Annotated in this window: 223 protein-coding genes, 1 tRNA gene, 5 pseudogenes and 2 riboswitches (1 of these 231 running past the window's edge); of the genes and pseudogenes, 130 read left to right on the forward strand and 99 right to left on the reverse strand. The window is 68.0% G+C overall.

The window, feature by feature from the left end; all coding sequences use genetic code 11:
* Positions 1-213: 213 nt before the first annotated feature.
* Positions 214-744 (forward strand): putative immunity protein, encoded by a 531-nt coding sequence (locus NVV99_RS04490; protein WP_024102829.1) that lies wholly within the window; start codon positions 214-216, stop codon positions 742-744.
* Here NVV99_RS04490 and NVV99_RS04495 read toward each other — a convergent pair.
* Together NVV99_RS04495 and NVV99_RS04500 are read right to left on the reverse strand one after the other, a co-directional pair.
* A complete protein-coding gene (locus NVV99_RS04495) occupies positions 741-2,120 on the reverse strand; it encodes a M1 family metallopeptidase (protein WP_024102830.1) in 1,380 nt (459 codons plus the stop codon). The two genes, NVV99_RS04490 and NVV99_RS04495, sit on opposite strands and share 4 nt — an antisense overlap.
* Positions 2,087-5,992: a Pls/PosA family non-ribosomal peptide synthetase gene (locus NVV99_RS04500; RefSeq protein WP_024102831.1), complete on the reverse strand. Its 3,906-nt coding sequence runs from the start codon at positions 5,990-5,992 to the stop codon at positions 2,087-2,089. The genes NVV99_RS04495 and NVV99_RS04500 overlap by 34 nt, the downstream gene beginning before the upstream one ends.
* 165 nt (positions 5,993-6,157) lie before the next feature.
* Positions 6,158-6,275, forward strand: a riboswitch (SAM riboswitch).
* Positions 6,276-6,343: 68 nt separating this feature from the next.
* On the opposite strand from NVV99_RS04500, the gene NVV99_RS04505 reads away from it, so the two are divergent.
* A complete protein-coding gene (locus NVV99_RS04505) occupies positions 6,344-7,657 on the forward strand; it encodes an aminotransferase class V-fold PLP-dependent enzyme (protein WP_024102832.1) in 1,314 nt (437 codons plus the stop codon).
* Positions 7,658-7,865: 208 nt separating this feature from the next.
* Complete coding sequence (locus NVV99_RS04510) at positions 7,866-8,483, forward strand: LLM class flavin-dependent oxidoreductase (protein WP_024102833.1); 618 nt, start codon at positions 7,866-7,868, stop codon at positions 8,481-8,483.
* 62 nt (positions 8,484-8,545) lie between these two features.
* On the opposite strand, the gene NVV99_RS04515 is transcribed toward NVV99_RS04510, so the two are convergent.
* The 3 genes from NVV99_RS04515 to NVV99_RS04525 form a co-directional block, all read right to left on the reverse strand.
* Positions 8,546-9,076: a winged helix-turn-helix domain-containing protein gene (locus NVV99_RS04515; protein ID WP_006550528.1), complete on the reverse strand. Its 531-nt coding sequence runs from the start codon at positions 9,074-9,076 to the stop codon at positions 8,546-8,548.
* 218 nt (positions 9,077-9,294) lie between these two features.
* Positions 9,295-9,768 (reverse strand): YbaK/EbsC family protein, encoded by a 474-nt coding sequence (locus NVV99_RS04520; RefSeq protein WP_024102834.1) that lies wholly within the window; start codon positions 9,766-9,768, stop codon positions 9,295-9,297.
* Positions 9,769-10,013: 245 nt separating this feature from the next.
* Positions 10,014-11,081 (reverse strand): transposase, encoded by a 1,068-nt coding sequence (locus tag NVV99_RS04525; protein WP_242411676.1) that lies wholly within the window; start codon positions 11,079-11,081, stop codon positions 10,014-10,016.
* A gap of 117 nt (positions 11,082-11,198) precedes the next feature.
* Here NVV99_RS04525 and NVV99_RS04530 point away from each other — a divergent pair, with 117 nt between their 5' ends.
* Positions 11,199-12,029: a crotonase/enoyl-CoA hydratase family protein gene (locus NVV99_RS04530; RefSeq protein WP_024102835.1), complete on the forward strand. Its 831-nt coding sequence runs from the start codon at positions 11,199-11,201 to the stop codon at positions 12,027-12,029.
* Between the two features lie 68 nt (positions 12,030-12,097).
* On the opposite strand, the gene NVV99_RS04535 is transcribed toward NVV99_RS04530, so the two are convergent.
* Entirely contained in the window at positions 12,098-12,589 is a 492-nt protein-coding gene (locus NVV99_RS04535; RefSeq protein ID WP_006550524.1) for an inorganic diphosphatase, read from the reverse strand.
* Positions 12,590-12,851: 262 nt separating this feature from the next.
* Here NVV99_RS04535 and dacB point away from each other — a divergent pair, with 262 nt between their 5' ends.
* The 21 genes from dacB to NVV99_RS04640 all read left to right on the forward strand — a co-directional run bounded on the left by dacB (position 12,852) and on the right by NVV99_RS04640 (position 35,015).
* Positions 12,852-14,195 carry a D-alanyl-D-alanine carboxypeptidase/D-alanyl-D-alanine-endopeptidase gene (dacB, locus tag NVV99_RS04540; RefSeq protein ID WP_024102836.1) on the forward strand — a complete coding sequence of 448 codons (1,344 nt, stop codon included), beginning with the start codon at positions 12,852-12,854 and terminating at the stop codon, positions 14,193-14,195.
* On the forward strand, positions 14,192-15,241 hold the full coding sequence (locus NVV99_RS04545; protein ID WP_033096982.1) for a zinc-dependent metalloprotease: 1,050 nt from the start codon (positions 14,192-14,194) through the stop codon (positions 15,239-15,241). Before dacB ends, NVV99_RS04545 begins: the two co-directional genes overlap by 4 nt.
* Entirely contained in the window at positions 15,217-16,266 is a 1,050-nt protein-coding gene (gene tilS / locus NVV99_RS04550) for a tRNA lysidine(34) synthetase TilS (protein WP_051424879.1), read from the forward strand. Before NVV99_RS04545 ends, tilS begins: the two co-directional genes overlap by 25 nt.
* 12 nt (positions 16,267-16,278) lie before the next feature.
* A complete protein-coding gene (gene hpt / locus NVV99_RS04555) occupies positions 16,279-16,833 on the forward strand; it encodes a hypoxanthine phosphoribosyltransferase (RefSeq protein WP_006550520.1) in 555 nt (184 codons plus the stop codon).
* Positions 16,834-17,084: 251 nt separating this feature from the next.
* A complete protein-coding gene (gene ftsH, locus NVV99_RS04560; protein WP_024102838.1) occupies positions 17,085-19,625 on the forward strand; it encodes an ATP-dependent zinc metalloprotease FtsH in 2,541 nt (846 codons plus the stop codon).
* A gap of 70 nt (positions 19,626-19,695) precedes the next feature.
* On the forward strand, positions 19,696-20,361 hold the full coding sequence (gene folE, locus NVV99_RS04565; RefSeq protein WP_016692984.1) for a GTP cyclohydrolase I FolE: 666 nt from the start codon (positions 19,696-19,698) through the stop codon (positions 20,359-20,361).
* 32 nt (positions 20,362-20,393) lie between these two features.
* Positions 20,394-21,215, forward strand: coding sequence for a dihydropteroate synthase (gene folP / locus NVV99_RS04570; protein WP_197539145.1), 822 nt, complete (start codon positions 20,394-20,396; stop codon positions 21,213-21,215).
* Complete coding sequence (gene folB, locus NVV99_RS04575) at positions 21,212-21,592, forward strand: dihydroneopterin aldolase (RefSeq protein ID WP_006550516.1); 381 nt, start codon at positions 21,212-21,214, stop codon at positions 21,590-21,592. The genes folP and folB overlap by 4 nt, the downstream gene beginning before the upstream one ends.
* Positions 21,592-22,134, forward strand: a complete 543-nt coding sequence (gene folK, locus NVV99_RS04580; RefSeq protein WP_024102841.1) for a 2-amino-4-hydroxy-6-hydroxymethyldihydropteridine diphosphokinase — start codon at positions 21,592-21,594, stop codon at positions 22,132-22,134. Before folB ends, folK begins: the two co-directional genes overlap by 1 nt.
* Positions 22,128-22,604, forward strand: a complete 477-nt coding sequence (locus NVV99_RS04585; protein ID WP_019290198.1) for a DUF3180 domain-containing protein — start codon at positions 22,128-22,130, stop codon at positions 22,602-22,604. Before folK ends, NVV99_RS04585 begins: the two co-directional genes overlap by 7 nt.
* A 74-nt stretch (positions 22,605-22,678) precedes the next feature.
* Positions 22,679-23,815 (forward strand): DUF6779 domain-containing protein, encoded by a 1,137-nt coding sequence (locus tag NVV99_RS04590; protein ID WP_242411677.1) that lies wholly within the window; start codon positions 22,679-22,681, stop codon positions 23,813-23,815.
* A 159-nt stretch (positions 23,816-23,974) separates the two neighbouring features.
* Positions 23,975-24,910 carry a Rossmann-like and DUF2520 domain-containing protein gene (locus NVV99_RS04595; RefSeq protein ID WP_024102843.1) on the forward strand — a complete coding sequence of 312 codons (936 nt, stop codon included), beginning with the start codon at positions 23,975-23,977 and terminating at the stop codon, positions 24,908-24,910.
* On the forward strand, positions 24,903-25,841 hold the full coding sequence (gene panC, locus NVV99_RS04600; RefSeq protein WP_006550511.1) for a pantoate--beta-alanine ligase: 939 nt from the start codon (positions 24,903-24,905) through the stop codon (positions 25,839-25,841). The genes NVV99_RS04595 and panC overlap by 8 nt, the downstream gene beginning before the upstream one ends.
* A 44-nt stretch (positions 25,842-25,885) precedes the next feature.
* Positions 25,886-26,323: an aspartate 1-decarboxylase gene (panD, locus tag NVV99_RS04605; protein WP_006550510.1), complete on the forward strand. Its 438-nt coding sequence runs from the start codon at positions 25,886-25,888 to the stop codon at positions 26,321-26,323.
* Positions 26,324-26,325: 2 nt separating this feature from the next.
* A complete protein-coding gene (locus tag NVV99_RS04610) occupies positions 26,326-27,159 on the forward strand; it encodes a type III pantothenate kinase (protein ID WP_024102844.1) in 834 nt (277 codons plus the stop codon).
* Between the two features lie 93 nt (positions 27,160-27,252).
* Positions 27,253-27,753: a rhodanese-like domain-containing protein gene (locus tag NVV99_RS04615; RefSeq protein ID WP_024102845.1), complete on the forward strand. Its 501-nt coding sequence runs from the start codon at positions 27,253-27,255 to the stop codon at positions 27,751-27,753.
* A 53-nt stretch (positions 27,754-27,806) separates the two neighbouring features.
* Positions 27,807-29,318, forward strand: a complete 1,512-nt coding sequence (gene lysS, locus NVV99_RS04620) for a lysine--tRNA ligase (RefSeq protein ID WP_019290193.1) — start codon at positions 27,807-27,809, stop codon at positions 29,316-29,318.
* 94 nt (positions 29,319-29,412) lie between these two features.
* Entirely contained in the window at positions 29,413-29,772 is a 360-nt protein-coding gene (locus NVV99_RS04625; protein ID WP_006550504.1) for an Lsr2 family protein, read from the forward strand.
* 149 nt (positions 29,773-29,921) lie between these two features.
* A complete protein-coding gene (locus NVV99_RS04630) occupies positions 29,922-31,352 on the forward strand; it encodes a phospholipase D-like domain-containing protein (protein ID WP_024102846.1) in 1,431 nt (476 codons plus the stop codon).
* 270 nt (positions 31,353-31,622) lie between these two features.
* Entirely contained in the window at positions 31,623-34,166 is a 2,544-nt protein-coding gene (locus NVV99_RS04635) for an ATP-dependent Clp protease ATP-binding subunit (protein ID WP_024102847.1), read from the forward strand.
* 204 nt (positions 34,167-34,370) lie between these two features.
* Entirely contained in the window at positions 34,371-35,015 is a 645-nt protein-coding gene (locus NVV99_RS04640; RefSeq protein WP_024102848.1) for an MBL fold metallo-hydrolase, read from the forward strand.
* Positions 35,016-35,077: 62 nt separating this feature from the next.
* Here the strand turns inward: NVV99_RS04640 and NVV99_RS04645 are convergent, their stop codons facing one another.
* On the reverse strand, positions 35,078-35,704 hold the full coding sequence (locus NVV99_RS04645; RefSeq protein ID WP_024102849.1) for a TetR/AcrR family transcriptional regulator: 627 nt from the start codon (positions 35,702-35,704) through the stop codon (positions 35,078-35,080).
* A gap of 119 nt (positions 35,705-35,823) precedes the next feature.
* Here NVV99_RS04645 and NVV99_RS04650 point away from each other — a divergent pair, with 119 nt between their 5' ends.
* From NVV99_RS04650 to NVV99_RS04660, 3 genes are all read left to right on the forward strand, one after another.
* Positions 35,824-36,255, forward strand: coding sequence for a hypothetical protein (locus NVV99_RS04650; protein WP_024102850.1), 432 nt, complete (start codon positions 35,824-35,826; stop codon positions 36,253-36,255).
* A gap of 301 nt (positions 36,256-36,556) precedes the next feature.
* Positions 36,557-36,997 carry an OsmC family protein gene (locus NVV99_RS04655; RefSeq protein WP_006550498.1) on the forward strand — a complete coding sequence of 147 codons (441 nt, stop codon included), beginning with the start codon at positions 36,557-36,559 and terminating at the stop codon, positions 36,995-36,997.
* 59 nt (positions 36,998-37,056) lie between these two features.
* Positions 37,057-37,743 carry a DsbA family protein gene (locus NVV99_RS04660; RefSeq protein WP_024102852.1) on the forward strand — a complete coding sequence of 229 codons (687 nt, stop codon included), beginning with the start codon at positions 37,057-37,059 and terminating at the stop codon, positions 37,741-37,743.
* Here NVV99_RS04660 and NVV99_RS04665 read toward each other — a convergent pair.
* Positions 37,733-38,263, reverse strand: a complete 531-nt coding sequence (locus tag NVV99_RS04665) for a DUF1990 family protein (RefSeq protein WP_006550496.1) — start codon at positions 38,261-38,263, stop codon at positions 37,733-37,735. The genes NVV99_RS04660 and NVV99_RS04665 overlap by 11 nt on opposite strands.
* Position 38,264: 1 nt before the next feature.
* Positions 38,265-38,570 carry an antibiotic biosynthesis monooxygenase gene (locus tag NVV99_RS04670; RefSeq protein WP_006550495.1) on the reverse strand — a complete coding sequence of 102 codons (306 nt, stop codon included), beginning with the start codon at positions 38,568-38,570 and terminating at the stop codon, positions 38,265-38,267.
* A gap of 33 nt (positions 38,571-38,603) precedes the next feature.
* Here NVV99_RS04670 and NVV99_RS04675 point away from each other — a divergent pair, with 33 nt between their 5' ends.
* A complete protein-coding gene (locus tag NVV99_RS04675) occupies positions 38,604-39,359 on the forward strand; it encodes an alpha/beta fold hydrolase (protein WP_024102853.1) in 756 nt (251 codons plus the stop codon).
* Here the strand turns inward: NVV99_RS04675 and NVV99_RS04680 are convergent.
* Entirely contained in the window at positions 39,356-40,240 is an 885-nt protein-coding gene (locus tag NVV99_RS04680) for an A/G-specific adenine glycosylase (RefSeq protein WP_024102854.1), read from the reverse strand. The genes NVV99_RS04675 and NVV99_RS04680 overlap by 4 nt on opposite strands.
* A gap of 93 nt (positions 40,241-40,333) precedes the next feature.
* On the opposite strand from NVV99_RS04680, the gene NVV99_RS04685 reads away from it, so the two are divergent.
* Together NVV99_RS04685 and NVV99_RS04690 are read left to right on the forward strand one after the other, a co-directional pair.
* Complete coding sequence (locus NVV99_RS04685) at positions 40,334-40,963, forward strand: carbonic anhydrase (protein WP_019290184.1); 630 nt, start codon at positions 40,334-40,336, stop codon at positions 40,961-40,963.
* A gap of 101 nt (positions 40,964-41,064) precedes the next feature.
* A complete protein-coding gene (locus NVV99_RS04690) occupies positions 41,065-41,811 on the forward strand; it encodes a hypothetical protein (RefSeq protein ID WP_006550491.1) in 747 nt (248 codons plus the stop codon).
* A gap of 23 nt (positions 41,812-41,834) precedes the next feature.
* Here the strand turns inward: NVV99_RS04690 and disA are convergent, their stop codons facing one another.
* A complete protein-coding gene (gene disA / locus NVV99_RS04695) occupies positions 41,835-42,917 on the reverse strand; it encodes a DNA integrity scanning diadenylate cyclase DisA (protein WP_260782761.1) in 1,083 nt (360 codons plus the stop codon).
* A 93-nt stretch (positions 42,918-43,010) separates the two neighbouring features.
* On the opposite strand from disA, the gene NVV99_RS04700 reads away from it, so the two are divergent.
* Positions 43,011-43,574: a PaaI family thioesterase gene (locus NVV99_RS04700; protein WP_006550489.1), complete on the forward strand. Its 564-nt coding sequence runs from the start codon at positions 43,011-43,013 to the stop codon at positions 43,572-43,574.
* A gap of 26 nt (positions 43,575-43,600) precedes the next feature.
* On the opposite strand, the gene dinB is transcribed toward NVV99_RS04700, so the two are convergent.
* The 3 genes from dinB to NVV99_RS04715 all read right to left on the reverse strand — a co-directional run bounded on the left by dinB (position 43,601) and on the right by NVV99_RS04715 (position 47,030).
* On the reverse strand, positions 43,601-44,857 hold the full coding sequence (gene dinB, locus NVV99_RS04705; RefSeq protein WP_024102856.1) for a DNA polymerase IV: 1,257 nt from the start codon (positions 44,855-44,857) through the stop codon (positions 43,601-43,603).
* Positions 44,858-44,914: 57 nt separating this feature from the next.
* Positions 44,915-46,306, reverse strand: a complete 1,392-nt coding sequence (gene radA / locus NVV99_RS04710) for a DNA repair protein RadA (protein ID WP_006550487.1) — start codon at positions 46,304-46,306, stop codon at positions 44,915-44,917.
* 91 nt (positions 46,307-46,397) lie between these two features.
* A complete protein-coding gene (locus tag NVV99_RS04715) occupies positions 46,398-47,030 on the reverse strand; it encodes a hypothetical protein (protein WP_024102857.1) in 633 nt (210 codons plus the stop codon).
* 276 nt (positions 47,031-47,306) lie between these two features.
* Between NVV99_RS04715 and carD the strand changes: the two genes are divergently transcribed.
* From carD to NVV99_RS04745, 6 genes are read left to right on the forward strand one after another with little or no spacing between them, the layout of a single operon-like run.
* The gene (gene carD / locus NVV99_RS04720; protein ID WP_006550486.1) at positions 47,307-47,795 is read left to right on the forward strand and encodes an RNA polymerase-binding transcription factor CarD; all 489 of its coding nucleotides are present in this window, start codon (positions 47,307-47,309) and stop codon (positions 47,793-47,795) included.
* 25 nt (positions 47,796-47,820) lie between these two features.
* A complete protein-coding gene (gene ispD, locus NVV99_RS04725) occupies positions 47,821-48,528 on the forward strand; it encodes a 2-C-methyl-D-erythritol 4-phosphate cytidylyltransferase (protein WP_024102858.1) in 708 nt (235 codons plus the stop codon).
* 5 nt (positions 48,529-48,533) lie between these two features.
* Positions 48,534-49,010, forward strand: a complete 477-nt coding sequence (gene ispF / locus NVV99_RS04730; RefSeq protein ID WP_024102859.1) for a 2-C-methyl-D-erythritol 2,4-cyclodiphosphate synthase — start codon at positions 48,534-48,536, stop codon at positions 49,008-49,010.
* A gap of 11 nt (positions 49,011-49,021) precedes the next feature.
* Positions 49,022-50,416: a cysteine--tRNA ligase gene (gene cysS, locus NVV99_RS04735; RefSeq protein ID WP_006550483.1), complete on the forward strand. Its 1,395-nt coding sequence runs from the start codon at positions 49,022-49,024 to the stop codon at positions 50,414-50,416.
* Entirely contained in the window at positions 50,416-51,384 is a 969-nt protein-coding gene (gene rlmB / locus NVV99_RS04740; protein ID WP_006550482.1) for a 23S rRNA (guanosine(2251)-2'-O)-methyltransferase RlmB, read from the forward strand. The genes cysS and rlmB overlap by 1 nt, the downstream gene beginning before the upstream one ends.
* Before the next feature lie 44 nt (positions 51,385-51,428).
* The gene (locus tag NVV99_RS04745) at positions 51,429-52,472 is read left to right on the forward strand and encodes an alpha/beta hydrolase (protein ID WP_041803542.1); all 1,044 of its coding nucleotides are present in this window, start codon (positions 51,429-51,431) and stop codon (positions 52,470-52,472) included.
* Positions 52,473-52,489: 17 nt separating this feature from the next.
* On the opposite strand, the gene NVV99_RS04750 is transcribed toward NVV99_RS04745, so the two are convergent.
* Positions 52,490-53,362 carry a biotin-dependent carboxyltransferase family protein gene (locus NVV99_RS04750; RefSeq protein ID WP_041803543.1) on the reverse strand — a complete coding sequence of 291 codons (873 nt, stop codon included), beginning with the start codon at positions 53,360-53,362 and terminating at the stop codon, positions 52,490-52,492.
* Positions 53,363-53,448: 86 nt separating this feature from the next.
* On the opposite strand from NVV99_RS04750, the gene mgtE reads away from it, so the two are divergent.
* On the forward strand, positions 53,449-54,801 hold the full coding sequence (gene mgtE, locus NVV99_RS04755) for a magnesium transporter (protein WP_024102862.1): 1,353 nt from the start codon (positions 53,449-53,451) through the stop codon (positions 54,799-54,801).
* 30 nt (positions 54,802-54,831) lie between these two features.
* Here the strand turns inward: mgtE and NVV99_RS04760 are convergent, their stop codons facing one another.
* The 6 genes and pseudogenes from NVV99_RS04760 to NVV99_RS04785 form a co-directional block, all read right to left on the reverse strand.
* Positions 54,832-55,440: an allophanate hydrolase subunit 1 gene (locus NVV99_RS04760; RefSeq protein ID WP_006550478.1), complete on the reverse strand. Its 609-nt coding sequence runs from the start codon at positions 55,438-55,440 to the stop codon at positions 54,832-54,834.
* Positions 55,441-55,465: 25 nt separating this feature from the next.
* Complete coding sequence (locus NVV99_RS04765) at positions 55,466-56,224, reverse strand: LamB/YcsF family protein (protein ID WP_024102863.1); 759 nt, start codon at positions 56,222-56,224, stop codon at positions 55,466-55,468.
* A gap of 19 nt (positions 56,225-56,243) precedes the next feature.
* Positions 56,244-57,105, reverse strand: a pseudogene (locus tag NVV99_RS04770) (GMC oxidoreductase); the annotation flags it as partial.
* A gap of 137 nt (positions 57,106-57,242) precedes the next feature.
* The gene (locus NVV99_RS04775; protein WP_006550474.1) at positions 57,243-58,127 is read right to left on the reverse strand and encodes a metal ABC transporter permease; all 885 of its coding nucleotides are present in this window, start codon (positions 58,125-58,127) and stop codon (positions 57,243-57,245) included.
* Entirely contained in the window at positions 58,124-58,987 is an 864-nt protein-coding gene (locus tag NVV99_RS04780) for a metal ABC transporter ATP-binding protein (RefSeq protein ID WP_006550472.1), read from the reverse strand. The genes NVV99_RS04775 and NVV99_RS04780 overlap by 4 nt, the downstream gene beginning before the upstream one ends.
* Before the next feature lie 26 nt (positions 58,988-59,013).
* On the reverse strand, positions 59,014-60,075 hold the full coding sequence (locus NVV99_RS04785) for a metal ABC transporter solute-binding protein, Zn/Mn family (protein WP_024102866.1): 1,062 nt from the start codon (positions 60,073-60,075) through the stop codon (positions 59,014-59,016).
* Between the two features lie 169 nt (positions 60,076-60,244).
* Here NVV99_RS04785 and NVV99_RS04790 point away from each other — a divergent pair, with 169 nt between their 5' ends.
* Entirely contained in the window at positions 60,245-61,351 is a 1,107-nt protein-coding gene (locus tag NVV99_RS04790; RefSeq protein ID WP_024102867.1) for a LacI family DNA-binding transcriptional regulator, read from the forward strand.
* A gap of 21 nt (positions 61,352-61,372) precedes the next feature.
* On the opposite strand, the gene otsB is transcribed toward NVV99_RS04790, so the two are convergent.
* The gene (gene otsB / locus NVV99_RS04795; RefSeq protein ID WP_024102868.1) at positions 61,373-63,949 is read right to left on the reverse strand and encodes a trehalose-phosphatase; all 2,577 of its coding nucleotides are present in this window, start codon (positions 63,947-63,949) and stop codon (positions 61,373-61,375) included.
* Between the two features lie 161 nt (positions 63,950-64,110).
* On the reverse strand, positions 64,111-64,770 hold the full coding sequence (kstR, locus tag NVV99_RS04800) for a cholesterol catabolism transcriptional regulator KstR (RefSeq protein ID WP_006550468.1): 660 nt from the start codon (positions 64,768-64,770) through the stop codon (positions 64,111-64,113).
* 89 nt (positions 64,771-64,859) lie between these two features.
* Here kstR and NVV99_RS04805 point away from each other — a divergent pair, with 89 nt between their 5' ends.
* The 10 genes from NVV99_RS04805 (at position 64,860) to NVV99_RS04850 (ending at position 76,195) form a co-directional block, all read left to right on the forward strand.
* Entirely contained in the window at positions 64,860-67,007 is a 2,148-nt protein-coding gene (locus NVV99_RS04805; protein WP_024102869.1) for an acyl-CoA dehydrogenase, read from the forward strand.
* Between the two features lie 67 nt (positions 67,008-67,074).
* Entirely contained in the window at positions 67,075-68,118 is a 1,044-nt protein-coding gene (locus NVV99_RS04810; RefSeq protein WP_024102870.1) for an acyl-CoA dehydrogenase family protein, read from the forward strand.
* The gene (locus tag NVV99_RS04815; protein WP_024102871.1) at positions 68,103-69,254 is read left to right on the forward strand and encodes an acyl-CoA dehydrogenase family protein; all 1,152 of its coding nucleotides are present in this window, start codon (positions 68,103-68,105) and stop codon (positions 69,252-69,254) included. Before NVV99_RS04810 ends, NVV99_RS04815 begins: the two co-directional genes overlap by 16 nt.
* Before the next feature lie 44 nt (positions 69,255-69,298).
* Positions 69,299-70,318, forward strand: a complete 1,020-nt coding sequence (locus NVV99_RS04820) for a bifunctional MaoC family dehydratase N-terminal/OB-fold nucleic acid binding domain-containing protein (RefSeq protein WP_041803544.1) — start codon at positions 69,299-69,301, stop codon at positions 70,316-70,318.
* Positions 70,315-70,719, forward strand: a complete 405-nt coding sequence (locus NVV99_RS04825; protein WP_024102873.1) for a MaoC family dehydratase — start codon at positions 70,315-70,317, stop codon at positions 70,717-70,719. The genes NVV99_RS04820 and NVV99_RS04825 overlap by 4 nt, the downstream gene beginning before the upstream one ends.
* Positions 70,716-71,885 (forward strand): lipid-transfer protein, encoded by a 1,170-nt coding sequence (locus NVV99_RS04830; protein ID WP_024102874.1) that lies wholly within the window; start codon positions 70,716-70,718, stop codon positions 71,883-71,885. The genes NVV99_RS04825 and NVV99_RS04830 overlap by 4 nt, the downstream gene beginning before the upstream one ends.
* Positions 71,886-71,964: 79 nt before the next feature.
* Entirely contained in the window at positions 71,965-73,371 is a 1,407-nt protein-coding gene (locus NVV99_RS04835) for a DUF2252 domain-containing protein (RefSeq protein WP_024102875.1), read from the forward strand.
* Positions 73,372-73,486: 115 nt separating this feature from the next.
* Positions 73,487-74,323, forward strand: a complete 837-nt coding sequence (locus tag NVV99_RS04840) for a mycofactocin-coupled SDR family oxidoreductase (protein WP_024102876.1) — start codon at positions 73,487-73,489, stop codon at positions 74,321-74,323.
* Between the two features lie 94 nt (positions 74,324-74,417).
* Positions 74,418-75,395 carry a daunorubicin resistance protein DrrA family ABC transporter ATP-binding protein gene (locus NVV99_RS04845; RefSeq protein WP_024102877.1) on the forward strand — a complete coding sequence of 326 codons (978 nt, stop codon included), beginning with the start codon at positions 74,418-74,420 and terminating at the stop codon, positions 75,393-75,395.
* An 11-nt stretch (positions 75,396-75,406) separates the two neighbouring features.
* Positions 75,407-76,195 (forward strand): ABC transporter permease, encoded by a 789-nt coding sequence (locus NVV99_RS04850; RefSeq protein ID WP_170318477.1) that lies wholly within the window; start codon positions 75,407-75,409, stop codon positions 76,193-76,195.
* Positions 76,196-76,222: 27 nt separating this feature from the next.
* Here the strand turns inward: NVV99_RS04850 and NVV99_RS04855 are convergent, their stop codons facing one another.
* From NVV99_RS04855 to NVV99_RS04885, 7 genes are all read right to left on the reverse strand, one after another.
* The gene (locus tag NVV99_RS04855; RefSeq protein ID WP_019290163.1) at positions 76,223-76,837 is read right to left on the reverse strand and encodes a flavodoxin family protein; all 615 of its coding nucleotides are present in this window, start codon (positions 76,835-76,837) and stop codon (positions 76,223-76,225) included.
* Between the two features lie 50 nt (positions 76,838-76,887).
* Positions 76,888-77,946, reverse strand: coding sequence for a S9 family peptidase (locus tag NVV99_RS04860; protein ID WP_228044839.1), 1,059 nt, complete (start codon positions 77,944-77,946; stop codon positions 76,888-76,890).
* Positions 77,947-78,007: 61 nt separating this feature from the next.
* Complete coding sequence (locus NVV99_RS04865) at positions 78,008-79,753, reverse strand: cholesterol oxidase substrate-binding domain-containing protein (RefSeq protein WP_024102878.1); 1,746 nt, start codon at positions 79,751-79,753, stop codon at positions 78,008-78,010.
* Positions 79,754-79,787: 34 nt separating this feature from the next.
* A complete protein-coding gene (locus NVV99_RS04870) occupies positions 79,788-80,648 on the reverse strand; it encodes a MaoC/PaaZ C-terminal domain-containing protein (protein ID WP_006550454.1) in 861 nt (286 codons plus the stop codon).
* A 40-nt stretch (positions 80,649-80,688) separates the two neighbouring features.
* Positions 80,689-82,401, reverse strand: a complete 1,713-nt coding sequence (gene kstD / locus NVV99_RS04875; protein WP_024102879.1) for a 3-oxosteroid 1-dehydrogenase — start codon at positions 82,399-82,401, stop codon at positions 80,689-80,691.
* Between the two features lie 178 nt (positions 82,402-82,579).
* Entirely contained in the window at positions 82,580-82,942 is a 363-nt protein-coding gene (locus NVV99_RS04880; protein ID WP_024102880.1) for a hypothetical protein, read from the reverse strand.
* A 2-nt stretch (positions 82,943-82,944) separates the two neighbouring features.
* Positions 82,945-84,093, reverse strand: a complete 1,149-nt coding sequence (locus NVV99_RS04885; RefSeq protein ID WP_006550451.1) for a Rieske 2Fe-2S domain-containing protein — start codon at positions 84,091-84,093, stop codon at positions 82,945-82,947.
* 191 nt (positions 84,094-84,284) lie between these two features.
* Between NVV99_RS04885 and hsaA the strand changes: the two genes are divergently transcribed.
* From hsaA to hsaB, 4 genes are read left to right on the forward strand one after another with little or no spacing between them, the layout of a single operon-like run.
* Complete coding sequence (gene hsaA, locus NVV99_RS04890; RefSeq protein WP_006550450.1) at positions 84,285-85,460, forward strand: 3-hydroxy-9,10-secoandrosta-1,3,5(10)-triene-9,17-dione monooxygenase oxygenase subunit; 1,176 nt, start codon at positions 84,285-84,287, stop codon at positions 85,458-85,460.
* 8 nt (positions 85,461-85,468) lie between these two features.
* On the forward strand, positions 85,469-86,344 hold the full coding sequence (gene hsaD, locus NVV99_RS04895) for a 4,5:9,10-diseco-3-hydroxy-5,9,17-trioxoandrosta-1(10),2-diene-4-oate hydrolase (RefSeq protein WP_006550449.1): 876 nt from the start codon (positions 85,469-85,471) through the stop codon (positions 86,342-86,344).
* Positions 86,345-87,244 carry an iron-dependent extradiol dioxygenase HsaC gene (gene hsaC / locus NVV99_RS04900; RefSeq protein WP_019290158.1) on the forward strand — a complete coding sequence of 300 codons (900 nt, stop codon included), beginning with the start codon at positions 86,345-86,347 and terminating at the stop codon, positions 87,242-87,244. It abuts the gene before it with no gap.
* On the forward strand, positions 87,244-87,831 hold the full coding sequence (gene hsaB / locus NVV99_RS04905) for a 3-hydroxy-9,10-secoandrosta-1,3,5(10)-triene-9,17-dione monooxygenase reductase subunit (RefSeq protein WP_024102881.1): 588 nt from the start codon (positions 87,244-87,246) through the stop codon (positions 87,829-87,831). Before hsaC ends, hsaB begins: the two co-directional genes overlap by 1 nt.
* 90 nt (positions 87,832-87,921) lie before the next feature.
* Here the strand turns inward: hsaB and NVV99_RS04910 are convergent, their stop codons facing one another.
* Positions 87,922-88,917 carry a PRC-barrel domain-containing protein gene (locus NVV99_RS04910; protein ID WP_024102882.1) on the reverse strand — a complete coding sequence of 332 codons (996 nt, stop codon included), beginning with the start codon at positions 88,915-88,917 and terminating at the stop codon, positions 87,922-87,924.
* Positions 88,918-89,098: 181 nt separating this feature from the next.
* Here NVV99_RS04910 and NVV99_RS04915 point away from each other — a divergent pair, with 181 nt between their 5' ends.
* Complete coding sequence (locus tag NVV99_RS04915) at positions 89,099-90,340, forward strand: aspartate aminotransferase family protein (protein WP_024102883.1); 1,242 nt, start codon at positions 89,099-89,101, stop codon at positions 90,338-90,340.
* 22 nt (positions 90,341-90,362) lie between these two features.
* Positions 90,363-90,857: a DUF3830 family protein gene (locus NVV99_RS04920; RefSeq protein WP_024102884.1), complete on the forward strand. Its 495-nt coding sequence runs from the start codon at positions 90,363-90,365 to the stop codon at positions 90,855-90,857.
* Positions 90,858-90,926: 69 nt separating this feature from the next.
* Here NVV99_RS04920 and NVV99_RS04925 read toward each other — a convergent pair whose 3' ends face one another.
* Both NVV99_RS04925 and NVV99_RS04930 read right to left on the reverse strand, forming a co-directional pair.
* On the reverse strand, positions 90,927-92,297 hold the full coding sequence (locus NVV99_RS04925) for an amidase (RefSeq protein ID WP_024102885.1): 1,371 nt from the start codon (positions 92,295-92,297) through the stop codon (positions 90,927-90,929).
* Between the two features lie 32 nt (positions 92,298-92,329).
* On the reverse strand, positions 92,330-93,304 hold the full coding sequence (locus tag NVV99_RS04930) for a D-2-hydroxyacid dehydrogenase (protein WP_024102886.1): 975 nt from the start codon (positions 93,302-93,304) through the stop codon (positions 92,330-92,332).
* An 80-nt stretch (positions 93,305-93,384) separates the two neighbouring features.
* On the opposite strand from NVV99_RS04930, the gene NVV99_RS04935 reads away from it, so the two are divergent.
* Genes NVV99_RS04935 through NVV99_RS04945 form a run of 3 tightly spaced genes read left to right on the forward strand, consistent with a single transcriptional unit; the run spans position 93,385 to position 95,548 of the window.
* Positions 93,385-94,125: an Asp/Glu/hydantoin racemase gene (locus NVV99_RS04935; RefSeq protein ID WP_024102887.1), complete on the forward strand. Its 741-nt coding sequence runs from the start codon at positions 93,385-93,387 to the stop codon at positions 94,123-94,125.
* Positions 94,126-94,866, forward strand: coding sequence for a maleate cis-trans isomerase (locus tag NVV99_RS04940; RefSeq protein WP_024102888.1), 741 nt, complete (start codon positions 94,126-94,128; stop codon positions 94,864-94,866). It abuts the gene before it with no gap.
* On the forward strand, positions 94,853-95,548 hold the full coding sequence (locus tag NVV99_RS04945; protein WP_006550439.1) for a GntR family transcriptional regulator: 696 nt from the start codon (positions 94,853-94,855) through the stop codon (positions 95,546-95,548). Before NVV99_RS04940 ends, NVV99_RS04945 begins: the two co-directional genes overlap by 14 nt.
* Positions 95,549-95,554: 6 nt before the next feature.
* On the opposite strand, the gene NVV99_RS04950 is transcribed toward NVV99_RS04945, so the two are convergent.
* Complete coding sequence (locus NVV99_RS04950; protein ID WP_024102889.1) at positions 95,555-96,160, reverse strand: TetR/AcrR family transcriptional regulator; 606 nt, start codon at positions 96,158-96,160, stop codon at positions 95,555-95,557.
* An 83-nt stretch (positions 96,161-96,243) separates the two neighbouring features.
* Here NVV99_RS04950 and NVV99_RS04955 point away from each other — a divergent pair, with 83 nt between their 5' ends.
* Positions 96,244-96,867 (forward strand): hypothetical protein, encoded by a 624-nt coding sequence (locus NVV99_RS04955; RefSeq protein WP_041803546.1) that lies wholly within the window; start codon positions 96,244-96,246, stop codon positions 96,865-96,867.
* A gap of 13 nt (positions 96,868-96,880) precedes the next feature.
* On the opposite strand, the gene NVV99_RS04960 is transcribed toward NVV99_RS04955, so the two are convergent.
* The 8 genes from NVV99_RS04960 to NVV99_RS04995 all read right to left on the reverse strand — a co-directional run bounded on the left by NVV99_RS04960 (position 96,881) and on the right by NVV99_RS04995 (position 104,509).
* Complete coding sequence (locus tag NVV99_RS04960) at positions 96,881-97,618, reverse strand: acetoacetate decarboxylase family protein (RefSeq protein WP_024102891.1); 738 nt, start codon at positions 97,616-97,618, stop codon at positions 96,881-96,883.
* Between the two features lie 70 nt (positions 97,619-97,688).
* Complete coding sequence (locus NVV99_RS04965; RefSeq protein WP_024102892.1) at positions 97,689-98,564, reverse strand: aldo/keto reductase; 876 nt, start codon at positions 98,562-98,564, stop codon at positions 97,689-97,691.
* A gap of 94 nt (positions 98,565-98,658) precedes the next feature.
* Positions 98,659-98,883 (reverse strand): hypothetical protein, encoded by a 225-nt coding sequence (locus NVV99_RS04970; RefSeq protein ID WP_024102893.1) that lies wholly within the window; start codon positions 98,881-98,883, stop codon positions 98,659-98,661.
* A gap of 38 nt (positions 98,884-98,921) precedes the next feature.
* Positions 98,922-99,971, reverse strand: coding sequence for an acyl-CoA dehydrogenase family protein (locus tag NVV99_RS04975; RefSeq protein WP_006550434.1), 1,050 nt, complete (start codon positions 99,969-99,971; stop codon positions 98,922-98,924).
* Entirely contained in the window at positions 99,968-100,939 is a 972-nt protein-coding gene (locus NVV99_RS04980) for an acyl-CoA dehydrogenase family protein (RefSeq protein WP_024102894.1), read from the reverse strand. The genes NVV99_RS04975 and NVV99_RS04980 overlap by 4 nt, the downstream gene beginning before the upstream one ends.
* Positions 100,936-102,096 (reverse strand): acyl-CoA dehydrogenase family protein, encoded by a 1,161-nt coding sequence (locus tag NVV99_RS04985; protein WP_024102895.1) that lies wholly within the window; start codon positions 102,094-102,096, stop codon positions 100,936-100,938. Before NVV99_RS04985 ends, NVV99_RS04980 begins: the two co-directional genes overlap by 4 nt.
* Positions 102,096-102,965, reverse strand: a complete 870-nt coding sequence (locus NVV99_RS04990) for an enoyl-CoA hydratase (protein WP_019290144.1) — start codon at positions 102,963-102,965, stop codon at positions 102,096-102,098. Before NVV99_RS04990 ends, NVV99_RS04985 begins: the two co-directional genes overlap by 1 nt.
* Positions 102,962-104,509 (reverse strand): FadD3 family acyl-CoA ligase, encoded by a 1,548-nt coding sequence (locus NVV99_RS04995; RefSeq protein WP_024102896.1) that lies wholly within the window; start codon positions 104,507-104,509, stop codon positions 102,962-102,964. The genes NVV99_RS04990 and NVV99_RS04995 overlap by 4 nt, the downstream gene beginning before the upstream one ends.
* Before the next feature lie 44 nt (positions 104,510-104,553).
* Here NVV99_RS04995 and NVV99_RS05000 point away from each other — a divergent pair, with 44 nt between their 5' ends.
* The 8 genes and pseudogenes from NVV99_RS05000 to NVV99_RS05035 all read left to right on the forward strand — a co-directional run.
* On the forward strand, positions 104,554-105,762 hold the full coding sequence (locus tag NVV99_RS05000) for an acyl-CoA dehydrogenase family protein (protein ID WP_024102897.1): 1,209 nt from the start codon (positions 104,554-104,556) through the stop codon (positions 105,760-105,762).
* Positions 105,759-106,574 carry an SDR family oxidoreductase gene (locus NVV99_RS05005; RefSeq protein ID WP_024102898.1) on the forward strand — a complete coding sequence of 272 codons (816 nt, stop codon included), beginning with the start codon at positions 105,759-105,761 and terminating at the stop codon, positions 106,572-106,574. Before NVV99_RS05000 ends, NVV99_RS05005 begins: the two co-directional genes overlap by 4 nt.
* Positions 106,575-106,608: 34 nt before the next feature.
* Positions 106,609-107,220, forward strand: a complete 612-nt coding sequence (locus tag NVV99_RS05010) for a TetR/AcrR family transcriptional regulator (protein ID WP_006550428.1) — start codon at positions 106,609-106,611, stop codon at positions 107,218-107,220.
* A gap of 9 nt (positions 107,221-107,229) precedes the next feature.
* The gene (locus tag NVV99_RS05015) at positions 107,230-108,378 is read left to right on the forward strand and encodes an acetyl-CoA C-acetyltransferase (protein WP_024102899.1); all 1,149 of its coding nucleotides are present in this window, start codon (positions 107,230-107,232) and stop codon (positions 108,376-108,378) included.
* Between the two features lie 124 nt (positions 108,379-108,502).
* Positions 108,503-108,772 carry a DUF2277 domain-containing protein gene (locus tag NVV99_RS05020; RefSeq protein ID WP_006550426.1) on the forward strand — a complete coding sequence of 90 codons (270 nt, stop codon included), beginning with the start codon at positions 108,503-108,505 and terminating at the stop codon, positions 108,770-108,772.
* A gap of 118 nt (positions 108,773-108,890) precedes the next feature.
* Positions 108,891-111,209, forward strand: a complete 2,319-nt coding sequence (locus NVV99_RS05025; RefSeq protein WP_024102900.1) for a carbon starvation CstA family protein — start codon at positions 108,891-108,893, stop codon at positions 111,207-111,209.
* Entirely contained in the window at positions 111,206-111,388 is a 183-nt protein-coding gene (locus NVV99_RS05030; protein ID WP_019290138.1) for a YbdD/YjiX family protein, read from the forward strand. Before NVV99_RS05025 ends, NVV99_RS05030 begins: the two co-directional genes overlap by 4 nt.
* 15 nt (positions 111,389-111,403) lie before the next feature.
* Positions 111,404-111,766 (forward strand): annotated as a pseudogene (locus NVV99_RS05035) (enoyl-CoA hydratase); the annotation flags it as partial.
* Positions 111,767-111,793: 27 nt separating this feature from the next.
* Here NVV99_RS05035 and NVV99_RS05040 read toward each other — a convergent pair.
* Both NVV99_RS05040 and NVV99_RS05045 read right to left on the reverse strand, forming a co-directional pair.
* Positions 111,794-112,420, reverse strand: a complete 627-nt coding sequence (locus tag NVV99_RS05040) for a response regulator transcription factor (protein WP_024102901.1) — start codon at positions 112,418-112,420, stop codon at positions 111,794-111,796.
* Positions 112,417-113,631 carry a sensor histidine kinase gene (locus NVV99_RS05045; protein WP_050993522.1) on the reverse strand — a complete coding sequence of 405 codons (1,215 nt, stop codon included), beginning with the start codon at positions 113,629-113,631 and terminating at the stop codon, positions 112,417-112,419. The genes NVV99_RS05040 and NVV99_RS05045 overlap by 4 nt, the downstream gene beginning before the upstream one ends.
* 126 nt (positions 113,632-113,757) lie before the next feature.
* Between NVV99_RS05045 and NVV99_RS05050 the strand changes: the two genes are divergently transcribed.
* Positions 113,758-114,825: an ABC transporter permease gene (locus NVV99_RS05050; protein ID WP_024102903.1), complete on the forward strand. Its 1,068-nt coding sequence runs from the start codon at positions 113,758-113,760 to the stop codon at positions 114,823-114,825.
* A gap of 29 nt (positions 114,826-114,854) precedes the next feature.
* On the forward strand, positions 114,855-115,553 hold the full coding sequence (locus NVV99_RS05055) for an ABC transporter ATP-binding protein (protein ID WP_024102904.1): 699 nt from the start codon (positions 114,855-114,857) through the stop codon (positions 115,551-115,553).
* 240 nt (positions 115,554-115,793) lie between these two features.
* On the opposite strand, the gene NVV99_RS05060 is transcribed toward NVV99_RS05055, so the two are convergent.
* Genes NVV99_RS05060 through echA20 form a run of 4 tightly spaced genes read right to left on the reverse strand, consistent with a single transcriptional unit; the run spans position 115,794 to position 119,295 of the window.
* Positions 115,794-116,873, reverse strand: coding sequence for a nitronate monooxygenase family protein (locus NVV99_RS05060; protein WP_006550419.1), 1,080 nt, complete (start codon positions 116,871-116,873; stop codon positions 115,794-115,796).
* Complete coding sequence (ipdB, locus tag NVV99_RS05065) at positions 116,870-117,628, reverse strand: cholesterol ring-cleaving hydrolase subunit IpdB (protein WP_024102905.1); 759 nt, start codon at positions 117,626-117,628, stop codon at positions 116,870-116,872. The genes NVV99_RS05060 and ipdB overlap by 4 nt, the downstream gene beginning before the upstream one ends.
* Entirely contained in the window at positions 117,625-118,503 is an 879-nt protein-coding gene (locus NVV99_RS05070; RefSeq protein WP_024102906.1) for a CoA transferase subunit A, read from the reverse strand. Before NVV99_RS05070 ends, ipdB begins: the two co-directional genes overlap by 4 nt.
* 30 nt (positions 118,504-118,533) lie before the next feature.
* Complete coding sequence (gene echA20, locus NVV99_RS05075; protein WP_024102907.1) at positions 118,534-119,295, reverse strand: (7aS)-7a-methyl-1,5-dioxo-2,3,5,6,7,7a-hexahydro-1H-indene-carboxyl-CoA hydrolase; 762 nt, start codon at positions 119,293-119,295, stop codon at positions 118,534-118,536.
* A gap of 124 nt (positions 119,296-119,419) precedes the next feature.
* Here echA20 and NVV99_RS05080 point away from each other — a divergent pair, with 124 nt between their 5' ends.
* A complete protein-coding gene (locus tag NVV99_RS05080) occupies positions 119,420-120,637 on the forward strand; it encodes an acetyl-CoA C-acetyltransferase (protein ID WP_006550414.1) in 1,218 nt (405 codons plus the stop codon).
* Between the two features lie 2 nt (positions 120,638-120,639).
* On the opposite strand, the gene NVV99_RS05085 is transcribed toward NVV99_RS05080, so the two are convergent.
* Positions 120,640-121,347 carry a hypothetical protein gene (locus NVV99_RS05085; RefSeq protein WP_024102908.1) on the reverse strand — a complete coding sequence of 236 codons (708 nt, stop codon included), beginning with the start codon at positions 121,345-121,347 and terminating at the stop codon, positions 120,640-120,642.
* 52 nt (positions 121,348-121,399) lie between these two features.
* Here NVV99_RS05085 and NVV99_RS05090 point away from each other — a divergent pair, with 52 nt between their 5' ends.
* Entirely contained in the window at positions 121,400-121,993 is a 594-nt protein-coding gene (locus NVV99_RS05090; protein ID WP_024102909.1) for a TetR/AcrR family transcriptional regulator, read from the forward strand.
* A 16-nt stretch (positions 121,994-122,009) separates the two neighbouring features.
* Here the strand turns inward: NVV99_RS05090 and NVV99_RS05095 are convergent, their stop codons facing one another.
* Positions 122,010-123,689 (reverse strand): class I adenylate-forming enzyme family protein, encoded by a 1,680-nt coding sequence (locus tag NVV99_RS05095; RefSeq protein ID WP_024102910.1) that lies wholly within the window; start codon positions 123,687-123,689, stop codon positions 122,010-122,012.
* A gap of 236 nt (positions 123,690-123,925) precedes the next feature.
* Between NVV99_RS05095 and NVV99_RS05100 the strand changes: the two genes are divergently transcribed.
* The 5 genes from NVV99_RS05100 to NVV99_RS05120 all read left to right on the forward strand — a co-directional run bounded on the left by NVV99_RS05100 (position 123,926) and on the right by NVV99_RS05120 (position 128,909).
* Positions 123,926-124,735, forward strand: a complete 810-nt coding sequence (locus NVV99_RS05100; RefSeq protein ID WP_024102911.1) for a MaoC/PaaZ C-terminal domain-containing protein — start codon at positions 123,926-123,928, stop codon at positions 124,733-124,735.
* 26 nt (positions 124,736-124,761) lie between these two features.
* A complete protein-coding gene (locus NVV99_RS05105) occupies positions 124,762-126,441 on the forward strand; it encodes an AMP-binding protein (protein WP_024102912.1) in 1,680 nt (559 codons plus the stop codon).
* 167 nt (positions 126,442-126,608) lie between these two features.
* On the forward strand, positions 126,609-127,787 hold the full coding sequence (locus tag NVV99_RS05110) for a Rieske 2Fe-2S domain-containing protein (protein ID WP_024102913.1): 1,179 nt from the start codon (positions 126,609-126,611) through the stop codon (positions 127,785-127,787).
* Positions 127,788-127,798: 11 nt separating this feature from the next.
* The gene (locus tag NVV99_RS05115) at positions 127,799-128,068 is read left to right on the forward strand and encodes a hypothetical protein (RefSeq protein ID WP_080678532.1); all 270 of its coding nucleotides are present in this window, start codon (positions 127,799-127,801) and stop codon (positions 128,066-128,068) included.
* A gap of 37 nt (positions 128,069-128,105) precedes the next feature.
* A complete protein-coding gene (locus NVV99_RS05120; protein ID WP_024102915.1) occupies positions 128,106-128,909 on the forward strand; it encodes an SDR family oxidoreductase in 804 nt (267 codons plus the stop codon).
* Positions 128,910-128,979: 70 nt separating this feature from the next.
* Here NVV99_RS05120 and NVV99_RS05125 read toward each other — a convergent pair whose 3' ends face one another.
* From NVV99_RS05125 to NVV99_RS05135, 3 genes are all read right to left on the reverse strand, one after another.
* A complete protein-coding gene (locus tag NVV99_RS05125) occupies positions 128,980-130,032 on the reverse strand; it encodes a ferredoxin--NADP reductase (RefSeq protein WP_024102916.1) in 1,053 nt (350 codons plus the stop codon).
* Positions 130,033-130,148: 116 nt separating this feature from the next.
* Positions 130,149-131,495 (reverse strand): MFS transporter, encoded by a 1,347-nt coding sequence (locus tag NVV99_RS05130; RefSeq protein WP_024102917.1) that lies wholly within the window; start codon positions 131,493-131,495, stop codon positions 130,149-130,151.
* A 226-nt stretch (positions 131,496-131,721) separates the two neighbouring features.
* Positions 131,722-132,867, reverse strand: a complete 1,146-nt coding sequence (locus NVV99_RS05135) for a 12-oxophytodienoate reductase (RefSeq protein WP_024102918.1) — start codon at positions 132,865-132,867, stop codon at positions 131,722-131,724.
* A gap of 280 nt (positions 132,868-133,147) precedes the next feature.
* Between NVV99_RS05135 and NVV99_RS05140 the strand changes: the two genes are divergently transcribed.
* From NVV99_RS05140 to NVV99_RS05175, 8 genes and pseudogenes are all read left to right on the forward strand, one after another.
* Positions 133,148-134,035, forward strand: coding sequence for an IclR family transcriptional regulator (locus tag NVV99_RS05140; RefSeq protein ID WP_037217212.1), 888 nt, complete (start codon positions 133,148-133,150; stop codon positions 134,033-134,035).
* Between the two features lie 106 nt (positions 134,036-134,141).
* The gene (locus NVV99_RS05145) at positions 134,142-135,008 is read left to right on the forward strand and encodes an alpha/beta fold hydrolase (protein WP_024102919.1); all 867 of its coding nucleotides are present in this window, start codon (positions 134,142-134,144) and stop codon (positions 135,006-135,008) included.
* A gap of 192 nt (positions 135,009-135,200) precedes the next feature.
* Positions 135,201-136,379: an acyl-CoA dehydrogenase family protein gene (locus NVV99_RS05150; protein ID WP_024102920.1), complete on the forward strand. Its 1,179-nt coding sequence runs from the start codon at positions 135,201-135,203 to the stop codon at positions 136,377-136,379.
* Between the two features lie 34 nt (positions 136,380-136,413).
* On the forward strand, positions 136,414-137,337 hold the full coding sequence (locus tag NVV99_RS05155; protein ID WP_006551938.1) for a VOC family protein: 924 nt from the start codon (positions 136,414-136,416) through the stop codon (positions 137,335-137,337).
* 328 nt (positions 137,338-137,665) lie between these two features.
* Positions 137,666-138,073, forward strand: coding sequence for an MmgE/PrpD family protein (locus NVV99_RS05160; RefSeq protein ID WP_260782796.1), 408 nt, complete (start codon positions 137,666-137,668; stop codon positions 138,071-138,073).
* Positions 138,074-138,276: 203 nt separating this feature from the next.
* Positions 138,277-138,789: pseudogene (locus NVV99_RS05165) on the forward strand (FAD-binding protein); the annotation flags it as partial.
* Between the two features lie 681 nt (positions 138,790-139,470).
* On the forward strand, positions 139,471-141,366 hold the full coding sequence (locus tag NVV99_RS05170) for a sensor histidine kinase (protein ID WP_242411678.1): 1,896 nt from the start codon (positions 139,471-139,473) through the stop codon (positions 141,364-141,366).
* 238 nt (positions 141,367-141,604) lie between these two features.
* Positions 141,605-142,291 (forward strand): annotated as a pseudogene (locus tag NVV99_RS05175) (MFS transporter); the annotation flags it as partial.
* A gap of 53 nt (positions 142,292-142,344) precedes the next feature.
* Here NVV99_RS05175 and NVV99_RS05180 read toward each other — a convergent pair.
* Positions 142,345-142,863 carry a flavin reductase family protein gene (locus tag NVV99_RS05180; RefSeq protein ID WP_024102925.1) on the reverse strand — a complete coding sequence of 173 codons (519 nt, stop codon included), beginning with the start codon at positions 142,861-142,863 and terminating at the stop codon, positions 142,345-142,347.
* 256 nt (positions 142,864-143,119) lie between these two features.
* Between NVV99_RS05180 and NVV99_RS05185 the strand changes: the two genes are divergently transcribed.
* Complete coding sequence (locus tag NVV99_RS05185) at positions 143,120-143,716, forward strand: TetR family transcriptional regulator (RefSeq protein ID WP_260782797.1); 597 nt, start codon at positions 143,120-143,122, stop codon at positions 143,714-143,716.
* A 70-nt stretch (positions 143,717-143,786) separates the two neighbouring features.
* Here NVV99_RS05185 and NVV99_RS05190 read toward each other — a convergent pair whose 3' ends face one another.
* From NVV99_RS05190 to NVV99_RS05215, 6 genes are read right to left on the reverse strand one after another with little or no spacing between them, the layout of a single operon-like run.
* Positions 143,787-144,917 carry an acyl-CoA dehydrogenase family protein gene (locus NVV99_RS05190; protein WP_024102928.1) on the reverse strand — a complete coding sequence of 377 codons (1,131 nt, stop codon included), beginning with the start codon at positions 144,915-144,917 and terminating at the stop codon, positions 143,787-143,789.
* Position 144,918: 1 nt separating this feature from the next.
* Positions 144,919-146,151, reverse strand: coding sequence for an acyl-CoA dehydrogenase family protein (locus NVV99_RS05195; RefSeq protein ID WP_024102929.1), 1,233 nt, complete (start codon positions 146,149-146,151; stop codon positions 144,919-144,921).
* Positions 146,152-146,190: 39 nt separating this feature from the next.
* Entirely contained in the window at positions 146,191-147,375 is a 1,185-nt protein-coding gene (locus tag NVV99_RS05200) for a lipid-transfer protein (RefSeq protein WP_024102930.1), read from the reverse strand.
* Positions 147,372-147,782, reverse strand: a complete 411-nt coding sequence (locus tag NVV99_RS05205; protein ID WP_024102931.1) for a MaoC/PaaZ C-terminal domain-containing protein — start codon at positions 147,780-147,782, stop codon at positions 147,372-147,374. Before NVV99_RS05205 ends, NVV99_RS05200 begins: the two co-directional genes overlap by 4 nt.
* Positions 147,779-148,186 carry a Zn-ribbon domain-containing OB-fold protein gene (locus NVV99_RS05210; RefSeq protein WP_024102932.1) on the reverse strand — a complete coding sequence of 136 codons (408 nt, stop codon included), beginning with the start codon at positions 148,184-148,186 and terminating at the stop codon, positions 147,779-147,781. The genes NVV99_RS05205 and NVV99_RS05210 overlap by 4 nt, the downstream gene beginning before the upstream one ends.
* Positions 148,183-148,737 (reverse strand): MaoC family dehydratase N-terminal domain-containing protein, encoded by a 555-nt coding sequence (locus NVV99_RS05215; protein ID WP_024102933.1) that lies wholly within the window; start codon positions 148,735-148,737, stop codon positions 148,183-148,185. Before NVV99_RS05215 ends, NVV99_RS05210 begins: the two co-directional genes overlap by 4 nt.
* 194 nt (positions 148,738-148,931) lie before the next feature.
* Here NVV99_RS05215 and NVV99_RS05220 point away from each other — a divergent pair, with 194 nt between their 5' ends.
* Together NVV99_RS05220 and NVV99_RS05225 are read left to right on the forward strand one after the other, a co-directional pair.
* Positions 148,932-149,708 carry an SDR family oxidoreductase gene (locus NVV99_RS05220; protein WP_006551924.1) on the forward strand — a complete coding sequence of 259 codons (777 nt, stop codon included), beginning with the start codon at positions 148,932-148,934 and terminating at the stop codon, positions 149,706-149,708.
* Complete coding sequence (locus NVV99_RS05225) at positions 149,705-150,619, forward strand: SDR family oxidoreductase (protein WP_024102934.1); 915 nt, start codon at positions 149,705-149,707, stop codon at positions 150,617-150,619. The genes NVV99_RS05220 and NVV99_RS05225 overlap by 4 nt, the downstream gene beginning before the upstream one ends.
* 58 nt (positions 150,620-150,677) lie before the next feature.
* On the opposite strand, the gene NVV99_RS05230 is transcribed toward NVV99_RS05225, so the two are convergent.
* The 3 genes from NVV99_RS05230 to NVV99_RS05240 form a co-directional block, all read right to left on the reverse strand.
* Positions 150,678-151,337 (reverse strand): GNAT family N-acetyltransferase, encoded by a 660-nt coding sequence (locus NVV99_RS05230; protein ID WP_024102935.1) that lies wholly within the window; start codon positions 151,335-151,337, stop codon positions 150,678-150,680.
* 90 nt (positions 151,338-151,427) lie between these two features.
* A complete protein-coding gene (locus tag NVV99_RS05235) occupies positions 151,428-151,901 on the reverse strand; it encodes a nitroreductase family deazaflavin-dependent oxidoreductase (RefSeq protein ID WP_006551921.1) in 474 nt (157 codons plus the stop codon).
* Position 151,902: 1 nt separating this feature from the next.
* Positions 151,903-153,066 carry a steroid 3-ketoacyl-CoA thiolase gene (locus NVV99_RS05240; protein WP_024102936.1) on the reverse strand — a complete coding sequence of 388 codons (1,164 nt, stop codon included), beginning with the start codon at positions 153,064-153,066 and terminating at the stop codon, positions 151,903-151,905.
* Between the two features lie 180 nt (positions 153,067-153,246).
* On the opposite strand from NVV99_RS05240, the gene NVV99_RS05245 reads away from it, so the two are divergent.
* On the forward strand, positions 153,247-154,500 hold the full coding sequence (locus tag NVV99_RS05245; protein WP_019290108.1) for a cytochrome P450: 1,254 nt from the start codon (positions 153,247-153,249) through the stop codon (positions 154,498-154,500).
* A 144-nt stretch (positions 154,501-154,644) separates the two neighbouring features.
* Here NVV99_RS05245 and NVV99_RS05250 read toward each other — a convergent pair whose 3' ends face one another.
* From NVV99_RS05250 to NVV99_RS05280, 7 genes are read right to left on the reverse strand one after another with little or no spacing between them, the layout of a single operon-like run.
* The gene (locus NVV99_RS05250; RefSeq protein ID WP_024102937.1) at positions 154,645-155,295 is read right to left on the reverse strand and encodes a hypothetical protein; all 651 of its coding nucleotides are present in this window, start codon (positions 155,293-155,295) and stop codon (positions 154,645-154,647) included.
* A 60-nt stretch (positions 155,296-155,355) separates the two neighbouring features.
* Entirely contained in the window at positions 155,356-155,928 is a 573-nt protein-coding gene (locus NVV99_RS05255; protein ID WP_260782762.1) for an NTP transferase domain-containing protein, read from the reverse strand.
* 10 nt (positions 155,929-155,938) lie between these two features.
* The gene (locus NVV99_RS05260) at positions 155,939-156,352 is read right to left on the reverse strand and encodes a nuclear transport factor 2 family protein (RefSeq protein WP_024102939.1); all 414 of its coding nucleotides are present in this window, start codon (positions 156,350-156,352) and stop codon (positions 155,939-155,941) included.
* The gene (locus NVV99_RS05265; RefSeq protein WP_006551915.1) at positions 156,349-157,230 is read right to left on the reverse strand and encodes a TIGR03619 family F420-dependent LLM class oxidoreductase; all 882 of its coding nucleotides are present in this window, start codon (positions 157,228-157,230) and stop codon (positions 156,349-156,351) included. Before NVV99_RS05265 ends, NVV99_RS05260 begins: the two co-directional genes overlap by 4 nt.
* An 8-nt stretch (positions 157,231-157,238) precedes the next feature.
* Positions 157,239-158,414, reverse strand: a complete 1,176-nt coding sequence (locus tag NVV99_RS05270; RefSeq protein WP_024102940.1) for a thiolase domain-containing protein — start codon at positions 158,412-158,414, stop codon at positions 157,239-157,241.
* Positions 158,414-159,475: a thiolase domain-containing protein gene (locus NVV99_RS05275; protein ID WP_252173657.1), complete on the reverse strand. Its 1,062-nt coding sequence runs from the start codon at positions 159,473-159,475 to the stop codon at positions 158,414-158,416. The genes NVV99_RS05270 and NVV99_RS05275 overlap by 1 nt, the downstream gene beginning before the upstream one ends.
* 13 nt (positions 159,476-159,488) lie before the next feature.
* Positions 159,489-160,460 carry a Zn-ribbon domain-containing OB-fold protein gene (locus tag NVV99_RS05280; protein ID WP_024102942.1) on the reverse strand — a complete coding sequence of 324 codons (972 nt, stop codon included), beginning with the start codon at positions 160,458-160,460 and terminating at the stop codon, positions 159,489-159,491.
* Between the two features lie 90 nt (positions 160,461-160,550).
* Here NVV99_RS05280 and NVV99_RS05285 point away from each other — a divergent pair, with 90 nt between their 5' ends.
* Positions 160,551-161,588 (forward strand): LLM class F420-dependent oxidoreductase, encoded by a 1,038-nt coding sequence (locus NVV99_RS05285; RefSeq protein WP_024102943.1) that lies wholly within the window; start codon positions 160,551-160,553, stop codon positions 161,586-161,588.
* A gap of 76 nt (positions 161,589-161,664) precedes the next feature.
* On the opposite strand, the gene NVV99_RS05290 is transcribed toward NVV99_RS05285, so the two are convergent.
* Together NVV99_RS05290 and NVV99_RS05295 are read right to left on the reverse strand one after the other, a co-directional pair.
* Positions 161,665-163,194 (reverse strand): AMP-binding protein, encoded by a 1,530-nt coding sequence (locus NVV99_RS05290; RefSeq protein WP_024102944.1) that lies wholly within the window; start codon positions 163,192-163,194, stop codon positions 161,665-161,667.
* 141 nt (positions 163,195-163,335) lie between these two features.
* Positions 163,336-164,199: a crotonase/enoyl-CoA hydratase family protein gene (locus tag NVV99_RS05295; RefSeq protein ID WP_024102945.1), complete on the reverse strand. Its 864-nt coding sequence runs from the start codon at positions 164,197-164,199 to the stop codon at positions 163,336-163,338.
* An 81-nt stretch (positions 164,200-164,280) separates the two neighbouring features.
* On the opposite strand from NVV99_RS05295, the gene NVV99_RS05300 reads away from it, so the two are divergent.
* The 4 genes and pseudogenes from NVV99_RS05300 to NVV99_RS05315 form a co-directional block, all read left to right on the forward strand.
* Positions 164,281-165,948, forward strand: coding sequence for an acyl-CoA synthetase (locus NVV99_RS05300; protein ID WP_024102946.1), 1,668 nt, complete (start codon positions 164,281-164,283; stop codon positions 165,946-165,948).
* 8 nt (positions 165,949-165,956) lie between these two features.
* A complete protein-coding gene (locus NVV99_RS05305; RefSeq protein ID WP_024102947.1) occupies positions 165,957-167,069 on the forward strand; it encodes a nitronate monooxygenase family protein in 1,113 nt (370 codons plus the stop codon).
* A gap of 276 nt (positions 167,070-167,345) precedes the next feature.
* Positions 167,346-168,566: a CaiB/BaiF CoA-transferase family protein gene (locus NVV99_RS05310; protein ID WP_024102948.1), complete on the forward strand. Its 1,221-nt coding sequence runs from the start codon at positions 167,346-167,348 to the stop codon at positions 168,564-168,566.
* 93 nt (positions 168,567-168,659) lie between these two features.
* Positions 168,660-169,400, forward strand: a pseudogene (locus NVV99_RS05315) (nitronate monooxygenase); the annotation flags it as partial.
* Positions 169,401-169,416: 16 nt separating this feature from the next.
* On the opposite strand, the gene NVV99_RS05320 reads toward NVV99_RS05315, so the two are convergent.
* The 4 genes from NVV99_RS05320 to NVV99_RS05335 all read right to left on the reverse strand — a co-directional run bounded on the left by NVV99_RS05320 (position 169,417) and on the right by NVV99_RS05335 (position 174,011).
* A complete protein-coding gene (locus tag NVV99_RS05320; protein ID WP_260782763.1) occupies positions 169,417-169,938 on the reverse strand; it encodes a DUF3253 domain-containing protein in 522 nt (173 codons plus the stop codon).
* Between the two features lie 118 nt (positions 169,939-170,056).
* The gene (locus NVV99_RS05325) at positions 170,057-171,691 is read right to left on the reverse strand and encodes a long-chain-fatty-acid--CoA ligase (protein ID WP_260782764.1); all 1,635 of its coding nucleotides are present in this window, start codon (positions 171,689-171,691) and stop codon (positions 170,057-170,059) included.
* A gap of 4 nt (positions 171,692-171,695) precedes the next feature.
* Positions 171,696-172,811: an acyl-CoA dehydrogenase family protein gene (locus NVV99_RS05330; protein ID WP_024102952.1), complete on the reverse strand. Its 1,116-nt coding sequence runs from the start codon at positions 172,809-172,811 to the stop codon at positions 171,696-171,698.
* A 15-nt stretch (positions 172,812-172,826) separates the two neighbouring features.
* Entirely contained in the window at positions 172,827-174,011 is a 1,185-nt protein-coding gene (locus tag NVV99_RS05335) for an acyl-CoA dehydrogenase family protein (RefSeq protein WP_024102953.1), read from the reverse strand.
* Between the two features lie 132 nt (positions 174,012-174,143).
* Between NVV99_RS05335 and NVV99_RS05340 the strand changes: the two genes are divergently transcribed.
* From NVV99_RS05340 to NVV99_RS05395, 12 genes are all read left to right on the forward strand, one after another.
* Positions 174,144-174,329 (forward strand): ferredoxin, encoded by a 186-nt coding sequence (locus tag NVV99_RS05340; protein WP_006551900.1) that lies wholly within the window; start codon positions 174,144-174,146, stop codon positions 174,327-174,329.
* 133 nt (positions 174,330-174,462) lie between these two features.
* Complete coding sequence (locus NVV99_RS05345) at positions 174,463-175,389, forward strand: 3-oxoacyl-ACP reductase (protein ID WP_024102954.1); 927 nt, start codon at positions 174,463-174,465, stop codon at positions 175,387-175,389.
* 469 nt (positions 175,390-175,858) lie between these two features.
* Positions 175,859-176,623, forward strand: coding sequence for an ABC transporter permease (locus tag NVV99_RS05350; protein WP_006551898.1), 765 nt, complete (start codon positions 175,859-175,861; stop codon positions 176,621-176,623).
* Positions 176,624-176,639: 16 nt separating this feature from the next.
* Complete coding sequence (locus tag NVV99_RS05355; RefSeq protein WP_024102955.1) at positions 176,640-177,488, forward strand: ABC transporter permease; 849 nt, start codon at positions 176,640-176,642, stop codon at positions 177,486-177,488.
* 10 nt (positions 177,489-177,498) lie between these two features.
* Positions 177,499-178,677, forward strand: coding sequence for an MCE family protein (locus NVV99_RS05360; protein WP_006551896.1), 1,179 nt, complete (start codon positions 177,499-177,501; stop codon positions 178,675-178,677).
* A gap of 2 nt (positions 178,678-178,679) precedes the next feature.
* Positions 178,680-179,699, forward strand: a complete 1,020-nt coding sequence (locus tag NVV99_RS05365) for an MCE family protein (RefSeq protein WP_024102956.1) — start codon at positions 178,680-178,682, stop codon at positions 179,697-179,699.
* Complete coding sequence (locus NVV99_RS05370) at positions 179,696-180,754, forward strand: MCE family protein (protein WP_019290089.1); 1,059 nt, start codon at positions 179,696-179,698, stop codon at positions 180,752-180,754. The genes NVV99_RS05365 and NVV99_RS05370 overlap by 4 nt, the downstream gene beginning before the upstream one ends.
* Entirely contained in the window at positions 180,751-182,079 is a 1,329-nt protein-coding gene (locus NVV99_RS05375) for an MCE family protein (protein WP_024102957.1), read from the forward strand. The genes NVV99_RS05370 and NVV99_RS05375 overlap by 4 nt, the downstream gene beginning before the upstream one ends.
* Positions 182,076-183,293 carry an MCE family protein gene (locus NVV99_RS05380; protein WP_024102958.1) on the forward strand — a complete coding sequence of 406 codons (1,218 nt, stop codon included), beginning with the start codon at positions 182,076-182,078 and terminating at the stop codon, positions 183,291-183,293. The genes NVV99_RS05375 and NVV99_RS05380 overlap by 4 nt, the downstream gene beginning before the upstream one ends.
* Complete coding sequence (locus NVV99_RS05385; protein ID WP_024102959.1) at positions 183,290-184,702, forward strand: MCE family protein; 1,413 nt, start codon at positions 183,290-183,292, stop codon at positions 184,700-184,702. The genes NVV99_RS05380 and NVV99_RS05385 overlap by 4 nt, the downstream gene beginning before the upstream one ends.
* On the forward strand, positions 184,702-185,214 hold the full coding sequence (locus NVV99_RS05390) for a hypothetical protein (protein WP_006551890.1): 513 nt from the start codon (positions 184,702-184,704) through the stop codon (positions 185,212-185,214). The genes NVV99_RS05385 and NVV99_RS05390 overlap by 1 nt, the downstream gene beginning before the upstream one ends.
* The gene (locus NVV99_RS05395) at positions 185,211-185,840 is read left to right on the forward strand and encodes a hypothetical protein (RefSeq protein ID WP_041803547.1); all 630 of its coding nucleotides are present in this window, start codon (positions 185,211-185,213) and stop codon (positions 185,838-185,840) included. Before NVV99_RS05390 ends, NVV99_RS05395 begins: the two co-directional genes overlap by 4 nt.
* A 10-nt stretch (positions 185,841-185,850) precedes the next feature.
* On the opposite strand, the gene NVV99_RS05400 is transcribed toward NVV99_RS05395, so the two are convergent.
* Together NVV99_RS05400 and NVV99_RS05405 are read right to left on the reverse strand one after the other, a co-directional pair.
* On the reverse strand, positions 185,851-187,362 hold the full coding sequence (locus NVV99_RS05400; protein WP_024102961.1) for a trehalose-6-phosphate synthase: 1,512 nt from the start codon (positions 187,360-187,362) through the stop codon (positions 185,851-185,853).
* Positions 187,363-187,447: 85 nt separating this feature from the next.
* Positions 187,448-187,657: a hypothetical protein gene (locus NVV99_RS05405; protein WP_016692417.1), complete on the reverse strand. Its 210-nt coding sequence runs from the start codon at positions 187,655-187,657 to the stop codon at positions 187,448-187,450.
* Between the two features lie 195 nt (positions 187,658-187,852).
* On the opposite strand from NVV99_RS05405, the gene NVV99_RS05410 reads away from it, so the two are divergent.
* The 3 genes from NVV99_RS05410 to NVV99_RS05420 all read left to right on the forward strand — a co-directional run bounded on the left by NVV99_RS05410 (position 187,853) and on the right by NVV99_RS05420 (position 190,512).
* Entirely contained in the window at positions 187,853-188,653 is an 801-nt protein-coding gene (locus NVV99_RS05410) for an alpha/beta fold hydrolase (protein ID WP_016692418.1), read from the forward strand.
* Positions 188,654-188,887: 234 nt separating this feature from the next.
* The gene (locus NVV99_RS05415; RefSeq protein ID WP_024102962.1) at positions 188,888-190,279 is read left to right on the forward strand and encodes a lysine N(6)-hydroxylase/L-ornithine N(5)-oxygenase family protein; all 1,392 of its coding nucleotides are present in this window, start codon (positions 188,888-188,890) and stop codon (positions 190,277-190,279) included.
* Complete coding sequence (locus tag NVV99_RS05420) at positions 190,276-190,512, forward strand: MbtH family protein (protein ID WP_006551884.1); 237 nt, start codon at positions 190,276-190,278, stop codon at positions 190,510-190,512. Before NVV99_RS05415 ends, NVV99_RS05420 begins: the two co-directional genes overlap by 4 nt.
* Positions 190,513-190,521: 9 nt before the next feature.
* Here NVV99_RS05420 and NVV99_RS05425 read toward each other — a convergent pair whose 3' ends face one another.
* Positions 190,522-192,246 (reverse strand): threonine/serine exporter ThrE family protein, encoded by a 1,725-nt coding sequence (locus NVV99_RS05425; RefSeq protein ID WP_024102963.1) that lies wholly within the window; start codon positions 192,244-192,246, stop codon positions 190,522-190,524.
* Between the two features lie 145 nt (positions 192,247-192,391).
* Between NVV99_RS05425 and NVV99_RS05430 the strand changes: the two genes are divergently transcribed.
* Positions 192,392-192,466: transfer RNA gene (locus tag NVV99_RS05430), tRNA-Thr, on the forward strand.
* Positions 192,467-192,498: 32 nt separating this feature from the next.
* Here NVV99_RS05430 and NVV99_RS05435 read toward each other — a convergent pair.
* From NVV99_RS05435 to NVV99_RS05450, 4 genes are all read right to left on the reverse strand, one after another.
* The gene (locus NVV99_RS05435) at positions 192,499-192,786 is read right to left on the reverse strand and encodes a hypothetical protein (RefSeq protein WP_006551882.1); all 288 of its coding nucleotides are present in this window, start codon (positions 192,784-192,786) and stop codon (positions 192,499-192,501) included.
* Between the two features lie 85 nt (positions 192,787-192,871).
* Positions 192,872-193,099 carry a hypothetical protein gene (locus NVV99_RS05440; RefSeq protein WP_024102964.1) on the reverse strand — a complete coding sequence of 76 codons (228 nt, stop codon included), beginning with the start codon at positions 193,097-193,099 and terminating at the stop codon, positions 192,872-192,874.
* A 122-nt stretch (positions 193,100-193,221) separates the two neighbouring features.
* Complete coding sequence (locus tag NVV99_RS05445) at positions 193,222-193,464, reverse strand: hypothetical protein (RefSeq protein ID WP_024102965.1); 243 nt, start codon at positions 193,462-193,464, stop codon at positions 193,222-193,224.
* A 180-nt stretch (positions 193,465-193,644) separates the two neighbouring features.
* Entirely contained in the window at positions 193,645-194,118 is a 474-nt protein-coding gene (locus tag NVV99_RS05450; protein ID WP_006551879.1) for a general stress protein, read from the reverse strand.
* Between the two features lie 134 nt (positions 194,119-194,252).
* Here NVV99_RS05450 and NVV99_RS05455 point away from each other — a divergent pair, with 134 nt between their 5' ends.
* Both NVV99_RS05455 and NVV99_RS05460 read left to right on the forward strand, forming a co-directional pair.
* Positions 194,253-194,864: a TetR/AcrR family transcriptional regulator gene (locus NVV99_RS05455; protein WP_024102966.1), complete on the forward strand. Its 612-nt coding sequence runs from the start codon at positions 194,253-194,255 to the stop codon at positions 194,862-194,864.
* A 71-nt stretch (positions 194,865-194,935) separates the two neighbouring features.
* On the forward strand, positions 194,936-195,805 hold the full coding sequence (locus tag NVV99_RS05460) for a ribokinase (RefSeq protein ID WP_080678535.1): 870 nt from the start codon (positions 194,936-194,938) through the stop codon (positions 195,803-195,805).
* Positions 195,806-195,822: 17 nt separating this feature from the next.
* Here NVV99_RS05460 and NVV99_RS05465 read toward each other — a convergent pair whose 3' ends face one another.
* The 3 genes from NVV99_RS05465 to NVV99_RS05475 form a co-directional block, all read right to left on the reverse strand.
* Positions 195,823-196,653 (reverse strand): hypothetical protein, encoded by an 831-nt coding sequence (locus tag NVV99_RS05465; RefSeq protein WP_019290078.1) that lies wholly within the window; start codon positions 196,651-196,653, stop codon positions 195,823-195,825.
* Positions 196,654-196,715: 62 nt separating this feature from the next.
* Positions 196,716-197,030: a multidrug efflux SMR transporter gene (locus NVV99_RS05470; protein WP_006551875.1), complete on the reverse strand. Its 315-nt coding sequence runs from the start codon at positions 197,028-197,030 to the stop codon at positions 196,716-196,718.
* Positions 197,031-197,043: 13 nt separating this feature from the next.
* Positions 197,044-197,109: riboswitch (guanidine-III (ykkC-III) riboswitch) on the reverse strand.
* Between the two features lie 40 nt (positions 197,110-197,149).
* Positions 197,150-197,356 carry a hypothetical protein gene (locus tag NVV99_RS05475; protein WP_006551874.1) on the reverse strand — a complete coding sequence of 69 codons (207 nt, stop codon included), beginning with the start codon at positions 197,354-197,356 and terminating at the stop codon, positions 197,150-197,152.
* 47 nt (positions 197,357-197,403) lie between these two features.
* Here NVV99_RS05475 and NVV99_RS05480 point away from each other — a divergent pair, with 47 nt between their 5' ends.
* The gene (locus NVV99_RS05480) at positions 197,404-197,697 is read left to right on the forward strand and encodes a hypothetical protein (protein ID WP_024102968.1); all 294 of its coding nucleotides are present in this window, start codon (positions 197,404-197,406) and stop codon (positions 197,695-197,697) included.
* Positions 197,698-197,722: 25 nt separating this feature from the next.
* On the opposite strand, the gene NVV99_RS05485 is transcribed toward NVV99_RS05480, so the two are convergent.
* The 4 genes from NVV99_RS05485 to NVV99_RS05500 are packed head-to-tail and all read right to left on the reverse strand — an operon-like array spanning position 197,723 to position 201,351.
* Positions 197,723-199,222, reverse strand: coding sequence for an MDR family MFS transporter (locus NVV99_RS05485; RefSeq protein ID WP_242411679.1), 1,500 nt, complete (start codon positions 199,220-199,222; stop codon positions 197,723-197,725).
* A gap of 56 nt (positions 199,223-199,278) precedes the next feature.
* Positions 199,279-199,704, reverse strand: coding sequence for an HIT family protein (locus NVV99_RS05490; RefSeq protein WP_006551872.1), 426 nt, complete (start codon positions 199,702-199,704; stop codon positions 199,279-199,281).
* A gap of 25 nt (positions 199,705-199,729) precedes the next feature.
* Positions 199,730-200,245, reverse strand: a complete 516-nt coding sequence (locus NVV99_RS05495) for a helix-turn-helix transcriptional regulator (protein ID WP_019290073.1) — start codon at positions 200,243-200,245, stop codon at positions 199,730-199,732.
* Positions 200,242-201,351, reverse strand: coding sequence for a serine hydrolase (locus NVV99_RS05500; protein WP_024102971.1), 1,110 nt, complete (start codon positions 201,349-201,351; stop codon positions 200,242-200,244). Before NVV99_RS05500 ends, NVV99_RS05495 begins: the two co-directional genes overlap by 4 nt.
* A gap of 131 nt (positions 201,352-201,482) precedes the next feature.
* On the opposite strand from NVV99_RS05500, the gene NVV99_RS05505 reads away from it, so the two are divergent.
* The 4 genes from NVV99_RS05505 (at position 201,483) to NVV99_RS05520 (ending at position 206,498) form a co-directional block, all read left to right on the forward strand.
* Positions 201,483-202,148, forward strand: coding sequence for a nucleoside/nucleotide kinase family protein (locus NVV99_RS05505; RefSeq protein ID WP_024102972.1), 666 nt, complete (start codon positions 201,483-201,485; stop codon positions 202,146-202,148).
* A 10-nt stretch (positions 202,149-202,158) separates the two neighbouring features.
* The gene (purD, locus tag NVV99_RS05510) at positions 202,159-203,412 is read left to right on the forward strand and encodes a phosphoribosylamine--glycine ligase (RefSeq protein ID WP_024102973.1); all 1,254 of its coding nucleotides are present in this window, start codon (positions 202,159-202,161) and stop codon (positions 203,410-203,412) included.
* An 84-nt stretch (positions 203,413-203,496) separates the two neighbouring features.
* The gene (locus NVV99_RS05515; RefSeq protein WP_242411680.1) at positions 203,497-205,266 is read left to right on the forward strand and encodes a CocE/NonD family hydrolase; all 1,770 of its coding nucleotides are present in this window, start codon (positions 203,497-203,499) and stop codon (positions 205,264-205,266) included.
* 32 nt (positions 205,267-205,298) lie between these two features.
* A complete protein-coding gene (locus NVV99_RS05520) occupies positions 205,299-206,498 on the forward strand; it encodes a pyridoxal phosphate-dependent aminotransferase (protein ID WP_019290068.1) in 1,200 nt (399 codons plus the stop codon).
* Between the two features lie 27 nt (positions 206,499-206,525).
* On the opposite strand, the gene NVV99_RS05525 is transcribed toward NVV99_RS05520, so the two are convergent.
* Positions 206,526-208,169 carry a GMC oxidoreductase gene (locus NVV99_RS05525; RefSeq protein WP_006551865.1) on the reverse strand — a complete coding sequence of 548 codons (1,644 nt, stop codon included), beginning with the start codon at positions 208,167-208,169 and terminating at the stop codon, positions 206,526-206,528.
* A 145-nt stretch (positions 208,170-208,314) separates the two neighbouring features.
* On the opposite strand from NVV99_RS05525, the gene NVV99_RS05530 reads away from it, so the two are divergent.
* The 9 genes from NVV99_RS05530 (at position 208,315) to NVV99_RS05570 (ending at position 215,842) form a co-directional block, all read left to right on the forward strand.
* A complete protein-coding gene (locus NVV99_RS05530; protein WP_006551864.1) occupies positions 208,315-208,929 on the forward strand; it encodes a TetR/AcrR family transcriptional regulator in 615 nt (204 codons plus the stop codon).
* A gap of 44 nt (positions 208,930-208,973) precedes the next feature.
* Positions 208,974-210,395, forward strand: coding sequence for an adenylosuccinate lyase (gene purB / locus NVV99_RS05535; protein WP_006551863.1), 1,422 nt, complete (start codon positions 208,974-208,976; stop codon positions 210,393-210,395).
* 90 nt (positions 210,396-210,485) lie between these two features.
* Positions 210,486-211,112, forward strand: a complete 627-nt coding sequence (locus NVV99_RS05540) for a TetR/AcrR family transcriptional regulator (RefSeq protein ID WP_231911981.1) — start codon at positions 210,486-210,488, stop codon at positions 211,110-211,112.
* Positions 211,109-211,537 carry an HIT family protein gene (locus NVV99_RS05545; protein WP_024102975.1) on the forward strand — a complete coding sequence of 143 codons (429 nt, stop codon included), beginning with the start codon at positions 211,109-211,111 and terminating at the stop codon, positions 211,535-211,537. Before NVV99_RS05540 ends, NVV99_RS05545 begins: the two co-directional genes overlap by 4 nt.
* A 4-nt stretch (positions 211,538-211,541) precedes the next feature.
* Positions 211,542-213,143: an L-lactate permease gene (locus NVV99_RS05550; RefSeq protein ID WP_024102976.1), complete on the forward strand. Its 1,602-nt coding sequence runs from the start codon at positions 211,542-211,544 to the stop codon at positions 213,141-213,143.
* 76 nt (positions 213,144-213,219) lie between these two features.
* Positions 213,220-214,248: a Dyp-type peroxidase gene (locus NVV99_RS05555; protein ID WP_024102977.1), complete on the forward strand. Its 1,029-nt coding sequence runs from the start codon at positions 213,220-213,222 to the stop codon at positions 214,246-214,248.
* Complete coding sequence (locus NVV99_RS05560) at positions 214,245-215,063, forward strand: family 1 encapsulin nanocompartment shell protein (protein ID WP_024102978.1); 819 nt, start codon at positions 214,245-214,247, stop codon at positions 215,061-215,063. Before NVV99_RS05555 ends, NVV99_RS05560 begins: the two co-directional genes overlap by 4 nt.
* 213 nt (positions 215,064-215,276) lie before the next feature.
* Entirely contained in the window at positions 215,277-215,567 is a 291-nt protein-coding gene (locus tag NVV99_RS05565; RefSeq protein ID WP_006551856.1) for a type II toxin-antitoxin system Phd/YefM family antitoxin, read from the forward strand.
* Positions 215,568-215,596: 29 nt separating this feature from the next.
* Complete coding sequence (locus NVV99_RS05570; protein WP_080678595.1) at positions 215,597-215,842, forward strand: type II toxin-antitoxin system RelE/ParE family toxin; 246 nt, start codon at positions 215,597-215,599, stop codon at positions 215,840-215,842.
* Between the two features lie 56 nt (positions 215,843-215,898).
* Here the strand turns inward: NVV99_RS05570 and NVV99_RS05575 are convergent, their stop codons facing one another.
* The 3 genes from NVV99_RS05575 to NVV99_RS05585 all read right to left on the reverse strand — a co-directional run bounded on the left by NVV99_RS05575 (position 215,899) and on the right by NVV99_RS05585 (position 217,998).
* Positions 215,899-216,378, reverse strand: coding sequence for a MarR family winged helix-turn-helix transcriptional regulator (locus tag NVV99_RS05575; RefSeq protein WP_024102982.1), 480 nt, complete (start codon positions 216,376-216,378; stop codon positions 215,899-215,901).
* A 58-nt stretch (positions 216,379-216,436) separates the two neighbouring features.
* Entirely contained in the window at positions 216,437-217,186 is a 750-nt protein-coding gene (locus NVV99_RS05580) for a cutinase family protein (RefSeq protein ID WP_024102983.1), read from the reverse strand.
* A gap of 149 nt (positions 217,187-217,335) precedes the next feature.
* Positions 217,336-217,998, reverse strand: coding sequence for an alpha-ketoglutarate-dependent dioxygenase AlkB (locus tag NVV99_RS05585; protein ID WP_024102984.1), 663 nt, complete (start codon positions 217,996-217,998; stop codon positions 217,336-217,338).
* A gap of 120 nt (positions 217,999-218,118) precedes the next feature.
* On the opposite strand from NVV99_RS05585, the gene NVV99_RS05590 reads away from it, so the two are divergent.
* Positions 218,119-218,949 carry an SDR family oxidoreductase gene (locus tag NVV99_RS05590; protein WP_024102985.1) on the forward strand — a complete coding sequence of 277 codons (831 nt, stop codon included), beginning with the start codon at positions 218,119-218,121 and terminating at the stop codon, positions 218,947-218,949.
* Between the two features lie 44 nt (positions 218,950-218,993).
* Entirely contained in the window at positions 218,994-219,965 is a 972-nt protein-coding gene (locus NVV99_RS05595; protein WP_006551850.1) for a phosphotriesterase, read from the forward strand.
* 35 nt (positions 219,966-220,000) lie between these two features.
* Here the strand turns inward: NVV99_RS05595 and NVV99_RS05600 are convergent, their stop codons facing one another.
* Entirely contained in the window at positions 220,001-220,720 is a 720-nt protein-coding gene (locus NVV99_RS05600; RefSeq protein WP_041803971.1) for a 2OG-Fe(II) oxygenase, read from the reverse strand.
* An 82-nt stretch (positions 220,721-220,802) separates the two neighbouring features.
* Positions 220,803-221,231, reverse strand: coding sequence for a MarR family winged helix-turn-helix transcriptional regulator (locus NVV99_RS05605; RefSeq protein ID WP_024102987.1), 429 nt, complete (start codon positions 221,229-221,231; stop codon positions 220,803-220,805).
* Between the two features lie 89 nt (positions 221,232-221,320).
* Between NVV99_RS05605 and NVV99_RS05610 the strand changes: the two genes are divergently transcribed.
* Complete coding sequence (locus tag NVV99_RS05610) at positions 221,321-223,219, forward strand: ABC transporter ATP-binding protein (protein ID WP_024102988.1); 1,899 nt, start codon at positions 221,321-221,323, stop codon at positions 223,217-223,219.
* On the opposite strand, the gene NVV99_RS05615 is transcribed toward NVV99_RS05610, so the two are convergent.
* Genes NVV99_RS05615 through NVV99_RS05625 form a run of 3 tightly spaced genes read right to left on the reverse strand, consistent with a single transcriptional unit; the run spans position 223,170 to position 226,784 of the window.
* Entirely contained in the window at positions 223,170-224,819 is a 1,650-nt protein-coding gene (locus tag NVV99_RS05615) for a (2,3-dihydroxybenzoyl)adenylate synthase (protein WP_024102989.1), read from the reverse strand. The two genes, NVV99_RS05610 and NVV99_RS05615, sit on opposite strands and share 50 nt — an antisense overlap.
* A gap of 43 nt (positions 224,820-224,862) precedes the next feature.
* On the reverse strand, positions 224,863-225,645 hold the full coding sequence (locus NVV99_RS05620; RefSeq protein WP_024102990.1) for a 2,3-dihydro-2,3-dihydroxybenzoate dehydrogenase: 783 nt from the start codon (positions 225,643-225,645) through the stop codon (positions 224,863-224,865).
* The gene (locus tag NVV99_RS05625; protein WP_024102991.1) at positions 225,642-226,784 is read right to left on the reverse strand and encodes an isochorismate synthase MenF; all 1,143 of its coding nucleotides are present in this window, start codon (positions 226,782-226,784) and stop codon (positions 225,642-225,644) included. The genes NVV99_RS05620 and NVV99_RS05625 overlap by 4 nt, the downstream gene beginning before the upstream one ends.
* 178 nt (positions 226,785-226,962) lie before the next feature.
* Between NVV99_RS05625 and NVV99_RS05630 the strand changes: the two genes are divergently transcribed.
* On the forward strand, positions 226,963-227,663 hold the 5' portion of the coding sequence (locus NVV99_RS05630) for a non-ribosomal peptide synthetase (RefSeq protein WP_024102992.1). 7,093 nt of this gene lie beyond the right edge of the window; the window shows 701 of its 7,794 coding nt (coding positions 1-701); it begins with the start codon at positions 226,963-226,965; the stop codon falls past the right edge of the window.

The raw sequence follows: 227,663 nt of genomic DNA on the forward strand, positions 1-227,663 counted from the left end.
GGAAGCTAAGCCTGTCTGCGCCGATGGTACTGCACTCGACAGGGTGTGGGAGAGTAGGACACCGCCGAACACCCGTTACCGAAGACCCCCAACATTGTTGGGGGTCTTCGGCTTTGAGGAGGGGAGCCGCTTTCGCGGGTCCCCTTTTCTCGTACGCGGACATTCGGTCGGGCTATGCTCGGATACGTGGGACGGAACGGGCCGGCGACAAGCGTGACCGGTGATTTCGAACTCACCATGGACGAACTGCGGGCGGTCGTCCGATACGTGGCGGAGAGTGCACAGGACGTGCTTCCCGTCTTCGAGGAATCCGTGCCCGAGGACCGTCGTCCACGTTCAGCACTCGATGCGGCGCGAGAATTCGTTGACGGTGCGCGACGAACGAGACTCCAGCGCGTCGCCGCCCTGGATGCCCACCGAGCTGCGAAGGATGCACCGACGGAAGCGGCTTCCCTCGCCGCGCGGTGTGCCGGCGATGCCGCCGCGGCTGCCTATCTGCACCCGATCGCGAAGGCCACTCAGGTCGGGCACATCCTGCGTACCGCTGCGAGTGTCGCTCGCATCGCCGAACTCCGTGCGGGCGGAGACCCGACGGCAGCTGAGGACTCGCTCGACGACGCCCGGCGCCGTGCGACCCCCGTGGTGGTCGACGTCCTGTCCAGATATCCGATCGCCCCTACCTCGAGAAGTCGTGTCGGACAGTTGATGAGCGCACTGGATGCATCTCTGCGCCCTCGGAACTAGGCGGTCGGTGCCGGGGGAAGCTCTCGCGTGCTCAACCACGCCTCCCACAGCGACCGGAGCGAGACGTCCGAGAAACGTGCGGCGAGATCCTTGAACTGCGCCGTCGTCACGTTGCCGTGCCGGTGTTCCGCGGTCCACGTCCGTAGGAGGGTGAAGAACGGCTCGTCGCCGAGCTGCACTCGCAGGGCGTGCAAAGTCAGTGCTCCGCGCTTGTAGATGCGGTCGTCGAACATGTCCTTCGGGCCCGGATCCTCGAGCAGGATGTCCTGCGGCTTTCGGGCCAGACCCCGGTGGGCGTCGAGCGCATGTGCATGCGCCGACCTGCCGCCCGAGTTCTCCGACCACAACCACTCCGCGTAGCACGCGAATCCTTCGTGGAGCCAGATGTCGCACCAACGGTTCAGCGTGAGGCTGTTGCCGAACCACTGGTGCGCCAACTCGTGTGCGACGAGCCGTTCCTCGCGGCCGGTGCCGTCGCAGAAGTTCGCGCCGAAGATCGACAATCCCTGTGCTTCGAGAGGGATCTCGAGGTCGTCGTCGGTCACCAGAGCGGTGTAGTGCGCGAACGGGTACGGGCCGAACAGGCGCGTGAACAACTCGAGCATCTCGGTCTGGCGAGCGAAGTCCCGATCGAACGCCGCGCGCAACCGAGGCGGATGGATGCCGTACTGGGGCACGGGTTCGTTTGAGAGGGTGCGTATCTCGTAGTGCCCGGTCTGGACCGTGGCGAGATAGGTCGCCATGGGTTCGGGTTGCTCGTAGACGCGGGTGGTGCGACTCGCCTTCGTGGTCTTGTGCACGAGGGTGCCGTTCGCGATCGCGACGAACGGAGCGTCGGTGGTGACCGCGATGCGGTAGGTGGCTTTCGAACCGGGATGGTCGTCGCAGGGGAACCAGGTGGGTGCGCCGTTGGGCTGACTCGCGACGAGCGAACCCTCGTCGAGTTCTTCCCAGCCGACCTCACCCCACATGGTCCGCAGTGGGGTGGGGGTTCCCGAGTACTGCACACCGAAGACGAGGACCGCCCCGGCAGGGAGTTTCTCGGCGGGGGTGACGGTGAGCTTGCCGCCACGATGCGCGAACTTGGCGGGACGTCGCCCGTTGACGGTCACCTTCGTGACTCGCATCGACTGCGCGAGATCGAGCGAATACTTGGCGCGCACGTCCGTAGTCGTGGCGATGATCTTCGCCCGGCCGTCGAGCCGATTGGACACGACCTTGTAGGTGAGTTCCAGTTCGTAGCGGGAGGCCCGGTAGCCGCGGTTCCCGCTCTCGGGCAGATAAGGGTCGAGCGGCCGGTCCGCGGCGACCGGCGCGACGGGCTTGGCGGCCTTGATGGGCTTCACCGCGGCGACCAGTCGTTCGGCGTGGTCCACGGCGTGATCGGATTGCCCTGCCAGCGAGTGGACGGCGGGACGACGTCGCCGCGCATCACCAGCGAGGCCGGGCCGACGGTGGCACCGTCGCCGATGCCCGAGGCGGGCAACGCGACGCATTGGGGGCCGAGCGTGGCGCCGGCGCCGAGGGTCACGGTGTCCATGGACATGATCCGATCATGGAACAGGTGGGTCTGTACAACGCAACCGCGTTCGACGGTCGCACCGTCGCCCAGGGACACCAGGTCGGCCTCGGGCAGCCAGTAGCTCTCGCACCACACACCGCGCCCGATCCTCGACCCCAGCGCGCGCAGCCACAGGTTCATCACGGCGGTGCCCGCCGCGGCCCGGGCGAACCACGGTGCCGCCACGGTCTCCACGAAGGTGTCGGAGACCTCGTTGCGCCACACGAACGAACTCCACAGCGGGTGCTCGACGCGTCCGATCCGACCGACGACGAGCCATTTCGCGATCACGGTCACGAGGCACGCCACGGCTCCGGCCACCATGAGCACGAGACCGCCCAGCAGCGCAGCGGCGAGATAGCCCCAGTGCACGGCGAGGGTGTTGAGTGCGAAGAGCACACCGAGCCCGATGCCGTAGGTGACGACCATGGGCACGAGCCGGAAGGTCTCCACCGCGCCGCGCGCGATCTTCAGTTTCAGCGGCGGTGCGAAGGTGCGGCTCGCGTCGCTGTCACCGCTTGCGCGCCGCAGGCGCACCGGGGGACTGCCCAGCCACGACGAGCCGGATTTCGCCTTCTCCGGAGCCGCGGAGAGCACCGCGACGAGCCCGTGCTTCGGGACGCGCCGACCCGGCGCCGCCATACCCGAGTTGCCGAGGAAGGCACGCTTGCCGACCTTCGCATGCGAGATGTACAGCCACCCGCCGCCGAGTTCGTAGGAGGCGACCATCGTGTCGTCGGCGAGGAACGCTCCATCGGCGACCTTGGTGAACTTGGGAACCATCAGCACGGTCGACGCCTCGACGTCCTTACCGATGTCGGCGCCGAGCAATCGGAGCCAGATCGGGGTGAGCATCGACGCGTAGAGCGGGAACAGGAAGGTGCGCGAGGAGTCCATGAGGCGCTCGGTGAACCACACCTGCCAGCCCACGCGGCTGCGCACGGGATGCCAACCCTCGGTCATCCCGACGGCAAGCAGTCGCACGGCCGTCAGGGTGAGCAGGGCGAAGACGAACATCGTCAGCAGCGCCGCGACGGGCAGCATCGCCAGGGAGTGCACCACGGCGTCGGAGACGGTGGGGGTGTCGTGCACCCACCACACCAGGAGCGCGACCCCGGCGGCGATCGAGACGACGGGCAGGCCGCCGAGCAGGATCGACGACAGCGCGTAGACCGGCACCCACCTGCCGCCCCGCGGCGGTGTCGCGGCGGGCCACGGCCGGTCGGCCTTGCCGGCCTTGCGGGCGGGGGAGCCCGACCAGTTCTGCCCGGCTTTCACGCGACCGAACACCGCGGATCCGGCCTCCACTTCGGCGTCCTTACCGATCCGCGCGCCGGGGGCCAGGAACGAGCGGGCGCCCACCGTGGCGCCGGCACCGATCCGGATGCTTCCGATGTGGACGAGGTCGCCGTCCACCCAGTAGCCGCCGAGGTCCACCTCCGGCTCGACGGCACACCCGTCGCCGAGTTCGAGGAGACCGGTGACCGGTGGAAGACTGTGCAGGTCGACGTCGCGGCCGACCTTCGCTCCCAGCGCCCGCGCGTACTGCCGCATCCAGGGAGCGCTCGAGATGTTCACGGCACCCACGGCCTCGGACAGTCGCAGAGCCGTCCACAGCCGGAGATGGACGCTCCCACCGCGTGGGTAGCTTCCGGGCTCTATGCCGCGCAGGAGCAGACGCGAACCCGCGACGGAGATCGCCATGCGCCCGACGGGCGTGAGGAACAGCAGGACACCGAGCGCGACCCACCACCACGACAGGGTGACGGTCCACGGCACGTCCACGACGAGCGCGACGACGTTGTTCAGGATCGCCAGCCAGGTCACCCACTGCAGTCCGGTGAGGGTGGTGAGGACGGCGGTCACGGCGATCTGCCCGAGCTGGGCGAGCCGCGGCACCGGGGTCACCTCTCGCGGTGTCGCCGCTTCCGTCGGCGCGAGTTCGTCGAGGTAGACGGCGAGCGATCCGAGCCTCGGGTGGTCGTACAGTTCTGCGACGGTCATCTCCGGATACCGGCTCCGCAGCGCCGTGACGAGTTGCGCCGCCGCGAGGGAACCACCGCCGAGTTCGAAGAAGTCGTCGTCGACGCCCTCGATCCGGGCGCCGAGGATGTCGGTCCACAGTTCGGCGACCCATTCGGCGGTGGGATCGAGACCGAGTGCTTCCACCGAGTCGGCATCGGCGCCGGGCAGCGGCCACGGCAGAGCGTTGCGGTCGACCTTGCCGGACGTGCGGGTGGGCAGTTCGTCGACGAGCGCGAGTCGGGGGACGAGCGCGGCCGGGAGTTGTTCGGACAGCAGGTCGTGGGCCGACGCGATGTCGAAGTCCGGATCGGTGGAGGCGAGGTATCCCACGAGGATCGAATGTCCCGCGGCCGTCTTGCGGACCGCGCACGCACCGCCCGCCACGCCGGGCAGGTTCTGCAGTGCGTTGTCGACCTCGCCGAGTTCGATGCGGCGGCCACCGATCTTGACCTGGTCGTCGGCGCGTCCCTGGAACAGCAGACCGGCGCGGTCGAGCGTCACGAGATCACCGCTGCGGTAGGCGCGGTCCCAGCCGAGCGTGGGCATCGGAGCGTACTTCTCGGCGTCCTTCGCCGGATCGAGGTAGCGCGCGAGGCCGACACCACCGATGACGAGTTCACCGGTCGCGCCCTCCTCGACGGGGTTGCCGTCGGCGTCCACGACGGCGAGATCCCATCCGTCGAGGGGCAGGCCGATGCGGACCGGTCCGGTGCCGTCCATCAGCGACGCGCAGGCCACGACCGTCGCCTCGGTGGGGCCGTAGGTGTTCCACACCTCGCGTCCCGGAACCGCGAGACGTTCGACGAGATCGGGTGGGCAGGCCTCGCCACCGAAGATGAGCAAACGCACCGCCTCGAGGGCTTCGGCCGGCCACATCGCCGCGAGGGTGGGCACCGTGGAGACGACGTTGATGTTGCGCGAGACGAGCCACGGCCCGAGGTCCATGCCGGAGCGGACGAGCGCGCGGGGCGCCGGAACCAGGCAGGCGCCGTGCCGCCAGGCGAGCCACATCTCCTCGCACGAGGCGTCGAACGCCACGGACAGCCCGGCCAGGACCCGGTCGCCGGGACCGAGCGGCTCCCCTTGGCAGAACATTCGCGCTTCCGCGTCGACGAAGGCCGCCGCATTGCGGTGGGTGACGGCGACACCCTTCGGTGTTCCGGTTGAACCGGAGGTGAAGATGATCCACGCGTCGTCATCGAGGTTCGGGCCCCGCACCACCGGGGTGCCCGACGGCGCGGCCGTGCCCGGTCCGATGCCCTCGTCCGTGACGATGGCGGTGACCTGCGCTTCCGAGAACACGAGTTCGGCCCGCTCGTCGGGATCGTCGGCGTCGACGGGGACGTACGCGGCGCCCGCGGCGAGAATGGAGAGAATCGTCACATACAGGTCGCTGCGCCCGGAGGTCATGCGGACCCCGACCCTGTCGCCGGCCCCGACGCCCGCGTCGTTCAGCGCATACGCACCGGCGATCACCGCCTCGACCAGTTCGGCGTATTCGAGGACCGTCGCGCCGTCGTCGATCGCGGGGGCGTCGGGATGTGCTTCGGCAGTGCTCCGCAGCAGGTCGACGAGGGTGCGGGCGGGTGGAGCGTGCGACGCGCGGAGGAACTCGTCGGGGATGGGGGACCGGCCGACGGGGGTCGAGGTTATGGCTGGCAATTCCGCGGGTCCTTCTGCTCGATGGTGCTTCCGGTTATCTCACGTCCGGGTGGACGGCAGGTGAACGTTCGGCGCGCAGAACGCGTGTCGGCGTCGTGCGGTGCCGAGCGACGCGGAGCTGTGCGGGGTTGACACGGCCCGGTCGTCCTGCCATTCTCTTCGCCAGGTCATGAGTACCAGCGTCAAGCCCCGGCTAGCTGGTCGGCAACCCTCCAACCGCGGTGGGGTGCTCCGGGTGACGACCGGGCCGTGAATCCACTACCGGACACGGCAAGCGCGGACTCCGCCGGCGACGAGAATTCTCCGTCGTAGGCGTCACCGGCGGGTCCCCGAGTACACAAGGGATTTGTCATGACTGCTGTAGCCACCACCACCTGCATCGCTCCCTTTGCCGCCGTTTCCGGCTGTGACGTGCAGGTTCCGCTCGTCCAGGGGGGTACCTGCACCTATGCGAACTTCGACTACGCGGCGAGCGCACCGGCGCTGTCCGCCGTCACCGACCGCATCACCGAGCTGCTGCCCTTCTATGCGAGCGTGCACCGCGGCGCCGGATACGCTTCGCGGATCAGCACCACCGCCTACGAGGACGCCCGCTCCTCCGTGTCGCGCTTCGTCGGCGCGGCCGACGACCAGGTCGTCGTCTTCACGCGCAACACCACCGATTCGCTGAACCTGCTCGCGAGTGCGGTGCCCGGCGATGTCGTGGTGCTCGACATCGAGCACCATGCGAATCTGCTGCCCTGGAAGAACTCTCGCATCGTCGAGGCTGCGGACACCGTCTCCGAGACGGTATGGCGTCTCGCGGTCGAACTGCAGCGCGCACCCGCGGCCCTGCTCGCCGTCACCGGTGCTTCCAACGTCACCGGTGAGGTCCTGCCGATCGCCGAACTCGCCGAGCTCGCACACGCTTCCGGTGCCCGGATCCTCGTCGACGGTGCGCAGCTCGTGCCCCATCGCCGTGTCGATCTCGTCGAGCTCGGTGTGGACTACCTCGCCTTCTCCGGCCACAAGCTGTACGCGCCGTTCGGTGCGGGAGTGCTCGTCGGCCGCCGAGACTGGCTCGACGCCGCCGAGCCGTACCTCGCCGGTGGCGGCGCGGTGCGCGAGGTGCGCCTCGATCACACCGAATGGTCCTGCGCCCCTGCGCGTCACGAGGCCGGCACCCCCAACGTGCTCGGCGTCGCCGCCCTTGCCGCCGCGTGCGATGCGCTCGCCGGTTTCGACGCCGACGCGGTGATCCGTCACGAGGAGGCCCTGTGCGCCCTGCTCGTCGACGGTCTGCAGGCCATCGACGGCGTGGAAGTGCTTCGGCTGTGGAACGATTCGGCCGACAGTGTCGGGATCGTCACCTTCACGGTCGACGGCTACGAGCCCGGCCACGTCGCCTCCTATCTGTCTGCCGAGTACGGCATCGGCGTCCGTGACGGACGCTTCTGCGCCCACCCGCTGCTCGCGCGGGTCGGTCGTGCCGGCGGAGCCGTCCGGGCGTCGCTCGGACTCGGCAGCTCGTCCGACGATGTCGAGCGGCTCCTCGGAGCGCTCCGGTTGCTGGTCGAGAACGGGCCGACGTGGGTGCACGCGAAGACCGCCGGCGTGTGGAACCCCTCGCCGGAGACGCGTCCCGGCCTCGGAGCGACCGACGGCGACGCATCTCCGTGCGTCTAACGGTCGACAATTCCCCATAGGATCAGTAGGGTAATTCGCATGGGACGGACGAGGACGATCGCTGCGGCACGCTGGTGCCGTCGCCATGTCGACCTCTGCCGTACGGCATCGGGAATCTGTCCGGACTGAAGGTCTTCTCCCTCACAGTCTTCCGGCTCACAGGCCGATCCCTCCGTGCCGCTCCGCGGCCCGTACCGAGAGGTATCCCATGTCCGTCGCATCCACCGTCACCCCTGTATCCGCAGACCCGGCCGTCGTCGAGTCCGCCGCGATCCGGCCGTTGCGCGTCGCCGTCGAACTCACCGGTCACTCCGGGCCCGACTACTGGGCCGACCTGACCCTGGGACGTGTCGGCGACCCGCCGCTCGACCTCAGCGCCGATGTATCCAACGTCGTGCGGGTGCGTGCCGCCGACCTGCGTGAAGCCGGGAAACTGCGCGACCGCATCCGTGCAGAGGCCGCCGAGGAGGGCCGCGATCCCGATTCGGTCACGGTGCTCGTCGACGTCGAGATCGTCCTTGCCTCCGATGCCCGCACCGCCCGCACCCGGCGCACCCGCCCGGAATCGACTCGCGGGGAGGCCGGCACGCTGTCCTATGTCGGAACGCCGCACGGTCTCGCCGGGCTGATCGCGGACATCCATGCCGTGCAGGTCGCCGATGGCGTCACGCTGATCCCGCTCGCCGCGCCGTTCACCGTCGAGCATCTCGTCGACGGAACGCTGCCGTGGCTGGAGTCGCGCGGCCTCGTCGAGGTCTCGTCGACCGTCGTCGAGGTCCTGCGCCGGTTCGGTGAGGGCGCTCGGACATCCGTGCGCGCTTCCTGACACGCATCCGTATCGCGAAGGAGGGGCAGGAGTTTCGACTCCTGCCCCTCCTTCGCATGCGTTCACGCCGTACGGCGGTCGAGTGATTCGACGACGTGTACGCGCGGATCGGGATCGAACCGGTAGCCCGATCCGCGGACAGTGGTGATGATGTTGCCGAAACGACCCAGCTTGGAACGGATCCGGGAGACATGGACGTCGACACTGCGGTTGCCGCGGTCGGTGTCGAAGTCGTCGTTCTCCGAGTATCCGGCGCCGAGGGGCCTCAATGCCGCGCGGGACACCACGACGCGGGGCCGACGCACGAGGTGCGCGAGGATCTCGAATTCGCTGTGACTCAACTCGACCCGCTGATTGTCGAGCACCAGCCCCCGGGCCGGCAGATCGATGACCAGAGGGGTCGGGCCGGGGCTGAGAAGAGTGTGGGTGCGCGCACCCGGGAGCAGATCGAGCGCGGTCTCCCGCAGAGCATCGGCGAGGGCGGCGAGATCGCCCGCCGACCCGGCGTTCGTGTCCGAGATCTGCACGATGAGAACGAGTTCGGGGGAATCGACCGAGCTGCCGGCCGGGTTCTCGATGGAGGACGTGGTCATGGAAGGGCTCCGCTGGTCGGAAGGTGAACGGCGCCGGGCAGGCAACTACCCGCAGCAGTGCGGCGCCGGAAAAGAGGAAGGGATGGTGCGGATCTCAGAACGCACAGAGGCACGAGCGGGTACGACACAGGTCGACATGCCTGCGGCTCCACGCTCGGACTGTCACGACGGAAAGTGTACCCGGATGGAGATGCCGGTGTACCGGTAGGTGGACGGTCTCAGTCCACGTCGACGTCGATCGCCGCGGTGATGCGCATGAGCTCCGAATAGACGGTCCGGAACAGTGTGTTCGGGCATCCACCCGACGCCCACAGATCCGGGTGGAGCTGCAGCGCACGGTCGATGTAGGTGGGCAGGTTCGTGGGATGACCGAGCGGTGCGACGCCACCGAGCGGCTGGCCGGTGACCTCCGTGACCAGGTCGGAGGGGGCCGGCACGAGTTCGCCGCCGAGCCGCTCGCCGGTCCGCTCGACCGACACGCGATGCGCCCCGGACACCAACAGCAGGATCGGGTCGTCATCGAGCAGGAAGACGAGCGACTTCACGATCGCGCCCACCTCGACACCGACCGCGGCGGCGGCCTGCTCAGCGGTGTGCACGGTCTCCGGCTGCTGGACGATCAGACCGTGATGGCCGCGGGCGATGAGCGTGTCCGAGACGCGGTGGGCATTCGGATGCAGCGACCTGGTCATGGATCAAGAGTAGGAAAATCGCCGCCCGATGGGCGCGGTTCCGAGGACGCGTCGTCGTCGTGTCGTGTCGTGGGGTGGCTCGATACAGTCCGTACGTAAACAAGTTACCCTTCGGTATTAACGCCTCTCCTGCCAGAAGGCAGGAGATTCCCGGCTCGGACCGCAACCGAACCACCCAGGAGGTGATCCGCCTGTCTGACGTCGTCGACACCGGTGTGGCCACGCTCCGCCACAGCCAGAATCACTCAGGCAGCGTTCCGGTCCCGGCATGCGCTGTAGTCGCAGGCCGAGCATCGGAAGGTTCGTTCGCCGAGTTCGAGGCGTTGCTTGGCTCTCGCGAAACATCTCGAACACGTCATCGACGTGTATGCGGGCCGTACCAGCACCACCTTCCGGCCGGCCCGCGTGCCCTGCTCGACGAGTTCGCGCTTCGCAGCGCCGATCGCGGCGTCCGCCGCTTTCCTCGCCATCGTGGATCGGGCGAGGAACTGGGGGCGGAAATCCTCCACGGCGATCAGTGCGTGGTGTGCGACCACCCCGCGCGCCCACATCCGTGCCTCGCGCTGGTTCCGCCGAGCGGCCTTCTTCTGCACCTGCGACGCACGTTTGCGGGCTCGCCGGTATCCGTTGGACGGTCGGCTTCCCTTGGGTCTGCGTCGGCGAGCCATGGTTCGTTGCGCCTTCGCCAGCTCCGCCGCGCAACGCTTGCGATGACCCCGGTGCGGCAGGTCGAACCGCTCGTCGGTGGTGGTCGCCGTGTGGGTCACTCCCCAATCGACACCGATCGCCGAACCAGGCGGCGCCGGAGCCGGAGGTTCGGTGCTGCGGGTGACGACGAACGACGCGTACCAATCTCCGACCGAGTCGCGGGTGATGCGCACACTCGACGGTTCGGATGGCAGTTTCCGCGACCACACCACCGGAATTGTGACGCCCTTCGGCAAGCGCAATCGGCCTTCCTGGATCCGGAAGCTGCGACGGGTGTACTCGAGAGTCGGCGACGTTGCCTTCCGGGACTTGAACTTCGGGCGGTTGCGTCCTTTCACCGCGAACGACGAGTCGAGCGCACGAGCGTAGGTCCGCAACGTCTGTTGTTGAGCGACCTGGGAGCCGGCCCGCAACCACGCCGATCGTCTGCGCGTCTCGGTCAGCTGTTTGCTCAGCTTCCCGGAAGTGGGTCGTGCGCCCGTCTTCTGGAGGTGCACGGCTTCGTTCCACAGGAACCTGCAGCGATGCCATTCGTCGAGCAGCGCGCGTTCGGCGTTGCTGCCCGCACGCAACCGGAAGTTGTAACGCACAACCTCGACCCCCATGCCCGGGCACGCTATCGACGCCCACCGACAGATTCCGTCGTCACCATCACAAGCCCGACCCTGGAAGGAGGACGGCAGTTCTCACCCTTGTGAGGGCCGAGAGCCGCCGAACACACAATGTCCGATCTCTCGCCTTGGAAAGCGTTCACCGTCGAACGCAAGGATCACGTCGCACAGGTCACGCTCATCGGCCCCGGCAAGGGCAACGCCATGGGCCCCGACTTCTGGGCGGAATTGCCCGTCCTCTTCGGTGAGCTCGACGCCGACCCCGAAGTCCGCGCCGTCGTCCTCGCCGGTTCCGGCCGGAACTTCTCCTACGGCCTCGACCTCGTCGCCATGGGCGGCAGCCTCGGCGCCGTCGTCTCCGGCAAGGCGCTCGCGAAGCCGCGCACGGACTTCCACACGTTGATCAAGAACATGCAGGCGGCCATCACGGCCGTCGCCGACTGCCGCAAGCCGGTCGTCGCCGCGGTCCAGGGCTGGTGCATCGGCGGAGCGGTCGACCTCATCTCCGCCGCCGACATCCGCTACGCGAGCGCCGACGCGAAGTTCAGCGTCCGCGAGGTCAAGGTCGGAATGGTCGCCGACGTCGGCACCCTCGCCCGGCTCCCGCTCATCATCGGCGACGGTCACGTCCGCGAGCTCGCGCTCACGGGCAAGGACATCGACGCCGCCCGCGCCGAGAAGATCGGTCTCGTCAACGACGTCCACGACGACGCCGATGCAGTGCTGGCCGCCGCTCACGCGGCCGCCGCGGAGATCGCCGCCAACCCGCCGCTCGTCGTCCAGGGCATCAAGAACGTCCTCGACCACACGCGCTCGCCGCAGGTCGACGACAGCCTCCGCTACGTCGCGGCGTGGAACGCGGCGTTCCTGCCGTCGGAGGACCTCACCGAGGCGATCACCGCCGTCTTCGAGAAGCGCCCGCCGCAGTTCAAGGGCGAATAGACCCCGCAGACGACGGATCCCCCGGACGATCGCATCGTCCGGGGGATCCGCGTTGTACAGGCTCGGTGTCAGTGCCCGCCGTTGTTCTTCAGGCGCTCGACCGACGCGGTCACCTCGGCCTCGGCCTCGGCGCGACCGACCCAGTCGGCGGCCTCGACGTGCTTGCCCGGCTCGAGATCCTTGTAGTGCACGAAGAAGTGCTTGATGGCGTCGAGCTCGAACTGCGAGACGTCGCTGATGTCCTGGACGTGATCCCACCGCGGGTCGCCGGCCGGGACGGCCAGGATCTTGTCGTCGCCACCGGCCTCGTCGACCATCTTGAACATGCCGACGGGGCGGGCCTCGACGATCACGCCGGGGAAGACCGACTCGGGCAGCAGGACCATGCAGTCGAGCGGATCGCCGTCCTCACCGAGGGTGTTCTCGATGTAGCCGTAGTCGGCCGGGTAGCCGAACGAGGTGTACAGGTAACGATCGAGCTTGACGCGTCCGGTCTCGTGATCGACCTCGTACTTGTTCCGCTGTCCCTTGGGGATCTCGATGGTGACCTCGAACTCCACGCCTTGCCTCACTTCGTCGGTGTTTTTCCGGCGGATACGACATCCGTATCTGCGGTGATGGTCCGCAGAGAGGATAACGGTCGCGGCGCTAGGCTGGAGGTGCAGGTACCGGGGCCCCGAGTGCGTCACAGCAGTGTGCGGCCGGCAGCGGGAAGTGCGGGTAGCTGGTCGACCAGTGTGTGCAGGATGCAGCGGAGGCGTGTTGACGGGGCAGGGCGGCAACAAGAAGCAGGGTTCACTGGCAACCAGGCGACGACGGAACATGAAGATCCTCTTCGGGATCTGGGGAGCGGGTTTCCTCGCTCTCGTCGTGGGCGGAGCCTTCGCGATCTACGACGTGCGGGCGTCCGCCGGCGCGGTCGTGCTCCCCGCACCGGCACCGGTGATCGCGACCCCCGCGGTCGCCGCGGTCTCGCCCGACGCTCCGACGCCCGACCCGACCTCGCTGGCGGCGGCACTCGACCAGGCGGTGAACAATCCCGGCCTCGGTGACTTCGCCGGGTCGATCACCGACCCCACGACCGGCACGGTGCTGTGGTCGAAGGACGCCGATCGCGCGCTGATCCCGGCCTCCACCACGAAGATCCTCACCGCCGCGGCCGCCATGCTCGTGCTGCCCTCCGATCATCGGATCACCACGCGTGTCGTCGAGGGTTCGAAGCCGGGGGAGATCGTCCTCATCGCGGGTGGCGACCCCACCCTCTCGGCGATGCCGCCCGGCGAGGAGAGCTTCTACCCCGGTGGTCCCCGCATCGCCGACCTCGCCGAACAGATCCGGCGCAGCGGCACGACGGTCGAGACGGTCCTCGTCGACACGAGTCTGTACAGCGGGGATCCGCTCGCGCCGGGCTGGTTTCCCCAGGACGTCGGCGACGGTTACGTCGCACCCATCGAACCGGTGATGCTCGACGGCGCCCGGTCGAACCCACTCGAGGACGAATCGCCTCGCAGCGCTACGCCCGCCCTGGACGCCGGTCGTGCACTGGCGATGGCGCTCGGTGCCGACCCCGCGCGGGTAGCGCTCGGATCCGCCTCACCCGGTGCGGCGCCCATGGCGTCGGTCCAGTCGGCGCCACTCACTGTGCGTCTCGGTCAGATGCTGCGCCGATCCGACAACGTCCTCGCGGAGACCATCGGACGGGAGGTCGCCGTCGCGACGGGCAACGAGCACTCGTTCGAGGGCACGACGAAGGCGGTGACCGGTACCCTGCAGCAAGCGGGTCTGGACGTCACCGGTGTGACGTTGCGCGACGTCAGCGGGCTCTCGGTCGAGAACCGGATCCCTGCTCGTACGCTCGATCGCGTGATCTCCGAGGCGGCCGGACCGAACAGGACGGAGCTGCGGCCCATGCTCGACTATCTTCCCGTCGCCGGAGCGACCGGCACGCTCGCCGACCGCTACGGCACCACGACCCGTGCCGGAGCCGGATGGGTGCGGGCGAAGACCGGCACTCTGACCGAGGTCAACGGACTCACGGGATACACCGTCGACTCCGACGGCCGCGTGCTGTCGTTCGCTCTGCTGTCCAACGGCCGGTCCCCGAGCGAGGCTCGGCCCGCCCTCGACGCCGTGGCGTCGGTACTGCGTGAGTGCGGTTGCCGATGACCGGCAAGGAGCGGGCACTCGGCGACGCGATCGACTGGTCGTTCGCGGCCGGGGTCGGCGTGCGCCTCACCCGCTCCGAACCCGCGATGTCGCGGTACACCCGCGATGCGGTGCAGGACGAGTTGTTCTCGGCCGCCGCGCGCGCCGAGGGACCGGTGCGCGAGCACACGCGTCTCGACGACGGAACCGAGCCGCCGCCCGCGCAGGTCGTCGACCGGCCGGGCTGGGTACGTGCGGCCGCGGCGTCGATGGCCGACCTCACCGCGACCTCGGGCGAGGATCCGGCCGGCTCCTCCCTCCGCTGGGTGGGCAAACCGGCGGGCGCGCAGGCCGGCGCGATGCTCGCCTACCTGTCGTCCGCGGTGCTCGGACAGTACGACCCGTTCTCCCGTTCGCTGCTGCTCGTCGCGCCCAACGTCGTCGCGGTCGAACGCGCCCTGAAGGTGCCGCCCGCCGACTTCCGGCTGTGGGTGTGCCTGCACGAGGTGACCCACCGCGTGCAGTTCGCACAGGCACCGTGGATGGCCGAGCTGATGCGCGAGGCCGCCGCCGACCTCGCCACCGCGGTCGACGAACCGATGGGCGACGTCGCGACCCGCGTGGTGTCGGCGGTGAAGGACCTGCGCACTCCCGGCGACAAGGCGATGTCGGAGCGGGGCATGCTCGGTGTCGTGCGGGCGCTGCAGGCACAGTCTCAGCGCGAGTCGTTCGATCGGATCCTCGCGCTCGGAACGCTGCTCGAAGGCCACGCCGATCATGTGATGGACGGTGTCGGCCCGGCCGTGGTCCCGTCGGTCGCGCGGATTCGGCGGGCGTTCGACAACCGGCGGCACCGCAACAGCAGCCCGGTGCATCGCCTCATCCGGCTCGTCCTCGGCATGGACGCCAAGATGGCCCAGTACGTGCACGGCAAGAAGTTCGTCGACGCCGTCGTCGCGAAGGTCGGCACGGACGACTTCAACGCCGTGTGGTCCGGTCCGGACGCCCTGCCCACCCTGACGGAGATCGACCATCCCGATGCGTGGATCGCGCGGGTGCTGAGCTGATCGTGGCTTCACCGTCCAACGATCGTCCGCTGCTGCCCGAAGCCCCGGCGATCCACGAGGTGCGCCTCGCCGTGCGGGCCTGGCTGGGCGCGCACCCGGCCGACGCGGTGACCGTCGCGTTGTCGGGCGGGGCCGATTCCGCCGCCCTGACAGCCGCCGCCGTCGCGGAGACCGAGGCGGTGCACGCCGTCGTCGTCGATCATCGCCTCCAGTCCGGTTCCGAGGTCGTCGCCGCGCGGGCCGCGGAGTTCGCCCGGGCCCGCGGCTGCGCGACCGTCATGGTGGTCGGTGTGGACGTCACCGGTGGGGGAGGCCTCGAGGCCGCCGCGCGCGCGGCCCGCTACCGGGCGCTCGACGAGAACCGCGACGACCGGACCGTGTTGCTCGGGCACACCCTCGACGACCAGGCCGAGACGGTGCTGCTCGGTCTCGGCCGCGGATCGGGGCTGCGTTCGATCCGCGGGATGGCACTCTTCGACCCGCCGTGGGGCCGGCCGCTGCTCGGCGTGCGCCGCGACACGACCCGCCGGGCGTGCGACGAACTCGGCTACCGCCCGTACGAGGATCCGCACAACACCGACGACCGGTTCACGCGCGTGCGTCTGCGCCGTGAGGTACTGCCGCTGCTCGAGGACGTGCTCGGTGGGGGCGTCGCCGAAGCCCTCGCGCGCACGGCCGGGCAACTGCAGGACGACGGCCACGCCCTCGATGTCTGGGCCGGCGACCTGCTCGCGACAGCGCGGCGCGAGGACGACCTGCTCGACACCGACACTCTCGCGGCGGCTCCCGCCGCAGTACGACGCAGAGCCCTCCGATCGTGGCTGATCGATCACACCGTCACGCCGAACGAGACGATGCTGCGGACGGTCGACGATCTGGTAGCGGCGTGGCGCGGACAGGGCCCGGTCGCGGTCGGACGGGGCCCGCGGACGGGGACGAGGTTGGTGGTGTCGCGTCGGCGTGGCACGCTTGCCGTGGAGTACGTCGACCGGGCGAAGGTCCGGGCGACCGGCAGCAGAAGGTAGGGAAGGACCCCGGTGTACGAGAACGACATAGCGTCGGTGCTGATCTCCGAAGAACAGATCAAGGAGCGGACCGCAGAGCTGGCGCAGTCGGTCGCCGAGCGTTACCCGGTGGGTGCGCCGGAAGGCGATCTGCTGCTCATCGGGGTGCTCAAGGGCGCCATCTTCTTCATGACCGACTTCGCGCGCGCTCTGCCGATCCCGACGCAGATGGAGTTCATGGCCGTAAGTTCGTACGGGTCGTCGACCTCGTCCTCGGGTGTCGTGCGCATCCTCAAGGACCTCGACAAGGACATCGCCGGTCGCAACGTCCTCATCGTCGAGGACATCATCGACTCGGGTCTGACGCTGTCGTGGCTGCTCAAGAACCTCTCGACGCGCAACCCCGCGTCGCTCGAGGTCGTCACGCTGCTCCGCAAGCCGGAGGCCGTGAAGATCGACGTCGAGGTCAAGGACGTCGGATTCGACATCCCGGACGAGTTCGTCGTCGGCTACGGACTCGACTACGACGAGCGCTACCGCGACCTGCCCTACATCGGCACGCTGGATCCCAAGGTCTACAGCAGCTGACCTCCGGTCGAGCCGCGTCGTGAGGTCCCCGGCTCGGGGAACTCCGGTTCCGTCCCGATCGTTGTCGATTACGACGTCTTCCCGGTGTCGGCTCCGGTCGGTGCCGGGGCGACCGCTCGTTGCTACGCGGTAACCTTGCGTTGCTTGGTCAGTGACCGTCGCGGCGTGCGGCCACCCCGGGCGCGAAGCGCCGCGACTGCGAGACCCCGACGAACTCGATCGAAAGGACCGGCCGCTCGGGCCGAACCTGTATGAACCGCAAGACAGTGTTCCGTAATCTGGCGATCGTCGCCGGCATTCTGCTGGTGATCTACGCCTTCAGTTACTTCGGCGACGACACGCGCGGTTTCACCCAGGTGGACACGTCCGTCGCGGTGTCCCAACTCGAATCGCAGAACGTCAGCGAAGCCCGCATCGACGACCGCGAACAGCAGGTGCGTCTGTGGCTCGAGAACGGCAACGACGCGACCGAGGGCAGCACCGAGATCATCGCGAAGTACCCCGCGTCGGCCTCCGAACAGATCTTCGACCTGGTCGCCGCGTCGGGCGCGCAGAAGTACGACACGAGCGTCACCCAGGAGAGCTGGCTGACCTCGATCCTCATCTTCGTCCTGCCGATGATCATCCTGCTCGGCGTGTTCTTCTTCGTGATGAGCCGCATGCAGGGCGGTGGTCGCGGCGGCATGATGGGCTTCGGCAAGTCGAAGGCCAAGCAGCTGTCGAAGGACATGCCCAAGACGACCTTCGCCGATGTCGCCGGCGCCAACGAGGCCGTCGAGGAGCTCTACGAGATCAAGGACTTCCTGCAGAACCCGGCGCGCTACCAGGCGCTCGGCGCGAAGATCCCCAAGGGCGTACTGCTCTACGGTCCTCCCGGCACCGGTAAGACCCTCCTCGCGCGTGCCGTCGCCGGCGAGGCGGGCGTCCCGTTCTTCACGATCTCCGGTTCGGACTTCGTCGAGATGTTCGTCGGTGTCGGCGCCTCCCGCGTGCGCGATCTGTTCGAGCAGGCCAAGCAGAGCGCTCCCTGCATCATCTTCGTCGATGAGATCGACGCGGTCGGCCGCCAGCGCGGCGCCGGCCTCGGCGGTGGTCACGACGAGCGTGAGCAGACCCTCAACCAGCTGCTCGTCGAGATGGACGGCTTCGGGGACCGCTCCGGCATCATCGTGATGGCCGCGACGAACCGCCCCGACATCCTCGACCCGGCACTGCTGCGTCCCGGCCGTTTCGACCGTCAGATCCCGGTGACGAACCCCGACCTCGCCGGTCGCCGGGCGATCCTCGCCGTGCACTCGAAGGGCAAGCCGATCGATCCCAACGCGGATCTCGGTGCGCTCGCCAAGCGCACGGTGGGCATGTCCGGTGCCGACCTCGCGAACGTCGTCAACGAGGCCGCGCTGCTCACCGCCCGTGAGAACGGCACGGTGATCACCGAGGCGATCCTCGAGGAATCGGTCGACCGTGTCATCGGCGGTCCCCGCCGCAAGAGCCGCATCATCAGCGAGCACGAGAAGAAGATCACGGCCTACCACGAGGGTGGTCACACCCTCGCCGCGTGGGCGATGCCCGACATCGAGCCGGTTTACAAGGTCACCATCCTCGCCCGCGGCCGCACCGGCGGTCACGCGATGACGGTGCCCGAGGACGACAAGGGCCTGATGACGCGTTCGGAGATGATCGCGCGCCTCGTCATGGCGATGGGCGGTCGTGCCGCGGAGGAACTCGTCTTCCGCGAGCCCACCACCGGCGCCTCGTCCGACATCGACCAGGCCACGAAGATCGCGCGCGCGATGGTCACCGAGTACGGCATGAGCGCGAAGCTCGGCGCCGTCCGCTACGGCCAGGAGCAGGGCGACCCCTTCCTCGGCCGGTCGATGGGTGTGCAGTCCGACTACTCGCACGAAGTGGCACGCGAGATCGACGAGGAGGTCCGCAACCTCATCGAGGCCGCGCACACCGAGGCGTGGGCGATCCTCAACGAGTACCGCGACGCCCTCGACATGTTGGCGGGCGAGCTGCTCGAGCACGAGACGCTGACCCGCAAGGATCTCGACCGGATCCTGGCCGACGTGAAGAAGCGTCCGCGGATCACGACCTTCAACGATTTCGGTGATCGGGTCCCGTCCGACAAGCCGCCGATCAAGACGCCCGCCGAGCTCGCGGCCGAGCGTGGCGAGCCGTGGCCGCCGGAACCGCCGTCGCTGACGAAGCCGGCGCATCAGCACCCGCAGTATCCGGGCCAGGGCGAGGCGCCCGCTCCCGCCGGCTACCAGCCCGGCGCGCAGCCGCAGTACCAGCCGGCGAACGGCTACCCCCAGCCCCAACAGCAGTCGCAGCCGGTCCCGGCCTCCGAGCCGCTTCCGGGCTTCCAGCCGACGGCTCCGTATCCGGGTGGTCCGCGGCACGCGACGCGTCCGGACTACGGTGCTCCCGCCGGATGGTCGGCTCCCGGCTGGCCGCCGCGCGAGCAGACCCCGCAGGAACAGCAGGGTCACGGGCCGCAGGGCCCCGGACAGCCTCAGGGATACGGATATCCGCAGGGCCCTCAGGGGCAGAACCCCCAGAGCTACGGACAGCCCAGCTACGGACAACAGGCCCAGGAAACGCAGAGTTTCGGGCGTCCGCAGGAGCCGCAGGACGCCGACCGTCCGTCGGACTCCGGCGAAGACGGTGCGGCAGATGCGCACCGTGGTGAGAACCACGTGGGAGACTCGCAACCGCGCGATGGTTACGGCGCTCCCGAACCCCCTCCCACACAGCGGTGGGAAGGCCCGGCCGGCCGGCACTGATCCGTGTCGGTGAGTCGGTACGGGGCGCGCATCGGGGCCGTCGGTTCCGATGGAGACGAGTGAGCGAAGAGTGGAGGGCGAGCGGGTGTCGGTGAACCACCTGAAGTCGGATACGGGTTCCGACCCGGAGGATGTGACGACCCACGAATTGAGCGTGGACGCGGGTCGTACATTCGACCAGGCCCGAGCCGAAGCGGCCGTGCGTGAACTGCTGATCGCGGTGGGTGAGGATCCGGACCGCGAGGGCCTGCGCGACACTCCCGCCCGGGTGGCTCGTGCCTACCGCGAGGTGTTCGGGGGACTGTTCACCGACCCGGACGAGGTCCTCGACACGACCTTCGACGAAGGTCATCAGGAACTCGTCCTCGTGCGAGACATCCCGATGTACTCGACGTGCGAACACCACCTCGTGTCGTTCCACGGCGTCGCCCACGTCGGATACATCCCGGGCCCCACGGGCCGCGTCACGGGTCTGTCGAAGCTGGCGCGTGTCGTCGACCTCTACGCCAAGCGTCCGCAGGTCCAGGAACGCCTCACCAGCCAGATCGCCGACGCCATGATGCGCAAGCTGCAGCCGCGCGGCGTGATCGTCGTGGTCGAGGCGGAGCACCTGTGCATGGCGATGCGCGGCATCCGCAAGCCCGGTGCCAGCACCACCACCTCCGCCGTGCGCGGGCTGTTCCAGACCAGTTCGGCGTCGCGTGCCGAGGCCCTGGACCTGATCCTGCGCCGGTGACCGTCTTCCCCGCCGAACAGTGGCCTGTCGTGATGGGCGTACTGAACGTCACCAGTGATTCCTTCTCCGACGGCGGTCGCTATCTGGACTGCGAGACCGCGATAGCCCGCGGCTTCGAGCTGCGCGAGCTCGGCGTCGACATCGTCGACGTGGGTGGCGAGTCCACCCGGCCCGGGGCCGTGCGCGTCGACCCGGAGGTCGAGGCGTCCCGCGTGGCGCCGGTCATCGCCGCTCTGGCGGAGGCAGGCATCCCCACGAGCGTGGACACGATGCGCGCCTCGGTCGCCGAGGCGGCCGTGGAGGCCGGGGTGACCATGATCAACGACGTCTCGGGTGGGCGCGCCGACGCCGACATGGCCGCGGTGGTCGCCGAGGCCGGGGTGCCGTGGATCCTCATGCACTGGCGTCCCCTCGGCGAGTTCGTCCACGCGGGCGGTTCGACGCACTACGAGGACGTCGTCCGCGAGGTCCGCGAGGAGCTGCTCACGCAGGTCGACATCGCGGTGGCCGCAGGCGTGGACTCCGACAAGATCGTGCTCGATCCCGGTTTGGGTTTCGTGAAGGAACCCGACCACAACTGGCAGTTGCTGCAGCGCCTGCCCGAACTCACCGAACTGGGGTTCCCGGTGCTCATCGGGGCGTCCCGGAAGCGATTCCTCGGATCGCTGCTCGCGGCGCCCGACGGCACGGTCCGCCCGCCCTCGGGTCGTGAGGTCGCCACGGCCGTCGTCTCGGCGCTCGCCGCCACACACGGCGCATGGGGCGTACGCGTCCACGACGTGCAGGCATCCCGCGACGCGCTCGCGGTGGTGCGTGCCTGGCAGCGCGGCAGCGCGGAAGGAGTGCACGCGTGAGCGACCGCATCGAACTACGGGGACTGACGGTCCGGGGCAACCACGGCGTCTTCGAGCACGAGAAGCGGGACGGTCAGGACTTCGTCGTCGACATCGTCGTGTGGCTCGATCTCGCGCCGGCCGCGGCATCCGACGAGCTGGCCGACACGCTGCACTACGGCGAACTCGCCGAGCGAGCCGCGGCGATCATCGCCGGTCCGGGCCGCGATCTCATCGAGACGGTCGCGGGGGAGATCGCCGACGAGGTGCTCACCGACCCGCGTGTCGCCCGGGTGGAGGTCACGCTCCACAAGCCGTCGGCGCCGATCCCGCTGACCTTCGGCGACGTCGCCGTGGTGATCGACCGCTCCCGCAGCGATGCGACGGGGAGCGCCTGATGAGTCGTGCCGTGCTGTCCATCGGATCGAACATCGGCGACCGGCTCGCGCACCTGCGGTCGGTCGTCGACGCATTGGGCGAGCGGGCCGTCGCCGTCTCGGCGGTGTACTCGACGGCACCGTGGGGCGGCGTCGAACAGGAGGATTTCCTGAACGCGGTCGTCGTCGCGGAGGATGCCGCCTTCGGTCCGCGCGACTGGCTGCGGTTCGGCCAGGAACTCGAGGAGGCCGCCGAACGCGTCCGGATCCAGCGCTGGGGTCCGCGCAGCCTCGACGTCGACGTCGTGACCTGCGTCAGCGGCGAGGGTGAGGTGCGCAGCGACGATCGGGAACTGATCCTGCCGCACCCGCGCGCACACCAGCGGGCGTTCGTGCTCGTCCCGTGGCTCGACGTCGAACCCGAGGCCGTGCTCACCGCCGAGGGCCGGCGGCTGGGCATCGGCGACTGGCTAGACGAACTCGACGCCGCCGAACGGGAAGGTGTGCACCGCACCGACCTGGCGCTGGCCGGGCCGAAGACCCAGGGACACGCCGAGTGCTGAAACAGACCCGGATCCGAGATCTGCTGGCGCTGGCCGTGCTGGCAGCGATCGTCGCGTGGTTGCTCGTCCGCACAATGTACGGTTCGCTGCCGCCCATCCCCGTCTACGCGGGAGCCTCGCTGTATCCCGTCGCGGTCATCGAGGTGATCCTGGCGTTCATGATCCGGTCGCGGGTCGGCAAGCACGAGATCGGTGAGGGCCCCGGCAGGTTGCATCCCATCACCGCCGCCCGCGCGGTCGCGCTCGCCAAGGCGTCCGCACTGGTGGGTGCCGCGAGCGCCGGAGTGTGGGCCGGGTTCCTGCTGTATCTCGTACCGCAACGCGGCGTCGTGCAGGCCGCCACCGACGACACGTCGGGGGTGCTCGTCGGAGCCCTCGCCGGCATAGCGCTGGCGGCGGCCGCGTTGTGGCTCGAATACTGTTGCCGGACACCGGAAGACCCCGACGAACCGAACGAACCGGCGCTCTGACATCGGATTTCGGGGTGGGGAAGGGCGTGTCGTCCGGCTCCGATCCGAGGACCCACCCAAGTACCCTGATGGTCATGGCAACCTCGGCGCGACCAGACAGGAATCGCCGTCCGTGGCGCAGTACCGGCTCGATGATCGTGGCCGGTCTGCTCGCTCTGGCGATGATCGCCTCGCTGCTGTTGATCTTCAGTGAGAGCGTGCAATTGCTGCGTGTCGGGGTGGTCGTCGCCCTGTGGGCTGCCACTGTCGGAGCCATCGCGATGAACAAGTACCGCCGGGAATCGGCGCTCGATCGGGCGAAGGCCGACGACCTGAAGACGGTCTACGAACTGCAGTTGCAACGAGAGATCGCGGCGCGGCGCGAGTACGAGCTGACCGTCGAGGAGAAGGTCCGTGCCGATCTGAAGCTCGACGCCGGGGAGATGGCGGCCCTGCGCACCGAGCTGGCCACCCTGCGCCGCACGCTCGAGATGTTGTTCGACGGCCGACTCCCCGACGATGTCGTCGCCCTCGAGGGCCAGGCGGAGAAGCTGCGTGGACTGAGCGAGGCGGCGCGGGTGTCCGCTCCGCGTCCGTCGGGACCGGCCTTCGCCTCTCCCGACGACGAGCCGGTCACCGCGGAGACCGAGTCGGTCGAGGCGGCCATGCGGGCGGCGGAGGCGTCGGAGAAGACGTCCGCGAAGGGTGATGTCGAAGAACCGCGTGCCGAGAAACAGGCGAAGGTTGATTCTGCGACGGGGAAGTCCGCTACCGGGAAGGTCACGGTCGAGAAGGCGACGGCTGGAAAAGCGGCCGCAGGACCGGACGTCGAGGACGCCGAGATCGAGGACGCGGAAGTCGAGGATCAGAAGGTCGGAGACACGAAGACGGGGGACCCGAAGACCGAGGACCCGAAGACCGGGGACGCGAAGGTCGCGAGCGCCGAGAAGGCGGCGGACGGGAAGCCGGAGCCGCAGAAGCCCGGCAAGCACGAGTCCGGATCCGATCCCGACCCGCAAACGGACGCAGACGGGGCCGGAGCGAAGACGAAGGGCGATGACCCCGCGGAGGGGAAGGACACCGCCGCGAAGGCCGATGGAGCTGCGGAAACGACCCAGGAGGACGACGAGGACGACCACGAATCGTCCGGACGTCGCTCCCGGCGCCGTCGCGCCGACGGTGAGGGCCGGACGGTCGCGGAGATCCTCGCGTCGTTGTCGGCCGAGCGCTGATCGCGGGGCGATCGCGCGGCAGGTCGCACCCGCCCCACCTCGGACGATGAGGCGCAGATCACTCGGCCCGACCGTGGCGAGCCCCGGAAAACGCGCGCTATTGTCGAGCGGAACGTCCGGTACCCGCTGAGCGGGACTGGAACGAACGAGAGGACTCCCGTGAATTCCTTCGGGATCACCAACGCACCCGCGCCTGCGCGCCTGTCGGTAGGAATCGTGTCCGCCGGACGGGTCGGCACTGCACTCGGCGCAGCTTTCGAACGCGTTGGTCATGTCGTCGTGGCCTGCTCGGCCGTCTCCGACGTCTCGCGGCACCGTGCCGCCACGCGCCTGCCGGATTCGCAGATCCTGCCGGTCGACGAGGTTGCCGGCCGCTGCAATCTCCTTCTTCTCGCCGTTCCCGACACCGAACTGTCGTCCCTGGTCAAGGGCCTCGCAGCCACCGGTTCGGTCGCCGCCGGCACGATCGTCGTCCACGTCTCCGGTGCTCACGGCACCGCGATCCTCGAGCCGCTGACCGAGCAGGGCGCCGTGCCGCTCGCGATCCATCCCGCGATGACCTTCACCGGCCACGACGAGGACATCGACCGGCTCTCCTCCGCGTGCTTCGGCATCACGGCCGCCGACGAGATCGGCTACGCCATCGCGCAGTCCCTCGTCCTCGAGATCGGCGGCGAGCCGGTCCGCGTCCCCGAGTCCATGCGCATGACCTACCACGCTGCGCTCGCGCACGGCAGCAACCACCTGGTCACGCTGGTCGCCGACGCCGTCGAGGCACTGCGCAGCGCCCTGCAGGGGGAGGAACTGCTCGGCCAGCAACTCGTCGACGACGCCCCCGGTGGAGTCGCCGAACGGGTGTTGCAGCCGTTGCTCTCCGCAGCGCTCGACAACGTGCTGCGGCGCGGGCCCTCGGCCCTCACCGGGCCGGTCGCGCGCGGCGATGCCGACGCCGTGGCCGCGCACCTGCGTGCGCTCGAGGCCGTCGACCCGCTGATCGCCGCCGGGTACCGCGCGCTGTCGCTGCGATCGGCGCAACGGACCGGGTCGAAGCCGGAACTGATGGCAATTCTCGAAGGAGCTGAATACGGTGAGTGAAGCAGGACAGCGCGGATACGTGCGAGGTGAACTGACCGTTCACCACGATCCCGCAGGCCTGACCAAGGTCACCCGGGCTCTGCGCGGCGTCGGCCGCACCGTCGCACTCGTACCGACGATGGGTGCGCTGCACACCGGTCACCTCGAACTCGTGCGCCAGGCCAAGCTCACCGGGGCCGTCGTGGTCGTGTCGATCTTCGTCAACCCGCTGCAGTTCGGGAAGAACGAAGATCTCGACGCCTACCCGCGCACTCTCGACGCCGACTTCGAACTGCTCCGCGAAGCGGGCGTCGAACTCGCCTTCGTGCCGACGGTCTCGGCGATGTACCCGCAGGGCCCGCGCACCACGATCCACCCGGGTCCACTCGGGTCGGAGCTCGAAGGTGCTGCGCGTCCCGGTCATTTCGCGGGCATGCTGACGGTCGTCGCGAAGCTGTTCAACATCGTCGGTCCCAACACGGCGTTCTTCGGTGAGAAGGACTACCAGCAGCTCACCCTGATCCGTCAGATGGTCGCCGACCTGAATCTCGACATCCGCATCCTCGGCGTTCCCACCGTGCGCGAACAGGACGGGCTCGCACTGTCCTCCCGTAACCGCTATCTCGACCCCGAGCAGCGCGAAATCGCGACCACGCTGTCTGCGGCGCTCGTCGCCGGCGCACACGCCGCAGCGGGCGGAGCCGAGGCGATCTTGTCCACGGCACGCGACGTGCTCGCGCAGAGTCCGCAGATCGAGGTGGACTATCTCGAGGTGCGCGGCGCCGATCTGGGGCCGGCACCCGAACGCGGCGACGGCCGACTGCTCGTCGCCGCACGACTCGGCTCCACACGCCTCATCGACAACGTCGGGGTCGCCGTCGGCACCGGCTTCCTCGAACGAGCCACCGGTCCGGTGGATCCCGACGCCGAAGACAACCTGACGAACCGCTGACCCACCGATCGAATTCGGAAACGAGAAAGAAGCCGAGGACGAGCATGTTCCGCACCATGATGAAGTCGAAGATCCACCGCGCCACCGTCACCCACGCGGATCTGCATTATGTCGGTTCGGTGACCGTCGACCAGGATCTGATGGACGCCGCGGATCTGCTCGAGGGCGAGCAGGTCTGCATCGTCGACATCGACAACGGCGCCCGGCTCGAGACGTACGTCATCGCCGGTGAGCGTGGATCGGGCGTCATCGGGATCAACGGTGCCGCAGCACGTCTCGTCAGCCCCGGCGATCTCGTCATCCTCATCGCCTACGGCGTGATGAACGAGCAGGAGTGCAAGGACTACGACCCGCGCGTGGTGTTCGTCGACGCCGACAACCGCCAGGTCGAGCTCGGCAACGATCCCGCCCACGCTCCCGAGGGCTCGGGCCTGATCACGCCGCGGATGCTGTCGACTCTCGACTCCCCGTCCCTGGTCTAGAGGTGCTCCTCACCGTCGACGTCCGCAACACCAATATCGTCCTGGGGGTGTTCGCGGGCAGCGGCTCGCACGCGCGGCTGCTGCGCGACTGGCGCGTCCGTACCGACCCCAGGATGACCGCTGACGAGATCGCCCTGCTGTTCCGCGGTCTGCTCGGCGAATCTGCCGAGCAGGTCACCGGGGTGGCGGCGTTGTCGACCGTGCCGTCGGTGCTACGTGAGGTGCGCGTCATGCTCGACCGCTACTGGTCGTCGGTGCCGCACGTAGTGGTGGAGCCGGGGGTGCGCACGGGAGTGCCGCTGCTCGTGGACAACCCGAAGGAGGTCGGCGCCGACCGCATCGTCAACGGTCTGGCGGCCTACCACTTCTACGGATCCCCGTGCATCGTCGTGGATTTCGGGACCTCCACGTGCGTCGACGTCGTGTCGGGCAAGGGGGAGTTCCTCGGCGGGTCCATCGCTCCGGGTGTGGAGATCTCGATGGATGCGCTGGCGTCGCGGTCGGCGGCACTGCGGAAGGTCGAATTGCTCCGTCCCCGAGGTGTTCTGGGAAAGAACACCGTCGAGTGCATGCAGTCCGGGGCCGTCTTCGGGTTCGCCGGGATGGTCGACGGCATCGTGCGGCGCATCTGCGCCGAGGTGCCCGGTTTCGACGGCGACGACGTGGCCGTCATCGGCACCGGCGACAGTGCGCCGCTGATCATGCCGGAGTCGCGCACCCTCGAGCACCACGAGCCGGATCTGACCCTCGAGGGGCTGCGTCTGGTGTACGAGCGGAACCAGGTGAGACGAGCGGCACGCGGAACTGCGGGTTCCGCTGAGCGTCATTCTGTGTAAAGATGTTCCTCGTGATCCGTTGCATGAGCACCCAGGAGTGTTGTCGAGGCTGACCGCCGCCTCGACCGATAACACATTCCTGGGAGTTTTCTCATGCGCGCTGCGCTTCTTTCCACCACTTCTGTTTCCACCGCTGCTCCGGTTGCCGCTTCTACGGTTACCGCTTCTACGGTTACCGCTATTGCTCCGGTCGCCTTCCACCGGCTCGCCGTCGAGCGCACGTACCCCACCGAACTGTCCGCAGCGGTCGCCCGCGGCGCCGTCGTCGTCGACATCCGCTCGAACGCCGAACGTGCCGCTCAGGGAACACTTCCCGGTGCACTGGCCATCTCCGCCGATCTCGTCGCCGAGCGACTCGATCCGAGCGGCCCGGGCCGTCTCGCCCTCGCCGTCGACCGCGACGTCGAATGGATCCTCGTCTCGTCGGACGGCGCGAGCTCGCACGGTGTGGTCACCGAACTGCACGCGCAGGGTTTGCGCCGGGTCACCCACCTCGTCGGAGGCTACGACGCCATCCGCGCGGCCCGCCTGGTCGGCGCAGTCGCCGAGGCCCAGCACGTCGCGCAGGACGTGGCGCGGGTCACCGCTCACTGAAAGCGCGCATCTGCAGGAATGGTGACCTCGGGTGTCCGATAGTCTGGTTACCCGTGAGTGATGCCACCGTTCAGCAGCCCGACGACACCCCCGAGCAGATGCGGGTTCGCCGCGAGAAGCGCGAACGGCTCCTGGCACAGGGTTCGGAGGCCTATCCCGTCGAGATCCCGCGCACCCATACGCTCGCGGAGATCCGCGCCGAGTATCCCGACCTCGAGCCCGACACCGCCACCGGCACCGTCGTGGGCGTCGCCGGCCGCGTGATGTTCTCGCGCAACACCGGCAAGCTGTGCTTCGCGACGTTGCAGGAGGGCGACGGCACCCAGCTGCAGGTCATGCTCAGCCTCGCCGGCGTCGGCGAGGAGGCGCTCGCCGCCTGGAAGTCCGAGGTCGACCTCGGCGACATCGTGTTCGTGCACGGCGAGGTCATCAGCTCCCGTCGCGGTGAGCTCAGCGTCATGGCCGACTCGTGGACCATGGCGTCGAAGGCGCTGCGTCCGCTGCCGGTCGCGCACAAGGAGATGAACGAAGAGGCGCGGGTGCGTCAGCGCTACGTCGACCTCATCGTGCGTCCCGAAGCACGTCGCAATGCACGCATGCGTGTCGCGGTGGTGCGCGAGCTGCGCAACGCGCTCGAGCGTCGCGGCTTCCTCGAGGTCGAGACGCCCATGCTGCAGACCCTGCACGGCGGTGCGGCGGCCCGCCCGTTCGTGACGCACTCGAACGCACTCGACATCGATCTGTACCTGCGTATCGCGCCGGAACTGTTCCTCAAGCGCTGCGTCGTCGGCGGTATCGAGAAGGTCTTCGAGATCAACCGCAATTTCCGTAACGAGGGTGCCGACTCGACGCACTCGCCGGAATTCTCGATGCTCGAAACGTACGAGGCGTACGGAACCTACGATGATTCGGCGCGGATGATCCGCGAGATCATCCAGGAGGTCGCGTTCGGGGTCTTCGGCACCCATGTGGTGACGCTCGCCGACGGTACGGAATACGACTTCGGGGGTGAATGGAAAACTCTCGAAATGTATCCCTCGCTGTCCGAGGCGATCGGCACGGACGTGACCCCCGACACCACACTGGAGGAATTGACGGCTCTCGCGGATCGTGTCGGTCTGGAGATTCCCGAGGGCAAGGGCTGGGGTCACGGCAAGCTCGTCGAGGAGCTCTGGGAGCACATGTGCGGCGACCAGCTGCACGAGCCGACCTTCGTGCGTGATTTCCCCGTGGAGACGTCGCCGTTGACACGCGATCACCGCACGGTGCGCGGGGTCACCGAGAAATGGGATCTGTACGTCCGAGGTTTCGAACTCGCCACGGGTTACTCGGAACTCGTCGATCCGGTGATCCAGCGCGAGCGTTTCGTCGACCAGGCGCGTCTGGCCTCGGAAGGGGACGACGAGGCAATGGCTCTCGACGAGGACTTCCTCGCCGCGATGGAACAGGGAATGCCGCCGACCACCGGTACCGGAATGGGAATCGACCGTCTGTTGATGGCACTTACCGGTCTGGGAATCCGCGAAACAATCCTGTTCCCGATTGTTCGACCGAACACCCGTTAATCGGATTTCACCGCTCCATATTGCGATGCGTTAATCGGCGGGTAGTGTGGTGCCCGTCCCGCGGGGGAAGCGCATTTGAGAGGATTTACACCACATGGCGAAAAAAGTCACTGTCACCCTGATCGACGATGTGGATCAGGAGTCGGCGGCGGACGAATCGGTGGAGTTCGGTCTCGACGGAGTGACGTACGAGATCGATCTTTCCGAGGACAATGCGGCACGGCTGCGCGAGCAGTTGGAATTCTGGATCGAACACGCTCGTAAGGTCGGCGGCCGCAAGCGGAGCAAGACCGCTGCCGGAACTGCACCTGCTGCGCGCAAGAGCGGATCCGGAAGTGCCGGTCGCGAACAGACGGCCGCTATCCGTGAATGGGCACGGAACAACGATCTGCCGGTGTCGGCCCGTGGCCGAATCTCTGCGGAGATCGTCGAGGCGTACAACAAAGCGCACTGACGAATCCTCGTCCGTGGGGCGTCGTCCATCCGTGGACGGCGCCCCACAGTCGTCGGTGGACGGGTTGGGTTGTGGCACAGTGGCGCCTGTCACACACGTCGATCGTGCGGACGACCCGGCACGATGCGGTCGGGGAGTAGCATCCGCTCATGGCCGAGACCGTGCTCGAACCAGGTTCCACCTGCTGGCGAATCGCGCGAGCGGAGAGGTTGACCTGCATAGTCGACGCCGCCGACTATTTCCGTCACGCCAAGGCGGCGATGCTCCGGGCGGAAAAACGCATCATGCTGATCGGGTGGGATTTCGACACCCGGATCAAGTTCGAACCCGAGGGTGCAACTCTCGAGGGACCGAACAAACTCGGTGAATTCCTCGAATGGCTTCCCGAACGTCGACCCGGTCTCGATATTTATCTGCTCAAGTGGAACATCGGTGCGTTCAGTGCCCTCGCACGCGGAATGACGCCGGTGTTCGTGCTCGATTGGCTCACCGACCCGAGCCTGCACTTCGAAATCGACGGGGCGCATCCCGTGGGCGCGGCGCACCATCAGAAAATTCTCGTCGTCGACGACAGCATCGCTTTCTGTGGCGGTATCGATATGACCGTCGACCGCTGGGACACCCCGGATCATCCGGACCGGAGCAAATACCGGCGGGAGCCGAGCGGTAAACGCTACGGACCGTGGCACGACGTGACGACCGCCGTCGACGGCGACGCCGCGCGGGCCCTCGGTGACCAGGCCCGCGCCCGGTGGAAGGCGGCCACGGGGGAGGAGCTCGATCCCGTGCCGGAGCCGGAGCCGATCTGGCCCGACGATCTCGAGCCGACCCTCCGCGGTGTGGACGTGGGCATCGCGCGCACGCTGCCCGCCTACGACGGGAAGGACGGCGTCCACGAGATCGAGGCGCTGTACCTGTCGGTGATCGAGAAGGCGCGGCACACTCTCTACCTCGAGAGCCAGTACCTCGCTTCGCGCAGGATCGCGGAGGCTCTCGCCGAGCGACTGCAGGAACCGGACGGCCCCGAGATCGTGGTGGTGATCCCACGCAACGCCGACGGCTGGCTCGAACGCAAGGCCATGGACGGTGCCCGGCGGGCCCTGCTGCACATGCTGTGGGAGGCCGACGTGCACGGCCGTTTCGCCGCCTACTATCCCGTCACCGCCGGCGGGGAGCCGATCTACGTGCACGCGAAGGTCGTCGTCATGGACGAGACGTTGCTGCGGATCGGGTCGTCGAACCTGAACAACCGTTCGATGGGCTTCGACACCGAATGCGACCTGGCCATCGAGTCCGCCGAACCCGGGGACGCGGTCGGCCGCGCCGCCGTCGAGCTGCGCAACATCCTGGTGGCGGAACATCTCGGCGTCGACCCCGAGGTGATCGCGGAGGCCACGAAGGACGGTGGTTCGCTCATCTCCGTCATCGAACGGTTGCGCGGTCCGGGACGTTCGCTGCGGCCGTTCGAACCGGGTACGGTGTCGGACGAGGACAGTGTCCTCGCAGAAAGTGCTCTGGCCGATCCCGAACGCGCCTCGCGGAGCTTCGGACGCAGGATCGAGCGATTCTTCGCCCGTTGATCACCCACAGCCTCTGTTCGCTTGTGGCGTACAGCTTGCGGAAACGTATCCGCCACGTGCAGCGTTGACTTCTGAAACCGGGTTTTCTCGCCGCCTTCCGAAGGGTAGAGGGAAAGCGAGTCGATACCACGGCCACTAGAGTGTGGAGTGGGAGCTTGGAACCTCTGAAAGGTTCCGACGAACGACTCGAGTGCCGGAGCTTAAGAGCGGCAGCAGGGTGCGGGACGATCGGCGTACCGGACCGGCGGCCGGAGAGTGTGAGGGAGTGCGATGTTCGAAAGGTTCACCGATCGCGCGCGGCGCGTCGTTGTCCTGGCTCAAGAAGAGGCCAGGATGCTCAACCACAACTACATCGGCACGGAGCACATCCTCCTCGGCCTCATCCACGAGGGTGAGGGTGTGGCGGCGAAGTCGCTCGAGTCGTTGGGTATCTCCCTCGAAGGTGTGCGCAGCCAGGTCGAAGAGATCATCGGCCAGGGTCAGCAGGCGCCCTCGGGGCACATTCCCTTCACTCCTCGTGCCAAGAAGGTCCTCGAGCTGAGCCTTCGCGAAGCGCTCCAGCTCGGACACAACTACATCGGTACCGAACACATCCTGCTCGGTCTCATCCGCGAGGGTGAGGGCGTGGCGGCGCAGGTGCTCGTCAAGCTCGGCGCCGACCTCAACCGGGTGCGTCAGCAGGTCATCCAGCTGCTGTCCGGTTACCAGGGCAAGGAGCCCGCAGAATCCGGCACGAGCCGTGGCGAGACCGGCACTCCGTCCACGTCGCTCGTCCTGGACCAGTTCGGCCGCAACCTCACGCAGGCAGCTCTCGAAGGCAAGCTCGACCCGGTCATCGGCCGGGCGAAGGAGATCGAGCGCGTCATGCAGGTGCTGTCGCGTCGTACGAAGAACAACCCGGTGCTCATCGGCGAGCCGGGTGTCGGCAAGACCGCCGTCGTCGAGGGCCTCGCGCAGGCCATCGTCAACGGTGAAGTCCCCGAGACCCTCAAGGACAAGCAGCTCTACACGCTCGACCTGGGCTCGCTCGTCGCCGGCAGCCGTTACCGCGGCGATTTCGAGGAACGCCTGAAGAAGGTCCTCAAGGAGATCAACAGCCGCGGCGACATCATCCTGTTCATCGACGAGCTGCACACGCTCGTCGGTGCCGGTGCTGCCGAGGGCGCGATCGACGCTGCGTCGATCCTCAAGCCCAAGCTCGCCCGCGGTGAGCTGCAGACCATCGGTGCGACGACCCTCGACGAGTACCGCAAGTACATCGAGAAGGACGCCGCTCTCGAGCGCCGCTTCCAGCCGGTGCAGGTCGGGGAGCCGACGGTGGAGCACACCATCGAGATCCTGAAGGGTCTGCGCGACCGCTACGAGGCGCACCACCGCGTCTCGATCACCGACAAGGCGCTCGTCGCGTCGGCCACTCTCGCCGACCGCTACATCAACGACCGCTTCCTGCCGGACAAGGCGATCGACCTCATCGACGAGGCCGGTGCCCGCATGCGCATCCGTCGCATGACCGCGCCGCCGGACCTGCGCGAGTTTGACGACAAGATCGCCGACGCCCGTCGCGAGAAGGAATCGGCGATCGACGCGCAGGACTTCGAGAAGGCCGCGAGCCTGCGCGACAAGGAGAAGCAGCTCGTCGCGCAGCGTGCCGAGCGCGAGAAGCAGTGGCGTGCGGGCGATCTCGACGTCATCGCCGAGGTCGACGAGGAGCAGATCGCCGAGGTCCTCGCCAACTGGACCGGTATCCCGGTGTTCAAGCTCACCGAGGAGGAGACCACGCGTCTGCTCCGCATGGAGGACGAGCTGCACAAGCGGATCATCGGCCAGGAGGACGCCGTCAAGGCCGTCGCCAAGGCGATCCGTCGTACGCGTGCCGGCCTGAAGGACCCGAAGCGTCCGTCCGGTTCGTTCATCTTCGCCGGCCCGTCCGGTGTGGGTAAGACGGAGCTGTCCAAGGCGCTCGCGAACTTCCTGTTCGGCGAGGACGACGCGCTCATCCAGATCGACATGGGCGAGTTCCACGACCGCTTCACCGCGTCGCGCCTGTTCGGTGCTCCTCCCGGCTACGTCGGCTACGAAGAGGGCGGCCAGCTCACCGAGAAGGTGCGCCGCAAGCCGTTCTCCGTGGTTCTGTTCGACGAGATCGAGAAGGCCCACCAGGAGATCTACAACACCCTCCTGCAGGTCCTCGAGGACGGTCGCCTCACCGACGGCCAGGGACGCACGGTCGACTTCAAGAACACCGTGCTGATCTTCACGTCGAACCTGGGCACCGCCGACATCTCGAAGGCCGTGGGGCTCGGCTTCTCGGCCGGAACGGGCGAGGCGTCGAACTACGAGCGGATGAAGAACAAGGTCCACGACGAGCTGAAGAAGCACTTCCGGCCCGAGTTCCTCAACCGTATCGACGACATCATCGTCTTCCACCAGCTCACGCAGGATCAGATCATCCAGATGGTCGACCTGATGATCGGACGTGTGGAGACGCAGCTGAAGAACAAGGACATGGGTATCGAGCTCACCGAGAAGGCGAAGTCGCTGCTCGCCAAGCGCGGCTTCGACCCGGTGCTCGGCGCACGTCCGCTGCGTCGCACGATCCAGCGCGAGATCGAGGATCAGCTCTCCGAGAAGATCCTGTTCGGCGAGATCGGCGCAGGCCAGATCGTCCTCGTCGACGTCGAGGGCTGGGACGGCGAGGGCGCCGGCGAGAACGCGAAGTTCACGTTCACGCCGAGCGAGAAGCCGGCCGAGGTCCCGGACACCCCGGCGGTCGCGCTGGCCAAGTCCAGCGAGGGCGAGTCCGAAGCCGGATAAGCGTCCGCTGCCTGTGGGAGCAGGCGCGTGTTGCTGCCTGTGGGAGCAGGCACGTGTTGCTGCCTGTGAGAGCAGGCACCTGCTGTACCGAGAGGGGCGGCACCCGAGAGGGTGTCGCCCCTCTCGTCGTCCGACGCACTTGACCTCCAGTCGGCTCGAGGTTGCACGGTGGTGGTGACCGGACGACGACCAGGAGGTATCGCGATGCGGCAAGTACTGCCCGATCTGTGGGAGACGCAGGAGGACAATCCGTTCCCGGGGCTGAGGACGCACGCCTATCTGTGGACCGGGACGAACAACGTGCTCTTCTACTCGGTCGCGGGTGAGGCCGATTTCGACGAACTGGGCCGCCTCGGGGGGATCACCGACCAGTACCTGTCCCACCAGGACGAGGCCGGTCCGATGCTCGGCAGGATCGCCGAGCGCTTCGGGCCGAGACTCCACGCGGCAGCGGCGGAGGCCGACGTGGTCGGCCGGCACGCCCGCATCGACGTCCCGCTGACGGAACGTCATGTGGACGACAACGGGGTGGAGATCGTTCCGACACCCGGGCACACGGTGGGCAGCACCTGCTATCTGGTGCCCGGCGCGGACGGGACCCGCTACCTGTTCACCGGCGACACGCTGTATCGCGGTGCTTCGGGGACGTGGCGGGCCGGCTACATCGAGGGGATGAGCGACGCCCGTGTGCTCGCCGACAGTCTGCGCCTGCTGGCGAAGACGGAACCCGATGTGGTGGTCTCGAGTGCGTTCGCGGGGGAGGCGGGCGTGCATCGGATCGACGCCCGGGAGTGGCCCGCCCACGTCGACCAGGCTCTGAGCGGGTTGTCTGCCGCGGTGCAGGGCTGAGCAGAGATCTTCTTTCCGGCCGATCTGCCCTGCCGCGGGTCGCGGCCGACCTTGCCGCCTGCTTATCTGCCGATGGTCGGCATGTGCGCGGTGAGTGTCGACAGGGTGCTGGCGACGATCTCGGTGAGTTCGTCGGGACGGATGTCGAGCGTGCCGTCGAGCCAGCCGCGGACGAGCTCGACGGCGCCGGCCATGACGACCACCGCACGCAGTTCGGCCTGCCGGGAGTCGAGGCGGGTGCCCACCGCGTCGCTCTGCTTGGCGAGTTCGTCGGCGGCGGACCGGATGAACGCGCTCTTCCGCTCGGCGAGCGGGGGCGCGTCGGAGATGAGGAAGCGACCCTGCTGGGGGTTGCGTTCGACGGCGCCGACGATCGCTCCCACCGCGGCGCGTGCCTTGGCGTGCAGCTCGTCGGGGGCCGCCGCGATGGCGTCGACGGCGCGTTCGAGCAGGGTCGCGCCGAGCTCGTCGTAGGCGGTGGTGACGAGGTCGGTCATGTCGGTGAAGCTCTCGTAGAAGAAGCGGGGGCCGACTCCCGCGGTGGCCGCGACCTTCCGTACCGTCGTCGCCGACCAGCCCTCGTCGGCGACGACGTCGATCACCGCGTTCTGGAGACGCTTGCGGCGTTCGGCGCGCCGGTCGGCCGGGGCGACGCCGCGATACGCGCGGGTGGCTTCGGGCTCGGACACATCGTCGAGTGTGGCACAACACGACCAGACTTCCGGAATCGACCAATTCCGGAATTAAGTGTGTACTAATTGTGGAATCCTCGTCATGGCCGGTCCCCGAATCCGGACGAGGAGGAAACGTGACGATCGATGCATCGTCGACTGCCCACCTGCACGACCGAACCGATCGACTCGCACCGAAGCCGATCCTGCGAGAAGGCGGCCCGCGTCTGGCGATGTCGTTGCTCGTCGGCGACTCGGTGCGGCCCACCAGGGCCCAGTCCCGGGCGTTCGCCAAGTTCGCGCACACCTGCGATCCCGTGGCCGACGATCTGGTCGCCGCGATACGCCGCGACCGGCTCCGCATCCGCACGCAGTTCGAGCAGGCACTCGAACACGGCATCGAGACCGTGCACGATTCCGCGCCCGAGATGGCAGCGTTCATCGCCACCCTCGACGGCGTGCCGTTCCGGGTCGACTACGACAAGCTCGATCTCGCCGCGCGGGCGATCGTGCGGATGCCGATGAGCACCCGGTGTGGTTCGCGCGCAACCTCCTACGCGACCGCCTGAATGTCCTGGTGCCCGGAGGCGCCGGACGCGCCGCCCGGCGTGGTCACGCCGAGCGTATGCGGGAGATCGCCGAGGTGAAGCGGCGGCTCGAGGCGCGGCCTTACGAACGGGACGGAGCCGTGCAGTCGATCCGTGAGCGCGACCGCGAACTCAGGGCGCGATCGGCCTGATCCGGACATCGGGAACGCTCTGGCGCGAACGGCCTCGCCACCACGACGACTCTGCAAGTGTGGTTCGTGAAGCACTGTCTTCGTGAAGCACTGTCGCATGCAGTGCTGTCGCACCCAGAGAAGGAGAGGTCATGCCCACTCGTACCGCACGGACCGCATGGAACGGGGATCTGCAGAAGGGCTCCGGTCAGGTGGAGCTCACCAGCTCGGGCCGTGGCACGTTCGACGTGTCGTTCCCGAAACGCTCGGCGGAGAACGCGGACGGCACCACCAGCCCCGAGGAGCTCATCGCCGCCGCACACTCGTCGTGCTTCGCGATGCAGTTGTCCGCGCTGATCGCGGAGGCGGGCGGCACGCCGCAGAGCCTCGAGGTCACCGCCGACGTCTCGCTGGGGCCCGATCCGGCGGGCGGATTTCGACTCACCGGAATCCGGTTGAAGGTGCGGGGCGAGGTCGACGGCCTCGACGCCGACGGCTTCGTCAAGGCCGCGGAGGACGCGAAGGCCGGATGCCCTGTGAGCAAGGCACTCACCGGCGTCGAGATCTCCCTGGACGCCGCGCTCGAGAGCTGACGGGTTCGTGGACCGATCGGCCGGGAACAGAGCACGTCAGGGCCGGGTTGTAATCGAATATGAGCATGCCTGACGTACTTCTCCCCACCGCTCACATCGAGATCTGGTCCGACATCGCCTGCCCCTGGTGCTACATCGGCAAGCGGCGCTTCGCGGAGGCCCTCGAGTCCTTCGACGACCGCGACCGGATCGAGGTCACCTGGAGGTCGTACCAGCTCTCGCCCGACACGCCGGTCGGGCGACGGGTCCCCGAGGTGGAGGCGCTCGTCGCGATGAAGGGGATGCCGGCCGAGCAGGTCAGGCAGATGTTCGCGCAGGTCTCGGACACCGCTGCCGACGTTGGACTCGAGATCGACTTCGACAACGTCGTCGCCGCCAACACCTTCGATGCGCACCGACTCGTGCATCTGGCGGGCGACAAGCGCGACGAGGTGCTCGAAGCGTTGTTCCGTGCGCATTTCGTCGACGGCGAGGTGATCGACGATGTGGATGTCCTCGTGAAGGTCGCCGCCGAGGTCGGGCTCGATCCGGAGTCGACGCGCGCGGCGCTCGACGGCGACGATCCCGCCGGTGAAGCGGCGGCCGACGCCGTGACCGCCGATCTCTTCGACGCGCGACGGATCGGCGTGCAGGGGGTGCCGTTCTTCGTGGCCAACCGCGCCGTCGCGGTGTCGGGTGCGCAGCCTGTGGACGTCTTCCGTCAGTTCCTGCGCAGGGCCGTCGACGATGTGACGGTCAAGCTGTGAGTGCCGCGAGATAACGTCGCGCGATCTGCTGCTGGAGCAGGTGCCCGACGGGACCGGCCAGCTTCGTGTACCAGCGGGCGGGGCGGGAGAACGCGAGCACCGTTCCCCGCACCCGTCCGTCCACGGTGCGCTCGACGACGAAGGTCTCCTCGCCGCTGGCGGGATGACCGGGGAGTGTGCCGTAGGTGAACCCGCGTATGTCCGGGGTGTCGACGATCTCGATCACGCGGCACCGCGCCGACGCGCGCACCGGTCCGAGACCGAAGCCGAGATCCACTTCGACGCCGGGTACTGCGAGGGGCGTGCCGGGCGGGATCCGTATGCCCGCGCCGCGGTGCATGTCCCACGAGAACAACTGGGCAGCGGCGACCTCGAACACGGTGTCGCCGCGGCCCAGTTCGCTCTCGACCCTCAGATGTCGATAACCGGAGGGGAGCGGTGCCTCGTCCCGGAAGGCACGCAGGCTCGCTCCCACCTCCGCATAGGTGAACTCACGCCCGGACCCGCCGGACGCGGACATCTCAGGACTTCTTGACGTCGAGGACGACCTCGAACTCGAGCAGCGATGCGCCGGTCGCGACGGGCTTCTTCGCCTCACCCGCGTGGGCAGCACGTGCGTCGCCGTCGCGCCACGCGGCGAAGTCCTCCTCGGACTCCCACTGCGTCACCACGAAGTACCGGTTCTCGCCGGCGGTGGGGCGGAGCAGCTGGAAGCCCAGGAAGCCGGGGGAGTTGTCGACGGTGTGCGCCCGATTGGCGAATCGTTTCTCCAGCTCGGGGCCGGCGCCTTCGGGAACTTCGATTGCGTTGATCTTCACGACTGCCATGCGCGAGAGCCTACTCCGCTAACTTGGTCGATTGTGTTGCACGACGAGGGCGGAACCGGACGACCCATCCTGCTGTTGCACGGTCTCATGGGCAGCGCCCGGACGTGGCGTCGTCACGTGCCGTGGCTGCGCGAACACGGACACGTGTACACCTTCGACGCCGCCGGTCACGGTCGTCCCGCTCCCGACGAACTCACCACCGAGGCGTTCGTCGCCGATCTCGCAGCCCATCTCACCGGGATCACCGAACCGCTCGTCGTGATCGGGCATTCGATGGGTGCCCTGCACGCGTGGTGCTTCGCTGCGACCCATCCCGAGCGGGTCACCGCGCTGGTGCTCGAGGACATGGCGCCCGACTTCCGGGGACGCACGGCCGCGAACTGGGCGGCGATGATCGCGCAGTGGCCGCAACCGTTCCCCACCGGGGATGCGGTGTTCGACTTCTTCGGGCCCGTCGCGGGTCGCTACTTCCTCGACTCGTTCGTCCGCCGCGATGACGGCTGGTATCTGCACGGCGAGGTCGAGACCTTCCGCGACATCTCGGAAGAGTGGGGGTCGCGGCACTTCTGGGACGAGTGGAACTCGATCCGCGTGCCCGCGCTGCTGCTCGAAGGCGAGTTCACCATCACCCCCGAGGGGCAGATGCGGCGGATGGTGACGCGACCCGGCACCGACCACGTCCTCGTCGACGGCGCCGGGCATCTCGTGCACGACGACCGGCCCGACGAGTTCCGTGCCGCCGTGGAGCGCTTCCTGACGACGCAGTCGCTGTCGGGCAGTCGACTCTAGGACACAGACCCCTCGCCGGCGAGCGCGAAACGGCCGTCGTCGGTCTGCTCGACGAGACCGTCCACGAGCAGTGAATGCAGGGCGCGGTCGCGCTGGCCCGGATCCGTGGTCCACACGCTGTCGAGGACGGGACGCTCCACCGGGACGCTGCTCTCGCGCAGCACCGCCATCAACCGGCCGCGCACCTGCCGGTCGGTGCCGGCGAACTTCTGCACCTTCCGGGGTGGTCCGTCGTGGGCGGGCCGCCCGGCCTGTACCCATGCGCACTCGGGCAGCGGGCAGCGTCCGCAGTCGGGCGTGCGAGCGGTGCACACGGTCGCACCGAGTTCCATCAGCGCCGCGGAGAAGGTCGCCGCACGTGAACGCTGACGCGGAAGGATAGCCTCGACGTCGGCGAGATCCCTTGTGGTCGAAGGGTTTCCTGGCTCCGCCCGACCGTGGACGGCGCGGGCGACGACACGACGCACGTTCGTGTCCACCACCGGCACACGCTGTCCGTATGCGAAGCACGCCACGGCGCGGGCGGTGTAGGCGCCGACGCCGGGCAGGGTCAGCAGGACGTCGACGTCCTCGGGAACCCGGTCGTCGTGCTCGGCGGCGAGTACGCCGGCGCACTCGTGCAGGCGCAGCGCGCGGCGCGGATAGCCGAGCTTGCCCCACGCCCGCAGCACCTCGGCCTGGCTCGAGGCGGCCATCGCGGACGGCACGGGCCAGCGCCGCACCCACTCCTCCCAGATCGGAGCGACCCGGGCGACCGGCGTCTGCTGCAGCATGACCTCGGACATGAGGATCTGCCAGCCCGTCACCCCGTCGCGGCGCCACGGCAGGTCGCGCGCCTGCGCGGCATACCAGCGCAGCAACGACGGTGCGTCCACGGACATCTCGGGTCTCCTCCGGTCACGGGGTCGGGTGTGGGGATCCGCTGAGGAGATGTCGAACGAAATCGGACATGTGCGCAGGTGAATAATGTACGCATGCCGAACTCCAATCCCATCTCCGCCTGGAAAGCCCTGACCGAGGGTAATCATCGTTTCGTCAGCGACACGCCGCTGCACCCGAGCCAGGGAATCGATCGTCGCGCCGAACTCGTCAACGGCCAGCACCCCACCGCCGTGCTGTTCGGCTGCGGAGACTCCCGCGTCGCCGCAGAGATCATCTTCGACCAGGGGCTCGGCGACATGTTCGTGGTCCGCACCGCGGGTCACGTCATCGACAGTTCCGTCCTCGGTTCCATCGAGTACGCAGTCGACATCCTCAACGTTCCGCTCATCGTCATCCTCGGTCACGACAGCTGTGGTGCCGTGGCGGCGACCATCGATGCCCTCGACAAGGGCACGGTGCCGGGCGGCCACATCCGCAGCCTCGTCGAGCGTGTCGCTCCCTCGATCCTCATGGGCAGGGCCGAGGGTCTGTCCACCGTCGACGAACTCGAGGGGCGCCACGTCGTCGAGACGGGCAAGCTGCTCACGGATCGTTCGCGGATCATCGCCGACCGCATCGCCGACGGCCGCTGCGCAATCGTGGGCGTCACCTACAAGCTCGAGGACGGCAAGGTGAGTCTGCGGGGCCACTTCGGAGACATCGGCGAGGTCTCCGACAACTGAAGACGGGTGCACCTGCGGTCACAACGATGTGACTGCAGGTCACAGCGACACGCCGACGGCGGTGTAGCCGTGCGCAGCCTGTGGCACATACCGTGGGGGGCGTGCTTGAACCGACCGGTCCTCTGCCCCCCGAGATCTACTGGCGACGACGCATTCTCGCGATCGGAGTCTCGGTGGTCGTGCTGGCTCTGGTCATCTGGCTCGTAGTGGCGCTGACCGGCGGCGACGACCCCGATCAGAATCCCGAACCCGCAGCAGCGGAGGTGACGACCTCCGCCACCACGACGGCGGCCGATGCGTCCGCCGACGCGGCGTCCGCGAGCACCACCCGGAGCGGTGGATCCTCGGGTTCGTCCGGGACGCGTAGTGCAGGGGATTCGGCCTCGGAGGACGCGGACGACGAGGACAACACGTCCACGTCCGCCACCACCTCCGCTGCTCCGGTTCCGCCGGGGCAGTGCTCCGATCAGTCGCTCGCCGTGCGGGTGACGGCGGACGAGCCGAACTACAGGGTCGGTTCCGAACCCGATTTCACGATCGTCATCACCAACATCGGCACGTCGCAGTGCGAACGCGACCTCGGTGCGGGCCTTCAGCAGGTGCTCGTCTACAGCCTCGACGGCAACGAGCGACTCTGGGCGAACACCGACTGCTTCCCCGAATCGACCGCCGACATCCGGTCGCTCGCTCCGGGCGACCAGGCCGCCTATTCCGTCAAGTGGTCGGCGACGACCTCCGAGCCCGGCTGCCAGGCGCCGCGCGAACCGGTCGGTCCCGGCGCGTACACCGTGGTCGGGCAGCTCGGCGGCCTGCGCAGCGCGCCCGAGCCGTTCAACATCACGCCCTGACCTGCTGCTCGTCCGGTAGTTGTTCAGTCGTAGTGGTTGATCGCGGCTTCGGCGAGCCGCGACAGTCCCTCGCGGATGTACCGGGCCCACAGGGCGCCGACCCCGTCGACCGCCTGCAGATCGGCAGCGGTGGCCGCGAGCAGGCCCTGCAGTGTGCCGAACGCACCTACGAGCCGGTTGATCTGCCGGGCCTGCAGGCGCGGCACCCGATGGAGCACGCGATAACCGCGGGGACTCATCGAGGTGTCGAGGGCCTCGATGGTGCCCGAATAGCCGAAGGCGCGGGCGAGGCTCGTCAGGTCGAGCAGGTCGACGTCGGTCAGGTGTGCGAGACGCTCGAGCGCCTGCTCGACCTCCTGCTGGGTGGGGGCGTGCTCGCCCGCAAGATAGTCCCGCACGATGAGCTGCCGGGCGAGCTGGTTGTCGCCGACGAGTTCTTCGAGCTGGAGGGCCAGCTGGCGACCATCGGTCCCGAGTTCGAGCACGTCCTGCTCGATCTCCACGGACAGGCGGTGCATCATCTCGAGCCGCTGCGCCACGGTGAGCGCGTCGCGCAGCGTGACGATGTCCTCGATCTCGACCACGGACAACTGCCGGGTCACCTCGTCGAGGCGGGCCTTGTAGCGCTCGAGTGTCGCGACGGCCTGGTTGGCCCGGGACAGGATGGTCGCGGAGTCGTTGATGACGTGGCGGCGACCGTCGACGTACACGCTGACGATGCTCATCGACTGGCTGACCGAAACCACCGGATATCCGGTCTGGATTGCGGTGCGTTCCGCGGCGCGGTGCCGGGTGCCGGACTCCACGGTGGGGATGCTCGGATCGGGCACGAGTTGCACGTTGGCACGCACGATGCGCGAACCGTCGGTGGACACGACCACGGCGCCGTCCATCTTCGACAGCTCCCGAAGTCGGGTGGGGGCGAACTCGACGTCGAGTTCGAAACCGCCGTCGCACAGCTCGGCGACCTTGTCGTCGAAACCGAGGACGATCAGGCCGCCCGTGCGGCCGCGGAGGATGCGTTCGAGACCGTCGCGTAGCGCGGTGCCGGGCGCCAGACGAGCGATGGTGTCGCTCAGCGTCGATGCCGGCGCCGACTCGATCATCTGGAATTCCTTCCCCTGTGCGGTCTGCGGTCGTCGTCACAATGCGCGGACTCGTGGATCGGCGCCCCGACCGCGCAACTACATTACTTGCTTATGCGCAGCACCTGGACTTTGCCCGACGACCTCGTCGTTCCCGATCTGCCGGAAGATCATCCCGGCCCGGGTGCGCCGGTACCGCAGCATTGGAACAAGTGCTTCGGGTGTGGTGACGACCAGCCCTCCGGCCTCGCGATGGAGTTCACGATCGGCGAGGGCCTCGAGGTGCTCGGCCGTCTCGACGTCGCCACGCGCTACCAGGGCGGACCGGGATTCATCCACGGCGGCATCCTCATGACGGCCTTCGACGAGGTCCAGGGAATGGCGTGCAACGCCGCCCTGCGGACCGCCGTCGTCACCGGGCACTTCGAGACGGACTTCGCCCGTCCCATCCCCCTGGGCTCGGTGCTCGAGTTCCGCGCCCGCGTCGACGGCTTGGTGCGGCGCAAGGTCTACACCAGTGCGGAGGCGCGCATCGTCGCCGGTCCGCCGGCCGATCCGGACGTCGTGGTGGCGTCGTCGGTCGGGTTGTTCGTCGTCGTCGGGCACGAGCACTTCGCGAAGGGCCGCGACTACGCCGACGGCATCCCGCAGAGTGAACACGACATCTCCGCCGTCTGACATCTCCGCCCTCCGGGTTTTCGCGTTCAGGTCTCCGGTCCGTCGGGGAGCAGCGGAACACCCGGCCGGTGGTCGCGTCCGAGCAACGCCGCGGAAGTGACCGCGCCCGCGCCGTAGCGGGAGTGCAGATCGTCCAGGACGGCATCGAGGGCGTGCCGGTCGACGGCGCGGTGCTGCGTTCGCGTGTCTCCAGTACTGTCCCCGGCGGCCTCGACCGGCTCGTCGAACGGCAGCTCGAGTTGCTCGACGCCTTCACCGACGAGATTCGTCACCGCGATCCCGATGAGCGTGAGACCGCGCTCGGCGATGAGCGGTCGGGTCTGCTCGAGCAGGTCGTGCGCCGCCGCCGACAGCAGATCGGTGCGTGCGGTGGCCCCGGGCAGCGTGTGAGAGCGTGTCGCGCGGGTGTAGTCGGCGAAGCGCATCCGCAGGACCACCGTGCGGCCGAGGCGTCCGGCCCGGCGCATCCGCCGGCCCACGCGGTCGACGAGCAGTTGCAGCGTCTCGCCGACCGACTCGAGGCTGTGGGGTCCGCGGCCGAGCGCGTGCTGCGCGCCCATCGAACTGCGCCGCCGATGCCGGACCGGACGCGGATCGTGACCGATCGCGAGCGCGTGCAGGTGGCGTCCCGCCGTGCGTCCGAGCAGCGAGACGAGATCGGACTCGGAGTGGGCGGCGACATCGGCCACGGTCCGCAGACCGTGCGCGTGCAACTTCGCCGCCGTCACCTTGCCGACGCCCCACAACCGCTCCACCGGCAACGGATGGAGGAACTCGAGTTCGGCGTGCGGAGGGACGAGGAGCAGTCCGTCGGGCTTGGCCACCCCGCTCGCGACCTTGGCGAGGAATTTGGTGCGCGCGACACCGACGGTGATCGGCAGCCCCACCTCCTCGGCGACCGTGCGGCGCAGGCGTGCGGCGATGTCGACGGGTCTGCCGGCGATGCGCCCGGGACCGGAGACGTCGAGGAACGCCTCGTCGATGGAGATCCCCTCCACGATCGGTGTGGTGCGATCGAAGATCGCGAAGACGTCGCGCGAGGCCTGCGCATAGGCCTCCATGCGGGGAGGCACCGAGATCAGTCCCGGGCACAGGGCGCGGGCGGCTCGGCCCGACATCGCGGTGACGATGCCGTGAGCCTTGGCCTCATAGCTCGCCGCGAGTACGACGCCCCCGCCCACGACGATCGGTTTGGCGCGCAGCCACGGATCGTCGCGCTGCTCCACCGACGCGTAGAACGCGTCGAGATCGGCATGCAGCACCGTCGCATCGGACACGAACACATGTTCGCACCGGCCGCCGACACCTCGGCAGATCGGCGCTGCCGACATGTCCGCAGGTCAGCGCGTGAGGGTCGACAGTGCCTGCGCCACGTTGGACACCTCGAACTTCTTCATGCCCTTCGGGACACCCTCGACATCGCGCGGAACCACCCCGCGGTCGAAGCCGAGCCGGTTCGCCTCCGCGAGTCGGCGACCCGCACCGACGACACGACGGACCTCCCCGGCGAGACCGACCTCGCCGAGCAGCACGGTGCCGGCCGGGACGGGCTGGTCGCGTACGGCTGAGGCGACGGCGAGTGCGAGCGCGAGGTCGGCGGACGGATCGGTGATCCGCATACCGCCGACGGTGGAGGCGTAGACGTCGCAGTTACCGAGCCGGCCGAGCCCGCAGCGACGCTCGAGCACCGCGAGCACCATCGCCACCCGCGCCGAGTCGAGACCGCTCACGGCGCGTCGCGGTGAAGGATTGTGCGTGGGCACCACGAGCGCCTGGACCTCACCGAGGAGCGGGCGTTTGCCGTCCATCGTGACCGTGACGGCAGTGCCGGGCACGGCCTCGTCGCGGTGCTGCAGGAACAATCCCGACGGGTCGCTGACGCCGACGATCCCGTCCTCGGCAAGTTCGAAGCAGCCCACCTCGTCGGCGGCTCCGAACCGGTTCTTCACCCCGCGCACCATGCGCAGCGTGGAGTGCTTGTCGCCTTCGAAGTGCAGCACCACGTCGACGAGGTGCTCGAGGGAACGCGGACCGGCGACCGCGCCGTCCTTGGTGACGTGGCCGATGAGCAGCACCGGGATGCCGCTGGACTTCGCGAGGGAGGTCAGGGCGCTGGTGACTGCGCGGACCTGCGTGACACCGCCGGTCACGCCGTCGACGTCGGCGGCGAGCATCGTCTGGACGGAGTCGACGACCAGCAGCGTGGGCTTGACCTGCTCCACGTGCCCGAAGATCGTCGCGAGGTCGTTCTCGGCGGCAAGATAGACCCGGTCGTGCACGGCGCCGGTGCGGTCGGCGCGCAGGCGCACCTGACCGGCCGACTCCTCGCCGGTGACGTAGAGCGCGCGATCGGCTTCGCCGCGCAACGCCCAGCGGTGCACCACCTCGAGGAGCAGCGTGGACTTGCCGACACCGGGTTCGCCGGCGAGCAGGACGACCGAACCGGGTACGACACCGCCGCCGAGGACGCGGTCGAGCTCGGGGATGCCCGTGGGCTTCGCGTGGGTGGCCTTGCCGTCGATCTGCGACAGCGGGGTGGCCGGGGTGCTCGGCAGCACGGCGGCGGCACCGGCGCGGGCGAGCGAGGTACCCGACCGCGAGGCGACCGCGACCGGTTGGACGGGTGCTTCGTCCATCGACCCCCACGTTCCGCATTCGGGACAGCGCCCGACCCACTTCGCGACGGTGTGCGAGCAGTCGGAACAGCGGTAGAGGGTCTTGGTCTTTGCCACGGCCGGAGGATAGTCGGTCGCACCGACACCGGAGCGGATGCGAGGAGGGCCCGGCCGAGCTGTGCTCGACCGGGCCCTCCAGCAGGAAGTCCTAGTGTGCTTCGCCCACGATCGGCGAGAGCTCCGACTCGTCGCGGGGGAGCTCCGGGCCGGCGTCGATCGGCACGGACAGGGTCACGTCGCCGGCCTCGGCGAACGTGAAGGTCACGGGGATGGTCAGGCCCGGGCGGACACCCTCGGAGAGGTTCACGAGCTCGACGTTGTTGACGACGCCTGCCGGGGCCGGGGAGGGGGTCTCCTCGGTGCTGTTCGGACGCGGCGACTCGTCGACCTCCTCGACGAGGGCGGCGTTCTCCTCGGAGACACCGGCGACCACGGAGGACTGCGGCGGAATCTCGAGGCGGGCACCGGTGACCGAGGCTGCGAAATCGGTGGAGATACCGGTGAGCTGATCGCCGACGTACGGGTCGAGGTTGACGATCGTGAAGCCGAGCTGGGCGGTGCCGCCGGGCTCGATGCTGTACTCCTCGGAGTTCGGGTAGATCACGTGCACGTTGCGCAGCGCGAGGCTGCCGGCGTCCACGTTGGAACCGTTGATGGCCGCGACCTGGGTCGAGGTCTGGGTGATCTGACCGGCGCTGCACGCGGACATCGTGAGCGCCGCTCCCGCGGCAAGGGCGAGAGCGGTCACGACTCGGCGAGTCGGCGCTTTGAGAGCAGTCACGGGTTCCTCCACTCGAGTAAGGCTCGCAATCCACTAGGCAGAGTAGTAGTTCCCGTGTGCGCTGTGTACGTCGGGGCCGGATCTCGTGCGGATTCGCGCGCGGAAGACGAGATCGACAGGCGCCCACGGGCGGGTGTGTCGGAGGTCACCCGATACACGGAAGCAACTGCCTGTCAAGCCCTACGCTCAGTGCTCGGTGCCCCTGACCTGCATCGTTGACGGGAGGGTGATGTGGTCACGTGTTAAACTGGGAGAATCGAAAGGGGCACGGGACACATGATTTTCAAGGTCGGAGACACCGTCGTATACCCCCACCACGGTGCGGCGCTGATCGAAGCAATCGAAACACGCACCATCAAGGGTGAGCAGAAGGAATATCTGGTTCTGAAAGTCGCGCAGGGCGACCTGACGGTCCGGGTACCTGCAGAGAACGCGGAGTACGTCGGAGTGCGCGACGTCGTCGGGCAGGAAGGCCTCGACAAGGTTTTCCAGGTGCTGCGCGCACCCCACACGGAAGAACCCACCAACTGGTCACGGCGGTACAAGGCCAACCTCGAGAAGCTGGCCTCCGGCGATGTCAACAAGGTCGCAGAAGTTGTGCGCGACCTGTGGCGCCGGGAGCAGGACCGCGGCCTGTCCGCAGGTGAGAAGCGGATGCTCGCCAAGGCACGTCAGATCCTCGTCGGTGAGCTCGCGCTCGCCGAGGGCACCGACGACGTCAAGGCGGAGACCATGCTCGACGAGGTTCTCGCCGCCGCTTCCTGACGCGCGAGACATCGGCAAACTGCACATGAGCGATCGCAACGGGCCGGTCGTCGGAATCCTTCCGGCGGCCGGCCGCGGTGTTCGCCTGGGAGAACCACTGCCCAAGGCGTTCGTGGAACTGGACGGCCGCACGATGCTCGACCGCTCGGTCGAGGCGATGCTCGCTTCAGCGGTCATCGATCGAGTGGTGATCGTCGCGCCGCCCGAACTGGCTGCGACGCCCGCGGACCGGCTCGTCGGCGAGTCGTTCGCCGACCGGGTCACCGTCGTCGCGGGTGGCGCCGAACGCGCCGACTCGGTGCGCGCCGGTCTTGCGGCGGCATCGGGCGCGCGGTTCGTGCTCGTCCACGACGCCGCGCGTGCGCTCACCCCGGCCGAGCTGTTCGTCCGGGTCGTCGACGCGTTGCGGGCCGGCAGCGACGCGGTGATCCCCGTCCTGCCCGTCGTCGACACCATCAAGAGTGTCGACAAGGACGGAGTCGTCACCGGGACTCCCGACCGGTCGACCCTCCGCGCGGTGCAGACGCCGCAGGGATTCGACGTCGAATTGCTCGAGCGGGCCAACCGCGACGCCGCCGACGCGACCGACGACGCGGGACTCGTCGAGCGGTTGGAGGAGCGGATCACCACCGTCGTGGGAGACCCTCTCGCTTTCAAGATCACCACCCCACTGGACCTGGTGCTGGCACGGACCGTGCTCGCGTCCGGCGTCCGCACCGAGAAGGAGATGTGAGCATCGTGCGTGTCGGCATCGGAACGGACGTGCATCCCGTGGAGGCCGGACGGCCGTGCTGGATGGCCGGTCTGCTGTTCGAGGACGCCGACGGGTGCGCGGGTCACTCCGACGGGGACGTCGCTGCGCACGCGCTGTGCGATGCGGTGCTCTCGGCCGCCGGTCTCGGCGACCTCGGATCGGTCTTCGGCACGGGCCGACCGGAGATGGCCGGCGCCTCCGGTGTCGCGATGCTCGGCGAGGTACGTCGCCTGCTCGACGACGCCGGCTGGGTGGTGGGCAATGCCGCCGTCCAGGTGATCGGGAACCGCCCGAAGATCGGGCCGCGGCGCGAGGAGGCACAGGCGGTGCTGTCCGAGGCGCTCGGCGGTCCGGTCTCCGTGTCGGCGACCACCACGGACGGACTCGGGCTCACCGGCCGGGGAGAAGGTGTGGCGGCGGTTGCGACCGCACTGGTCCTGGCCCAGCAGGACGAGCGGTAGGATAGACGGTCGTGACCTTGCGCTTATACGACACCGAATCGCGGGCCGTGCGGGATTTCGAACCGCTGGTCCCCGGCCAGGCCTCGGTGTACCTGTGTGGGGCCACCGTCCAAGGCGAACCCCATATCGGGCACGTACGCAGCGGCGTTGCGTTCGACGTGCTCCGCCGGTGGCTCGCTACCAAGAGTCTCGATGTCTTGTTTGTGAGAAATGTCACAGACATCGAGGATAAGATCCTCCGCAAGGCGGCAGAGGCAGGTCGGCCGTGGTGGGAGTGGGCCGCGACCTACGAGCGGGCCTTCAACCGCGCCTACGATGCGCTCGGTGTGCTTCCTCCCTCGGTGGAACCTCGCGCGACCGGCCACATCACGCAGATGGTCGAACTCATCCAGCGCCTCATCGACGCCGGGCACGCCTACGCGGCCGACGGCGACGTCTACTTCGACGTGCTGAGCTACCCCGAATACGGTGCCCTCTCCGGACACCGCATCGAGGACGTCCACCAGGGTGAGAGCGCCGGACTCGGCAAGCGCGACCCCCGCGACTTCACGCTGTGGAAGGCCGAGAAGCCCGGTGAGCCGTCCTGGCCCACCCCGTGGGGACGTGGTCGCCCCGGCTGGCATCTCGAGTGCTCCGCGATGGCCGGCTTCTATCTCGGCGGCACCTTCGACATCCACTGCGGAGGCATGGACCTCGTCTTCCCGCACCACGAGAACGAGATGGCGCAGTCCCGCGCCGCCGGCGACGGCTTCGCCCGCTACTGGTTACACAACGGCTGGGTGACGATGGGCGGCGAGAAGATGTCGAAGTCGCTCGGTAACGTGCTGTCGATCCCCAACGTGCTCGCCCGCGTCCGGCCGCAGGAACTGCGCTACTACCTGGGCAGCGCCCACTACCGTTCGATGCTCGAATACTCCGACGACGCGCTCGCCGAAGCGGCGGCGGCCTACCGGGGACTCGAGTCGTTCGTGCTCAAGACCCGCGACCGCGCGGGCGAGGTGCCCGTGGGCGAGTGGACCGAGGCCTTCGCCGAGGCACTCGACGACGATCTCGGTGTGCCCAAGGCGCTCGCGGAAATACACCGCAAGCGCAGCAAGGGCAACAAGGCGCTCGACAACGGCGATCTCGACACGGCCGTGCAGATCGCGTCGCAGGTCCGGAGCATGCTCGGCATCCTCGGTGTCGACCCGCTCGACGAGCACTGGTGCTCCACCGACGATTCAGGGTCGGCCGCACTCGCGGCACTCGACGTGCTGGTCGGCGCGGATCTCGAACGCCGCACGACCGCCCGGGCCGAGAAGAACTGGGCGGTGGCCGACGAGGTGCGGGACCGCCTCACAGCCGCGGGGGTCGAAGTGACCGATACGCCCAACGGACCCGAGTGGTCTCTGAAAGCAGGACAGTGATGGCAGGCAATTCCCAGCGTCGCGGCGCTATTCGTAAGGGCGGCACGAAGAAGGGGCAGGTCGTCGGGTCCGGCGGGCAGCGGCGACGCGGGCTCGAAGCGCGTGGCGCCACCCCCAAGGCCGAGGACCGGCCCTACCACCCCGCCGCACGGCGTGCCCGGGCCGCGGCCAAGGCCGCCGACCCGCGCGGTGGCGGTCGTCGTCCCGCGGCCGGTCGCAAGGCCGAGGACGGGCCCGAGATGGTGCTCGGCCGCAATCCGGTCGTCGAGTGCCTACGTGCCGGTGTGCCCGCGACCGCTCTGTACGTCGCCCTCGGCGCCGAGGCCGACGAGCGGCTCAAGGAAGCCGTGCAGCGCTCGGCCGAGATGGGCATCTCGATCCTCGAGGTCTCGCGTTCCGAACTCGACCGTCTGTCGTCGAACGGGATGCACCAGGGCATCGGCCTGCAGGTGCCGCCGTACCGCTACGCGCACCCCGACGACCTGCTGGCCCGCGCCGCGGAGAACCACGAGCGTCCGCTGCTCGTGGCCCTCGACAACATCTCCGATCCGCGCAATCTCGGCGCGGTGATCCGTTCGGTCGCGGCCTTCGGCGGCCACGGTGTGGTCATCCCGCAGCGCCGTTCGGCGTCGGTGACGGCCGTGGCATGGCGCACGAGCGCCGGTGCCGCAGCGCGACTGCCCGTCGCGCGTGCCACCAACCTCACGCGCACGCTCAAGGACTGGCAGTCCCGCGGTGTCCGCGTCGTCGGTCTCGATGCCGGTGGCGACACCAACCTCGACGATTTCGACGGCACCGATCCCGTCGTCGTGGTCGTGGGGTCGGAGGGCAAGGGACTCTCGCGCCTGGTGCGGGAGACCTGCGACGCCGTTCTCTCCATCCCGATGGCCGGAGACGTCGAGTCGCTCAACGCCTCCGTCGCGGCGGGCGTGGTGCTCGCGGACATCGCGCGGCAGCGTCGGGTCTGATCGAGTCTGCCCGAGCTGCGGTCGCGAGGGCCTAGTCTGTCCTCGTGGTCGCATCCCTGCCGTTCCGTACGAAGGTGTTCGCCTTCCTCGAACGCTTCGCCGACAAGTCCATTGCCGACGCGTCCGTCGACGAGATCCCGGCACGTCGTGCTGCGCGCACGAAGCTCCTGTCGTCCCCGGTCGGACGGCTGATCTCGGGCCGGACGCATCCCGGCGTGCGGATCGAGGACCGATGGGTCGAACTCGAGCACGAGGTGATCGACGATCTCGCCCCCGAGGACTCCCCGGTCCGGACCCGTCTGCGGATCTATCGGCCCTCGGCGCGAACGAGCGGTCCGCTGCCGGTCGTGCTGCTGTTCCACGGCGGCGGGTGGGTGCTCGGCAATCCGGAGCAGAACGAGTGGTGGGCGAGCCACACCGCCGCGCGGACCCCGAGCGTCGTGGTGTCGGTGGACTACCGGCTCGCCCCCGAACATCCCTATCCCGCAGCGGTGCTGGACTGCTGGGCGGCGTTCCGGTGGGTCGTCGCACACGCTGCGGAACTCGACGGTGATCCGTCCCGCGTCGTGGTCGCCGGTGACAGTGCCGGAGGCAACCTCGCCGCGGTCGTCGCCGACGTGGCCGGCCGCTCGGGTGGTCCGCTGCCGGCCGGTCAGGTGCTGATCTATCCGGCGACGGAGATGGAGGAGGAGTTCCCGTCGGAGCGGCAGTTCGCGAACGCTCCCGTGCTCACCTCCCGCGGTATGCGGGCGTTCGTGCGCCTGTATCTGGCCGGAGCCGATCCGTATGCGCCGACCGCGGCTCCCCTGCGCGGCACGCTCGCCGGTGCCGCCGTACCGGCCCTCGTCCAGATCGCCGGGCACGACCCGTTGCGCGACAACGCCGTTCGATACGCCGAAGCATTGCGGGCCAAGGGCGGCGACGTCGCGGAGACCGATTATCCCGACACCGTGCACGGCTATCTCAGCCTGCCCGGCATCTCTCCGCCCGCGACACATGCACTCGACGAGGCGATCACCTTCGTACGTCGGGTGACGGCTACCGACCCGACCGACGAGGACGACACCTCCGTGCCGTCACGCGCCTGACGGTCACCCAGCAGCGATCACCGTACCGGCACGAACCGCACCCGCTGTCCGGGACGCAGTTGCGCCGCGACCGGCAGATCGGCGGCGACCGCCACCGCGGCCACCGGATAGCCGCCCGTGACGGGATGGTCGACGAGGAACAGTACCGGATGCCCGTCCGGCGGTATCTGCAGCGAGCCGGGAACCATGCCCTCGCTGGGCATCTCCTCGTGCCGTGCCCGGTGCAGTCGGCCGGGACCGTGGAACCTGATACCCACCCGGTCGAGTTCCGGTGTCACCGTCCATGTCTCGTGGAACAGCGCCCGCAGTGATCCGGGCGTGAACCAGTCGTCGCGCGGGCCGGGCCGTACCCGGATCTCCACGGGGTCGTCCATCGGCGGCGGTGGTGGGAACTGCTCCTCGTCGGGCAGGTGACCCGACATCGCCCCGACGAGCAGACTGTCGCCGGCGCGAACGGGTGACGGTCCGGTGTGCGACAGGATGTCGGTGGATCTACTGCCGAGTACCTCCCGCACGTCGATGCCGCCGCGTACCGCGAGGTAAATCCGCAGGCCTTCGTTCGGGACGCCGATCCGCAGCACGTCGTCGTTGCGGAGGGTGATGCGCGCCCAGTCGCCGACCGGCCGGTCGCACACGGTCACGTCGGCGCGGGCACCGGTCACGGCCGCGATCGTCTCGCCGACGCTGCGGACGGCGAGACCGCCGCCGGTCACCTCGAGTGTCGCCGCGTCCGGCTGGTTCCCCACGAGCCGGTTCGCGGCGTCGTGTGCGCGCCGGTCGGCGGCACCGGACCGGGTGAGGCCCGAGGAACCGTAACCGGGACGTCCGCGATCCTGGACCGTCGTGAGCATTCCGCCGGAGAGCACCTCGAACCACGCCACGATGTTCATTCTCACTCACCGGCTTCGATCGCACGTCCGCACTCCGGCCGAACGATCGCGTTAGGTTGAAGATCATGAGGAAGGAGGTGACGATCATGGATGAAGCAGACGTCCGGGCGGCGACGACGCGACTGATCGAGAAGGCCGTCGAGGCCGACGACCTTCAGGCCGCGCACGACGCTGTCGCGGAACTGAGCGTCGAACAGGTCGTCGACGTGCTCGAACGGCTCGGTCGGACGGATCGCGCAGTGCTCTACCGGTTGCTGCCCAAGGACCGGGCGATCGACGTCTTCGAACAGCTCGACCCGAGCATGCAGAGCGAACTGCTCCGCGGGTTGCGCGACGATCAGGTGGCCGCAATCTTCGCCGACCTCGAACCCGACGACCGGGTGGAACTGCTCGACGAACTGCCCGCGACGGTCGCGTCGACCCTCATGCGCGGCCTGCCGCCCGCCGACCGCGAGGTGACCGCCACGATCCTCGGCTATCCGCAGCGGTCGATCGGCCGGCGGATGAGCCCGGCCTTCGTGTCGCTACGGCAGGACATGACCGTCGAGCAGGCGATGGACGCCGTGCGTCGTCGGCTCGACGACGCGGAGACGGTGTACACGCTGCCGGTGGTGGACGACGGTCGTGTGCTCGTCGGGGTGGTCGGTCTGCGCGAGCTGATGACTGCGGCGCCGGGAACGGTGCTCGCCGACATCATGAACGAGCCCTACTGGGCGCGCGTGACCGACGACGCCGAGGAGTCCGCGCGCCGCTGCGCCGAACTCAAACTGCTGGCGTTGATCGTCGTCGACAGCGAGACCAGGTTGGTGGGCATCCTGACCGTCGACGACGCCCTGCGGATCCTCGAAGCCGCCGACAGCGAGGACCAGGCGCGCATCGGCGGTACCGAGCCGCTGCGCCGGCCCTATCTCGCGACACCCGTCGGGCAGTTGGTGCGCTCGCGGGTGGTGTGGTTGCTCTTCCTGGCACTCGGTGCGACCCTCACGGTCCAGGTCCTCGAGGTGTTCGAGTCGACCCTCGATCAGGTGGTCACCCTGGCGTTGTTCGTGCCGCTGATCATCGGCACCGGGGGCAACACCGGAAACCAGGCCGCCACCACGGTCACCCGCGCATTGGCGCTCGACGACGTGACGCCACGCGACATCGGCGGGGTGATCGCCCGCGAGCTCCGGGTGGGTCTGTCCCTCGGTGTCCTGCTGGGCTCGGTCGCGTTCGTCCTGACGTCCCTGGTCTACGACTCGTCGGTGGGCGCGGTGATCGGGCTGACGCTGGTAAGCATCTGCACCCTCGCCGCCACCGTCGGTGGTGCGATGCCGTTGGTGGCCAAATCGATCCGCGCCGACCCCGCGGTCTTCTCCAATCCGTTCATCACGACCTTCGTCGACGCGACCGGCCTGGTGATCTATTTCCTCGTCGCGAAGGCCGTGCTCGGTATCTGAGCGCAGCGGCGCGGTGGATCCGGGGACGGCTCAGATCGCGACGAAGCGCACCGCACATCCCGGTCGCAGCAGCGCCGCAGGAGTCCGGTCCGGTTGCCACAGCGGGGCATCGGAGGTTCCGATGAGTTGCCATCCTCCGGGCGACTTCCGCGGATAGACGCCCGAGAACTCACCCGCCAGTCCCACGGCGCCGGACGGGACGGAGGTGCGCGGTGAACTGCGACGCGGCACGTGCAATCGAGAATCCCCGCCGGTGAGATACGCGAAGCCGGGCGCGAACCCGCCGAAGGCGACCGTCCAGAGGCTGCCGGTGTGGGCGGCGATCACGCCGTCCGCGCCGAGGCCGGTCAACTCGCCGACCTCTTCGAGATCGACGCCGTCGTACCGGACTTCGAGCGTCACCTCCTCGATGTCGACGTCGTCCCCGGACACCGGTGGGGTGGTGGTGACCCACTTGTGCACGACCTGCGCGCCGGTCTCCGACGGATCGAAGCACACCAGCAGTGTCCGCGCCGCCGGCACGAGATCGACGACGCCACGCGGCCGCTCGCGGTCGAGTGCCCGGAAGTGGGCGAGAACCTCGTCGAGGGAATCGAATTCGGCGAGCAGGGCGCTGTCTCCGGCACGAAGGATTTTCATCGGTGGACCTCGCGGTGTCGGGCGTTCACACGAACGCCCGGATGTCGATCTTCTCGGCGTCGAGGCGGCGGCGCACGGCGACGGCCATCGCCGTGGCGTCGGGGGAGTCGCCGTGGATGCACACCGACTGCGCGTTCACGCGTATGTCGCTGCCGTCGACGGCGGTGACCACCCCCTCGGTGACCATGCGCAGGACCCGCTCGGCGACCTCCTCCGGATCGTGCAGTACCGCACCGGGTTCGCGCCGGGAGACGAGCGTGCCCTCGGGGGTGTAGGCGCGGTCGGCGAACGCCTCGGCGACCACCTTCAGTCCGGCCCGTTCGGCCTCCTCGAGGAAGACGGAGCCGGGCAGTCCGAGGACGGGCAGCGAGGCGTCGTAGGCGCGTACCGCATCCACGACCGCACGGGCCTGTTCGCGGTGATGGACGATTGCGTTGTACAGCGCGCCGTGGGGTTTGACGTAGCTCGCCGACGAACCGGCCGCCCGGGCGAGACCGTCGAGCGCGCCGATCTGGTAGATGATCTCGGCGGTGAGATCCGCCGACGACACCTCGATGAAGCGGCGGCCGAAGCCGCCGATGTCGTTGTAGCCGACCTGGGCACCGATCCTTACCGCGCGCTTCGCGGCGCCGTGGCACGTGTGCAACAGTGTCGCCGGGTCGCCGGCGTGGAATCCGCACGCCACGTTGGCGCTGGTGACGATGTCGAGCATGGTCTCGTCGTCGCCGAGACGCCACCGGCCGTAGCTCTCGCCGAGGTCGCTGTTGAGGTCGATGCGGGTCACGACCCGAGTCTATGCCCGCTCAGAAGACCGTTCCGACGTCGCGGACGACGATGTCGTCGAGGGCGCGTTCGACGACGGCGGCGATCGTCATCGACGGGTTGCACGCGGCGGTGTTGCCCGGCATGAGGGCTCCGTCGAGCACGTACAGCCCGCGCTGGCCGAACACCCGGCCCTCGAGATCGCACACCGTGCTCATGCTCGCGCCGCCGAGCGGGTGCCAGGTCGACGGGACGATCGAGTTGGTGTCGGTCAGGATGCTGCGTTCGCCGGCGATGCGGCGCACGGTGGGGTCGATGTGACCCGTCTGCAGCACCGCGTCCCCTTCGTGCGGCCAGCGCAGGACGGCGTCGTCGCGAGCGGCGTCGTAGACGAAGTGCCCGCGACCCTCACTGACGCCGTAGCCCTGCTTGCCGCCGTTGTTGACACCCATCGCACCCGAACCGTCGGTGTAGGCCGGGCCATCTCGCCGCGGAGTTCGGCGAGCGCGTAGTCCCAGTCGATCGGCATCGGGATCTTGTCGATCGGGAAGCCGGCCTTCCGCGCACGGTCGGCGAAGATGCGCGAGGTCGCGTAGTTGGGGCTGTCGACGAGTTCGTCGGGCGCCACGGCCAGGTGCAGCATCTGCGCGACGCGCGGGTAGTGGACGCGGTCCATGCGCGCCCAGTCGAGTTCGTTCGGGAAGTGGGCGTTGAACACCGCTTTGTCGGGTTCAGCGTCATGCCCTGGTAGACGAGCGACCCACCGCCGACACCGGCGGCGCACAGGGCCGTCATGTTCTCGCCGACGCACGCCTCGACCAGACCGGTGTAGGGCTCGAAGGCGAGGTGACGACCGAACACCTCGGGGTTCGACCGGTGCCACAGGAACCGCTTGTCGGGGTTGTCGACGCGAAGGAACAACGCGTGACGTGCTGTACTCTCCACCCCCGATGTCTGTGACGTCCCGTTACTGGAGCAACCTCGGGAAACTGGGCGGACGTCGAGGAGCGCGTCAAGATCACGTCCCGACGGGCCGTGAATCAGGCAGTTGCGGCGACCCGCCCGGAACCACGTCGGTTGCGGGCGGTGCCGATCACGCGGCAGATCATGTAGATGACGAACGCGATCGTCGTGATGAACGCCGAGACCGGCACGCCCGGCGCCAGCGCGAGCAGGATGCCGCCGACCGCCGAGATCTCCGCGAAGACCACAGACAGCACCGTGGCGGCGAGCGGCCCGCTGACCACCCGGGCCGCCGCGGCGGCCGGGGTGATGAGCAGTGCCATCACCAGCAGCGCGCCGACGATCTGCACACCGAGTGCGGCGGTGACACCGACGAGGACCGCGAACACGATCGACAATGCGCGCACCGGGACGCCGCGTGCAGCCGCGACCTCCGGGTCGGTGCTGGCGAACAGTAGCGGACGGTAGATCACCAGCAGCGTGAGGATCACGACGGCAGCGCACGCGGCGAGCAGGGCGATGCCGGTACCGCCGGGCGCCACGATCTGACCGGTGAGCAGCGAGAATGCGGCACCGGTGCGTCCGTCGTAGGCCCACAGCAGCAGGACGGCGAGACCGAGTCCGAAGGCCATCACCACGCCGATGACGGAGTCGCGTTCGCGGGCACGTGTCCCCAGGACCCCGAAGAGGATCGCGGCGATCACGGCACCCGCGACCGCACCGATCCCGACGGAGACCCCGATGATGAGCGCCGCCGCGGCACCGGTGAGCGACAGTTCGGAGGTGCCGTGGACGGAGAACGCCATCTGACGGCTGATGATCAGCGGGCCGATCACGCCGGCGAGCAGACCGAGGATCGCACCGGCGACGAGCGCCTGCTGCACGAAGTCGTACTGCAGGAGTTCGACGGTGGTCTCCACGTCGAACATCCGCCCGAGGGCGTCGGTGAACTTGCTGCTCATTCGTGATCCTCGTGATCGTGGTGGACGCCTTCCCCGGGGCGCAGTCCGCCGGCGCTGCCGAGCGCGTCGATGGCGTCGCCGGTGCCGACGACCACCAGGCGGCCGCGCATCTCGAGCACCTCGACGTCGGTGCGGTAGAGCTCGGAAAGCACCTGCGAGGTCATCACCTCGGCGGGGGTGCCGATGCGGAACTGGCCGTCGACGAGGTACAGCACGCGATCCACCAGCGGCAGGATCGGATTGATCTCATGGGTGACGAACAGGACGGAGGTGTCGTGGTCGCGGCGGCGGCGGTCGATGAGCGCCGACACCAGGTGCTGGTTGGCGAGATCGAGACTGAGCAGCGGCTCGTCGCACAGGAGTACGCGCGGATCTCCCACGAGCGCCTGCGCGATACGCAGCCGCTGCTGCTCACCACCGGAGAGCGTGCCGATCGGGGCTCCGGCATAGGTCTCTGCGCCGACCTGAGCGATCGCGTCGTCGACCGCGACGCGGCGCCGCCGGCGCGTGCGCAGGCCGGTGCCCCAGCGATGTCCGTCCATGCCGAGGCCTACGAGATCGCGTCCCCGCAGCGGGACGCCCTCGTCGAGAGACTTCTGCTGCGGCACGTATCCGACGTGCGAGTTCCCGGTCCGGACGGCCTGCCCGGCGATGGTCGCGGTTCCGGAGGTGAGCGGGAGCTGGCCGAGCAGCACCTTGAGCAGCGACGTCTTGCCGGCACCGTTCGGTCCGAGCACCGCCAGGAACTCGCCGGGTTCGACGACGAGGTCGAGTCCGTCCCAGAGGACCCGATCGCCGAATGCCAGCCGGGCATCACGGAGTTCGACTGTGGGCGTGCGGTCGGATGGAGGAGGTGTCACCGGAGTCCGTGTTCTCGATCGGATGGTCAGGAGGCGGTCTCGAGCGCGGCGGCGAGGGTCTCGGCGGTCCGGGCCTGCCACTGAATGTAGTCGACACCTTCGGGCAGGGTTTCGAAAACCTCGACCACGGGGACGCCCGACGACTCTGCTGCCGTGCGCATCTCGCGGCTGATCCGGTCCTCGGTCTGCGGGTTGTAGATCAGGACGCGAACCTGCTTGTCGACCAACAACTGCCGTGTCGCCGCGATCGCCGCCGGGGACGGATCGGTGCCGTTCTCGATGGCGTTGGTGAAATCCGGGGGAGTGATGTCGTCGAGCGTCGCGGCCGAGACGAGGTAGTGGCCGATCGTCTCGGTCTGGGCGACGGGTGCGTCGCCGTGTGTGTCGGCGAGCTTGTCGACAACATCCGCGACGTAGTGCAGGTTCTCGTGGAAGCCCGCGGCGTTGGCCTCGTAGACGGCGGCGCCGTCGGGGTCGAGTTCGGCGAGCTGCTCGGCGACGGCGTGCGCGACGGCGTCGGCGGTCGCGAGGTCGTACCAGACGTGCTCGTTGATGCCGCCGTGGTCGTGACCCTCGTGCGAGTGCCCGTCGCCGGCGTCGGACAGCTCACCGCTCTCGTGCGAGTGGTCCTCGGAAACGGTTGTCTCCGAGTCGCTCTCGATGGCGTCGTCGGTGCCGTCCTCGTCGCCGTGATCGTGTCCGGCGTGCAGATCCGAGTACGCGCCGGATTCGAACAGGGCGAAGGCCTCCACGACTGCAGGCTTGTCCCCGGTGGCGCCGAGGATGTCGTCGACGAATTGGTCGTAGCCACCGCCGTTGTAGACGACGAGCGAGGCGTCGGAGATCGCCGCGGCGTCGAGGGGGCTGGCCTCGTAGGAGTGCGGGTCGGCGTTCGGTTCGGTGATGAGCGAGCGGACCTCGATGCGGTCTCCGGCCACCGCCTGTGCGATCGACCCCCACACGTTCGTGGAGGCGACGACGCTGATCTCGTCGTCGTCGGCGCCGGAGGTATCGGTGCCGCACGCGGCGAGGGCGGTCGCGCAGGCTACGGCGGCGGCTGCGAGGGCCGTGCGGGAGGACAGTCGCACAGTTCTTCTCCTGAGGATCGGCGGTCTTCGACGAACGGGGTCCGGAACGACCGAGCGACCGACCCAAACGTTATTGGTAACCGTTACCGTTCCACTTTAGCGGACGACACCGAGCCCTCCTACCATCCCTGGGTGGTCGTGACCATGGACACAGGACTACGGTCCTCTCATGTCCAGGTCTCGTCAGCCGCGCCGACAGGCGACCCTGGCGTCGATTGCCGCCGAGTTGAAGATCTCCCGCACCACGGTCTCGAACGCGTACAACCGCCCCGACCAGTTGTCCGCCGAGCTACGCGAACGTGTCCTCGAAGTCGCCAAACGACGCGGATATGCCGGCCCGGATCCGATGGCGCGGTCGCTGCGCACCCGCAAGGCAGGAGCCGTGGGGGTCCTGCTCACCGAAGCGTTGAGCTATTCCTTCCGGGATCCCGCCGCCATGAGTTTCCTGTCGGGACTGTCCGAGGCCTGCGAAGCGGCCGGACAGGGACTACTGCTCATCCCCGCCGGACCGGGCCGGACCGACGACGAGGCCGCACAGGTCGTGCACCGCTCGTCCGTCGACGGCTTCGTCGTCTACTCGGTCCCCGCCGAGGACCCCTATCTCGCTGCCGTGCTCGAACGGCACCTCCCGATCGTCGCGTGCGACCAGCCGCGCGGGCTCGAGAACACCCCGGTGGTGGGCATCGACGACCGGCGGGCGATGCGCGATCTCGCCGCCCACCTCATCGAACTCGGCCACCGCCAGATCGGCATGTTGTCGATGCGCCTCGGCCGCGAACGGCACGACGGGGTCGTCGACCTGGCGACCCTCGAATCCGGCGCCTTCCACGTGCAGCGCGAACGCATCCGCGGCGTCCAGGACGCCATGAGCGCCGCAGGGCTGGCCCCCGAATCGCTCACCGTCGTCGAGCGCTACACCCACACCGCGGAGGACGGCCTGTCCGCCGCGGCGCAGATCATGCGCATGAACCCGCGGATCACCGCGCTCGTGTGCACCACCGACGTGCTCGCGCTCGGCGCTCTCGCCTGGGCCAATCAGATGGGTCTCGACGTGCCCGGCCACCTGTCGATCACCGGCTTCGACGGCATCGACGAAGCGATCCGCGAAGGCCTCACGACCGTGCGGCAACCGCAGAAGGACAAGGGGCGGCGCGCAGGCGAACTGCTCCTCGCCGCCCCCTCGCACTCCGGTGTGCCCGCGCTCGAGACCCTGGGGACCCAGCTGTGGTTCGGTGCCACCTCGGGTCGGGTCGAGAGCGAGTGGTACGCCGAGTGACCGAGCGGCCCCGCTCGTAGCTCAGTGCTGCCGGTCGCCCGTGGCCTTCGCGCCCGACAGCAGCTGGGCGCAGCGCAGCAGACCGATGTGACTGTACGCCTGCGGGTGGTTGCCCAGCGCACGCTCCGCGACGGGGTCGTACTCCTCGCTGAGCAGCCCGGTCGGTCCGGCCGCCGCGACCAGCTGCGCGAACAGCGCCTCGGCGTCGTTGCGCTGCCCGACCAGCAGGTAGGCCGCGACCAGCCACGCCGCGCACAGGTGGAAGCCGCCTTCGGCGCCCGGCAGGCCGTCGTCGCTGTGATAGCGGTAGACGGTCGCGCCGCTGCGCAACTCCCGTTCGGTGGCCTGCACGGTCGCCCGGAACCGCTCGTCCTGCGGGTCGACGAGTCCGGTGAGGCCGATGAACAGGGTGGCCGCGTCGAGATCGGTGCCGTCGTAGGCCGAGGTGAACGACTGGACCTCGTCGTTCCAGCCCTTCTCGGTGACCTCCTCGGCGATCTCGTCGCGCAGCACCGCCCAGCCCTCGCCGGCGGTCCGGCCGAACTTCTCGGCGAGCGTCAGTGCCCGGTCGACGGTCAGCCACCCCATGACCTTCGAGTACACATGGTGGCGGGGTGCGTGGCGGATCTCCCAGATGCCGTGGTCCGGTTCGAACCAGCGCCGTTCGACTGCGGTGACCATCGAGCAGACGAGCTCCCAGTCCCGGTCGGTGAGGGCACGGTCGTGGGACACGCCGCGCGACTCGCGGCTGTGCGCGAGGTCGGCGATCAGGTCGACGATCGGGCCGAAGACGTCGAGTTGCACCTGCTGGTTCGCCGCGTTGCCGACCCGCACGGGCCGCGAACCGGCGTATCCGGGAAGCGAGTCGATCACGGCCTCGGGCGGCAGCGGTCCGCCGGCGAGCGTGTACAGCGGGTGCAGACGTTCGGGGCCCGGCACGGTCTCGAGGACGCGGTGGACCCAGTCGAGATAGTTCTCGGCCTCCTCGAGGGATCCGACCCGCACGAGCGCCTGCGCCGTGAGCGCGGCGTCGCGCAGCCAGCAGTAGCGGTAGTCCCAGTTGCGGACACCGCCGATCTCCTCGGGGAGCGAGGTGGTCGCCGCGGCGAGGATCGAGCCCGTCGGACCGTGGACCAGCCCCCGCAGGGTGAGCGCCGAACGCTTCATGAGATCGGGCTTGAGCGGCGGCAGCTCGAGCTGGGACGCCCACGTGTGCCAGTAGGCCTCGGACTGTGCCCGACGCTCGACCTCCGGCACCGGGTGCTCATCGAGATCGTCGGTGCCGCAGCGGAGTTCGAGGATGATGTCGTTCTCGGTGGGGTCGACCACGGCGTGGGCCGTCTGGTGCACGCCGTCCGTGGTGATGTCCCACCGCACGCCGGGGGAGCGCAGGACGTAGGGCTCGTTGAAGCCCATGACGCGGATGCCGTCGTCCTCGACCTCGAGGGTGACCTGTCCCTGTCCGAACTCCGGTCGCGGGGCGAAGGTCACCACCGCGCTCGCGCGCCCGGTGATCACGCGCGTGAGGTCGGTACGGCCGGCCTCGACGTCGTGCGGGAGGTAGTCGATCACCGCGAGCGACGCCCACCGGGTCACCACCGTCATCGTCGAGTCGACGTAGCGCTGGCTGAGCGGCAGTGCCTGGCGGGTCGGGCCGATGGTGAAGTGACCGGCTGCGTCACCGCCGAGGAGATGGGCGAACACCGCCGCGGAATCGGGTTCGGGGTGGCACAGCCAGGTGATCGTGCCGTCGGGGGTGACGAGTGCCTTCGAGCGGGGGCTCGCGAGCATGGTCAGGCGTTCGATCGGCGCGACGTGGGCGCCGGACAACCAGGTGCGACGTTCCTCGAGCAGGAACGCGAGTGCGGCGATGACCTCTTCGCTGGTGCGGACGCGGTACTCGGCGGCGGTGTCGCCGTCGCCGATCTTCACCCCGACGTCCGGGCCCTGCAGCGAACGGAAGGCCTTCTCGTCGGTCACGTCGTCGCCGAAGAAGACCGCCGCGCTGGCGGCTTCCTGGTGGCGGATGACGTCGAGCGCCTTGCCCTTGTCGGTGGGCACCACGGACAACTCGATGACTGCCTTGCCCTCGGTGACCTGCACACCGGGCCGGAGCGCGAGGCCGCTGCGCACGAGATCGAGGGCCTGCTCGGCATCGGCGGGAGAGGCGTTGCGCACGTGCAGCGCGGCGCTCGCGGGCTTGGCCTCCACCTGCACGCCGTCGAACCGGGATGCCACCGAGTGCAGTCCCTCGACGATCGTGGCGAGGAGGTCCCTCGCGTCGGGATCGATCTCGTGGACGAATCCGATGTCGAACTCGGAGCCGTGGCTGCCGACGAGTTTGACCTCGACCGGCAGGCGCGACAGAGCGGCGAGATCCTTGAGAGCGCGTCCCGAGATGACGGCAGCGGCCGTCGACGGCAGAGCGGCGAGGCCCCGCAGCGCCCGCACCGCATCGTCGTGCGGGTAGGCCTTCTCGGGATCGCTCACGATGGGGGAGATGGTGCCGTCGTAGTCGGTCGCCACGAGCAGGCGGGGCGTCCGCGCGACAGCCACCAGAGCACGTCGAAGGTCAATCGGAAGATCGTGGGCACTCACCTGCTCCACGTTAGGTCAGAGTGGGGCACGAATCCGACCCGGTGGGTATTGCGACCACGTGTTTCCGGTTACAGGAAGCGGCGGATCGGACGTCGGGCTTCGGGCGCGAGCGCCGCGGGGCTTCGGGCGCGAGCGCCGCGGGGCTTCGGACGCGAGCGCCGTCAGGCTTCCGACGCGACCGTCTTCGGCACGCGCGAGCCGTCGCCGAGCAGCAGCTCCACCGTCAGTTCGAGCCGGCGGGCGACATCGGTGGCCGACGAACGGCGCGTGAGCCAGGCGACGAGATTCGACAGCCACACGTCGCTGATGACGCGTGCGATGGCGAGTTCTTCCTCGGTGGGCTCGCCGTCGTTCATGGCCCGTGCGAACAGTCGGTCCATGAGGGTGCCCACCTGGTCGACCTCGGCGGCGGCGGAAGCGTCGGCGAACATGAACGCCCGTGTCATGGCCTCGGTGAGCAGGGGATCGCGCTGCATGGCCTTGGTGATCAGGCCCAGGATGAGGTGCATGCGCTCGAGGGGGCTGTGGCCGGGTGGGATCCGGCCCTTGCCTTCGATGCGGGCGAATTCACGGCCGAGGGCGGAGACCAGCAGGTGGACCTTGGACGGGAAGTATCGGTAGAGGGTGCCGACCGCGACGTCCGCGCGTTCTGCCACCGCCCGCATCTGCACGGCCTCGTAACCACCCTTCGACGCGAGCGCCAGGGTGGCGTCGAGAATCCGCTTGCGCCGTTCCTTCTGGGCATTGGAACTGAGATCGTCCTCGGTGAGGGCGGTCAGAGTTCCGTGTCCGTTGGCACGGGAGCGGGACGGGGTGGCCATAGATTCGTTTCCTCACGCCTTGACTCTGAATCGGTGCCATATTAGAACACGTTCTAGCAATGATGTCATTCGGAAGGGCGGAAACCGCTGTGAGTATCGCCACGACCGAGGAGCAGCGGGCCGTTCAGGCATCTGTCCAGGCCTGGTCACGTGCCGTAGACCCCATGTCGACGATACGTCGCGCAAGCGACGCGACGTGGCGCGACGGCTGGTCCTCCCTCGCAGAACTCGGAGTCTTCGGCGTCGCCGTCCCGGAGGAGGCGGGCGGCCTCGGCGCGACCACCGTGGACCTGGCCGTCATGCTCGAGCAGGCCGCCTACGAACTCGCACCGGGCCCGATCCTGACCACCGTCGTGGCCGCCCTCGTGTTCGGCCGTGCCGGTGAGACCGTCGCCAAGACGACGGAACGGCTCGCCGAGGGTGAGGTCCCCACCGCGCTCGCTCTCGACTCGGCCGTGACCGCGGAGCCGGCGGGTGACGGATTCCTGCTGCGCGGTGAGGCCGGACCGGCCGTGGGTGCCGAAGCCGGGGTCGCCGTGCTCGTCCGTGTCGCGGGTGAAGGTGATCCGGCCGTCGAAAGCTGGGCGCTCGTCGAGGCCGATGATCCGGGTCTGCACATCGAACCGCTCGAGACCATCGACGCCTCCCGCGCGGTGGCCCGCGTCCGCCTCGACGACGCGACGGTCCCGGCCGATCGCGTCGCGACCGTCCCGGCCGGCTTCGTGCGCGACCTGACCGCCGGCCTCGCCGCCGCGGAGCTGGCCGGTCTCGCCGGCTGGGCGCTGACCACCGCCGTCGAGTACGCGAAGATCCGCGAACAGTTCGGAAAACCGATCGGTTCGTTCCAGGCCGTCAAACACATCTGCGCCGAAATGCTCTGCCGCACCGAGAAGATCCGGGCCGTGGCCTGGGATGCGGCGGTCACCGTCGACGCGCAGCCCGACGAACTGCCGATCGCGGCGGCGGCCGCCGCAGCGATCGCACTCGATGCCGCGGTGCAGACCGCCAAGGACGCGATCCAGGTGCTCGGCGGCATCGGGTTCACATGGGAACACGACGCACACTTCTATCTCCGCCGTGCGGTCGCCACCCGCCAGGTGCTCGGCGGTTCCACCGCGTGGCGCTCGCGGCTGACGACCCTGGTCCGCGACGGCGCGCGCCGTCACCTCGGTATCGACCTGTCCGATCACGAGGAGAAACGCGCGCGGATCCGTGCGGAGGTCGAGAAGATCGCCGCCGCACCCGAATCCGAGCGCCGTGTCGCCCTCGCCGAGTCGGGCCTGCTCGCGCCGCACTGGCCGCCGCCCTACGGTCGCGGAGCCGGCGCCGCCGAACAGCTCGTCGTTCAGGAGGAGCTCGCCGCCGCCGGCATCGAACGTCCCGACCTCGTGATCGGCTGGTGGGCGATTCCGACCGTCCTCGCACACGGAACACTCGAGCAGATCGAGCGTTTCGTGATGCCCACCCTGCGCGGCGATGTGGTCTGGTGTCAGCTGTTCTCCGAACCCGGCGCCGGCTCGGACCTCGCGGCGCTGCGCACGAGTGCCGAGAAGGCCGACGGCGGATGGGTGCTGCGCGGGCAGAAGGTGTGGACCTCGCTCGCACAGCAGGCGGACTGGGCGATCTGTCTCGCCCGCACCGACCGCGACGTCCCCAAGCACAAGGGCATCACCTACTTCCTCGTCGACATGAAGTCGGCGGGCATCACGATCTCGCCGCTGCGCGAGATCACCGGCGACGCGTTGTTCAACGAGGTCTTCCTCGATTCGGTCTTCGTGCCGGACGACTGCGTGGTGGGCAATCTCGGCGACGGCTGGAAGCTGGCCCGCACGACCCTCGCCAACGAACGCGTCGCAATGGGGGGCAAATCGTCGCTGGGGCCGCGCATCGAGGAACTGCTCGAACTGTCGACCCCCGGCGATCCCGTCGCCGAGGACCGCATCGCGACGCAGATCGGGGAGGCGACGGTCGGTTCGCTCCTCGATCTGCGGGCGACCCTCGCGCAGCTCGAAGGGCAGGATCCGGGCGCCGCGTCCAGCGTCCGCAAGCTCATCGGTGTGCGGCAGCGGCAGGACACCGCCGAGCTCGCCATGGATCTCGCGGGCGAGGCCGGCTGGGTGGAAGGTCCGCTCACCCGGGAGTTCCTCAACACCCGGTGCCTGACGATCGCCGGCGGAACCGAGCAGATCCTGCTCACCGTGGCGGCCGAGCGGCTCCTGGGCCTGCCGCGCGATTGAGCGGTCCTTCCGCAGGGCGCCGGGGAGTGCTACAACTAGAACACGTTCTATTCGAAAGTGGGTGACGGTGGACTTCGCACGTGACGAGACACAGGAGGAAATCGCCGGTGTGGCGGCCGGTCTCCTGAAACGCGGCCTCACCGACGACGCGTTGTGGGCCGCGCTGGCCGACGCCGACCTGCTCTCGCTCGCTCTGCCGGAGCGTCTCGGCGGGTCGGGCTTCGGGCTCGGCGAGGTCGCCACCGTGCTCACCGAGATCGGACGCGGAGCCGCGCAGACCCCGGCCCTGGCCACCCTCGGCCTGGGCGTGCTGCCGATCCTCGCGCTCGCCTCCGAACAGCAACAGGACGACCTGCTCGCCGGCGTCGCCGAAGGAGCCGTGCTCACGGCCGCGCTCGGCGAACCGGGGCGCGCCTTCCCGGAGCAACCGGCCGCCACGGCGGTCGCCACCGACGGGGGCCACGCGGTCACCGGTTCGTTCGTCGCCGTGCCCTACGCCGATCGGGCACGCGTGGTGCTGCTGCCCACCGACGCAGGCGTGGTCGCGGTGGCTCCCGACGCCGTGGGCATGACCCTGCGTTCGAGCCCCACCTCGACCGGCTCTCCCGAGTTCTCGGTGCGCGCCGACGGCGCCGTGGGTGTCCTGCTCACCGAATCCGGCACCGACGCTGTGGCGACACTCCACCGGATCGCGCTCGCCGCCGTGGCGGCCTTCGCCGACGGACTGCTCTCCGGGGCAACCGAACTCACGGCGAAGCACGTCAGCGAGCGGCACCAGTTCGGCAAGCCGCTCGCGACCTTCCAGGCCGTCGCACAGCAGATCGCCGACGTCTACGTCACCGCCCGCACCCTGCACGTCGCGGCGCTGTCGTCGGTCTGGCGCCTGGCCGAAGGTCTCGACGCCGCGGACGATCTCGACATCACCGCCTACTGGATCGCCGCCGAACTGCCGCCGGCCATGCGGGTGCTGCACCACCTGCACGGCGGCGTGGGTGTGGACGAGACCTATCCGCTGCACAAGTACTCGTCGACCGCCAAGGACCTCGCCCGGTTGCTCGGCGGCGCCTCGTACCGACTCGACCTCGTGGGGGCCCGGTGTTCATCGAACTGACCGACGACCAGCGCGCACTGCAAGCCGAACTGCGGCGCTACTTCAGCAGCCTCGTCTCACCCGAGGAGGCTGCGATCATGCGCACGGAGCGGCACGGCCCCACCTATCGCGAGGTCGTGCGTCGCATGGGCAAGGACGGTTGGCTCGGCGTAGGCTGGCCCGTCGAGTTCGGCGGCCGCGGCTTCGGCGACGTGGAACAGCAGATCTTCGCCAACGAGGCCGTCCGCGCCGACGTGCCGTTGCCGAGCGTCACCCTGCAGACCGTCGGCCCGACCCTGCAGGTCTACGGGACCGACGAACAGAAGCGAAAGTTCCTGCCCGCCATCCTCGCCGGCGAGGTGCACTTCGCCATCGGCTACTCCGAACCCGAGGCCGGTACCGACCTCGCCGCCCTGCGCACCACCGCCGTCCGCGACGGCGACCACTACATCGTCAACGGACAGAAGATCTTCACCACCGGCGGGCACGACGCCGACTACATCTGGCTCGCCGTCCGCACCGGCCCCGCCGACTCGCGTCACCGCGGCATCTCCGTGCTCATCGTCGACACCAAGGATCCCGGCTTCAGCTGGACGCCGATCATCACGTGCGACGGTGCCCACCACGTCAACGCCACCTACTACAGCGACGTACGCGTTCCCGTCGAGATGCTCGTCGGCGAGGAGAACAAGGGCTGGAAGCTCATCACCACCCAACTCAACCACGAACGCGTCATGCTCGGCCCGGCCGGTCGCGTCGCCGGCATCTACGACCGGCTCGTCGAATGGGTCCGCGCCCACGAACTCCGGGACCGCCCCGAGGTGCGACGCGCACTCGGCGAGATCCACGCGACCTGGCGACTCAACGAACTGCTCAACTGGCAGGTCGCGGCGAGCAGCAACGACGCCGTCGACATCGCCGATGCCTCGGCGACCAAGGTGTTCGCCACCGAGCGGATCCAGCGCGTCGGGCGCCTCGCCGAGGAGATCGTCGGTGCCTTCGGCGATCCGGCCGACGACGACACCGCCGATCTGCTCCGCTGGCTCGACATGATGGCCAAACGCAATGTCGTCATCACCTTCGGCGGTGGCGTCAACGAGGTGATGCGCGAACTGATCGCCACCGCCGGTCTGGGCATGCCGCGGGTCCCGCGGTGAGGCAGGAGAATTCGGTGACACGAGATTCGGTGACACAAGGTTCGGTGACACGAGATGCTCGGGGGAGGATCCCCGAGGAGATCCGGCAGGCGGCCGAGAAGGTCCGCGGCGACGGCCCGTCCGCGCCGCGACCCGGCCGCGATCCGGTGAACATGCCGATGATCCGCAACTGGCTCGAGGCGATCGGCGACGACAACCCGATCTACACCGACGAGACCGCGGCGATCGCAGCCGGTCACGGTGGTCTCGTGGCCCCGCCCGCGATGGCGCAGGTGTGGACGATGCGCGGCCTCGGCGCCGAACGCGAGAAGGACGACCCGCTCGGCCGGATGACGCAGATCCTCGACGACGCCGGCTACACCTCGGTGGTCGCCACCAACTGCGACCAGATCTACCACCGCTACCTGCGCCACGGCGAGCAGGTGACGATCGAATCCACCCTCGAGGACGTCGTCGGCCCGAAGCGGACCGGGCTCGGAGAGGGATGGTTCTTCACCACCCGCAACCTGTGGAAGGTCGGCGACGAGGTCGTCGCCGAGATGCTCTTCCGCATCCTGAAGTTCGCACCGCCGTCGAAGGACGAGCGCGCGGAGACGTCGGAAGACCGGCCCACATCCGCGGTACCCGACGATCTCGACCCCACGCGGATGCTCCGCCCGTCCGTCTCCCGCGACACGCAATTCTTCTGGGACGGCGTGGCCACCCACGAACTGCGCATCCAGCGACGCCCCGACGGCACCCTGCAGCACCCACCCGTCCCGGCGCTCTGGCTCGACAAGTCGGAAACCACCGACTACGTCGTATCCTCCGGTCGCGGAACGGTGTTCAGCTTCGTCGTCCACCACGCGCCCAAGGTGCCGGGGCGGCAGGTGCCCTTCGTCGTCGCGCTCGTCGAACTCGACGAGGGTGTCCGGATGCTCGGTGAACTCCGCGACGTCGACCCTGGACAGGTACGCATCGGGATGCCGGTCGAGGTCACCTTCCTCGACTTCCCCGGCGACGACGAGACCGGCGGGCAGCCGTGGACGCTGTACGCCTGGAAGCCGATCGAGGAGGACGTGTGAGCACCCCGACCGTCACGACGGGCGAGAGCCTGCCCTCCCTCGAGATCCACGCCGATCCCACCTTCATCGTGTCGACGGCCCTGGCCACACGCGACTTCCAGGACGTGCACCACGACCGCGACAAGGCACAGCAGCGCGGATCGAAGGACATCTTCGTCAACATCCTCACCGACACCGGCCTCGTGCAGCGCTACGTCACCGACTGGGCCGGCCCCCGCGCGGTGGTGAAGTCGATCTCGCTGAGACTGGGTGTGCCCTTGTACGCCTACGACACCCTGACCCTCTCGGGCACCGTCGCGTCCGTCGAGGACGGACTGGTCACCGTCGACATCACCGGCACCAACAGTCTGGGCAAACACATCACGGCCACAGCCACTTTCGTGATCGGAGGCACCGCATGAGCGGCCTGTCGGGTGCAGCGGCGATCGTCGGCATCGGCGCGACCGACTTCTCGAAGGACTCCGGCCGCAGCGAACTCCGCCTCGCGGCCGAAGCGGTGTGCGCCGCCCTCGACGACGCGGGACTGACCCCGGCCGACGTCGACGGTCTGGTCTCGTTCACGATGGACACCAACACCGAAGTGGCCGTGGCCCGTTCGGTGGGCATTCCGCACCTGAAGTTCTTCTCCCGCATCCACTACGGCGGCGGTGCGGCGTGCGCGACGGTGCAGCAGGCGGCGATGGCCGTCGCGACCGGCGTGGCCGACGTGGTGGTCGCGTACCGGGCGTTCAACGAGCGGTCCGGCGCGCGGTACGGGCAGGTCAACACTGCCCTTGCCGCGCAGGTGAATTCGTCGGGTACCGACAACGCGTTCTCCTACCCGCACGGGCTGAGCACACCGGCCTCGTTCGTCGCGATGGTCGCGCAACGCTACATGCACGTCTCCGGTGCGACGAGCGCCGACTTCGGCGCCGTGGCGGTCGCGGATCGGGCGCACGCCGCCACGAATCCGAAGGCGTTCTTCCACGGCAAGCCGATCACGCTCGAGGACCACCAGAACTCGCGGTGGATCGCCGAGCCGCTGCACCTGCTCGACTGCTGCCAGGAATCGGACGGCGGCGTCGCGATCGTCGTCACCAGCGCCGAGCGGGCGAAGGACCTGAAGCAGACCCCGGCGATGATCGCGGCCGCGGCGCAGGGGAGCGGACCCGATCAGTACATCATGACCAGCTACTACCGGGACGGGCTCACAGGCCTGCCGGAGATGGGCATCGTCGGCGACCAGTTGTGGGAGCAGGCGGGCATCGGGCCGCAGGACATCGCCACGGCCGTGCTCTACGACCACTTCACCCCGTACGTGCTCATGCAACTCGAAGAACTCGGTTTCTGCGGCCGCGGTGAGGCCAAGGACTTCGTCGCCGACGGCATCCAGGTGGGCGGACGGCTACCGATCAACACGCACGGCGGTCAGCTGGGCGAGGCCTACATCCACGGCATGAACGGCATCGCGGAGGGCGTACGGCAGATCCGCGGCACGGCCGTCAACCAGGTCGACGACGTCGACCACGTCCTGATCACGGCAGGAACAGGAGTTCCGACCTCAGCGCTGGTGCTGTCGCGGTCCTGACGCCGTTTCCCTCCCAGGGGACCGCAGGCCTGCCTACTATGAAGGCCCACACTCCGGTGATATCCCCGTGGGAGGACCCATGTCGGTCACGGACGGACATGTCGTGCATCCGACTCGCGAACAGCGGGTCCAGAACGGTCTCGCCGCTCGGAGGGGCACTCCCGTCGAGTCGCTGGCCGATCTCGGGGAGTCGTCCCGGGATCCGATCGCGCTGCTCGAGAGTCAGGCGCAGTCGCGCGTCCCCCAGCTCGTTCCGGTCCGGTACGGCCGCATGGCGACGTCGGCGTTCGCGTTCTTCCGCGGTGCTGCACTGGTGATGGCCGACGATCTGTCGCGCACATCCGACAGTGGTCTGCACACACAGCTGTGCGGCGACGCCCACGCGAGCAATTTCGGCCTGTTCGCGACTCCGGAACGGAGAACGGCCTTCGACGTCAACGACTTCGACGAAACCTATCCGGGGCCGTTCGAATGGGACGTCAAGCGCCTGGTCGCAAGCCTCGAGATCGCCGGTCGCGACAACGGGTTCACCGCGAAGGAACGCCGGAAGATCACCCGGGCATGTGCCGCAGAGTACCGCGAGACGATCTGTAGGCAAGCGCAACTCGGAAATCTGGCCGTGCGGTACTCCCACCTCGATCCCACGACCGAGATAGCGGGGTTGGGTGGCCTGCTGGATGCGAAGATGGAGAAACGCACGCGGAAAGCGCTCGACAAGGCCTCGCGCCGCGACAGCCTCCAGGCACTGGAGAAGCTGACCACCATCATCGACGGTCACCGCCGGATCATCAGCGATCCGCCGCTCATCGTGCCCGTCGAAGAGGTCTTCGCCGACCTCGACGCCGAGGCGATCTACGACGAGTTGTACGGCCGTGTCCATTCGTACCGGGCGACACTACAGTGGGACCGCCGAGTCCTCCTCGAACAGTTCGAACTGGTCCAGGCCGCGCGGAAGGTCGTCGGAGTGGGCAGTGTCGGCACGCGGGCGTGGATCCTCCTGCTGCGCGGTGCGGACGACGACGATCCGTTGTTCCTGCAGGCGAAGGAGGCCCAGCGTTCGGTGCTGTCGTACTACGTCGACGGTCCGACCTTCCGGAACGAGGGCGAACGGGTCGTCAACGGTCAGCGGCTGATGCAGTCGGCGAGCGACATCTTCCTCGGCTGGCAGCAGGGCGCCGGGGCCGACGGGGTGAACCGGGATTTCTATATCCGTCAGCTCCGCAACGGCAAGGGTTCGGCGGTGATCGAGGAGATGGTGCCCAAGGGCCTGAAGCTCTACGGCCGACTCTGCGGCCGAGTCCTCGCCTTCGCCCATGCGCGGGCCGGCGACCGGATCGCACTGGCGGCCTATCTCGGCACGGACGAGGAGTTCGACGAGGCGGTCTCGTCGTTCGCGGTGGCCTACGCGGACCGCAACGAACGCGACCTGCAGGCGCTGCACGACGCCATCGAACAGGGACGGGTGAAGGCCCGGACCGGGCTCTGATCCCCGTCTGATTCGTGCCTGCTCCCCGGGCATGTCCGCTGTCCGGGAATCACCCATCCGTCCTTTCGCTCGGCGCGGTACAAGGGAGGCGATCACGCGCCGACGGAAGGACGTCATGATGGGTTTCGAGGGCAGGGTCGCATTCGTGACGGGAGCGGCGCGGGGCCAAGGACGCTCGCATGCCGTCGCATTCGCCGAGGCAGGCGCCGACGTGGTCGTCTGCGACCGGTGTTCCGACTCACCGGTGGTGGGATATCCGCTGGCGACCGAGGAGGACCTCGCGGAGACGGTGCAACTCGTCGAGGCGACCGGTCGCCGCGCCGTCTCTGAGACACTCGACACCGCCGACCGTCCGGCGATGGACGCGCTGGTGGCTCGTGCCCACGCCGAACTCGGGCGGATCGACATCGCGGTCGCCAATGCCGGGGTGTCGGTCGCGGCACCGGTGTACCGCATGCCGCAGGAGATGTGGGACGAAGCGATCGCATCCAATCTCACCGGGGTGTTCAACACCGTCGCCGCGGTCACGCCGGGGATGATCGAACGCGGCTACGGTCGTATCGTCACGGTGTCGTCGATGCTCGGCCGAGCGGGCAACACCAACATGGCCGCGTATGCGGCGTCGAAGTGGGGCGTGATCGGCCTGACGAAGAGCGCGGCCCTGGACCTCGCGCAGAACGGCATCACCGTCAACGCCGTCGCCCCGGGCAACATCTCCACGCCGATGATCCACAACGACGCGCTCTACGGGATGCTGCGGCCCGACCTCGAACATCCGACCGCCGACGATGTCGCTCCGGTGTTCACCTCCCTGCACGCACAACCGGTGCCGTGGCTCGACCCGGCCGAGGTCACCCGTGCGGTTCTGTTCTTCGCCGACGAGGCGTCCGCACACATTTCCGGCACCGTGCTGCCGATCGACGCCGGCAACGCCGCCCGGGTGACGGGCTGAGCGATCCTCCCGGCGGAGCGATGAGAAAACCCGTCGAACCGTGTCGGTCTCTTCGTGCACACTGTGCTCACCACCACAGTCAGGGGAGAAACTGATGGCCGACGCCATAGTTGCAGAAGGACTGATCAAGACATACGGGCAGCTCAGAGCGCTCGACGGGGTAGATCTGCGAGTGCCGGAGGGGACGGTCACCGCGCTGCTCGGGCCCAATGGGGCCGGAAAGACCACCACGGTGCGGGTGTTGACGACACTGCTCGTCCCCGATGCCGGTCGCGCCGAAGTGGCGGGATACGACGTCCTCACCGAGGCGCGAAAGCTCCGCTCCAGGATCGGAGCATCGGGGCAGTACGCGGCGGTCGACGAGTATCTCACAGGCTTCGAGAACCTCGAGATGGTCGGCCGGCTGTACCACCTCGGCGCCAAACGCAGTCGCCTCCGGGCACGCGAGTTGCTCGAACAGTTCGATCTCGAAGAAGCGGGCGATCGCCCGGTCAAGGGTTATTCGGGCGGTATGCGACGCCGCCTCGACCTCGCCGGTGCGCTCGTCGCCGATCCTCCGGTGCTGTTCCTCGACGAACCCACGACGGGTCTCGATCCGCGGGCCCGCCTCGGGTTGTGGGACGTCATCGACACCCTCGTGCAACGCGGCACGACGCTGCTGCTGACGACGCAGTACATGGACGAGGCCGAACGCCTCGCCGACGACATCGTCGTGATCGATCGGGGCACGGTCATCGCCCGCGGCACGGCCGACGAGCTCAAGAGCCGCGTCGGTGGCGAACGCATCGAACTCGCCGTGACCGACTCCGATCAGCGCGACCGCGCGGTTCGCGAGCTCGAATCGGTGGCGTCCGGGGAGGTCAGGGTCGAGCGCAGTACCGGCCGCATCACCGTGCCGGTCAGCGGCGACTCGGGCGGCGGAACCGACGGGCTCGTGACGGCGCTCGGGAAGCTGTCGGCCGCGGGCATCCGGGTCTCCGACGTCGCACTGCGGAAACCGACCCTCGACGACGTGTTCCTCACGCTCACCGGTCGCGGCACGGACGAGAAGGTCGAGGAGGCGGTGTCGTGAACACACTCGAGATGGTCGCATCCGACGGCCTGACCATTGCCAAGCGCAACATGATCAAGATCAAGCGTGTGCCGGATCTGCTGGTCTTCACGACGCTGTCGCCGATCATGTTCGTGCTGCTCTTCGCATACGTCTTCGGCAGCGCGATCGACGTTCCCGGCGTCTCGTACCGGGAGTTCCTCATCGCAGGCATCTTCACCCAGACGGTCATCTTCGGATCCACCTGGACAGGCCTCGGGATGGTCGAAGACCTGCAGAAGGGCATCATCGACCGGTTCCGGTCGCTGCCGATGGCCCCGTCCGCGGTGCTCATCGGACGCACCAGCACCGACGTGCTGATCAATGTGCTCAGCCTCGTGGTGATGTCGTTGACCGGTCTTCTCGTGGGGTGGCGGATCAACACCTCGGTCGGTGAGGCGCTCGCCGGCTACCTGTTGCTGTTGTTGTTCGCCTACGCCCTGTCGTGGGTGATGGCCGTGATCGGCATGTGGATCCGCACGCCCGAGGTCTTCAACAACGCGAGCTTCATGGTGATCTTCCCGCTGTCGTTCATCGCCAACACGTTCGTCGACCCGTCGTCGATGCCGACGGTGCTGCGCGTCATCGCCGAGTGGAATCCCATCTCGGCCGTCACGCAGGCGGTCCGCGAACTGTTCGGCAACACCAATCCCATGGTGCCGCCCCCCGACGTGTGGCCCCTGCAGAATCCGGTCCTCGCGTCGCTGATGTGGACAGCGTTGATGCTGATCGTGTTCGTGCCGTTCGCGATCCGCAGGTACCAGAAGGCCGTCAGCCGCTGACCGTCGGCGTCCGGCCGGCGGGTGGGTTCATCCCGGGTAGGGCGCGTACTGGCGCTGACGCAACAGCGTCGCCAGGTGCACGGCGTTGCGGGCGACGGATTCGGTGGTCGAGCGCACCGCTTCGGGGATCTCGTCGAGATCCTTGAAGTCGGTGCCCGACATCGCCTCGCCGTTCCAGTAGGTCGAGCCCTGCGCAGGGATCGAGAAACCGATGTCGTTGAGGCTCTGGAACAGGTCGGCGACGATCTTGTGCGCGCCGTCCTCGTTGCCGACGACTGCGGCGATCCCGACCTTGCCCACCATGCGTGGACGGTTCTCGTCGTCGGTGTTCGACAGTTCGGCATCGAGCCGCTCGAGGACGCGCTGGGCGACGCTCGACATGTGTCCCACCCAGGTCGGTGTGGCGACGAGCAGGATGTCGGCCGAGACGATGCGCTCGACGATCTCCGGCCATTGATCCCCATCGCCCATGTCGGCTTCGACACCGGGCTTGACGTCGAAGTCGACGACCCGGACGGTTTCGACGCTGACGTCGTGCTTCGACAGTGCGTCGAACACGTGCGCCACCATCTTGTCGGTGCTGGACTCGGCGGGGGACGGCTTGAGCGTGCAGTTCAGGGCCACGGCGTGCAGTGCTGTCATGTGCCCGGGATACCCGAGTTACACCACGACAATCACCTACAACACGACAGTCAGCGACCGCGTGCGGCCGCCCAACTGTCGATCGCCGCCGAGAACTCGAACGAGGTGGGCAGCAGTGCCACCTGGTCGGCCGGGCCGGGCTGCAGCGGGCCGAGTTCCTCGAGACTGTGGTTGGCGGTGGTGAAGTGCTCGAACTGCAGGTCGGTGTGGGCGAGGGCGTTTCGCAGCGGCTCGACCTGCGCGCAGTTGATGTTCAGGTCCTTGTCGGAACAGGTGAGCAGCACCGGGGTGTCGGCCGCCAGCTCCGCGGCGAGCTCAACCGGGTCGAGCTGGTCGGACTCGAAGAGGAACTTCGCGTTCGCGGGGTTCATGCCGAACTGCGCGAGGATCGGGTGCAGATCGGTGGGGAAGGCCCCGGTCGTCCGCAGCGACTCGACGGCACGCGGCAGGTCGGCCCGGACCGCCTCGCCGTCGGGGCCGAGCTGTCCGGAATCCACCACGGCATTCAGCTGGGCGGTCAGCAGGTCCAGGTAGCGCATCGGCAGCGGAGCGAGAAGTGCGAAGCCGCTTCCGATACCGCGATCGGCGAGTGCGAGCGCGGTCAGTGCACCCTCGCTGTGTCCGAGGACGAGGATCTCCTCGGGGGAGACTCCGGTGTGTTCAGCGAGCAGACGCACCGCGGCTTCGGCGTGGTCGACCTGCTCGGTGAAGCCGTACTCGCCGATGGTCTCGACCGTGTAGGACCCGAGGCCCGTCTCACCGGCCCCGATCTTGTCGAAGCGCAGGCTCGCGATGCCGTGGGCGGCGAGTGCGTCCGCGGTGCGCACCAGGGTGTCGGCCGCCCAGCCGGGCTGGTTGCCGTTGCGATCGGTGGTGCCGCTGCCCGGGAGCAGCAGTGCGGCGGCCACCGCGGCTCCGTCCGGGTTGCGGAGGCTGCCGTGGAAGGTGGTGCCGTCGGCCTCGAAGGTCACCGGGGCGTCGGTGCCGTTCGACACGGCGACCGAACCCGTGTCGGGAAGGGCCACCGCGGTTCCCGCGAGTGTCACACCTCCCGCGAGAACCAGCACGGGCACAGCAGCAGCACCGATCCACCTTCGCACGTTCCGCATGGTGCGAACCCTAGCAAAGGACTGCGCTGTGCCCGTGGTGAGCGAGGACGCCCGTGGGAGATCAGGGGAGTAGGGTGTCGATGAAGGTGTTGCTGAAGACCCGATGCGGATCGAGACGGTTGTAGACCGCGCGAGCCGAATCCCAGTTCTCGTCCGAGGGAACACCTTCCCGGTAGGTGTCGGGCAGGCCCTGCGTCAGGATCTGCTCGTCGGTGTACGGCAGGTCGGGACCGAACGCCCAGCCCTTCGACCATTCCGGCCGGAAGGTCGAGTCGCTTCCGTTGTACCGCTGCCGCATCCACTGCTCCATCTCCCGGTAGAAGGCGAACATGCCGGGAGTTCCCGGGACACCGAGAACGTTGAGCCAGATGGCGGTGTCCCATTCCGGGTGGTCGGGACGCGGGCGGGTCGACGCGATCGTCGGCGGTCCCGCCGACGGGACGAGGACGTCCTCCGGCCGATCCAGTCCGCAGCACCGGATTTCGACCGGACCGTTGAGAGGGAACTGTCCCAGGCTGCGGTAGTGCTCGATGCGCTCGGAGAACCAGTGCGCGAAGTCGTGGATCACGTTGGCGATGTTGGCGCGGTTCGTGAGCACCGCACCGCCCCCCTCGGTCAGTCGCAGGGTGGTCGCCTTGATGTAGAACTGCAGATCCTTCGACCAGCCCCAGATGTCGGACGATCCCGTCGCTGCGAGACCGGCCACGGTCACGCCGTAATAGGTCTGACCGAAAGCCGGTGCGATCGAAGTGTTCCCGGCCGTGATGTGCCCCAGCAGGTCGGTGATCGGTTCGGGCACGTTGTCGGAGAACGGGTAGTTGTACGGCCCGGTCACCTCGCGCGAGGTGGCCGGCTTCTCCGGTGCGAGCGACCACACCTTCATCCACGGACGTTCCGTGAACGGATACCAGATCGCCTCGGCCCGCCCCGCCGAATCGACGAACGACTCGAAGGTCCGACCCGGCGAACCGGCGGGGGAGAACAGTTCCTGCCAGGTGATGTCGGTGAAGGACTGGCAGCGCATGCGATAGTTCGGTCCGGCCTGCAACGTGACGGACGTGATGAACGTCCGGCCGAGATGCGTGAGCAGCGGGGTGATCTCGGGATCGGCGCGGGTGAAGGTACGCAGTGCGTAGGCGCTGCCGTCCCACACGACGGCGGTCAGTTCGGTCACGAGATTGCTCAGCGACCCGAAGGTGTGACCGGGGAGGGTGGATTCACCGTTGGCGGGCAGGGCGGCGCCGTGCGCGTTGACGGCGAGCGCCCCGGCGATCGACAACACGCCGGGCGCAGGAAGATTCGCGAGTCCGAGACCGTGGTCCTGCAATGCAGTGGTGATGACGTCGAGCGTCGCGCCGGGACCTGCCGTGACGGTCGCGGGGGAGCCTCCGGGGTTCACCTGGACCCAGTCGAGATGGAGCATGGTGTCGGCGAGGATCACCCGGTCGACGGGTGCGCCGTTGACGATCGTCAGCGGTGTCCAGCCGTGCATGGCCCCGCGCGGACGGATGGTGTATCCGTTCTCGTGCGCCCAGTTCACCAGGCGCACCACGTCGTCGGGGGTGCGAGGCGCGCAGGTCCAGATGGCGTCCAGCATGATCTCCTTGGACCAGTTCTGGTACGCCTGCTGGTAGAGATCGATGCCGTCGGGGAACACCGGGGGAGTGGGGAGCGTCGAGGCCGCGGACCCGGAGGGGACGGCATGTACCGGGGTCCATCCACCGAGGGCGGAGACCGCCAACGCACCGGCGCCGGCCGCGAGGAAACCGCGCCGCGACAGGCGCGGCGACGAATCACGAAGTGTCATGTTCGAATGTCGCTCTTTCGGGAGGGCGTGGCGATCACGCCACGGTGAGTACCACGTCGGCCAGGGCAGGGGCGAGATCGCGTTCGATGACGGAGACGGTCACGAGTTTGCGGTCGCCGTCGTTCCACACGCGCACCCGGAGGGTCTCGCCGGGGAAGACCACACCGGCGAACCGGGCGCGGAATCCCTTCACGCGCGATGCGTCGGCGTCGAGCAGACCGTCGGTCACCGCCTTGCACACGATGCCGTAGGTGCACAGCCCGTGCAGAATTGGTGCCGGGAAGCCCGCCGCGGATGCGAACTCGGGATCGGAGTGGAGGGGATTGCGGTCGCCGCACAGGCGGTAGAGCAGTGCCTGCTGTGGAAGGGTCGGCACGTCGAACTCGGCGTCCGGTTCACGATCGGGATACTCCACCGACTCCGACGGGCCGCGCTCGCCGCCGAAACCACCCTCACCGCGGGCGAAGATCGACGACCGCGCGGTCCACAGGGGATTGCCGTCGAGATCCTCGGTCACCGATTCCTGCACGACGACCGCGGCCTTGCCCTTGTCCCACACCTCGGCGATGCGGGTGACCGTGCGGCCCTTGCCCGAAGCGGGGATGGGCGCGTGCACGGTCACCTCCTGGCTGCCGTGGACGACCTTGGCGAGATCGATCTCGATCCCGGGGAACGAGACCTTCGGCGGCTCGACCTGGTGGAAGGTCGCGGCGACGGTCGCGAAGGTGGGGAGTACCTGGGGACCCCTGTCCCGGAGGTAACGCAGTTCACCCGCGTCGGTGGGATGGGACCCGGCACCGATGCCGAGGTTGTAGAGCTGGACATCGGTGCTGCTCCACTCGAACTCCTGAGCGGGCAGTTCGGCTCCGACGGCAACCGAGGGATCGATGGGCACGGGTACTTCCTTTCTACGGCTCGAACGCGAGTCGATCGGGTCACACGGTGTCGGCGGATTCTCGCAGCTCTTCGGCACGTTCGTCACGCGTGCGGTCCAGGATGTCCAGGGCCGCGAGATAGCCGAAGGTCATCGCCGGTCCGATGGTGGCGCCGGGCCCGGCGTAGGTGTGACCCATGACCGGGGAGCTGGCGTTACCGGTCGCGTACAGGCCGTCGATCACGCTGCCGTCCTCGCGCACCACCCGGCCATGGACATCGGTGACGAGCCCGCCCTTGGTGCCGAGATCGCCGGGGACCACCTTGAACGCGTAGAACGGGGCCTTGTCGACCACGCCGAGGCTCGGATTCGGCTTGTTGCGCGGATCCCCGTAGTAGTGGTCGTAGTGGGATTCGCCGCGGCCGAAGTCCTCGTCCTTGCCGGCCCGGGCGAAGCCGTTGAACCGCTGCACCGTCTCGGTGAGGGCGTCGGCCGGTACCCCGATCTTCTCGGCGAGTTCGGCGACGGAACCGGCCTTGACGAGCACCCCGGCCTCGAGCCACCGGCGGGGGAAGGGAGTGCGGGGGGTGATGCCGGCGAAGGTGTAGCGGTCGCGGTAGCGCTGATCGAGGATCAGCCAGCTGGGGATGTTCTCGCCCGGTCCCTCTCCGCGGCCGTGCTTGCCGCCGTACATCGCATGCGTCGCTTCGACGTAGGGCGCCGACTCGTTGACGAAACGCTTGCCTGCGGCGTTGACCATGAGGCACCCGGGGAGGCTGCGTTCCGACAGTGCGAACCACGGGCCGCCGGTGAGAGTGAAGGACGGTCCCCACCAGGCATCGTCCATGAAATCGACTGCGGCGCCCAGCTTCTGTCCGGCGCGGATGCCGTCTCCGGTGTTCGCCTTCGCGCCCACGGTCCACTCGGTGCCGATCGGCTGACGCTGGTACTGCGCCCGCATCTCGGCGTTGTGCTCGAAACCGCCGCTTGCGAGGATCACGCCCTTGCGGGCACGGATAACGCACTTCTCGCCGTTCGCGACCACCTCGACGCCGCGCACGACCCCGTCCTCGACGACAAGGTCGGTGAGCGCCGTCTCCAGTAGCAGGGGCACACCGGCGTCGCGCAGACCGATCCGCAGCCCGGCCATGAGCGCCTGGCCTCGGACGAGCAGGTGCTTCTTGGTGATGTTCGCCCAGACGAACCGAGCGCCGACCCGCATGGCGCGAACCGGTCCGCGCGGATTCCGCATGAGCAGGTTCAGCCACTTGTAGTCGGCCTGGGTGATGACGAAGTTCTTGGGAGCTCGGGCGTAGTCGGGTTCGAGGAGAGCGAGATCCTCGCCGAGACGGCGGCCGTCGAAGGGCGTCGGTTCGACCGAACGGCCACTGGGACGTCCGCCCGGCGCCTCGGGGTAGTAGTCGGAATAGCCCGGTACCCATTGCAGTTCGAGGGCGCTGTTCTTCAGGACGAAGGAGAGCATCTCCGGTCCGCGATCGATGTAGGTGTCGATCTTCTCGGCAGGTACGCCGTCGCCGATGATGCTGTGGAGGTACTTCCGGGCTTCTTCGGGGGTGTCGTCCACCCCGGCGGACTTCAGCGCCTCGTTGTTGGGAATCCACACACCGCCGCCCGATCGGGCGCTCGACCCGCCGTAGCGCGACGCCTTCTCGATCAGGACCACGTCGGCGCCCTTGCGGGCTGCGGTGAGGGCGGCGGTCATTCCGCCGGCACCGCTGCCGACGACAACGATGTCGTACTCCTGCTTCGTCATGTAGAACACGTTATAGAAATGGCGGTGCCGAGTCCATCCCCGAATGCGAAGAGTCCTGGACGTGAAGCGAAGACGCGGTGACGCCGACACTGGAACGCGATATCGCCGGCCGACGACGAGCGACGGCACCGTCCGATAGGGACGGTGCCGTCGCGGGGTCGATCGGGGTCGGAATCGGTCAGGTGGGTGATCCGTCCGGTACGGGAAGGGTGCCGTCGAGCACGGCCCGGTCGATGCTCTCCCGGAGCCGCGGACACCCTTCGCGCGGTGTGATGGACGAGCCTCGGAGCGGGCCGGTCTCGCGGAAGGTCGGGCACACGGTGTCCGGATCCTCCTGCCACTGCACGCTCGTGTGCGACAGGCTGTTCTTGCGCACCAGCACGCAGGTGCCGCACTCGCGGCACTGCACCTCGTGCTGACCCGAATCCAGATAGTTGATCTTGTCGATCGCGGTCTGGGCGGCGACGGCCTCGGCCCGCTCGGGCCACTGGGAGAAGTCCGGGGACTTCGCCCATCTGCTCCGCCGGGTCGAGGCACTCATCGTCACACCTCCGCTTCCTGCTTGCCCTGTTCTTCCTCGCGCTTCTTACGCTCGAGATTCTCGGCGACCTCCTTCTCCCAGGCCTCGTTGGCCTTGGCGGTGTCGACCTCGAACTCGAAGCGGCCCGTCATCTTCTCCGTCACGTCGGCGACGTCGACGTAGAACTGCTCGTACCAGCGGCGGAGCTGGTAGACCGGACCGTCCTCATCGCACAGCAGGGGATTGTCGATCTTTGTCTTGTTCTTCCAGATCTCGACGTCCTGCAGGAAGCCCTCGCCGACACCCTCGGTGAGCTTGGCGGCCAGCACGTCCGACTGCTCGGGTGACATGCCCTGCGGCTTCTTGACGATGATGCCGTACTGCAGCATGAACGAATCGTGCGTGATCGGGTAGTGGCAGTTGATCAGCACGGATTCGGTCTGGTACCCACCGTAGTTGTTCTTCAGCGGATTGATCATGTAGGAGGGGCCGTAATAGGCCGCGTACGACTCGAGCGTCGACTCCAGCCCGTACTGCGTCGCCATACCCTTGTCCGGCCGGCCGCGGGTGTTGAGGTACTGCTCCGCGATGTGCCCCTCGAAGACGTTCTTGAAGAACGTGGGGAAGGCGTAGTGGATGTAGAAGAAGTGCGCCATGTCGACGACGTTGTCGATGATCTCGCGACAGTTGGAACCTTCGATCCGGATCTGGTTCCAGGTCCAGTCCGTCCACTCGTCCGAGCCGTACTGCTCGATCTCGGGGATGGTGACCTCCGGAGGCGGGGTGTTGCCCTCGGGGTCGTTCCACACGAACAGCTGGCCGTGCTTCTCCATCGTGATCCACGAACGGGTGCGGGCCAGCGGGGGAACACGCTTGGCGTACGGGATGTCCGTGCACTTGCCGTTGCCGCCCCAGCGCCAGTCGTGGAACGGGCACGCAACCGAATCGCCCTTGATCTCGCCCTGTGACAGGTCGCCGCCCATGTGGCGGCAGTACGCGTCGAGCACCTTCGCGTCGCCGTTGCTGTCGGCCCACACCACGAGTTTCGTGCCGAAGGCCTCGACGGCGTGAGGCTTGCCGTCCTTGAACGTGCGACTGAGGCCGAGGCAGTGCCAGCCTCGCGCGAAACGCGTCCGGACCTCTCCGACGTCGATCTCGCGAATCTGTGCCATGTCCGCTCACTTCCCTCCGGAAATCTCTTCTAGAACACGTTATAGAATTCGCGTCCCGAGGGGAAGGGTTCGGGGATTTTGGTCCCGCCATAGGGATTGTCTACCTGCGGGTGCGGCGCGTCTCGACACGAATAAGAACATGTTCTAGTCTCGGTACAAGCGATCAATTCCTGAACAGACGGGAGCGTCCAGTGGGTGACCACGACAGCCACGAGGTACTGCAGCGGATCGACGCTCTGCTGCCCACGCTGCGAGAACGTGCGCAGGAGGCCGAGAATCTGCGCCGGGTGCCCGACGACTCGATCAAGGAGCTCCAGGAGGCCGGCTTCTTCAAACTTCTGCAACCGGCCCAGTGGGGTGGATACGAGGCCGATCCCGTCACCTTCTTCACCGCGGTGCGCAACATCGCGAGCGCGTGCGGCTCGACCGGATGGGTCTCCGGCATCATCGGCGTCCACAACTGGCACCTCGCACTCTTCGACCAGCAGGCCCAGGAAGAGGTCTGGGGCGACGACACCGACGTCCGCATCTCCTCGTCCTACGCGCCCATGGGTGCCGGTGAGGTCGTCGACGGCGGATACAAGGTCAACGGTGCGTGGGCCTGGTCGTCCGGATGCGACCACGCGAGCTGGGTCGTCGTCGGTGGCCCGGTCATCAAGGACGGCCGCCCCGTCGACTTCGGCAGCTTCCTGATCCCTCGTTCCGAGTACGAGATCGACGACGTGTGGCACGTGGTCGGCCTGCGCGGCACCGGATCCAACACGATCAAGGTGAAGGACGTCTTCGTCCCGCGCCACCGCTTCCTCAGCTTCAAGGCCATGAACGACCTCGCCTCGCCCGGGCTCGAGCGCAACACCGCACCCGTCTACAAGATGCCGTGGGGCACCATCCATCCCACGACCATCTCGACGCCCATCGTCGGCATGGCCTACGGCGCGTACGAGGCCCACGTCGAACACCAGGGCAAGCGGGTCCGTGCGGCGTACGCCGGCGAGAAGGCCAAGGACGATCCGTTCGCCAAGGTGCGCATCGCCGAGGCCTCGAGCGACATCGACGCGGCCTGGCGTCAGCTGTCGGGCAACGTCGCCGACGAGTACGCCCACCTCCTCGCCGGCGAGGAGGTTCCGATGGAACTGCGCCTGCGGGCGCGTCGCGACCAGGTCCGCGCGACCGGCCGTGCAATCACGTCGATCGACCGTCTCTTCGAGAACTCGGGTGCCACCGCACTCGCGGACGGCACACCCATCCAGCGTTTCTGGCGCGACGCGCACGCCGGTCGTGTGCACGCCGCCAATGACGCCGAGCGCGCCTACGTGATGTTCGGTGCCGCCGAGTTCGGTCTGCCGATCACCGACACGATGGTCTAGGGGTGGATGTGACCGCAATCGACGAGATCACCTACGAGTCGACCTCCCGTTTCGCACAGGTCCGCGACGACCTTCGCCTGCACTACCACGAGGCCGGCGTCGGCAACGACACCACGATCGTCCTGCTCCACGGCGGTGGCCCGGGCGCGTCGTCGTGGTCGAACTTCGCCAGGAACATTCCGGTGCTGGCACAACGGTTCCACGTGCTCGCCGTCGACCAGCCCGGCTACGGCAGGTCCGACAAGCCGACCGAGCATCCGCAGTACTTCGTGCACAGCGCGTCCGCGCTGAAGGACCTGCTCGACACGCTCGGGATCACCGACCGCGTCCACCTCCTCGGCAACTCGCTCGGTGGTGGTGCCGCCGTGCGGTTCGCGCTCGACTACCCCGAACGCGCAGGGCGACTCGTCCTCATGGGGCCGGGTGGGCTGAGCGTCAACCTGTTCGCACCCGACCCCACCGAGGGCGTCAAGAATCTCGGTCGGTTCTCGTACGAGCCCACCCGCGAAAATCTCGAGGCGTTCCTGCGGATCATGGTGTTCGACCAGTCGCTGATCACCCCCGAGCTCGTCGAGGAGCGGTTCGCGTCGGCGAGCACCCCCGAGTCGCTCGCTGCGGCGAAGGCGATGGGGAAGTCGTTCTCCAGCGCCGAATTCGAGAAGGGGATGCTCTGGCGCGACGCCTACAAACTCCGTCAGCGGGTACTGCTGATCTGGGGTCGCGAGGACCGCGTCAACCCGCTCGACGGTGCACTCGTCGCACTGAAGATGATCCCGCGTGCACAGTTGCACGTGTTCGGTGGATGCGGCCACTGGGCCCAGCTCGAGAAGTTCGACGAATTCAACCGCCTGACAGCGGATTTCCTCACGGACGGAGTCGAATAGATGAGTATCCGGTCGCTGGCATATCTCCGGATCGGCGCCACCGACGTCCCGGCCTGGCGCGAGTACGGACTCAAGGTCCTCGGCATGATCGAGGGCAAGGGCACCCACGCCGACGCGCTGTACCTGCGGATGGACGACTTCCCGGCCCGGCTCGTCATCGAGCCGCACGAATCCGACACGCTGCTCGTCTCGGGCTGGGAGACCGCGAACGCCGCCGATCTCCAGTCGGTTCGCGACAGTCTGTCCGCGGCAGGCGTCCCGTTCAAGGAGGGCACCGCCGAGCAACTCGCCGATCGTCGCGTCGACGAACTGATCGTCTTCCAGGATCCGTCGGGCAACACCCTCGAGGCGTTCCACGGTGCCGCCCTCGAACACCGCCGCGTCGTCAGCCCGTACGGGCACAAGTTCGTCACCGGCGAGCAGGGTCTCGGGCACGTGGTGCTCTCGACCCGCGACGACGAGGAATCGCTGCGCTTCTACCGCGACGTGCTCGGTTTCCGCCTGCGTGATTCGATGCGGATGCCTCCGCAGATGGTCGGCCGGCCCGCCGACGGAAAACCGGCCTGGCTGAGGTTCTTCGGATGCAATCCGCGCCATCACAGCCTCGCCTTCCTGCCCATGCCCACCCCGTCGGGTATCGTGCACCTGATGATCGAGGTGGAGAACTCCGACGACGTCGGTCTCGCCCTCGACCGCGCACTGCGGAAGAAGGTCAAGATGTCGGCGACGCTCGGTCGCCACGTCAACGACAAGATGCTGTCCTTCTACATGAAGACCCCCGGCGGATTCGACGTCGAATTCGGTTGCGAGGGGCTGCAGGTCGAGGACGACGACTGGATCGCCCGTGAATCCACGGCCGTGAGCCTGTGGGGCCACGACTTCTCGGTGGGAATGCAGTAATGACCGCGCCGGAGGCCGGAGAGAACGATGCGATCGACCCACGGGCCTTCCGCACCGTGCTGGGGCAGTTCTGCACCGGCGTCACCGTCATCACCACCACCGAGGACGACGGAACGCCTGTGGGATTCGCGTGCCAGTCGTTCGCAGCGTTGTCGCTCGACCCGCCGCTGGTGTTGTTCTGCCCCACGAAGCAGTCGCGGTCGTGGGCGGCCATCGAACGAGCGGGCCGCTTCTGCGTCAACGTCCTTGCCGAGGAACAGCAGGAGACCTGCGCGCGGTTCGGTTCTCGCGAACCCGACAAGTTCGCCGGACTCGACTGGACGCCGTCCCCGTTGGGCTCACCCGTCCTGACGGGCTCGCTTGCGCACATCGATTGCACGGTCGAGACGGTGCACGACGGGGGAGACCACTGGGTGGTGCTCGGTCGCGTGTCGTCGCTGAGCGAGGTGCGCGACGAGAAGGAACGCCCGCTGCTCTTCTACCGCGGGCAGTACACCGGGATCGAACCGGAGAAGACGACGCCGGCGCCCTGGCGCGACGACCTCGAAGCGTTCCTCACCTCCGTCACGGAGGACACCTGGTTGTAGATCGCAGGACCGTACCGCGCGACACGTGGTACCGCACCACGAAGCCGGGACGACCACATCGATTGTGGTCGTCCCGGCTTCGTGTGTGGATCAGGAACGGTCGGCGCCGGTCGCGTCGTCCGGTTCCTCCTCGTAGTACTCCGTGGTCACGACCCGGCGCACCAGGCGCGGCTTGCGCGGCCGGTCGGCGTCCTCGCCGCCTGCCGTGTCCGTCTTCGCATCGGCCGTGCTCGTGTCGGCCGACGGCGGCGGCGTGAAGTGCGCCGGCCCCGTCGGTCCCGGACCGACGATCTCCTGATCGCTGCCGCTGCCGCTGCCGCTGCCGCTGCCGCTGTCGCTGCCGGGAGCTGCGTGGCGGGCGGTGTCCGCCGCCGAGTCCGCGGTCCCGGACGGTGTGGACGAGTCCGCGGTCCCGGACGGTGTGGACGAGTCCGCGGTCCCGGACGGTGTGGACGGCGTCGACGCGGTATGCCCCGGCATCGAGTGCTCGAGCGATTCGTCCCGCTGGCCCTCGCTCGGCCGGTAGTTGCCGGCGATCTCCTCACGCGCGACGTCGGGCGGTGTCGGTGAGGGCCCGGTTCCCGCCGATGTGGTGGTGCCGTACGTCTCGCCGGTGTGCGGCGTCCCGGTGCCTCCCGGTCCGCCGGCCGCGCCGACGAGGCCACCACCGGCTGCGCTCCGCTCGCCGAGGCCGCTGCGGTCGTCGGTGAACCCGGCCCGATCGTCCGTGAATCCGCCCTGATCGCCGGTGGATCCACCCCCTGCAGGGGTGTCCCCGAACCGGCGGTAGTAGCGGTACAGCTCGTCCTCCTCGAGCGGGGTCAGCTCACCGTTCTCGTCGATGTTCGGGGCGCCGGTGATCGTGTCCTTGTCGAAGGGCAGGCGCACTCCGGTGCTGTCGAGCACGGCTTCGTCGATCGGGGCGAAGTGCCGGCGCGTTCCGAACAGACCCGTGACGACGGTGATCCAGGCGGGTCGGCCCGTGTCGTTGTCCAGGTAGACCTCTCCGACGCGTCCGAGCTTGTCACCGTCCGGCCCGTACGCGGTGGCGCGAGCGAGGGTGTCGATGTCGTCGTTGCTGATCATGATGTCCTCATCCGTGGGCGATGCGGCTTCCTGCTGTGCGGATGCCCTCCGGTGCGAGTGACGAAACGCTGCCGTTACACCGCTCGCCGTTGCGTCGACCATCCCCGCGTGTTATCCATATTGTCAACAATCCGACAACCGGCACGAGGGTTCGCGTCCTCGGCTGTTCGGAGGGATCGTCATGACCCGTCTTTCACCCCGCCTGCTGCAGGCAACGCCCGTCACCGTCGACCACGCCGAGGGGTGCTACATCCACGGCACCGACGGACGTCGGTATCTCGACTTCACCGCCGGCATCGGCGTCACGAGTACCGGCCACTGTCACCCGCACGTCGTCGAGGCCGCCCGCCGGCAGATCGGCTCGCTGATCCACGGGCAGTACACGACCGTGATGCACCGGCCCCTGCTCGAACTCACCGAACGCCTGGGCACGGTGCTCCCCGAAGGACTCGACTCGCTGTTCTTCGCCAATTCGGGCAGCGAGGCAGTCGAGGCGGCGCTGCGTCTGGCCCGCCAGGCGACAGGGCGACCCGGAATCGTCGTCTTCCACGGCGGTTTCCACGGCCGTACCGTCGCCGCCGCCACGATGACCACCTCCGGAACCCGTTTCTCCGCAGGGTTCTCGCCGCTCATGGGCGGTGTACACGTCGCTCCCTTCCCCACGGCCTATCGCTACGGCTGGTCGGAGGAGGAAGCGACCGATTTCGCCCTGCAGGAACTGGACTACCTGTTCGCGACCCTCGTGGCGCCGGACGAGATCGCGGCCTTCGTCGTCGAACCGGTCCTGGGCGAGGGCGGTTACGTCCCCGGCAACACCAGGTTCTTCCAGGGACTGCGGCAGCGGGCCGACGAACACGGCATCCTGCTCGTCTTCGACGAGATCCAGACCGGATTCGGGCGGACCGGAAAGTTCTTCGGGCATCAGCACTTCGACGTGCGACCCGACATCATCACCATCGCCAAGGGCCTCGCGAGCGGTTTCCCGCTGTCGGGTATCGCCGCCTCCGAGGAACTCATGGAACGCGCCCGTCCGGGATCGCAGGGCGGCACGTACGGGGCGAATGCGGTCTCGTGCGCGGCGGCCGTGGCCACTCTCGACGTGATCGAGAAGGAGGGGCTCGTCGACAATGCCGCCGTGCGTGGACGTGAACTGCTCTCCGGCGCACGGGAGAACACGACCGATGCCATCGGTGACGTGCGCGGCCTCGGTCTCATGGTGGGCCTCGAGTTCACCGCGGACGGAGCACCCGACCGGGAACGGGCGACCGCAGCGCAACAACTCGCCGCCCAGAAGGGTTTGCTGCTGTTGACCTGCGGTGCACACATGAACGTGGTGCGCATGATCCCCCCGTTGATCGTCACCGCCCAGCAGATCGAGGACGCGCTCGGGACCTGGTCCGAGGTCCTCGCCGAGGTCCGATAACCCGTCGAACGAGGGAGTCCGCGTGGCCCGATACATCACGATCACTCTCGACAAGCGCGACATCACGTGCAGAGCACGGCTTCTCGAGGACGAGGCGCCGCTCACCTGCGCGGCGGTGTGGGAAGCCCTGCCGCAGAGCGGCTCGGCGTTCCACGCCAAGTACGCCCGTAACGAGCTCTACACCCTCGTCCCGAGGATCACCGCGGCACCGCACCGGGAGAACCCGACGGTGACGCCGATCCCGGGGGATGTGTGCCTGTTCGACTTCGAACCGTGGGAGATCGGTAATCCCGCATACGGTTACGAACCCGGATCGCAGGCTCACGCGCAGCAGGGGGCAACCGACCTCGCGTTGTTCTACGGCCGGAACAATCTGCTGCTCAACGGTGATGTGGGGTGGGTGCCGGGCAACGTCTTCGCGACCATCGAGGAGGGTCTGCCCGAACTCGCCGTTGCGTGCAACGACCTGTGGATACAGGGGGTCGTGGGGGAGACGCTGAGCTTCGCACGCGCATAGACGGTCGTTGCACGGGAAACGGCACCGCGTACTCCGCGCGGTGCCGTTTCCCGTGGCGCTCTTCCCGTCTCAGCTCAACGCGTACTCGGCGAACCGCGCGACGGCGAGCAGCAGGTCGTCCGAGTGCCGCGGCCCGACGATCTGCAGACCCACGGGCAGACCCGCCGCAGTGGTGCCCACGGGGATGCTGATGGCCGGCTGCTGCGTGAGATTGAAAGGATAGGTGAACGGGGTCCACTGCGGCCACGATGTCAGCGACGAACCCGGCGGCACGTCGTGGCCGGCCTCGAAGGCGGGGATCGGCATCGTCGGGGTGATCAGCACGTTGTACTTCTGGTGGAAGATCCCCATCGTGATGCCGACCGCCGCCGCGACCGCCCGGGCCTCGAGATAGTCCACGGCACCGAGTTGTTCGCCGTGGGACCACACGCGTCCGAGGCCGGGATCCACCTTGTCCCGCGTGCCCTCGGGGAAGGTCTTCAACATCGTGGCCGCGCCTGCCGCCCAGAGGTTCTCGAAGGCCTCGAGCGGATCGGTGAAACCGGGATCGGCGGCGGTCACGCGCAGCCCGGCCTCGTCGAGGACGCGGACCGCCCGATCGACGATCTCACCGACCTCGGGGTCCACGTCGACGTAGCCGAGGGTCTTGGAGTAGGCGACGTCCATTCCCACCACCTCGCGGTTGAGGCCGCCGCGGAAGGTCGTCAGGGGCGGCGCGAGGGCAGTCGGGTCCCGGGGGTCGGGCAGCGCGAGGATGTCGGTGAGCAGCGCCGCGTCCTCGACCGTCCGGGTGATCGGCCCGGCGTGCGCGAGCGGCCCGAACGGGCTGGCGGGGAAGATCGGGATCCGGCCGTGGGTGGGCTTGAATCCGACGACGCCGCAGAACGATGCGGGGATGCGGATGCTGCCCCCACCGTCGGTGCCGACGGAGCACGGACCGAAGCCGGCCGCGACCGCCGCCGCGCTGCCTCCGGACGAGCCACCGGCGGTCTTCGTCGTGTCGGCGGGATTCGTGGTCACCCCGTAGAGCGCCGAGTCGGTCACCGCCTTCCACGCGATCTCCGGAGTGGTGGTCTTGCCCAGCAACACCATTCCGTCCTCGCGCAGCCGGGCCGCGACCGGGCTGTCGACGTTCCAGTCCTGGTTCTCGTCGACGGCCTGCGAACCCCGCAGTGTCGGCCATCCGTCGGTGAGGAAGATGTCCTTGATCGAGATGGGGACCCCGTCGAGCAGGCCCTTCGAATAGCCGGTCCGCCACCGCTCCTCGGACCTGCGCGCCTGGTCGAGGGCCTTCTCCTCGTCGACGAGACAGAACGAGTTGATCTCGCGATCGTGCGCCGCGATCCGATCGAGCACGGCCCGCGTCACCTCGACGGGAGACAACTCGCCCGAGGAGAACGCCGACACGAGTTCGACGGCGGTCATGTCTGTGGGCTCCATCGTGCCTCCTTCTCGTCGGACGATGCCGACTCTCACGCGCCGGGCACGTAACCCAGCTTCTTGTCCACCACGTTCCGAAGAGGTTCGCCACTGCGGTGACGGTGGAAATTGTCGACGAAGACGTCCACCAGCGCGTCGCGCCAGCCCACGAAATCCCCCGAATTGTGCGGGGTGATCGAGACGTTCGGCATGTCCCAGAGCGGATGGTCCTCGGGGAGCGGCTCGACGTCGAGCACGTCGAGCGCGGCACCGGCGATCGTTCCCGACCGCAGCGCCTCGACGAGGTCGTCGGTGCGCACGAGTTCGCCGCGCCCCACGTTGACGAAACGCGCCTGCGGTTTCATCGCGGCGAACATCCTGGCGTCGAACAGGTGCCGGGTCTGATCCGTGAGAGGTGCGGCCACGACGACGAAATCGACGTCGGCCAGGGCGGCCGGAAGGTCGGCGGTCGCGGTGACGCGGCCGAGATCGGGGTCGTCGTCGCGAGAGCGCCGGCCCGAGCCCTGGACCGTCATTCCCGCGGCGGAGAGCAGGCGGGCGATCGCGCGACCGATCGGGCCGGTGCCGACGACGAGCACGGAGCGCCCGGCGATGCGTTCGGATTCCCGGTGCTTCCAGATGTGCTCGTGCTGGAGCCGCAGCGATTCGGGGATGTCCTTGGCGAAGGAGAGTATCTGGGCGAGCACGTATTCGGCGATCGCCCCGTCGAAGACTCCGCGGGAGTTGGTGACGACCACGCCGCTGTCGCGCAGCTCGGGGAACATGAGGGCGTCGACCCCGGCCGCAGCGACATGGATCCACTTCAGGGACGCTGCGGCGTGCCAGGCTGCGGGCAGCGCGTCGGTGAGGAAGTCGTACGCGAAGAGGATGTCGGCGCCGTCGAGCGCGTCCGCCAGACCGGCGGCGTCGGTGTAGCGCACCGTGGCGTGTTCGGCCACCGGGGCCATCCACGCACGATCCGGGACGGCTTCGGCATGAAGCACTGCAACGACCGGCTGGGCATCCACGTTGACACCGTATGAGTGCCTCGTATTATTGTCAACAATCCTCAAGGCTGAGGGAAATCTTGACGAAGCCGAGGGACCGTATGGAACTGAACATTCCCGAATTCGAAGGTCCTCTGGCTCAGCGGGGCATCGGTGTGATCGCACCCTTCGATCTCGCCCTGGAACGAGAACTGTGGCGATGGGCGCCGCTCGAGGTCACCCTGCACCTCGCTCGAACCCCCTACGAGCCGGTGCCGGTCAGCCGCGCCATGGCCGAGCTGGTGTCCGACCGGCGGCACCTGATGGTCGCGACCCGCGACGTGCTGTCGGTGGAACCGGAAGTCGTTGCCTATCTGTGTACGTCGGGCAGTTTCGTCAACGGGGTGGCCTACGAGAAGGCCCTGTGCGACGCGATCTGCGAGGCGGGCGCATCGTGCGCGGTCACGACCTCCGGAGCGCTGCTCGAAGCCCTCCACAAACTCGACCTCACCCGCATCTCGGTGATCACCCCCTACGACCGGGAACTCACCGACCTGCTGCACGACTTCCTGAAGGAGGCCGGAACCGAGGTCGTCCGGTCGTCACATCTCGGGCTCGGCGGCGGCATCTGGAAGGTCAACTACCGCACCATCGCCGAACACATCATCGGGGCCGACACCCCGGACGCACAGGCGATCTTCGTCAGTTGCACCAACCTGCCGACCTACGACCTGATCGCGCCGCTCGAACGGGAACTCGGCAAGCCGGTCCTCACGGCCAACCAGCTCACCATCTGGGCGTGCCTGGGACGGATGAAGCTGCCCATGACCGGACCGGGGAAGTGGTTGAGAGGAGTGTTCTGAATGCATCGTGACCGCACGACCGTCGGGATCGTCTACCCGGATCATGCCGCAGAGGACGACTACCCGTTCGCCGCCGAACTCCTGGGGGTGAATCTGCCCGTCGCCCACATCTACGGAACAGATCTGCACGCCGTTCCCGAACTCCTCGACCTCGGGAGCCCGGCCAAGCTCGCCGGGGGAGCGGCGCAGTTCGCGGACGAGCCCCTCGACGCCCTTGTGTGGGCGTGCACGTCGGGCAGCTTCGTGTACGGACCCGAGGGGGCACGCACCCAGGTCGAGCAGCTCTCCCGGGAGGCGGGAGGCGTGCCCACGACGAGCACGAGCATCGCGTTCGTCGCCGCACTTCGGGCGCTCGGAGTCGGCCGGGTGGCCGTGGCGGCGAGTTATCCGCGGGACGTCGCCGAACTGTTCGTCGCCTTCCTAGCGGACGCCGGTGTCGACGTCGTCTCGCTCGCCGACGCCGGCATCGACACCGCCGCCGAGGTCGGCACCCTGACCGACGAGGCCGTCCTCGAATTCGTGAGGACCAACGGTCATCCCGACGCACAGGCGGTCCTCGTCCCCGACACCGCGATGCACACGCTGCGGATCATGCGGGAACTCGGGAAGGAGACCGGCAAGCCGGTGCTGACCGCCAACCAGGTCACCGTGTGGCACGGCCTGGAACTCGCCGGATATACAGTGGAATGCCCGGAGCTGGGCTCACTGTTCGAGGAGGATACCGATCATGGTGCTCGGTGATCTGGAAGATCTACGTCCTGTCACCCGGCCGTCCACGGCCGAGCTCATCGCCGAACAGATCCGGTCGGCCATCGTCCGGGGTGCGCTCGGTCCCGGCGAACAACTGGGGGAGGCCGAACTCGCGGCGCACTTCCAGGTCTCCCGGGGCCCGCTGCGAGAAGCCATGCAGCGGTTGCTGTCCGAAGGTCTGCTCTACAGCATCCGCAATCGGGGCATCTTCGTCACCGAGCTCACCTTCGACGACGTCGTCGACATCTACCGCAGCCGCTGGGTCATCGAGGGCGGTGCCCTCGACCTGGTGCTGGACGGCCGTCGCGAACAGACGTGGAAGGCCCTCGAACCGGCGATCGAGGAGATGCGCACCGCCGCCGAACGCGAGGACGCCACCGGTGTCTCGGACGGCGACCGACGTTTCCACGAGATCCTCGTGGCCAGTGCCGACAGTCCGCGGCTCGTGCGGGCGGCCCGCACGCTGCTCGTCGAGACGCGGATGTGCCTCGGCGCCTTGCAGACCACCTATCCCGACCTGCACGTGCAGGTGGACGAGCACGTCGTGCTGCGGGAGGCGATCCGCACCGCCGACCGGGAGGAGGTGCGGCGTCTGCTCGACGAGCACCTGCACGACACGGTCACCCGGCTCCGCGAGCGTCAGAACGTCGACGGCGTGATCGCGTCCGGCTGATACCGCTCAGCCGGGCGGGGTGAACGACGACAGGGCCGTTGCGGCGATGTAGTCGGCGGCGTCCTCCGCCGACAACCGTCCTGCCGCGACTTCGGTTGCGGCACAATGGACCAGGCTGTGCAGGACCGACGCCAGCCAGGACGACGCCAGGTCGGTGCGGAACGCCCCTTCGGCGCGACCGCGCTCGATGAGGGCGGTCGCGCGGGCGAGCAGGCCGTCGTGTGCGGCGCGGACGTCCTCGGCGGGAAGTGCTTGTTCGGCGGCGGCGAGCAGTGCCCCCGCGTCGGCGGTCAGCGACCACGAACCCGCGATGAGGCGGTGCAGGGCGTCGCGGGGGTCGCCCGTGAGGTCGATCCGGTCCATGGTCTCCTCCGCCTCGGCGAGCGCGCGCTGCACCACGGCGGTGACGAGTTCTGCGCGCGTGGGGAAGTGGCCGTAGAGCGTGACACGTCCGACGCCGGCGGCCTTGGCGATCTCCCCGATGCTCGCATCGGGATCACGACCCAGTGCGATGCGCGCGGCGTGGAGGATCGCCTCGATGTTCCGCTCGGCGTCCGCACGTTTCCTGGTTCGAAGCGATTCGGGACGGCGGGATGTCTCGTGGGTGGTCACGGATCCTCCTCTTGTCGAACACTGATGTTCAGGTTACGCTGATCACCAACTCGAACGTCTCTGTTCAACTTAGGCGGATCCTCATGACGAGCTCCGGCATCACCACCCTTCCCATCGATCGACCTGCGACCGGCATCGACCCGAAGGCGCTGCTACGAGGGGTGCTGCGCCGGTGGCCGAGCCTCGTCGCAGTCGCCCTCGCCGCGTTCGTCCTTGCGGACGGGGGCACCGACTTCCCGGCGATCCTCACCGGCGCGGCACTCGTCTATCTCGGTGCCGCCGTACTGGGCCGTCGCAGCGCGGCCTGGCCGCTGTTCCTCGGCGCCGTCGCGCTGATCGGCATCGGCAAGGTCGCCGTCGTCGCGTTCGGGGTACCGGTCGAGATCACCGTGGTGATGGTCGCGCTCGGTGCCGCCGGCGCCGTCTACGGACTCGCGCGCACCCCGGCCGGCCGGGCGATGCTCGTCGGGCCGTCGGCCGTGGCCATGCTGGGTTTCGGTGCCGTCGCGGTGGCCGCGGTGACGGTCACCCCCGTCCCGGCGGGCGTGATCGTCGGGCTCGGACTGCTCGGTCACGCCGCGTGGGACTACGTTCATTTCCGCCGGAACACCGTGGTCGCCCGCTCGCTCGCGGAGTTCTGCGGTGTGCTCGACACCCTGCTGGGTGTCGCGGTGATCGTCCTCGCCGTCTCGGGCGCGCTCTCCTGAGTCCAGGAGAGTCTCAGACGACGGTCGCGTTGCCGAAGATCATCCGCAGATCGGCGATCGACGACGAGGTCAGTGCGCGTCGGGGCAGACCGAGCGACCGCAGTTCGTCGGCGATCGGATGCGTCCCCAACCGTAGGGTCGCGCCGCCGAACCGGGTGCGCACGCCGCTCGGATTCATCTTCCAGGTCGTGCAGCGGGTGACGTCGTCGATGTGCGAGTAGGCGGCGAGCGAGGCTGCAAGGCCGTTGCCCGGCACCGGAAATCCGGGCGCCACCGCCAGTTCGGCGATCAGCACTCCGTCGGCGGAGACCGAACCGCGCTTGGTGCTGCTGTCGTGGTCGGCGTCGAAGTCGGCGAGGGTCTTCGGGAAACCCCAAATGCCGCGTCCCGCCGCAAGAGTGAAGTCGCCGTCGACGGGCAGATGGTGGATGAGCGCACCGGCCTGCCCGCCGACCAGGCTCCGCCAGTCGCCGACGATGCCGTCGCCGCGGTTGTGATGGTTGCGGACGAGGAAGCACACCCCGAACTCGTTGTACGGGCCGAGGTCCCCGTCGACGTAGTCCACGAAGACGAGCGTGCAGATCCCGTGGCCCGGGCGGTACTGCAGGATCTCGAGCCCGGTGCGGGCGACGAGTTCCTGCGCGGGGCGCACGGGAACCGAGAACATCCCCAGGAACGCCGTGGCCGTTCGGACCTGCACGGGCATGGTGACCGGCTTGCCCAGCACCACATGCGTCGTCGTCTCGCTCATCGCTGCCTTCCGGAAGTCGGACGTGCGTACCCCGACAATGAGAACACGTTCCAGTTCCGGGGGGAAGGGACTAGGAAGGAGCGCCGATGTTCATCTCGTCGGGATGCGCGCCCACCCGCGTGCCGTCGTCGAGCGTGTCGAGTTCGCTGAGGTCGAGCTCGTCGAGTTCGAAGTCGAAGACGTCGATGTTCTGGGAGATGCGCTGCTCGTGCACCGACTTCGGGATGACGATCAGCCCGTTCTGCAGATGCCAGCGGATCAGCACCTGCGCGGCCGACTTGCTGTGACGATCGGCGATGCGGGTGACGATCGGGTCGACGAGCAGGGTGTTCGGCTTCGAGTTCGGACCCCACCCCGAGTTGCTCGTGCCACCGAGCGGGCTCCACGACTCGACGGCGATGCCGTGCTCGGACGCGAACCGGCGGATCTCCTGCTGCGGCAGGTGCGGATGCAACTCCACCTGATCCACCGCAGGCAACAACCCGCCACGATCGACGAGCAACTGCAGGTGGTGCGGTTCGAAGTTGCACACCCCGACCGCCTTCGCGCGCCCGGACTCGGCGATCTTCTCGAGGGCGTCCCAGGTGCGCAGGATCCGTTCGCGGTCCTGCAGCGGCCAGTGGATCAGGTAGAGGTCGACGTACTCGGTGCCCAGCTTCTTCAGGCTCGTGTCGAATGCCTTCAGTGCCGGCTCGTAACCCTGATCGGCGTTCCACAGCTTGGTGGTGACGAAGATGTCCTCGCGCGGCACCGACGACGCGGTGAGTGCGCGGCCGACGCCTTCCTCGTTGCCGTAGGCCGCGGCCGTGTCGATGTGCCGGTAACCGGCCTCGTCGATCGCGTATCGGACCGCGTGTTCGGTCTCGTCGTTGGTGGCCTGCCAGACTCCCAGGCCCAGCTGCGGGATCGTCGTTCCGGAATTCAGCGTGATCGTGGGAGGTGTCATCTCTCCGACGTTAGCGAGCCGCCGCGGCGGGCGCGAGTGATCCCGGACGATCGGGTGCTCTCCGGCCCGCGGGCTCCGAGGACGGGTGTCGAGTTCATCCGCCGGACGCCGGGGGACGGCAGGCGAGCAGTGCCGCCCACGTATCGACCTCCCGTCGGCCCGTCAGCCGCACGACCGGCAGATCGAGACGTTGTGCGAGCGCGGTGAGGACGCGGTCGCGGTACCCACCGTGGGTGCGCGGTGAACTCCTCGACGTCCCCGCCACGAGGACGCGGCGGGGACGCACGGGGAGTGGAACCGAGGAATCGAGGAGGCGCATCACCGATCTTTCGCAGGGATCGCCGCCGACGATATTGCTCAGGCCGATATTGCGCTCAGGTACTCGCGCGGTTGCCCGAACAACTGGGCGCTGCCGTGCGCCCGCTTGAAGAACAACTGCGCGTCGTGCTCCCAGGTGATCGCGATCCCGCCGTGCAGCTGCACGGCCTCCGACGCGACCTGTTGGAAGGCTTCCGAACAGTAGATCTTCGCGGCGTACGCGTCCTGCGGATCCTGCGACAACGCAGCCGCATACGACATCGATCGCGCCGTCTCCACGAGCGCGTACATGTCGGCCATGCGGTGCTTGAGCGCCTGGAACGACCCGATTGCGCGACCGAACTGCTTGCGGTTCTTCGCGTAGTCGACGGTCAGGTCGAGCACCGCTTGCGCGGCACCCACCTGCTCGGCCGACAGGGCGATCGCCGCGGACGCCCGCAACCGGTCGACGAGATCGTCGGACGATGACAGGCGACGACCGGTCACCGCCGAGAACGACACCTCCGCGAGGGAACGCGTGGGATCCATCGTGGGCACGCGGCGCCGCGACACCCCGTCGGTCTCCGGATCGACCTCGAACAGACCGACCGTGTCACCGTCGGCGGCGAGCACGAGCAGGGTGGACGCGATGTCGCCGCCGAGCACGTAGTGCGCGGTTCCGGTCAGCACGTTGCCCTCGGCGCTCACGCCGGGACGCTGCCAGCCGGTGGCCGACGCCCAGCACACCGCGACGACCTCGCCGGCCGCGATGCCGGGGAGCAGACGCGCCGCCGCGTCGGCATCACCGGACAGCAGCACGGTCTGCGCCGCGAGCACCGCCGACCCCAGGAACGGCGACGGGGTGAGCGTGCGGCCGAGTTCCTCGAGCACCACGTGGGCCTCGACCCACGAGGCGCCCACACCGTCGTACTCCTCCGGAACGGCGAGGGCTGCGACCCCGACCTGCTCGACGAGCATCGTCCACAGTTCGTCGTCGTACCCGCTGCCGGTCGTGATCGCCCGCCGGACGGCAGCCGAATCGGAGTGCTTGGCGAGCAGGGTACGCACCGAGTCCCGCAGTGCGGCACGATCTTCCGTCTCGAACGTCATGACGCCTCGCTCTCGAGTGCCGCGACCACGCGTGCCCGGTGCTCGTCGGGGGTGCCCCACGCGGTGACGAGCGCGCGGACCTTCGTGATCCACAGCGACAGATCGTATTCCTGGGTGTAGCCGATCGCGCCGTGCACCTGCAGTGCCGTGCGCGCGGCGAGATAGGCGGCGTCGCCGCACGCGACCTTGGCCGCCGAGACGTCCCGGGACGCGGTGGACAGCTCGTCGCGGACGGCGATGGCCGCACCGTGCAGCAGCGGACGTGCCATCTCCAGCGCGACCGCCACCTCGGCGAGATGGTGCTTGACCGCCTGGAAGGAGCCGATCGCGCGGCCGAACTGCCTGCGCTGCTGCGCGTACTCGACGGTGGTGTCGAGCAGAGTCCGGCCCAGGCCTTGGAGCTGAGCTGCAGACGCGAGGACACCGATGTCGAAAGCCGCAGCGGTATCTGTGGATCCGAGCGACTCGCCGACGGTGATCGAGGCGAGCGTGCGCGACCGGTCGACCGACTCGCGCGTGTCCCCGGCGGTGCCCATCGAGACGGTGCCGTCGGCGACGTGCAGCGCGAGGTCGGCGACGTGCGCGTCGACCGCGTACGGCGCGTGGGGGAGCATCGCGACGGTGGCGAGCGATCCGGCGGCAAGCGGGCCGAGACGCTCGGGTGCCACGGCGGCGAGCAGAACCGGTGCCACCGCGACGGTTTCGACCACCGGACCGGGCACAGCGTGGCGACCGAGCTGTTCGACGGCGACGACGAGATCGACCGCGTCGGCCCCGAGGCCGTCGTGCTCCTCGGCAACGAGCAGACCGTTGACGCCGGTCTCGGCCAGTCGCTCCCACACCTGCAGACCCGGTGCCGTGTCGCCGCTGTTCCACGCACGGATCACCTGCGGCATATCCGACTTGGTGAGCAGGGCGTCGATACTGGACGCGAAGTCCTCATGGGACTCGTCGAGTGCGAATCTCATCGATCACCCCTCGGAAGGCCGAGCAGCCGCTCGGCAATGACGTTCTTCTGGATTTCGTTGGTACCGGCGTAGATCGGGCCCGACAGCGAGAACAGGTAACCGTCGGTCCAGCCGTCGACGAGTTCGGCGTCCACACCCTGCAGGTCGAGCGCCGTCTCATGCGCGGCGATGTCCCACTCGGACCAGAACACCTTGTTGATCGACGATTCGGCGCCGAGCTGTCCGCCCGCGGTCAGGCGCGTGACGGTCGCCCAGGTCGACAGCTCGTAGGCGCGCGCCCCGATCCACGCGTCGGCGACGCGGTTGCGCAGCGCGGTGTCGCCGTGGAGATCGGACTCGCCGTAGGCGCGCAGCAGCCGGTCGGTGGCCGCCAGGAATCGGCCCGGCGCACGCAGCGACAGACCGCGCTCGTTGGAGGCGGTGCTCATCGCGACCCGCCATCCTTCGTTCACCGCACCGATCACACCGGACTCACCGGGACGCTCCGGGTCGTCGGGGACGAAGACGTCCTCGAGGAAGATCTCTGCGAAGCCCGGCTCACCGTCGAGCTGCGGGATCGGTCGCACGGTGACGCCCTCGGCCCGCAGGTCGAACATGAAGTAGGTGATGCCCTTGTGCCGCTGGGCCTCCGGGTCGGAGCGAAACAGACCGAAACCCATGTCGGCATAGGACGCCCGCGAGCTCCAGGTCTTCTGGCCGTTGAGCAGCCAGCCGCCGTCGACTTTCGTGGCGGTCGAGCGCAGCGACGCGAGGTCGGAGCCGGACTCGGGTTCCGACCAGGCCTGGGCCCAGATGTCGTCGGCCCGGGCCATGCGCGGCATGATGCGGGCGAGCTGTTCGGGGTGGGCATGCTCGAACAGGGTGGGGGCGAGCAGGAAGATGCCGTTCTGGCTCACCCGGCCGGGCGCACCGGCGCGGTAGTACTCCTCCTCGAACACGACCCACTGCTCGAGGGTCGCGTCGCGGCCGCCGAGTTCCTCGGGCCAGGAGACGACCGACAGGCGTGCATCGGCGAGGGTCCGTTCCCACTGCCGGTGTTCCTCGAAGCCCTCGGCCGTGTCCATCGACTCGAGCGGCGTCGTGGGGACGTTCTCGGCGAGGAAGGCGCGTACCTCGTCGCGGAACGCGAGGGTGGCGTCGTCGAGCTGCAGATCCACTACTTCGCTCCTTCCACCGGACGAGCGCTCGCGGCCATCGACTTGGCGTTCATGCCGCCGAGCGAGTCGGCGCCGACCTCGGCGTTGTGCGCGTGCGCGAAGTGGTGCAGGCCGAAGACCGAGTCCATGCCGTTGCGCATGCCCATCTGGTCCTCGCACTGGTTGACGGCGCGCTTGGTGAGCGCGAGCCCGAAGCGGGGCATCTCCGCGATGCGGGCGGCGAGGGCGAGGGTCTCGTTCTCGAGTTCCTCACGCGGCACGACGCGGCTGACCATGCCCACCTCGTAGGCGCGCTGGGCACTGAAACGATCACCGGTGTAGAGGATCTCCTTCGCGAAGCGCGTTCCGAGGATCCACGGGTGCGCGAAGTACTCGACACCCGGGATGCCCATGCGGACTACGGGATCGGAGAAGAAGGCATCCTCGGACGCGACGATCAGGTCGCACACCCACGCCAGCATGAGACCACCGGCGATGCAGGCGCCCTGCACCGACGCGATGGTGGGCTTGGGGATCTCGCGCCAGCGGCGGCACATCCCCAGGTAGACCTCCATCTCACGGGCGTAGCGCTGGTCGCCGCCGGGCTTGTCGACGTGATCCCACCACATCACGGCCTTGTTGTCGTAGTGGACGTGGTGGTCGCGGCCCGGGGTGCCCAGATCGTGGCCGGCGGAGAAGTGCTTGCCGTTGCCGGCCAGCACGATCACCTTGACCTCGTCGTCCTCGACGGCCCTCTCGAAGGCGGCGTCGAGCGCGTAGGTCATGACCGAGTTCTGGGCGTTGCGGTAATCGGGTCGGTTGAGAGTGACGATCGCGACGCCGTCGCGCACCTCGTAGGTGACGACATCGGGCTCGAACGGGACGGTCATGACTTCTCCTCACGCAGAACGTTCTTCAGTACCTTGCCGGACGGGTTTCGGGGCAGCGCATCGATGAACCGAACCGATCGCGGCGCTTTGAAGTTGGCGAGTTTCTCTCGGGCGTACGTGATCACGTCGTCCTCGGTGAGCGGATGTCCGTCCAGCGGGACCACGAACGCCCGGCCGACCTCACCCATGCGCTCGTCGGGGACACCGATCACCCCGACCTCGTGTACTCCCGGCAGGCGCAGCAGTGCCGCTTCGACCTCCGCCGGGTAGACGTTGAATCCGCCGCTGATGTACATGTCCTTGAGACGATCGGTGATGTCGAGATAGCCGCGTTCGTCGACGGTCCCGACATCGCCGGTGTGCAGCCACCCGTCCTCGTCGATCGTCTCGGCCGTGGCCTCGGGATCGTCGAGATAACCGAGCATGACGTTCGGGCCGCGCAGCAGGATCTCGCCCTTGTCGCCGATGCGCACCTCGAACTCCGCGGTGGCGCGTCCGGACGAGGTGGAGACGGTGACGGGATCGTCGTCGGTGCGGCACATCGTCGCGACGACCGCCTCGGTCTGCCCGTAGGCGGTGAGCACCGCGTCGAAGCTCAGTTCGTTCTGCATGCGCTCGACGAGGGAGACGGGCACGGGTGCGGCGCCGGTGACGGCGATGCGCAGGTTGCTCAGGTCGTACTCGCCGCGCCGCGGGTGGTCGAGGATGGACTGGTAGATCGTCGGGGCGCCCGGGAGGACGCTGATGCGCTCGGCCGCGACCATCGCCATGACCTTCTCTACGTCGAAGGTCGCGAGGGGGATGACGGTGGAGCCCTCGAGCAGTGCGGCGACGAAGCCGGCCTTGTACCCGAAGCTGTGGAAGAACGGGTTGATGATCAGGTAGTTGTCGTCGATCGTCAGTTCGGCGCACTCAGCCCACGCCTGCGCGACACCGATGCACTGACGGTGGGCGCTGAGCACGCCCTTGCTGCGGCCGGTCGTGCCCGAGGTGAACAGGATGTCGGAGACGTCGTCGGGGGTCACGGCCGCGGCGCGCGCGTCGGCCTCGGTGCGGGCGGCGTCGGTGGCGGAGGACAGGAAGTCCGCCCACTCGACGACCCCGTCGATCGGCGCGTCGTTCCCGCCCAGCGGGACCCGCACGGTCGTCGGGATCGACAGTTCCGGAGCGGCCTTGCACAGTTCGGTGTAGCGGTCGGTACCGAGGAAGTCGCCGACCACGACGAGGGCCTCGGGGCGGACGCGCTCGACGACGTCGGCGGCCTCGTTTCCGGTGTAGCGGGTGTTGAGGGGCACGACGACCCCGCCGGCCCAATGTGTACCCAGGGCAGCGATCACCCAGTGGAACGTGTTGGGCGACCAGATGACGACGCGCGCACCGCGTTCGACGCCGCGGGAGACGAGCGCCGCGGCGACATCGCGGACGTGGTCGCGCAGTTGTGCGAAGGTCAGCCGGGTGTCGCCATCGGCGATCGCGAGCAGGTCCGGCCAGGTGTCGGCGGCACGTACGAGTGCGGCCGGAGTGGTTCTCGGTCGTGTGTTCACAGAGCTCCCTACCTAGCAATTGCTTGGTAGGTTATCGTACGGATGTGCACGAGAGCGAGAGCCAGGAAAATGCGGAGTTCGCAGCCACCGTCCGACAGTGGCTCGAAGACAACCTGACCGGCGAATTCGCCGAGCTCAGAGGCAAGGGCGGACCCGGAAGCGAACACGAGTTCTTCGAACAGCGACTCGCGTGGGACCGGCATCTGGCCGCTGCCCGATGGACCTGCATCGGCTGGCCCACCGAGTACGGCGGGCGCGGCGCGAGCATGGATCAGCGCGTGATCTTCCACGAGGAGTACGCGAAGGCGAACGCGCCCGCGCGCGTCAACCACCTCGGTGAGGAACTGCTCGGCCCCACCCTCATCGCGTTCGGGACCGAGGAACAGAAGCAGCGCTTCCTGCCCGGGATCCGTAACGTCACCGAACTGTGGGCGCAGGGCTACTCGGAACCGGGAGCCGGCTCCGACCTCGCCAACGTCTCCACCACCGCCCGCCTCGAGGGCGACAAGTGGGTGATCAACGGTCAGAAGGTCTGGACGTCGCTCGCACACGTCGCACAATGGGCCTTCGTCGTCGCGCGGACGGAACCCGGTTCGACCCGCCATCACGGCCTGAGCTTCCTGCTCGTGCCCCTCGACCAGCCCGGCGTCACGGTGCGGCCCATTCAGCAGCTCACGGGCACCTCCGAGTTCAACGAGGTCTTCTTCGACGACGCCGTCACCGACGCCGACCTCGTCGTCGGTGCCCCCGGCGACGGGTGGAAGGTCGCGATGGGTCTGCTCACCTTCGAACGCGGCGTCTCCACCCTCGGGCAGCAGATCGGCTTCGCCCGCGAACTCGACGGCATCGTCTCCGTCGCCGAGAGCAACGGTGCGATCGACGATCCGCACCTCCGCGAACGCATCGCCCGCGCGCGGATCGAACTGCGGGTCATGCGTGCCCACGCCCTGCGCACCCTCGGCGACGCCGACCCGGGTCAGGCCTCGGTCGCGAAACTGCTGTGGGCGAACTGGCATCGCGACCTGGGGCAACTCGCCATGGACGTGCAGGGATCGTCATCGCTCGTCGGCCCCGATCACGACCATGCCGGAAATCCCTCCGACATCACCGATCCCGAACATCTCGAGCTCGCGGAATGGCAGCGGCTGTTCCTGTTCACCCGCGCCGACACCATCTACGGCGGATCCAACGAGATCCAGCGCAACATCATCGCCGAGCGCGTGCTCGGCCTTCCCCGGGAGGCACGTCCGTGACCGCAACACCCCGTCCCGCATCCCCGCTCGCGACCCCGCCGGTCGAGACCCCCGGCCACGGACTGCTCCGCGACAAGAAGGTCGTGGTCACCGCCGCCGCCGGTACCGGCATCGGATTCGCCACCGCGCGTCGCGCGCTGATCGAGGGCGCCGACGTGCTCGTCTCCGACTTCCACGAGCGCCGGCTCGGCGAGTCCGCGGAGAAGCTCGCGGCCGAGTTCCCCGAACAGCAGGTCGCGACGATCGTGTGCGACGTGTCGTCCACCGAACAGGTCGACGCCCTCATCACCGGCGCCGCCGACCGGCTAGGGCGCATCGACGTGCTCGTCAACAACGCTGGACTCGGTGGCGAGACGCCCGTCGTCGAGATGACCGACGAGGAATGGGATCGCGTCCTCGACATCACCCTCACCAGCACCTTCCGCGCGACCCGCGCGGCACTGCGCTACTTCCGCTCGGTCGACCACAACGGCGTGCTCGTCAACAACGCGTCGGTACTCGGCTGGCGCGCCCAGCACTCGCAGGCGCACTACGCGGCGGCGAAGGCCGGCGTCATGGCCCTGACCCGCTGCTCCGCGATCGAGGCCGCCGAATACGGCGTGCGCATCAACGCCGTCGCCCCGTCCATCGCCCGACACCCCTTCCTCGCGAAGGTCACCAGCGAGGAACTGCTCGACAACCTCGCCGCCGGTGAGGCCTACGGCCGCGCCGCCGAGGTCTGGGAGGTCGCGGCGACCATCGCGATGCTCGCGAGCGACTACACGACCTATCTGACCGGCGAGGTCGTGTCGGTCTCCTCCCAGCGCGCATGAACCCGCTCTCGGTCGGCTTGAAAGGATGTCCGTCATGACTCCCTCACGCGACGACACCTCCAGCAAGTCCGGACGCCGCGCGGAACTGCTCGACATCGCAGCCGACCTGTTCGCGTCGCGCGGTGTGCGGGCCACGACCGTGCGCGACATCGCCGACGCGGCGGGAATCCTCTCCGGCAGCCTCTACCACCACTTCGATTCCAAGGAGTCGATGGTGGACGAGATCCTGCGGGCCTTCCTCGACGACCTGTTCGACCGGTACCGCAAGATCGTCGCGTCGGGTCTGCCGTCCCGCAAAACCCTCGCGGCACTCGTCACCACCTCCTACGAGGCGATCGACCGGTCGCACGCCGCGGTGGCGATCTACCAGGGTGAGGCCAAGCATCTCGAGGGCGACCGCTTCGCCTACATCGGCGAACTCAACACCGAGTTCCGCGACCTGTGGGTGGGCGTGATCGAACGCGGCGTCGCGGACGGTTCGTTCCGGCCCGACGTCGACGTCGAACTGGTCTTCCGGTTCCTGCGCGACACCGTGTGGGTGGCCGTGCGCTGGTACCGGCCCGGAGGCTCCCTCAGTATCGATCAGGTTGCCCAGCAATACCTTTCCATCGTTCTCGACGGACTGTCGAACCAGAATTCTTCGTGAGGAGACATCATGACCGAGGCCTACATCGTCGACGCGGTGCGCACCCCCATCGGCAAGAAGAAGGGTGGGCTCGCGGACGTGCACCCGGCCGACCTGGGCGCGCACGTGATCAAGGCGCTCGTCGAGCGCACGGGCATCGACCCCGCCGACGTCGACGACGTGGTGTTCGGTTGCGTCGACGCCATCGGCGGCCAGGCCGGCAACATCGCCCGCACCGCGTGGCTGGCCGCCGGCTACCCGCAGCACGTGCCCGGCGTGACCGTCGACCGTCAGTGCGGGTCGAGCCAGCAGGCCCTGCACTTCGGTGCCCAGGCGATCCTCAGCGACACCGCGGATCTCATCGTCGCCGGTGGCGTGCAGAACATGACGCAGATCCCGATCTCCGCGGCCATGATCGTCGGGCAGCAGTACGGCTTCGACACCCCCTTCGGTGGGTCGAAGGGCTGGACGGAGCGCTACGGCAGCGACGAGGTGTCGCAGTTCAAGGGTGCCGAGATGATCGCCGAGAAGTGGGACCTCAGCCGCGAGGAACTCGAGAAGTGGGCGCTGCAGAGCCACGAGCGCGCCAAGGCCGCCATCGCCGAGGGACGCTTCGAGAACGAGATCGTCCCCTTCGATGACGCCACCGTCGACGAAGGCCCGCGCGAGACCAGCCTCGAGAAGATGGCGTCGCTGCAGACCCTCGTCGAGGGCGGACGCCTGACCGCCGCCGTCGCCAGCCAGATCTCCGACGGCGCATCCGCGGTGCTGCTCGCCTCCGATGAGGCCGTGAAGAAGTACGGCCTGAAGCCCCGCGCGCGCATCCACCACCTCAGCGCCCGCGGCGACGACCCGATCTTCATGCTCACCGCCCCGATCCCCGCCACGCAGTACGCCCTCGAGAAGGCCGGCCTGACGATCGACGACATCGACCTCATCGAGATCAACGAGGCCTTCGCGCCCGTCGTCCTGGCGTGGATCAAGGAGATCGGCGCCGACCCGTCGAAGGTCAACGTCAACGGCGGCGCGATCGCCCTCGGCCACCCGCTCGGCGCGACCGGCACCAAGCTGATGGCGACGCTGCTCAACGAGCTCGAGCGCACCGGTGGTCGCTACGGCCTGCTCACCATCTGCGAGGGTGGCGGGACCGCCAACGCGACCATCATCGAACGCGTCTGACCCACCCCCTTCACATCCGCGCGCCCGTTCGTCACCCGCTGCTGCGATCGCCGCAGCGGACGGACAGCGGGCGCGCGGAAGCGAACGTATGGTCCGGTCCGGAGGTGACGTCTACCCTCGAAGCATGTGCCGGAACATCACGGAGCTGCGGGGGCTCGAGCCGGCTGCGACCGCCGAGGAGATCGAAGCGGCCGCACGGCAGTACGTCCGTAAGGTCAGCGGGATCCACAAACTCTCCGACGCCACCCGGGAGCCGTTCGAACAGGCCGTCGCCGAAGTGACCGCGACGACGACGAGATTGCTCGCGGCCCTTCCCGAGCGGCGGCAACCACCGCCGTCGGTGCCGCCGCTACGTCGGCCCGAGGTGCAAGCCAGGATCGCCGCACGCGGCTGATCGATTCCGGTTCGTTCGTCGACGCGCGCGGGTAGCGTGACGCTGGTCGAGATTCGAGCACGTTCGAGGCCCGTCGCGACCTCCGCGGGTCTGCGGGCGAGCCTGGTGAGGAGCCGATATGGCTGTGGACCCGGCGCCGCCGACCAGCAGCGAGGTGGAATATCTCCGGACCGACCCCGATCTTCCACCGGTCGGTGTCGTCGACCGGACACCGATATCACCCACCGCGAGGATCGTCTTTCTCGTGCTCGCGATTCTGGGGGCGGTCGCCTGGTCGATCATCGCGCTGGTCCGCGGCGAGGAGATCAACGCGGTCTGGTTCGTCATCGCCGCCGTGTGCACCTATCTCGTCGCCTATCGCTTCTACGCGAAGTTCATCGAACGCAAGATCGTGCAGCCACGCGACGACCGTGCGACACCTGCCGAGGAACTCGAGAACGGCAAGGACTACATGCCGACGGACCGTCGGGTGTTGTTCGGCCACCACTTCGCCGCCATTGCCGGCGCGGGCCCGCTCGTCGGCCCGGTGCTCGCCGCCCAGATGGGTTATCTGCCCGGCACGATCTGGATCATCGTCGGCGTCGTCTTCGCCGGTGCGGTCCAGGACTTCCTCGTCCTGTGGATCTCCTCGCGCCGCCGCGGACGCAGCCTCGGCCAGATGGCCCGCGAGGAACTCGGGCCGATCGGCGGCGTCGCGGCGCTCATCGCGGTCTTCGTCATCATGATCATCCTGATCGCGGTGCTGGCATTGGTGGTCGTGAACGCGCTCGCCGACAGCCCGTGGGGCCTGTTCTCCATCGCGATGACCATTCCCATCGCACTGTTCATGGGCGTCTATCTGCGCTACCTGCGACCCGGCAGGGTCGCGGAGGTGTCGCTGATCGGCGTCGTTCTGCTGCTCGTCGCGATCATCGCGGGTGGCTGGGTCGCCGAGACCGACTGGGGAACGAACTGGTTCACCCTGTCCCCGGTGACGATTTCGTGGCTGATGATCGCCTACGGATTCGCGGCGTCGGTGCTGCCGGTGTGGTTGCTGCTCGCCCCGCGCGACTATCTGTCGACCTTCATGAAGGTCGGCACGATCGTCCTGCTCGCGATCGGGATCCTCGTCGCACGACCGAACCTGGAGATGCCCGACATCACGTCGTTCGCCATCGACGGTGACGGCCCGGCCTTCGCGGGGTCGCTGTTCCCGTTCCTGTTCATCACCATCGCATGTGGCGCACTGTCTGGATTCCACGCGCTCATCTCCTCGGGCACCACCCCGAAACTGCTCGAGAAGGAGAAACAGATCCGGCTGATCGGCTACGGCGGCATGCTCACCGAGTCGTTCGTCGCGATCATGGCGCTGGTCACCGCCTGCATCATCGACCAGCACCTGTACTTCACGCTCAACGCTCCGGCCGCCCTCACCGGCGGCACCCCGGAGACCGCCGCCGCCTACGTCAACGGTCTCGGGCTGGGGTCGCCCGACATCACCCCCGAACAGATCTCGGCGGCAGCCGAATCCGTCGGGGAGGAATCGATCATCTCCCGTACCGGTGGTGCCCCGACGCTCGCGTTCGGCATGTCCCAGGTGCTCAGCGACCTGTTCGGCGGCGACAGCCTCAAATCGTTCTGGTACCACTTCGCGATCATGTTCGAGGCGCTGTTCATCCTCACCACCGTCGACGCGGGAACGCGTGTCGCGCGGTTCATGCTTTCGGACTCGCTCGGCAACTTCGGCGGTCCCGCTCGTCGCTTCAAGGATCCGTCCTGGCGTCCCGGCGCCTGGTTGTGCTCCGCGGTCGTCGTCGGCCTGTGGGGTGCGATCCTGCTGATGGGCGTCACCGACCCGCTGGGCGGCATCAACACGCTCTTCCCACTGTTCGGCATCGCCAACCAGTTGCTCGCCGCGATCGCCCTGACCGTCGTGCTCACCGTCGTCGTGAAGAAGGGACTGGTGAAGTGGGCGTGGATCCCCGGCGTGCCGTTGGTGTGGGATCTGATCGTGACCATGACGGCGTCGTGGCAGAAGATCTTCTCCGGCGACCGCGCGGTGGGGTACTGGGCCCAGCACCGAGCTTTCGTCGACGCGAAGAACTCCGGCGCAACCACATTCGGTTCGGCGAAGACTGCCGACGAGATCGATGCCGTCATCCGCAACACATTCATCCAGGGCACGTTGTCGATCGTGTTCGCAGTGCTCGTGCTCATCGTGGTCGCCGCAGGAGTAGTGGTGTGTACCAGATCGGTCCGGGCCGGAGGTATGCCCACCACCGAAACACCCGACGTGCCGTCGAAGATATTCGCGCCCGCGGGCTTCGTGCCGACCCCGGCCGAGAGGGAACTGCAGAAGGAGTGGGACGAACTGATCGCATCGGGCAAGGTCCGCGCCCCGGGCGCCGCACACACCCATGCCTCGCGGCATCGCGACGGGGACGGAGGTGGGTCGTGATCACAGCACTGCGTCGGGCGTGGTGGTGGATCGGTGCCGTCATGGGCGACCACGACTACGCGAGGTACGTCGAACTGCACCGCCGGCAGCATCCGGATCGACCACCGCTGAGCGAACGCGACTACTGGCGTGAGCGGCACGCTGCAGCGGATGCGAACCCGGGAAGCCGATGCTGTTGAGCGGGGAGATCGGGCATGACGCCGTACGAATCGATCCGCGTCGAGACGCGCGATCGGGTAACGACTGTGATCATGGCCCGTCCCGAGCGCCGGAACGCGGTCGACGGTCCGATGGCCGCCGAACCGGCCGACGCGCCTCGTGCTCTCCAAACCGGTGATCGCGGCGGTGGAAGGCTACGCGGTTGCCGGTGGACTCGAACTGTCACAGTCTTCCCACAGACCTGCATGCGCAACGACCGCCGCTCGGTCTACGAACAGTTCGGCCGCTCCGAATCCGAGGCGCTCGGATTCGTATTCGCCCTCGGTATGGAGTCCGTTGGAAGCGACACGGTCGGAGGGGCAGCGCGGTTCGCGTCCGGGGAGGGCAGGCACGGTTCGTTCTCCTGGCCCGATCCTCGACACCGATCACGCGATCAGGCCCCGCTCGCGCGCCGCGACCACTGCGGCGGTGCGATTGTCCACGTCCAATTTGGTGAAAGAGTGCACCAGATGGGATTTCACGGTTGCCTCGCTGACGAAGAGCTGTTTGGCGATCGCGCGATTGGACAACCCTTCGGCGACCAGCGACAGCACTTCGATTTCGCGGGCGCTGAGGTCGGTGCGAGGCTGCTGCATGCGGCGGTAAAGGCGCTGGGCCACGTCCGGGTCCAGGACGGTCTCCCCACGGGCCGCCGCGAACACCGATTCGATCAGCACTTTCGGGTCGGTGTCCTTGAGGAGGTAGCCCGCCGCACCGGCTTCGACCGCGCGCAGAATGTCCGCGTCCGTGTCGTAGGTGGTGAGTACGACGACCCTCGGCGGATCGGCCGCAGTCAGGATCCGGGCGGTCGCCTGCGCCCCGTCGATCCCCGATCCCAGACGCAGATCCATCAGCACCACATCGGGTTTCTCGGCCGACGCCGAAGCCACGGCTTCCTCACCCGACGATGCTTCGGCGACCACCATGATGTCATCGTGCGACGCCAGCAACGCGCGTAGTCCCGCCCGTACCACCGGGTGATCGTCGACGAGCAGTACACGTACCGCACTCATGCGACCCGCCCGATCGGAAGGGTTGCGGCGACCGCGGTTCCGTCTCCGGGTGCCGATTCCACGACGAGTGTGCCACCCAGTTCGGCCAGTCGTTCCCGCATCGACCGTAAGCCGAATCCACCGTCCTGACGTTGATCGAAGCCGATACCGTCGTCGACGATATCGAGCCGTACTTCGTCGGATGCGTAGCTCAATGTCACCCGTACCCGACGCGCCCGCGAATGCAACCGCACGTTGGCGAGAGCACTCTGGGCGACGCGGAGCAAGGCGACGTCGAAGTCCGTCACCAGCGGGATCGGATCGCTGTCGGTGAGTAGGTCACCGGTGATCCCGGTCTGCTGCTCGAGTTGGTCGAGCAGGCGCCGCAACGCGGATTCGAGCGGTGCGGACTCGAGCGCAACCGGCGCGAGCGCGTCGACCACCCGGCGGGCCTCGATCAGATTCTGCTGCGCGGTGTCCGCGATCTGCGCGAAGACCGCCGCAGAATTGTCGGGAGCGCGCTGCCCGGCTCGGGAGAGCAGCAGAATGGACGAAAATCCCTGCGCCAGAGTGTCGTGAATGTCACGCGCGAGGCGGGAACGTTCGGTCAGTGCGCCCGCTTCCCGTTGCAGCGCGACCAATTCGTCCTGCGCCCCGAGCAACTCTCGGTGCGCCTCGGTGAGTTCGTCCACCAACTGCTGTCGCTGCGCGGACTGCCGTACCAACTGTTGGTAGACGACGGCCATTCCGGCGGCAGCTGCCGCCCCGAACACCGGTCCGAGAATCGAGGCAACCGTGTTCGTGGTGCCGTGCCACAGCGTCGCTGCGATCGCTATCGCGGTCAGCATGATCGTCACCGTCAACGCGACCGGAGTGGAGAACAGGGGAAAGCACAGGAAGAACAGGGCGAACGCCAGCCAGACGAAGTTGACATCCGCCACCACGAGAGCCAACCAGCCCAGCCCGAGCGCCGCGAACCAGATCTGCCCCGACCGGCGCTGTACCGGCTCCCCGTTCTCGAAGCCCTCACGCTGCGCGAACCAGATCCCGAAGAGATACCACCCGGCTACCACGACAGCGAGCGCGACGATCGGAACGGGATGAGCACTGTCGGTAACCGTGCGCACGACACCCACCGCGAGGAGCAGGAAGAACAGCAGATGGGCGCCGAATTGCATGGCGCGTAGCACCGGCACGGCCCCGCCCGAGTCAGACCCATCGGAATTCCGCATCTCGCCCACTCTAATACCGCACTATGCCGTCGACCGCACCGATCGACGATCTCCAACTTTCGATGGATCAGCGAACCCAACCAATGCGCGATGCCGGGAATGTTGCCTTGCACGACACTGAGATGCATGTTCCTCGCCTTCCGTGATCTCCGGTTCGCCAAAGGTCGCTTCACGCTGATGACCTCGGCCCTGTTCCTCATTTCGCTGATGGTGGTCACGCTGTCGGGGCTGACCTCCGGACTGGGTAATCGGTCTATCGCTGCGATCGAGAACATCGGCGCCGACCACTTCGCATTCGGTGCTCCCCCCGATGGCCGCTCGGTCTCGTTCGCCGAGTCGACCGTGACGACGCGGCAGTATGCGGAACTTGCGGAGGCCGACGGTGTCGATGCTGCGTCGATCATCGGGGTGGCACCCGCTCGGATCAGCGTCGACGGTCGAGAAGTTGCCGCTTCTGCGTTCGGCGTCGACGGGCATTCTTTCGCCGCTCCGGTCGTGCTCGGTGCCGGCTCGGTAGCCGTGGACGCCGACCTCGCCAATGACAACGGATGGACGAACGGAACCCGGATTTCGATGAGCGGAAAGGTATTCACCATCACCGCTCTGGTCGACGACTCGTTCTACAGTCATCAGCCCGTGGTCTGGATGGACCACGACGCATGGATGTCACTGCCGTCGGCCGGTGGCAGTGACGGCACCGTCGTTGCATTGCGGACCTCCGCAGGGTTCGACGCCGATTCTGTCGGTGAGGCGACCGGGACGGCCGTCACCGACGGCCGCGGTGCGCTGAACGCGATCGGGTCGTACACCTCCGAGCGTGGATCGCTGCTGTTGATGCAGACGATGCTGATGATCGTCAGCGCCTTGGTCGTCGGGGCCTTCTTCACGGTATGGACCATCCAGCGCGGCCAGGACCTCGCTGTGCTCAAGGCTGTCGGTGCCTCCACCCGCTATCTGCTCCAGGACGCACTCGGGCAGAGCTCGATCGTGCTGGTACTCGGATCCGGACTTGGAACCCTGGCCGCAGCCGGTCTCGGAACGGCAGCCTCGCAGTCGGTTCCGTTCTCGCTCACGATGTCCACCACCGTGGTTCCGTTCCTCGCCCTCGTTGCGACGGGCATGATCGGCGCGGCTGCTTCCCTGGTCCGTATCGCCAAGGTCGACCCGCTCGCTGCCCTTGCAGCCGCTCGATGAGTCATCTACCGAGAACGAAGGACTTCGACATGAGTATCTGCTTACGCAACATCGTCCTCAGCTATCCCGACGGTGACGGGCATCGACGCGTCCTCGACGACGTGGATTTCGAGGTCCGACGCGGCGAATTCGTGGCTGTGACCGGTCCGTCCGGGTCCGGCAAATCGAGCCTGCTCGCTGTCGCCGGCCTTCTCATCACCCCCGATTCGGGTCGTGTCGTTATCGACGGCAGCGACATGACGGGACTGGACCGTGACGAGCGCACGACCGTGCGACGCGAGAAGCTCGGATTCGTGTTCCAGCAGTCGAACCTGCTGCCCTCGTTGACCGCAGTCGAACAACTGCAGATGATGTCCCATCTCGCGGGCGACTCGGTCCGCGAGAGTCGTGCCCGTGCCACGGACCTGTTGTGTTCATTGGGTCTCGACGGGCACCTGGACCGGCGTCCCCACCAACTGTCGGGAGGGCAACGGCAACGGGTTGCGATCGCGCGAGGACTGATGAACGACCCCTCGGTGTTGCTCGTCGACGAGCCCACCTCGGCCCTCGACGAGAACCGCAGCCGCGAGGTCGTGGCCCTGCTCGCCGATCTGAGCCGGGATCGGGATGTGGCGATCGTGATGGTCACTCACGACCTGAGCCGGCTGACTCTCGTCGACCGCGCCTGTGCCGTGCGCAACGGGACGCTGATACCCCTGCCTGGCTCCGTGCCGGGCGCAATTCGCTGAAACAGCGGCGAACTGTTGTCACGCGGTATCGGGAATCGTCCTGACCGGGCCATGGCTTGGGCTTCGGCGGAGTGGGGTCGATTTTCCGGACCGCGGGAGGCATCGTGAACGACCCAGCGCCTGTGTCCGGCGACGCGCGGCGGAGTCTGCGCACGTCGGAACCGATCGAGACCGGTGTTGCTGTCGATTACTCGCGGAAACTCGACAACAACACCGGTCTCGATCTGCTCGGAATCGGAATCAGGCGGCGGGACGCCCCTGATCGCGCAGGGCGGAGAGGGCGTCGATGCGCTCGACTGCCTCGGCGACGATGCGGTCGATCAGTTCCTGGCAGCTCGGCAGGTCGTCGAGCATGCCCACGACCTGACCGGAGGCGAGCACACCGGCTTCGGTGTTGCCTTCCACGAGACCGGCCTTGAGGAGCATGGGGGTGTTGGCGGCCATGATGATCTGCTGCCAGGTGCGGTCGCTCGCCTTCTTCATGGCGAGGCCGTCCTTGACGATGGTCGACCACTTCATGCCCGTCATCGACTTGAACTTCGTCGCGTTCCGCGCGGCCGCGAGCAGTCCCTTCGCGTAGGTGGACTTCTCGAGGCTGTTCACCAGGTCGGTGTTCAGGACCCGGTGCGGCATGCCGTCGACCTTGAGTGACACCGTGGTGTCCTGCAGTCCCCGCGAAAGGTACTGCTGCTTCACCGAATCGGGAACAGCACTGTCGCTCGTGAGCAGGAACCGAGTGCCCATCGCGATGCCGGCCGCGCCGTAGGACAGCGCGGCCGCGAGCCCACGACCGTCGAAGAAGCCACCGGCGGCGACGACGGGAATGTCGACGGCGTCGAGGACGCTCGGCAGCAGCAGGGTTGTCGCGACGGGACCGGTGTGGCCACCGCCCTCGCCGCCCTGCACGATCACCGCGTCGGCGCCCCACGAGGCGACCTTCACGGCGTGCTTGGCAGCACCGATCGACGGCACGACGACGATGCCGTGATCCTTGAGCTTGGCGATCAGCTCCTTCTTCGGTGCGAGGGCGAACGACGCGACCTTGACCTTCTCGCGGATCAGCAGGTCGATGCGCTCACCGGCGTCCGAGGCGTCGGCGCGGATGTTGACGCCGAACGGCTTGCCGGTCAGCGACTTGGTCTTCGCGACCGCCGCTTCGAGTTCGGCGTAGGTCATCGTCGCCGAGGCGAGGATGCCGAGACCACCGGCGTTCGACGTCGCGGCGGTCAGGCGGGGACCGGAGACCCAGCCCATGCCCGTCTGAACGATCGGGTGCTCGATCCCCACCAGGTCGGTCAGGGCGGTGCGCAGGACGGTCACAGTGAGACCTCGCGGTCGCGCAGACCCTTGGGGTCGATCACCTCGCGGATCAGACGCAGTTCCTCGAAGGTCGGCTCGCGGGTCACGCCCGCCTCGTCCAGGCCGGCGACCTCGAAGGAGGTGTTCTCCGCGACGGTGGATGCCTCGACACCCGGGTGCAACGAGAGCGCCCGGAAGGTGTGGTCGGGACCGCCGAAGTCGAAGACACCGAGGTTGGTGACGACCCGCGCGATGTCCAGGAAGCGGTACGCCGGGTTCTCGGGATCGACCTTGTCGTATCCGACACCCGAGACGATATCGACCGTGTCGACGAAGACGCGCGAGGAGTGCTTGCCGACCCAGTAGCTGGTCGCGTGGTTGATCGTGTTGCCGGGAGCGCCGCGCACACCGAACATCTGGCGTGTCGGCTGCTGGAGTGGACCGAAGGCCGACAGGTTCTGGTTGCCGTACCGGTCGATCTGGTTGGCGCCCATCACCACGTGGCGGCGGCCCGACGCGACGACGTCGAACACCTTGCGGAAGGGCATCCAGCCTTCGATCGGTGCCTTCGCGCCGAGGGCCGGGACGTCGGCGAGGATGAGTGCTTCACCGTCGGTGATCAGCAGGTCGGGCTCGGTGGTGAGCTTGGCCAGGCGTGCACCGATCTGCGGCAGTGTCGCCATCGGGCTCGCCATGATCTCGCCGGCACCCGAGAAGATGTCGGCGCATGCGATCGCGCAGTACTCGGCGCGGGTCACGGTCTCGGTGGTGGTCATGCCTGCTCCTGTGCGAACTTCTGGACTGCGGCCTGGTAGTCGTCCTCGCTGCCCGAGAGGAAGCGGTCGACGAATGCCTGCCATGCCTCGGGGTCCTTGGCGGACTCGGCGTAGTGGCGCTGGAACTTCTCGTCGCGGCCGTAGCTGTCGCCCGCGAGGGTGAAGTGCGCCCCGTTCGGTGCTTCGACGATCCCGTCGACCATCATGCGGTTGAGCAGGAGCTGCTGCAGCGGAACCTCTTTCACGAGCTGCTCGGTCTCGACGATCTTCTCGACGGAGACGTAGCGACGTTCGGCGGCCATGCAGTAGAGGTCGTCGAAGTAGGGGTCCACGCCCTGGTAACCGGAGTTGCCGTGCTTGTCGCCGATGTTGAGGTGCACGAACGACGCGTCGAGGTTCAGCGCCGGCATGGCGATGAGGGTCTCGGTGCCGTCCGGTCCGGGATACGGCGAGGTGACGGTCTTCAGTTCACCCTCCCAGAAGTCGACCACGGCCGAACCCAGGCCCGCGCGGAGGGGCAGGAACGGCAGGCGCGCGGCGGCGGCTTCCAGGCCGCACTTGATCATGCCCTCGTCCATCTCACGGGCGATGATCTCGCCGCCCGTGCGGGCCTTGGAGAACCACGGGTCGTAGAACGGTGCCGAGTCGAGCGAGACGAATCCGTAGTACGCCTTCTTCACCTTGCCCGCCGAACACAGCAGGCCCAGATCGGGACCGCCGTAGGTGACGACGGTCAGATCCTTCACGTCCGAACGGAGGATGGCCCGCACGAGGGCCATGGGCTTGCGGCGCGATCCCCAGCCGCCGAGGCCGATGGTCATTCCGCTGCGCAGCTCGCCGACCACGTCGTCGAGCGACATTCTCTTGTCACGCATGGTGTTCCGAACTCCTGGTGGTGTGAGGCGTCAGCTGTTGCTGCGCGGCTTTCCTGTTGCGACGAACTCGTCGCGGTGCTCGTCGGCGATGCCGGCGAGATTCAGCTCGAAGGTGAAGCCCTGCTCGAGGCGGTAGCTCGTCTTCACGTCGACGGGGTCGATGCGGTTGATGGCTTCCTTCGCGCGGCGGATGACGCGGGTGTCCTTCGCGGCGATCATCTCGGCGACCTCGCGTGCGGCGGCGTCGAGTTCGCTGCGCGGCACGACCTTGTACACCGAGCCGAAGTGCTCGAGCTGCTGCGCGGTGACGTTCTGCGCCGTGTAGTAGAGGGTGCGCATCATGTGCTGGGGGACGAGGCGCGCGAGATGCGTTGCGGCGCCCAGTGCACCGCGGTCGACCTCGGGCAGGCCGAAGACGGCGTCGTCGGAGGCGACGATGACGTCCGCGTTGCCGACGAGGCCGATGCCGCCTCCGACGCAGAAGCCGTTGACGGCGACGATGACCGGTACCTCGCAGTCGTAGACGGCGGCGAATGCCGCGGCACACCCGTGGTTGGCGGCGATCAGGGCGTCGAACCCTTCGGTGGCCTGCATTTCCTTGATGTCCACACCCGCGTTGAAGCCTCTGCCCTCGGCGCGCAGGATCACCGCGTGGGTGTCGAGACTGCGCCCGGCCGTGGTCACGGCCTCGGCCAGGTCGAACCAGGCCTGTGAGGGGAGAGCGTTCACGGGCGGGAAGTCGACGGTGACCGTGGTGATACCGGCGCTGTCGGAGGTCGAGGTGATGCCCATGGCATGTTCCTAACGTCTGTACCGAACCAAGCGATTGCTTGGTAAGTTAGCACAGGATAGCCGCCGGACCCAGAGGGTCGAAAGGCCGTAGGGTCGAGGTACGACCGATCATCGAGGAGAGAAGATGCCCGAAGCAGTAATCGTGTCCGCAGTACGGTCGCCGATCGGGCGAGCACGCAAGGGCTCGCTCGCGTCGATCCGCCCGGACGACCTGGCGACCCAGATGGTCGCCGCAGCGCTCGCGAAGGTCCCCGATCTCGATCCCACCGAGATCGACGACCTCATGCTCGGCTGCGGCCAGCCCGCCGGACAGTCCGGCTTCAACATCGCCCGCGTGGTCGCGGTGCAACTCGGCTACGACTTCCTTCCCGGCGTGACCGTCAACCGGTACTGCTCGTCGTCGCTGCAGACCACCCGCATGGCGCTGCACGCCATCAAGGCCGGCGAGGGCGACGTGTTCGTCTCCGCCGGCGTCGAATCGGTGTCGAGCTTCGTGACCGGCAACGCCGACGGTCTGCCCGACACCAAGAACCCGCTGTTCGACGACGCCCAGGCGCGTACCGCCAAGCTCGCCGAAGGCGGAGTGCCGTGGACCGACCCGCGCACCGAGGGTCTGCTCCCCGACGTCTACGTCGCGATGGGACAGACCGCCGAGAACGTCGCGTCCCACACCGGCATCTCGCGCGAGGACCAGGACCGCTGGGGCGTGCGCTCGCACAACCGCGCCGAGGAAGCCATCAAGAGCGGCTTCTTCGAGCGGGAGATCACTCCGGTGACCCTCGCCGACGGCACGGTCGTCAGCACCGACGACGGTCCGCGTCCGGGCACCAACTACGAGGCCGTCAGTCAGCTCAAGCCGGTCTTCCGCCCGGACGGCACGGTGACCGCCGGCAACGCGTGCCCGCTCAACGACGGTGCGGCCGCTCTGGTGATCATGTCCGACACGAAGGCGAAGGAACTCGGACTGACCCCGCTCGCGCGCATCGTCTCCACCGGTGTCTCGGGCTTGTCGCCGGAGATCATGGGTCTCGGACCGATCGACGCGACCCGCAAGGCTCTCGCCAACGCGAACATGGGCATCGACGACATCGACCTGTTCGAGATCAACGAGGCGTTCGCCGTGCAGGTGCTCGGTTCGGCGCGTGAGCTGAAGATCGACGAGGACAAGCTCAACGTCTCGGGCGGTGCGATCGCGCTCGGTCACCCCTTCGGGATGACCGGTGCCCGCATCACCGCGACACTCATCAACAACCTGCAGACCCACGACAAGCAGTTCGGCGTCGAGACGATGTGCGTCGGTGGGGGTCAGGGCATGGCGATGGTGCTCGAACGCCTCAGCTGAGCTCAGTCCTCCGAGTCGGTCGGGGGGTCGTCGGTCTGCCGCTTGCGCTCGTCCTGGCGCCGGCGGCGCGCGACCTCCCGGTTCGCGAGGACGGCCGCGAGCACGACCGGCCAGACGTACTTCGCCTTGTCTGCGACGGCCTTCACCCACTCGGGCACGGTGAAGTCGAACAGGGAGAATTCCGGCAGGGAGATGGTCGGCCACGGAATGTCGGGCCACGGAATGTCCGGCCAGGGAATGTTGATATCCCAGTCGGGCCAATCGATTTCGGGGATCGGGATCTGTGCGAGCAGCCAGAGCACGATCAGCGGCACGGCGACCCCGGCTACGGCGACCGCCGTGCGCTGGGCGGCGTATTTCCGGGGGTGCGCCCGGATCCATTCCTCGCGAACAGCCGCCTTGGATCCGGGCTCGGGGTCGAGGTCGACCCCGCCGATGCCGGTGAGGGCGGCTGCTGCCGCACCGAGTTCGGTGTCGCCGTCCCACCAGGTGACTCGTCGGGCCGGTCCGATGAAGGTGGGGAGCCTGACGGCGATCGCGCCGCGTTCGTGCCCGTCGAGGACGACCTTGTCGTCGGAGGTCTTCTTCGTGGCGATCTCCTCGCCGTCGATCGTCCAGGTGATCCTGCGGCCCAGCCCGGCATCGTCGATTTCCACGGCGTGCTCGGCGCTCTCCCAGGTGAGCAGCCAGCGCTCCGGAGTCTTCGGCATACAGTAATAATAGAGCGGACACTCCATCAATGGCATCCAGGGAGCCGGGGACATGGCACGTACGGTCGATCCGGTCCGGCACGAGGCGCGCCGCCTCGGGATCATCGACGCAGCTCTGACCTGCTTCGCCCGACACGGCTACGACGGCACGACCACGGCCGCGATCTGCCGCGAGGCCCGCATCGGGTCCGGAACCTTCTTCCACTACTTCCCCACGAAACTGTCGCTGATGGTGGCCGTTCTCGAACTGGGCACAGCCGAAAGCGTGGCGTGGTTCGAGGCGCAGAGCGGGCGAACCGACGCCACCCGTGTACTCGACGAATACGCCGTTCGGGCAGCAGAGGATGCGTCGGATCCCCGTACGGCCGGCTTCGTCCGAGCGGTCGGGGCTGTGATGACCCGGCCGGAGATCGCGGCTGCTCTCGACCGCGACGCCCGCGCGCTGCGCGACGGATTGCTTCCCTGGGTGCGGCTCGCGCAGCAGGCCGGAGAGATCCGGACCGACCTGCCCGCGGATCGGCTCGTCACCTGGCTACAGGCTTTGCTCGACGGCTACCTCGGCGTCGTCGCCGCCGAGACGTCCTTCGACCCCGTGCTCGAACAGGAAACGCTCCGCGACGCCCTGCAGCGCCTGCTCCGGCCGTAGATGTGCAGATCCGTCGTCACCAGTGGCCGTGGGTGTCGCGCCAGCCCTTGCGGATGATCTTCCCGGTGGCGTTGCGCGGCAACAGATTGCACGTCAGCGTCCATTGCGTCGGCACCTTGAAGTAGGCGAGACGCTCGGATGCGAAGGTCGTCAATTCCTCGACGGTGACCGTGGAGCCTTCGACGAGCACGACCACCGCAGCCACCTCCTGGCCCCATTCCGGGTGGGGCGCGCCGGTCACCATGCATTCGCGGACCGCCGGGTGCAGGGCCAGGACGCGCTCGACCTCCGACGGGTAGACGTTCTCGCCGTTCTGGTGGATGAGGTCGGCGCGCCGGCCCACCAGACGCAGACGGCCGTTCTCGACCACGCCGAAATCACCTGTGCGCAACCAGCGGTCGGGAGTGATCGCCTCGGCGGTCGCCGCCTCGTCGTCCCAGTAGCCGAGCATGACGAAGGGGCTGCGCACACACACCTCGCCCACGCGGCCGTCGGGCAGCCAGGCGCCGCTCTGATCCCGGATCTCGAGGCTCACCGTGATGATCGGCGCGCCCACCGTGCCGGGGAACTCCTCGAGTTCGGCGGCGGAGGCCACAGCGATCGACGTGCTGCACTCGGTGATGGTGTAACTGTCGACCATGGCGTGCTTGCCGAACGGAAGCCCTTCGCGCAGAAGTTGTTTGAATTCCGGCGTCGAAGGTTCCGAGGACAGGGTGAACCGGCTCAGCGAGGTGAGGTCGTATCTGTCGAGATCTTCGTCCTCGAGCATCCGCGCCGCCATCGACGGCACGGCCATCCAGTGGGTGACCTGTTCCGCCTCGATGAGTTCGAGCACGGGACGCACGCCGTACCAGCCCTGGTTCATCACCACGGTGCTGCCGGTGGCCAGGCGCGGCACGATCGTGTTGTGCAGGCTCGTGATGTGGAACAGTGAGGACGTCAGCAGATAGCGGGAGTCCGATGGTGCGGACCGGTCGTATGTGCCGCCGGTCCAGATCGTCGCGATCGCGTCGAGGTACCGGTGGTAGTCGACCACTGCCAGCAGATTCCGCTGCGAGTGCAACGCACCCTTCGGATCCCCGCTCGTGCCCGAGGTGTACAGGAGGACGGCCGGATCGTCCTCGGCGACTCTCGGGGGCGGCGGCTGCGCGCCGTCGAATTCGGCGATGAGGCGCGGTAGATCCTCCTCGATCGACAGCACCACCGTCTGCGCACGGTCGATGCCGGCCACGGCCGCAGCACGCGGACCGTCGACGAAGAGCACCCGGGGTCGCGAATGACGGATACCGAATTCGAGTTCCGGTTGCACCCACCACGCGTTCAGGCCCACCGAGATCGCACTGAGGGCCTGCGTCGCCCAGAAGGCGGTGACCCACTCGGGCCGGTTCGCCGACAGGATCGCGACCCGGTCGCCCACGCCCACCCCGTACCGCTCGTGGAGCGCCGCGGCGAGGGCGTACGACATGCGCGCGTTCCGGGCGAAGGTGATCCGCTGATCGGTCGTGACCAGATACTCGCGGTCGCCCCAGGCGAGGGACTGCGAGAGCAGATCCGCCACGGCGACGTCGCGTCTGCGCATGACGGGTATCTCGGTGCCCAGGACGTCCTGCACGACGATCTCGAACTCGCCACCCGGACCGGTGAGTCGCGATACCAGCTGATCGAGGAAATGGGAGGGATCGGAGGGGATGGTCATCGCCTGTATCCCACCGGTGCCCCTGCACGCTTCACGGACGTCCCCTCCTCCATCGAGTGCGTACCGCCAGAATCTCACGACGGGTCACCCCGACTTCGAATGTACCGGTGAGTGGGACGGGCGGTGACGGTCACCATCGCTCTCCCTAGCCTGTGACCTGGGCGTCTGTGGAAAAGCGAGGTCCTGTCTCCGTCGGGCCGCCGCCCGGCGCCCCTGTGAGAAAGGACCGAAGACGAATGACCGCAACGACGCCGACGCCCGCGCAGTGGCGAGGCCACGACCTGGGTGCCCGCACGATCCGCTACGACGAGCGGGACGCGATCCTGTACGCGCTCGCGGTGGGCGCCGGCGCGGCGGACCTCGATCTCGTGTTCGAGGACCGGCTGCGGGTGTTGCCGACGTTCGCCCTGACGCTGGCCCAGTGGGCACCGGATGCGCTCGGTGCGCTCGGTGCCTTCGACACGGCCACCGCGCTCCACGGTTCCCAGAGCCTCGAGGTGCTCGCACCGTTGCCACGCTCCGGGGAGATCGCGATGTCGGCGCGCGTCGGTGAGGTCTGGGACAAGGGCCGGGCAGCGGTGTTCGAGGTCGTCGTCGAGAGCGAGTTCTTCATCGCGACGTGGTCGTTGTTCGCACCGGGAGCGGGAGGTTTCGGCGGCGAGCGCGGACCGTCGGCGCCGTCCGCACCGGAGGGGGATGCCGACGTGGTCGGCACGCTCGCCACACGCGCCGACCAGGCGGCGCTTTACCGGCTGACCGGCGACCGGCACCACATCCACATCGATCCCGAGGCTGCGGCGCGCATCGGACAACCCCGCCCCATCCTGCACGGCCTGTGCACGCTGGCGGCCGCGACCCTGCCTCTGGCCGACATGCTCGGAGGGCACCCCGCCGACCTGAAGACGCTGTTCGGGCGCTTCGCGGCCCCCGTCTTCCCCGGCGATGCGGCACAGGTCCGCGCCTGGGGTGACGCAGCGGATGTTCGGTTCGACGTCGTCACGGAGACCGGCGCCGTCCTGTCCGGCGGTCGCGCCGTTTTCGCTTGATCGCCACAACCGTCTGGAGGAAAGACTTGGACACGTTCGCAGATATAGTGCGCGCTCGTCACGGTGACCCGAAGGTGGGGTTGCGTTTCGAGGACCAGCAGTGGACCTGGGGCGAGGTGGTTCAGGAAAGCGCCGATCGTGCCGCCGCGATCGTCGCGACCGTGCCCGCTCCCGCAGATCGGCAGCGCCACATCGGGGTGCTGCTCGAGAACGTCCCGGACTTCGTCTTCTGGATCGGCGCCGGCGCCCTGGCCGGAGCAGCCGTCGTGGGCATCAACGCCAGCCGCAGCGGCCCCGAGATCGCCCGCGACATCGCGCACGCGGACATCGACCTCGTCGTCACCGAATCCCGCCTCGCCCATCTGCTCGAGGACACCGGCCACGGACTGCCGACCGACCGCATCCTCGACATCGACGACGATCGCTACGCGGAGTTCCTCGCGCCGTTCCGCGGTGCGGATCTGCCGGAGACGATCCCGTCCACCGACGACATCGCATTGTTGCTGTTCAGTTCCGGTTCCACCGGCGCTCCGAAGGCCGTGATCGTCGGCCAGGGCCGGCTCGCGCGCCTCCTCGGTCCGCTCACCGAACGTGTTGGCATGCGCGAGGATTCGATCGCCTATCTGTGCATGCCGCTCTTCCACGGAAACGCACTCATGCTCAACCTCGGCACGGCCATGCGGGCCGGCGCGACCGTCTGCATGATCCGGAGGTTCTCCGCGAGCCGGTTCTCCGACGACATCCACAGCTACGGCGCCACTTTCGTCAACTACGTGGGCCGGGCCCTGTCGTACATCCTCAGCCGGCCGGAAGACCCCCGCGACCGCGCGAGCACCCTCGAACTCGCGTTCGGCACCGAGGCATCCGAAGCCGACGTGGCCCGCTTTTCCGAACGCTTCGGCTGCACGGTCGTCGAAGGCTACGGGATGAGCGAAGGCGTCTTCCGCATCAACCGCACCCCCGACACCCCGACCGGATCGCTCGGGGTCGCCGTCGGAGGCGTCGATGTCCGCATCCTCGACGAGGACACCGGGCAGGAGTGCCCCCGCGCCCGTTTCGACGAGACCGGTCGCCTCCTCAACAGTGACGCCGTCGGGCAGATCGTCGCGTGCGGTGCCGCCCACACCTTCGAGGGCTACTACAAGAATCCCGAGGCGATGGCCGATCGGGTCAAGGGTGACGACTTCTGGTCGGGGGATCTCGGGTACCGCGACGAGAACGGCTTCTTCTACTTCGCCGGAAGATCCTCCGACTGGCTTCGCGTCGACAGCGAGAACTTCTCCGCCACTCCCGTCGAGCGCATCATCCTGCGGGTGCCGGGCATCCTGTCCGCCCCGGTCTTCGCCGTGCCCGATCCCACGACCGGGGATCAGGTCATGTGCGCCGTCGAACTCGAGCCCGGCGCGGAGTTCGACCCGGCGGTGTTCGGGGCGACCCTCGCCGAGCAGCCCGACATGGGAGACAAGTGGTGGCCGCGATTCGTGCGCGTCACCGCGCAGATCCCGCTGACGGGCAGCAACAAGGTGAACAAGGCCCCGCTGCGGGCGGTCGCGTGGAGCACCCCCGACACCGTCTACGTGCGTGTCGGACGGACCTCCGAGTACGTCCTGCTCGACGACGCGGAACGCGCGCGCATCGAGCGGGAGTTCGTGGCCAACGGCCGGGCGGCCCTGTTGCCGACCACCGAACCTGCGCCGGTTGCGTGATCGCGGTCCGGCCCGGTCTCACGACATCGGAAGGTCTCGACCAGTGAGATGTCCTCATCAGGGGTGATACCGATCACCTAGCGTTTCGGTCGTATCGCGACGGAATGCTCCAGCGGACTCCGCCGCCTGACCTCCTCAACGCTTCCCTCCCGAAAGGACGGACGACCGTGAGCATCGGCACTTCCGAACAATCCGAGATCCGCGAGATCGTCGCCGGGTCGGCTCCCGCCCGCTTCGCCCGGGGCTGGCACTGCCTCGGCCTGTCGAAGGACTTCAAGGACGGCAAGCCGCACTCGATCGAGGCATTCGGGACCAAGCTCGTGGTGTGGGCCGACAGCAACGACGAGATCAAGATCCTCGACGCGTACTGCCGGCACATGGGCGGGGACCTCAGCCGGGGCACCGTCAAGGGCGACGAGATCGCGTGTCCCTTCCACGATTGGCGTTGGGGCGGCAACGGTCGCTGCAAGAACATCCCGTATGCGCGGCGAGTTCCTCCGATCGCGAAGACCCGCGCATGGCACACCCTCGACCAGGACGGCATGCTCTTCGTGTGGCACGACCCCCAGGGGAACCCGCCGCCGGCCGACGTGACCATCCCGCGCATCGAAGGTGCGACGAGCGACGAGTGGACCGACTGGGTCTGGTACACCACCGAGGTCGACACGAACTGCCGGGAGATCATCGACAACATCGTCGACATGGCGCACTTCTTCTACGTGCACTACTCCTTCCCGGTCTACTTCAAGAACGTCTTCGAAGGCCACGTGGCCAGCCAGTTCATGCGTGGTCAGGCTCGTATGGACGCTCGTCCGCACGCGGACGGACAGCCGAAGATGCTCGGAAGCCGCTCCGACGCGAGCTACTTCGGACCGTCCTTCATGATCGACGATCTCGTCTACCAGTACGAGGGTTACGACGTCGAGTCGGTCCTCATCAACTGCCACTACCCGGTCTCCCAGGACAAGTTCGTCCTGATGTACGGCATGATCGTCAAGAAGTCCGATCGCCTCGAAGGCGAGCAGGCCCTGCAGACCGCCCAGCAGTTCGGGAACTTCATCGCGAAGGGCTTCGAACAGGACATCGAGATCTGGCGGAACAAGACCCGCATCGACAACCCGCTCCTGTGCGAGGAGGACGGCCCCGTCTACCAGCTGCGACGCTGGTACGAGCAGTTCTACGTCGACGTCGAGGACGTCGAGCCGGCGATGACCGACCGCTTCGAGTTCGAGATGGACACCACCCGCCCGGTGGCCGCGTGGATGAAGGAGGTCGAGGAGAACCTTGCCCGCAAGGCAGCCCTCGACGAGCAGGCAGGCGCGCAGCAGTCCACCACGACGGGCTAGGAGCCAAAGACATGCAGAACCGGATGGAACCGTTGCGCTGCGGCGAATGCGCCGCGCAGGTGCTCGTCCAGAAGAACAGCTGGGAGCACACGTCCATCCAGTGGAACACCGACGCGCACCGTTGTTGTCCCGTCGTCCGGGACGACGACGGGCGCGACGGCCGCCCCGGTGCGCCCCGGATGTCGTGCACGCACCTCGACGCCGCGATCGCCAAGGCGGCCGCCTCGGGAGTCATCGAGGTCTTCGACGACACCCCGATCCGAGCCCCCATCGTGCAGTGACCTCTTCAGCTTCCGACTACCTCCCGAAGGACCAGTGATGACCGAAACCCTCGATCTCGACCGCTCGTACTACGGCCCGTGGGCCGTCGTCGCCGGGGGCTCCGAAGGCGTCGGCGCGGCATTCGCCGACGAATTGAGCCGCGCGGGTTTCGATCTCGTGCTCATCGCGCGTAAGCCGGGCCCGTTGGAGGAGACGGCGGACAAGGCACGGAGCAACGGCGTGCAGGTGCGCACCCTCGCGCTGGATCTGCTCGACGACGATGCCGTGGAAGAGATCCGCAAGGCGACCGAGGACATCGAGATCGGCCTGTTCATCTTCAACGCCGGCGCGAACAGCTACGGCCACGAGTTCGTCACCGGCGACCTCGACGGGTTCCGCGGCGTGATCGAACTCAACGTCCACCGGCAGGTCGAGTTGTCGCACCTGTTCGGTGGACCGATGAAAGAGCGCGGGCGCGGCGGCATCATGCTGCTCGGGTCGCTCTCCGGCTACATGGGTGCCGAACACCAGAGCATCTACGCGGCCTCGAAGGCGTTCAGCCGCGTCTTCGCCGAAAGTCTGTGGCTCGAGCTCGCACCGCACGGCGTGCACGTGGTCGAACTCGTACTCGGTGTCACCCGCACCCCGGCGATGGTGCGCGCGGGCCTGAACTTCGACATCCCGGGGATGCTCGTCGCCGAGCCGGAGGACGTCGCACGTGAGGGTCTCGAGCACCTCCAGGACGGCCCGGTGTGGGTCGCCGGCGGCAACTACGAGGCTGCGGTCAAGCGCAGCGGATTCCCGCGCGACAAGCTCGTCCGAGGCGCGGCTGCCGCGATGCGAGCGCTCCTGAACCGCTGAGCTCTGCCGCTTCCTCTACGACTCGTCCCCGGCTGCGGAACGGCAGCCGGGGACGCTTCATTGTCGGGGGTCAGAAGTCGATGCGCACGTGCTTGCTTTTCGGCTTGGCCTGGCACGCGAGGACGTATCCGTTGGCGATGTCCTCCTCGTCGAGGATCGCGGACGGCGGGGTGTCGACGTCGCCTTCGACGACGGTGCACGCGCACGACCCGCACTCGCCTTCCCGGCACGAGTAGGGCACGTCGAGGCCCTTCGAGAGCATGACGTCCACGAGAGTCGCGCTGCGCGGCCAGACGAGGTCGTGTTCCTCGCCGTCGAGCTGCACCGTCACGGAGGCGGCGTCGGTGTCCGACTCGTCGATCTCGACGGCAGGTACGTCGGCGAACGGATCGCCGGACAGGGAGGTGAATACCTCGGCGTGGATGCGGTCCTTCGGGACGCCGGCCAGCAGCAGGCCTTCGCGGACGGTATCCATGAACGGCCCGGGTCCGCACATGTACGCGCGGTGATCGGCGAAGGCAGAGACCAGGGTCGCGAGCTGCTGCGGCGTCGGCAGGCCCTGCACGCTCTCGAGCCAGTGCACGACGGTGAGGGCAGTGGCGTGCCGGGCGGCGAGTTCGCGCAGCCTCTCGGCGAAGATGACGGACTTCTCGTCGCGGTTGCCGTAGACGAGCACCACGTTGCGATTGCCGCTGTGGAGAGCCGACTCGAGGATGGACAACACCGGCGTGATACCGCTGCCTCCGGCGAACAGTACGAGTTTCTCGGTGAGATCGACCGGAGTGAACACACCCGCCGGGGGCAGCACCTCGAGGGTTTGCCCTGCAGTGATGTTGTCGCACAGCCAGTTCGATCCGTATCCGTCGGCGGTGCGCTTGACGGTGACCTTGAGAGGCTCGCCGGTGTGGGGGGAACTCGCGAGCGAGTAGCACCGTGCCACGGAACCGGTCCGATCGCTCGGGATGCGCAGGGTGAGGAACTGTCCCGGTTTGTAGGCGAAGCCCGCGCGGCGCTCTTCTGGCACGTCGAACACCAGCGAAACGGCGTCGGCGGTTTCCTGGACGACTGCACCGACGGTCAGTACGACGGAGCGTGAACCGACCGGTGTCTCAACGGCTGTCATCGCAGTGGTTCCCTTCGATACGAATACTTCTCGATCGGATCACCGTAGAACGCCGACGGACGCCGACGCCCGTCTCCTCCCGGTAATCGGGACACGGGAGGAGACGGGCGTTCGGATCAGGCGGTGCGCACGCTGCGTGGGATCAGCAAGGTGATCCCGATTGTCACCACGGAGAGCGCGATGAGCATGCCGCCGACCATGTTGATTCCCGCGAGTGGGGTCGCAGTGAACGCGAGCAGCATGGTCGCGATCGACGTTCCGACACCCTGACCCGCGGTACGCAGCACGGCGTTCGTGCCGGTCGTCTCGCTGGTGTTGTGCTCGGGCACGGACTCGACGATCAGGTTCGGAATCGCCGTGTAGGCGAAGGCGGTCGCGACCGACACCACGACGACCATCGCGGTCATGGCCACCACGGAGTGGTGCGTGGTGAGCATGACGACGACGCCGACGATGAACAGGGCGGTACCGAGCAGCATCGACGCGCGTGAACCCACCGCGGCGGAGATCCGGCCGCTCAGCGGAGTGCAGACGAATCCGAACAGGGAGCCGATGAACGAGAGCCAACCCGCGTGCGTCGCGCTCAGGCCCAGGCCGAAGTCGCCGGTGGACGGCGTCTGCATGATGATCGGAATGATCATGGTGACCACGCCCAGCGGTCCCACCGCGATCGCGACGGTGGCCAGCATCGTGAGCGAGAACTTGCGGTCGGCGAACAGGCGCACGTTGATGATGGGGGAGGGTGTGCGCAGTTCCCACCGCACGAGCAGGACCAGAGCGACGGCCCCGCCCAGGATGAGACCGAGGGTCCGCGGGTCCGACCAGCCCCATGACTGGGACTTGTTGACGCCGAGCAGGATCGCGGCGACCGCGCCGGCGAAGGTGACCGCACCGATGTAGTCGATCTTCTCGGAGGTCCCGGTGGGCCGGCGCCACGGGAGGACGAACCAGACGAGCAGCAGGGCGAAGATCGCGTACACGGCGGCGACGACGAAGATCATGTGCCAGCTGGCGTTGTCGATCAGCAGACCGGCGACGAGCAGCGACGCCGAACCGGCGGCGACCGCCGAGCCGGAGATCAGTGCGACGGCAACGGGAACGCGGGAAGCGGGAAGATGCTCGCGCGCCAGCCCTATGCACAGCGGCAGGATCGCACCGGCCACACCTTGGATCGCGCGGCCGATGATGATGCTGGTGAGGCTGTCACCGAGGGCGCTGACCATCGAGCCGAGCGCCGCGACGGCGAGCAGGACCATCAGGATCCGTTCCCGGCCGTACATGTCGCCGAGCCGGCCGCACACGGCGGCCGAGGCGGCCGAGACGAGGAGGAAGGCCGTCACCGCCCATCCGACCGTCGATGCGTTGCTGTCGAATTCGACGATCAACGTCGGGATCGCGGCGAACATCATCGATGTTTCGAACGCACTGATGATCTCGACGGCGATCAGGACCGACACGATCACCCATACCGGCTGCTGCCGGTCGAACCGGCTCCGCCCCTTCGGCGTTGCGGATTCCGGCTGGGAGAGGTCATTGGCGTAGGACGTCAAAGCGCATTCCAGACTCTCGGCGGCCCGATCGCGGGCCGTGTTTCCTGCCCCACGAATGGGAGTGGCTCGGATCACTTGGTATCGCAGGTGAGGGCTGTCACGCTGTTCTATCTCGCTGAGCGAGAACAATTTTGGTGGGTCAGATGAGCGCGGCCTCGTGTACTGCGCGGTCGAACTCGGGCAGTTCCGCGCCGTTGCGAAGGGTCGTCGCGAGCGACGGGTCGGCGAGATGGAGCCGACCGATGGCGATCAGATCGAACTCGTCGTCGCCCAGGCGTCGTTCGAGTTCGGGAACGTTGTTGCGCACAGGTGCGCTGCCCTGGAGGCGGCTCTCCCGCAACGTCGTTGCGATTCCGACGCTGCCTACGGCCATCGAATGTGCGCCGGTGACCTTCTTGGCCCAGCCTGCGAGTGTCAGGTCGCTGCCTTCGAAGGCCGGCATGTCGAAGCGGCGGATGCTCGCGTCGAAGACGTCGACGCCGGCTTCCTTCAATGGGGTGAGGACGGCTTTCAGTTCGTCCGGGGTGTGGGCGATCCGGGCTTCGTAGTTCTGTTGCTTGTGCTGCGAGAACCGGTAGAAGATCGGCAGGTCGTCGCCGATGCGCGCGCGGATGGCGGCGACCACCGCGGCGGGGAAACGGGTGCGGCGCTCGAGGTCGCCGCCCCATTCGTCGTCGCGGAGATTCGTTCCCTCCCAGAGGAACGCGTCGAGCAGATAGCCGTGCCCACCGTGCAGTGCGATGCCGTCGAATCCGACTCGGGCAGCGGCGGCCGCCGCGTCGGTATAGGCCGCGACGACCTGCTCGATGTCCTCCACGGTCATGGCCCGCGTAGGCGCTGAGGCCCGGGAGATGTAGTCCTCGCCGTAGGACGTCACGCCGAGCTCGCCCCAGACTCCCGACGGCCGCATGGGGACGAGGTCGGGGTCGACATCTGCGGTCATCGCGCCCCAGAGGGGGCCGACGTGCCAGAGCTGGGGGACGATGCGTCCACCCTCGGCGTGAACCGCGTCGACGACGCGACGCCAGCCGTCGAGGGCTTCTTCGCCGTGCATGTGTGGCACGCGGGGATTGTCGACTGCTGTCGGGTGATCGATCGCGACGCCCTCGGTGAGGATCAGGGCCGTGCCGCCCGCGGCGCGTCGCCGGTAGTACTCCACGACATCCGGGCCGGGCACGCCACCCGGCGAGTGCGAGCGGGTCATCGGCGACATCACGATGCGGTTGCGGAGCTCGAGGGAACGGACCGTCAGGGGACGGAAGAGGGGGGACTCGGTATCCGGCATCGTGGTCTTGACTCTTTCGGCTCGTGCGGGCGACGGGTGCAGGCGGGTTCGGCCCACATCCGAGGTTGTACCCACCGCCCGGTCCGCGGGACAGGGACCTCCTGCTCAGTGAGACGTGCCGGCGGAAGCGCGAGGGGAGGGACGTAGATCGCGGGAGCATCGAGTCCGCTGATCGGGAATTGTGCGACAGGTCACTCGCCTTGTACCCTGGGCATCACTCACAAGAATCAATTTCAATTCTTGCTTTCGTGGGTGATCGGATTCCGGAGAAAGGGTGACGATGTCCGAGGCGCAACGTACGCAGGTCTCCCAGGCACCGAAGCGCGAACTGCCTGCATCGATGGTCGAGCGAATGACCCTCATCCTCGATGCCTTCGACGATCTCTCGTCGCGGCTCACCCTGGAAGAAGTCGCGTGCCGCACCCGGCTTCCGCGCTCGACGGTCCACCGCATCCTCGACCAGATGGTGCGACTCGACTGGATCGACCACGCGTCGTTCGGGTATTGCCTCGGACGTCGTGCGAAGTCCATGGGAGAGGGCGACAGTGGGCACATCCGTGTCCGTGAGGCCGCGGCACCGCTCCTCCACGAACTGCACATGACCACCGGGATGGTCGCGCACCTGTCCGTGCTCGACGGGCCCGACTGCGTCTACCTCGACAAGATCGGCGGCCAGCTCGCCGCGGCACTGCCGTCGCGGGTCGGCGGACGTGTCCCCGCCTACGCCACCGCCGGCGGCAAGGCGCTGCTCGCCGGACTCGAGCCGGAGCAGGTCGATGCCCTCTACCCCGGCCCGCAACTGCCGCGTCGCACCGAGCGGACCATCACCGATCTGTCGACCCTGCACCTCGAACTCAACCGCATCCGCCGTCGCCACGGTCTGGCCTTCGAGACCGGAGAGGCCACCGCCGGTATGTCCTGTGCGGGCGCCGCGATCCGCAGCCCTGCATCGTCGGTCGCCGCGATCTCCCTGTGCGGTCCCACCCGCCCCGGACACCTCGAACGCATCGCGCCGCTGGTCGCCGATGCGGTCCGCACGATCTCGCGCACGCTCTATCCCGAACTCGACACCCCTCGACGCAATCGCGCCGCACGCACGTCCGGAGCGTCGTGGTCGCCGCAGGTCATGGAGCGAATGCTCGCCACGCAGTCGAACGGCTGGATCTGACGGCCGGAGCCGGGCAACATCACGCACCACCCCGCGGCGGGCGGAACATCCCGGTGATCGGGAACGTTCGAGCCGCGTGAGGTGGATCACTGGAAACCTTCTCGTCATGACGACGGTATCGACTTTCGAGAACACGGCGAGAGAACTCGCGACCGACCGCGGCACCCTCCGCTACCACGAAGCCGGTCAGGGTGAACCACTCCTGCTGCTCCACGGCTCCGGACCGGGCGTCACCGGCTGGCGGAACTACCGCGGTGTGCTCGCCGATCTCGCCGAGCACTACCGGTGCCTCGTCCTGGAGTTCCCCGGCTTCGGCGTGAGCGACCCGTGCGAAGGACACCCGATGGCGATGGCCTCGGTCGCGGTGACCGACTTCCTCGACGGACTCGGCTTCGACCGCGTGTCGATCATCGGGAACTCGATGGGCGGCATCGTCGGGACGCAGTTCGCGATCGCGCAGCCCGAGCGGGTGAAGAAGCTCGTCACCATCGGAGGCGCCGGCCGTTCGGTCTTCGCGCCGTCGCCGGGCGAGGGCATCCGGCTGCTCATGGAGTTCACGGACGACCCCACGCGCGACAAGCTCGTCCGTTGGCTGCGGTCGATGGTCTACGACCCCGCGATCGTCACCGAGGAACTCATCGAGGAGCGGTGGGCACTGGCCACCGAACCGAAGACCCTCGAGATCGCCCGACGCATGTACAGCACCGCGGCCTTCGCTGCGGGCGCGAAGGCCGCTGCCGCCTCCGACGCCACCCCGTACTGGGCGCAGCTCCACAAGATCACCGCGCCGGTGCTGCTGACCTGGGGTCGCGACGACCGTGTCAGCCCCGTCGACATGGCGATGCTTCCCATGCGCGAACTGCGCCGCGGCGAGCTCCACGTCTTCCCCAACTGCGGCCACTGGACGATGATCGAGGCGCGCGAGGCGTGGCTGTCGGCGGTGCTCGCGTTCCTTCGCCGCGACGACGCGTAGGCCCCGTCCGCGCGGACTCGTAACCCGCTCCCGCTCAGCCCCATCGACCGCTCCCGCTCAGCCCCATCGACCGCTCCCGCTCAGTGGAAAAACGACGATACGGGAGCGGTCCACCTGAGACCGTAGGCGTCAACGGAACCGACGCTCACCACGCCGTATCGGGGGCGTCACCCTCACAGAGCTGGAGAGATCATGGGACAGGTGCTCGACTCCGTTTCGGAGTTCGCAGACGAGATCCGCGCGGACGGCGCCGAAGGCGACACGCTGATGCGGCTGACCGACCGCAGCGCGAAGAGGCTCCGCGACGCCGGTGTCGTACGGCTCCTGCAGCCGAAGGAATTCGGGGGCCTCGAGGCGCACCCGCGCGAGTTCGCGGAGACCGCCATGGCCATCGGAGCCATGGACGGCGCGACGGGCTGGGTCAGCGGCATCGTCGGTGTCCACCCGTGGGAGATGGCCTTCTTCGACCCGAAGGCCCAGGAGGAGGTGTGGGGTGAGAACCCCGACACTTGGATCGCCTCCCCGTACGCACCGATGGGTGTGGCGACCCCCGTCGACGGCGGATACATCCTCAACGGCCGCTGGTCGTTCTCGTCGGGCACCGACCACTGCGACTGGGTGATGATCGGTGCGGCCGTGGGCGACGAGGACGGCAACCGCCTGAACCCGCCACAGAGCCTGCACGTGTTGCTGCCGCGGTCGGACTACCGGATCGACCACGACAGCTGGAACGTCGTCGGCCTGCGCGGCACGGGTTCGAAGGATCTCATCGTCGAGAACGCCTTCCTCCCCGAGTACCGGACCCTGCGCGCCGAGCGCGTCATGGGCGGGGTGGCGTGGCAGGACGCCGGACGCGACGAGACGCTCTACAAGTTCCCCTTCTCGTGCATCTTCCCGCTCGGCATCACCTCGTCGCTCATCGGCATCGCCGAGGGTGCGCTGAACTGCTACATCGAGTCCCAGCGCGAGCGGGTCACGGTGTCCGGCACCGCGATCAAGCAGGACCCGTACGTGCTGTCGAACCTCGGTGAAGCCGCAGCGGAGATCGCCGCGTCGCGCGCCGCCCTGCTCGAAACCGTCGACCGCTTCTGGGATCTGACCGAGCGGGGCATCGAGGTCACCTTCGAGCAACGCGCGATCGGACGCCGGACCCAGGTCGCCGCGGCATGGCGGGCCGTGCGCGCCGTCGACGAGATCTTCTCGCGGGCAGGCGGCGGCGCGCTGCAGCTGAGCAATCCGCTGCAGCGCTTCTGGCGCGACGCGCACGCCGGTCTGAGCCACGCCATCCACGTCCCCGGTTCGATCTTCCACGCCGCGACGCTCACCCAGCTCGGCGAAGAGCCGCAGGGCATGATGCGGTCGATGATCTGACATCACATCCATTACGGCGAAGGAACATTCGGATATGACGGATATTCGGGGCCTGGGTTATCTCAGGATCCAGACCACAGACATCGCACGATGGCGCGAACTCGTCGTCGACGGACTCGGCATGGCGATCGGTACCGGCCCGGAACCCGACGGCCTGTACCTGCGTGTCGACGAGCGGCGGGCACGCCTGATCGTGCTGCCCGGTGAGGTCGACAAGGCACTCGCCGTGGGCTGGGAGGTGCGCGACGAGTTCGCGCTGCGTCGCGTGCGCGAAGCGGTCGAGAAGGCCGGCATCGCCGTCGAGGTCCTCTCCGAGGAGGAGTCGACCTACCGCGACGCCGAGCAGGTCATCGCATTCGACGATCCGGGCGGCACCCGCACCGAGGTGTTCTTCGGTCCGGTGCTCGACCACAGCCCCCTCGTGACGCCGTTCGCCGGTGTCTTCCACACCGGTGAGGAGGGACTCGGCCACGTCGTCCTGCCCACCGCCGCGTTCGCGGAGTCCTACGAGTTCTACACCGAGGTACTCGGATTCCTGCCGCGCGGAGCGACGCGGCTCGGTGGCCTGTCGGCACCGCCGCCCGTGCGACGCGTGCGGTTCCTGGGCGTCAACCGCCGCCACCACAGCCTCGCGTTGTGCCCGGCTCCCCCCACCGCCGAACCCGGTCTCGTGCACCTGATGCTCGAGGTCGAGACGCTCGACGCGGTCGGTCAGGCCCTGGACCGAGTGAACAAGTTGGGCTTCTCGATCTCGTCGACCCTGGGCCGGCACACCAACGACAAGATGGTCTCCTTCTACGTGCGTGCCCCCGGCGGATGGGACCTCGAGTTCGGTACCGAAGGCATGCTCGTCGACGAAACCTTCTACACCGCAGAAGAAATCACCGCGGACAGTTACTGGGGTCACGACTGGTCGGGCTCCGAGCCGCTCGCGGCGTTCTCGCCTCCGGTGGGCTGATCGAGTTCGTCCACCCGGATACCTTCCGACGATGCCACGGCGTACGACGCCGTGGCATCGTCGCGTCGGTGGCCCTGTCCGATCGCCTCGGTACACCCGGGAGGGCGGCTCCCGGCGAGCGGGACCGGAAGGCGGTGCGTCACAGGCTTCGGGGAGAGTGATGTGGATTACAGATCGTGCCGGATCCTCACGCATCTCGACGCGGGCCGTCCCTACGCATGCCCGAGGTGCTCCTGTGACGTCACTGCTGACCGAACGAATCGCCGACTTCGCTGCCGCGCGCAATGCCCGCGCGCTGCCGCCGTAAGTCGCCGACTACACCGGACCCATCGTCGTCGACACCCTCGTGTGCGGCCTCGCCGCAGTACGCATGGAACGTACTCGCATGGCACACAAGGTGATCGACCGCCTCGGTGGGGTCGAGGAGGCCACGGTGTTCGGCCGTTCGACCACAGCGCCTGCTGCCGTTGCTGCTGCGTTCAACTCCGATATCACCTACGCGCTCGACGCGGACGACACACTCTTCGACTCGGCGCACTTCGCGACGATCGTGGTCTCCTCGGCCCGCGCCGAGGCCGAACGCGTCGATGCGTCCGGCGACAGCCTGCTCCGTGCCGTCGCTGTCGGCTACGACATGACCGCGCGGCTCAACCTCGCATGCTCGTTCATGGAGGTCGTCGACGGGCGATCACCGAGGACGTCGGAGACCGCTGGTGGATACTCGACAGTGCCGTGAAGTACTGCCCGGCCTTGCTGCTACACGGGTGCCTCCATCGATGCGTTGCGCGCGCTCGTCCGTGAACACGGCCGGGGGCCGGACGATATCGAACACATCGAGGTTCGGCTCAACCCCGGCGCCTACAGCCAGCGGGTGTTCCACACGCCGGCAACGAGTATCGAACCCGACCATCGTGCCGCGATCCACGGAGCCTTCAACCTCCCGGGCGGATCGGCCAGCTCACCATGTACCAGAACGACAATCAGGCGTTCCTGGTCATCGACGAACAGGCCTACGAGGAAGGAATGGCCACACCGACTTCGAGTCCGCAACTCCGTCACCAGCCGACCTGGGTGTGTGAGGCGGTGTCGGAACTAGAGTCCGAAATAGGTCTTCCCGCAGGAACTCTCGTATCGACGGTGGAGCTCTACAATCGGCACGCCGAATCGGGGACGGATCCGGTCCTCGGAAAGAAGGCGGAGTGGGTGCGGCCCCTCCGATCGCCGATCGCCGCGATCGATCTGCGTGGCATGACCGAAGGTTTCACCCTGGGGGGACTGCAGACCTCGGTGGACTCGGAAGTTCTTCACGTGGACGGAGATCCGATTCCCGGTCTGTATGCGGCGGGCCGTTGTACGTTCGGCCTCTCGGCGTGGGGCTACTGCAGCGGCATCTCCCTCGGTGACGGTAGCTTCTTCGGCCGGCGCGCGGGAATGCGTGCGGCGGCGAAGTGAGTGGCACCGGGATGTCCCCTCGGATGCGATGAGCGGAGCATTCCGGATCCGGGTCCGGGAGGGCTCCGCGTCTCGTGTCGTGCGAGCGTGCCACGGGGCGATGCCGGGTTCGCGACCCCTGCCGTGCGCCGGCTCTGCAATTCGCGCCGGCGGTCGGCGACCGGACCTCGGTGCCGGGTGCGCGGCCTGATCGGGTATTCGAGCACGCGAGGAGCGTTGTCGCCGTAGACGAAAAGGGCGGACCTCCTCACCGTCCTCCGCACGCATTGTGTATGTTCGACGCCGCGAACAGGGGGCATCGATGAACGAACACAGGACTGGGCACGGTTGTCGGGGGCCGGCGGGGGCGGGCTGCCGCCGGGATTCCTCGTCGTCTCCGGTGCGGAAGTGTGCGGTCCAGCCCTCGACGGCGGTGCTCGTCCTGCGGCGATCGACGGTTCGGCCGACCGGTTCGTAGGGAGTCGGTCCTCGGGCGAGGACGACCGGCACGGAATTCGTCTCCGTGCCCGGGACGGGGTATGTGCCCGAATGAGGATCTGGTGTAGAACGTTTCGGAAAGATGTAGTTTATGTCCGAAAAGCACGTTCTCTTCATTGTGAAAGGGAGATCTGAGAATTGGAGCCGAGCCGAACAGGTGCGCTGCAGATCGGTCGCTGGCGTCTCAAATACAGACTCGCGGCCGTGCTGTCGATTCCCCTCGTCCTCGCTGTCGCTCTCGGTGCCGTGCGCGTCACGACTCAGCTCGACGAGGCGCAGCGGTCGGCCGCATTGTCCGAGCAGACCGTTGTCGCGCCGGCGCTGCTCGACTTCTCCATCGCTGTGATCAGCATTACCGCCGCCACGAGCCTCGGATTCACGCCCAAGAGCGTGGCCGCGGACGATGTGACGCAGTCCATGGACACTCTGAGGGAACTCGCCGCAGAAAGCGATCTCAGCTCCGATGTCGCCGTAGAACTCGATGCGCTGCTCGCGCAGGGCGACCAGCTCTACGCCGCGGTCATGAACTCCTCCCTCGGAGCCGAGGAGTTCGGTCGCCTGACCACCGACTTCCTGGTGCGGTGCAGGGATATCTTCCGAGATCTGTTCGATCAGTTCGAGAACCACGACGCTCTCGTCGACGCCACGAACCTGCTCCTGATGTGGGACGCGCAGCTCAACCTCCTCGACCAGATGGAGTCCTTCCGGCTGCTGGCCACCAACCCCGAAGCCGCCCGGATCCTGGCGACCGGCGCCATGAACACCGAAGAGTCGACGCTGCGGCTCCTTCGAGGATCGGGGCTCGATACCGGGCAGATCGACGGGATGCTCGGCGGTATCGAAGCGCGCCGTAGGTTGATCGAGAACTTCACGCCGAGCAGGCAATTCGGGGAAGACCTTCGCAACGCCGTACTTTCGGCGTCCCGGTCTTATGCGGAAGGGATCGACAGCGCCAGCGCGCGTATCATCGGGACGCTCGAAGAACTGGCGGACGAGACACGTACCGCGGCCACCCGCGACGCGCTCTTCGTCACGGCAGCACTCGTACTCGCCCTGCTCCTCGCGATAGCAGTCATCCGTTCCCTGTCGGTGCCCCTGGGACGTCTGCGAGACAACACTCTCGCAGCGGCGAACACCGAGCTTCCCGCCGCCATCGCGGCGGTCAAGGACGGGGCCGACATCGACACCGTCCGTCTCGCTCCCGTCGGCACCGATACGGACGAGGAGATCGGCGAACTCTCCCGAGCGGTGGATTCGATGAACACGCAGGCGCTGCGTCTCGCCGGCGAGCAGGCCCACCTGAGGAAACAGGTGAACGTGATGCTCGAGACGCTGGCACGCCGCAACAAGACCCTCGTCGAACAGCAACTCTCGCTGATCGAATCTCTCGAATACGAGGAGAAGGATCCCGCCCGGTTGCAGAGCATGTTCGCTCTCGATCATCTGGCGACGCGCATGCGGCGTACCGGCGAATCCCTGTTGGTTCTCGCGGGCACGCGCCCGCGTACTCGCAGCGGGCCCGCACCGCTCGGCGATGTGCTCCGCGGTGCGGTGTCCCAGGTGGAGAACTACCAGCGGGTGCAGATCGGGAACACCCCGCGCGGATATCTAGTCGGTAAGGTGGTGAACGACGTGGTGCATCTGGTGGCCGAACTCGTCGACAACGCGCTGCGGGCTTCCCCGCCCACCACTCCCGTCAGGTTCGAGTTCTCCTCCGCCGTGGAGGGTGGCCTGCTTCTCGATATCGCCGATCGCGGAATCGGTATTCCCCGAGATATCATGGAGGAGATCAATATCCGTCTCGCGGCGGGTGAGAATGCCGATGTCGACGCCCCGCGTCAACTGGGATTGTTCGTGATCGGGCGTCTGGCGGCCCGCAACGGCATGAGCGTGCGTCTGAGGCCGACCTTCGACACCGAGACGAACGCCGGTGTCACGGCGTCGGTCTACTTCCCGGCCGCTCTCCTCAGCGAGGTGCACACGGTCCAGCCCACCGTGATGACGGAACGCCCCCGCCGGCTCAGGACCGAGGAACTTCCGTCCTTGGTGCCGTCGACGACGCCCGCCGGAGGTATTGCCCACGGAAAGTATCGTGGTTGACGTGTGACCGGAAGTGATGCCACCGCCGTCTCGACGGCGGTGGCATCACTCGTACCGCGGGTGTTCCGGTCTGCCGGTGGTCTCGGCCGGCCACCGAACCGTGTTCGCACGGTACCCCCGGCTCACATCCCCCCGACGGATCCGTCGGGAAGATGCACTGCGGACCCGGGGGGTCGCGGCCACGGATGCCCCGTCAAGCGTTCGATGTCGTTGTTGAAGCGTTCGAGCCGGGGTTCGCGATCCGTTGGTGGATCTGCGCGTCACCGCCCGCCGGCCCGTACTGCTCACCAACAGTGCTTCGATCGTGGTGGGTTTCGCGAGGTACGCCCAGTCGCTGATTCTTCCGCAGATCCTGCAGCTGCCGGAAGAGACCGGTCACGGACTCGGCCAGTCCATGATCATGATGGGTCTGTGCATGGCACCGGGTGGTCTGATGATGATGGCGGTCTCTCCCATCGGAGGAAAGCTCTCGGCTCGCCACGGCCCGAAGACCACGCTGCTGGTGGGCTGCCTGATCATCGCTCTGGGGTACACGGCAGGGCTGCTGTTGATGGGATCGGTCCTGGGCCTGGCAGTCGTCGTCGCGATCTGCAGCACGGGAGTCGGGTTCGCATACGGTGCGATGCCCGCCCTGATCATGGGGGAGGTCCCTGCCACGGAGACGGCATCCGCCAAAAGCGTGAACAGTCTCATGCGGTCGGTCGGCACGTCCTCCGCTTCCGCCGTCGTCGGTGTCGTCCTCGCACAGATGAGCGTGCCGTTCGCCGGTCATACCATTTCCACGGAGTCCGGCTTCCGGGTCGTCCTGCTGACGGGCGCAGGCGTCGCGCTTCCCGCGGCTGTCCTCACCGTCGCCGGTCCGCAGTCGCGCCGGGCCCGTCTCGCGAAGGTTGCCGCCGGCGCGACGCCCTCCGTGAGGGTGTGACGACGACTTCCTCCGCCCGTCGGTAGCGGCGGACGGAGGAAGTATCGGCGGAGTTACCGCGCGTCGAGCCCGAACGCCCCGCGGTAGAACACCATCGGACTCCGGTCGCCGACGCACTCCAGTTCGGCGACCCGGCCGATGACGACGTCGTGATCACCCGCGACGTGCACATCCTCCACCGATGCGTGCACCCGCAGCAGGACATCCGGCAGCGACGGAGTGTCCCAGCGGGACAATTCCCAGTGGAGACCGTCGAACTTCGGACCGCGGCTCGACCCGAAACGCGCGCACAGATCACTCTGGTCGGCACCGAGCACGTTGACGGTGAACCGGCCGACGCGGCGGATCCGCGGCCACGCGCGCCCGCGGTGATCCGCGCAGAACAACAGGAGGGGCGGTTCGAGCGAGACCGACGCGAACGACTGGCATGCGAAGCCGGTGGGCCCGTCCTCGTCGAGACCGGTCACGACGGTGACGCCGCTCGCGAACCGTCCCATGGCACGTCGCATCTCGTCGGGGCCCGGCAGTTCGATCCTGTGGTCGGTGTCGCGGGTCGGTATCCGGGTCTGCATGTGGCTCACTCCGATTCGATCGTGGAGGTCGACTCCGACCGTCCTTCTCCGACTCCGACGTTACGGCCCGAGAAAGTCGGGACGGACCGGCTTCTCGCTCAGTGGACGCTCGGATCCGATGCCGTCCCAGCACGACGTCCGGTGCCCGTGCTCCCACCGTTCGGGACCGTGGACGATCCGCGATGCGACAATCTGCCGGGCGGTTCGGTGCAGAATCGACGGGTCGTCATCGTGGAAAGGGGGACCGGTGCCCAGAATCGGTAAGGCGCGGGACGGAGCCGAGCCGACCTCGGTCGAACAACGGCGACGCCATGTGCGGATCCTCGAGGCTGCAGCGCAGCTGGGGTCCGAGCACGAATTGGCCCGCGTGCAGATGACCGAGGTGGCGAAGAACGCCGAGGTCGCGATCGGCACCCTGTACCGATACTTTCCGTCGAAGACGCACCTGTTCGTGGCGTTGCTGCTCCACCGGCTCGAGATCGGCGCCGACCGGTTGCCCGAACGGAAACCGGGGACGAGCGCGCGCGAGGCGATCACCGAGACGCTCGTCGAGATGACCCGCCGGTTCGTCGACCGACCACGCCTGGCCTCCGCGATGTTGCTGTCCAACAGCACCGCCCCGGCCTCGGTGGTTCCGGACTCCACCGAGGTGAGGCGGACGTTCCACCGAATCCTGTTCGAGAGGGCAGGCCTCGACGAGCCGACAGAGGAGGATCGCAACGCCGTGCGGCTGCTGTCGATGTTGTGGTCCGGACTGCTGGTGACCTATCTCAACGGCGGAGCGACCCTCGAGGAGACCGAGGCCGATGTGCGGAGGAGCTGCGACCTGCTGCTCGCGCACCTGTCGGAGTAGGGCACCGGAAACGACGCGAGTCCCCCTCCGCGGTCTGCGGAGAAGGACTCACGTCATCGGTGCGAGAAGACTATCCGGCCGCACCGATCGGGGGTGCGGTGTCCAGGACGTCCCCGAGGGCGGCTGCCGTCGCGTCCGCCCCGCCGAAGGTGAACGCCAACTGCCGGCCCCACAGGAAGTAGCGGTGGATCGGGTAGTCGATGTCGGCGCCGATACCACCGTGCAGGTGCTGGCCGGTCAGACCGACCCGCACACCGCCGCGGGATGCCCACCACTTGGCGACCAGGGCCGCGGAGTCGGCTTCGTCCTCGCGTCCGACGTCGATCAACCACGCCGCCTTGCGCACCGTGAGCCGGATCGCTTCGGTGTCGAGGTAGGCATCGGCCGCGCGCAATGCGACAGCCTGATTCGTCGACAACGGCCGGCCGAACTGCACGCGCTCGGAGGTGTACTTCGCCGTTGCCCGCAGCGTCTCCTCGCACACCCCGAGCTGAACGGCAGCCAGAGCGATGCGGATACGACGACGGGTCCAGGCCGCGATCTCCTCACCGTCACCGGGCAGGACGTCCTCGGCTCCGATGTGCACGTCCGTGAAGCGCACCGCGGCTTCGGCGCCACGTCCGGTCACGGCGACCGGGACGGCCTCGACGCCGGTCGCGTCCACCGGTGCGACCACCACGGCGACCGAGTCGTCGTCGCAGCGGACCGGGACGACGACGCCGGCGATGATGGGAGCCCACGGAACGGACGGAATCTCACCGCTGATGACGAGATCGTCGCCCTTGCGGATCGCTGTCACCGTGGGGCTCGCGCCGGGGGTGTCGTCGAATGCGCCGGTCAGAACGACCGACCCGTCGATGAGCTTCGGAACGTAACGCTCGACCTGGGTTTCCGTGCCGAACTGTGCGAGCGGAAGAGCCGCACCGGCCACGGTGGACCACACCGGCACGGGAGCGACGCGATGACCTTGCTGCTGCAGGATCGTCGTGAGCCCGAGCATGCCCATGCCGGCGCCGCCGACGGACTCGGGCAGAGCGAGTCCGAGGAGGCCGGCGTCGGCGAGTGCCTGCCACAGCGGGGCGTCGAAACCGCCCTCGGTGCGCTCCACCTCGACCACACGCTCGACCTTGGCCAGCGAACCGAAGACCTGCGACGCGAGGTCCTCGACCGCGATCAGGTCGTCATCGAGTTCGAATTCCATGTCAGCTCCTCGTCTCTGCCGGCGTCTTCACCGCAGCCTGTGCCGTCGCGTCGGGGCGCCTGCGGGCGCCCAGGGTCATTCCGAGGGTCTTCGCCGCCACGATCTCGCGCATCACCTCGTTGCTGCCACCACCGAAGGTGTTGTTCTGCGCGCGTCGACCGAGCGCTTCGATGCGGCCTTCGATCACGGCGCCGTGGCTACCGGGACGCAGCAGACCGCGGGCGCCGAGCACCTCCTGCAACATTCCGTAGGCCGCGACGACACCCTCGGTTCCGAACACCTTCGCTGCGGCGGAGTCGCCACCGTCGAGGGTGTTGGCCGCGATGTCCGACACCAGGCGCAGGTTCACGAGGTCGGCTGCCGACAGCAGCGCGTAGACCTCGGCGAGAGTCGAACGCACCCACGGGACGTCGAACAGCACACCGGGGCCGAAGGGCTCCTGCTTCGCCCAGGCGAGGACCTCGTCGTACATCTCGTTGGCGATGCCACCGCGGGCGGCCAGCGCGACACGTTCGTGGTTGAGCTGGCTCGTGATGAGGGTCCAGCCGCCGTTGAGCTCGCCGACGACGTTGCTCAGCGGAACGCGGATGTTCTCGTAGTACGTGACCGCTGTGCTGATTCCGCCGACGGTCTGGATCTCGGTGGCGGAGAAGCCCGGCGACGAGGTCGGCACGAGCACGACCGAGATCCCCTTGTGGCGAGGCGCGTCCGGATCGGTGCGCACGGCGAGCCAGATCCAGTCGGCGAAGATGGCCGAACTCGTGAACAGCTTGTTGCCGTCGATGACGAGTTCGTCACCGTCGATGCGTGCCCGCGTCTGAAGTGCAGCGAGGTCGGTGCCGGCACCGGGCTCGGTGTACCCGATCGCGAACTTCAGTTCACCCGTGAGGATCTTGGGAAGGAAGAAGTCCTTCTGCTCCTGCGTGCCGTACTTCATCAGTGCCGGCGCGACGGTGTTGAGCGTGACCAGCGAGACCGGCGCGCCGGCGCGGATCGTCTCGTCGTAGAAGACGTACAGCGCCTCGGGATCCTCCCCGCGTCCGCCGTACTCCTCGGGCCACCCCAGGCCGAGCCAGCCGTCGGCGCCCATCTGCCGGTAGATCTTGTCGAAGACCGGTCCACCCTCGGTCTGATCGACCAGGGCGCGTCGATCGTCGTCGTGGATGATGCGGGCGAAGTACTCCCGCAGTTCGGTGCGCAGCCGCCGTGACTTGTCGGACAGCTCGGGATGCATGTGGTCTCCTGAGAGGTGGTCGGGGCCCGGGTTGCGGGCCTAACGGTCGGCCGAGAGGACGATCGCGCTGTGCGGCACCGGCGATCCGCCCGTGACGAGCACGTTGTCGAGTGTCTTCGCCGGCTGGTTCACGGAGGTGCCGCGGATGAGCCGGACGCCTTCGGCGATGCCGTTGACGCCGTGGATGTAGCCTTCGCCGAGCTGACCGCCGTGGGTGTTGATCGGCAGTCGCCCGTCCACCTCGAGGTTGCCGTCGGCGATGAAGTCCTTCGCCTCACCGCGACCGCAGAAGCCGTACTCCTCGAGCTGGAGCAGGACCATGGGGGTGAACGCGTCGTACAGGATCGCGGCGTCGATGCCTTCGGGACCGAAACCTGCCTGTGCCCACATCTGCCGGGCGACGAGCTCCACCTCGGGCATCGCGTCGATGTCCTCGCGGTAGTAGCTGCTCATCGAGATCTGCTGAGGACCGACACCCTGCGCTGCAGCGGTGATGATCGCCGGCGGGTGCGGAAGATCCCGTGCGCGTTCGGCACTCACGATGACCAGTGCCTGTCCGCCGTCGCTCTCCTGGCAACAGTCCAGCAGACGCAGCGGGTCGGCGAGCATCCGCGAGTTCTGGTGGTCGTCGAGAGTGATGGGCCGCTCGTAGAACCAGGCCTTGGGGTTGTTCGCCGCGTGCTTGCGCGAGAGCACCGAGATCTGCCCGAAGTCCGCGCTGGTCGCCCCGTACTTGTGCATGTAGGTGCGGGCCAGGAAGGCCTCCTGCTGAGCGGGAGTGAGCAGGCCGTACGGGTTGATCCAGTTCCGGTATTCCTGGTCGGTGTTCGAGTTGTATGCGAAGGGCGGCGGCCCGGCGCCGAAACGGTGACCCGAGCGCTCGTTGAAGGCGCGGTAGACGACCACGACGTCGGCGACACCGCTCGAGACGGCCAGTGCGGCTTGCTGCACGGGTGCGCAGGCGCCGCCACCGCCGTGCGGGATCCGGCTGAAGAACTTCAATTCCGGGATGCCGAGCGCGCGGGCGACGGCGATCTCGGGGTTGGTCTCCATGGTGAACAGCGCGAAGCCGTCGACCTCTTCGACGCCGATCTGCGCGTCATCGAGAGCAGCGAGGACCGACTCGCACGCAAGCTGCCATTCGCTGCGGCCGGAGTTCTTGGAGAACTCGGTGGCTCCGATACCGGCGATAGCGGCGACTCCGGAGAAGCCCTTGACGGTCATCGGCTCTTCCTCTCGTACGGCTCCACCACGACCTCCGCGGTGACGTGGACGCCTCTGCTGTTGCGGCCCTGCACCTTCATGGTGACGGTCGCGCCGTCGACGGCGGTCACCTCACCGTTCATGTGCATGGGGTCGCCGGGGAAGCAGGGCACGCCCAGGCGCAGCGACGCGCGGCGCACCCGCGCCGACGGTCCGGTCCAGTCGGTGACGTACCGGTCGACGAAACCGTTGGTGGCATTGATACTCATGAAGACGTCCGGTGTGCCGCGTCCGAGTGCGGCGTCCGGGTCGTGGTGCACATCCTCGAAATCCTGCGACGCGATCGCGGTAGCCACGATGGTGGTGCGATCCATAGGCAGGGCGAGTTGGGGAAGTTCCTGTCCGACAGTGCATTCGGCGAGGTTCATGCGTCTCCTCCGGGCTTGCGCAGCTGAGGCAGGATCTCGCCGTGTGCGTGCTCGGCGAATCCCACCTCGAGTTCCATGCCGATCTCGAGGGTGTCGTGGTCGACGCCCGCGATGTCGGCGACGATGCGGATCCCCTCGTCGAGGTCGATCAGTCCGACGGCGAGCGGGTACTCGAAGGCCGGATCCTGCGGGTGGTGAATGACCGTCCAGCTGTGAAGCGTTCCGCGCCGTGAGGATTCGACGGTCTTCCATTCGAACGAGCGGCACGCGGGGCATGCCGGGCCCGGAGGATGGCGCAGAGTGCCGCACTCGCTGCACTGCTGGATCTCGAGTCGGCCCTCACGGACGGCGTCGAACCAGAACTGGTTGTCCTGGGTGATGGTGAGCCGGGGGACGGCGGTCATCGCGTCTCCTTGTCGGTGTTCGGGTTGAACCGGAGCATCCGGAAGCGTTCCTCGGCGACGACTTCGCCGTTCTGGTCCTCGTAGCGCTTGTACAGCGTGAAGAATCGGCCGTCGCCGAGACCCGTTCGCTTGACCTCGGATACGGACTCGATCGTGTAGTGGGCGGTGATGTGGTCGCCCGGGACGAGTTCGCGGTGGTAGTCCTGCTCGACGTTCGTCGCGACGACGGAGGTGAAACCCTCCCGATCGAGGTCGGCAAGCATCCGGGAGTATGCGAAGTCCTCCACGACGCCCTCGGCGCGCTTGCGCTGCACGTCACGCCAGCGGCGGTAGCCGGCCATGATCCAGGTGGAGATCATGGCGGGCGGGCACACGACGGAGTCGCGTCCGGTCTCGCGCGCGGCCTCGGCGTCGACGTAGATCGGGTTGAAGTCGTCGTGGGCCTCGACCCAGTTGCGGATCATGGCGTCGTTGACGGCGTATCGGGCCACGCGGGGTGGTTCGGCCACCTGCCCGACGTACTTCTCGTAATCCTGCTCGACGGTCTGCATGGCCCAGTCACTCCTCTTCGACGCGCGCGTTCGTCGTCACGCTAAGTGGGGCCGACAAGCGAGTTCCCGTGATTCCCACTGAGCAGGAGCAGTGGCGGGGTGAGGGGGAGCCGGTACCAAACCAAGCGATTGCTTGGTAAGTTGTCGACGTGAGACCCGCGCATCCCGCGGGATGAATGACGTGGAGGCAGCGAATGGATCTGGGACTCGACGGCGCGGTCGTGCTCGTCACCGGGGGAATACGGGGAGTCGGTGCAGGCATCACCAGGGTGTTCCTGCGTGCCGGTGCGACCGTCGTGACGTGCGCTCGCAACGAGCCCGAACAGCCTCTCGAGGTGGACGGGCGGACCGCGGAGTTCCTGACGTGCGATGTCCGCGATGCCGATCAGGTGGCCGCGCTGATCGAGACCATCGTCGACCGCCACGGGCGGCTCGACGCCGTGGTGAACAATGCCGGCGGGTCACCGTACGCGCTGGCGGCCGATGCCAGCCCGAAGTTCCACGCCAAGATCGTGGAACTGAACCTGCTGTCCCCGCTGCTGGTCGCGCAGGCCGCCAACGCGGTGATGCAGAAGCAGGACACCGGCGGCTCGATCGTCAACATCTCGAGCGTGAGCGGATCCCGCCCCTCGCCGGGCACCGCGGCATATGGTGCGGCCAAGGCAGGCGTCGACAGCCTCGCACAGTCGCTCGCCGTCGAGTGGGCCCCGAAGGTACGGGTGAACTCGGTGGTGGTCGGCCTGGTCGAAACCGAACAGTCGCACCTGTTCTACGGAGACAAGGCCGGCGTCGCCGCAGTCGGCGAGACCGTTCCGCTGGGACGGCTGGCCCAGCCCGAAGATATCGGCCACTGCGCCGCATTCCTGGCCTCTCCGCTGTCGGCCTACGTCAGCGGATCGACATTGACCGTCCACGGCGGCGGTGAACGCCCTGCCTACATGGCAGCGGCCGAAACGAAGGAGACGAAGTGAGTGGACTGATGGACGGGCGCGTCGTCATCGTGACCGGCGCCGGACGCGGCCTCGGTCGCGCGCATGCCCTGGCATTCGCCGCGGAAGGCGCCAAGGTCGTCGTCAACGACATCGGTGTCGGCAGTGACGGAACCGCCACGGGGGAGAGCCCCGGTGAGCTGGTCGTCGAGGAGATCCGTGCGGCCGGGGGAGAGGCCGCCGTCAACGGCGACGACGTCGCCGACTGGGCCGGCGCCGAGAACCTCGTCAGGACCGCCCTCGACAATTTCGGCCGGCTCGACGTGCTCGTCAACAACGCCGGATTCCTGCGCGACCGCATGCTCGCCAACATGAGCGAAGAGGAGTGGGACGCGGTCATCCGCGTGCACCTCAAGGGGCACTTCGCGCCGATGCGTCACGCCATGACCTACTGGCGCGCCGAGGCCAAGGCCGGCAACCCCGTCGACGCCCGCATCATCAACACCAGCTCGGGTGCCGGCCTGATGGGCAGCATCGGCCAGGGCAACTACGCCGCCGCCAAGGCCGGTATCGCGACGCTCACGATCCAGGCCGCAGCCGAATTCGGCCGCTACGGGGTAACCGTCAACGCGATCGCACCCTCGGCACGCACCCGCATGACCGTCGGGGCCGGTGGCGCGATGGCCGAGATGATGGCCGCACCCGAAGAGGGTTTCGACGCCATGGCGCCGGAGAACGTCTCGCCGCTGGTCGTGTGGCTCGGCAGTGCCGAAGCGAAGGACGTGACCGGTCGCGTGTTCGAGGCCGAGGGCGGCAAGGTGTCGCTGGCCGACGGATGGCGCCACGGTGAGGCGATCGACAAGGGCGACCGTTGGGATCCGAAGGAACTCGGTCCCGTCGTCGAGAAGCTGATCGCAGCGTCGCAGCCGCCGACGCCGGTCTACGGAGCGTGATGTCCCCGCGCGTTTCCGGTGGTCATCACCGGAAACGCGCACGGACGGCGTCGCCGCTCTAGGCGGGCGCGCGGACGATGAGGGTGGAGCCGGGGAAGTAGGCAGCGAGTTCGGAACGTGCCTGCTTGAGCGTGGCGGTGCCGTAACCCTGCTTGCGGAACTCGGGATGCACCCAGATCCGCACCTCGACCTCGTTGCCGGTCAGCTCGCCGAACGCGAACCCGATGGCCTTCGGCTCGTCGCCCGAAAGATCTTCGGCCACAAGCCACATGCCGGACTCGTCGTCCATCAGCTCGTTGCCGCGCTGCCGCTCGGATTCGACCTGTTCGTCGCTGTCGTCACCCAGCTGGTCGGCGCAGCGCTGCTTGAACAGCGCCGTGTCGGCCGCGCTGTGGGAAATGGGCCGCAACCGGAAATGCGCGCCGGTCGCGTACGGACGCGCCGCCGTCGTCCACTGCAGCACCGCATCGAGATCGTCGAGTTCTTCACGGATCTTCTTCCGCTCCGCCTGGGTCAGACGGCGGAACGGAAGGTTCAGCACGGCCTCCGCGCAGAACTCGTCGGTGTCGAGCAGCGAGGCGAGCTTCGCGACCGCGTCGCCCCGATCCTTGCTCTCGACGATCACGTCGAGCACCTCGTGGCGTCGTTCGAGCGCCCGGAGCAGCGCGGCCGCGATTTCCCGCCGGTCGAGCACCTTGTCGTGATCGGTGGTTTCCATCGTGCGACATCCCTTCGTCGAGAACCTGGACGTACGAGACTCAGTATTCCCGCACGGGACCGTCCCGGCGAACCGTGCCGGGCGGGACGCTCACTCGCACACGACGACGGGAATCACACGGTCGGTCCACGACTGGTAGTTGTCGAAGTCCGGGTACATCGCCGTCAGACGTGGCCAGTAGGCCGCTCGTTCCTCGTCGCTCGCGACCCGCGCCCGCATGGTCCGGATGCGCGACTTGATCTGCACCGTGGTCTCCGGGTTCGCCTGGATGTTGCGGAACCACAAGGGGTGCTTGGGCAGTCCTCCCTGGGAGGCGACGAGGACCACCTTGTCGCCGTCCTCGAGGAACAGCAGCGGGACCGTTCGCGGTTGCCCGGTCTTCCGCCCGATCGTGGTCACCAGGCACACCGGGATGCCCCACGGGAAGGCGCTTCCCACGCGCCACTTCCCGCCGATGCGACCGCCGGTCGCCCGGTACGCCGCGACGTTGAACCGCGACATCCACTTGATGATCGAGATCGTGGCCTTCGAGTCGAGGCCCTTCGGCGCCGCTTCGGTGCCCATGTCAGATGCGCTCGATGATGGTGCCCGTCGCCAGCGCTCCACCGGCGCACATCGAGATCAGAGCGGTCGACGCGTCACGCCGCTCGAGCTCGTGCAGCGCGGTGGTGATGAGGCGGGAACCGGTGGATCCGACGGGGTGGCCGAGCGCGATCGCGCCACCGTTGACGTTGACCTTGTCCATGTCGGGTCCGTGCACCTGGGCCCAGGACAGCAGCACCGACGCGAACGCCTCGTTGACCTCGAACAGGTCGAGATCGTCGATGCTCATGCCCGCCTTCTCGAGAACCTTCGCGGTGGCCTGGACCGGGCCGTCGAGGTGGAACTCGGGTTCGGCGCCGACGAGAGCCTGCGCGACGATCCGCGCCCGCGGCTTCAGTCCGAGTGCCTTCGCGCGGTCGGAATCCATGAGCAGCACGGCCGCGGCTCCGTCGGAGATCTGCGACGAGGTGCCGGCGGTGTGGATGCCGCCCTCGAGCACGGGCTTCAGCTTCGCCAGCGACTCGGCCGACGTCTCGCGCAGACCCTGGTCGCGGGTGACGGTCGCCTTCTCGCCGGTGCGGTTGCCCTCCTTGTCGACGACGGGTGCGACGACCGGCAGCACCTCGCGGTCGAACCGGCCCTCGTCCCAGGCCTGCTTCGCGAGCTGCTGTGAGCGCACGCCGAGTGCGTCGACGTCCTCGCGGGTGATGCCGCGGCGCCGCGCGATGCGTTCGGCGGCCTCGAACTGGTTGGGCATGTCGATGTTCCAGGACTCCGGCCGGCGCGGGCCCGCCTGGTCGCCGACGTTGGCGCCGAGGGGCACCTGGGTCATCGCCTCGATGCCGCAGGCGATGCCCACGTCGATGGCGCCGGTGGCGATGAGGCCTGCGATGAGGTGATTGGCCTGCTGCGCCGATCCGCACTGGGCGTCGATGGTGGTCGCGCCGACCTGCCAGGGCAGCCCCGCGTTGAGCCATGCGGTGCGGGTGATGTTGTTGGACTGGGCGCCCGCCTGGGTGACGCAGCCACCGATGACCTGTTCGACGAGCTCGGCGTCGATGCCGGCGCGTTCGACGAGTCCGGCCTGGACGGCGCCCAGGATCTCGGCAGCGTGCAGGCCCGCGAGCCATCCACCCCGCTTGCCGATCGGGGTCCGTGCGGCCTCGACGATGACTGGTGTGCCCACTTCGGGCTCCTTTCTCCTACGTTCTTCGCAAAATAGAACAGGTTTCTCCGGGAGGCAACAGAACTCGATTATCCACGGGACGTGCAGATCTCTTGGTCGCGCGGCGCGCCTGTGTTTGAATGGTTCTAGAACGTGTTACAAATCACGCGAGCGGTACTCGCCAGGGCAGGAGAGATATCAGTGGCGCAGCCGAACATCCCCGAAGACATCGACTTCACCGATCCCGATCTGTACGCAGACCGTATGCCGTTCGAAGAGTTCGCGGAACTGCGTAAGACGGCACCGGTGTGGTGGAACAAGAAGTCTCCCGACGTCGGTGGTTTCCACGACGAGGGTTTCTGGGTTGTCTCCCGGCACGAGGAGGTCCGAGAGGTCTCCCGCCGGAGCGACGTGTTCTCCAACTGGGAGAACACTGCGATTCCGCGGTTCAACGACGACATTCCTCGTGAGGCCGTCGAGCTGCAACGTCACGTCCTGCTCAACAAGGACGCCCCCGAGCACACCAAGCTGCGCAAACTCGTCGCCCGAGGCTTCACGCCCCGTGCGATCAACGGCCTGCGCGACGAGCTCGACCGTCGCTCCAAGATGATCGTCCAGGAGGCCTGCCAGGCCGGTCGGGGCGACTTCGTCACCCAGATCGCCGCGGAACTGCCGCTGCAGGCGATCGCCGATCTCATCGGCGTCCCGCAGGAGGACCGCGCGAAGATCTTCGAATGGTCCAACCAGATGACGGGCTACGACGATCCGGACAACACCGCCGATCCGGCGGCCGCCTCCATGGAGGTGCTGGGCTACGCCTACCAGATGGCCGCTGCCCGCAAGGAGAACCCGGCCGACGACATCGTCACCACCCTCATCGAGGCCGACATCGACGGCGACGAACTCGCTCCCGAGGAGTTCGGCTTCTTCTTCATCGTGCTCGCGGTGGCCGGCAACGAGACCACCCGCAACGCGATCACCCACGGCATGGCGGCCTTTCTCGACAACCCCGAGCAGTGGGAGATCTTCAAGCGCGACCGGCCGAAGACCGCCGCCGACGAGATCATCCGCTGGGCCACTCCCGTCACCTCGTTCCAGCGCACGGCGCTCGAGGACACCGAACTCGGCGGTCAGACGATCCGCAAGGGCGAGCGCGTCGTCATGCTGTACGCCTCGGCCAACAACGACGAAGAAGTGTTCGACAACCCCCGCGAGTTCGACATCCTTCGTGATCCCAACCCGCACCTGGCATTCGGTGGAACGGGCGCGCACTACTGCCTGGGCGCGAACCTCGCACGTATGGAGATCGACCTGATCTTCAACGCGATCGCCGACCACATCCCGGACATCACCAAGATCGGCGACCCGCACCGTCTGCGGTCGGGCTGGCTCAACGGCATCAAGGAGTTCCAGGTCGACTACAAGACCTCGGGTGGGTGCCCGGTCCAGCACTGACCGAACCGAACACCGACCGAACCGAACATCGAGGTCCCCGGGCGCCCCTGCGCGCCCGGGGACCTCGCACATCCCGTGTCGTCTACAGGACCTCGGACCTGCGGCCGATCCACCACATCGCGGCCCCCGCCGCGAGCACACCGGCTACCGATACACCGGTCGTGAGAACCGTCCACGAGTCCGGCGTCCACCCGGACGGAGAATCGGTGAGAGGCGTGTAGGCGGTCCATCCGAATCGGGAGCACCGGCACGCATCACGAGAGCCGCTGTTGCCACCGCGATGACAGTCACCGAGAGAACCGTCCACACTGTGTTGGCGGGCTGCGCCGACACCTCGAGGTACACGGCGCTTCCGGACGAGGAGGCCGCGAACTCCCGGTATTCCGCGACGGGTTCCGCGGTGAGCAGCGCGGCAACGACGCCACCGGTCATCACCGCGGGGAGCCGGGTGCCCGCACTTCGGGCGCAGCAGACGACGAGGGCACCGAGCACCAGGCCTGCACCGACCGCCGAGACGTACATGTCGAACCGCCACGCACCCGGCAGGGCGACGACCGCCACGAGTGCGGCTCCGGCCACGACGGCGCCGAGCGCGCCCACCCGGTGGCGTAACCACAGCGCGATCGACGCGGCGACGAGCGCTCCCGTGGCAGACGCGGTGATACCCGAAGTCTCCACGGCACCGAAACCGAACCCGGTATCGAGTGGATAGGTGTCGACGCTCGGCGCGGCGAGGACGGTTCCGGCGGTGAAACTGCCGACGGCTGCGAGTGCGTAGAGAATCCAGGAGGGCACCCCCTACCTTCTCCGAGCGGTCACCGGGACGCGGCGCCGACACGCCGGGCGACGATGCGATCAGGTCAGGCGGCGAAGATCCTCGGAGGTGTCGACGTCTCCGGGGTCGGCGAGCCCGGTGCAGTCGAGACGCCGCACGCGTTCACGATTGCGGGCGAGGAAGGACCGCGCGCCCTCGTCACCGGCGGCGTCGGCGGCGGCGCCGAGCGCGTCGGCGATGTCGAAGACCACCGGATGACCGGGGTGATCTCCGAAGACGGGGAGCGTGACCGTGCCCGGCCGGTGCTCGTCCAGGACGTGGCGCACCAGATCGGCCGTGATGCCGGGAAAGTCGACGACGGTGAGCGCGACCCGGTCGTGAGTGCGCGCGGCGTCGACCCCATGGCGCAGGGAGGTCGACATGCCGTCGGACCAGTCGGGATTGTGCACCGCCGTGGCGCCGGTCGGGCAGGCGGCGGCGACCTCGTCGCCGAACGCCCCGACTACCACCACGACCTCGTCGCAGCCACCGCCGAGCAGTGCCTCGACGACGGTATGCAGCAGGGGACGGCCACGGTGGGGGAGCAACGCCTTCGCGCGTCCACCCAACCGAGAGCCGTCCCCTGCTGCGAGAACGATTCCGGCGGTCGGCATACCGCCGATGCTACGAGACCGGCCGCAGAGTCTTCATCGCGCGATCCACTTCCCAGAACGCACGCAGCGACACGATCCTGCCGTCGTCGTCGACCCGGTAGACGAACACGCCCTCCGCGTCGATGAGATTGCCCGCCATCGTGGTGCGGATCGTGCCGATGTTGACGCACTCGTTGCCGCACACCAGCACGTCGTCGACGAGGAACTCGAGCTTGTCGGTGTTCGCGATGGTCATGTCGTAGAACTTCGCGATCGCCTCGTGTCCGTGGTGCCCCTTGCCCTCCGGATCGAAGCCGGACGGACCCACCGGATCCTCGACGCACGCGTTCTCCGCGAACAGCGCGAGCCACTCGTCCTTGCGTTTCCCGCTCGCCGCCGCCTGCGATGCCTTCGCTGCGATACGCGCCGGGTGTTCCTCGCTCATGCGGCATCCCTTCCGGGAATGTACTTGTCGGCGAACTTCCGCAGCGATTCCTGTTTGGCCTCGAGCGGGGAGTCGAAACCGTGGCCGTCGAAGATCCACGGCACCACGATGATGTCGGTGACCCCGGCGTCGGCCAGTTCGGCGTAACCGGAACCACCGAACCTGTCGACACACACCGTCTGGATCTCGAACGGCAGGTTGCTGCGGCCGTACTCGGCCCGCAATTCGCGCAGTCGGGTGATGACCCCGACCAGATCGTCGAACCCGATCATCGCCGACGTCCAGCCGTCACCGACCCGGGCCGCACGACGCAGTGCCACCTCGGTGTGCCCACCGACGTAGAGCGGTACCGGTGCGGTGGGCGCGGGACTCATCTGCAGCCGGTCGAAGTCGTAGAACTCGCCGTGATGTTCGACCATGCCGCCGTCGAGGATCAGCTTCAGGACGTCGATCATCTCGTCGACGCGCTTGCCGCGCTTCGCGTAGGGCACACCGCACCACTCGAATTCTTCCGGCGCCCAGCCGATTCCGACACCCAGTCCGAACCGGTTCCCGGTGAGGTTCGCAACGGATCCGACCTGCCGCGCCAGCAGCACCGGATTGCGGGAGCCGAGCTTGAGCACCTGGGTGTAGAACCGGATCGTCGACGTGCTCGCCGCCATCGACGCCGCGGCGATGAGCGGATCCACCCAGGGGGTGTCGGGCGTCCACATCCGCGAACCGTCGGGGGTGTACGGATAGTCGACCGTCTGCTTCTCCATGTAGAACAGGGAGTCGGGCAGTGCGATCGAGGTGTATCCGCACTCCTCGGCGGTCTGCGCGATGCCGGTGAGCTGGTCGAGTGGGGTCATCGCGACCCCGACGGTGAACGAGACCATGATGACTCCTAATTCGTGGGCCGGTCGGAGCCCACCACCCACATGGAGAAGTACTGGGATCCACCGCCGTAGGCATGTCCGAGTGCCTTGCGGGCGCCGTCGACCTGGTGATCTCCCGCCGTGCCCATCACCTGGATCGCGGCTTCGGCGAACCGGATCATGCCCGATGCCCCGATGGGGTTGGAGCAGAGCACGCCGCCGGACATGTTGACCGGAAGCCGACCGCCGATCGCCGTCTCGCCGGCCTCGGTGAGTTTCCACCCCGACCCCTCGGACGCGAAACCGAGGTTCTCGAGCCACATCGGCTCGAACCACGAGAACGGCACGTAGATCTCGGCGCAGTCGATCTCGCCGAGCGGATCGGTGATACCGGCCTGCTTCCACAGTGCTGCGGCAGCGACCCGTCCGGCCTCCGGATTCACCTGATCGCGCCCGGCGTAGGTGGTGGGTTCGGTGCGCATCGCCGTGGCATGGATCCACGCCACCCGGCGGCCGGCCTGCTCGGCGGCCTTCGCGGTGTCCTCGTCGCCGAGCACGACCGCGCACGCACCGTCGGACGACGGGCACGTCTCGTCGTACCGGATCGGATCCCACAGCATCTGCGAGGCCTGCACCTTCTCGAGGGTGATCTCGGGCTGCTTCAGATGCGCGTACGGATTCTTCGCGCCGTTGAGGCGGTCCTTGACCGCGACCATCGCCCCGATGTGCTCGGGCGCACCGGACCGGCGGATGTACGAACGGACGTGCGGCGCGAAGTAGCCGCCCGCGCCGGCACCGACCGGCATGGTGAACGGGACCGGTGTGGACAGCGCCCACATCGCGTTCGACTCGGACTGCTTCTCCCAGGCCACCGCGAGTACCCGGCGGTGCACGCCGGCCTGGACGAAGCTTGCCGCGACGTTCGCCGTCGAGCCCCCGACGGACCCGGCGGTGTGCACGCGCAGCATCGGCTTGCCCGTGGCGCCGATGGCGTCGACCATCGACAGTTCGGGCATCATGACGCCCTCGAACAGGTCGGGGGCCTTGCCGATCACCACGGCGTCGATGTCGTCCCAGCCCATCTGGGCGTCCGTCATGGCGCGGTCGATCGCCTCGCGGACGAGGCCGGACATCGACACGTCGTGCCGCTTGGCGACGTAATGGGTCTGCCCGGTTCCGAGGACAGCTGCGGGTTGCTTCGCCATCAGTTGCGTCCCTCCAGAACGGCTACCAGATTCTGTTGCAGCACAGCACCGCTCGTCGCGTGCGCGAGTGCACGTCCGGCCGTGCCGTCCATGATCGCCTGCGCTGCGTAACCGATGCGCTCGAGACCGCCGGAGAACATCGGGTTGCCCGTCAGCGGCCCACCGGACGGGTTGATCGTCGTCGACTCGCCCAGGCCGATCGCCTCGCGCAGGATGAGTTCCTGGTGCGTGAACGGTGCATGCAACTCGGCGACGTCGAAGGCGGTGTCCCCGCCGGTGACGGCCTGCGCTGCGGCCCGGGTCGAGGGTGAGACGGTCAGATCGAGTGCGCCGAAGTTCGGTGAATCGGTGCGATGCTCGATCCCGGTGATCCACGCCGGGTTCTCGCACAGCTCGCGCGCCCGGTCGCCGGTCGCGAGGACGATCGCGGCCGCGCCGTCGGTGACGGGGGCGCAGTCGTGCTTACGCAACGGGTCGGCGATGTACGGCTGGGCGAGCAGTTCGTCGATGTCGAAGTCGCCGGAGAGTTGCGCCTTGGGATTGTCCTTGGCGGCGGCGCGGCTACGGACCGCGACCTCCGCCATCTCGCGGTCGGTCCACTTACCGGAGTCGAGACCCAGGCGGGCCTGCAGGCCCGCGAGCGAGACGGAGTCGACGCCCAGAGGGGCCACGAGGTACGGATCGAGCTGCAGGGACAGGGTTTGGCGCAGAGTGCCGGCCGAGGACTTGCCGAAGCCGTACACGAGGGCGGTGTCGCCCTCACCGGTGATGAGCTTGACCCACGCCTCGTAGAGCGCCCAGGCCGCATCCATCTCGACATGCGATTCGTTGATGGGCGGGACGGCGCCGATCGCATCGATCGCCGAGATGAACGAGAATGCTCGTCCGGCAAGGTAATCGGAGGAACCCGAACACCAGAAACCGATGTCGGACTTGGTGATGCCGAGCTTGCCGTACAGCTCCTGGAAACACGGGACGAGCATCTCGACGCCGTTGGTGGTGCCGAACGTCTCGCGCACGTGCGGAGCGTGCGCGAAGCCGACGACTGCAATGTCTGTCATGTGTCCGCCGCTCTCAGAGGTGGTGTTCGAAGGTGTCGTAGTCGGCGTCGGGTTCGCCGGTGGGACGGAAGTACTCGATGTTGCGTAGCGTGTGATCCCACTCCTCGCGAGGACGCCATTTCGCTTCGACACGCATGCCCATCCGCACCTCGGACGCATCGCATTCGAGGATCAGGTGCAGGAACGGGATGTCGGCACCGTCGAGCAGTACGTAGGCGGCGACATAGGGCGGCTCGATCTGCTGGCCGAGGAATGGCACGTTCACGATGCAGAAGGTGGTGACGATGCCCTTGTCGGACACTTCCACGGGTTCCTTCGTCGGTACGCCGTCGGTGGGGCTCGCACCGCGCGGGGGCACGTAGACCTTCCCGCCCGGGCCGGTGCGGCCACCGATGATCCTGCCGTCCTTCAACCCTCGCAGGTACCAGGATTCCTCGGGGGAGGCGGAGTGCCGGTAGTCCAGGTCGACGGGAGTGGTGATCATCGTGACCGGATCACCCTCGGCCGCTGCGACGGTGATCGTCGCCTCGCCGGGTTCGAAGGCCTCGATGTCGTGGATGTCGCCGGTGCGTTCGGCGGCCCACCGCACACGTACACGCAGACCCGTCTCGATGTCGTCCGGGGAGGCGACGTCGACGGCGTGCAGGAGTGCGGTGTCGGCGCCGTCGAGGCGGATCAGCGCCCACGCGAACGGCCGGTCGAAGGGCTGTCCGGGCAACGGCTCGGCGTTCCACGTCCAGCTCACCACGGTGCCGGTCTGTCCGACCTCGACGACATCGGTGAGCGGTTCATGGGTGACCGCGTCGTATTCGGGGGGTGGGACGAGGACCCGTCCGTCGGATCCGCGGGCGCCGAGAATGCGGCCGTCGCGCAATCCGGTGACGAAGGCTCCGACGGTCGGCCCGGTGGATCGTGTGTAGTCGAACTTCAGATTCAGCGGTGCGCTCAGCGGTGGCTCGGCAACCGTGCTCTTTCCCAGGCTCACAATTTCGAGTAGAACAGGTTCTAGTGGTGCTGGCAAGAGCGGCGCGCGAACTGCATCTCTCCACGATTCGCCCGACAGGAAAGGCGTCCAATGAAACTGGGACTGCAACTCGGCTACTGGGGTGCTCAGCCGCCCTCGAACGCACCGGAACTCGTTGCTGCGGCCGAGGCCGAAGGATTCGACGCCGTCTTCGCCGCCGAATCGTGGGGATCGGACGCGTTCACTCCGCTCGCCTGGTGGGGTTCGTCCACCGAGCGGGTGCGGCTCGGCACGTCCGTCGTGCAGATCTCCGCACGCACACCGACGAGTTGCGCGATGCACGCGCTCACGCTCGATCACCTCTCGGGTGGCCGGCACATCCTCGGCCTCGGCGTCTCGGGGCCACAGGTGGTGGAGGGCTGGTACGGGCAACCGTTCGCCAAGCCCCTCGCACGGACCCGCGAGTACGTCGACGTGATCCGCAAGGTGCTCGCGCGCGAAGCGCCGGTGACCGGCGACGGACCGCACTTCCCGCTGCCCTACGCAGGCACCGGATCCACCGGGCTCGGTAAACCGCTCAAGCCCATCACGCATCCGCTGCGGTCGGACATCCCGATCTGGATCGGTGCCGAAGGTCCGAAGAACGTCGCGCTCACCGCCGAGATCGCCGACGGCTGGCTCGCGATCTACTACACCCCGCGCCTGGCGCCGATGTACGACGAGTGGCTCGACGAGGGGTTCGCCCGGCCGGGCGCCCGGCGCACCCGCGAGGACTTCGAGATCGCGGCGACCTGCCAGGTGGTGATCACGGACGACCGCGCAGGGACGATCGCGGCGATGAAACCGGTGACGGCACTGTACGTCGGGGGAATGGGCGCGCCGGAGTTGAACTTCCACGCGCAGGTCTACCGGCGGATGGGATACGAGGCCGTGGTCGACGAGGTGACCGCGCTGTTCCGTGCCGGCCGTAAGGAAGAAGCGGCGGCAGCGATCCCGGACGAGATGGTCACCGAGACGATGATCGCCGGGAACGCCGACGAGGTACGCGAGGGCGTGAAGCGGTGGGAGGAGGCCGGCGTGACGATGCTGCTGGTCGGTTGCCGCGACGTCGACCAGGTGCGCACGATCGCCGACGTGGTGTTGCGCTAGACCAGTGGTACTGGGCCAACGCCACGGCGGGCGGAAACCGTTCCGTGAGGACGACTTCCGCCCGCCGCGTGTGGCGTCAGGAGGCGTAGGCCGCCTTCAGCTTGCCCTTCACCAGCTTGCCCGTGGGGGTGCGGGGCAGTTCGTCGACGAAGTCCACCGACCGCGGCACCTTGAAGTGGGCGACCCGCTCGCGGACGTACGCGATGAGGTCGTCGGCGAGATCGGGTGATGTGGTGGCACCGGACGACACCTGCACGACGGCCTTGACCTCCTCGCCCATCTCCGGATGGGGTACGCCGATGACGGCGACGTCCTCGACGGCCGGGTGCAGGGCGAGCACGTTCTCGATCTCCTGCGGATAGATGTTCACTCCGCCGGAGATGATCGTGAACGACTTGCGGTCGGTCAGATACAGGTAACCGTCCTCGTCGAGGTAACCGAGGTCGCCGACCGTGGTCCATGTGGGATGCTCGGGATGCTGCGACGCCGCGGTCTTCTCGGGATCGTTGTGGTACGAGAACGGAACCTTCTCGTACTCGAGGTAGATGGTCCCCACCTCACCGGCCGGGAGTTCCCGCCCTTCCTCGTCGCAGATGTGCGCGGGCCCGAGCACGCTCTTGCCGACCGAACCCGGGTGTTCGAGCCATTCCTGGCTGTTGATGAACGTGATCCCGTTGGCCTCGGTGGAGCTGTAGTACTCGTAGATCACCGGTCCGAGCCAGTCGATCATCGACCGCTTGACCTCCGGCGGACACGGCGCGGCGGCGTGGACGAGCACGCGCAGACTCGACAGGTCGTGGCGGGCACGGATCTCGTCGTCGAGCTTGAGCATGCGGACGAACATCGTCGGCACCATCTGCCCGGCGGTGATCTTGTGCTCCTCGATGTGCCGGAGCGCGGTCTCGGCGTCGAACTTCTCGGCCAGGACCACCGTGCCGCCGAGCGCGTGGATCGCCCCACCCCAGCGCAGAGGCGCTGCGTGATAGAGCGGGGCGGGGGAGTAGTAGACGTCGGAGTCGGTGAGGCCGAAGAGGAACTGCGCCACCGTCACCAGCGGCTCACCGGGTTCGTCGACGCGACGTTCCGGGAGATCCGGCTGGATTCCCTTGGGGAAGCCCGTGGTTCCGGACGAGTACAGCATGATGGCGCCGCACGGTTCCTCCTCGAGCCGCGGACCGGCCCCGGCGAGGGCGTCCTCGTACGACTCGAAACCGCGCACGGCGCCGCCGAACGCGAGTCGCGCGGAACCGATCGTGACCTTCTCGCCGACCTGTTCGGAAAGCTCACCCAGCGTCGCCGAGACGATCAGGGCCTTCGCGCCGCTGTCCTCGACGATGTACGCCACCTCGCCGGCGGTGAGGTGGCTGTTGACCGCCGTGATGTACAGCCCGGACCGCATTGCGGCCCAGAACACCTCGAATGCCTCCGGCCGGTTGTCGGTGAGGAGGGCGACGACGTCGCCGGGGCGGAGCCCGGCATCGTGCAGCACTCGGGCGAGCGCCGCCGACCGGTCGTCGAGTTCGCGGTAGGTCAGGCTCCGGCCACTGTCGGCCAGGACGACGGCGAGCTTGTCCGGGGCAGTGCGGGCGTGGACTCCTGGATACATGGGGGCTCCTCATTGCCTCGACATCGCCTCGACGAACACTGTGATCTTGTGGTCTGGATCACGGCCGACAATGTAGCAGAGCTAAGGAGATGGTTGTGACCGTGCTCTCATGGGTGGGAGTGCGTTCCACAGTGGCGCAGGTCAGGAACCCGAGAACTTCGGGGCACGCTTCTCCGCGAACGCCCGCGGCCCCTCCTTGGCGTCAGCGCTCTTGAAGACGGCGGCACCGAGCTCGGCGTCGATCCGGAACGCTTCCTCCTCGTGCAGACCTTCCGAGTCTCGGATGGTCCGGAGGATGGCCTGCACGGCGACCGGGCCGTTGTTCGCGATCGTCTCGGCGATCTCGAGGGCCTTGTCGAGTGCGGTGCCGTCGGGGACGACGTAGCCGATGAGCCCGATCTCCTTGGCCTCGGCGGCCTTGATGTGGCGGCCCGTGAGCAGGATGTCGGCGGCGATCGTGTACGGGATCTGCCGGACGAGGCGCACGGCGGATCCGCCGAGCGGGAACAGTCCCCATTTCGCCTCGGAGACGCCGAATTTCGCGCTCTCGCCGGCGACGCGGATGTCGGTGCCCTGCAGGATCTCGGTGCCGCCGGCGATCGCGGCGCCTTCGACGGCCGCGATGAGCGGTTTCGTCAGGCGGCGGCCCTTCAGTAACGCCGGCAGACGCGACAGGTCCCAGCCCCCGTCGTTGCCTTTCCCGTCGCTCCGCTCGCCGTGCTCGAACTTGTCTCCGGGAGGCGCTGCATTCATGGCCTTGAGATCGGCACCCGCGCAGAACGCTCCACCGGCGCCGGTGAGGATCGCGACGCGGATCTCGGGATCGTTGTCGACGCGATCCCAGGCCTCGTTCATGATCGCCATCATTTCGCCGGACAGCGCATTTCGTGCCTCGGGGCGGTTGAGCGTGACGATCAGAACGTGGCCGCGTTGCTCGACGAGGCAATGCGGTTCGCGGGACGAAATGTCCGAATCGGCTGCGCCGGGGGCTTCGGTAGCGGACACTGGCAGGACTCCTCACAGGATTGTGAACTGGATCATATTCAGGTCTTGTCAGAAACGGTAACACGTTCTACTTTTGTCAGCGTGGCCCTAAACATCGCAGACCTCGTCGAACACGCAATCGACCTCGTTCCCGAGCGCGTCGCGCTGGCCTCGGACGGACGTGAGGTCACCTACGCACAGCTGGAGGAACGAGCCAACCGACTTGCTCATTACCTGCGCGAACAAGGTGTGAAGCCGGGCGACAAGGTCGGCATCTACTCGCGCAACACCATCGAGGCCGTAGAGGCGATGATCGCGGTCTTCAAGATCCGCGCGATCATGATCAACGTCAACTACCGCTATGTCGAGAACGAGTTGCAGTACATCTTCGACAACTCCGACATGGTCGCGCTCGTCCACGAACGTCGCTACTCCGACAAGGTCGCGAACGTCCTGCCGAACACTCCGCTGGTGAAGACCGCCGTGGTGGTCGAGGACGGCACCGACGCCGACTTCTCGGCCTATAGCGGCATCGAATACGAAGCGGCACTGGCGCAGAGCAACCCGGAACGCGACTTCGAAGACCGCAGCGCCGACGACATCTACATGCTCTACACCGGCGGCACCACCGGTCACCCCAAGGGCGTGATGTGGCGTCACGAGGACGTGTGGCGCGTCCTCGGCGGCGGTATCAACTTCATGACCGGGGAATGGGTCAAGGACGAATGGCAGCTGGCGAAGGAGGGCGCCGAGAATCCCGGTCTCGTGCGCTATCCCATCCCGCCGATGATCCACGGTGGCGCCCAGTGGGCGCTGTTCCAGTCGTTGTTCAGCGGCGGCAAGGTCGTCATGCACCCCGAGTTCTCGGGCCACGAGGTGTGGCGCATCATCGACGACCACAAGGTCAACGTCATCTTCATCACCGGCGACGCCATGGCCCGCCCCATGCTCGACGCACTGGAGGAGGGCAACCCGACAACCGGTCAGCCCTACGACCTCTCGACCCTGTTCGCCATGGCATCGAGTGCGGCCCTGTTCTCCCCGTCCATCAAGGACCGTTTCCTCGATCTGCTGCCCGGCAAGATCATCACCGACTCCATCGGCTCGTCCGAGACCGGCTTCGGTGGCATCGGCATCGCCGAGAAGGGCAAGACCCTCGGCGGCGGCCCCACGGTGAAGATCGACGAGTCGACCACCGTCCTCGACGACGACGGCAACCCGATCGAACCGGGTTCCGGAAAGGTCGGCATGGTCGCGCGCACCGGCAACATCCCGCTCGGCTACTACAAGGACGAAGCCAAGACCAAGGCGACCTTCCGCGAGTACAACGGGATCCGCTACTCGATCCCCGGTGACTACGCGCGAGTCGAGGGTGACGGCACCGTCACAATGCTCGGCCGCGGTTCGGTCTCGATCAACAGCGGCGGCGAGAAGGTCTACCCCGAAGAGGTCGAGGGCGCACTCAAGCAGCACCCGGCGGTCTTCGACGCCCTGGTGGTCGGTGTGCCGGACGAGCGCTTCGGCGAGCGGGTCTGCGCCGTCGTCGCCCTGCGCGAGGGCGAGCAGACGACGCTCGACGAACTCATGACGACGGCACGGTCGAAGATCGCAGGGTACAAGGTGCCGCGCGCGGTGTGGTTCGTCGACGAGATCAAGCGGTCGCCGGCCGGCAAGCCCGACTACCGGTGGGCGAAGGACCAGACCGGATTGCGTCCGGCCGACGAGGTCTACAACAACGGCGACGGCAACGGCGCCGCGGCGACGGGATAGAAGGACGCATGCAGACCGGCCTCAGCAAGAAGTTCGGTATCGAGTATCCGATCTTCGGATTCACGCCTTCCGAACACGTCGCGGCGGCGATCAGCCGCGCGGGTGGACTCGGTGTCCTCGGGTGTGTGCGGTTCAACGACCCGGAGGAACTCGACGCCGTCCTGACCTGGATGGACGAGAACACCGACGGCAAACCGTACGGCGTCGACATCGTGATGCCCGCCAAGGTGCCCACCGAGGGCACCGCGGTGGACCTCGACAAACTGATCCCCGCCGAACACCGTGCCTTCGTCAACCGCACGCTCGAAGAACTCGGTGTGCCGCCGCTGTCCGACGACGTCGGCAAGGCGAGCGGTGTTCTGGGCTGGCTGCATTCGGTCGCGCGTTCGCACGTCGACGTGGCACTCGCACACCGGCCCGCCCTGATCGCCAACGCCCTGGGGTCGCCGCCGAAGGACGTCATCGACCTCGCGCACGAGAAGGGAGTGCCGGTCGCGGCACTCGCGGGTGCGGTCGAGCACGCGAAGCGGCACGTCGAGAACGGTGTCGACATCGTGATCGCGCAGGGCTACGAGGCCGGCGGGCACACGGGTGAGATCGCATCGATGGTGCTGTGGCCCGAAATCGTCGATGCGCTCGGCGATTCCGCGGCAGTGCTCGCCGCCGGTGGTGTGGGATCGGGACGGCAGGTCGCGGCGGCGCTGGCCCTCGGCGCCTCCGGTGTGTGGATGGGTTCGTACTGGCTCACCACCTCGGAGTACAAGCTCGGGGCGGCCGCGCACGGTCCGTCGTCGATCCAGCGCGCGTTGCTCGGAGCGAGCTCGTCCGACACCGTGCGGTCGCGGATCTATTCGGGAAAGCCCGCGCGTCTGCTCAAGACCAAGTGGACGGAGGCGTGGTCGAAACCCGGTGCGCCCGAACCGCTGCCGATGCCGCTACAGAACATCCTGGTGAGCGAGGCGCATCAGCGCATGTCGGCGGCCGATGACCCCGAGGCCGTCGCGATGCCGGTCGGGCAGGTGGTGGGGCGGATGAACGAGATCCGTCCCGTCGCGGAGATCATGGCCGACCTCGTGCGGGGCTACGACGAGGCCGTCGATCGGCTGAACGAGGCGCGATAGGACCACAGTGGTGGGGTGGCAGGTGCCCGGGGTGGAGTGATCCGCCCCGGGCACCGTCCCTTTCCGGGATCTGCGTCGGCCGGGGTGTCGCCGGACAGGGGGGGCAGCGGCGGTCGCGGGTGGGGGTCGACGGCTGAGGTGTGCCCGACCCGGCACTACCCTGGGGTGGACGTGACGCGAGCGGTACCGGTCGTGAACCGCACCGCAGCGGACTCGAAGCGTTCACCGAGGAGGAGGCCGTTCACCTCGGTTACCGAGCAGAGGACGGAAGACGCAGTGACACAGGCCGAGTCGCAGGCAACCGGAGCGCTCGCGGACATCAGGGTGCTCGAACTGGGCACCCTGATCGCCGGGCCGTATGCAGGACGCCTGCTCGGCGACATGGGCGCCGACGTCATCAAGATCGAGGACCCGAAGCGGCCCGACCCGCTCCGCACCTGGGGGCAGGGCGAGCGGGACGGGCATCGCTTCTTCTGGACGGTGCACGCGCGCAACAAGCGCTGCGTCACCCTCGATCTGCGGGCGCCCGACGGGCAGGAACTGTTCCGGCGTCTCGTCGCCGAGTCCGACGTGGTGGTCGAGAACTTCCGTCCCGGCACGCTCGAGAAGTGGGGGCTCGGCTACGACCTGCTCTCCGAGATCAATCCGGGCATCGTGCTGGCTCGCGTCTCCGGATACGGGCAGACCGGTCCCAAGGCCGGGCAGGCCGGCTACGCGTCCGTGGCCGAGGCTGAGAGCGGTCTGCGGCACCTGAACGGCTATCCCGGGCAGGCGCCCCCGCGACTCGCGCTCTCCCTGGGCGACTCCCTCGCCGGGATGTTCGCCGTGCAGGGCATCCTCGCCGCGCTGCTCGGCCGCGAACGGACCGGACGCGGGCAGGTCGTCGACGTGGCGCTCACCGAGGCGTGCCTCGCGATCCAGGAATCGGTGATCCCCGACTACGACGTCGCAGGCGTCGTCCGCGGCCCTTCCGGCACCCGGCTCGAGGGCATCGCCCCGTCGAACCTGTACCGGACGTCCGACGACATGTGGATCGTCATCGCCGCCAACCAGGACACCGTCTTCCGTCGCCTGTGCGCGGCGATGGAGCGCCCCGAGCTCGCCGACGACCCGCGCTTCGCCGACCACCTCGCGCGCGGCGTGAACCAGGACGAGCTCGACGCCCTCATCGGCGAGTGGGCGGCGACGTGGACGCTCGACGACCTGCTGGCGCACCTGTCGTCGTCGGGTGTGGTGTCCGGGCCGGTGAACACCGTCGCGGAGGTCGTCGCCGATCCGCAGTTCCAGGCACGGGACATGATCGTTCCGCATCACGACGAGCGCACCGGCGCAGACGTACTCGGCCCCGGTGTGGTGCCGACGCTCACCGGGACGCCGGGTTCGGTGCGTCGTGCCGGCCCGCCCGTCGCGGGATACGACAACGCGGCGGTCTACGGCGAGATCCTCGGACTGAGCGACATCGAGCAGAAGGAACTGCGTGAGCGCGGAATCATCTGAGGTACGCAACGCGAGGCGAAGGCTCGCAACGTCGGCAGTCACTACCGGTGTTGCGAGCCTTCGTCCGTTGTTGCGTGCCTTCCGCGCAAGGTCACCCCGCAGGTGGAGGTGGCGCTGCAGCATCCGAAGGTCACGCTCATCGCCAACGCACTCGGCACCCCGCCGGCCGACATGATCGAGCACATCCACAAAGCCGGTCTCAAGGTCGCGGCGCTGTGCGGTTCGCCGAAGCGGGCCCGCAAGCACGCCGACGCCGGTGTCGACATCATCATCGCCCAGGGCGGCGAAGGTGGCGGGCACTGCGGTGAGGTCGGCTCGATCGTGCTGTGGCCGCAAGTCGTCAAGGAGGTCGCGCCGGTCCCGGTGCTGGCGGCCGGAGATATCGGCAGCGGCCAGCAGATCGCCGCGGCGCTCGCGCTCGGCGCCCAGGGTGCGTGGACCGGTTCGCAGTGGCTCATGGTCGAGGAGGCCGAGAACACCCCGGTGCAGCAGGAGGCCTACATCAAGACGAGCAGCCGCGACACCGTCCGCAGCCGCTCGTTCACCGGCAAGCCCTGCCGCATGCTCCGCAACGACTGGACTGAGGCGTGGGAGCAGGAGGGCAACCCGAAGTCCCTCGAAATGCCGTTGCAGTACATGGTCTCCGGCATGGCCGTCGCCGCCACTCACAAGTACCCCGACGAGTCGGTCGACGTCGCGTTCAACCCCGTCGGTCAGGTCGTCGGGCAGTTGACGAAGGTCGACAAGACCTCCGCGGTCATCGAACGCTGGGTGCAGGAGTACCTCGAGGCGACCGGCACGCTGGAGAAGCTGAACGAGGCCGCGAGCGTCTGATCTGCTCGGATTCGTCTCACCGGGAGGGACGAGGGTGCTCGAGGTTCGGTCCGGGTGCAATCCGGATCGGGCCTCGTGCCGTCTCCATGTCCACCGGCTCGCCCTTCTGCGTGATCACCACGTGGCCGCTACGTTCGAGTTCGGCGGCCACCGAGCGTGCGGCGTCCATGAGGTCGCGCCACGAGTCGCCACCCGCGACCCGCGCGGCGTCGCTGGGACAGATGGTGGACGGATTCCGTTCCCGGAGCAGCGCGCAGATCGTGGCCGCCAGCCGTTCACGATCAGTCTGCTCGTCGCGTGGTTCCCACCACGGATGCCCGCGTTCACCGAGCGCGACCTTCGCGTCCTGGACGCGGTGCCGTGCGGAGTCGCCGTCGCTCTTCACGAGACGCCGAGCGCGCATCAACTCCGCCACGAGTTGCTTCTGCAACGGTTCAGGAATCGTGGGATCGGTGCCACGCCAGCGCCGCCCGTTCACCACCACATATCTGCCGTCCGGCGTGCGCTCCGCCCCTCCGGATGACCCGTCGGTGTCCATCGGTCCCGCCCGTCACTCGACTCGACGGCGACGGAAGTCCTTCCGGACTTGTCGCCGAACAACCACCGCCGCGGCACAACTGTACGCGCGGGGGCGCGTCGGCCGAGGGGCGACGACGCTATCGCGCAGAAGTGCCGAGGGAGGCCGGTTCGAGAAGCTGCGCCAGTTCGTCCGACAACAGCCGGAATTCGGAATCGCCACGTTCCCGAATCCAGACCGGATCGGTGCAGTACCAGCGTTCGGCGGCCAGAGAACGGGTCACGACCTTGAAGGTCGCGGTGCGGGGGAACTCGCTGCAGACACGGATCAGACCGGGCATCTGCTTGGGGCCGAGATCGGTCTGCGCATCGAGGAAACGCGCGAACGCGACCGGATCGAAGTCGGAGCCCGCCGCAGGGATCACCGCGGCCATCACCCGGTCGCCGACGTTGCGGTCGGGCACCCCGTACACCGCGACCTGAGCGAAACCCTCGTACCGCATCAGGATGCGCTCGATGGGTGCCGCACCGAGATTCTCCCCGTCCACCCGGAGCCAGCCCGAGCTGCGTCCGGCGAAGTAGACGAAGCCGTTCTCGTCCCGGTAGGCGAGGTCGCCGCTGTGATAGCGCCCGTCGCGGAGGCGTTCGGCGTCGGCCTCGGGGTTGTTGTAGTAGCCGTCGAACAGACCGGCACCGCGCACGTTGACGAGCTCGCCCGTCGCGGCGTCGGCGTTGGTGATCCTGCCGTTCGCGTCGAACACCGCCGGAGGGCAGCGTCGCCCCGTCTCGGGATCGAGGATCTCGATGCCCTCGGGAAGCCGGCCGAGGGCGCCGGCCGGGGCGTCGGGTGCCGACGCGATCGCGATGCCGCCCTCGGTCGAGCCGAATCCGTCGACCACCCGTGCGCCGAAGCGCCGCGTGAACTCGGCGACGTCGGCGGCCGACGCCTCGTTGCCGTACACGATGCGCAGCGGGTTGTCGTGGTCGTCGGGCTGCTCGGGAGTCGCCACGACATACGACAGCGGCTTGCCGACGTAGTTCGCGAAGGTCACCCCGTAGCGGCGGACGTCGGGAAGGAAACCCGACGCCGAGAACCGTCGACGCAGAGCGATGCTGCCGCGCGCCGCGAGCCCGATCGCCCAGCCGGCGATCATCGCGTTGGAATGGAACAGGGGCATCGACACGTACACGGTGTCGTCGGGGCCGAGACCGAACCGCGTGGCGAGCATCGTCGCGGGATCGGTGAACTTGCGGTGCGTGCACCGCACGGCCTTCGGGTCGCCGCTCGTGCCCGACGTGAAGATCAGCATGAACAGGTCGTCGGGGGAGGGCGAGGCAGTCTCCCCGACCGTGTCGGCGAAGGGGGCGAGCATCGCCGTCCACTCGGGCGAGTCGACGTCGATCACCCGCACGTCGCCGAGATCCACACCGTCGAGCAGGGACGCATGTGCGGCTTCGGTGAACACGACCCGGCAATCGGCGAGCGCGATGTCGCGGGCGAGCGCCGCACCGCGCCGGGTCGTGTTCAGGCCCACCACCACCGAACCGGAGAAGGCCGCGGCGCCCAGCAGCAACGAGAACTCCGGGACGTTGTCCATGAGGATCCCGATGTGCTTCGGCGCCGGGCCGTCGAGCAGGTCGCGTAACAGTGTGGCGTGTCGCCGGGACTGCGCGACGTGTTCGCGCCACGACAGTTCGGTCTCCTCGAAGCGCAGGCCTCGATCGTCGACGTCGGCGAGTCGTTCGAGCAGTTCGGTGACGGTGAGAGCGGTCATGCGATCAGGCCGGGACGTCGGCGAGTTCGTGTCCGAGCGCGCGCAACTGGTCGGTGGCGGAGCCGAGCAGGAACTCGTGGTGCTTGGCCGCGAGGAAGTAGCGGTGCACCGGATGGTCCTCGTCGAGCCCGACACCGCCGTGCACGTGCACGGTCGTGTGCGCGACACGGTGTCCCGCATCGGCCGCCCAGAAGGCCGCGGTGCGCAGGGCGTCGTCGTGACGCTCACCCGAGGCCATCCGGAAGGCGGCCTGCCACAACGTCAGTCGCACCGCCTTGACGTCGATGTAGGCGTCGGCGAGTCGCTGGGAGACGGCCTGGAAGCTGCCGATCGGGCGGTCGAACTGGACGCGTTCGCGCGCGTACTGCGCGGTGAGCTCGAGGGCCTGTTCGAGGACGCCGCACTGGTAGGCGGCGGAGCCGAGCAGGCTGCGGTCGCGCAACCACGTCGCCACGGCGACGCCGTCGGTGCCGAGAACACGGTCGGCCGGGAGCGGGACCTGCTCGAGGGTGACGATGCCGCGACTGTCGAAGTCGGTGGTCTGCTGCCGGGTGATCGAGACACCCGGATCGTCGGGTCGCACGAGGAAGACCGCCACCGAGTCGCTTACGGTGGCCGGGACGAGGAAACCGTCGGCGACCGGCGCCGCGTCGACGACGATCTTCACGCCGTCGAGCACGTGCCCGTCGCCCGTGGCCTGCGCCCGGGTCGCCGGGGTCGTGGGATCGGGATTCAGTTCCTCGGCAAGGGCTGCGGAGAGGATCTGCTCACCGGTCGCCGCGGGACGCCCCCACTCGGCCTGCTGCTCGGCGGTGCCGAACTCCGCGATCGCCGACGCGCACGCGGCGATCGAGCCGATGTAGGGGACGGCGGCGACGCCGCGGCCGAGTTCGCGCAGGATGCTCGCCTGCTCGAGTGGGCCGTACCCCTCTCCGCCAAGCGACTCGGGAAGAGCGGCGCCGAGCACGCCCGACGATGCGAGCGTGTCCCACAGGGTGCGGTCGATGCGGTCCTCGGAGGCGTCGAGTGTGCGCAGGTGTTCGTTGGTGACGATGTCCGCGACGATGCTGCGGGTCAGTTCTGCGAGATCCTGCTGGGCCTCGGTAAGGGTGAAGTCCACGGTGCGCGTCCTTTTCTAACGCTTGGCGGGCGGCTGGCCGAGAGCGGTCATCGCGATGATGTCGCGCTGTACCTCGTTGGTGCCGCCCCCGAAGGTGAGGATGAGGGAGCTGCGGTGCATGCGTTCGATCCGGCCGCGGAGCAACGCGCCGGCCGAGTTCTGCCGTACCGTCGCAGCGGGGCCGAGGACCTCCATGAGCAACCGGTAGGCCTCGGTCGCGAATTCGGTTCCGAACACCTTGTTGGCCGAGGCGGCCTCCGGGCCGAGCGGGGTCGTTCCGGCGCTCGAGGCGATGTCCCAGTTCATCAGCTGCAGGTATTCGGCCTTGGCATGGACGCGTGCCAGGTTGATCTGCACCCATTCCTGGTCGATCACCCGCCGCCCGTCGGGCAGATGCGTCTCCTGCGCCCAGCGCCGGACCTCGGTCAGCGCGGTGCGCACGGGGCCGGCGGAGGTGAGCGCGACCCGCTCGTGGTTGAGCTGGTTGGTAATGAGCGCCCAGCCGCCGTCGACCTCGCCGACGAGCGCGGACGCCGGGACGCGCACGTCCTGGTAATAGGTGGCGCTCGTGTCGGGGCCGGCCATGGTGTGCACGGGGGTGTACGAGAAGCCGGGAGTGTCGGTCGGCACGATGAAGACGCTGATCCCCTTGTGCTTCTTGACATCCGGGTTGGTGCGCGCGGCGAGCCAGACGTAGTCGGCGTAGGCGATCAGGCTCGTCCACATCTTCTGCCCGTTGATGACCCACTCGTCGCCGTCGCGCACCGCGGTGGTGCGCAGGGAGGCGAGGTCGGTGCCGGCGCCGGGTTCGGAATAGCCGATCGAGAAGTGCAGTTCTCCCGCGGAGATGCGGGGGAGGAAGAACTCCTTCTGCTCGTCCGTGCCGTAGTGCATGATCGTCGGCGCGACCGAATCGATGGTGAGGAACGGGACGGGCGCGCCGGCGATGGCCGCCTCGTCGGTGAAGATCAATTGGTCCATCGCGGAACGGTTCTGACCGCCGTACTCCTCGGGCCACCCGAGCGTGAGCCAACCGTCCTTGCCCATCTGCTGCACGACCTCGCGGTACACGTTGCCGGAGCCGTACTCCCCGGTCGTGGCCGCGAGCGCCTCGCGGCGCTCGGGTGTCATGATCTGTGCGAAATAGGCCCGCAATTCCTCGCGGAGGGCTTGTTGCCCGGGGGTGTAGGAGATGTCCACGAACGCTCCGTTTCGTCGCTGCGTGTCCCCGCGAATCGTCTCTGTGGGATCATCGCGAATCATTGCACAGAATTGGAACGCGTTCTAGTCTGGACTCGATCGGTCGGCGCGAATGTGAAGCGAGGTCCCGGAATGGATGTCAAGGTCGACTTCGACCGCTGTGAAGCGAACGGCGTGTGTGTCGGGCTGGCGCCCGACGTCTTCGATCTCAACGACGACGACGAGCTGATCGTCACGCATCCCGTACCCGAGGGTAGCGAGGACGTCGTCCGCGAGGCCGTCGCCCAGTGCCCGCGTGCGGCCCTCGCCGAGGCATGAGCGTCGGACGGTGACCGGCACCGACCCTTGTCAGGAAAGATAACAAGTTCTACATTCTCGGTGCCCCCGGGTCCTGGTGGGGAGAGTACCGGCGTGCGGCCGGCAATCGGCCCGAATCTCGAGGAGTACGTGGATGAGTGCGGACGCCAACGGTGGCGCGGAGAACGACGATCGGGTGTCTCTCGAAGGGCGGGTCGCCGTCGTCACGGGAGCCGGAGCGGGACTCGGACGTGCCGAGGCGCTCGCGCTCGCGCGGGCCGGAGCATCGGTGGTGGTCAACGATCTCGTGGAGAACGACGCGGTGGAGGACACCCTCGCGCGGATCCGCGATCTCGGTGCCGAGGCGGAGTTCGTGCCCGGCAGCGTCGCCGAGCGTGAGACGGCCGATGCGATGCTCGCCGCGGCGCACGGCAAGTTCGGTGGTCTCGACATCGTCGTCAACAATGCAGGCATCACGCGGGATCGGATGCTGCCCAACATGTCCGACGACGAGTGGGATTCGGTGGTCGCCGTGCACCTGCGTGGTCACTTCCTGTTGTCCCGCAATGCCGCGGCCTACTGGCGCGACCGGTCGAAGCAGGAGGGTGGCCCCGTCTACGGGCGTCTGGTCAACACGTCCTCGGAGGCCGGTCTGCTCGGGCCGCCCGGGCAACCCAACTACGGTGCCGCCAAAGCCGGCATCACCGCGCTCACCCTCTCGGCCGCCCGTGGTCTCGAGCGGTACGGTGTCCGCGCCAACGTGATCTGCCCGCGAGCGCGGACGTCGATGACCGAGGCGGTCTTCGGTGGTGCGCCGGACGACGGCATCGATCCGCTCTCGCCCGACCACGTCGCGAATCTGGTCGCCTATCTCGCCTCCCCGGCGGCCGATCGCGTCAACGGGCAGGTCTTCATCGTCTACGGACCCATGGTGGCCCTGATGGCCGCGCCGGTCGTCGAGCAGCGTTTCGACGCCGACGGGCAGTGGACCCCCGCAGCGCTCGCCGACGAGCTCGGCGGTTACTTCGCCGATCGTGATCCGGGCCGGACATTCTCGGCCTCGGCGGCTCTCGATCTGTAGTTCCGGCATCCCCTGCTGTTCCCATTCGGGGACAGCAGGGGATGCCGTGTCTTCGTCTCCGGGCCGGGATCCTGCAACTACGGGTAACGGACACCGGGGTTCCGGTAGCGTCACGCCCACTCGGGCCGTTCCTCCGGCTCTCGCCCGGCCCCGTGTTTTGGCCTGGTACGTGTTCTAATTTTTTCCCCTCCTGCGATGACCCGATCGGGCCGTGACGGCCTCTCGTGTCGAGGTGATCGAGCTCGGGCCCGGCGTCGAGAATCTCACCGAAACCCCAGGGTAAAACCACTTATGAGCGTGTCGATGCGCGTCGGTCGATGCCCGTGTGTCCGTTCGGACGGAAATGGATCGAGATGCCCCTCGACGGATCTTTGACAGGTGAACACGTTCTAGTTAATATGACCCGGGTCACAGCACACGCCATCGATCGGCCGCGCGCCGACGACGTGAGGATCGAAGGGGGTACACGATGGTAGACCTCCTCGAGGTTCCCTTACGGGCCGTCGGCGGACTGTTCGCCATGACCGGCGAGACCGCCCGGGCGGCCTTCCGTCGCCCCTTCCAACGGCGCGAGTTCATCGACCAGGCATGGTTCGTCGCACGCGTCTCGCTCGTGCCCACCGTGCTCGTCGCGGTGCCGTTCACGGTTCTGGTGAGCTTCACCCTCAACATCCTGCTCCGGGAGATCGGCGCGGCCGACCTCAGCGGAGCGGGTGCGGCCCTCGGCGCGGTGACGCAGGTGGGTCCCATGGTCACGGTGCTCATCGTCGCCGGTGCCGGCGCCACCGCGATCTGCGCCGATCTCGCGGCGCGCACCATCCGCGAGGAGATCGACGCGATGCGTGTGCTCGGCATCGATCCGATCCAGCGTCTCGTCGTGCCCCGGGTGCTCGCGTCCACCGTCGTTGCCCTACTGCTCAACGGTCTCGTGTGCACGATCGGCATCCTCGGCGGGTTCGCCTTCTCGGTCTTCCTCCAGGACGTCAACCCCGGCGCGTTCATCAACGGCATCACCCTGCTCACCGGCTTCGGAGAACTGATGATCTCCCAGGTCAAGGCGGGGCTGTTCGGCATGATCGCGGGGCTGGTCGCGTCCTATCTCGGTCTCAATGTCAAAGGTGGAGCGAAGAGTGTCGGTGACGCCGTCAACCAGACGGTCGTGTTCGCGTTCATGGCGCTGTTCGTGGTCAACCTCCTCGTCACGGCCGTCGGCATCAAGCTGACCGCGGGATGAGGGGAGCGGAGATTTCATGGCAGTGATGTCCTGGCGCTTCCCCCGTGCGGTTCGGCGCATGACACGTGCGTCGTCCACCGTGGACCGGGTGGGGGAGCAGGCGCTGTTCTTCGGGCGCGCCCTCGCGACGGTCCCCCGGGCGCTGATGCACTACCCCAAGGAGACGGTGCGTCTGGTCGCCGAGATCAGCATGGGCACCGGCGCACTCGCCGTCATCGGCGGCACCGTCGTGATCGTCGGCTTCCTGACGCTCTTCACCGGCGGCATCATCGCCGTGCAGGGCTTCAGCTCCCTCGGCAACATCGGTGTCGAAGCGCTCACCGGCTTCTTCGCGGCCTTCATCAACGTGCGTATCGCGGCCCCGACGATCGCCGGCATCGGGCTGGCGGCCACCATCGGCGCCGGCTCCACCGCCCAGCTCGGCGCCATGCGTGTCTCCGAGGAGATCGACGCGCTCGAGACCATGGCGATCCCGTCCATCCCGTATCTGGTGTCCACGCGCGTGCTCGCCGGGATGATCGCGATCGTCCCGCTGTACTCGCTCGCCGTGATCGCCTCGTTCGTCGCGAGCCGCTTCGCGACGGTGGTGCTCTACGGTCAGTCGGCGGGCGTGTACGACCACTACTTCACGACCTTCCTGATACCCACCGACATCCTGTGGTCGTTCGTCCAGGCCATCGTGATGGCGATCGCCGTGATGCTCATCCACACCTACTACGGTTTCACCGCAGGTGGCGGCCCCGTCGGTGTGGGTGTCGCGGTCGGCAACGCGGTGCGGGCCTCGCTCGTCGCGGTCGTCACCGTCACCCTGCTCATCTCGCTCGCCGTCTACGGCGCGACCGGCAACTTCAACCTGTCGGGATAGGGCGCGCGACATGGACACTCCTTCGTGGAAGAAGAAGTTCGCCGCCTTCGGTCTCGTGGGCGGCCTCGCCGCGATCGTCGCGGTGGCACTGACGATGTTCGCCGGTGGGTTCACCTCGACGGTCCCGCTCACCGTCACCTCGCCCCGGTCGGGTCTGGTGATGGAACCCGACGCCAAGGTGACGATGCGCGGCGTCGAGGTGGGCCGCGTGGCGTCGATCGAGCACACACCGGCCGGTGCGGTCCTGCATCTCGACATGCAGCCCGGGCAGATGCAGCTCATCCCGTCGAACGCACGGGTGGCGATCGAATCCACCACCGTCTTCGGTGCCAAGTTCGTCGACATCGTCGTCCCCGACGATCCGTCCTCGGTGCCGATGCAGGAAGGCGCCGTAATCGCGGCCGACAACGTCACCGTCGAGTTCAACACGGTCTTCGAGCACCTGTCCGACGTGCTCGCCCAGATCCAGCCCGAGAAGCTCAACGCCACCCTCGGCGCGCTGTCGGAAGCGCTCAACGGACGCGGCGACGCCCTCGGTGCCGCCCTGGCCGAGGCCGATGCGTATCTCGCCGAGATGAATCCGTCGCTGCCGCAACTGCAGGCCGACCTCGTCTCGGCTGCGCAGGTGACCGACGTCTACGCCGACACGGCCCCCGACCTCATGACCACGATCGGCAACGCCACCGACGTCGGCAACACCGTCGTCGACGAACAACAGCAACTCGATCTGCTACTGATGAACCTCACCGGTCTCGCGAACACCGGACGGGACGTCCTGGGGGAGAACGAAACACAGTTGACCACCGCACTCGACAGCCTGAGCCGCACCACCGGCCTGCTCGGTGAGTACTCGCCGCAATTGACCTGCTTCATCGTCGGTCTCAACGACGCCCGGGTGGCGTTCGAACCGATGGCCGGCACCGGAGAGTACGCCGCGCTGATGCTGAGCACCAGCTTCATGGGTGGCGCGACGCCGTACAACGACGCCCAGGATCTGCCCGTGGTCGGCGCGACCGGCGGACCGAACTGCTGGGGCCTGCCGAACTTCGACCCGCGCCGCGACGGTCACGCGCCGTTCGTCGTGTCGAACACCGGCGAAACGCCCTACAAGCCCGCAACGGAAGCCTGGATCCGCTACCCGACGATCTTCCAGTACCTGTTCGGCGACCATCTCGCGGGCGGGCGGTGACCATGAGAGCGACCACCGTCAAGTTCCTGATCTTCGCCGTCACGATGACGTTGATCTTCGCCGGGCTGGCCGTCGTGTTCAGCCAGGCGCGGTTCACCGGCACCGAGAACTACCGGGCCACCTTCACGGACGTCTCCGGTCTCGGTGCCGGCGACAAGGTCCGCATCGCCGGGGTGCAGGTCGGTTCGGTGAAGAAGGTCGACATCGGCCGCGACAACACCGCCGAGATCGAGTTCGACGTGGACGCGAAACACACGCTGTTCACCGGCACCCGCGCCACCGTGCGATACGAGAACCTCGTCGGCGACCGGTATCTCGAACTGCTCGAAGGTGCCGGCAGCGTCGACGTCCTGCCCGCCGGTGGCAACATCCCGATCGAGCAGACCGAACCCGCCCTCGATCTCGACCTGCTCCTCGGCGGGTTCAAGCCGCTGTTGCAGGGCCTCGACGCGCAGCAGGTCAACGACCTCTCCGGAGCTCTGTTGCAGGTCTTCCAGGGGCAGGGCGACACGCTCGTGTCGCTGCTGGGGAACACCAACTCGTTCACCAACTCACTCGCCGACCGCGACCAGCTGATCGGCGACGTCATCGACAACCTCAACGCCGTCCTCGGCACGATCGACGATCACGACCGCGAGTTCGAGAACACGATCGAACAGCTGCACACCCTGGTGGGCGGGCTGTCCGCCGATCGTGATCCCATCGGCGCGTCGATCCCGCCGATCGCCTCCGGCACCGCGGATCTCGCCGCGCTGTTGCAGAACAACCGGCCCGACTTGCAGACGGTCATCGCCGAGACGAACCGCACCATGACCCAGCTCGACCTCGGCAAGGATGACATCAACCGCACGCTCGAACGCCTGCCCTCCGACTACAAGAAACTCATCCGCGTGGGTGCATACGGAAACTTCTTCCAATTCTTCCTCTGTGCCAATACTTTCAAGTTCTCCGGACCGGACGGCACCACGATCCGGTACACCACGGCGAACCACGACACGGGAAGGTGTGCGAAGGTCGAATGAGTGCACCCCGTGACCCCAACTACATCCGGACGGGCATCATCGGCCTGGCCGTGTCCGCCGCGATCGTTCTCGCCGGTCTGCAGTACGACCAGCTGCACTTCCTCTCCGGGGGCCTGAGCTACTCGGCGCGCTTCCAGGACGCCGGCGGTCTGGTGCCCGGCGACGACGTCATGCTCGCCGGGGTGAACGTCGGCGACGTCACCGAGGTGCGCCTCGACGGTCAGGCCGTGCTGGTGAGTTTCCGCATCCGGGACGGTATCGGGCTCGGCGACACCACCGGAGCCGACATCAAGACCAACACCGTGCTCGGCCGGAAGTCGCTGGCGCTGCGCCCCGGTGGCGACGGTGTGATGCGCCCGAACTCGATCATCGGTATCGAGCACACCAATTCGCCGTACTCACTGACCGACGCACTCGGCGATCTCACGACGACCGTCTCCGAACTCGACACCGATCGCATCAACGACTCGCTCGACGCGCTGTCGCAGACCCTCGAGAACACCCCGCCCGAGATCCAGGGCGCCCTGGAGGGGATGACCCGCCTGTCGCAGTCGATCAACGCCCGCGACGAGTCGTTGCACCAACTGCTCGAGCGTGCCGAGAGCGTGACGGGCATCCTGGCCGAGCGCAGCGACCAGGTCAACGCGCTCATCGTCGACGCGAACGCTCTGTTCGGCGAACTGAGCCTGCGCCGCGACGCCATCACCGAACTGATCGCGAACATCTCCTCCGTCTCGCGTCAGCTCACCGGGCTCGTGCAGGACAACCAGGCGCAGATGGCACCGACACTCGAGAAGCTCAACCTCGTGACGGCCAACCTGCAGGCGAACAAGGAGAACATCGCCGGGGCGCTCGACGGCCTGGGCCCGTACATCAGCGCCCTCGGGGAATCCGTCGCCAGCGGACCGTTCTTCAACGCCTACGTGTCCAACATCCTGCCGGCGCCGTGGTGGAAGGCCATCGTGGACAGCCAGGTCGCGCCCGATCTTCTCCCCGAGGATCTCCAGGACGTGATCCCGGACGGGCCCCCGACTATCAAGAGGGACGGCGAATGAGTACCGATACCGCCCCGACGACCGCCCGCCGTCGCCCACCCCTGCTGGTGCCGGTGATCATCGGTGCCGTCGTCGTGCTCGTGCTCGGCGCCCTCGCCGTGTTCGTCCTGCCGGACCTCGGTAAACGCACGATCCACGCCGAATTCGCGTCCACCAGCGGCCTGTACGAGGGCGACGACGTGCGGGTGCTCGGCGTCTCGGTGGGGCGCATCAGCGACATCGAACCCCGCGACGACCTCGTACAGGTGACGATGAAGGTCGACGACGGCGTCGAGATCCCGTCCGATGCGAGTGCCGTCGTCATCGCGCAGAGTCTCGTCTCGGCGCGCTTCGTCCAGCTCACCCCTGTGTACTCGGGTGGCCCGACGATCGAGGACGGCGCGACGATCCCGATGCAGCGCACGGCCTCTCCCGTGGAGTGGGACCAGATCAAGACCGAACTGATGCGATTGTCCGAAGCGCTCGGTCCAGAGGAACTCGATCCGCAGGGATCTCTCGGCCGGTTCATCGACACCGCAGCCGAGAATCTCGAGGGCAACGGGCAGACCGTGCGCGAGGCCCTTCGGGAGTTGTCGGACACGATGCGCACGCTCTCGGAGGGGCGCACCGATCTGTTCTCGACGATCCGCAACCTGCAGACCTTCGTGTCGGTCCTCTCGTCGAGCAACGAACAGATCGTGCAGTTCGGCGGTCGTCTCGCGTCGGTCTCGGACGTGCTCGCGCAGAGCTCCGACCAGCTCGGTGCCTCCTTGTCCGAGTTGAACATCGCCGTCGGCGACGTACAGCGGTTCGTGCAGGGCAACCGGGCCGGGCTCACCGAATCGGTGGAGCGGCTGGCCGATGCGACCGAAGTGCTGGTCCGCAAACGTCCCGAGATCGAGCGGGTGCTGCACTCCGGCCCGACCTCCCTCGCGAACTTCTACAACATCTACAAGCCGGCGCAGGGGTCGCTCACGGGCGCGCTCGCGATCAACAACCTCGCCAACCCCGTCGAGTGGATGTGCGGGTCGGTCGCGGCCGCCGCGAACGCGACCTCCGAGCGCAGCGAGGAACTGTGCCGCCAGCAACTCGGCCCGGTGCTGTCGTCCATCAACGCCAACTACCTTCCGCTGCTGGTCAATCCGCTCGCCGGTGTGCAGGCCTTCCCCGACGACATCGTCTACACCGAAACCTGGCTCGAGGAGGCGTCGGCAGGTCGTGGCACCGCGCCCGAGCCGTCGTCCTCGGAGACCGCGTCGCCGGTCGACGGGATCCTCGGTGGCCTGCCGTCGCTGCAGGTCCCGCAGGATCTGGGTTCTCTGCTGCAGCCGGGAGGAGTGCGATGACCGGCCGCTCGATGTTCCGCCGCCTGGGCGTCGCGGCCACCGCGGTCGCGGTGAGCACGACGCTCACCGCCTGCGAGTGGGACGGACTCAACTCGATTCCCATGCCCGGCAGCGCCGGCCGCGGGGAGGGCGCCTACGAGGTGCAGATCGAGATGCCCAACGTGACGACCCTGACCCAGAACTCGCCCGTGCGGGTCGACGACGTCACTGTGGGGTCGATCTCGGGGATCGAACTCGACGGCTGGCACGCGCTCGTGACGGTTTCGCTCGACGAAGGCGTGATCGTTCCGGCCAACTCGCTCGCCCGGATCGGGCAGACGAGTCTGCTCGGGTCGCAACACCTCGAACTGATCCCGCCCGTCGGCGAACCCCCGCAGGGCCGGCTCGAGGACGGCGACGTCATCCCGCTCGAACGCGCCGGTGCGTATCCGACCACCGAACAGACACTCTCGTCGCTGTCGGTGGTGCTCAACGGTGGTGGACTCGCGCAGATCAACGACATCACCACCGAACTGAACGCGGCGCTCGTCGGCCGGGAGGACTCGATCCGGAATCTGCTCCCGCGCCTGGACGAACTGGTGTCCACCCTCGACACGCAGCGCGGCGACATCATCGCGGCGCTGGAGGGCATGGACCGGCTGGCCGCGACCGTCGACGACCAGAACGCGACACTCGTCCGCGCCCTCGAGGAGTTGCCACCCGCGCTGGAGGTGCTCTCGGATCAGCGTTCGAACCTCACCGCCGCGATGAGTTCGCTCGGTGAACTGAGCACCGTGGCGAGCCGGATCGTCGAGACCTCGAACGACGATCTGAAGGCGAATCTCGAAGGGCTCGCGCCGACGTTGAAGGCCCTGGCCGATTCGGGCAGTGCCCTGACCGAGGTGCTCGGTGTGCTGCTCACCTATCCCTTCCCGCAGGCGGGCATCAACAACATCATCCGCGGCGACTACGCGAACCTCGCGATGACGATCGACCTCACCCTCGACCGCCTCGACCTGAACTTCCTGTCCGGGACGCCGCTCGCGGGACGCCTCGCCGGCCCGGAAGGCATCCTCGGCCGCGACGCGGGACTCGCCGCACAGGCGACGGACCCGTTCCGCGCACCGCTCGAACCACCCCCGCCGCCGCCTCCCGGTCCCGAAGGGAAACTGACGATCCCCGGCATCGGTGAGATCACCATTCCCGGCCTGCCCCTGGGGGTGCCCGCACCATGATGCTCACGCGGTTCGTCCGCATCCAGCTCACGATCTTCGCGATCCTCACGGTCGTCGGACTCGTCGTGATGTCGCTGATGTACGTGAAGTTGCCGGCGCTGTTCGGGATCGGACGGTACGAGATCGTCGTCGAACTGCAGTCGACCGGCGGTCTGTATCCGCACTCGAACGTCACCTATCGCGGAAACACCGTCGGCACCGTGCGGAGCGTCGCCCTGTCGCCGACAGGGGTCGAGGCGTTGCTGTCCATCGACAGCGACGCGAAGATTCCCGCCGATGTGGACGCGGCGGTGCGCAGCGTCTCGGCTGTCGGCGAACAGTACGTCGATCTCGTTCCCCGAGCCGACGGTTCGGGCGGCGAACGCCTGGCCGACGGCGACGTGATCCCGATCGACCGCACGAGCGTGCCGCAGGAGGTCGGTGCCCTGCTCGACCAGGCCGACGTGTTGCTCGCCTCGATCAGCGACACCCGGCTGCAGACCGTGGTGGACGAGGCGTTCGACGCGTTCAACGGCTCCGGACCCGAACTGCAGGAACTGATCGACTCGACGCGCCTGTTCGTGCAGGAGGCCTCGGCGAACAGTGCCGAGACACGGCAGTTGATCGACCAGATCGGTCCGCTGCTCGACACGCAGGTGGTCACGAGCGATGCGATCCGGTCGTGGACACGCGACATGGTCACCTTCACCGACCGCCTGCGCGAGAGCGACCCCGACCTGCGAGCCCTGCTCGACGTCGGACCGGGTGCCGCTGCCGAAACCGAATCCCTGTTGCAGGAACTGAAACCGACCCTGCCGTTGCTGCTTGCGAATCTGGTGAGCGTCGGCGAGGTGGGTGTGGTCTACAACGCCGGCATCGAGCAGATCCTGGTGCTGTACCCGCCGATGACGACGGCCCTGATCACCGCGGCCGGCGCCGGCCCGCCCGAGGACGGTGCCGTGGTGGACTTCCACCTGCAGGTCAACGATCCGCCGCCGTGCCTGGCAGGCTTCGTGCCGCCGGAGCAGTGGCGCAGTCCGGCCGATACCTCCGTGGTCGACACACCCGGCGACATCTTCTGTCAACTGCCACAGGACTATCCGAACGCGGTCCGCGGCGCCCGGAACGTACCGTGCATGGAGTACCCGGGCCGTCGCGCACCGACGCCCGCCACGTGCCGCACCGGGTACAGCCCTACCTATTCGGACAATCCGTGGACCGGACCGCCGACACCGGTGGCCTCGGAGAACGTCGCACCCACACCCGCTTCCTACGGTGAGCGCGGCGACACGGCTCCCGCCGGGGTCGCGGCGCGACGGATCGATCCGCAGACCGGGACGTACATTGGTCCCGACGGCACCGTGTACACGCACGCCGATCTCGGTGGAGATCGGAGCTTGGAGAGTTACATGAAGGCGCAGCAGGGCTGATGGCAGACGAGATCGACAAGAAGACGAAGCCGGCATGGGCCAAGCCGGTCGCGATCATCGCGTCCGTACTGGTCATCGCGCTCGTCGCGGCCGGTGCCTGGCTCATCGTCGACAGGCAGTCCGCGAACGAACGCGACGAGAAGCGGGAGGCGTACCTGCAGGCCGCGCGGCAGACGGTGCTCAACCTGACCACCATCAACGCCGATACCGCCGACGCCGACGTCGCACGTCTGCTCGAAGGCGCGACGGGTGATTTCAAGGCCGAGTTCGAGGGCCGCGAAGGGCCTTTCGTGGAGGTCGTGCAACAGGCCGGCGTCGACACCACCGGTGAGGTCCTCGAAGCGGGGATCCAGAACGAGGACGGCACGTGCGCGTCGTCGCTCGTCGCCTCCCGCGCGATGGTGAGCAACGCCGACCAGACCGAACCCGAAGCACGCGACTTCCGTCTGCGGGTGACGATCTGCGACGAGAACGGCAGATTGCTGGCGTCGAAGGTGGAGTTCGTGCCGTGACCGACGAGAAGGACGATCGCGTGACGCTCGACAAGACGACCGACGACACTGTGGCCGGTGGGACCGCAGAGAAGGACGGATCCACCGCCGCCGAGACCTCGGCCGCCGACACCTCCGTCCCGGACGCGATTTCGGATCCGAAGGCCTCGTACCTGCCACACATCGCGATCGGATTGTCTTTCGTGGCAGTGGTTTTCGCGGTCCTGGTGGGATGGCTCGCCTACGGCACCGTCCAGCAGTCCGCCGCCGAGACGGCACGGACGGAGGCAAGGGTCGCTGCGGAGGAACAGGCGGTCGCGATGCTCGCCTACACCCACGACCAGGTGGACGCGCAGACCGACGCCGCCGCGGAGGGTCTCACCGGCGACTTCCGCGACGAGTACACGAATCTGATGAAGAACATCATCGCGCCGGGCGCCAAGGAGAAAGCGATCAGCGTGCAGGTGAGCGTGCAGGCGTCGTCGGTGGTCTCCGCCGACGCCGACAACGCTGTGACCCTGCTGTTCCTCAACCAGATCACGACGAGTTCGGAGAACCCCGAAGCGGTGAGCAGCGGCAGTCGGGTGCGCGTCGAACTCGAAAAGCAGGACGGGCGTTGGCTCGTCCGCCGGTTGACCCCGATCTAGAAGAGAGCCGTCAGGTGGGGTCGGGTTCGCCGGCCTCACCCGGCGCGATCAGCGCGCGTCCGGCGGCGCCGGTGTTGGCGAGGGTGTCGAGGAACGAACGGGCCCAGCGATCCACATCGTGCGTGAGCACCTGACGGCGCAGCGCACGCATCCTCTTGCGGCCATCCTCGCGCGGCACCTCGATCGCGGCCTGGATCTTGTCCTTGACGTCCTCGAGGTCGTGCGGATTGCACTGGAACGACTGCCTCAGTTCGGCTGCGGCACCGGTGAACTCGCTGAGCACCAACGCGCCGCCGAGATCGCTGCGGCACGCGATGTACTCCTTGGCGACGAGGTTCATGCCGTCGCGCAAGGGGGTTACCAGCATGACGTCGGCCGCGACGAAGAACGCGATGAGCTCGTCGCGGGGGACCGGGCGGTGGATGTAGTGCACCACCGGACGCCCCACCTCGGCGTACTCACCGTTGATGCGACTGACTGTCCGCTCGATCTCGCCGCGCATGTGGACGTAGGAATCGACGCGCTCCCGGCTCGGGGTCGCGAGCTGCACCATCACGGTGTCCTTCGGGTCCATGCGACCCTCGGCGAGAAGTTCGTGCACCGCATCGAGCCGCACGTCGATGCCCTTGGTGTAGTCGAGGCGATCGACGCCGAGCAGAATCGTCTTCGGGTTGCCGAGTTCCTTGCGCAACGCCTTGGCGCGATCGCGGATGGCCTTGCTCCGCGACTGCTGGTCGAGCCGGCCCGATTCGATGGAGATGGGGAAAGCGCCGACGCGCACCGAGCGGAAGCCGACCTGGACCACGCCGAGCTTGGACCGGATGCCGATGTTGCCGCGTGAGGTCTGGGCACCTGCCAGACGTCGGGCGAGATACAGGAAGTTCTGGGCACCCCCGGGAAGATGGAAGCCGATGAGGTCGGCGCCGAGGAGACCCTCCACGATCTCGGTGCGCCACGGCAACTGCATGAACAGCTCGATCGGCGGGAACGGGATGTGCAGGAAGAAGCCGATCGTCAGATCGGGACGGAGCATCCGCAGCATCTTCGGCACCAGCTGCAGCTGGTAGTCCTGGATCCAGACGATCGCGCCCTCCGAGGCGGCCTTCGCGGTCTCCTCGGCGAAGCGGCGGTTGATCTCGACGTAGGAGTTCCACCATTCGCGCCGGTACTCCGGACGCACGATCACGTCGTGGTAGAGCGGCCACAGCGTGGCGTTGGAGAACCCCTCGTAGTATTCGGCGATGTCCTCGGTGCTCAACCGCACCGAGTGCAGGGTCAGCCCGTCCTCGACGATGACGCCTGACTCGGCGTCGGCCACGCCGGCCCAGCCGACCCAGGCGCCGTTGTTCGAACGCAGGATCGGCTCGAGTGCGGTGACGAGCCCGCCCGGACTGCGCTTCCAGCGGGCGGTGCCGTCGCGAAGCCGTTCGAGGTCGACCGGCAGGCGATTGGCGACGACCACGAAGTCCGACCCGGCGTGCGAGTCGTGGTTCCCCGCTGCGTCCGCTTCGCCTGCTGTCACGTTGTGGTCCTCTTTCGGAGCCGGTGCCGTCGCCGGCCCGGCAGTGTGGGTGCCGACATCGGCACCGGGATGGGTGTCGAGCTCGTCAGTGCTTGTCGCTGGGACCGATGCCGAGCATCGACAGCAGCATGCGGCACTCGTCCGCGTTCTCTGCGTAGGCAGCGACGACTCGCTGCGCCTGTCGTGCGGTTTCGTCGGCGACGGGTTCGAGATCCTCGTCGGCGATGTCGTTCGCGGTGGTCGGGTCCGCGGCCATGATGTCCTCCCGGGGTCGCTGCTCTGTGCGAGCACGCATCGTCCTTCGACTCTAGGAGAATCGGACAGCTCGCCGCCACCCGCCTTCCGAGGGCGGTCCTGGCACGGTCCTGCACGTCTACATCGCGGTACCGTAGGACGGTCGTGCAGTAGGTACACCGTGTGTGTTTCCGGCGCACGACGTCACAGCGCCGACCCGCGGCGCACAACCGCGCTCTCGTCGAGGAAGGTATTCATGCCCATTGCCACCGTGAACGGCATCCCGCTGAACTACCAGGTCAAGGGAACGGGCGATCTCGTCGTCCTCATCATGGGAACGGGTAGTCCGGGGCGCGTGTGGGATCTGCACCAGGTGCCCGCGCTCGTCAAGGCCGGCTACCGGGTCGCCACCTTCGACAACCGCGGCATCGCACCGTCGGGCGAGAGCCTCGGCGGCATGACCATCGACGACCTGGTGAAGGACACCGCCGGCCTGATCGAACTGCTCGGCGGCCCCGCCTACGTGATCGGCACGTCGATGGGTGCGCGTGTCGCGCAGGAGCTGACGCTCGCCCGTCCCGAACTCGTCCGCAAGGCCGTTTTCCTGGCCGGTCACGCCCGCATGGACCAGTTCCAGCTGACGCTCACCGAGGGCGAGCGGCAGCTCTACGACAGCGGCGTCGAACTGCCGCCGAAGTACCAGGCCGCCGTCACGGCCGTGATGAATCTGTCGCCGGCCTCGCTGGCCGACGAGCACACCGCCCGCGACTGGCTCGACGTCTTCGAGTTCAGCGGCGGAAAGGTGTCGGCGGGCGTGCGCGCGCAGCTCGGCATGGACCGGGAGTTCGATCGGCGCGCGGCCTACCGCGGCATCACCGTGCCGTGCCTGGCCGTCGGATTCGCCGACGACCGGATGATCCCGGCCTATCTGTCGCGCGAGGTGGCGGACGCCATTCCGGGTGCGCGCTACGAGGAGATCCCGGACGCGGGGCACTACGGCTATCTCGAGCGGCCCGAGGCGGTCAACAAGATCCTGGTGGACTTCCTGGCTTCCTAGAGGAGTCCCTTCACACGGGAAATCGGCAGGCGGGCGCGGTGGGATCGGCGACGATCCACCGCGCCCGCCGTCGTCGAAATGCGACGAAGGTCCCTGTGATCCGGGAGATCGGGACGTCCCGCGGACCGTCGGGCACTGGTACGCTCACCGAACAAAGGTTAGCCTGAGCTACCTTCGCGTCTCGTGTGAACCGACCACGGGCCCCTCCGGACCCCCTAGTACGGAAGTTGAGTGATGACCGACCGTTCCAGCCTTGTCGCCGATGACGCGGGGAGGTCGGAGGGCAACTCGCAAGGAGACGTCTTCGACCTCGTCGGTATCGGTTTCGGCCCCTCGAACCTGGCGCTCGCGATCGCCGTCGAGGAGCACAACACCGACAACCCCTCCTCGGCGATCCGGGCACGTTTCTTCGAACGTCGGTCGGCCTTCGCCTGGCACCCGGGCATGCTGCTCGAGGGCGCCACGATGCAGATCGCGTTCCCCAAGGATCTGGTCACCTTCCGCAACCCCGCGAGCTCGTACAGCTTCTTCTCCTACCTGCACGACCGTGGCCGTCTCGTGGACTTCGTCAACCACCAGACGTTCTTCCCCACACGTCACGAGTTCCAGGACTATCTGCAGTGGGCGGCCACGCGCGTCGACGCCGACGTCCGCTACGGAACCGAGGTCGTCTCGGTCGAGACCGTCCGCAACCACAACGGGGTCGCCGATCTGTTCGCCGTGCGGACCGCCGACGGCGCCGTCGTGTACGCGCACAGCGTCGTGGTCGGAGTCGGATTGCGTGCCCGGCTCCCGAAGTGGGCGACCGAGTCCGCCCGCTGCTTCCACAACCACCACTTCCTCTTCCACATCGAGGACATGCCGGAGCCGCAGAACCAGCGCTTCGTGGTGGTCGGTGCCGGGCAGAGCGCGGCCGAGGTCGTGCAGTACCTGCACACGCACTACCCGCAGGCCGAGGTCCACAACGTCTTCAACCGCTTCGGGTACAGCCCGGCCGACGACAGCCCGTACGCGAACCGCATCTTCGACCCGCAGGTCGTCGACGAACTGCACGCGGCCCCGCTGTCCGAGCGTGAGCGTCTGCTCGCCCTGCACCGCAGCACCAACTACTCGGTCGTCTCGCCCGAACTCATCGAGGCGCTCTACGCGACCGAATACCGCGAACGGGTGAGCGGTCGTCGCCGCTTGTTCATGCGTCGTGCCTCGGAGGTCGTGTCGGCGATCGAGAGCGAGGCGGGAGTCACCGTCGAGATCCGCGACAATCTCGAAGGCGACACCGAGACCCTCGAGTGCGATGCGGTGGTCCTCGCGACCGGCTTCGAGCCCACGCCTCTCGCGCCGCTGCTGGGTGATCTCGCGCCCGAGGCACCCGTTCTGTCCGTCGCCCGCGACTACCGTCTGCCGCTGCCCGAGAACGTCACGGCCGACGTCTACCTGCAGGGCGGAACCGAGAAGACACACGGTCTGACCGCGTCGTTGCTGTCCAACGCAGCGATCCGCGCGGGTGAGATCCTGACCTCGATCGTCGAACGCCGAGAGCTCCGTCTGCCCGGAGCCGGGGGAGGAATCGACGAGCTTGGTAGGATATCGGACCATCACACCTACGCAACAAGTGAGGCGAGATGAGCACGAATCCATTTGACGACGAAGACGGCCGCTTCTACGTCCTCATCAATGATGAGGAGCAGTACTCGCTGTGGCCGACCTTCGCCGAGGTTCCGCAGGGGTGGCGGGTGGTATTCGGCGAAGAGTCGCGCGCCGCTTGCGTCGAGTACGTCGAGCAGAATTGGACCGATATGCGTCCGAAGAGCCTTCGCGACGCAATGGAAGCCGACGAGAAGGCCCGCCAGGGCAGCTGAACGCTTCCGTCAGATCCGCCGAGAGTCACGCCCGCGCCGAAAGCGCAGCGTGGCTCTCGTCGTTTGTACGGACGATCCTGCCTCCCGGCCCGACGACGACCCGTGTGGGTCGAGAGGTATAGGGCCCGTGGCCAGGGGACCCGACGCAATCGGGCCCGTCGGTATCGGGCCGGTGGCGATCGGACCGGTGGCGATCGGTCCCGTCGCGATGGGGCCCGTCCCGGAAGCTGTGGGTATCGGGCCGGTGTGCAGCGATCCCACCGGGATGGGACCCGTGGCGGGGCCGGGCGCCGGACGCCACACCGGGCGGTTCTTGTCGAGCCGGATCCGGGGGATCCGCCGCAGCTGCGGGCGACGCAGCGCGCCGACGCGGAGGACACCGCGCGGGTTGCGCGTGCGGCGGGCGAGCCATTCACCGAGCGTGACACCCGCGGCGAGCGCGCACCCGATACCGAACGCCGAGAACAGCGCCGTCATGCCGGTGGCCATCTGATTGCGGAGCATCGCGTACAGGCCGCGATAGAGGGCGAGACCGGGCAGCAGCGGCGTGATGCCGGCGACCGCGACGACCAGCGGTGGCGTGAGCGCGCGGCGGGCCATCAGACCACCGGCGAAACCGATGACGGTCGCGGCCAGCGCCGACGAGATGATCGGACCGAGCGACAACCCGAGCGCGAGCTGGTAGCCGAGGCTGCCGGTGGCGCCGGCGAGCGCGGCGACCGTGAGAGCGCGACGTTCGGCGTAGCAGGCGACGGCGTAGAACAACGCCGCCGCGGCACCGGCGAGGATCTTCGTCGGCAGCTGTGTGAGGTCGGGAAGTGCCTCGTAACTGATGAGAGGGAGTTCGGCGCCGAACACCGACGCGACCCGCAGGGTCGTCGCGACACCCGCGACGATGCCGCCCGTCATCATCAGCACTTCGAAGAAACGCGCCGACGCCGTGATGGGGGCCCCGGTGATGGCGTCCTGCACCGAACCCACGAGCGACAGACCGGACAGCAGCACCGTCACGCCGGCCGCGATGATCAGTCCCGGTGACACCTCGATCCCGATCGTCTCCCGTATCCCGTACAGCGTGATCGCCGGGGCTGTCGCGACGATGCCGCCCACCAGATGCTGGAAGAAGAACGGCAACCCGGCCGCGTTGAGTTTGCGGTTGACGCGGTCGATCACGAACGTCGAACCGAAGGCGACGAGCGCAACCAGCGCGTCGCCGCCGAGGAGCACGGAGATCGAGGCGGCCATCGCCGACCACGCGATCGTCGCCACCCAACGGTTGTACGGATGCGCCTTGGTGGTGATGGCGAGCAGTTCTTCGTGCGCCTGCGCCGGGGAGATCGCGTCGCGGCGGATGCGGCGGGTCAGACGGTCGACGGCCGCGAGCCGCGTGAAGTCCATCGAGCGGTAGTGCACCACCCGCATCGTGCTCGATGGCGGCATGGTCGGTCCGCGATAGGCCGACAGCACGATCGAGTTGTAGGTGACGTCGACGTCGCACTGCGCCAGACCGTAGGTGGCAGCGACGAACCGCACCTGTTCGGCGGTGTCGATCGCGCCGGTGCCCGAGGCGAGCAGGACCTCACCGACACGCACGGCGACGTCGAGCGCCTCGGCGACCACTGCATCGTCGGTCAGATCGATCGGCTGCAGTGGCGCCGGCGCCTCGGTGACCGCGTCGATGGTCGCGCGGCGGGTACCGAGAACCCGATCGAGGAAGTCGTCGAAGCGGCTCACCGTCCGCGGCCTCCGGTACGGCTGGGGGAAACGGGGAGGGTGGGCATGCAATCCACCGTAACGAAGGCGGGTGGGTGCGCGCCGAGAGTGTGACGCGCTATATGATGGCGTCGCTCACGCGTCGTCCGCGACCGTCGAGTTCTGTGCCTCCTTAGCTCAGTGGTAGAGCACTCGCCTTGTAAGCGAGCGGTCGTCAGTTCAATCCTGACAGGGGGCTCCAGTAGGGCCCGTCGCGTACCGCGCGGGCCTGTTTCATCCGGTGCTGCTGTGAACCGCTGCGAAGACCACGAACACGGCGAACAGTGCCGCGACGCCGAGGCACGCACCGATCAGAGCTTCGCGGCGATGCGTCGCCGTGCCCCTGTCGACCCGTTCGAGACCGATCCATCCGCACACCACTGCGACCAGACCTGCGGGGATCGCGACGAAGTCGCCGATGACGGGTACGAAGGCGAAGACGAGCGCGACGATCCCTGCGGTCAGTGCCGTGTTTCCGGCGCCGTTGCGGGGCGGGACCGGGGTGAAGCGGTCTGCGGTCATCGTCCCTCGATCCGGGAGGCACACATGCACGGGCGGGTGTTCGCCCGGACCGGATCCCTGTCCCGTCGAAGGCGAGAAGGACAATTTACATCGGAAGACGGGGCTCCGGGAGGGTTGCTGGGCCGTTGCCGTCCTGCTCCGGCCGGTGGTGTTCACCGAAGCGGAGTGCTCGGCGCTCGAACAGGTCGATCACCGGCGCAATCGTGTGCGGCGCCTCGTGGAGGTCGCGCGCCGCGGCGACGCGCCCGAATACGAGGGCGACCACCGGGGATGCCGTGAGCCATCCGAGCAGCGGCCAACCGATCCAGGTCATATCCGGAGAACGGTTCGGGCGCACGGAGCGTCAACGGATCCGCCGCAGTTCACCCGGTTGTTCACCCTCCGCATGTCACTGCAGGGGCGTGTGAATACGGAAGTGACGAAATGGATCGGATATCAGGACTTCGAGGATTCGAATGCGTCCATATCGACGAATATCAGCCGTCCGTCGTCGAGTGCCACAGCCCAGCGGCGCACGCGCGCCCAGTCGCGACCCAGCTTGTCGCCCACGGCTTCCTGTGCTGGACCGAAGTCTTCGACGATCGTGCCGGGACAGGCCTTGGTGCCCGCGACACCCGCGCGTACGACGACCTTCGAGCCCACAGCAGGCTTCGGGGGAGTATTCGACGATCCGGCCATAACTCGAATCATGCCATCAGTGGAAAGAATTGACCGGGCAAACACGGATTATCCGCATCGGACGAATGTGGCGATTCGGGTGGAATATCCCTTTCGTGTTGTTCTTTCCACCAGAAACGACTTCGCCCACGCCGGTCGGCGTGGGCGAAGAGGTTCTCGAATCGGAGAAACAATGGCCGGTCAGCGCAGTGCGAGCTTCTCGCGCGCCTGATCGACGAACTCGGAATCGACCATGAGGTCGTAGCGCGAGGCCTCGATGCTCTTTCTCGAGACGAAGTCGCGGCGTCCCCCGGTGCTCCAGTGGGTGAAGAAGCCGAGTGATCCGCCCCACACTGCGCCGAAGACGACAGCGGTGAGGATCACGGTGGCCATGCCGGTGGCAGGCAGGAGCAGTGCCAGGAGCAGACCGAAGAGCAGGCCCGTCCAGACGCCTGCGGCGGCGCCGCGAAGGGCGGCCTTGCCGTTGGTCATGCGGCCTTCGATGTGTTCGACGGTGGTGACTCCCTGGCCCACGACCCGCAGGTACTCGACGGGAAAGCCTTCGTCGGACAGGTGGTCGATGGCCCTCTCGACGGCGTCGTAGGTGCGGTAGCTCTCGAGGACGGTTTCGGATTCGGTGTAGTGCCCGGGTGTCGGTGCGTAGATATCTGTCATGCGTTCCCCTTCGTCGACGATTGGAACGATACGCTCATCGTAGCGTATCGTTTCGTAGTGTTTGATTCGGGGTCGCCTTGTCGGGGAGACTCGGGAATCCTGCGGGTGTATGCCCGCGCGAGGAGGATGTAGACATGGTGGGCGAGGTCGAGACGGAATCCGTGGCCCTGACGTCGCGGCGCCCCGTCAAGGAGCGTGCCGGGACCGACGCACGCATCGTGAAGGCCGCGCTCGAGATCCTGCGGCTTCACGGGCCCAACCGCGTCACCGTCGAGGCGGTCGCGGCGCTGTCGGGCGTCGCGAAGACGACGATCTACCGGCGCTACGCGAACCGTGACGAGATCCTCGACGCGGCATTGCATTCGCAGGTCGCCTCACCGTGCGTGCCCGACGGGCTGTGCGTCTACGACCGCGTCAAATGGACCCTCGAGCTGATCCGTCGCGGACTGTCGAACGAAGTGGGCATGGGCAGTGTCGGCGCACTGCTCACCGACCAGGAACCCGAGTTCACCGAGTCGATCCGCGAGATCATCAATGCCCGGAGCGAGGTCGTCGCCGACGTGCTCCGCACCGCGATCGAGTCGGGCGCGATTCGCAAGGACATCGACGTCGACACCGCCGTCTCGATGCTCGTCGGCGCGTATCTCGGTGCCTACCTGCGTCACGGCGAGGTGGGGGAGTCCTGGGCGGACGAGGTCGTCCACATCGTCTGCCCCGAACTGGAACCGGACCCGCAGGCGCAGTGATCGTAGGCCCGCCCCGCGGGTCGATCGATCGTAGGCCCGCCCCGCGGGTCGATCCGTCGTAGGCTCGACCCGTGACTGAGTCGAGTCGATGCGTGGTGGCGGTCGTGGGATCGCTGAACCTCGACCTGACGGTCGTCGTGGCACGTGCTCCCGAAGAAGGTGAGACGGTACTCGGCCGGCATCTGCGCACCTATCCGGGAGGCAAGGGCGCGAACCAGGCCATCGGTGCTGCCCGCCTGGCTCCCACCGCCATCGTCGGCGCGGTGGGCAGCGATCATGCCGCTGACGTACTGCGCGGCGTGCAACAGAGGGCAGGGGTCGACACCTCCCATCTGCGCACCACACCGGGCCCGACCGGCCGGGCCGTCATCCTCGTCTCCGACGACGGGCAGAACCGGATCGTCGTCGTACCCGAGGCCAATTCGTTGCTCGAGGCCGAGGACGTGACCGCAGCACTCGATGCCCTCGATCCCGCGGTGGTGCTCACCCAACTCGAGCTGCTCCCCGCAGTGACCTGGGCCGCCGCCCAGTGGGCGCGCGATCACGACCGCCGGTTCGTGCTCAATCCGAGCCCGGTGATCGACCTGGACGAATACGTCCTCGCCGGCGCCGATCCGCTCGTACTCAACGAGCAGGAAGCCCTGCACTACGCGGGTCTTCCCGCAGGGACCCCCTTCGACGCGATCGTGACCCGCCTGCTCGAACAGGTGCGCACCGTGGTGATCACCCGTGGTGGGGAGGACGTCGTGGTCGGAACCGAGGACGCGATCGAACATCTGCGGGTCCCGCAGGTCGACGTCGTCGACACGACGGGGGCGGGCGATCATTTCGCCGGCACGCTCGCCGCGTTGCTCGGCACGGGGGAGGACCTGTTCGCGGCAGCGCGCCGGGCATCGGCCGACGCTGCCCGGCTGGTCGCATCCCGCCGCTCCGATCGCTGACACGGCGAGGAACTATGTCAGGGCGGCGGAAGCAGCTCGCCCTTGCCGCTGCGCAACCAGCGCCCGGGAAGCCGGCCGGCGAGGTCGCCGAGCGGACCGACGGCCCCGCGCAGCAGCTCGACCGTTTCCTGCAACATGTCGATGCTCGCGTTCATCTGCGAGATGCCGGGCGTGAGATGCGCGAGGGTCTCCGAGAGCGAGACGATCTGATCGAGCGGACCGCCCTCGGCGAGCAGTCGTTCGAGGGCGCCCCGTTCGGAGAGCAGGACGTCGAGGACGCCGCCCTGGGCGAGGGCCCGCTCGACGACCCCACCGGGCCGGATCGCCACATCGACGATGCCGCCCGGCGCGGTGAGCCGTTCCACCGCGCCGTCCTGGGCGAGCAGCCGTTCGAGCGGGCCGTCGTGCGCGGTGAGGCGATCGAGCAGACCCCCTTCCGACACGAGGCGGTCGAGGGCACCGTCGTCGGCGAGGATCCGGTCGAGGGGACCACCCGGTGCGGTGAGCCGGTCGACGGGTCCGCCCGGTTCGAGCAACCGATCGAGCAGGCCACCCGGCTCGGTGAGCCGATCCACCGGCCCACCCGGCGCGAGCAGCCGGTCGAGGGGACCGCCGGGACGCAACGCGTGACCGAGTCCACGGTCCTCCGACGTGAGCTTCGAGATCTGCTGCAGCAGACCCACCGAACTGCGGGTGTCGGGCAAGCCGACCGCGCCGAGCGCGGAGTAGGTGGTGGGCGACACCGCGACCCGCACGGTGCCGACGACCGTCTCGGCGACGCTCAGGGCGACCTCTGCGGCGGTCAGACCCACACGCACCGGCATCACGAGTACGGACCCGAGGTTCATGGAACCGACTGTAACGGTCAGTGCTCGAGAACGTCAGTCCGAGAACGTGAGGCCCGAGAACGTCAGTGCACGAGTTTGAGACCGACCACGCACAGCACGATGCCCGCGATCAGTGCGAGCTTCAGCAGCGAGGCGGTCTCGGTGCCGGTGACCATCGCATATCCGACCGTGAGAGCGGCGCCGATACCCACCCAGATCGCGTAGGACGTCCCGACCGGCAGGGTGCGCAGGGCATACGCGAGCCCGGCCATGCTCAGGACGAGGGCGACGACGAACACCAGTGTCGGGGTGAGCCGGCTGAAACCGGCAGATCTGCCGAGGGCTGTAGCCCACACGGCTTCGAGCACACCGGAGAGGACGAGAACGATCCAGGCCATGACGTACAACGCTCCTGCACCGTCTTGTCGCTGGCCGGGTACGGTGCGCTCGTCCGGGAGGCCGACCGGCGGCCACCTCCGTCGAGGTTAGGAATTCCGGGCGAGTATTGGCAAATTGCTCAGGACACGCGCAGTAGCTGCGATTCCTGCGCAATCACCGTGCACGAACATCCGCCGTCCAGTTCGATGCAGTCGAGAACGAGGGTGTGCCGCACGATCTCGAAGTCGACGCAGTCGGGTTCGGTGCAGTCGACCCGAGTATCGGCGTGGAGCACGAGTGTGCCGTGGCAGTGGTCGAGATCGTGGTTGCACTGTGAACACGTCATGCATCACTTGATAGCACTGCCGTCGGACAGGTTCTCCGAGCTCATACATGGGGATCACGGACGTGGTCGGGAAGGCCGCGCGGAACGCGTGGTCGTTGTTCGTCGCCGAGCCCGCACTCGGCCTGCTCGACGCCGTCTTCGGCGGGGTGCCCGCACCCATCGTCCGCACGGCCTACCGCCTCACCGCGATCGAACGCGAGATCCAGCGTCCGTCCGGCAGCGCCGCACGCGACACCTCGTGGGTCGAACTGGACGCCTTCCTCCACGAACCGTGTGCGGACAGCAACGCGCCGGCCGCCACGCTTCCGTCGAACAGGGAAGTCGTGACGACCGGCGCGTGAGTGCCGGGCCGGTGTGTACTGCCGGCTAGTGCGTTCCGGCGGTCTCGGGGGCCGACACCTCCACCGCATCCGCCTCGGGCTCCGGGGCCCGTCGGACGAACAGGGAGCCGACGACTGCGATCACCGCGATCGCCGCGCCCCACGTGAACGCGCCGTGGACACCGTCCGCGAGCGCACCGGCGGGATCGCCCGCGCTCTCGGCGCCCGCGACGGTCGTGCGGGTCAGCACCGTGATGAACAACGCCGTACCGGCCGCACCGGCGACCTGCTGCATGGTGCTGACGATGGCGCTGCCGTGGGAGTACAACCGCCGCGGCAGCGCTCCGAGTGCCGAGGTCAGCAGCGGCGAGAACATCAACGCGAGGCCGATGTTGAGCAGCACGTGCCAGGCGATGACCGTGCCGATCGTGGTGGTCGCGTCGAAGGTCGTCATGCCCCACATCGCGACGCAGGCGATGATCGCGCCCGGTGCGACGAGCGGCCGCGGACCGAACCGGTCGAACAGGCGTCCGACGATGTAGCCGAGCAGACCCATGACCAGACCACCGGGCAGCAGCATCAGGCCGGTGGTCAGCGTCGACTGACCCAGCACGTTCTGCAGGTAGATCGGCAGCAGGATGAGGGTGCCGAACAGCGACATCATGCTTACCGAGACGAGTGCAACCGCGAGCGAGAACGCCGGGGTACGGAACGCGCGCATGTCCAGCAGGGCGCCGTCGCCGAGGCGGAGCTGACGCAGGACGAAGACCGTCAGCGACGCGATGCCGACGACCAGCGGCAGCCACGGCGGCATGAGCGGATCGCCCTCGGTGGCCTCACCGAGACTGCTCAGACCGAAGACGAGACCGCTGAACCCGAGGGCCGACAACACCACCGACGGGGCGTCGAGCGGAACCGCGACCGGTTCGGTGACGCTGCGGATCCAGCTCAGGCCGAGCGCCGTCGCGACGACCGCGATCGGCAGCACCAGCCAGAACATCCACCGCCAGCTCAGCTGGTCGAGCACGACGCCACCGATGGTCGGGCCGACCGCGGGAGCGACCGCGATGACGATCGAGATCACGCCCATCGTGCGACCGCGACGATCGGCGGGAACCAGGTTGAGCACCGTCGTGAACAGCAGCGGCAACATCACCGCGGTGCCCACGGCCTGGACGACACGACCCAGCACGAGAACCGGGAAGATCGGGGCGCTCGCGGCGATCAGGGTGCCGAGCAGGAAGCTGCCCATCGCGATCGCGAAGACCGTGCGCAGCGACAGCCGGGTGAGCAGGTAACCCGTGATCGGGATGACGACGGCCATGGTCAGCATGAACGCCGTGGTGAGCCATTGGGCGGTGGCTGCGCCGACGTCGAACTCGACCATCAGCTTCGGCAGCGCGACGCTCATGATCGTCTCGTTGAGGATGACGACGAATGCGGCCCCGACGAGAACGGCGATCAGAAGACCGGCGCGCGGTGCGGCAGCGGCCTGCGGCTCGGCCGTACCGGCCGGGGCTGGGGAACTCGGTGGAGTAGAAGACACGAGGAACACAACGGGATACCGGTCGGAATTGTTCCGCCGATATCCCGTCGAGCGGATCAGTCGGGGACGTGCTCGCCGTGCCCCTGTTCGCGCAGGGCGTCCTTGATCTTGCGATGCGCGCGGTCGAGCGATTCGGGCGACGGATCCTTCTCGGCTGTCGCGAAATCGAAGTCGCCGAGGGAGTAGGCGGGGAAGACGTGCAGGTGCAGGTGGGGGACCTCCAGGCCGGCGATCATCAGGCCGGCGCGCGGAGCGTCGAAGGCGGCGGTGACGGCGCGACCGAGGATGCGGGCGACGTCGTTCACCTTCGCCCACAGGTCGTCGTCCACGCTCTGCCAGTGATCGACCTCCTGCCGTGGCACGACCAGCACGTGCCCCTCGGTGAAAGGGTTGATGGTCAGGAAGGAGACGACGTCGTCGTCCTGCCAGACGAAACGGCCCGGCAGTTCACCGGCGATGATCTTGCTGAACACGGAAGTCATACCGGGAGGATAAGGGACACCGGGTTCACCGGAGCTGTTCCCCGACATCGGCCGCCGCGACGGTGAGGACCAGCAGCGGCACGACCTTCTCCGGCGCGATCCGGTAGCGGTTTCGGCTTCCCTGCTCGACCACCCGCGCAGCCGACAGAGCCCGGAGATGGTGGTAGAGCCGGCCGGTCGACGTGAGGTCGGTGGCCTCCTGGAGTTCGGTGGCGGTGGCGGGCCCGCGCAGCAGAGTCCGCACGATCGCCAGCCTCGCGGGGTTGCCCAAGGCGTCGAGGACGGCGGCGACGGGAACGGGATCGAGTGCGAGGGATGCGCCCGCGTCGTACTCGATGTTCCAGCGGACGTGGCCGTGCAGGGAGACGAAGCCCCCGTAGGTCACGGACCCCGTGCTTCCTGCCACGTCCGCCACGGGACCGGTGCCACCGGGACCGTCCCCGGCGCCCCGGCGGGTCGCGTCGCCCTCGAGGATCCGCACACGGCGTTCGAGATCCGCGAGCCGGGCCTCGTACTCGTCGTTCACGTCGCCGTCGCTCACATCGCGCAGCGTATCCGCTCGAGAAAATCGGGATCGTTCGCTGCCGCGGCGAGCATCTCCTGATGGGCGAACGATTCGAGGGCTTCCGCGTAGTCGCTGTCCGACATGCCGGACGCGAGCATCACCGTGGTCGCGATCGTGTCGTCGTCGCGGCGGAAGGTGACCGCGTCGGTGAGGATGCCGGGCAGGCTACCGCCCTTGAATCCGACTCCCTCGAATCCCGGAACCGTGGACGGTTGCCATTCGAGGTGGGTACGCGCGAGGTCGCCGCCGGCACCGAACGAACCGTCGGCGATCGCGCGATGCAGGGCGGTGAGCTCGGCGGCCGATCCGGTGTTGTCGAAACGCTGGACGCGGTCGACCCGGGCGAACAAATCCTCCGGCACCGGGTGCTGCACCGCTTCGGCGCGGTAGGCGGGTTCGGAGGCGTAGCGGCGCGCGGCGTCCCAGACCGCCGACGAATCGTCGAGTGTCGGGTCGAGCAGCGCGAGTGTGTTGCCGAGCATCGTCGGCGGCGTGAAGTCGTCCCAGCCGCCCTGGGCGGCGGCCTCGCGCAGCGCGTCGTCGCCGAGGCGGTCGCGCAGGTAGTCGGGGACCGCGTTGTCGCTCTCCTGGATCATCGCCGACACCATCTCGTCGAGAGTGACGGTGTCCTCCGGGTCGTTCACACCGAGCCGTTCGAGAGCCCGGGGGTGTGCGCCGCCGTCGGTGTCCGGGAGATGCCAGCGTTCCCAGTCGGCGAGCGGTACGCGCTCGTCGGGGGAGAGTTCACCGGCTGCGACGGCGCGGGCATAGGCGGCGAGATGCACGACCTTCACAGCCGACGCGAGCGGTTGCCGCTCGTCGGGTCGTTGTTCGAAGGTCCCGCCGTTGCCGTCGTCGACCGCGATGGCGACCGTGTCGGGGTTCTCGGCGAGGTAGCCGATCCAGCCTTCGGCGGTGCTCACGTCCGCGGCGGGGGTGGGCATGCATTCACCGGCCGGGGCGGACGCGTCCGCCCCGACCGGTGCAGGGATGTCGGACTCCGGTGGAGTGCTCTGCCCGCATCCGGCCAGAGCGATCACGACGCTCGTCGCGGCGAGGGTGGTTCCGATCCTGTTCGGCATGGCGGTATCCGTCCGTGTCGGGGTGACGGTTCGAAATTCCGAACTTTCGAAATAACGATAGATCAGTCGGGTGGGCGTGTCGAGAGCTCACGGCGACTCCGACGGTCGCGGGCGGTCGTATCGTCGGGCTCATGGAAGGTGACGGGAGCGTGCGGGAGGCGCCGCTGCGCGTGCTCGTGGACGAACTCGTCACACACGTCCTCGTCGGGCTTCCCGCGGATCGGCGCACGGTCGTCGGTCTGTGCGGGCCGCCGGGTGCCGGGAAGAGTCGCGCCACGGCGCTGCTCGTCTACGCCCTCCGATGCGCGGGGGTCTCCACCGGGCAGGTGCCGATGGACGGCTACCACCTGTCCAACCGGCAGCTCGACACCTTCGGCGCGCGGGACCGGAAGGGGGCGCCCGACACCTTCGACGTGGCCGGCTTCCGCGACATGCTGAGCCGGGTGCGGCAGTGCCGCGACGAGACGATCTACGCCCCGGATTTCTCCCGGCCGCTCGACGAACCGATCGCGGCGGTGCATGCTGTGCCGGCCGATGCCCGGGTGATCGTCACCGAGGGCAACTACCTGATGTTCGAGACCGGGGGATGGGAACACATCCGCCCGCTGCTCGACCTCGTCATCTACATCGACGCACCCCGCCGCACGCTCACGCGACGTCTCGTGCGCCGGCACCGCCACCACGGACGGGACGAGGACGGCGCACGCGAATGGGTGCGGACCGTCGATCTGCCCAATGCGGAAGCCGTTCAGCGCACGCGTTCCCGCGCCGATCTCGTGTGGAGACCGGTCCCGTAGTCTGTCCTGCGTGCGCGTACTCGTTATCGGCTCCGGTGCCCGTGAACATGCTCTTGCTCTCGCCCTGTCCCGCGACCCCGGCGTGACCGCCGTGCTGGCCGCGCCGGGCAACCCCGGTATCGCGAACGTCGCCGAGCTGTTCCCCGTCGATGCGGCCTCCGCCGACAACGTCGTCGCCCTCGCCACCGCGCAGAAGGCCGACCTCGTCGTCATAGGTCCCGAGGTTCCGCTCGTCCTCGGGGTCGCCGATGCCGTCCGCGCCGCGGGCATCCCCTGCTTCGGACCGTCCGCCGCCGCCGCACGCATCGAGGGATCGAAGGCGTTCGCGAAGGACGTCATGGCCGCCGCCGGTGTGCGCACCGCCCACAGCGAGGTCGTCGACACTCCCGCGACCCTCGACGAGGCGCTCGACCGGTTCGGACCGGCCTGGGTGGTCAAGGACGACGGTCTCGCTGCCGGTAAGGGCGTCGTCGTCACCACCGATCGCGCCGCCGCCCGCGACCACGCCGCCGAGATCCTCGAGAACGGGCACCCCGTCCTGCTGGAGTCCTTCCTCGACGGCCCCGAAGTCTCGCTGTTCTGCCTCGTCGACGGCGAGACGGTCGTGCCGCTGCTCCCGGCGCAGGACCACAAGCGCGTCGGCGAGGACGACACCGGCCCCAACACCGGTGGCATGGGTGCCTACACGCCGCTGCCGTGGTTGCCCGAGGGCAGCGTCGAGCGGATCGTCTCCGAGGTCGTGGAGCCCGTCGCGGCCGAGATGGTGCGCCGCGGATGCGGTTTCTCCGGACTGCTCTACGCGGGTCTGGCGATGGGCGCCGAGGGCCCGGCCGTGGTCGAGTTCAACTGCCGTTTCGGCGACCCGGAGACCCAGGCCGTGCTCGCTCTGCTCGAGTCCCCGCTGGGCGAGGCCCTGAAGGCGGTCGCCGCCGGCACGCTCGCCGAGCTCCCGCCGCTGCGCTGGAAGGACGGCGCCGCGGTGACCGTGGTGCTCGCCGCCGAGTACTACCCGTCCACCCCGCGCACCGGCGATGTGATCACCGGCGCCGAGGGCGACACGGTGCTGCACGCCGGCACGAAGCGTCGCGAGGACGGCGCGCTGGTCTCCGCAGGTGGGCGCGTGCTCAACGTGATCGGTGTGGGTGCCGATCTCGCGTCCGCGCGCAAGGCCGCTTATGATCGGCTCGCCGACGTCAAGCTGCCGGGCGGTCACTTCCGCCGCGACATCGGTCTGGCGGCCGTCGAGGGCCGGATCTCGGTCTAGCCTTTCACTCTCGTCCTTCACCCTTGCACCTACCGGGTGTATGTTGCACACTCGGTGCATTTCGATGCCGCCAGGGGTGACTGCATGGTTTCTCGAAGACGAACGCCGACGCCGGACCCGACACCGCTACGGCACCACCACGTCGTCGTCCACGGGTTGCCGGACGACGTCCTCGTCGAGCGCGACGTGCCCATCCGCACGGGCGACGGCACCGTACTGAGAGCCGACGTCTACCGTCCTGCCGACTCCGGTGAACACGACCGCTGCCCCGTGCTGGTCGCCGTCACCCCCTACGGCAAGGACGCCGGCGTCGACCGGTATCCCGTCGACTTCGTCGACCTCGCCGAATCCGGCAACCACATCGGCGATCTCGAGATCAGTGACTGCACCTCCTTCGAAGCACCGGACCCCGCCTACTGGGTTCCTCGCGGCTACGTCCTCGTCGTCGCGGACATGCGCGGTCATCACGCTAGCGGCGGCCGTCCCCGCCTGCTGCTCGGCCGGGCCGCGCTCGACTGCGCGTCCGTCGTGGAATGGGCCGGTGGTCAGGAGTGGAGCAACGGCCGCGTCGGCCTCGCCGGCGCCGACTATCTCGCCACACTGCAGTGGTACACCGCCGCGCTCAACCCGCCCTGTCTCGCGGCCATCGCACCCTGGGAAGGTGTGAGCGATCCCTGCCGCGACATCCTCACCCAGGGCGGCATCCCCGAGACCCGCTACAGCGAGTTCTGGTACAGCGCGATGAACACCGGCGCCCGCTGCGGCGCCGCCTCCCTCCGGCGGTTCACCCCGTGGTTGCGGCGCCGTTTCCCCGACTTCTTCCGTCACCTCGCCCCGCCGCCCCGACTCGAGGACGTCACCGTGCCCGCGCTCGTCGGCGTCTCGTGGTCCGATCAGGGCCCACGCGTCCGCGGGTCGGTCGAGGGTTACCGCCGCATCGCGTCGGAGCACAAGTGGCTCTACACCCACGGCCGGAAGATGTGGCAGACCTTCTACGGCAACGAGGCCCTCGACTACCAGCGACGATTCTTCGACCGCTTCCTCAAGGACGAGGACAACGGCTTCGAGGACACCCCGCGCATCCGTCTCGAGACCCGCCACGACCTGCGCACCTATTCCGAACGCCTCGAATCCGAGTGGCCGGTCCCCGACACCCGTTACGTCGCACTCCACCTCGACCACGCGAACGCCGACCTGAGCACCACCCCGTGCGAGAGCCGCCAGTTCCGCCGCACCTTCCCCGTCGCGGGCGACGAACTCGTCTTCACCCACACCTTCGACGAGGACACCGAGATCACCGGGCACGCGGCGCTGCGTTTGTGGGTGCAGGCGAAGGACGCCAACGACATGGACCTGTTCGTCGGGCTCGCCAAGCGCGACGAGCACGGCCGCGACGTGTGGTTCGAAGGCCACGGCGGCTACGAGAAGGGATTCGTCGCCCACGGGTGGATGCGGGTCTCGCGGCGGGCGCTGAACCCGGAGGCCTCCACCGCCTACCGGCCCGTCCACGACCAGACGAAGTACTGGCCGTTGCTGCCCGACCAGATCGTGCCCGTCGACATCGAGATCATGCCGCACAGCACCTTCTTCGAAGCCGGATCGAGCCTCGTGCTCGTCATCGCCGGCCACGACCTCGACGAGAACCCACGCGTCGGGCACGATCGCACCATCAACAAGGGCTTCCACATCGTGCACGCCGGCGGACAGTTCGACTCGCATCTGCTGTTGCCGGTCGTGCCGGAACCCGACGCGGCGGCCACCGACGCGGCGGCCACGCAGGTGAAGGTCGTCGATCGTCAGGACTATCCGATCGCGTGGGGTGCCCTCACCCGACTTCAGCGCGTCCGGCTCTGACGAACGACGCGGGGCGTACTACCGTCGTCGACGTGCGCCCCGAATCCCAACGCTCCGGTATCGAGACGTTCCATGTCATGGATGTGTGGAAGGCGGCCGCCGAGCGGCAGCGCAGCCACGGCGACGTCCTGAGTCTCGCCGCCGGACAACCGTCGACCCCCGCACCCGCTCCCGTGCTCCGGGCCGCCAACCTGGCGATCGATGCGGAACTGCTGGGTTACACGGAGACCTTCGGCATCCTGCCGCTGCGCGAGGAGATCGCGGCGTACCACCGCCACAAGTACGGCATCGACGTCGACGCGGACGACGTCGTCGTCACCACCGGCTCGTCCGGCGCCTTCACCCTGGTGTTCCTCGCGGCCTTCGACGTCGGCGACACCGTGGTCGTCGCCCGCCCCGGCTACCCGGCCTACCGCAACACCCTCGCCGCGCTCGGTTGTCGTGTCGTCGAACTCGACTGCGGTCCGCAGACCCGCTACCAGCCCACCGTCGCGATGCTCGAGGAACTCGACGCTCCGCCTGCGGGAATCGTCGTCGCCAGCCCCGCCAACCCGACCGGCACGATGATCGAACCGTCCGAGCTCGCGGCGCTCGCGCGCTGGTGCGACGAGCACGGCAGCCTGCTCATCTCCGACGAGATCTACCACGGCATCGAGTTCGGCACCGTCCGGTCCGAGACCGGTGAGGGCACCGGATCACCGGCGACCTCGACGGCGTGGGCGACCTCGCGCGACTCGGTGGTGATCGGCTCGGTGTCGAAGTACTTCTCGATGACCGGTTGGCGGCTCGGCTGGATGCTCGCGCCCGAGACGATGCGTCCGGCTCTGCAGCGACTCGCGTCGAACATGACGGTGTGCCCGCCGTCGGTCTCGCAGTTCGCGGCGGTCGAGGCGTTCGGGACGGAGGCCCGCACCGAACTCGACGGGCACGTCTCCCGCTACGCGGTGAACCGGGAACTGCTGCTCGAAGGGCTTCCGGATCTCGGCATCACGAAACTCGCACCGGCAGACGGCGCCTTCTACGTCTACGCCGACATCGGCCATCTGCTCGACGGCGAGAACTCGACGGCGTGGTGCGCGCGGCTGCTCCACGACACCGGGCTCGCGCTCGCACCGGGCGTCGACTTCGATACCGTGCGCGGCGGCGAGACCGTGCGGCTGTCGTTCGCGGGTTCGACTGCCGACGTCACCGCGGCGCTCGACCGGCTCGCGGCCTGGCTGCCCGTCTCCTGATCGCCGTGCCGGACCGCCGCGGCCGGGTCACCGCCCGTCGGCGATGATCCGCGCGATGTTCCGTTCGGCCAGCGCCGCGATGGTCAGCGACGGGTTCGCGGTGCCGGTGCTGCCCGGGATCAGCGCGCCGTCGACGACGTAGAGACCGGGATGGCCGTGCACGCGGCCGTAACCGTCGGTCGCCTCGCCGAGCACCGCACCACCGAGTGGATGCGCAGTGAAGGTCGCGTTGACGTCCTCGGCCATCGGCGATGCGCCCGGGATCGTGCCACCGGCCTGCGCCATCGCGTTGTGCACGGCCCGCAGGGCGTCGACGCTCTCGCGTTCACCACCGGTCGGCCAGTTCAAAACCGCCCGATCGGCACCCGGGTCGTACGCGAAGTCGGCACGGGTGGGGTCGAGGGTCATGCCGAGGGAGGCGAGCATCCCGACGTCCTTCGCGGTGCCCGCGACGAACCAATTCTCGAGGCTCAGCGGCAGACCGGACTCGTCGACGATCCGCGACGCCGACGGCGCGCCCTGGTCGCCGCCGAAACCCTCGGTGAGCGCGAACGAGCGGACGAGCACCGCGTCGCCGTTGGTGCCCCAGCCCCGGCCCACGCGCTCGTCGAGGTTCGGCAGCGAACCGGTGTGCCGCGCCTTGACGAGCAGTTCGGTCGTGCCGATCGATCCGGCGCCGAGGACGAGGCGGTCGCACGTGATCGTGGTAGTGCGCAGCACCACCCCCGTCGGGTCGACGGCCTGCACGTCGAGCCGGTAGCGGCCGTCGCCGTTCTGGCCGATCGCAAGCACCCGGTGACCGTGGCACACCAGGGTGCGCCCGGTCGCCTCTGCCGCCGGGATGTAGTTCTGCGTGAGATCGAACTTCGCGCCGTTCGAGTTGCCGAGATTGCTCTCGCCCGCGACGGCCGATCGGCGGACCGAGCCGGCGAGTTCGGCGCGCACGACGTCCCAATCCCAGATGCCGTCGATGCGGTGCGGGCTGTAACCGGCGGCGCGCGCGTCGTCGTCCCATCGCCGCGAGTGCGTGAACTCGGCGGCGTTGTAGATGTCGTCGGGCATCGGGTCGAGGCGCAGCATCGAGCGCACCTTCGGGTACCAGGTGGAGGTCATCTCGTCGTAGGACAGACGGCCGCCGAAGACGTGCTCGAAGAGGTGCCGTTCGGGAGCGATCATCACTCCGGTGAACACGATCGATCCGCCACCCACCGCCGCGCCGCGCCACACCGACATGTTCGGGTAGTCGACCACATCGAGGACACCGGCGAAGTCGTCGCACACCACCGGGATGCCCGTCGGTCCGGTGAAATGGGTGCGGTGGTGGTAGCCGCGACCATCGGCGAGCAGGTCGGTCGTGAAGATCTCGCGGTGCGGGTCGCGGGGCCAGCGCATGCCGCGCTCGAGCATCGTGACCCGGTTCCCGGCCTCGGCCAGGCGCAGCGCGGCGACGCTCGCACCGAAACCGGAGCCCACCACGACGACCTCGGAATGCTCCGGCGGGGCGGGCGGCGGAACGAACAGTTCGGGCACGAGTCGGCGGTACTCGTCGACCCCGACGGGCAGCGCGTCCGCACGCGGGAGGCCGATACCGGACATGCCCGGCGCCGCGGCGCCGGCACCCGCCAGGGCGGCCCCGAGAAGCGATGCCTGCAGAAAGCGTCGACGTCTCATCCGGTACGGCTCCGATCGTTCGATGATCTACTCGCGGGGCTGCGCTCGCCGAGGACTCGACACGCGCGGGCGGGCGCAATGGTACCGGTTGGTCTCCACTTCCGTTTTCCCCTGGTGAGACGGTCGGGACTGTCACCATGAGAAGGTGTCGATTGCTGCGACTCCGAAGGGCGAACGGCGCCGTCAGGCGCTGGTCGAGGCAGCGGCCGACCTCATCCTCGAAGGGGGGATCGACGCCGTCCGCCACCGGGCCGTCGCCACCCGCGCGGGCCTGCCGCTCGCATCGACCACCTATTACTTCGAATCGCTCGACGACCTCGTCGCATGCGCGGTCGACTACAACAGCGAGCGGGAACTCGACGCGATGCGGGAGCGCGTCCGCGACATCGAGCCGCTCCCGCGCAGTCTCGAGGGCACGGCCGATCTCATCGTCGAACTGCTCATCGGACCGCGGGACTGCGACGGCGGCATCGACCGCGAACGCCTGATCTCCCGGTACGAGCGGTGCGTCGCGACAGCCCGCTATCCGGAACTGCGTGACGTGCAGGTCCGCATGCGCGAGCAGATCGACCACCTGCTCACCGACCTGCTCGAACGCTGCTGCCGATCGGTGCGGCCCCGCGAGGTGCGTCGGCTCGTGGCGGTCGTGGACGGCGCGGTCCTCGGCGGACTGGGCGAGCTCGATCCCGACCCGCGCTCGCTCGCGCGCGGCATCCTGCTCGACGTCGTCGAGACCGTCGCGCCCCCGGTCGAGGATTGAGGTCGGGGAATACGGGAGCAGACCCGGACCGTAAACTCACTTGTGTGAGCCACATCCCCAACGTCCTCGCCACCCGCTACGCCAGCCCCGAACTCCGGGACCTGTGGTCGCCCGAGTACAAGATCGTGCTCGAGCGGCAGCTGTGGCTCGCGGTGCTGCGGGCGCAGGCCGAACTCGGGATCGACGTTCCCGCCGAGGCGATCGCCGACTACGAACGCGTGATCGAGCAGGTCGACCTCGAGTCCATCGCCCAGCGCGAGCGCGTCACCCGCCACGACGTCAAGGCCCGCATCGAGGAGTTCAACGCCCTCGCCGGTCACGAGCACGTCCACAAGGGCATGACCAGCCGCGACCTCACCGAGAACGTCGAGCAACTGCAGATCCTGCGGTCGCTCGAGCACGTCCACTCCCACGGTGTCGCCGTGGCCGCACGCCTCGCCGAGCGCGCCACCGAGTACGCCTCGCTCGTCATGGCCGGTCGCTCGCACAACGTCGCGGCGCAGGCCACCACCCTCGGCAAGCGTTTCGCGTCGGCCGCCGACGAACTGCTCATCGCGCTGCAGCGCGTCCGGGAACTGATGGCCCGCTACCCCCTGCGCGGGATCAAGGGCCCGATGGGCACCGCACAGGACATGCTCGACCTGCTCGGCGGTGATTCCGCCAAGCTCGCGCAGCTCGAGCAGAAGGTCGCGCAGCATCTCGGCTTCGCGAACGTCTTCACGAGCGTCGGCCAGGTCTATCCGCGTTCACTCGACCACGACGTGCTCTCCGCGCTCGTGCAGGTCGGCGCCGGCCCCGCGTCGTTCGCCCACACCATCAGGCTCATGGCCGGCCACGAACTCGTCACCGAGGGCTTCCAGCCCGGCCAGGTGGGGTCGTCCGCGATGCCGCACAAGATGAACACCCGCTCGTGCGAGCGCGTCGACGGCCTGCAGGTCGTCCTGCGCGGCTATGCCTCCATGGCCGCCGAGCTCGCCGGCGCGCAGTGGAACGAGGGCGACGTCTTCTGCTCCGTCGTCCGCCGTGTGGCCCTTCCCGACGCCTTCTTCGCGATCGACGGCCAGATGGAGACCTTCCTGACGGTCCTCGCCGAGTTCGGTGCCTACCCGGCGGTGATCGAGAAGGAACTCGTGCGGTACCTGCCGTTCCTCGCGACGACCAAGGTCCTCATGGCCGCGGTCCGGGCCGGGGTGGGTCGCGAGACCGCACACGAGGTCATCAAGGAGCATGCGGTCTCCGTCGCACTCGCGATGCGCGAGGAGGGTCGCGAACCCGATCTGCTCGACCGTCTCGCCGCCGACGACCGGCTGCCGCTCGACCGCGCCGCGCTCGACGCGGCACTGGCCGACCGGGAGGTCTTCGCAGGAGCTGCGGTCGCGCAGGTCGAAGCGGTCGTCGCGGCGGTGCAGGACCTCGTAACGCAGTATCCGGAAGCAGCGAAGTACACGCCGGCGCCGATTCTGTAGGAAGCCGATTCGACAGGAATCACGGGAACCGACTGCCGGGGGGAGTGTCCGATGGGGGTGGCGGTATCAGCAGGAGAGAACGAAGTGTCGGTGAAACCGGGAAATACGGGTCGGTTGCGTGACGCAGCGCGAACACGCACCGCGCTGCTCGATGCAGCGCGCGAGGTGTTCCTGCGCGACGGATACGCGGCGGCGGCCACGGAGGAGATCGTCTCGGTGGCGGGGGTGACGCGCGGTGCGCTCTACCACCACTTCGCCGACAAGCGGGATCTGTTCCGCGGTGTCATCGAACGACTCCAGTCGGAAGCGGAGAGCTCCCTGGTCCCGGCCGAACCGGTCGAGGACGCCTGGGGGGGCTTCACCCAGGCCGTGCTCGCCTCGCTCGACGCGGTCTACGACCCCGCGACCCGCCGGCTGCTGCTCATCGAAGCCCCCGCGGTCCTCGGCTGGGCCGAGGTCCGCGAGACCCACCGGCACTCCTCGCTGAAGGCCATCGAGCGCATGCTCGTCACCCTCGATCCCGAGACCTACGAGGCGTCGCCCACGCGGACATCGGTGCTCGCGCACCTGCTCGTCGCGGCCGTCGAGGAAGCGATGCTGTGTCTCGCGCACAGCGACGACCCGGTGCGCGACCGTCCTACGGTGCAGGGCGAACTGCTACGCCTGCTCGAAACCGCCCGCGGACCCGCACGTGCGGAGGAGTCCACGCCACAGTGACGGACTGCATTTTCTGCGCCATCGTGGCCGGGCAGTCGCCGGCCAGCGTCGTGCTCGACGAACCCGACGTGCTCGCGTTCATGGACATCCGCCCGTTCACTCCCGGGCATCTGCTCGTGATTCCGAAGCGGCACGCCTCCGGACTGGCACAACTCGATCCCGACGACGGAGCGAAGGTGTTCGCCGCCGGGCAACGGATCGCCACGGCGATGCGCGCGTCCGGACTCCCGATCGAGGGCGTGAACATGTTCCTCGCCGACGGCGTCGCCGCCGGCCAGGAGGTCTTCCACGTGCACCTGCACCTCGTGCCGCGCAGCGCCGGGGACGGCTTCGGGATCCGAGCCGATTGGCGGACACCGAACCGGACCGTGCTCGACGGCACGGCCGCCACCATCCGCACCGCCGTGCAGACACACCGGTCGTGATGCAGTGACAGGTGCATACGTTCAGCCGATCGCGCCGGTCGGCGGGTCGCTCGCGTGGTCGGCACTGGTGGCGGTACTCCCGCTGCTGACCATGCTCGTCCTGCTCGCCGTCTTCCGACTGCGGTCGCATTCGGCCGCGGGAATCGCGGTGGTCGTGGCCCTGATCGTGGGCACCGCCGTCTACGGCATGCCGGTCGGGTCCGCGCTCAGTGCCGGTGTCGAAGGTGCGGTCTTCGGTCTCTTCCCGATCATGTGGACGGTGGTCAACGCCGTCTGGGTGTACCGGCTCACCGTCGAATCCGGGCACTTCGACGTCCTCACCCGCGCCTTCGGGCGAATATCCCCGGATCCGCGGATCCTCACCATCGTCATCGCCTTCCTGTTCGGCGCGCTGCTCGAGGCGGTCGCCGGTTTCGGCACCCCCATCGTCGTCGCGACCGTCGTGCTCATCGGTGCCGGTCTGCCCCCGGTGCGTGCGGCCGCGGCGTCGCTGCTCGCCAACTCGGTCGTCACCCCGCTCGGCGTCATGGGCACACCGATCCTGACGATGTCGCGCGTCTCGGAGATCCCGATCGACGAGATCGGACCGGTCGTCGCGCGTCAGGTCTGCCTGCTCGCGGTGTTCGTCCCGCTCGTGCTGGTCGCGGTGGTCGGCGGATGGCGCGGAGTTCGCGAGACGTGGCCGGTCGCGCTCGTCGTCGGACTTGCCTTCGGCGCCGCCCAGTTCGTGTGCGCGAGCTATCTCACCGTGGGGCTGAGCAACATCGCCGGTGCCGTGGCCGGTCTGCTCGTGCTGCTGGTCGCGGTGAAGGTGCACCCCATGCATCGGGAGGCCCGCCGGGCCGCATCCGACCGGATCCACGACTCGCGTCGACGCGTCGTCGAGGCGTTCGCCCCCTACGCCCTGATCGTGGTCGTCTTCCTCGTCAGCCGGTTCGGTCCGGTGGCGTCGCTGTTGTCGAACGCGAGCCTGTCGTTCCCCTGGCCGGGTGTGGACGTGACTACGGCCGACGGGGACGTTCCCACCGCGGAGACCTTCACCATCGATCTGCTCACTGCCCCGGGCAGCCTCGTCTTCGTCGCCGCGCTGCTGTCGATACCGGTGCTGAAGGTCGCGGTGGCCGACGCGGTGCGATGCTTCGTCGCGGCGGTCGTGCAGTTGCGGTGGTCGTTCGCGACGGTGACGGCGGTCCTCGCCCTCGCGTACGTGATGAACCTGTCCGGCCAGACCGCCACGATCGGCGGTTTCCTCGCCGGTGCGGGCGTGGCGTTCGCGCTGTTGTCGCCGGTGCTCGGCTGGCTCGGCGTCGTGGTCACCGGCTCGAACACCGCCTCCAACGCGATGTTCGGCAGCCTGCAGGTCGCCGCGGCCCAGCAGTCGGGACTCGACCCGACCGTGCTGGTCGCCGGGAACATGGCCGGCGGCACCACCGGCACCCCGATCGCACTGCAGAACCTCGCGCTGGTGTCGTCGGTGAAGGGACTGTCCGGCAAGGACGGGCTGCTCATGCGCCGGATCTGGCCGCTGAGCATCGCCGGTCTCGCGGTGCTCGCCGTCCTCGTGTGGCTGCAGTCCACCTCGGTGCTGGGCTGGATGGTGCCTTGACGCTGCAGTTGTGCAGTGACGAACGTCGGCGTGCCGCGAACGCCTGTTTCGTGCGAGGTGCACTAGCGTTGTCGGAGTGGTTCGTGCACAACCGATACTGACCCCGCTCACCGAAGCGGCGATCTTCCTCGTCGTCACCGTCGACGAGGGCGCAGAGGACACCGTGCGGGATCTGCTCGAAGATCTCTCGGGCCTGCGCCGCTCGGTCGGTTTCCGCATCCCGGAGGGCGGCCTGTCGGTCGTCACCGGCATCGGCTCGGATATGTGGGACCGGCTGTTCGACGGCCCCCGGCCCGCCGGACTGCATCCGTTCGTCCCGCTCGACGGCGGTCGGCACCAGGCCCCCTCGACCCCCGGCGACCTGTTGTTCCACCTCCGCGCGTCGACGATGGACCTGTGCTTCGAACTCGCCGCGAAGATCAACGATAGGCTGCGCGGTGCGGCTCGGGTCGTCGACGAGACGCACGGCTTCCGCTATTTCGAACGCCGCGACCTGCTCGGCTTCGTCGACGGAACCGAGAACCCCGAGGACGACGAGGCCGTCGAGGCGGCCCTGGTCTCCGACGAGGATCCGGACTTCGCCGGCGGTAGCTACGTCGTCGTCCAGAAATACCTGCACGACCTCGCGTCGTGGAACTCGTTGACCGTCGAGGAGCAGGAGCGGGCGATCGGCCGGACCAAGCTCGACGACATCGAGCTCGACGACGAGACCAAACCCGCGAATTCGCATGTCGCACTGAACGTGATCGTCGACGAGAACGGGGTCGAGCAGCAGATCGTGCGCGCGAACATGCCGTTCGGCAGCTTCGGCGCCGACGAGTTCGGCACCTACTTCATCGGTTACTCGGCCACCCCGGAGGTGACCGAGCAGATGCTGCGCAACATGTTCCTGGGCAGCCCGCCCGGCAACACCGACCGCATCCTGGACTTCTCCACCGCGGTGACGGGATCGCTGTTCTTCTGCCCCTCGCTGGAGTTCCTCGAAGATCTTCCGCCCTCACCGGCGGAAATTCCCTCCCACGAAGATCCGAGTGCCTCGACCGCCGGCCGGCCTGCCGACGGATCACTCGGAGTTGGCGCTCTGCGAAGGAGTTCGACCCTGTGAACAATCTGTATCGCGACCTCGCCCCGATTTCCGAGGCAGCATGGACCGAGATCGAGGAGGAGGCCGCACGCACCTTCAAGCGACACGTCGCCGGGCGCACCGTCGTCGACTTCTCCGGACCGCACGGTACCGACTTCGCGGCGGTGGGTCTCGGCCGCACCCGCGAGATCGAACCCCCGGCCGCCGGAGTGTGGGCGCGTCAGCACCGCGTCGCGCCGGTCGTCGAACTGCGGGTGCCGTTCACGCTGTCGCGCGAGGAGATCGACAGCGTCGAGCGCGGTTCCCGCGACATCGACCTCGACCCCGTCAAGGAAGCGGCCCGCCAGATCGCCTTCGCCGAGGACCGCGCGATCTTCGAAGGCTACGCGGCCGCGGGTATCGAGGGCATCCGGGCGTCGTCGTCGAACCCGTCCCTGCAGCTGCCCGAGGATCCCCGCGACTTCCCGGAGATCATCAGCCAGGCGCTGTCGCAGCTGCGACTGGCGGGTGTGGGTGGCCCGTACTCGATCCTGCTCGGCGCCGACGAGTACACCAAGGTCAGCGAGACGTCCGATCACGGCTACCCGATCCGCGAACAACTGCGCCGCCTCATCGACGGCGACCTCATCTGGGCCCCGGCGATCGACGGCGCGTTCGTGCTGACCACGCGCGGCGGCGACTACGACCTGCAGGTCGGCCAGGATCTGTCGATCGGCTACCTCTCGCACGACGCAGAGACGGTGAACCTGTACTTCCAGGAGTCGTTCACCTTCCTCGTCTACACCGGCGAGGCCTCGGTTCCGCTGGTGCCGACGACGCTCGAACTCCCGCACTGAGCCGGTCCCGGGGCGTCCGCGCGTGCGGCGCCCCGGGTCACCGACCGTCCGGCCGGATCACGACGGCGCCGGTGCGGGTTCGCCCACGATCGTCCTGCTGTGCTGGGCGGCCTTCGGCCTCGTCCTGGCGTTCGTGGCCTCCCGTCGAAAGCCGGTGTCGGAACCGGCGCGAACGGAATGACCTGAGACTTCTCATAGTAATTCGCTAGAATTATGTACATGACGACTCTTCCTGTTGCCGACGCGCGGGCGCAATTGTCACGACTGGTCGATGAGGCCGAGCGCACACACGAGCGATTCGAGATCACCCGCAACGGGCACCGCGCCGCGGTGCTTCTCGGTGCCGACGATTACGACGCGATGCAGGAGACGATCGCGGTGTTGTCGGATACGGATCTGCTGCGGGCGCACGTCGAGGGCCGAACGGAGGTCGAGTCGGGAGACGTCGTCGATGTACAGGAATTGACGCAGCTGATGCGTGATGCTCGGTCGTCCGAGGAATGAGCACTCCGGACCACCCGTATCGGCTGGTGATGGCGAGGTCGGCTGCACGCGCCATGGCGAGGTCGTTGCCGGAGAAGGTAGCAACTGCGGTATACGAGTTCGTCACAGGACCCCTTCTCGAGAATCCGAAGCGGGTGGGGAAGCCGTTGAATCCTCCTCTTGCGCCGGCGTACAGCGCCCGGCGAGGTGAATATCGCGTCCTGTATCTGATCGATGATGCGAACCGCACGGTCGAGGTCACCGCGATTTCGCACCGTGCCGATGCGTATCGATAGAAGACGGTCGGACAGTGCTGCCGCGAGCCGTCGGGGTTGCGGCAGCTACCGAGCTGTCAGAGTGCTCCGGCCTTCAACGCCGCCGCGTTGACGCGCACGAGCGCGGCGTGCAGGTCCTGGAGTTCGTCGAGCCCGACACCGAGGGCATCGACGACCTGTCCCGGCACCGACTCGGCCTCGGCACGCAGCGCCCGGCCGGCGTCGGTGAGCTCGAGGACGAGTTGCCGTTCGTCGGCCGCGCTGCGCGCGCGGGTGATCAGGCCCAGCGCCTCGAGTCGCTTGAGCAGGGGAGACAGCGTGGGGGAGTCGAGCTGGAGTAACTGCCCCACTTCCTTGCTCGTCAGCGGCGAGCGTTCCCACAGGGCGAGCATCACCAGGTACTGCGGGTGGGTCAGTCCCAGCTTGTCGAGGATCGGTCGATAGACCGCGAGCACGGCGCGATTCGCCACGGCGAGAGCGAAACACACCTGCCGCTCCAGCGCGAGAGGATCATCACCGGAAGCAGGAAGGCCGGTGGCCGGGGACTCGACGCTCATGAACCGACGATACCGAACCGGTATATCCCGGCCCGGGTTCTCCCGGGTGCGACGATCCTCACGGGTCGTAGTCGGGATAGGTCGTGTGCAGCCTCAGGTAGCCGGTGACGTTCTCTCCCAACCACCCTTCGCTCTCCTCCGGTGTCACGCCGTCGCAGACCGCGTCGCCCTCGATGCAGATCCGTTCGACGGCGATCGTGCCGAAGTCGTCGCGACCGCCACCGAGCGTGATGCCCGGGACGACCTCGCCCGGGAACAGCGTTTCGACTCCCCGGGTGTCACGCGGGTCGGAGTACAGCACACCGCTGATCCGCTCCGGCGGCACCGAACCGTCGGCCGCGATCTCGGCGAGGACGTCGCCGGCGATCGACGCGCCCTGCGAGTAACCGAGGACGACGAGCTCGCTGTCGGGGCACGAACCGTGCCGGACGGTGATCGTCTCGCGCAGGCGCTGATGCCCGATCCTCTTGGACTCGTCGTACGCGAGTCGCCCCGATCCCTCGCTCGACCCGGACTCCGGCACCGGAACCACGACGGCGGGATAGCGGATGTGCTCGACCACCGTGCCGGGTGCCGCGTACCGCGCCGAGATCTTCGCGAGGGGTGAATCGGGATCGATCGAATCCGGGGTGTCGATGTTGCGGGTTCCGTCGACCGCGATGACGAACCGCTCCGGGCACGGACGGAAGGTCTCTGCGCCGGCGGTGGACGCGGTGCCGTCAGTGGCGGCGGCGACGACGGGTCCGGTCAGGCCGAGGGCGAGTCCTGCGATGATCGCCAGGACACGACGACAAGCGAAGTCGGGCATGGCAGTCTCCTGTGATCGACCCCGACACCGATGACTACCGCACGAGAATATCGTCCGATTTGACGTATTTCTCGTCGGCGAAACGCTACTCCGAGTGTAGTTGGTTACAAAGTCACAGACCGAACGTTCGGAATTTTCGAGCGGTTCGATCAAGCAAGTCCGGTACTCCGCAGGGTGATGTTGAGCCGCCCCGCGGTGAGTCCGCAGCGGGAACTGCCGGTGTCCGGATACACGACCGGCACCCCGTGATAGGCGAACCGCGACGGACCGCCGAAGACGAACAGATCGCCGGACTCGAGACGCACGTCGGTGTACGGCCGGCCGCGCGACTCGGTGTTGCCGAACCGGAACAAGCAGGCATCCCCGAGACTGAGCGACACGATCGGCGCGCTCACCCGCTCGTCCTTGTCCTGATGCATCCCCATCCGCGCGTCGCGGTCGTAGAAATTGATCAGAGCGGTATCGGGCTCGTACCCGCCCCCGGCCGCCGGATCGTCGTAGGCATCGGCGACGGCACGCCGCCCGAGTTCGACGAGCCGGTCGGGAAGCGGCGGAACGGGAGCGTCGTCGACATCGACCGCGGTGCGGGTGTAGCGGTACGGCGACCAGTGCCATCCGAGGCACACCGTGCTCACCGACATCCGTCCGCCACCCGGAAGCAGGGTGTGCCGCATCGGCGCCGGCGGGCGCGCCCAATCACGACACAGCTCGACGAGCTCGCGCTGTTCGCCCGGGTCGAGCCAGTCGGGCACATGCACGGCGCCCGGCGCGATCTCGCGTCGCGGACGGGAGACGGAGAACAATTCGTCCATCCCGGGTGCTCGACCTCCGTGCGTGTGAGCGGTACCTACAGCCGGTGATACGTGTAGACAGGTTCAGTACCAACTGTGCCGCACGGGACGGCACTGCGATTCGACGGGGAGGTATCAGCGATGAAGGTCGAAGGCAGAGTGGCCGTCGTGACAGGCGGGGGCGGCGGAATCGGCGGCGCCATCGCTGCCGGCCTCGTCGAGCGAGGTGCACGAGTGGTGGTCGCCGACCTCGACGAACACGCGGCGCAGCGCGTCGTCGCGACGCTCGAGGAGAAGACGCCGGGGAGCGCCGTCGCGGTGGCGGCGGACGTCTCCGACGACGAACACATCCGCGGCCTCGTCGAGCGCGCCGAAGCGGAGTTCGGTCCCGTGGACCTGTACTTCGCCAACGCGGGTGTCACCGGTGTGCCCGGCCTGGAGATCGAGGACTCGGTCTGGGAGCAGTCCTTCGACGTCAACCTGCGCGCACACATCCGTGCGGCGCGACTGCTGGTACCCCGATGGGTCGAACGTGGCGAGGGCTATTTCGTCAGCACGGCGTCGGCGGCCGGCCTGCTCACACAGATCGGCTCGGCCACCTACTCGGTCACCAAGCACGCGGCCGTCGGTTTCGCCGAGTGGCTGTCGGTGACCTACGGCGACAAGGGTGTGAGGGTGAGCTGCCTGTGCCCGATGGGCGTCAACACACCTCTGCTGTACTCGGGGGACGCATCCGGGCACGCACTCGGTGAACTCGCCACCCGGGCCGTCACGACCGCCGGTGCGGTGCTCGAACCCGTCGACGTCGCGGAGACGGTGTTCGCGGCAATGGAGGAGGAGCACTTCCTGATCCTTCCGCACCCGGAGGTCCTCGAGATGTACCGGAACAAGGGCGCCGACTACGACCGGTGGCTGCGCGGCATGCGTCGCTACCGTCAGGCCCTCGAGGAGTCGACTCCCACCGATTCGTGAAATCGATTGCCCCTGCCCACGTTGGTGTCCTAGCGTCACCGGTCATGACATCCGTCGACACCGTTCGCGGCCCTCTCGACACGGGCCGTCTGGGCAGAGTCCTCATGCACGAGCACGTCTTCGTTCTCGGCGAGGAGATCCGCACCAACTTTCCCGACTACCCGAGCCCGTGGGACGAGGACGAACGCGTCGACGACGCGGTCGCGAAGTTGAAGGCGTTGTCGGAGCGCGGCATCGACACGATCGTCGATCCCACGGTGGTCGGTCTCGGCCGGTACATTCCGCGCATCCAGCGCGTCGCCGAACGGGTGGACATCTCCATCGTCGTCGCGACGGGCCTGTACACCTACAACGACCTGCCGTTCCAGTTCCACAACGTCGGGCCGGGGTTGCTGGTGGACGGACCGGAGCCGCTCACCGAACTGTTCGTGAAAGACATCCGCGAGGGCATCGCCGGCACGGGGGTGCGTGCAGGAATGCTCAAGTGCGCCATCGAGATTCCGGGACTCACGCCGGGCGTCGAGCGCGTGATGCGAGCGGTGGGGCAGGCGCACGTCGAGACCGGTGTGCCGATCACGGTGCACACCAATCCGCATACCGGGTCGGGGCAGGTGGCGCAGCGGGTGCTCGCGGAGGAAGGTGTCGACCTCACCAAGGTGGTGATCGGGCACAGCGGTGATTCGACCGATCTGGACTACCTGCGTCGCATTGCCGACGCCGGTTCGATTCTCGGGATGGACCGCTTCGGCCTCGATCTGCTGTTGCCGTTCGAGCAGCGCGTCGACACGGTGGTCGCGCTCGTGGAGGCCGGTTACACCGAGCGCATGGTGCTCTCGCACGATGCGTCGTGCTTCATCGACTGGTTCCCGCACGACGTGAAGCAGACCGCCGTGCCCAACTGGAACTACAACCACATCAGCGACGAGGTGCTGCCGGCCCTGCGCGAACGGGGCGTGACCGACGAGCAGATCACCACGATGCTCGTGGACAATCCGAGGCGGATCTTCGAACGCTGAGCGGCGTAGGTCGCGTCGGGTAGCGCCGAGGACGCTCAGGCGGCGTCGTGCAGTACCAAGCCGAGCGTGCGACGCAGGCCCGATCGGACGGTGCTCACGCCGTGCCGGACCGGCGCCCGCGACCATCCGCGCGCCGACCGGATCGGTCGGTCGCGGGTGGTGAAGATCAGCGCGTGGCCTTGCTCGAGCACGGTGACGGTGCCCCGCGACTGCGCGCGGGGCCGTTGTTCGACCAACAGGAACTCGCCGCCGGTGTAGTCGACGCCCGCCCGGTCGAGCCCGATCACGACCTGCAGTGGGAACACGAGGTCGCCGTAGAGATCGCGATGCAGGGCGTTCCAGTCGCCGGTGGTGTAGCGCAGCATCAGCGGGGTGGGGTCGGTCTGGCCGGCCGCGTGGCACATGTCGAGCCAGTCGTCGAAGTCGTCGGGCCAGGGTGCCGGATCGCCGAGGCGTTCGGCCCACGAGCGCGCGACGGGGAGCAGCTGCCGGTAGAACGCCGAGCGCAGGTGTGCGACGGCGTCGGGGACGGGTGAGCCGAAGTACTTGTAGGTGCCGTGCCCGTACCCGTAGCGGCTCATGTCGACCGTGGTGCGGAAGCGGGCGTCGTCGTCCCACAGGGCCGCGAGTTCGGCGCATTCGTCGTCGCTCAACAGCGGCCCGGTGAGGACGCAGCCGTTCTCGTCGAGTTCGCTCGTCAGCTCGGGCAGGTTCAGTGCGTCGACGCGCGACTGCAGACTGTCGATGGTCTTCACAGGGCTCTCCTCGATCGGCACGGACACTCGTAGGGAAGACGTCGCTGCCGTCGGGAATGTGAGTACCCGGAACCGGAAGGGATCAGCGCGGCCGGTCGTCGACGAGTTTGTGCAGCAGATCGGACAGTCGTGCGCGTTCCTCGGCGTCGAGCCGGTCGAACATCTCGACGGCGTCGGCATCGCGGGCCGAGGCCAGCTCGGCCCGGATCCTGCGGCCCTCGTCGGTCAGCCGCACGCAGACCGCGCGTCGGTCGGCGGGATCGGGGAGTCGCTCGGTGAGACCCCGCGACTCGAGGCGGTCGACGACCTCGGTGGCCGAGCGCGGGACGATGCGCAGTTCCTTGGCCACGACGCCGAGGCGGATGGGGTCGTCGGCGCGTCCGATGACGTCGAGCGCCCGGTACTCGTGGGGTGACAATCCCCACGGCTGGAGGAGGTCGTGCCAGCGTCGGCGCAGCGTACGCGTGGCGGTGAGGAGGAGATCGCGCAGTGCGACGGGTGAATCCGGCATAGTGTTCACACTACCTCACTTGACGGTTCCCACTCAATGAGGCAACCTCAACAAGTACGAGTCACGAACGACGAATCGAGGTGGCGCACATGATGCAGCCCCCACCCACTCTCGGCGGCAAGCCGGGCAGCCGCGGCAGGATCGACAAGAAGGATCTCGAGCAGCTCCGCGAGGCCCCGGTGAGCCTGCGCCGTATCGGCGCCCTCTTCGCGCCCTATCGGTGGAAGATCACCCTCGTCGTCGCGCTCATCATCGCCTCGTCGGTGATCTCCCTCGCGACGCCCTTCCTCGTCCGCGCCGTCATCGACGACGCCATCCCGCACCAGAACGTGAGCCTGCTGTTGTGGGCCGTCGGCGGCATGCTGGCCGTCACCGTCGCGAGCTCGCTCCTGTCCGTCGTCCAGACCTGGATCTCCACGACCGTCGGCCAGAACGTCATGCACGGTCTGCGTACCCGGGTCTTCTCCCACCTGCAGCGACAGTCGCTGAATTTCTTCACCCGCACCCGCGGCGGTGAGATCCAGTCGCGGCTGACCAACGACATCGGTGGCATGCAGTCCGTGGTCACCAACACCGCGACCTCACTGGCGTCCAACGTCACCACCGTCGTCGGCACGGCGATCGCCATGGCGGTCCTCAGCTGGCGACTGGCTCTGCTCTCCCTGATCGTGCTCCCGCCGGCCATCTGGCTCACGCGCCGGGTCGCGCTCATGCGCCGCGCCGTCACCGCCCGTCAGCAACGGCGCCTCGCCGACATGCAGTCGCAGATCGACGAAGGACTGTCGGTCAGCGGCGTGCTGCTCGTCAAGACGCTGGGCACCGGCCCGGCACTGTCCGACAAGTTCGCCCGCACGTCGGAGGAACTCGCCGATCTCGAGGTGCACGCGCAGTTGTCCGGCCGCTGGCGCATGGCCACGATGAACATCGTCTTCGCGGCGATCCCCGCCGTCCTCTATCTCGTCGCCGGTCTGCCGGCCACCTCGGGCGGCATGACGATCGGCACCCTGGTGGCCTTCACCGGCTTGCAGGGCGCGCTGTTCCGGCCGCTGATGAGCCTGCTCGACGTCGGTGTCTCCGTCACCAGTTCGCTGGCCCTGTTCAGCCGCATCTTCGAATACCTCGACCTTCCGGTCGACATCGACGACCCGCGCGATCCGGTGCCCGTCGACCCTGCGACCGTCGCCGGCCGGGTGCGGTTCGAGAACGTGAGCTTCCGCTACGAAGGAGCGCACCGCAACGCCCTCGACGGCATCGATCTCGACGTCCCGGCGGGGGCGCAGGTCGCGCTCGTCGGCGAGACCGGCTCGGGCAAGACCACGCTCGGCTCGCTCGTCGCACGACTGTACGACCCGGTCGAGGGACGCGTGAGCATCGACGGTGTCGACCTGCGCGACATGAGGCTCGCCGATCTCGCCGGACTGGTCGGCGTGGTGTCGCAGGAGACCTACCTCCTCCACGCGACCGTCCGGGAGAACCTGCGCTACGCGAAGCCGGACGCGACCGACGACGAGATCGAGGCCGCGGCCCGCGCCGCACACATCCACGACCTGATCGTCTCGCTGCCGGACGGCTACGACACCGTCGTCGGCGCCCGCGGATACCGCTTCTCGGGTGGTGAGAAACAGCGACTGGCGATCGCCCGCACGCTCCTGCGCGACCCGCGTGTCCTCGTGCTCGACGAGGCGACCAGCGCCCTCGACAACGACACCGAGCACGCCGTGCAGCAGGCCCTCGACGCCGCGCGCAGCGGACGCACGACCATCACCATCGCGCACCGGCTCTCGACCGTGCGCAACGCCGACGAGATCGTGGTCCTCGACCGGGGCCACATCGTCGAACGCGGAACGCACGACGACCTCGTCGCCCGCGGTGGCCGCTACGCAATCCTCGCCGCTCGAGCCGAACGGGGTGAAGTCATCCCCTCGTCGCGGAGCGAGATCAGTCCTTCAGAGTGGCCGCGAGGGCGCGCCGCAGTTCGTTCCGGCTGATCTTGCCCACTCCCGTGACCGGGAAGGCGTCGACGAACTGCACCTTGTCGGGGATCTTGTACTCGGCCAGCCCTCGTTCCCTCAGGAACTTCTTGAGCGCGAGGGCCTTCGGCGCCTCCCCCTCGGTGACGACGAAGGCGCAGGTGCGCTCGCCGAGATACTTGTCGGGCATCGACACCACCGCCGCGTCGAGCACGGCCGGGTGCGCGATCAGATGATTCTCGACCTCCTCGGCCGCGATCTTCTCGCCACCGCGATTGATCTGGTCCTTCGCGCGTCCCTCGACGACGATGTAGCCGTGCTCGGTGAGCCGGACGATGTCGCCGGTGCGGTAGAAGCCGTCCGGGGTGAATGCCATCGGATTGTGTTCCGGCGCATTGTAGTAGCCCCGGATCGTGTACGGGCCGCGGGTGAGCAGGTGGCCGGTGGTGCCCGCGGCGACGGGCTCGTCCGTGTCGTCGACGACGCGGATCTCGTCGTCGGGGCTGATCGGCCGGCCCTGGGTGGTGACGATGGTGTCCTCGTCGTCGTCGAGCCGGGTGTAGTTGACGAGACCCTCCGCCATACCGAAGACCTGCTGCAGCGTGCAACCGAGTTCGGTGCGAACGCGTTTGGCGGCCTCGGCCGGGAACTTCGCACCACCGACCTGCAGCACCTCGAGCGACGACAGGTCGCGTTCGGTGCGGGCCCGCGCCGACAGCCACGCCTGCGCGAGGGGCGGGACGAGCGACGCCATCGTCACGCCCTCGCTCTCGATGAGGGCGAACGCGGTGTCGGGGCTCGGATCCGGAGCGAGGACGACGGTGCCGCCGGCGTGCAGCACACCGAGGATGCCCGGCGAGCTCATCGGGAAGTTGTGCGCCGCCGGCAGCGCGACCAGCATGCGGGTGTTCTCGTCCACTCCGCAGATCACCGCGGATTCGCGTACGGAGTACAGGTAGTCGGCGTGGGTGCGGGGGATGAGCTTCGACGTTCCGGTCGTGCCACCCGACAGCTGCAGGAAGGCAACGTTTCCGGCGTCGTTCTCCGTGATCGGCGCCGCTTCGCGGTCGCGCAACGACCCGAGCGCAGTGAATTCCTCGGCCTCACCGGCGACCACGACCACCGGCGGATTCTCCATTTCGGAGGCGACCTGCCGGGCGAGCACGCGGTAGTCGAATCCGCCGTGTTCGGCGGCGATCACGTACGCTGCGGCGTCGCTGAACCGGCAGAAGTAGCCGATCTCCGACACGCGGTGCGCGGGCAGGGAGAAGACGGGGAGCGCACCGAGGCGGAAGACCGCGAAGAGCACTTCGGTGTACTCGACGATGTTCGGCAACTGCAGGACTACTCGGTCGCCCTTCCGGACCCCGAGGTCGGCGAGACCGGCGGCGATGCGGGCCGAGGCGTCGTCGAGTTCGCGGTAGGTGATGCGCCGCCAGGTGCCCGTCGCGTCGTGTCCGACGACGGCGATGCGACCGGCGAACCGGGCGGCGCGGGCCGGGAGGAATTCGCCGAAGGTCTCGTTCGTCCAGTAACCGGCTGCGCGATACCGCTCGGCGAACTCCTCGGGGTAGCGGGCGGTGTCGGCGAGCGGCGTGCGCTCGAAACCGGTTGTCACGGAACGGTTCCTTTCGGGATCAGGGTCGATGCAGGTCTGTCGGTCAGGCGCGGAGGGTGGCGCCGCCGTCGATGTAGAGCGCCTGCATGGTGATGTGACGAGCACGATCGGACAGCAGGAACTCGATGGCCTCGGCGATGTCGGCGGGCTCGGCGATGCGGCCGAGGGGGATGCCGACCTTGAACTGCGACAGGTCACCTTCGATGGCGCTGCGTGCGCCGGCGTCGTCGTTGGGGTCCTCCCACAGCGAGCGCTGCATGGCGGTGTCGGTGGAACCCGGCGCGACGATGTTGGCGCGGATCCCGTACTGCGCCAGCTCGAGTCCGAGGATCCGGACGATCATCGTGGACGCGGCCTTGGACGATCCGTAGGCGCCCATGCCCATGCGCGGCACGCCCGCGGAGTTCGATCCGACGACGACGATCGAACCCGACCTCCGCTCCCGCATGGCCCGTCCGACCGAACGCAGGACCGACAGCAGGCCGGTGACGTTGACGTCGTACATGTGCTGCCAGTCCTCGGGATCGGAGTCGAGCACCGAGCCCGTGGTGAAGACACCTGCGACGTGCGCGAGATGCTCGATCGGTCCGTGCTCGGATTCGATGTTCTCGACGAGGTAGGCGACGGCGTCGTGGTCGCGGATGTCGACGGGGTGGGTGGGGACGGAGCCGCCGAGCAGCGCGGCAGTCTTGCGCAGTCCTTCGGCGTTGCGGTCGGCGAGCACGAGACGGTGACCGGCACGCGCCAGGGCCTCGGCGGTCGCGCGGCCGATACCCTGCGCGGCCCCGACGACGAGCGTGACGGGGGATGGTGCGGTCTCGGTCATCGGAGTACTCCCAGTGCATCGAGGACGGTGCCGAACTTGACGGTCGTCTCGGCCAGTTCGTCGGCAGGGTCGGAGTCGGCGACGATACCGCCCCCGGCGTAGGCCGTGAGCCCGACACCGTCGGCATCGAGGACGGCGCAGCGGATCGTGACCAACCATTCGCCGTCGCCCGCGGCGTCGCACCATCCGAGGGCACCAGCGTAGAAGCCCCGGTCACCCTCGGTCGCGAGGATCAGATCGCGGGCGGCCGCGGTCGGCGTGCCGCAGATCGCGGGGGTGGGGTGCACCGCGAGTGCGAGATCGAGGGCCGTGACACCCGGATCGTGCAGGCGACCCTCGATGGGAGTGCCGAGATGCCACAGCTGGCGCGTGCTCGTCACGGTCGGCTGCTCGGGGATGTCGAGGTCGACACACAACGGTTCGAGCGCGGCGCGGATCGCATCGATCACGTGCGCGTGCTCGGCGAGGTTCTTCGCGGAGCCGGCGAGCCTGTCGGCCGTCGCCCGATCGATCCCGGGGTCGCAATGCCGCGGTGCGGATCCGGCGAGGGGGTGAGCGGTGACCCGATCTCCGCGACGGCGCACGAGCACCTCCGGGCTCGACCCAACCAGGTGACGTCCCGTCCACACGCCACCGGCTGCTGTGAGGTCGACGAGGAAGCCGTTGTGCAGCGGATCGTTTCGCGTGAGAGCGACGAGGAGGTCGTGCGGGGTGACGGGCCGGTCGGCGCGCAGGGCGAGTGCCCGGGCCAGGACCACCTTGAGAAGGTCGTTGTCGTCCGAGCGGAGCAGGCGCAGTACGGTCTCGACCCGATCGATGTGCTCGCCTTCCGACGGCAATGCGCCCGTGATCGTGATCGGGGGCAGGTCGGCGGCCGGTGCGTCGTAGTGCGCGGGGGAGTGATGGAGTGTGTTCGGAGCGGTCAGTGCGGCCGGACCGTCGGGTGCGAAGGGCAGTGCTCCGACGATCGCGGCGACCTGTCCGGTGCGCAGGGCGTCGGCGGCGGCGGACGCGCGGTCGAAGTGTTCGCTCACGCCTTCGGCGATCACCGTGCCGTGCGGGCGGGACAGGACGAACGGGTGCGCGACGGGCCGCTCGGCCCGGTCGGTAGCGGTTGCGCCGAGGACCGGCACTTGCATTCTCGTACCTTCCGGTTGAGGAGGTCTGCTGGCAGGAGCGCGCCACAGGACACACGATCACTGAGCAACATATACGGTAAGCCTAACCTTTGGTACTGTGCCCTCCGGCGCCGCAGCGCGCACATCAGCGGATTCCGTTCCCAGCCAATCGTTTCGATCGAAGGAAAGAGGATCTCCAGTGCCCCTAGCCGGACCGGACGCCTCACGGCTCGCTCTGTCGCGCGCACAGTCGGGCGTATGGTTCGCCCAGCAACTGAACCCCGACAACCCGCTGTTCAACACCTCGGAATGCATCGAACTGCGAGGCGCGGTCGACGAGGAAGCGCTGGTCACAGCGGTTTCCAAGGCGGCATCCGAGGCCGAGGTGCTGGTCGCGGGGTTCGAGACCCTCGCCGACGGTACAGTCGTCCGGATTCCCGGTGCGCGCACACTCGATCTCGCCCCGACCGTCGACTTCACCTCCGCGGCGGACCCCTGGCAGGCGGCCCACGAGTGGATGGCGCGCGACCTCGAGCGGCCCGTCGACCTGTCGGTGGATCCGTGCGTCCGGGCCGCGGTCCTGCGACTCGCCGACGATCACGTCCTGCTCTACCTGCGTGCCCATCACATCGTCCTCGACGCCTTCGGGTTCTCGCTGTTCAACCGGCGCATCGCCGAGCGCTACAGTGCCGCGGTCGCCGGTACGGAAGTTGCTGCCGCACGGTTCGATTCGGTCGAATCGGTGATACGGGAAGAATCGGACTATCGCGACTCGGCCGACTTCGACGCAGACCGTGACTTCTGGAGCGCGTACCTCGACGGCGTGGACGAAGCGGTCGCCCTGCGGCCCGGCCCGGGTGGCATCGCACGGCGCTCCCGTGGCACGCGCTTCACCCTCGA

It is taken from the genome of Rhodococcus sp. PAE-6 (genome assembly GCF_025290685.1).
Lineage (GTDB): Bacteria > Actinomycetota > Actinomycetes > Mycobacteriales > Mycobacteriaceae > Rhodococcus > Rhodococcus pyridinivorans.

What these genes read in the sequence shown, in the direction of transcription:
- NVV99_RS04520 (WP_024102834.1), bottom strand. Translation starts at nt 9,768, where the DNA reads ATGACCAGGTCGCTGCATCCGAATGCCCACCGCGTCTCGGACACGCTC.
- NVV99_RS04660 (WP_024102852.1), top strand. Translation starts at nt 37,057, where the DNA reads ATGAGCATGCCTGACGTACTTCTCCCCACCGCTCACATCGAGATCTGG.
- NVV99_RS05290 (WP_024102944.1), bottom strand. Translation starts at nt 163,194, where the DNA reads ATGTATCCAGGAGTCCACGCCCGCACTGCCCCGGACAAGCTCGCCGTC.
- NVV99_RS04670 (WP_006550495.1), bottom strand. Translation starts at nt 38,570, where the DNA reads ATGGCAGTCGTGAAGATCAACGCAATCGAAGTTCCCGAAGGCGCCGGC.
- dacB (WP_024102836.1), top strand. Translation starts at nt 12,852, where the DNA reads ATGAAGATCCTCTTCGGGATCTGGGGAGCGGGTTTCCTCGCTCTCGTC.
- NVV99_RS04830 (WP_024102874.1), top strand. Translation starts at nt 70,716, where the DNA reads ATGAGCGGCCTGTCGGGTGCAGCGGCGATCGTCGGCATCGGCGCGACC.
- kstR (WP_006550468.1), bottom strand. Translation starts at nt 64,770, where the DNA reads ATGGCCACCCCGTCCCGCTCCCGTGCCAACGGACACGGAACTCTGACC.
- NVV99_RS05360 (WP_006551896.1), top strand. Translation starts at nt 177,499, where the DNA reads ATGGACACTCCTTCGTGGAAGAAGAAGTTCGCCGCCTTCGGTCTCGTG.
- ipdB (WP_024102905.1), bottom strand. Translation starts at nt 117,628, where the DNA reads ATGACCACCACCGAGACCGTGACCCGCGCCGAGTACTGCGCGATCGCA.
- NVV99_RS04880 (WP_024102880.1), bottom strand. Translation starts at nt 82,942, where the DNA reads ATGAGTGCCTCGACCCGGCGGAGCAGATGGGCGAAGTCCCCGGACTTC.
- rlmB (WP_006550482.1), top strand. Translation starts at nt 50,416, where the DNA reads ATGGCAGGCAATTCCCAGCGTCGCGGCGCTATTCGTAAGGGCGGCACG.
- NVV99_RS05390 (WP_006551890.1), top strand. Translation starts at nt 184,702, where the DNA reads ATGGCAGACGAGATCGACAAGAAGACGAAGCCGGCATGGGCCAAGCCG.
- NVV99_RS05090 (WP_024102909.1), top strand. Translation starts at nt 121,400, where the DNA reads ATGGCACGTACGGTCGATCCGGTCCGGCACGAGGCGCGCCGCCTCGGG.
- NVV99_RS05445 (WP_024102965.1), bottom strand. Translation starts at nt 193,464, where the DNA reads ATGGCCGGATCGTCGAATACTCCCCCGAAGCCTGCTGTGGGCTCGAAG.
- NVV99_RS05450 (WP_006551879.1), bottom strand. Translation starts at nt 194,118, where the DNA reads ATGACAGATATCTACGCACCGACACCCGGGCACTACACCGAATCCGAA.
- NVV99_RS05415 (WP_024102962.1), top strand. Translation starts at nt 188,888, where the DNA reads ATGACCGACCGTTCCAGCCTTGTCGCCGATGACGCGGGGAGGTCGGAG.
- NVV99_RS04935 (WP_024102887.1), top strand. Translation starts at nt 93,385, where the DNA reads ATGGAACTGAACATTCCCGAATTCGAAGGTCCTCTGGCTCAGCGGGGC.
- NVV99_RS05125 (WP_024102916.1), bottom strand. Translation starts at nt 130,032, where the DNA reads ATGACAGCCGTTGAGACACCGGTCGGTTCACGCTCCGTCGTACTGACC.
- NVV99_RS05575 (WP_024102982.1), bottom strand. Translation starts at nt 216,378, where the DNA reads ATGAGCGTCGAGTCCCCGGCCACCGGCCTTCCTGCTTCCGGTGATGAT.
- NVV99_RS04655 (WP_006550498.1), top strand. Translation starts at nt 36,557, where the DNA reads ATGCCCACTCGTACCGCACGGACCGCATGGAACGGGGATCTGCAGAAG.
- NVV99_RS05405 (WP_016692417.1), bottom strand. Translation starts at nt 187,657, where the DNA reads ATGCGTGCTCGCACAGAGCAGCGACCCCGGGAGGACATCATGGCCGCG.
- NVV99_RS05380 (WP_024102958.1), top strand. Translation starts at nt 182,076, where the DNA reads ATGACCGGCCGCTCGATGTTCCGCCGCCTGGGCGTCGCGGCCACCGCG.
- NVV99_RS05045 (WP_050993522.1), bottom strand. Translation starts at nt 113,631, where the DNA reads ATGCGGAATTCCGATGGGTCTGACTCGGGCGGGGCCGTGCCGGTGCTA.
- NVV99_RS05180 (WP_024102925.1), bottom strand. Translation starts at nt 142,863, where the DNA reads ATGCAGACCCGGATACCGACCCGCGACACCGACCACAGGATCGAACTG.
- NVV99_RS05410 (WP_016692418.1), top strand. Translation starts at nt 187,853, where the DNA reads ATGCCCATTGCCACCGTGAACGGCATCCCGCTGAACTACCAGGTCAAG.
- NVV99_RS05080 (WP_006550414.1), top strand. Translation starts at nt 119,420, where the DNA reads ATGCCCGAAGCAGTAATCGTGTCCGCAGTACGGTCGCCGATCGGGCGA.
- NVV99_RS05440 (WP_024102964.1), bottom strand. Translation starts at nt 193,099, where the DNA reads ATGACCTGGATCGGTTGGCCGCTGCTCGGATGGCTCACGGCATCCCCG.
- NVV99_RS05200 (WP_024102930.1), bottom strand. Translation starts at nt 147,375, where the DNA reads ATGACCGTCAAGGGCTTCTCCGGAGTCGCCGCTATCGCCGGTATCGGA.
- NVV99_RS05210 (WP_024102932.1), bottom strand. Translation starts at nt 148,186, where the DNA reads ATGACCGCCGTCCCCCGGCTCACCATCACCCAGGACAACCAGTTCTGG.
- NVV99_RS04640 (WP_024102848.1), top strand. Translation starts at nt 34,371, where the DNA reads ATGCGGCAAGTACTGCCCGATCTGTGGGAGACGCAGGAGGACAATCCG.
- NVV99_RS05100 (WP_024102911.1), top strand. Translation starts at nt 123,926, where the DNA reads ATGACCGCAACGACGCCGACGCCCGCGCAGTGGCGAGGCCACGACCTG.
- NVV99_RS05305 (WP_024102947.1), top strand. Translation starts at nt 165,957, where the DNA reads ATGCAGACCGGCCTCAGCAAGAAGTTCGGTATCGAGTATCCGATCTTC.
- NVV99_RS05205 (WP_024102931.1), bottom strand. Translation starts at nt 147,782, where the DNA reads ATGAACCTCGCCGAATGCACTGTCGGACAGGAACTTCCCCAACTCGCC.
- NVV99_RS05365 (WP_024102956.1), top strand. Translation starts at nt 178,680, where the DNA reads ATGAGAGCGACCACCGTCAAGTTCCTGATCTTCGCCGTCACGATGACG.
- NVV99_RS05135 (WP_024102918.1), bottom strand. Translation starts at nt 132,867, where the DNA reads ATGCCGGATACCGAGTCCCCCCTCTTCCGTCCCCTGACGGTCCGTTCC.
- NVV99_RS04615 (WP_024102845.1), top strand. Translation starts at nt 27,253, where the DNA reads ATGCGCGCTGCGCTTCTTTCCACCACTTCTGTTTCCACCGCTGCTCCG.
- NVV99_RS05420 (WP_006551884.1), top strand. Translation starts at nt 190,276, where the DNA reads ATGAGCACGAATCCATTTGACGACGAAGACGGCCGCTTCTACGTCCTC.
- NVV99_RS04925 (WP_024102885.1), bottom strand. Translation starts at nt 92,297, where the DNA reads ATGGAGCCCACAGACATGACCGCCGTCGAACTCGTGTCGGCGTTCTCC.
- NVV99_RS05435 (WP_006551882.1), bottom strand. Translation starts at nt 192,786, where the DNA reads ATGACCGCAGACCGCTTCACCCCGGTCCCGCCCCGCAACGGCGCCGGA.
- NVV99_RS04760 (WP_006550478.1), bottom strand. Translation starts at nt 55,440, where the DNA reads ATGAAAATCCTTCGTGCCGGAGACAGCGCCCTGCTCGCCGAATTCGAT.
- NVV99_RS04525 (WP_242411676.1), bottom strand. Translation starts at nt 11,081, where the DNA reads ATGGGGGTCGAGGTTGTGCGTTACAACTTCCGGTTGCGTGCGGGCAGC.
- NVV99_RS05610 (WP_024102988.1), top strand. Translation starts at nt 221,321, where the DNA reads ATGATGCAGCCCCCACCCACTCTCGGCGGCAAGCCGGGCAGCCGCGGC.
- NVV99_RS04850 (WP_170318477.1), top strand. Translation starts at nt 75,407, where the DNA reads ATGGTCGCATCCGACGGCCTGACCATTGCCAAGCGCAACATGATCAAG.
- NVV99_RS05580 (WP_024102983.1), bottom strand. Translation starts at nt 217,186, where the DNA reads ATGCCCGACTTCGCTTGTCGTCGTGTCCTGGCGATCATCGCAGGACTC.
- folK (WP_024102841.1), top strand. Translation starts at nt 21,592, where the DNA reads ATGAGTCGTGCCGTGCTGTCCATCGGATCGAACATCGGCGACCGGCTC.
- ftsH (WP_024102838.1), top strand. Translation starts at nt 17,085, where the DNA reads ATGAACCGCAAGACAGTGTTCCGTAATCTGGCGATCGTCGCCGGCATT.
- NVV99_RS05605 (WP_024102987.1), bottom strand. Translation starts at nt 221,231, where the DNA reads ATGCCGGATTCACCCGTCGCACTGCGCGATCTCCTCCTCACCGCCACG.
- NVV99_RS04630 (WP_024102846.1), top strand. Translation starts at nt 29,922, where the DNA reads ATGGCCGAGACCGTGCTCGAACCAGGTTCCACCTGCTGGCGAATCGCG.
- NVV99_RS05515 (WP_242411680.1), top strand. Translation starts at nt 203,497, where the DNA reads ATGGTTTCTCGAAGACGAACGCCGACGCCGGACCCGACACCGCTACGG.
- NVV99_RS05260 (WP_024102939.1), bottom strand. Translation starts at nt 156,352, where the DNA reads ATGAGCGAGGAACACCCGGCGCGTATCGCAGCGAAGGCATCGCAGGCG.
- NVV99_RS05370 (WP_019290089.1), top strand. Translation starts at nt 179,696, where the DNA reads ATGAGTGCACCCCGTGACCCCAACTACATCCGGACGGGCATCATCGGC.
- NVV99_RS05040 (WP_024102901.1), bottom strand. Translation starts at nt 112,420, where the DNA reads ATGAGTGCGGTACGTGTACTGCTCGTCGACGATCACCCGGTGGTACGG.
- NVV99_RS04750 (WP_041803543.1), bottom strand. Translation starts at nt 53,362, where the DNA reads ATGAACATCGTGGCGTGGTTCGAGGTGCTCTCCGGCGGAATGCTCACG.
- NVV99_RS04700 (WP_006550489.1), top strand. Translation starts at nt 43,011, where the DNA reads ATGCGCAGCACCTGGACTTTGCCCGACGACCTCGTCGTTCCCGATCTG.
- NVV99_RS05050 (WP_024102903.1), top strand. Translation starts at nt 113,758, where the DNA reads ATGTTCCTCGCCTTCCGTGATCTCCGGTTCGCCAAAGGTCGCTTCACG.
- NVV99_RS05490 (WP_006551872.1), bottom strand. Translation starts at nt 199,704, where the DNA reads ATGACTTCCGTGTTCAGCAAGATCATCGCCGGTGAACTGCCGGGCCGT.
- NVV99_RS04775 (WP_006550474.1), bottom strand. Translation starts at nt 58,127, where the DNA reads ATGAGCAGCAAGTTCACCGACGCCCTCGGGCGGATGTTCGACGTGGAG.
- NVV99_RS05350 (WP_006551898.1), top strand. Translation starts at nt 175,859, where the DNA reads ATGGTAGACCTCCTCGAGGTTCCCTTACGGGCCGTCGGCGGACTGTTC.
- NVV99_RS05220 (WP_006551924.1), top strand. Translation starts at nt 148,932, where the DNA reads ATGGATCTGGGACTCGACGGCGCGGTCGTGCTCGTCACCGGGGGAATA.
- NVV99_RS05055 (WP_024102904.1), top strand. Translation starts at nt 114,855, where the DNA reads ATGAGTATCTGCTTACGCAACATCGTCCTCAGCTATCCCGACGGTGAC.
- NVV99_RS05340 (WP_006551900.1), top strand. Translation starts at nt 174,144, where the DNA reads ATGGATGTCAAGGTCGACTTCGACCGCTGTGAAGCGAACGGCGTGTGT.
- NVV99_RS04680 (WP_024102854.1), bottom strand. Translation starts at nt 40,240, where the DNA reads ATGTCCGTGGACGCACCGTCGTTGCTGCGCTGGTATGCCGCGCAGGCG.
- hsaB (WP_024102881.1), top strand. Translation starts at nt 87,244, where the DNA reads ATGACCGCGCCGGAGGCCGGAGAGAACGATGCGATCGACCCACGGGCC.
- NVV99_RS05500 (WP_024102971.1), bottom strand. Translation starts at nt 201,351, where the DNA reads ATGCCGAACAGGATCGGAACCACCCTCGCCGCGACGAGCGTCGTGATC.
- NVV99_RS05345 (WP_024102954.1), top strand. Translation starts at nt 174,463, where the DNA reads ATGAGTGCGGACGCCAACGGTGGCGCGGAGAACGACGATCGGGTGTCT.
- NVV99_RS04940 (WP_024102888.1), top strand. Translation starts at nt 94,126, where the DNA reads ATGCATCGTGACCGCACGACCGTCGGGATCGTCTACCCGGATCATGCC.
- panD (WP_006550510.1), top strand. Translation starts at nt 25,886, where the DNA reads ATGTTCCGCACCATGATGAAGTCGAAGATCCACCGCGCCACCGTCACC.
- NVV99_RS04840 (WP_024102876.1), top strand. Translation starts at nt 73,487, where the DNA reads ATGATGGGTTTCGAGGGCAGGGTCGCATTCGTGACGGGAGCGGCGCGG.
- NVV99_RS04545 (WP_033096982.1), top strand. Translation starts at nt 14,192, where the DNA reads ATGACCGGCAAGGAGCGGGCACTCGGCGACGCGATCGACTGGTCGTTC.
- NVV99_RS05475 (WP_006551874.1), bottom strand. Translation starts at nt 197,356, where the DNA reads ATGACGTGTTCACAGTGCAACCACGATCTCGACCACTGCCACGGCACA.
- NVV99_RS05385 (WP_024102959.1), top strand. Translation starts at nt 183,290, where the DNA reads ATGATGCTCACGCGGTTCGTCCGCATCCAGCTCACGATCTTCGCGATC.
- NVV99_RS05265 (WP_006551915.1), bottom strand. Translation starts at nt 157,230, where the DNA reads ATGGTCTCGTTCACCGTCGGGGTCGCGATGACCCCACTCGACCAGCTC.
- hsaC (WP_019290158.1), top strand. Translation starts at nt 86,345, where the DNA reads ATGAGTATCCGGTCGCTGGCATATCTCCGGATCGGCGCCACCGACGTC.
- NVV99_RS05270 (WP_024102940.1), bottom strand. Translation starts at nt 158,414, where the DNA reads ATGGCGAAGCAACCCGCAGCTGTCCTCGGAACCGGGCAGACCCATTAC.
- NVV99_RS05070 (WP_024102906.1), bottom strand. Translation starts at nt 118,503, where the DNA reads ATGCGTGACAAGAGAATGTCGCTCGACGACGTGGTCGGCGAGCTGCGC.
- NVV99_RS05355 (WP_024102955.1), top strand. Translation starts at nt 176,640, where the DNA reads ATGGCAGTGATGTCCTGGCGCTTCCCCCGTGCGGTTCGGCGCATGACA.
- NVV99_RS05275 (WP_252173657.1), bottom strand. Translation starts at nt 159,475, where the DNA reads ATGACAGACATTGCAGTCGTCGGCTTCGCGCACGCTCCGCACGTGCGC.
- NVV99_RS04960 (WP_024102891.1), bottom strand. Translation starts at nt 97,618, where the DNA reads ATGAGCGAGACGACGACGCATGTGGTGCTGGGCAAGCCGGTCACCATG.
- NVV99_RS05465 (WP_019290078.1), bottom strand. Translation starts at nt 196,653, where the DNA reads ATGAACCTCGGGTCCGTACTCGTGATGCCGGTGCGTGTGGGTCTGACC.
- NVV99_RS04980 (WP_024102894.1), bottom strand. Translation starts at nt 100,939, where the DNA reads ATGAGATTCGCACTCGACGAGTCCCATGAGGACTTCGCGTCCAGTATC.
- NVV99_RS04855 (WP_019290163.1), bottom strand. Translation starts at nt 76,837, where the DNA reads ATGACAGCACTGCACGCCGTGGCCCTGAACTGCACGCTCAAGCCGTCC.
- NVV99_RS05140 (WP_037217212.1), top strand. Translation starts at nt 133,148, where the DNA reads ATGTCCGAGGCGCAACGTACGCAGGTCTCCCAGGCACCGAAGCGCGAA.
- NVV99_RS04860 (WP_228044839.1), bottom strand. Translation starts at nt 77,946, where the DNA reads ATGCGGAACGTGCGAAGGTGGATCGGTGCTGCTGCTGTGCCCGTGCTG.
- NVV99_RS05620 (WP_024102990.1), bottom strand. Translation starts at nt 225,645, where the DNA reads ATGACCGAGACCGCACCATCCCCCGTCACGCTCGTCGTCGGGGCCGCG.
- NVV99_RS04590 (WP_242411677.1), top strand. Translation starts at nt 22,679, where the DNA reads ATGGCAACCTCGGCGCGACCAGACAGGAATCGCCGTCCGTGGCGCAGT.
- NVV99_RS04865 (WP_024102878.1), bottom strand. Translation starts at nt 79,753, where the DNA reads ATGACACTTCGTGATTCGTCGCCGCGCCTGTCGCGGCGCGGTTTCCTC.
- NVV99_RS04970 (WP_024102893.1), bottom strand. Translation starts at nt 98,883, where the DNA reads ATGCGCCTCCTCGATTCCTCGGTTCCACTCCCCGTGCGTCCCCGCCGC.
- NVV99_RS05020 (WP_006550426.1), top strand. Translation starts at nt 108,503, where the DNA reads ATGTGCCGGAACATCACGGAGCTGCGGGGGCTCGAGCCGGCTGCGACC.
- NVV99_RS05215 (WP_024102933.1), bottom strand. Translation starts at nt 148,737, where the DNA reads ATGCAGACCGTCGAGCAGGATTACGAGAAGTACGTCGGGCAGGTGGCC.
- NVV99_RS04790 (WP_024102867.1), top strand. Translation starts at nt 60,245, where the DNA reads ATGTCCAGGTCTCGTCAGCCGCGCCGACAGGCGACCCTGGCGTCGATT.
- NVV99_RS04965 (WP_024102892.1), bottom strand. Translation starts at nt 98,564, where the DNA reads ATGACACCTCCCACGATCACGCTGAATTCCGGAACGACGATCCCGCAG.
- NVV99_RS05570 (WP_080678595.1), top strand. Translation starts at nt 215,597, where the DNA reads ATGGCGAGGTCGGCTGCACGCGCCATGGCGAGGTCGTTGCCGGAGAAG.
- echA20 (WP_024102907.1), bottom strand. Translation starts at nt 119,295, where the DNA reads ATGGGCATCACCTCGACCTCCGACAGCGCCGGTATCACCACGGTCACC.
- disA (WP_260782761.1), bottom strand. Translation starts at nt 42,917, where the DNA reads ATGATCGAGTCGGCGCCGGCATCGACGCTGAGCGACACCATCGCTCGT.
- NVV99_RS05010 (WP_006550428.1), top strand. Translation starts at nt 106,609, where the DNA reads ATGACTCCCTCACGCGACGACACCTCCAGCAAGTCCGGACGCCGCGCG.
- NVV99_RS05255 (WP_260782762.1), bottom strand. Translation starts at nt 155,928, where the DNA reads ATGCCGACCGCCGGAATCGTTCTCGCAGCAGGGGACGGCTCTCGGTTG.
- NVV99_RS05525 (WP_006551865.1), bottom strand. Translation starts at nt 208,169, where the DNA reads ATGAGACGTCGACGCTTTCTGCAGGCATCGCTTCTCGGGGCCGCCCTG.
- NVV99_RS04530 (WP_024102835.1), top strand. Translation starts at nt 11,199, where the DNA reads ATGTCCGATCTCTCGCCTTGGAAAGCGTTCACCGTCGAACGCAAGGAT.
- NVV99_RS05195 (WP_024102929.1), bottom strand. Translation starts at nt 146,151, where the DNA reads ATGCATCCCGAGCTGTCCGACAAGTCACGGCGGCTGCGCACCGAACTG.
- NVV99_RS05085 (WP_024102908.1), bottom strand. Translation starts at nt 121,347, where the DNA reads ATGCCGAAGACTCCGGAGCGCTGGCTGCTCACCTGGGAGAGCGCCGAG.
- kstD (WP_024102879.1), bottom strand. Translation starts at nt 82,401, where the DNA reads ATGACGAAGCAGGAGTACGACATCGTTGTCGTCGGCAGCGGTGCCGGC.
- NVV99_RS05325 (WP_260782764.1), bottom strand. Translation starts at nt 171,691, where the DNA reads ATGACCGCTCTCACCGTCACCGAACTGCTCGAACGACTCGCCGACGTC.
- NVV99_RS05095 (WP_024102910.1), bottom strand. Translation starts at nt 123,689, where the DNA reads ATGACCATCCCCTCCGATCCCTCCCATTTCCTCGATCAGCTGGTATCG.
- NVV99_RS05320 (WP_260782763.1), bottom strand. Translation starts at nt 169,938, where the DNA reads ATGGACACCGACGGGTCATCCGGAGGGGCGGAGCGCACGCCGGACGGC.
- NVV99_RS04835 (WP_024102875.1), top strand. Translation starts at nt 71,965, where the DNA reads ATGTCGGTCACGGACGGACATGTCGTGCATCCGACTCGCGAACAGCGG.
- NVV99_RS04990 (WP_019290144.1), bottom strand. Translation starts at nt 102,965, where the DNA reads ATGACCGTCCCGTTCGAGCCCGATGTCGTCACCTACGAGGTGCGCGAC.
- NVV99_RS04975 (WP_006550434.1), bottom strand. Translation starts at nt 99,971, where the DNA reads ATGACGTTCGAGACGGAAGATCGTGCCGCACTGCGGGACTCGGTGCGT.
- NVV99_RS04635 (WP_024102847.1), top strand. Translation starts at nt 31,623, where the DNA reads ATGTTCGAAAGGTTCACCGATCGCGCGCGGCGCGTCGTTGTCCTGGCT.
- NVV99_RS04515 (WP_006550528.1), bottom strand. Translation starts at nt 9,076, where the DNA reads ATGACCACGTCCTCCATCGAGAACCCGGCCGGCAGCTCGGTCGATTCC.
- NVV99_RS05565 (WP_006551856.1), top strand. Translation starts at nt 215,277, where the DNA reads ATGTACATGACGACTCTTCCTGTTGCCGACGCGCGGGCGCAATTGTCA.
- NVV99_RS05120 (WP_024102915.1), top strand. Translation starts at nt 128,106, where the DNA reads ATGACCGAAACCCTCGATCTCGACCGCTCGTACTACGGCCCGTGGGCC.
- NVV99_RS05230 (WP_024102935.1), bottom strand. Translation starts at nt 151,337, where the DNA reads ATGGAAACCACCGATCACGACAAGGTGCTCGACCGGCGGGAAATCGCG.
- NVV99_RS05470 (WP_006551875.1), bottom strand. Translation starts at nt 197,030, where the DNA reads ATGGCCTGGATCGTTCTCGTCCTCTCCGGTGTGCTCGAAGCCGTGTGG.
- NVV99_RS05145 (WP_024102919.1), top strand. Translation starts at nt 134,142, where the DNA reads ATGACGACGGTATCGACTTTCGAGAACACGGCGAGAGAACTCGCGACC.
- NVV99_RS05480 (WP_024102968.1), top strand. Translation starts at nt 197,404, where the DNA reads ATGGGGATCACGGACGTGGTCGGGAAGGCCGCGCGGAACGCGTGGTCG.
- carD (WP_006550486.1), top strand. Translation starts at nt 47,307, where the DNA reads ATGATTTTCAAGGTCGGAGACACCGTCGTATACCCCCACCACGGTGCG.
- NVV99_RS05155 (WP_006551938.1), top strand. Translation starts at nt 136,414, where the DNA reads ATGACGGATATTCGGGGCCTGGGTTATCTCAGGATCCAGACCACAGAC.
- NVV99_RS05190 (WP_024102928.1), bottom strand. Translation starts at nt 144,917, where the DNA reads ATGGAATTCGAACTCGATGACGACCTGATCGCGGTCGAGGACCTCGCG.
- folP (WP_197539145.1), top strand. Translation starts at nt 20,394, where the DNA reads ATGGGCGTACTGAACGTCACCAGTGATTCCTTCTCCGACGGCGGTCGC.
- NVV99_RS04845 (WP_024102877.1), top strand. Translation starts at nt 74,418, where the DNA reads ATGGCCGACGCCATAGTTGCAGAAGGACTGATCAAGACATACGGGCAG.
- ispD (WP_024102858.1), top strand. Translation starts at nt 47,821, where the DNA reads ATGAGCGATCGCAACGGGCCGGTCGTCGGAATCCTTCCGGCGGCCGGC.
- NVV99_RS05590 (WP_024102985.1), top strand. Translation starts at nt 218,119, where the DNA reads ATGAAGGTCGAAGGCAGAGTGGCCGTCGTGACAGGCGGGGGCGGCGGA.
- NVV99_RS04945 (WP_006550439.1), top strand. Translation starts at nt 94,853, where the DNA reads ATGGTGCTCGGTGATCTGGAAGATCTACGTCCTGTCACCCGGCCGTCC.
- NVV99_RS05015 (WP_024102899.1), top strand. Translation starts at nt 107,230, where the DNA reads ATGACCGAGGCCTACATCGTCGACGCGGTGCGCACCCCCATCGGCAAG.
- NVV99_RS04685 (WP_019290184.1), top strand. Translation starts at nt 40,334, where the DNA reads ATGCCGAACTCCAATCCCATCTCCGCCTGGAAAGCCCTGACCGAGGGT.
- NVV99_RS05115 (WP_080678532.1), top strand. Translation starts at nt 127,799, where the DNA reads ATGCAGAACCGGATGGAACCGTTGCGCTGCGGCGAATGCGCCGCGCAG.
- NVV99_RS05150 (WP_024102920.1), top strand. Translation starts at nt 135,201, where the DNA reads ATGGGACAGGTGCTCGACTCCGTTTCGGAGTTCGCAGACGAGATCCGC.
- NVV99_RS04625 (WP_006550504.1), top strand. Translation starts at nt 29,413, where the DNA reads ATGGCGAAAAAAGTCACTGTCACCCTGATCGACGATGTGGATCAGGAG.
- NVV99_RS05585 (WP_024102984.1), bottom strand. Translation starts at nt 217,998, where the DNA reads ATGGACGAATTGTTCTCCGTCTCCCGTCCGCGACGCGAGATCGCGCCG.
- NVV99_RS05595 (WP_006551850.1), top strand. Translation starts at nt 218,994, where the DNA reads ATGACATCCGTCGACACCGTTCGCGGCCCTCTCGACACGGGCCGTCTG.
- mgtE (WP_024102862.1), top strand. Translation starts at nt 53,449, where the DNA reads ATGGATGAAGCAGACGTCCGGGCGGCGACGACGCGACTGATCGAGAAG.
- NVV99_RS05625 (WP_024102991.1), bottom strand. Translation starts at nt 226,784, where the DNA reads ATGCAAGTGCCGGTCCTCGGCGCAACCGCTACCGACCGGGCCGAGCGG.
- NVV99_RS05025 (WP_024102900.1), top strand. Translation starts at nt 108,891, where the DNA reads ATGGCTGTGGACCCGGCGCCGCCGACCAGCAGCGAGGTGGAATATCTC.
- NVV99_RS04955 (WP_041803546.1), top strand. Translation starts at nt 96,244, where the DNA reads ATGACGAGCTCCGGCATCACCACCCTTCCCATCGATCGACCTGCGACC.
- NVV99_RS05375 (WP_024102957.1), top strand. Translation starts at nt 180,751, where the DNA reads ATGAGTACCGATACCGCCCCGACGACCGCCCGCCGTCGCCCACCCCTG.
- NVV99_RS05285 (WP_024102943.1), top strand. Translation starts at nt 160,551, where the DNA reads ATGAAACTGGGACTGCAACTCGGCTACTGGGGTGCTCAGCCGCCCTCG.
- NVV99_RS04505 (WP_024102832.1), top strand. Translation starts at nt 6,344, where the DNA reads ATGACTGCTGTAGCCACCACCACCTGCATCGCTCCCTTTGCCGCCGTT.
- NVV99_RS04665 (WP_006550496.1), bottom strand. Translation starts at nt 38,263, where the DNA reads ATGTCCGCGTCCGGCGGGTCCGGGCGTGAGTTCACCTATGCGGAGGTG.
- NVV99_RS05505 (WP_024102972.1), top strand. Translation starts at nt 201,483, where the DNA reads ATGGAAGGTGACGGGAGCGTGCGGGAGGCGCCGCTGCGCGTGCTCGTG.
- NVV99_RS04915 (WP_024102883.1), top strand. Translation starts at nt 89,099, where the DNA reads ATGACCCGTCTTTCACCCCGCCTGCTGCAGGCAACGCCCGTCACCGTC.
- NVV99_RS04910 (WP_024102882.1), bottom strand. Translation starts at nt 88,917, where the DNA reads ATGATCAGCAACGACGACATCGACACCCTCGCTCGCGCCACCGCGTAC.
- NVV99_RS05455 (WP_024102966.1), top strand. Translation starts at nt 194,253, where the DNA reads ATGGTGGGCGAGGTCGAGACGGAATCCGTGGCCCTGACGTCGCGGCGC.
- NVV99_RS04885 (WP_006550451.1), bottom strand. Translation starts at nt 84,093, where the DNA reads ATGGCACAGATTCGCGAGATCGACGTCGGAGAGGTCCGGACGCGTTTC.
- NVV99_RS05235 (WP_006551921.1), bottom strand. Translation starts at nt 151,901, where the DNA reads ATGGGCACCGAAGCGGCGCCGAAGGGCCTCGACTCGAAGGCCACGATC.
- NVV99_RS04510 (WP_024102833.1), top strand. Translation starts at nt 7,866, where the DNA reads ATGTCCGTCGCATCCACCGTCACCCCTGTATCCGCAGACCCGGCCGTC.